This window comes from Pseudarthrobacter defluvii (genome assembly GCF_030816725.1).
GTDB lineage: Bacteria > Actinomycetota > Actinomycetes > Actinomycetales > Micrococcaceae > Arthrobacter > Arthrobacter defluvii_A.
In genome coordinates this window covers 3,540,943-3,770,848 of sequence record NZ_JAUSYG010000001.1, presented here as the reverse complement: position 1 = coordinate 3,770,848, position 229,906 = coordinate 3,540,943, and the positions used below count along the sequence as shown (strand labels likewise).

Annotated in this window: 197 protein-coding genes, 6 tRNA genes, 3 rRNA genes, 1 other RNA gene, 3 pseudogenes and 2 riboswitches (2 of these 212 running past the window's edge); of the genes and pseudogenes, 105 read left to right on the top strand and 105 right to left on the bottom strand. The window is 66.2% G+C overall.

What is annotated here, in order from left to right:
• Both fbaA and QF031_RS17525 read left to right on the top strand, forming a co-directional pair.
• Positions 1-297, top strand: the 3' end of a protein-coding gene (fbaA, locus tag QF031_RS17530; protein WP_175319088.1) for a class II fructose-bisphosphate aldolase. 723 nt of this gene lie to the left of the window's left edge; only the last 297 of its 1,020 coding nucleotides appear in the window; the start codon falls outside the window, past its left edge; its stop codon occupies positions 295-297.
• Positions 298-720 (top strand): DUF3151 domain-containing protein, encoded by a 423-nt coding sequence (locus QF031_RS17525; RefSeq protein ID WP_307431080.1) that lies wholly within the window; start codon positions 298-300, stop codon positions 718-720.
• 125 nt (positions 721-845) lie between these two features.
• Here the strand turns inward: QF031_RS17525 and QF031_RS17520 are convergent, their stop codons facing one another.
• The gene (locus QF031_RS17520; RefSeq protein ID WP_307431077.1) at positions 846-1,475 is read right to left on the bottom strand and encodes a uracil-DNA glycosylase; all 630 of its coding nucleotides are present in this window, start codon (positions 1,473-1,475) and stop codon (positions 846-848) included.
• Between the two features lie 210 nt (positions 1,476-1,685).
• Positions 1,686-2,894, bottom strand: a complete 1,209-nt coding sequence (locus QF031_RS17515; protein ID WP_307431076.1) for a cobalamin-independent methionine synthase II family protein — start codon at positions 2,892-2,894, stop codon at positions 1,686-1,688.
• Between the two features lie 13 nt (positions 2,895-2,907).
• Positions 2,908-3,011: riboswitch (SAM riboswitch) on the bottom strand.
• 219 nt (positions 3,012-3,230) lie between these two features.
• Between QF031_RS17515 and QF031_RS17510 the strand changes: the two genes are divergently transcribed.
• From QF031_RS17510 to QF031_RS17490, 5 genes are all read left to right on the top strand, one after another.
• Positions 3,231-4,310 carry a M14 family zinc carboxypeptidase gene (locus QF031_RS17510; RefSeq protein ID WP_307431073.1) on the top strand — a complete coding sequence of 360 codons (1,080 nt, stop codon included), beginning with the start codon at positions 3,231-3,233 and terminating at the stop codon, positions 4,308-4,310.
• 254 nt (positions 4,311-4,564) lie between these two features.
• Positions 4,565-5,854, top strand: coding sequence for an adenylosuccinate synthase (locus tag QF031_RS17505; protein WP_307431070.1), 1,290 nt, complete (start codon positions 4,565-4,567; stop codon positions 5,852-5,854).
• 229 nt (positions 5,855-6,083) lie between these two features.
• Complete coding sequence (locus tag QF031_RS17500; protein WP_307431067.1) at positions 6,084-6,452, top strand: YegP family protein; 369 nt, start codon at positions 6,084-6,086, stop codon at positions 6,450-6,452.
• A 280-nt stretch (positions 6,453-6,732) separates the two neighbouring features.
• Positions 6,733-7,284 carry an RNA polymerase sigma factor gene (locus tag QF031_RS17495; protein WP_307431064.1) on the top strand — a complete coding sequence of 184 codons (552 nt, stop codon included), beginning with the start codon at positions 6,733-6,735 and terminating at the stop codon, positions 7,282-7,284.
• On the top strand, positions 7,281-8,237 hold the full coding sequence (locus QF031_RS17490) for a hypothetical protein (protein WP_307431060.1): 957 nt from the start codon (positions 7,281-7,283) through the stop codon (positions 8,235-8,237). Before QF031_RS17495 ends, QF031_RS17490 begins: the two co-directional genes overlap by 4 nt.
• Before the next feature lie 61 nt (positions 8,238-8,298).
• On the opposite strand, the gene QF031_RS17485 is transcribed toward QF031_RS17490, so the two are convergent.
• The 7 genes from QF031_RS17485 to QF031_RS17455 all read right to left on the bottom strand — a co-directional run bounded on the left by QF031_RS17485 (position 8,299) and on the right by QF031_RS17455 (position 16,191).
• Positions 8,299-8,793: a CoA-binding protein gene (locus QF031_RS17485; RefSeq protein WP_307431057.1), complete on the bottom strand. Its 495-nt coding sequence runs from the start codon at positions 8,791-8,793 to the stop codon at positions 8,299-8,301.
• A complete protein-coding gene (locus QF031_RS17480; RefSeq protein ID WP_307431055.1) occupies positions 8,790-10,142 on the bottom strand; it encodes an O-acetylhomoserine aminocarboxypropyltransferase/cysteine synthase family protein in 1,353 nt (450 codons plus the stop codon). The genes QF031_RS17485 and QF031_RS17480 overlap by 4 nt, the downstream gene beginning before the upstream one ends.
• Positions 10,142-11,335 (bottom strand): dimethylsulfone monooxygenase SfnG, encoded by a 1,194-nt coding sequence (gene sfnG, locus QF031_RS17475; RefSeq protein ID WP_307431051.1) that lies wholly within the window; start codon positions 11,333-11,335, stop codon positions 10,142-10,144. Before sfnG ends, QF031_RS17480 begins: the two co-directional genes overlap by 1 nt.
• Positions 11,332-13,284, bottom strand: a complete 1,953-nt coding sequence (acs, locus tag QF031_RS17470; RefSeq protein WP_370874528.1) for an acetate--CoA ligase — start codon at positions 13,282-13,284, stop codon at positions 11,332-11,334. Before acs ends, sfnG begins: the two co-directional genes overlap by 4 nt.
• On the bottom strand, positions 13,275-14,177 hold the full coding sequence (locus QF031_RS17465; RefSeq protein WP_307431045.1) for an ABC transporter permease: 903 nt from the start codon (positions 14,175-14,177) through the stop codon (positions 13,275-13,277). Before QF031_RS17465 ends, acs begins: the two co-directional genes overlap by 10 nt.
• The gene (locus QF031_RS17460; protein ID WP_307431041.1) at positions 14,177-15,244 is read right to left on the bottom strand and encodes an aliphatic sulfonate ABC transporter substrate-binding protein; all 1,068 of its coding nucleotides are present in this window, start codon (positions 15,242-15,244) and stop codon (positions 14,177-14,179) included. The genes QF031_RS17465 and QF031_RS17460 overlap by 1 nt, the downstream gene beginning before the upstream one ends.
• Positions 15,245-15,375: 131 nt before the next feature.
• Positions 15,376-16,191 (bottom strand): ABC transporter ATP-binding protein, encoded by an 816-nt coding sequence (locus tag QF031_RS17455; RefSeq protein WP_307431039.1) that lies wholly within the window; start codon positions 16,189-16,191, stop codon positions 15,376-15,378.
• A gap of 319 nt (positions 16,192-16,510) precedes the next feature.
• On the opposite strand from QF031_RS17455, the gene QF031_RS17450 reads away from it, so the two are divergent.
• A complete protein-coding gene (locus QF031_RS17450) occupies positions 16,511-16,936 on the top strand; it encodes a CoA-binding protein (protein WP_307431036.1) in 426 nt (141 codons plus the stop codon).
• Between the two features lie 7 nt (positions 16,937-16,943).
• Here the strand turns inward: QF031_RS17450 and QF031_RS17445 are convergent, their stop codons facing one another.
• Positions 16,944-17,978 (bottom strand): isopenicillin N synthase family dioxygenase, encoded by a 1,035-nt coding sequence (locus tag QF031_RS17445; RefSeq protein ID WP_307431034.1) that lies wholly within the window; start codon positions 17,976-17,978, stop codon positions 16,944-16,946.
• Between the two features lie 45 nt (positions 17,979-18,023).
• Here QF031_RS17445 and QF031_RS17440 point away from each other — a divergent pair, with 45 nt between their 5' ends.
• The 4 genes from QF031_RS17440 to QF031_RS17425 are packed head-to-tail and all read left to right on the top strand — an operon-like array spanning position 18,024 to position 19,609.
• On the top strand, positions 18,024-18,437 hold the full coding sequence (locus QF031_RS17440; RefSeq protein ID WP_307431031.1) for an MmcQ/YjbR family DNA-binding protein: 414 nt from the start codon (positions 18,024-18,026) through the stop codon (positions 18,435-18,437).
• On the top strand, positions 18,430-18,984 hold the full coding sequence (locus QF031_RS17435) for a DUF1990 family protein (RefSeq protein WP_307431027.1): 555 nt from the start codon (positions 18,430-18,432) through the stop codon (positions 18,982-18,984). The genes QF031_RS17440 and QF031_RS17435 overlap by 8 nt, the downstream gene beginning before the upstream one ends.
• Entirely contained in the window at positions 18,981-19,301 is a 321-nt protein-coding gene (locus tag QF031_RS17430; protein WP_307431024.1) for a putative quinol monooxygenase, read from the top strand. Before QF031_RS17435 ends, QF031_RS17430 begins: the two co-directional genes overlap by 4 nt.
• Before the next feature lie 14 nt (positions 19,302-19,315).
• Complete coding sequence (locus QF031_RS17425) at positions 19,316-19,609, top strand: DUF503 domain-containing protein (protein WP_307431019.1); 294 nt, start codon at positions 19,316-19,318, stop codon at positions 19,607-19,609.
• A 62-nt stretch (positions 19,610-19,671) separates the two neighbouring features.
• On the opposite strand, the pseudogene QF031_RS17420 reads toward QF031_RS17425, so the two are convergent.
• Positions 19,672-20,875 (bottom strand): annotated as a pseudogene (locus QF031_RS17420) (IS30 family transposase).
• A gap of 133 nt (positions 20,876-21,008) precedes the next feature.
• On the opposite strand from QF031_RS17420, the gene QF031_RS17415 reads away from it, so the two are divergent.
• Positions 21,009-21,950: a hypothetical protein gene (locus QF031_RS17415; protein WP_307431015.1), complete on the top strand. Its 942-nt coding sequence runs from the start codon at positions 21,009-21,011 to the stop codon at positions 21,948-21,950.
• A gap of 82 nt (positions 21,951-22,032) precedes the next feature.
• Here QF031_RS17415 and purL read toward each other — a convergent pair whose 3' ends face one another.
• The 3 genes from purL to purS are packed head-to-tail and all read right to left on the bottom strand — an operon-like array spanning position 22,033 to position 25,368.
• Positions 22,033-24,345 (bottom strand): phosphoribosylformylglycinamidine synthase subunit PurL, encoded by a 2,313-nt coding sequence (gene purL, locus QF031_RS17410; protein ID WP_307431012.1) that lies wholly within the window; start codon positions 24,343-24,345, stop codon positions 22,033-22,035.
• Positions 24,342-25,115 carry a phosphoribosylformylglycinamidine synthase subunit PurQ gene (gene purQ, locus QF031_RS17405; protein ID WP_307431008.1) on the bottom strand — a complete coding sequence of 258 codons (774 nt, stop codon included), beginning with the start codon at positions 25,113-25,115 and terminating at the stop codon, positions 24,342-24,344. The genes purL and purQ overlap by 4 nt, the downstream gene beginning before the upstream one ends.
• 1 nt (position 25,116) lies before the next feature.
• A complete protein-coding gene (gene purS, locus QF031_RS17400) occupies positions 25,117-25,368 on the bottom strand; it encodes a phosphoribosylformylglycinamidine synthase subunit PurS (RefSeq protein ID WP_015935902.1) in 252 nt (83 codons plus the stop codon).
• A gap of 270 nt (positions 25,369-25,638) precedes the next feature.
• Here purS and QF031_RS17395 point away from each other — a divergent pair, with 270 nt between their 5' ends.
• Positions 25,639-25,824, top strand: coding sequence for a hypothetical protein (locus QF031_RS17395; RefSeq protein WP_307431005.1), 186 nt, complete (start codon positions 25,639-25,641; stop codon positions 25,822-25,824).
• A gap of 273 nt (positions 25,825-26,097) precedes the next feature.
• Positions 26,098-29,205 carry a S8 family serine peptidase gene (locus tag QF031_RS17390; RefSeq protein WP_307433461.1) on the top strand — a complete coding sequence of 1,036 codons (3,108 nt, stop codon included), beginning with the start codon at positions 26,098-26,100 and terminating at the stop codon, positions 29,203-29,205.
• 89 nt (positions 29,206-29,294) lie between these two features.
• Here QF031_RS17390 and QF031_RS17385 read toward each other — a convergent pair whose 3' ends face one another.
• From QF031_RS17385 to QF031_RS17370, 4 genes are all read right to left on the bottom strand, one after another.
• Complete coding sequence (locus tag QF031_RS17385) at positions 29,295-29,627, bottom strand: serine protease inhibitor (protein WP_307431002.1); 333 nt, start codon at positions 29,625-29,627, stop codon at positions 29,295-29,297.
• A complete protein-coding gene (locus QF031_RS17380; RefSeq protein WP_307430998.1) occupies positions 29,624-30,598 on the bottom strand; it encodes a 3-methyladenine DNA glycosylase in 975 nt (324 codons plus the stop codon). Before QF031_RS17380 ends, QF031_RS17385 begins: the two co-directional genes overlap by 4 nt.
• Positions 30,531-31,112: an SSI family serine proteinase inhibitor gene (locus tag QF031_RS17375; RefSeq protein WP_307430996.1), complete on the bottom strand. Its 582-nt coding sequence runs from the start codon at positions 31,110-31,112 to the stop codon at positions 30,531-30,533. Before QF031_RS17375 ends, QF031_RS17380 begins: the two co-directional genes overlap by 68 nt.
• Before the next feature lie 75 nt (positions 31,113-31,187).
• Positions 31,188-31,670: a MarR family winged helix-turn-helix transcriptional regulator gene (locus QF031_RS17370; protein ID WP_307430993.1), complete on the bottom strand. Its 483-nt coding sequence runs from the start codon at positions 31,668-31,670 to the stop codon at positions 31,188-31,190.
• A 76-nt stretch (positions 31,671-31,746) separates the two neighbouring features.
• Between QF031_RS17370 and QF031_RS17365 the strand changes: the two genes are divergently transcribed.
• Together QF031_RS17365 and QF031_RS17360 are read left to right on the top strand one after the other, a co-directional pair.
• Positions 31,747-31,989 carry a hypothetical protein gene (locus QF031_RS17365; protein ID WP_286401559.1) on the top strand — a complete coding sequence of 81 codons (243 nt, stop codon included), beginning with the start codon at positions 31,747-31,749 and terminating at the stop codon, positions 31,987-31,989.
• 117 nt (positions 31,990-32,106) lie between these two features.
• The gene (locus QF031_RS17360) at positions 32,107-32,316 is read left to right on the top strand and encodes a hypothetical protein (protein ID WP_307433458.1); all 210 of its coding nucleotides are present in this window, start codon (positions 32,107-32,109) and stop codon (positions 32,314-32,316) included.
• 109 nt (positions 32,317-32,425) lie between these two features.
• On the opposite strand, the gene QF031_RS17355 is transcribed toward QF031_RS17360, so the two are convergent.
• The 4 genes from QF031_RS17355 to ffs all read right to left on the bottom strand — a co-directional run bounded on the left by QF031_RS17355 (position 32,426) and on the right by ffs (position 38,482).
• Entirely contained in the window at positions 32,426-33,784 is a 1,359-nt protein-coding gene (locus QF031_RS17355; protein WP_307430990.1) for an aspartate kinase, read from the bottom strand.
• A 214-nt stretch (positions 33,785-33,998) separates the two neighbouring features.
• Positions 33,999-34,598, bottom strand: a complete 600-nt coding sequence (recR, locus tag QF031_RS17350) for a recombination mediator RecR (protein ID WP_141158226.1) — start codon at positions 34,596-34,598, stop codon at positions 33,999-34,001.
• Positions 34,599-34,674: 76 nt separating this feature from the next.
• Positions 34,675-38,364, bottom strand: coding sequence for a DNA polymerase III subunit gamma and tau (locus QF031_RS17345; RefSeq protein ID WP_370874527.1), 3,690 nt, complete (start codon positions 38,362-38,364; stop codon positions 34,675-34,677).
• Positions 38,365-38,385: 21 nt separating this feature from the next.
• Positions 38,386-38,482, bottom strand: an RNA gene (gene ffs / locus QF031_RS17340) — signal recognition particle sRNA small type.
• A 372-nt stretch (positions 38,483-38,854) separates the two neighbouring features.
• On the opposite strand from ffs, the gene QF031_RS17335 reads away from it, so the two are divergent.
• Positions 38,855-38,939, top strand: a tRNA-Ser gene (locus QF031_RS17335).
• 82 nt (positions 38,940-39,021) lie between these two features.
• On the opposite strand, the gene QF031_RS17330 is transcribed toward QF031_RS17335, so the two are convergent.
• Positions 39,022-39,957: an oxygenase MpaB family protein gene (locus QF031_RS17330; RefSeq protein WP_307430985.1), complete on the bottom strand. Its 936-nt coding sequence runs from the start codon at positions 39,955-39,957 to the stop codon at positions 39,022-39,024.
• A gap of 132 nt (positions 39,958-40,089) precedes the next feature.
• Here QF031_RS17330 and QF031_RS17325 point away from each other — a divergent pair.
• Positions 40,090-40,866: pseudogene (locus tag QF031_RS17325) on the top strand (M23 family metallopeptidase); the annotation flags it as partial.
• 119 nt (positions 40,867-40,985) lie between these two features.
• Here QF031_RS17325 and QF031_RS17320 read toward each other — a convergent pair.
• Positions 40,986-41,777, bottom strand: a complete 792-nt coding sequence (locus tag QF031_RS17320) for a hypothetical protein (protein ID WP_307433587.1) — start codon at positions 41,775-41,777, stop codon at positions 40,986-40,988.
• A 128-nt stretch (positions 41,778-41,905) separates the two neighbouring features.
• On the opposite strand from QF031_RS17320, the gene QF031_RS17315 reads away from it, so the two are divergent.
• Positions 41,906-42,418, top strand: coding sequence for a glutathione peroxidase (locus QF031_RS17315; protein ID WP_307430983.1), 513 nt, complete (start codon positions 41,906-41,908; stop codon positions 42,416-42,418).
• A 159-nt stretch (positions 42,419-42,577) separates the two neighbouring features.
• Positions 42,578-43,507, top strand: a complete 930-nt coding sequence (locus QF031_RS17310) for a phosphodiesterase (RefSeq protein ID WP_307430980.1) — start codon at positions 42,578-42,580, stop codon at positions 43,505-43,507.
• Between the two features lie 57 nt (positions 43,508-43,564).
• Here QF031_RS17310 and QF031_RS17305 read toward each other — a convergent pair whose 3' ends face one another.
• Entirely contained in the window at positions 43,565-45,202 is a 1,638-nt protein-coding gene (locus QF031_RS17305) for a stealth family protein (protein ID WP_307430979.1), read from the bottom strand.
• A 92-nt stretch (positions 45,203-45,294) separates the two neighbouring features.
• Positions 45,295-46,224, bottom strand: a complete 930-nt coding sequence (locus tag QF031_RS17300; protein ID WP_307430976.1) for a hypothetical protein — start codon at positions 46,222-46,224, stop codon at positions 45,295-45,297.
• Between the two features lie 144 nt (positions 46,225-46,368).
• Between QF031_RS17300 and QF031_RS17295 the strand changes: the two genes are divergently transcribed.
• Together QF031_RS17295 and QF031_RS17290 are read left to right on the top strand one after the other, a co-directional pair.
• Positions 46,369-46,668, top strand: coding sequence for a type II toxin-antitoxin system VapB family antitoxin (locus QF031_RS17295; RefSeq protein ID WP_307430973.1), 300 nt, complete (start codon positions 46,369-46,371; stop codon positions 46,666-46,668).
• Positions 46,661-47,335 (top strand): LytR C-terminal domain-containing protein, encoded by a 675-nt coding sequence (locus QF031_RS17290; protein WP_307430970.1) that lies wholly within the window; start codon positions 46,661-46,663, stop codon positions 47,333-47,335. The genes QF031_RS17295 and QF031_RS17290 overlap by 8 nt, the downstream gene beginning before the upstream one ends.
• A gap of 31 nt (positions 47,336-47,366) precedes the next feature.
• Here QF031_RS17290 and QF031_RS17285 read toward each other — a convergent pair whose 3' ends face one another.
• Positions 47,367-48,017, bottom strand: coding sequence for a TetR/AcrR family transcriptional regulator (locus QF031_RS17285; protein WP_307430967.1), 651 nt, complete (start codon positions 48,015-48,017; stop codon positions 47,367-47,369).
• Positions 48,018-48,052: 35 nt separating this feature from the next.
• On the bottom strand, positions 48,053-48,751 hold the full coding sequence (locus QF031_RS17280; protein WP_307430963.1) for a DsbA family oxidoreductase: 699 nt from the start codon (positions 48,749-48,751) through the stop codon (positions 48,053-48,055).
• A gap of 218 nt (positions 48,752-48,969) precedes the next feature.
• Between QF031_RS17280 and QF031_RS17275 the strand changes: the two genes are divergently transcribed.
• Positions 48,970-50,010: a glycosyltransferase family 4 protein gene (locus QF031_RS17275; protein ID WP_307430960.1), complete on the top strand. Its 1,041-nt coding sequence runs from the start codon at positions 48,970-48,972 to the stop codon at positions 50,008-50,010.
• A gap of 81 nt (positions 50,011-50,091) precedes the next feature.
• The gene (locus QF031_RS17270) at positions 50,092-52,260 is read left to right on the top strand and encodes an amylo-alpha-1,6-glucosidase (RefSeq protein WP_307430957.1); all 2,169 of its coding nucleotides are present in this window, start codon (positions 50,092-50,094) and stop codon (positions 52,258-52,260) included.
• On the opposite strand, the gene QF031_RS17265 is transcribed toward QF031_RS17270, so the two are convergent.
• Positions 52,254-52,817: a GNAT family N-acetyltransferase gene (locus QF031_RS17265; RefSeq protein WP_307430955.1), complete on the bottom strand. Its 564-nt coding sequence runs from the start codon at positions 52,815-52,817 to the stop codon at positions 52,254-52,256. The two genes, QF031_RS17270 and QF031_RS17265, sit on opposite strands and share 7 nt — an antisense overlap.
• A 25-nt stretch (positions 52,818-52,842) precedes the next feature.
• Positions 52,843-53,802 (bottom strand): D-2-hydroxyacid dehydrogenase family protein, encoded by a 960-nt coding sequence (locus tag QF031_RS17260; RefSeq protein ID WP_307430952.1) that lies wholly within the window; start codon positions 53,800-53,802, stop codon positions 52,843-52,845.
• A gap of 143 nt (positions 53,803-53,945) precedes the next feature.
• On the opposite strand from QF031_RS17260, the gene QF031_RS17255 reads away from it, so the two are divergent.
• Entirely contained in the window at positions 53,946-55,139 is a 1,194-nt protein-coding gene (locus QF031_RS17255; protein WP_307430949.1) for an MFS transporter, read from the top strand.
• Between the two features lie 200 nt (positions 55,140-55,339).
• Here QF031_RS17255 and aceB read toward each other — a convergent pair whose 3' ends face one another.
• Both aceB and aceA read right to left on the bottom strand, forming a co-directional pair.
• Positions 55,340-56,992: a malate synthase A gene (gene aceB, locus QF031_RS17250; protein WP_307430946.1), complete on the bottom strand. Its 1,653-nt coding sequence runs from the start codon at positions 56,990-56,992 to the stop codon at positions 55,340-55,342.
• 100 nt (positions 56,993-57,092) lie between these two features.
• On the bottom strand, positions 57,093-58,409 hold the full coding sequence (gene aceA, locus QF031_RS17245) for an isocitrate lyase (protein ID WP_307430943.1): 1,317 nt from the start codon (positions 58,407-58,409) through the stop codon (positions 57,093-57,095).
• Between the two features lie 149 nt (positions 58,410-58,558).
• On the opposite strand from aceA, the gene QF031_RS17240 reads away from it, so the two are divergent.
• The gene (locus QF031_RS17240; protein WP_307430940.1) at positions 58,559-60,073 is read left to right on the top strand and encodes a helix-turn-helix transcriptional regulator; all 1,515 of its coding nucleotides are present in this window, start codon (positions 58,559-58,561) and stop codon (positions 60,071-60,073) included.
• A 1-nt stretch (position 60,074) separates the two neighbouring features.
• Here QF031_RS17240 and QF031_RS17235 read toward each other — a convergent pair whose 3' ends face one another.
• From QF031_RS17235 to QF031_RS17220, 4 genes are all read right to left on the bottom strand, one after another.
• Positions 60,075-60,380 (bottom strand): hypothetical protein, encoded by a 306-nt coding sequence (locus tag QF031_RS17235; protein WP_307430937.1) that lies wholly within the window; start codon positions 60,378-60,380, stop codon positions 60,075-60,077.
• A gap of 450 nt (positions 60,381-60,830) precedes the next feature.
• Complete coding sequence (locus tag QF031_RS17230; protein WP_307430934.1) at positions 60,831-61,802, bottom strand: TAXI family TRAP transporter solute-binding subunit; 972 nt, start codon at positions 61,800-61,802, stop codon at positions 60,831-60,833.
• A gap of 46 nt (positions 61,803-61,848) precedes the next feature.
• A complete protein-coding gene (locus QF031_RS17225; RefSeq protein ID WP_307430931.1) occupies positions 61,849-63,300 on the bottom strand; it encodes a sensor histidine kinase in 1,452 nt (483 codons plus the stop codon).
• Positions 63,297-63,968: a response regulator transcription factor gene (locus tag QF031_RS17220; RefSeq protein WP_307430928.1), complete on the bottom strand. Its 672-nt coding sequence runs from the start codon at positions 63,966-63,968 to the stop codon at positions 63,297-63,299. Before QF031_RS17220 ends, QF031_RS17225 begins: the two co-directional genes overlap by 4 nt.
• Before the next feature lie 228 nt (positions 63,969-64,196).
• Here QF031_RS17220 and QF031_RS17215 point away from each other — a divergent pair, with 228 nt between their 5' ends.
• Both QF031_RS17215 and QF031_RS17210 read left to right on the top strand, forming a co-directional pair.
• Positions 64,197-65,588, top strand: coding sequence for an MFS transporter (locus QF031_RS17215; protein WP_307430925.1), 1,392 nt, complete (start codon positions 64,197-64,199; stop codon positions 65,586-65,588).
• 174 nt (positions 65,589-65,762) lie between these two features.
• Positions 65,763-67,511: a pyruvate dehydrogenase gene (locus QF031_RS17210; protein WP_307430921.1), complete on the top strand. Its 1,749-nt coding sequence runs from the start codon at positions 65,763-65,765 to the stop codon at positions 67,509-67,511.
• A 107-nt stretch (positions 67,512-67,618) separates the two neighbouring features.
• Here QF031_RS17210 and QF031_RS17205 read toward each other — a convergent pair whose 3' ends face one another.
• The 4 genes from QF031_RS17205 to QF031_RS17190 form a co-directional block, all read right to left on the bottom strand.
• Complete coding sequence (locus QF031_RS17205) at positions 67,619-68,476, bottom strand: hydroxymethylpyrimidine/phosphomethylpyrimidine kinase (protein WP_307430918.1); 858 nt, start codon at positions 68,474-68,476, stop codon at positions 67,619-67,621.
• A 73-nt stretch (positions 68,477-68,549) separates the two neighbouring features.
• Positions 68,550-68,957, bottom strand: coding sequence for a hypothetical protein (locus tag QF031_RS17200; RefSeq protein WP_307430916.1), 408 nt, complete (start codon positions 68,955-68,957; stop codon positions 68,550-68,552).
• Positions 68,954-69,865, bottom strand: a complete 912-nt coding sequence (locus QF031_RS17195; RefSeq protein ID WP_307430913.1) for a TIGR01777 family oxidoreductase — start codon at positions 69,863-69,865, stop codon at positions 68,954-68,956. The genes QF031_RS17200 and QF031_RS17195 overlap by 4 nt, the downstream gene beginning before the upstream one ends.
• Positions 69,866-69,888: 23 nt before the next feature.
• Positions 69,889-70,545 carry a TetR/AcrR family transcriptional regulator gene (locus QF031_RS17190; protein WP_307433455.1) on the bottom strand — a complete coding sequence of 219 codons (657 nt, stop codon included), beginning with the start codon at positions 70,543-70,545 and terminating at the stop codon, positions 69,889-69,891.
• Positions 70,546-70,742: 197 nt separating this feature from the next.
• Here QF031_RS17190 and QF031_RS17185 point away from each other — a divergent pair, with 197 nt between their 5' ends.
• The gene (locus QF031_RS17185) at positions 70,743-71,504 is read left to right on the top strand and encodes a queuosine precursor transporter (protein WP_307430909.1); all 762 of its coding nucleotides are present in this window, start codon (positions 70,743-70,745) and stop codon (positions 71,502-71,504) included.
• 118 nt (positions 71,505-71,622) lie between these two features.
• Here the strand turns inward: QF031_RS17185 and QF031_RS17180 are convergent, their stop codons facing one another.
• The 6 genes from QF031_RS17180 to QF031_RS17155 form a co-directional block, all read right to left on the bottom strand.
• Complete coding sequence (locus QF031_RS17180; RefSeq protein WP_307430907.1) at positions 71,623-72,381, bottom strand: dienelactone hydrolase family protein; 759 nt, start codon at positions 72,379-72,381, stop codon at positions 71,623-71,625.
• 35 nt (positions 72,382-72,416) lie between these two features.
• A complete protein-coding gene (tgt, locus tag QF031_RS17175; RefSeq protein WP_307430903.1) occupies positions 72,417-73,703 on the bottom strand; it encodes a tRNA guanosine(34) transglycosylase Tgt in 1,287 nt (428 codons plus the stop codon).
• A gap of 87 nt (positions 73,704-73,790) precedes the next feature.
• Positions 73,791-74,519, bottom strand: a complete 729-nt coding sequence (locus tag QF031_RS17170) for an SRPBCC domain-containing protein (protein ID WP_307430900.1) — start codon at positions 74,517-74,519, stop codon at positions 73,791-73,793.
• Positions 74,520-74,592: 73 nt separating this feature from the next.
• Positions 74,593-75,624 carry a DUF6707 family protein gene (locus tag QF031_RS17165; protein ID WP_307430898.1) on the bottom strand — a complete coding sequence of 344 codons (1,032 nt, stop codon included), beginning with the start codon at positions 75,622-75,624 and terminating at the stop codon, positions 74,593-74,595.
• A gap of 88 nt (positions 75,625-75,712) precedes the next feature.
• On the bottom strand, positions 75,713-76,252 hold the full coding sequence (locus QF031_RS17160) for an NUDIX hydrolase family protein (RefSeq protein WP_286401639.1): 540 nt from the start codon (positions 76,250-76,252) through the stop codon (positions 75,713-75,715).
• 9 nt (positions 76,253-76,261) lie between these two features.
• Positions 76,262-77,017: a VOC family protein gene (locus tag QF031_RS17155; RefSeq protein WP_307430894.1), complete on the bottom strand. Its 756-nt coding sequence runs from the start codon at positions 77,015-77,017 to the stop codon at positions 76,262-76,264.
• Between the two features lie 106 nt (positions 77,018-77,123).
• Between QF031_RS17155 and QF031_RS17150 the strand changes: the two genes are divergently transcribed.
• On the top strand, positions 77,124-77,735 hold the full coding sequence (locus QF031_RS17150; RefSeq protein WP_307430891.1) for a YdeI/OmpD-associated family protein: 612 nt from the start codon (positions 77,124-77,126) through the stop codon (positions 77,733-77,735).
• 19 nt (positions 77,736-77,754) lie between these two features.
• Here QF031_RS17150 and QF031_RS17145 read toward each other — a convergent pair whose 3' ends face one another.
• Positions 77,755-79,044 carry a glycoside hydrolase family 76 protein gene (locus QF031_RS17145; RefSeq protein ID WP_307433452.1) on the bottom strand — a complete coding sequence of 430 codons (1,290 nt, stop codon included), beginning with the start codon at positions 79,042-79,044 and terminating at the stop codon, positions 77,755-77,757.
• A gap of 142 nt (positions 79,045-79,186) precedes the next feature.
• On the opposite strand from QF031_RS17145, the gene QF031_RS17140 reads away from it, so the two are divergent.
• Together QF031_RS17140 and QF031_RS17135 are read left to right on the top strand one after the other, a co-directional pair.
• Positions 79,187-79,981 (top strand): 3-hydroxyacyl-CoA dehydrogenase, encoded by a 795-nt coding sequence (locus QF031_RS17140; RefSeq protein WP_307430889.1) that lies wholly within the window; start codon positions 79,187-79,189, stop codon positions 79,979-79,981.
• Positions 79,978-81,183 (top strand): acyl-CoA dehydrogenase family protein, encoded by a 1,206-nt coding sequence (locus QF031_RS17135; protein WP_307430887.1) that lies wholly within the window; start codon positions 79,978-79,980, stop codon positions 81,181-81,183. The genes QF031_RS17140 and QF031_RS17135 overlap by 4 nt, the downstream gene beginning before the upstream one ends.
• A gap of 10 nt (positions 81,184-81,193) precedes the next feature.
• Here QF031_RS17135 and QF031_RS17130 read toward each other — a convergent pair whose 3' ends face one another.
• Positions 81,194-82,048: a DUF1684 domain-containing protein gene (locus QF031_RS17130; RefSeq protein ID WP_307430885.1), complete on the bottom strand. Its 855-nt coding sequence runs from the start codon at positions 82,046-82,048 to the stop codon at positions 81,194-81,196.
• A gap of 122 nt (positions 82,049-82,170) precedes the next feature.
• Between QF031_RS17130 and QF031_RS17125 the strand changes: the two genes are divergently transcribed.
• From QF031_RS17125 to QF031_RS17105, 5 genes are all read left to right on the top strand, one after another.
• Positions 82,171-82,854: an NADPH-dependent F420 reductase gene (locus QF031_RS17125; protein ID WP_307430883.1), complete on the top strand. Its 684-nt coding sequence runs from the start codon at positions 82,171-82,173 to the stop codon at positions 82,852-82,854.
• Positions 82,855-82,862: 8 nt separating this feature from the next.
• Positions 82,863-83,426 carry a dihydrofolate reductase family protein gene (locus QF031_RS17120; RefSeq protein WP_307433449.1) on the top strand — a complete coding sequence of 188 codons (564 nt, stop codon included), beginning with the start codon at positions 82,863-82,865 and terminating at the stop codon, positions 83,424-83,426.
• A 76-nt stretch (positions 83,427-83,502) separates the two neighbouring features.
• Positions 83,503-84,042 (top strand): hypothetical protein, encoded by a 540-nt coding sequence (locus QF031_RS17115; RefSeq protein ID WP_307430880.1) that lies wholly within the window; start codon positions 83,503-83,505, stop codon positions 84,040-84,042.
• Between the two features lie 113 nt (positions 84,043-84,155).
• Positions 84,156-86,963, top strand: a complete 2,808-nt coding sequence (ppc, locus tag QF031_RS17110) for a phosphoenolpyruvate carboxylase (RefSeq protein ID WP_307430877.1) — start codon at positions 84,156-84,158, stop codon at positions 86,961-86,963.
• 93 nt (positions 86,964-87,056) lie between these two features.
• Positions 87,057-87,362: a hypothetical protein gene (locus QF031_RS17105; RefSeq protein WP_307430874.1), complete on the top strand. Its 306-nt coding sequence runs from the start codon at positions 87,057-87,059 to the stop codon at positions 87,360-87,362.
• Here QF031_RS17105 and QF031_RS17100 read toward each other — a convergent pair.
• The gene (locus tag QF031_RS17100; RefSeq protein ID WP_307430871.1) at positions 87,359-87,982 is read right to left on the bottom strand and encodes a DedA family protein; all 624 of its coding nucleotides are present in this window, start codon (positions 87,980-87,982) and stop codon (positions 87,359-87,361) included. The two genes, QF031_RS17105 and QF031_RS17100, sit on opposite strands and share 4 nt — an antisense overlap.
• Positions 87,983-88,016: 34 nt before the next feature.
• Here QF031_RS17100 and QF031_RS17095 point away from each other — a divergent pair, with 34 nt between their 5' ends.
• Positions 88,017-88,547, top strand: a complete 531-nt coding sequence (locus QF031_RS17095) for an O-acetyl-ADP-ribose deacetylase (RefSeq protein ID WP_307430868.1) — start codon at positions 88,017-88,019, stop codon at positions 88,545-88,547.
• Here the strand turns inward: QF031_RS17095 and QF031_RS17090 are convergent.
• The gene (locus QF031_RS17090; RefSeq protein WP_307433446.1) at positions 88,519-89,481 is read right to left on the bottom strand and encodes an RluA family pseudouridine synthase; all 963 of its coding nucleotides are present in this window, start codon (positions 89,479-89,481) and stop codon (positions 88,519-88,521) included. The genes QF031_RS17095 and QF031_RS17090 overlap by 29 nt on opposite strands.
• Positions 89,482-89,586: 105 nt before the next feature.
• Between QF031_RS17090 and QF031_RS17085 the strand changes: the two genes are divergently transcribed.
• Genes QF031_RS17085 through yczE form a run of 3 tightly spaced genes read left to right on the top strand, consistent with a single transcriptional unit; the run spans position 89,587 to position 91,585 of the window.
• Positions 89,587-90,225, top strand: a complete 639-nt coding sequence (locus QF031_RS17085; protein WP_307430865.1) for a winged helix-turn-helix domain-containing protein — start codon at positions 89,587-89,589, stop codon at positions 90,223-90,225.
• On the top strand, positions 90,222-90,914 hold the full coding sequence (locus QF031_RS17080) for an SRPBCC domain-containing protein (RefSeq protein WP_307430862.1): 693 nt from the start codon (positions 90,222-90,224) through the stop codon (positions 90,912-90,914). The genes QF031_RS17085 and QF031_RS17080 overlap by 4 nt, the downstream gene beginning before the upstream one ends.
• 53 nt (positions 90,915-90,967) lie before the next feature.
• Positions 90,968-91,585 (top strand): membrane protein YczE, encoded by a 618-nt coding sequence (gene yczE, locus QF031_RS17075; protein ID WP_307430859.1) that lies wholly within the window; start codon positions 90,968-90,970, stop codon positions 91,583-91,585.
• 57 nt (positions 91,586-91,642) lie between these two features.
• On the opposite strand, the gene QF031_RS17070 is transcribed toward yczE, so the two are convergent.
• The 3 genes from QF031_RS17070 to QF031_RS17060 form a co-directional block, all read right to left on the bottom strand.
• A complete protein-coding gene (locus QF031_RS17070) occupies positions 91,643-92,473 on the bottom strand; it encodes an Fpg/Nei family DNA glycosylase (protein WP_307430854.1) in 831 nt (276 codons plus the stop codon).
• Positions 92,466-97,646: an Lhr family ATP-dependent helicase gene (locus QF031_RS17065; RefSeq protein WP_307430851.1), complete on the bottom strand. Its 5,181-nt coding sequence runs from the start codon at positions 97,644-97,646 to the stop codon at positions 92,466-92,468. Before QF031_RS17065 ends, QF031_RS17070 begins: the two co-directional genes overlap by 8 nt.
• A gap of 96 nt (positions 97,647-97,742) precedes the next feature.
• The gene (locus tag QF031_RS17060; protein WP_307430848.1) at positions 97,743-99,299 is read right to left on the bottom strand and encodes an FAD-dependent oxidoreductase; all 1,557 of its coding nucleotides are present in this window, start codon (positions 99,297-99,299) and stop codon (positions 97,743-97,745) included.
• 192 nt (positions 99,300-99,491) lie between these two features.
• On the opposite strand from QF031_RS17060, the gene QF031_RS17055 reads away from it, so the two are divergent.
• The gene (locus QF031_RS17055) at positions 99,492-99,965 is read left to right on the top strand and encodes a DUF4383 domain-containing protein (RefSeq protein WP_370874525.1); all 474 of its coding nucleotides are present in this window, start codon (positions 99,492-99,494) and stop codon (positions 99,963-99,965) included.
• A 134-nt stretch (positions 99,966-100,099) separates the two neighbouring features.
• Here the strand turns inward: QF031_RS17055 and QF031_RS17050 are convergent, their stop codons facing one another.
• Positions 100,100-100,513 (bottom strand): DUF4232 domain-containing protein, encoded by a 414-nt coding sequence (locus tag QF031_RS17050; protein ID WP_307433441.1) that lies wholly within the window; start codon positions 100,511-100,513, stop codon positions 100,100-100,102.
• On the opposite strand from QF031_RS17050, the gene QF031_RS17045 reads away from it, so the two are divergent.
• Positions 100,506-100,751, top strand: coding sequence for a hypothetical protein (locus QF031_RS17045; RefSeq protein ID WP_307433438.1), 246 nt, complete (start codon positions 100,506-100,508; stop codon positions 100,749-100,751). The genes QF031_RS17050 and QF031_RS17045 overlap by 8 nt on opposite strands.
• 109 nt (positions 100,752-100,860) lie before the next feature.
• Here the strand turns inward: QF031_RS17045 and QF031_RS17040 are convergent, their stop codons facing one another.
• Positions 100,861-101,649 carry a YcnI family copper-binding membrane protein gene (locus QF031_RS17040; RefSeq protein WP_307430845.1) on the bottom strand — a complete coding sequence of 263 codons (789 nt, stop codon included), beginning with the start codon at positions 101,647-101,649 and terminating at the stop codon, positions 100,861-100,863.
• Between the two features lie 85 nt (positions 101,650-101,734).
• Positions 101,735-102,367: a hypothetical protein gene (locus tag QF031_RS17035; protein ID WP_307430842.1), complete on the bottom strand. Its 633-nt coding sequence runs from the start codon at positions 102,365-102,367 to the stop codon at positions 101,735-101,737.
• Between the two features lie 163 nt (positions 102,368-102,530).
• On the opposite strand from QF031_RS17035, the gene QF031_RS17030 reads away from it, so the two are divergent.
• Both QF031_RS17030 and QF031_RS17025 read left to right on the top strand, forming a co-directional pair.
• Positions 102,531-102,878 (top strand): hypothetical protein, encoded by a 348-nt coding sequence (locus QF031_RS17030; protein ID WP_307430839.1) that lies wholly within the window; start codon positions 102,531-102,533, stop codon positions 102,876-102,878.
• A gap of 98 nt (positions 102,879-102,976) precedes the next feature.
• The gene (locus QF031_RS17025; protein ID WP_307430836.1) at positions 102,977-103,756 is read left to right on the top strand and encodes an SDR family NAD(P)-dependent oxidoreductase; all 780 of its coding nucleotides are present in this window, start codon (positions 102,977-102,979) and stop codon (positions 103,754-103,756) included.
• A gap of 111 nt (positions 103,757-103,867) precedes the next feature.
• On the opposite strand, the gene QF031_RS17020 is transcribed toward QF031_RS17025, so the two are convergent.
• The 4 genes from QF031_RS17020 to QF031_RS17005 form a co-directional block, all read right to left on the bottom strand.
• The gene (locus QF031_RS17020) at positions 103,868-104,626 is read right to left on the bottom strand and encodes a maleylpyruvate isomerase family mycothiol-dependent enzyme (RefSeq protein WP_307430833.1); all 759 of its coding nucleotides are present in this window, start codon (positions 104,624-104,626) and stop codon (positions 103,868-103,870) included.
• Positions 104,626-105,453, bottom strand: coding sequence for a fumarylacetoacetate hydrolase family protein (locus tag QF031_RS17015; protein ID WP_307430830.1), 828 nt, complete (start codon positions 105,451-105,453; stop codon positions 104,626-104,628). Before QF031_RS17015 ends, QF031_RS17020 begins: the two co-directional genes overlap by 1 nt.
• On the bottom strand, positions 105,453-106,595 hold the full coding sequence (locus tag QF031_RS17010) for a cupin domain-containing protein (RefSeq protein ID WP_307430827.1): 1,143 nt from the start codon (positions 106,593-106,595) through the stop codon (positions 105,453-105,455). The genes QF031_RS17015 and QF031_RS17010 overlap by 1 nt, the downstream gene beginning before the upstream one ends.
• 122 nt (positions 106,596-106,717) lie before the next feature.
• Complete coding sequence (locus QF031_RS17005; RefSeq protein WP_307430822.1) at positions 106,718-106,846, bottom strand: hypothetical protein; 129 nt, start codon at positions 106,844-106,846, stop codon at positions 106,718-106,720.
• Between the two features lie 2 nt (positions 106,847-106,848).
• Here QF031_RS17005 and QF031_RS17000 point away from each other — a divergent pair.
• Both QF031_RS17000 and QF031_RS16995 read left to right on the top strand, forming a co-directional pair.
• Positions 106,849-107,223: pseudogene (locus QF031_RS17000) on the top strand (MFS transporter); the annotation flags it as partial.
• Positions 107,216-108,463, top strand: coding sequence for an FAD-dependent oxidoreductase (locus QF031_RS16995; RefSeq protein ID WP_307430819.1), 1,248 nt, complete (start codon positions 107,216-107,218; stop codon positions 108,461-108,463). The pseudogene QF031_RS17000 and the gene QF031_RS16995, both read left to right, overlap by 8 nt.
• Before the next feature lie 91 nt (positions 108,464-108,554).
• On the opposite strand, the gene QF031_RS16990 is transcribed toward QF031_RS16995, so the two are convergent.
• Both QF031_RS16990 and QF031_RS16985 read right to left on the bottom strand, forming a co-directional pair.
• Positions 108,555-109,091 (bottom strand): hypothetical protein, encoded by a 537-nt coding sequence (locus tag QF031_RS16990; protein WP_307430815.1) that lies wholly within the window; start codon positions 109,089-109,091, stop codon positions 108,555-108,557.
• 289 nt (positions 109,092-109,380) lie between these two features.
• Complete coding sequence (locus tag QF031_RS16985) at positions 109,381-110,433, bottom strand: LacI family DNA-binding transcriptional regulator (protein WP_307430812.1); 1,053 nt, start codon at positions 110,431-110,433, stop codon at positions 109,381-109,383.
• 220 nt (positions 110,434-110,653) lie between these two features.
• On the opposite strand from QF031_RS16985, the gene QF031_RS16980 reads away from it, so the two are divergent.
• Genes QF031_RS16980 through QF031_RS16935 form a run of 10 tightly spaced genes read left to right on the top strand, consistent with a single transcriptional unit; the run spans position 110,654 to position 123,259 of the window.
• Positions 110,654-112,012, top strand: coding sequence for an ABC transporter substrate-binding protein (locus QF031_RS16980; protein WP_307430810.1), 1,359 nt, complete (start codon positions 110,654-110,656; stop codon positions 112,010-112,012).
• A 6-nt stretch (positions 112,013-112,018) separates the two neighbouring features.
• Positions 112,019-113,029 (top strand): carbohydrate ABC transporter permease, encoded by a 1,011-nt coding sequence (locus QF031_RS16975; RefSeq protein WP_307430807.1) that lies wholly within the window; start codon positions 112,019-112,021, stop codon positions 113,027-113,029.
• Positions 113,026-113,949 (top strand): carbohydrate ABC transporter permease, encoded by a 924-nt coding sequence (locus QF031_RS16970; protein WP_307430804.1) that lies wholly within the window; start codon positions 113,026-113,028, stop codon positions 113,947-113,949. The genes QF031_RS16975 and QF031_RS16970 overlap by 4 nt, the downstream gene beginning before the upstream one ends.
• A gap of 2 nt (positions 113,950-113,951) precedes the next feature.
• Positions 113,952-114,800: a sugar phosphate isomerase/epimerase family protein gene (locus QF031_RS16965; RefSeq protein ID WP_307430801.1), complete on the top strand. Its 849-nt coding sequence runs from the start codon at positions 113,952-113,954 to the stop codon at positions 114,798-114,800.
• The gene (locus QF031_RS16960) at positions 114,797-115,960 is read left to right on the top strand and encodes a Gfo/Idh/MocA family protein (protein WP_307430798.1); all 1,164 of its coding nucleotides are present in this window, start codon (positions 114,797-114,799) and stop codon (positions 115,958-115,960) included. The genes QF031_RS16965 and QF031_RS16960 overlap by 4 nt, the downstream gene beginning before the upstream one ends.
• A 4-nt stretch (positions 115,961-115,964) precedes the next feature.
• Positions 115,965-116,870 (top strand): sugar phosphate isomerase/epimerase family protein, encoded by a 906-nt coding sequence (locus QF031_RS16955; RefSeq protein WP_307430794.1) that lies wholly within the window; start codon positions 115,965-115,967, stop codon positions 116,868-116,870.
• 3 nt (positions 116,871-116,873) lie between these two features.
• Positions 116,874-118,277 (top strand): glucuronate isomerase, encoded by a 1,404-nt coding sequence (uxaC, locus tag QF031_RS16950; RefSeq protein ID WP_307430790.1) that lies wholly within the window; start codon positions 116,874-116,876, stop codon positions 118,275-118,277.
• Positions 118,274-119,683, top strand: coding sequence for a mannitol dehydrogenase family protein (locus QF031_RS16945; RefSeq protein WP_307430787.1), 1,410 nt, complete (start codon positions 118,274-118,276; stop codon positions 119,681-119,683). The genes uxaC and QF031_RS16945 overlap by 4 nt, the downstream gene beginning before the upstream one ends.
• Positions 119,684-119,720: 37 nt before the next feature.
• On the top strand, positions 119,721-120,950 hold the full coding sequence (gene manD / locus QF031_RS16940; protein WP_307430784.1) for a D-mannonate dehydratase ManD: 1,230 nt from the start codon (positions 119,721-119,723) through the stop codon (positions 120,948-120,950).
• A 29-nt stretch (positions 120,951-120,979) separates the two neighbouring features.
• Positions 120,980-123,259, top strand: coding sequence for a gluconokinase, GntK/IdnK-type (locus tag QF031_RS16935; RefSeq protein ID WP_307430781.1), 2,280 nt, complete (start codon positions 120,980-120,982; stop codon positions 123,257-123,259).
• Positions 123,260-123,347: 88 nt separating this feature from the next.
• Here QF031_RS16935 and QF031_RS16930 read toward each other — a convergent pair whose 3' ends face one another.
• Together QF031_RS16930 and QF031_RS16925 are read right to left on the bottom strand one after the other, a co-directional pair.
• Positions 123,348-123,959 (bottom strand): Rho termination factor N-terminal domain-containing protein, encoded by a 612-nt coding sequence (locus QF031_RS16930; RefSeq protein ID WP_307430778.1) that lies wholly within the window; start codon positions 123,957-123,959, stop codon positions 123,348-123,350.
• A gap of 230 nt (positions 123,960-124,189) precedes the next feature.
• Entirely contained in the window at positions 124,190-124,591 is a 402-nt protein-coding gene (locus tag QF031_RS16925) for a DUF7793 family protein (RefSeq protein WP_307430775.1), read from the bottom strand.
• A gap of 145 nt (positions 124,592-124,736) precedes the next feature.
• Between QF031_RS16925 and QF031_RS16920 the strand changes: the two genes are divergently transcribed.
• Entirely contained in the window at positions 124,737-125,273 is a 537-nt protein-coding gene (locus QF031_RS16920) for a GNAT family N-acetyltransferase (RefSeq protein ID WP_307430772.1), read from the top strand.
• Between the two features lie 228 nt (positions 125,274-125,501).
• Here QF031_RS16920 and QF031_RS16915 read toward each other — a convergent pair whose 3' ends face one another.
• Positions 125,502-125,933 (bottom strand): CPBP family intramembrane glutamic endopeptidase, encoded by a 432-nt coding sequence (locus QF031_RS16915; protein WP_307433432.1) that lies wholly within the window; start codon positions 125,931-125,933, stop codon positions 125,502-125,504.
• A gap of 215 nt (positions 125,934-126,148) precedes the next feature.
• Between QF031_RS16915 and QF031_RS16910 the strand changes: the two genes are divergently transcribed.
• Positions 126,149-126,910 carry a Pr6Pr family membrane protein gene (locus tag QF031_RS16910; protein WP_307430769.1) on the top strand — a complete coding sequence of 254 codons (762 nt, stop codon included), beginning with the start codon at positions 126,149-126,151 and terminating at the stop codon, positions 126,908-126,910.
• Between the two features lie 405 nt (positions 126,911-127,315).
• On the opposite strand, the gene QF031_RS16905 is transcribed toward QF031_RS16910, so the two are convergent.
• Together QF031_RS16905 and QF031_RS16900 are read right to left on the bottom strand one after the other, a co-directional pair.
• Positions 127,316-127,954, bottom strand: a complete 639-nt coding sequence (locus QF031_RS16905) for a DUF998 domain-containing protein (protein WP_307430766.1) — start codon at positions 127,952-127,954, stop codon at positions 127,316-127,318.
• 174 nt (positions 127,955-128,128) lie between these two features.
• Positions 128,129-128,953 (bottom strand): CPBP family intramembrane glutamic endopeptidase, encoded by an 825-nt coding sequence (locus QF031_RS16900; protein ID WP_307430763.1) that lies wholly within the window; start codon positions 128,951-128,953, stop codon positions 128,129-128,131.
• A 661-nt stretch (positions 128,954-129,614) separates the two neighbouring features.
• On the opposite strand from QF031_RS16900, the gene QF031_RS16895 reads away from it, so the two are divergent.
• A complete protein-coding gene (locus tag QF031_RS16895) occupies positions 129,615-130,340 on the top strand; it encodes a hypothetical protein (RefSeq protein ID WP_307430761.1) in 726 nt (241 codons plus the stop codon).
• A gap of 224 nt (positions 130,341-130,564) precedes the next feature.
• Here QF031_RS16895 and QF031_RS16890 read toward each other — a convergent pair whose 3' ends face one another.
• Both QF031_RS16890 and QF031_RS16885 read right to left on the bottom strand, forming a co-directional pair.
• Complete coding sequence (locus tag QF031_RS16890; protein ID WP_307430758.1) at positions 130,565-130,984, bottom strand: ankyrin repeat domain-containing protein; 420 nt, start codon at positions 130,982-130,984, stop codon at positions 130,565-130,567.
• 653 nt (positions 130,985-131,637) lie between these two features.
• Positions 131,638-131,724 (bottom strand) — tRNA-Ser (locus QF031_RS16885).
• A gap of 187 nt (positions 131,725-131,911) precedes the next feature.
• On the opposite strand from QF031_RS16885, the gene QF031_RS16880 reads away from it, so the two are divergent.
• The 4 genes from QF031_RS16880 (at position 131,912) to QF031_RS16865 (ending at position 136,093) form a co-directional block, all read left to right on the top strand.
• A complete protein-coding gene (locus QF031_RS16880) occupies positions 131,912-133,402 on the top strand; it encodes an HNH endonuclease signature motif containing protein (protein ID WP_307430755.1) in 1,491 nt (496 codons plus the stop codon).
• A gap of 178 nt (positions 133,403-133,580) precedes the next feature.
• Positions 133,581-134,609, top strand: a complete 1,029-nt coding sequence (locus tag QF031_RS16875; RefSeq protein ID WP_307430752.1) for a zinc-dependent alcohol dehydrogenase — start codon at positions 133,581-133,583, stop codon at positions 134,607-134,609.
• A gap of 3 nt (positions 134,610-134,612) precedes the next feature.
• Complete coding sequence (locus QF031_RS16870) at positions 134,613-135,008, top strand: 6-pyruvoyl trahydropterin synthase family protein (RefSeq protein ID WP_307430749.1); 396 nt, start codon at positions 134,613-134,615, stop codon at positions 135,006-135,008.
• Positions 135,009-135,010: 2 nt separating this feature from the next.
• Entirely contained in the window at positions 135,011-136,093 is a 1,083-nt protein-coding gene (locus tag QF031_RS16865; RefSeq protein WP_307430746.1) for a glycosyltransferase family 4 protein, read from the top strand.
• Between the two features lie 8 nt (positions 136,094-136,101).
• On the opposite strand, the gene QF031_RS16860 is transcribed toward QF031_RS16865, so the two are convergent.
• Positions 136,102-136,608: a nucleoside deaminase gene (locus QF031_RS16860; protein ID WP_307430743.1), complete on the bottom strand. Its 507-nt coding sequence runs from the start codon at positions 136,606-136,608 to the stop codon at positions 136,102-136,104.
• Positions 136,609-136,664: 56 nt separating this feature from the next.
• On the opposite strand from QF031_RS16860, the gene QF031_RS16855 reads away from it, so the two are divergent.
• The 3 genes from QF031_RS16855 to QF031_RS16845 are packed head-to-tail and all read left to right on the top strand — an operon-like array spanning position 136,665 to position 138,610.
• Positions 136,665-137,489 carry a phosphatase PAP2 family protein gene (locus QF031_RS16855; RefSeq protein ID WP_307430740.1) on the top strand — a complete coding sequence of 275 codons (825 nt, stop codon included), beginning with the start codon at positions 136,665-136,667 and terminating at the stop codon, positions 137,487-137,489.
• 12 nt (positions 137,490-137,501) lie between these two features.
• A complete protein-coding gene (gene upp, locus QF031_RS16850; protein WP_043451999.1) occupies positions 137,502-138,137 on the top strand; it encodes a uracil phosphoribosyltransferase in 636 nt (211 codons plus the stop codon).
• A 44-nt stretch (positions 138,138-138,181) separates the two neighbouring features.
• The gene (locus QF031_RS16845) at positions 138,182-138,610 is read left to right on the top strand and encodes a glyoxalase superfamily protein (protein ID WP_307430737.1); all 429 of its coding nucleotides are present in this window, start codon (positions 138,182-138,184) and stop codon (positions 138,608-138,610) included.
• Between the two features lie 181 nt (positions 138,611-138,791).
• Here QF031_RS16845 and QF031_RS16840 read toward each other — a convergent pair whose 3' ends face one another.
• The 3 genes from QF031_RS16840 to QF031_RS16830 all read right to left on the bottom strand — a co-directional run bounded on the left by QF031_RS16840 (position 138,792) and on the right by QF031_RS16830 (position 142,113).
• The gene (locus QF031_RS16840) at positions 138,792-139,535 is read right to left on the bottom strand and encodes a hypothetical protein (RefSeq protein ID WP_307430735.1); all 744 of its coding nucleotides are present in this window, start codon (positions 139,533-139,535) and stop codon (positions 138,792-138,794) included.
• A gap of 5 nt (positions 139,536-139,540) precedes the next feature.
• A riboswitch (cyclic di-AMP (ydaO/yuaA leader) is annotated at positions 139,541-139,702 on the bottom strand.
• Between the two features lie 179 nt (positions 139,703-139,881).
• The gene (locus tag QF031_RS16835; RefSeq protein ID WP_307430733.1) at positions 139,882-141,360 is read right to left on the bottom strand and encodes a sensor histidine kinase; all 1,479 of its coding nucleotides are present in this window, start codon (positions 141,358-141,360) and stop codon (positions 139,882-139,884) included.
• 12 nt (positions 141,361-141,372) lie between these two features.
• Positions 141,373-142,113: a response regulator transcription factor gene (locus QF031_RS16830; protein WP_307430730.1), complete on the bottom strand. Its 741-nt coding sequence runs from the start codon at positions 142,111-142,113 to the stop codon at positions 141,373-141,375.
• A gap of 1,133 nt (positions 142,114-143,246) precedes the next feature.
• On the opposite strand from QF031_RS16830, the gene QF031_RS16825 reads away from it, so the two are divergent.
• A complete protein-coding gene (locus tag QF031_RS16825) occupies positions 143,247-144,113 on the top strand; it encodes a winged helix-turn-helix domain-containing protein (protein WP_307430727.1) in 867 nt (288 codons plus the stop codon).
• A gap of 431 nt (positions 144,114-144,544) precedes the next feature.
• Positions 144,545-145,072, top strand: a complete 528-nt coding sequence (locus QF031_RS16820; protein ID WP_307430724.1) for a SixA phosphatase family protein — start codon at positions 144,545-144,547, stop codon at positions 145,070-145,072.
• Here the strand turns inward: QF031_RS16820 and QF031_RS16815 are convergent.
• A complete protein-coding gene (locus QF031_RS16815) occupies positions 145,050-145,979 on the bottom strand; it encodes a LysR family transcriptional regulator (RefSeq protein WP_307430722.1) in 930 nt (309 codons plus the stop codon). The two genes, QF031_RS16820 and QF031_RS16815, sit on opposite strands and share 23 nt — an antisense overlap.
• Positions 145,980-146,051: 72 nt before the next feature.
• Between QF031_RS16815 and QF031_RS16810 the strand changes: the two genes are divergently transcribed.
• Positions 146,052-147,056: an EamA family transporter gene (locus QF031_RS16810; protein WP_307430719.1), complete on the top strand. Its 1,005-nt coding sequence runs from the start codon at positions 146,052-146,054 to the stop codon at positions 147,054-147,056.
• Positions 147,057-147,600: 544 nt separating this feature from the next.
• Here QF031_RS16810 and QF031_RS16805 read toward each other — a convergent pair.
• The 5 genes from QF031_RS16805 to QF031_RS16785 all read right to left on the bottom strand — a co-directional run bounded on the left by QF031_RS16805 (position 147,601) and on the right by QF031_RS16785 (position 152,725).
• Positions 147,601-148,248, bottom strand: a complete 648-nt coding sequence (locus QF031_RS16805) for a TetR/AcrR family transcriptional regulator (protein ID WP_307430716.1) — start codon at positions 148,246-148,248, stop codon at positions 147,601-147,603.
• Positions 148,245-150,281: a YhgE/Pip domain-containing protein gene (locus tag QF031_RS16800; protein WP_307430714.1), complete on the bottom strand. Its 2,037-nt coding sequence runs from the start codon at positions 150,279-150,281 to the stop codon at positions 148,245-148,247. The genes QF031_RS16805 and QF031_RS16800 overlap by 4 nt, the downstream gene beginning before the upstream one ends.
• A complete protein-coding gene (locus tag QF031_RS16795) occupies positions 150,278-151,051 on the bottom strand; it encodes an ABC transporter ATP-binding protein (protein WP_307430712.1) in 774 nt (257 codons plus the stop codon). The genes QF031_RS16800 and QF031_RS16795 overlap by 4 nt, the downstream gene beginning before the upstream one ends.
• 67 nt (positions 151,052-151,118) lie before the next feature.
• The gene (locus QF031_RS16790) at positions 151,119-152,573 is read right to left on the bottom strand and encodes a dihydrolipoyl dehydrogenase family protein (protein WP_307430710.1); all 1,455 of its coding nucleotides are present in this window, start codon (positions 152,571-152,573) and stop codon (positions 151,119-151,121) included.
• A 75-nt stretch (positions 152,574-152,648) separates the two neighbouring features.
• Positions 152,649-152,725: transfer RNA gene (locus QF031_RS16785), tRNA-Arg, on the bottom strand.
• Positions 152,726-153,001: 276 nt separating this feature from the next.
• Here QF031_RS16785 and QF031_RS16780 point away from each other — a divergent pair.
• Positions 153,002-154,837: a phosphoenolpyruvate carboxykinase (GTP) gene (locus QF031_RS16780; protein ID WP_307430707.1), complete on the top strand. Its 1,836-nt coding sequence runs from the start codon at positions 153,002-153,004 to the stop codon at positions 154,835-154,837.
• A 105-nt stretch (positions 154,838-154,942) separates the two neighbouring features.
• Here the strand turns inward: QF031_RS16780 and QF031_RS16775 are convergent, their stop codons facing one another.
• The 4 genes from QF031_RS16775 to QF031_RS16760 all read right to left on the bottom strand — a co-directional run bounded on the left by QF031_RS16775 (position 154,943) and on the right by QF031_RS16760 (position 158,629).
• On the bottom strand, positions 154,943-156,103 hold the full coding sequence (locus QF031_RS16775; RefSeq protein WP_307430704.1) for a globin domain-containing protein: 1,161 nt from the start codon (positions 156,101-156,103) through the stop codon (positions 154,943-154,945).
• 138 nt (positions 156,104-156,241) lie between these two features.
• Positions 156,242-156,691: an RrF2 family transcriptional regulator gene (locus QF031_RS16770; protein ID WP_307430701.1), complete on the bottom strand. Its 450-nt coding sequence runs from the start codon at positions 156,689-156,691 to the stop codon at positions 156,242-156,244.
• 15 nt (positions 156,692-156,706) lie between these two features.
• Positions 156,707-157,204 carry a hypothetical protein gene (locus tag QF031_RS16765; RefSeq protein WP_307430698.1) on the bottom strand — a complete coding sequence of 166 codons (498 nt, stop codon included), beginning with the start codon at positions 157,202-157,204 and terminating at the stop codon, positions 156,707-156,709.
• Between the two features lie 6 nt (positions 157,205-157,210).
• Positions 157,211-158,629, bottom strand: a complete 1,419-nt coding sequence (locus QF031_RS16760; RefSeq protein ID WP_307430695.1) for a phosphomannomutase/phosphoglucomutase — start codon at positions 158,627-158,629, stop codon at positions 157,211-157,213.
• Between the two features lie 152 nt (positions 158,630-158,781).
• Between QF031_RS16760 and QF031_RS16755 the strand changes: the two genes are divergently transcribed.
• Complete coding sequence (locus tag QF031_RS16755; RefSeq protein ID WP_307430692.1) at positions 158,782-160,986, top strand: RecQ family ATP-dependent DNA helicase; 2,205 nt, start codon at positions 158,782-158,784, stop codon at positions 160,984-160,986.
• On the opposite strand, the gene QF031_RS16750 is transcribed toward QF031_RS16755, so the two are convergent.
• The 4 genes from QF031_RS16750 to QF031_RS16735 form a co-directional block, all read right to left on the bottom strand.
• Complete coding sequence (locus QF031_RS16750; protein ID WP_307430689.1) at positions 160,910-162,391, bottom strand: MFS transporter; 1,482 nt, start codon at positions 162,389-162,391, stop codon at positions 160,910-160,912. The genes QF031_RS16755 and QF031_RS16750 overlap by 77 nt on opposite strands.
• Positions 162,392-162,638: 247 nt before the next feature.
• A tRNA-Ser gene (locus QF031_RS16745) sits at positions 162,639-162,727 on the bottom strand.
• A gap of 100 nt (positions 162,728-162,827) precedes the next feature.
• Positions 162,828-163,385 (bottom strand): GNAT family N-acetyltransferase, encoded by a 558-nt coding sequence (locus QF031_RS16740; protein WP_307430686.1) that lies wholly within the window; start codon positions 163,383-163,385, stop codon positions 162,828-162,830.
• The gene (locus QF031_RS16735; protein ID WP_307430683.1) at positions 163,364-165,622 is read right to left on the bottom strand and encodes a prolyl oligopeptidase family serine peptidase; all 2,259 of its coding nucleotides are present in this window, start codon (positions 165,620-165,622) and stop codon (positions 163,364-163,366) included. Before QF031_RS16735 ends, QF031_RS16740 begins: the two co-directional genes overlap by 22 nt.
• 84 nt (positions 165,623-165,706) lie before the next feature.
• On the opposite strand from QF031_RS16735, the gene QF031_RS16730 reads away from it, so the two are divergent.
• Complete coding sequence (locus QF031_RS16730) at positions 165,707-167,638, top strand: FAD/NAD(P)-binding protein (RefSeq protein ID WP_307430680.1); 1,932 nt, start codon at positions 165,707-165,709, stop codon at positions 167,636-167,638.
• Positions 167,639-167,711: 73 nt separating this feature from the next.
• Here QF031_RS16730 and QF031_RS16725 read toward each other — a convergent pair whose 3' ends face one another.
• Both QF031_RS16725 and QF031_RS16720 read right to left on the bottom strand, forming a co-directional pair.
• The gene (locus QF031_RS16725; RefSeq protein WP_307430678.1) at positions 167,712-172,253 is read right to left on the bottom strand and encodes an ExeM/NucH family extracellular endonuclease; all 4,542 of its coding nucleotides are present in this window, start codon (positions 172,251-172,253) and stop codon (positions 167,712-167,714) included.
• 438 nt (positions 172,254-172,691) lie between these two features.
• Positions 172,692-172,779: transfer RNA gene (locus QF031_RS16720), tRNA-Ser, on the bottom strand.
• 110 nt (positions 172,780-172,889) lie between these two features.
• On the opposite strand from QF031_RS16720, the gene QF031_RS16715 reads away from it, so the two are divergent.
• From QF031_RS16715 to QF031_RS16675, 9 genes are all read left to right on the top strand, one after another.
• Positions 172,890-173,873: an NAD(P)H-quinone oxidoreductase gene (locus tag QF031_RS16715; RefSeq protein ID WP_307430675.1), complete on the top strand. Its 984-nt coding sequence runs from the start codon at positions 172,890-172,892 to the stop codon at positions 173,871-173,873.
• Between the two features lie 119 nt (positions 173,874-173,992).
• Positions 173,993-174,598 (top strand): PadR family transcriptional regulator, encoded by a 606-nt coding sequence (locus QF031_RS16710; protein WP_307430672.1) that lies wholly within the window; start codon positions 173,993-173,995, stop codon positions 174,596-174,598.
• Complete coding sequence (locus tag QF031_RS16705) at positions 174,595-175,332, top strand: ABC transporter ATP-binding protein (protein ID WP_307430669.1); 738 nt, start codon at positions 174,595-174,597, stop codon at positions 175,330-175,332. Before QF031_RS16710 ends, QF031_RS16705 begins: the two co-directional genes overlap by 4 nt.
• On the top strand, positions 175,332-178,184 hold the full coding sequence (locus QF031_RS16700; protein WP_307430666.1) for an FtsX-like permease family protein: 2,853 nt from the start codon (positions 175,332-175,334) through the stop codon (positions 178,182-178,184). Before QF031_RS16705 ends, QF031_RS16700 begins: the two co-directional genes overlap by 1 nt.
• Positions 178,185-178,331: 147 nt before the next feature.
• Positions 178,332-180,629: a carbon starvation CstA family protein gene (locus QF031_RS16695; RefSeq protein WP_307430663.1), complete on the top strand. Its 2,298-nt coding sequence runs from the start codon at positions 178,332-178,334 to the stop codon at positions 180,627-180,629.
• Positions 180,629-180,832 carry a YbdD/YjiX family protein gene (locus tag QF031_RS16690; protein ID WP_307430658.1) on the top strand — a complete coding sequence of 68 codons (204 nt, stop codon included), beginning with the start codon at positions 180,629-180,631 and terminating at the stop codon, positions 180,830-180,832. Before QF031_RS16695 ends, QF031_RS16690 begins: the two co-directional genes overlap by 1 nt.
• A gap of 77 nt (positions 180,833-180,909) precedes the next feature.
• The gene (locus QF031_RS16685; protein ID WP_307430655.1) at positions 180,910-181,536 is read left to right on the top strand and encodes a bacterial proteasome activator family protein; all 627 of its coding nucleotides are present in this window, start codon (positions 180,910-180,912) and stop codon (positions 181,534-181,536) included.
• Positions 181,537-181,544: 8 nt separating this feature from the next.
• Positions 181,545-181,988 (top strand): hypothetical protein, encoded by a 444-nt coding sequence (locus QF031_RS16680; RefSeq protein ID WP_307430652.1) that lies wholly within the window; start codon positions 181,545-181,547, stop codon positions 181,986-181,988.
• 114 nt (positions 181,989-182,102) lie between these two features.
• A complete protein-coding gene (locus QF031_RS16675) occupies positions 182,103-182,948 on the top strand; it encodes an aldo/keto reductase (protein ID WP_307430649.1) in 846 nt (281 codons plus the stop codon).
• 175 nt (positions 182,949-183,123) lie between these two features.
• Here QF031_RS16675 and QF031_RS16670 read toward each other — a convergent pair whose 3' ends face one another.
• From QF031_RS16670 to QF031_RS16660, 3 genes are all read right to left on the bottom strand, one after another.
• Positions 183,124-183,309 carry a hypothetical protein gene (locus QF031_RS16670; protein ID WP_307430646.1) on the bottom strand — a complete coding sequence of 62 codons (186 nt, stop codon included), beginning with the start codon at positions 183,307-183,309 and terminating at the stop codon, positions 183,124-183,126.
• Positions 183,310-183,407: 98 nt separating this feature from the next.
• Positions 183,408-184,493: a hypothetical protein gene (locus QF031_RS16665; RefSeq protein ID WP_307430644.1), complete on the bottom strand. Its 1,086-nt coding sequence runs from the start codon at positions 184,491-184,493 to the stop codon at positions 183,408-183,410.
• 64 nt (positions 184,494-184,557) lie between these two features.
• Positions 184,558-185,559 carry a hypothetical protein gene (locus QF031_RS16660; RefSeq protein ID WP_307430642.1) on the bottom strand — a complete coding sequence of 334 codons (1,002 nt, stop codon included), beginning with the start codon at positions 185,557-185,559 and terminating at the stop codon, positions 184,558-184,560.
• 126 nt (positions 185,560-185,685) lie between these two features.
• Between QF031_RS16660 and QF031_RS16655 the strand changes: the two genes are divergently transcribed.
• A complete protein-coding gene (locus tag QF031_RS16655; protein WP_307430640.1) occupies positions 185,686-186,927 on the top strand; it encodes an NAD(P)/FAD-dependent oxidoreductase in 1,242 nt (413 codons plus the stop codon).
• A 71-nt stretch (positions 186,928-186,998) separates the two neighbouring features.
• On the opposite strand, the gene QF031_RS16650 is transcribed toward QF031_RS16655, so the two are convergent.
• The 6 genes from QF031_RS16650 to tmk form a co-directional block, all read right to left on the bottom strand.
• Positions 186,999-187,637 (bottom strand): hypothetical protein, encoded by a 639-nt coding sequence (locus QF031_RS16650; RefSeq protein ID WP_307430637.1) that lies wholly within the window; start codon positions 187,635-187,637, stop codon positions 186,999-187,001.
• A 122-nt stretch (positions 187,638-187,759) separates the two neighbouring features.
• Positions 187,760-188,707 carry a polysaccharide deacetylase family protein gene (locus tag QF031_RS16645; protein ID WP_307430634.1) on the bottom strand — a complete coding sequence of 316 codons (948 nt, stop codon included), beginning with the start codon at positions 188,705-188,707 and terminating at the stop codon, positions 187,760-187,762.
• A 637-nt stretch (positions 188,708-189,344) separates the two neighbouring features.
• Positions 189,345-189,417 (bottom strand) — tRNA-Thr (locus QF031_RS16640).
• A 104-nt stretch (positions 189,418-189,521) separates the two neighbouring features.
• A complete protein-coding gene (locus QF031_RS16635) occupies positions 189,522-191,090 on the bottom strand; it encodes an alpha/beta hydrolase (RefSeq protein WP_307430631.1) in 1,569 nt (522 codons plus the stop codon).
• A complete protein-coding gene (locus tag QF031_RS16630; RefSeq protein WP_307430629.1) occupies positions 191,087-192,250 on the bottom strand; it encodes a DNA polymerase III subunit delta' in 1,164 nt (387 codons plus the stop codon). Before QF031_RS16630 ends, QF031_RS16635 begins: the two co-directional genes overlap by 4 nt.
• Positions 192,247-192,954, bottom strand: a complete 708-nt coding sequence (gene tmk, locus QF031_RS16625; protein ID WP_307430627.1) for a dTMP kinase — start codon at positions 192,952-192,954, stop codon at positions 192,247-192,249. The genes QF031_RS16630 and tmk overlap by 4 nt, the downstream gene beginning before the upstream one ends.
• A gap of 133 nt (positions 192,955-193,087) precedes the next feature.
• On the opposite strand from tmk, the gene QF031_RS16620 reads away from it, so the two are divergent.
• Complete coding sequence (locus QF031_RS16620; protein WP_307430624.1) at positions 193,088-194,278, top strand: trans-sulfuration enzyme family protein; 1,191 nt, start codon at positions 193,088-193,090, stop codon at positions 194,276-194,278.
• A 9-nt stretch (positions 194,279-194,287) separates the two neighbouring features.
• The gene (locus QF031_RS16615; RefSeq protein ID WP_307430621.1) at positions 194,288-194,656 is read left to right on the top strand and encodes a DUF2516 family protein; all 369 of its coding nucleotides are present in this window, start codon (positions 194,288-194,290) and stop codon (positions 194,654-194,656) included.
• Here the strand turns inward: QF031_RS16615 and QF031_RS16610 are convergent.
• The gene (locus QF031_RS16610) at positions 194,641-195,495 is read right to left on the bottom strand and encodes a class I SAM-dependent methyltransferase (protein ID WP_307430618.1); all 855 of its coding nucleotides are present in this window, start codon (positions 195,493-195,495) and stop codon (positions 194,641-194,643) included. The two genes, QF031_RS16615 and QF031_RS16610, sit on opposite strands and share 16 nt — an antisense overlap.
• Positions 195,496-195,570: 75 nt before the next feature.
• Between QF031_RS16610 and QF031_RS16605 the strand changes: the two genes are divergently transcribed.
• Complete coding sequence (locus QF031_RS16605; protein WP_307430611.1) at positions 195,571-196,317, top strand: phosphoglyceromutase; 747 nt, start codon at positions 195,571-195,573, stop codon at positions 196,315-196,317.
• Between the two features lie 154 nt (positions 196,318-196,471).
• Here the strand turns inward: QF031_RS16605 and phoU are convergent, their stop codons facing one another.
• Positions 196,472-197,134 (bottom strand): phosphate signaling complex protein PhoU, encoded by a 663-nt coding sequence (gene phoU, locus QF031_RS16600; RefSeq protein ID WP_307430608.1) that lies wholly within the window; start codon positions 197,132-197,134, stop codon positions 196,472-196,474.
• Between the two features lie 205 nt (positions 197,135-197,339).
• On the opposite strand from phoU, the gene QF031_RS16595 reads away from it, so the two are divergent.
• Positions 197,340-198,602 carry a sensor histidine kinase gene (locus QF031_RS16595; RefSeq protein ID WP_307433428.1) on the top strand — a complete coding sequence of 421 codons (1,263 nt, stop codon included), beginning with the start codon at positions 197,340-197,342 and terminating at the stop codon, positions 198,600-198,602.
• A complete protein-coding gene (locus QF031_RS16590; RefSeq protein WP_056330255.1) occupies positions 198,599-199,279 on the top strand; it encodes a response regulator transcription factor in 681 nt (226 codons plus the stop codon). Before QF031_RS16595 ends, QF031_RS16590 begins: the two co-directional genes overlap by 4 nt.
• A gap of 85 nt (positions 199,280-199,364) precedes the next feature.
• Here the strand turns inward: QF031_RS16590 and QF031_RS16585 are convergent, their stop codons facing one another.
• A complete protein-coding gene (locus QF031_RS16585) occupies positions 199,365-199,982 on the bottom strand; it encodes a hypothetical protein (protein ID WP_307433425.1) in 618 nt (205 codons plus the stop codon).
• 271 nt (positions 199,983-200,253) lie between these two features.
• Between QF031_RS16585 and QF031_RS16580 the strand changes: the two genes are divergently transcribed.
• From QF031_RS16580 to QF031_RS16545, 8 genes are all read left to right on the top strand, one after another.
• Entirely contained in the window at positions 200,254-200,736 is a 483-nt protein-coding gene (locus tag QF031_RS16580; RefSeq protein ID WP_011690592.1) for a CarD family transcriptional regulator, read from the top strand.
• Positions 200,737-200,841: 105 nt separating this feature from the next.
• The gene (ispD, locus tag QF031_RS16575) at positions 200,842-201,624 is read left to right on the top strand and encodes a 2-C-methyl-D-erythritol 4-phosphate cytidylyltransferase (protein ID WP_307430604.1); all 783 of its coding nucleotides are present in this window, start codon (positions 200,842-200,844) and stop codon (positions 201,622-201,624) included.
• A gap of 8 nt (positions 201,625-201,632) precedes the next feature.
• Positions 201,633-202,121 (top strand): 2-C-methyl-D-erythritol 2,4-cyclodiphosphate synthase, encoded by a 489-nt coding sequence (gene ispF, locus QF031_RS16570; protein ID WP_307430601.1) that lies wholly within the window; start codon positions 201,633-201,635, stop codon positions 202,119-202,121.
• Positions 202,122-202,142: 21 nt separating this feature from the next.
• Positions 202,143-203,609, top strand: coding sequence for a cysteine--tRNA ligase (gene cysS, locus QF031_RS16565; protein WP_307430598.1), 1,467 nt, complete (start codon positions 202,143-202,145; stop codon positions 203,607-203,609).
• Between the two features lie 108 nt (positions 203,610-203,717).
• The gene (gene rlmB / locus QF031_RS16560; protein WP_307430594.1) at positions 203,718-204,707 is read left to right on the top strand and encodes a 23S rRNA (guanosine(2251)-2'-O)-methyltransferase RlmB; all 990 of its coding nucleotides are present in this window, start codon (positions 203,718-203,720) and stop codon (positions 204,705-204,707) included.
• Between the two features lie 91 nt (positions 204,708-204,798).
• Entirely contained in the window at positions 204,799-206,904 is a 2,106-nt protein-coding gene (gene glgX / locus QF031_RS16555; RefSeq protein ID WP_307430592.1) for a glycogen debranching protein GlgX, read from the top strand.
• Positions 206,905-206,965: 61 nt separating this feature from the next.
• Entirely contained in the window at positions 206,966-207,454 is a 489-nt protein-coding gene (locus QF031_RS16550) for a ribonuclease domain-containing protein (protein ID WP_307430589.1), read from the top strand.
• A 7-nt stretch (positions 207,455-207,461) separates the two neighbouring features.
• Positions 207,462-207,818 carry a barstar family protein gene (locus QF031_RS16545; protein ID WP_307430584.1) on the top strand — a complete coding sequence of 119 codons (357 nt, stop codon included), beginning with the start codon at positions 207,462-207,464 and terminating at the stop codon, positions 207,816-207,818.
• Positions 207,819-207,827: 9 nt separating this feature from the next.
• Here the strand turns inward: QF031_RS16545 and QF031_RS16540 are convergent, their stop codons facing one another.
• Complete coding sequence (locus QF031_RS16540; RefSeq protein ID WP_307430582.1) at positions 207,828-209,615, bottom strand: thiamine pyrophosphate-requiring protein; 1,788 nt, start codon at positions 209,613-209,615, stop codon at positions 207,828-207,830.
• A gap of 78 nt (positions 209,616-209,693) precedes the next feature.
• Positions 209,694-212,312: an alpha-glucan family phosphorylase gene (gene glgP / locus QF031_RS16535; RefSeq protein ID WP_307430578.1), complete on the bottom strand. Its 2,619-nt coding sequence runs from the start codon at positions 212,310-212,312 to the stop codon at positions 209,694-209,696.
• Positions 212,313-212,504: 192 nt separating this feature from the next.
• Between glgP and QF031_RS16530 the strand changes: the two genes are divergently transcribed.
• The 7 genes from QF031_RS16530 to QF031_RS16500 all read left to right on the top strand — a co-directional run bounded on the left by QF031_RS16530 (position 212,505) and on the right by QF031_RS16500 (position 226,517).
• Entirely contained in the window at positions 212,505-214,547 is a 2,043-nt protein-coding gene (locus QF031_RS16530; RefSeq protein ID WP_307433422.1) for an alpha-1,4-glucan--maltose-1-phosphate maltosyltransferase, read from the top strand.
• Positions 214,544-216,337: a maltose alpha-D-glucosyltransferase gene (gene treS, locus QF031_RS16525; protein WP_307430575.1), complete on the top strand. Its 1,794-nt coding sequence runs from the start codon at positions 214,544-214,546 to the stop codon at positions 216,335-216,337. Before QF031_RS16530 ends, treS begins: the two co-directional genes overlap by 4 nt.
• A gap of 1 nt (position 216,338) precedes the next feature.
• The gene (locus QF031_RS16520; RefSeq protein ID WP_307430572.1) at positions 216,339-220,016 is read left to right on the top strand and encodes a 1,4-alpha-glucan branching enzyme; all 3,678 of its coding nucleotides are present in this window, start codon (positions 216,339-216,341) and stop codon (positions 220,014-220,016) included.
• A 459-nt stretch (positions 220,017-220,475) separates the two neighbouring features.
• A 16S ribosomal RNA gene (locus QF031_RS16515) occupies positions 220,476-221,999 on the top strand.
• A 505-nt stretch (positions 222,000-222,504) separates the two neighbouring features.
• Positions 222,505-225,634: ribosomal RNA gene (locus QF031_RS16510) — 23S ribosomal RNA — on the top strand.
• A 167-nt stretch (positions 225,635-225,801) separates the two neighbouring features.
• Positions 225,802-225,918, top strand: a 5S ribosomal RNA gene (rrf, locus tag QF031_RS16505).
• The 16S, 23S and 5S rRNA genes sit together here, the layout of an rRNA operon.
• Positions 225,919-226,022: 104 nt before the next feature.
• Positions 226,023-226,517: a hypothetical protein gene (locus tag QF031_RS16500; protein ID WP_307430569.1), complete on the top strand. Its 495-nt coding sequence runs from the start codon at positions 226,023-226,025 to the stop codon at positions 226,515-226,517.
• 26 nt (positions 226,518-226,543) lie between these two features.
• Here the strand turns inward: QF031_RS16500 and QF031_RS16495 are convergent, their stop codons facing one another.
• Positions 226,544-227,599 (bottom strand): LacI family DNA-binding transcriptional regulator, encoded by a 1,056-nt coding sequence (locus tag QF031_RS16495; protein WP_307430566.1) that lies wholly within the window; start codon positions 227,597-227,599, stop codon positions 226,544-226,546.
• Between the two features lie 2 nt (positions 227,600-227,601).
• Positions 227,602-229,347, bottom strand: coding sequence for a glycoside hydrolase family 13 protein (locus QF031_RS16490; RefSeq protein ID WP_370874523.1), 1,746 nt, complete (start codon positions 229,345-229,347; stop codon positions 227,602-227,604).
• A gap of 179 nt (positions 229,348-229,526) precedes the next feature.
• On the opposite strand from QF031_RS16490, the gene QF031_RS16485 reads away from it, so the two are divergent.
• A protein-coding gene (locus QF031_RS16485; RefSeq protein ID WP_307430560.1) for an FAD-binding oxidoreductase crosses the window boundary here: on the top strand, positions 229,527-229,906 show its beginning. 991 nt of this gene lie beyond the right edge of the window; only the first 380 of its 1,371 coding nucleotides appear in the window; it begins with the start codon at positions 229,527-229,529; its stop codon lies off the right edge, out of view.

The following is a 229,906-nucleotide window of genomic DNA, read 5'->3' as shown; positions in this document are numbered from 1 at the left end:
AACCCGTTCGACCTCGTGTTCCATGGCGGCTCCGGCTCCTCCGACCAGGAAATCGCCGACGCCGTCTCCTACGGCGTGATCAAGATGAACATCGACACCGACACCCAGTACGCCTACACCCGTCCGGTGGCGGACCACATGTTCAAGAACTACGACGGCGTCCTGAAGGTGGACGGCGAAGTGGGCAACAAGAAGACCTACGACCCCCGCGTCTGGGGCGCCTCCGCCGAAGCAGGCCTGGCAGCCCGCGTGGTGGAAGCCACCAAGCAGCTCGGTTCGGCCGGAAAGACCTTCTAAATGTCGGACGAGTTCCGCCGGAACCTGATGGGGCCGGAGCCCACGCTCCTGCCTGCCGAAACCGAGGTCAACGCACAGCTGGAGGCCGGGCACGAAGCCCTGGACCTGGTGGAAAAGCACCCCACCTCATCGCTGCTCTGGGCCATCCTGGCCGAGGAGGCGTGGGCTGAGGGGCGCACCATCGACTCCTACGCCTACTCCCGCGTCGGCTACCACCGCGGCCTGGACTCGCTGCGCCGCAACGGCTGGCGCGGCGTCGGGCCCATCCCTTGGGAGCATGAGCCCAACCGCGGGTTCCTGCGCGCCCTCTATTCCCTGGGCCGGGCGTCCTCGGCCATTGGCGAGGCAGAGGAGCCGGAGCGGATCGAGAAGTTCCTGAACGACTCGGACCCCACAGCCAAGGCAGCCATCGAAGCAAAGTAGCGGTCCCCAACCGCCTCCCTGGCTTCGCTTCGCTCAGCCGGGAACCCTCGGCGGCGGAGGCCCCTACATACGACGACGGCGGGTGGTTACCTTTCCTGGAAAGGTGACCACCCGCCGTCGGTCGTTTAAGGCTTGGCGATGCCGGTGCGGGCCATCGCGTCGGCGTAGGCCGCGCGCATGTCTTCCAGGAATTCCTCCTGGCGCGCCGGGGAACCGGCGAACGCCCGGCCGCTCAGCGAGCGGACCTTATAGGTCTTCAGGCCGCGGCGCCACAGCAGGGGGACCTCGGTCTTCAGCAGCAGGTTGGCAAGGCGGTTGGCTTCGGTGCCGTGCGCCACAATCACCGAGGCGCGGGGCACCAGTGCCAGGAACTTCAGCAGCGGCTTCAGGCCGGCCTGGATCTGGTCAGGGGTGAACTTGCCGTTGGCTTCGCCGGGGACGTGCCAGGGGTGGACGTTCCAAGGCATCACGAACTCGGGGCGCAGGCCCAGCTTCCACTGAAGGCCAAGCATGCGGGTGGCGGCATCCTGGTCCCCGGCGGTGATGAACCCGGACGGGTCCACCTCAGCGATATTGGAGAACAGGCTGATGATGCGGCATTCCTCGACGTCATGCATGGGGTCCACGTAGGGGACCACGGTTCCGGGCTTGGCGTCCTGCAGGGAATCACACAGCTCGTTAACGGCGGCAACGCTGGGTTCGTAGCGGCGGCTCATGAGCTGTTCGTGGAATGTTTCGGGTGCCAGGGCTGTCATGAAGTGCTGGTTCTCCTGCGGGGATTGGCGTTGCTGCCGCCACAGAAATGGGCGCGCGGGGGCGCGACCATCAGCGGCGGTTGATTGGGGTGGACCGATTCCTGGTCGGCCTTACCCAGTTTAGCAAGCCCCGGGAAACGAAACGCCGGTCCCGTGCACCTGATTCAGTCAGGGCACGGAACCGGCGGTTTCCCGCTCCGCCTCCCGCAGCTACCAGAGGCGGCTGGTGGCCCGGCGCGCGCCCTCGCCGAGGGCCTCCAGCTTGGCGAAGGCGATCTGCGGGTGGACCCGGCCGCCCAGGCCGCAGTCGGTGGAGGCGATGACGTTTTCCCGGCCCACGACATCGGCAAAGCGGACAATGCGGTCTGCCACCAGGTCGGGGTGTTCCACCACGTTGGTGGCGTGCGACACGACGCCCGGGATGATGGCCTTGCCTTCCGGCAGCTTGGTGTCTTCCCACACCCGCCATTCGTGTTCGTGGCGCACGTTCGCAGCCTCGAAGGAGTAGGCGCCGGCGTTGACCTGCAGCACGGAGCCGATGATGTCCGCAAACGGGATGTCGGTGGTGTGCGGACCGTGCCAGGAGCCCCAGCAGACGTGCAGCCGGATCTGTTCCTGCGGAAGGTCCCTCAGGGCCCAGTTGGTGGCCTCGACGCGCAGCTGGATGAACTTCAGGTAGTCCTCCAGTGACGGCTCCGGATTGATCTGGTCCCAGCTTTCGGCCAGGGAAGGATCGTCGAGTTGCACGGTGAGGCCGGCGTCGATGATCGCCTTGTATTCCTCCCGCATGGCGTCGGCGCAGGCGTAGACCAGTTCCTCGTCCGAGGTGTAGTACTCGTTGGCCACGCGGGCGCAGGAGCCGGGGGACAGCGACGCGACGAAGCCGTCAGAAAGCCCTGCGGCCGCAAGGCCCTTCTTTAGGTTCCTGATGTCCGAGGCCACCAGGTCCTGGCCCGTGTACGTCAAGGGTCCGGCGATCTTGGGCTGGGTGACGCTCTTGCGGTGGGCCAGGATGCCTGAGGAGGGATCGTTGTAGGCCTCGTTGAACGCCTGCCTGTCCCGCCGGTCGGGGAAGGAGGTCAGGACGATGTTGCCGGGGGACGAGCGGCGTACCTGCGTGTCGGCCCAGCGGTCCACATCGGTGGGCTCCAGCCCGCCCAGCCGCGCGAAGGAGTAGTTCCACCAGGCACCGTAGTCCACGGAGCTGGACATGGTGTGTCCGTATTCGCCGTCGTTGGGGATGTCGATGCCGAGGTCCTTCTGGCGCTGCACGACATCCACCACAGAGGCCTCGAGGAGTTTCAGGAATTCCGGAGTGACGCCGCTGGTTTCCTTGGCGGCGTTGGCCGCGATCAGTTCCGGGGTGCGGGGCAGGGACCCGGCGTGGGTTACGCGGATGTGGTCGGTGTTCACGGACATGCTGGAATCTTCCTTTCCATCGGTCCTGGCAGTAGCACCGTCGGCCAGCAGGAGTCTGCTGAACCGTGGTTGCTGCGGCGTCATCGAGCCAGGTCTCTCGGCCGCTCCGGATGGTTCCCTCTCACTTAAATCCAGATGCCCGCCTTCGGGCAAGTCATGTCCGCTTTGTGTCGCGCCAGGTCCGCCTGCTGTCGCCTCGGGAACCCTTGGTACCCTTACGGAATTTGTCCAGCGTATTGACAGATTGTGTCCAGCTTGGTTGGCTCATGTCACAGCCGAATGAGGGACATGACCGGCTGCCGCACCCACTGCACTCAAAGAAGAGGTCATCGCACCGTGAACAAATCCCCGGCGAACAAACCCCTGCCAACCTTCAGGAACCTTGCCCTTTCCGGCGCCCTGGCGCTCGCCGTCGTGGCCGGACCGGCTCCGCTGGCCCACGCCGTGGGCGAGGGCCCGAACTACGACGGCAACGGCCAGATCACCACTACAAAGCTGGCTACCTATGACCAGATGGTCTCGTTCCTGAAGGACCAGGACGCCCGCCAGCCCGGCATGGAACTGGAGGTCATCGGCCAGACCGTGAAGGGCCGCGACATCCACCTGGCCAAGTACATCTCGGACCCGGCCAAGCCCACCATCCTTTACCTGACCCAGCAGCACGGAAACGAGCAGCTCACCACCGAGGGCGCCATGGAGTTCATCAGGCACCTGGGCACCGGCAAGTCTGCCGACATCCTCAAGGGCGTGAACATCCTGGTGGTGCCCATGCTCAATGCGGACGGTGCCATGGGGGACGTGAACTTCTCCCTGGACAACTACCTCGCCAAGGGGGACCGCCACCTCACCCGCTACAACGCAGAGGGCGTGGACCTCAACCGCGACCACGTGGCCAAGAACCAGCCGGAGACCCAGGCGCTGCACAACAACGTAATGCGCAAGTACCGGATCGACTACATGATCGACCTCCACCACCAAGGCACCCGGGCGGAGCGCGACGGCAAACTGGTGTCCGGGTCCATCCTGTACCCCACCACCCCGAACGCCGACCCCGCCGTCGTCGAGAAGTCCAAGCAGTTGGGCGCCGTGGTCTTCAACAATGTTGACTCCACCGGGTGGGGCCACCTGGGCAAGTACCAGGGCGGCAGCGCCGAGACCATCAGCCGCAACGGCCTCTCCGTGGAGTACGGCATCGCCACCCTGCTCTTCGAGATGCGCGGCATGTCCGACCACTACCTGGACGGCTACGCCCTGGGACAGCGCAGCAACGGCTACCTGATCAAGCAGACGGTCACCACGCTGACGTCCACCGCCGCCGCCATCGCAGACGGTTCAATCGCCGACGCCGACACCTCCTTCTGGGACACGCTCGCCGAGCAGACGTCCCGCCCGGCAGGAGAAGCCGAGGACGAGTAGCAGCCTGCCGCCCGCCCCGGTCCTGCCCGGCGCCGCCGCGGTCCTCCACGGGAAGGGCCGCGGCGGGCCACAACAGTGGCGGAAGTGCCCCATCCGCTAAACTTGGGTGGTAAGAGCCCCGGAACTCTTCCTCCGCCGTGCCGTACTGCGGCCGCGCGGAGGCCGGTATGTTCGGGGCATTCTCATGAACGGCGCTTGACCAGGACCGCCACGCGGCGGCACCCGGGCAGCCCGAACGAATGGGGGAGGATCCCATGCCAGCAATTGTGATCGTAGGAGCCCAGTGGGGCGACGAAGGAAAAGGCAAGGCCACCGACCTTCTGGGCGGCCGTGTTGACTACGTCGTCAAGCCCAACGGCGGCAACAACGCCGGGCACACCGTCGTCGTGGGCGGTGAAAAGTACGAACTCAAGCTGCTGCCGGCAGGCATCCTCAGCCCCAATGCCGTTCCCATCATCGGCAACGGCTGCGTGGTGAACCTGGAGGCGCTCTTCCAGGAGATCGACGGGCTGCAGGCCCGCGGTGCCGACACCTCCAAGCTGCGCGTCTCCGCCAATGCCCATCTGGTGGCACCGTACCACCAGGTCCTGGACAAGGTGACCGAACGATTCCTCGGCAAGCGGGCCATCGGCACCACCGGCCGCGGCATCGGCCCTGCCTACATGGACAAGGTGGCCCGGCTGGGCATCCGCGTCCAGGACGTCTTCGACGAATCCATCCTTCGCCAGAAGGTGGAAGGCTCGCTGCGCCAGAAAAACGAACTCCTGGTCAAGGTCTACAACCGCCGCAGCGTGGTGGTGGACGAGATCGTGGAGTATTTCCTGTCCTTCGCGGAGCGGCTCCGTCCGCTGGTCATCGACAGCACCCTGGTCCTGAACACCGCCCTGGATGAGGGCAAGGTGGTGCTGATGGAGGGCGGCCAGGCCACGTTCCTGGACGTGGACCACGGCACCTACCCGTTCGTGACCTCCTCCAACCCCACCGCAGGCGGCGCGTCGGTCGGCTCGGGCATCGGCCCAACGCGGATCTCGCGCTCCATTGGCATCATCAAGGCCTACACCACCCGCGTTGGTGCCGGCCCGTTCCCCACCGAGCTCTTCGATGAGATGGGCGTGTACCTGCAGAAGACCGGCGGAGAGTTCGGGGTCAACACCGGCCGGCCGCGCCGCTGCGGCTGGTATGACGCCGTCCTCGCCCGCCATGCCTCCCGCGTGAACGGCTTCACGGACTACTTCGTGACCAAGCTGGACGTGCTCACCGGCATCGAACAGATCCCCGTGTGCGTGGCCTACGACGTGGACGGTGTCCGCCACGACGAGATGCCCATGACGCAGACCGAGTTCCACCACGCCAAACCGATCTTCGAATACTTCGATGGCTGGACCGAGGACATCACCGGGGCCCGCACCCTCGCGGACCTGCCGGAAAACGCGCGGAACTACGTGCTGGCGCTGGAAAAGCTCTCCGGAACCCGCTTCTCCGCCATTGGCGTGGGACCGGACCGGGACCAGACCATCGTGGTGAACGACCTCATCAACGACTAACGTGTGGGCCCACGCCCGCAGGGTTCCCTGGCCGAGCTTGCGAGGCTAGGGAGCGGGTGGGGAATACGACGGCGGCAGGCCACCTTTGCAGGTGGCCTGCCGTTTGCTATGCGGCGCGGTGCCTCGCGGTGCCCAGCAATTTACGCAGGCTTAACACGGGCGGTCTTGTGGGGCTGCCGGCGGGACAGCCACACTCGGTAATACCCCTGGTGCCCACGGAAGGATCGTCATGGCCGGCACATTTGAAGCATTCGTCGACGCTGAGTTGTTCTTCCGGTTCCGGCTCCTGGCTCCCGATGGGGGAGCCATCGCGGTTTCCGGGCCCTTTGAGGACAAAGCATCGCTGGTTGCCGGGATCGCTGCCGTGCGGGAATGCGCCGGCACCGGCCTCGTCACCGATCTCTGTCCAGCCGGGGAGGTGGCCCGTCCCGCAACCCTGCCTGCCGCCGCCGCTGCTGTCGCCGCGGAGCCACCCGCCGCCGTCGTGCCCGTATGCAACGAGGAGCGCATGCCCGCCAGGCTGCATGCCGTCGCGTTGGCCAAGGCGCCGCTGCGGCAGGCGGCGGCACCGCGGTGGACCAGGGCAGCACCCGGCTAAAAAACTTTTCAAAAAGATTCTGAGAACGCGTAACCCTGCCGGGGCGCATAGCGATTACCTCTATGAAGCGCCGGTCTGGAACCTGTCCCCCATCACGTTCCAGACCGGCTCTTTTGTGTCTTGCCGCACGGGCAGCTTCCCGGCCCGACCCCGCTGGCCCATGACCGGGCACGCGGCGGTTCCCGCAGGGTGGTTACCGGAGGGTAAAGTGGGGCCAGCGTTCAAGATGTAGTGAACGCTTGCCTTGCCAACACTCTCTTTGACGGAAAGCACTACGTCAGTGACTGATGCACGGACAGACGAGGCCCCGGAGCAGCCGGTTTCCGGTCCCGCTGCCTTCAGCCTCGTCTACAAGACATACGCATCACAGGTACTGGGCTATCTCACAGCCCGGGGAGTCGAGGATCCGGAGGCCGCCATGCAGGAAGTGTTTCTTTCAGTGCTGCCCCGGCTCGGCGCTGTCCATGGAGGAGAAGCCGGGCTGCGGACCTTTATCTTCTCTGTTGCCCACGCCCGGATGGTGGATGACCACCGCCGCCAAAGCCGGACCCCGGTCAAGCTGTCCTTCGAGCCCGAGCTCGACCAGCGCGAAGATACCTCGGCTGAAAAACAGGCGCTGCAGCGTATCTCGCCCGGGGAAGTCCTTGGCCTGCTCGGCGGGCTGCCCCAGGACCAGCGTGAAGTGCTGTCGCTTCGGCTCGTGGCTGGCCTTTCGATAGAACAGACGGCGGAAGCCATGGACAAGAGCGCCGGTGCGGTGAAACAGCTCCAGCGGCGCGCCTTGCTTAAACTCCGGGAACTGCAGGCAGTGAAGGAGTATCTCACGCCATGACATCCGCCTCGGATAACCTCGCCACCCTTGTTGACGACATGCTTCAGGACGCGGGCTGCGGCCAGGACGCGGAGCTTCGTGGCGCCCTGCTTTCGCTGGGCACCATGGCATCGCTGCAAGCTCCCGCGCCCACTGGGGAGCTTGCCGCATTGCTTGCTGCAGGTGCGCCGTCACCGGCCGAGGAGCCTGGCCCCGCTGCTGGGCATCCCGGTGGCCAGGCGAATGGGCAGCCCGACGGCGACGAACTTGCACGCCGTCGCCGTCGCCGCCACCGCCCCACAGCGCTGGGCCTGGTCCTGGTGGCCGGGATGGGACTCGGCGTTGGCGGGGTTGCTGCCAGCACCGCCACTCCCGGAGGCAGCGCCATCGAGCGCCTGATGGAGGAGTGGGTGCCTTGGAGCCGTCCCGCTCCGAACCACTCAGCCGTTGGGGACGGGTCCGTGGCGGCGAACCCGGATTACCGCAGCCCTCAGGCGGCGGCCGACGGGATCACCCTGGAAAACGGGGGATTTGCCCCAACCGCTGCTCCCGGTGAGGCGGGGGATGCCGCAAACCTGGCCTCCCGCCTCCTCCCGAACCGTGCCCGCATGCCCGGCCGCGCCAACCTTCCGCCGTGCGCCGGGCCGGTAAGGCACGGCGCCGATACAGCTTTGGTAAAGTGCGCGGGCTGGACAGGGGCGGGCGGTGCAACCGGGGCAGCTCCGCTGGGCAATGGAGCCGGCAGTGGCAAGGACGCTGCCGGGACGGCCGGGGCTGAGGGAACCCCGGCAACGCCACGCTTGCCTGGGGAGGGGAAGGCCGAACTGCCGGCTTCCAACCCTCCGGCGGAGGACGCAGGTACACCCGGTGCCGGCGCCCAGAAGCCGCCGGGCTCCACGGGTAATGCGGGCCAGATGCCTGCCCAGGGCGGAAGCTCTGGCAACGCCCAGAAGGGCGCCCCTCCGGCGAAATAGCTGCGAATGACAACAGCGGGCCCATGGCAACGGGCCCGCTGTTGTCATTCGAAGGAAGGCGTCAGGCCAGGACCTGGCGCTTTGAGGAAACCACTCCGGTATCGAAACCGGCCAGGTGGAGTCCGCCGTGGAAGCGCGCGTGCTCGATCTTCACGCAGCGGTCCATCACTACGTTGAGCCCTGCGGCTTCTGCATCTGCAGCTACGCCCTCGTGCCAGGACCCGAGCTGCAGCCAGAGCGTCTTGGCGCCCGCGGCCACCGCCTCGTCAAGGACGCCCGGAAGGTCGTCGTGCTTGCGGAACACGTCAACAATGTCCGGGCTCTCCGGCAGGTCCGCCAGCGAGGCGTAGGTGGGCTGGCCCAGGATCTCCTTGACCACAGGGTTCACGAAGTACACCTTGTAGCGGGTGGAGGACAGCAGGTAGGTGGCCACAAAGTAGCTGGCCCGGGACGGCTTGTCTGAGGCGCCGACAATGGCAATGGACGTGGCATTCCGGAGCAGGGAGAGCCGCTCCGGCGCGGACGGGCCGGACAAGGTGCGTTGGGCGGTGCTCATGCGTTTGCTCCGATCGTGCAGGCTTCTGCGGGTTCTTCGGCGACGGCTGGGTCCGCGCCTGCCAGGCTGGATGCTTCAGTGAGTGCCTGGTCCAGGTCCCACAGGATGTCCTCAATGTCCTCGAGGCCCACGGAGATGCGGACCAGGTCCTCCGGCACGCCCGCGGATTCCAGCTGGGCAGGGCTGAGCTGCTGGTGGGTGGTGGAGCCGGGGTGGATCACCAGGGTCCGGGAGTCGCCCACGTTGGCCAGGTGCGAGGCCAGCTGCAGCGACTCGATGAACTTCTGGCCCGCGGCGCGCCCGCCCTTCACCCCGAACGAGAAGACCGATCCGGGGCCTAGCGGCAGGTACTTGCGTGCCCGTTCAAAGTGCGGGTGCGAGGGCAGGCCGGAGTAGTTGACGTAGGCCACCCGGTCGTCGTTTTCCAGCCACTCGGCCACGGCCTGTGCGTTCTTCAGGTGCTCGTCGAGCCGCTGCGGCAGTGTTTCGACGCCCTGGAGCAGCTGGAACGCCGACTGCGGTGAAAGGGCAGGGCCGATGTCGCGCAGCTGCTCCGAGCGGAGCTTGGTGAGGAAGCCGTATTCGCCGAAGTTGCCCCACCAGGAGACGTTTCCGTAGGAAGCCACCGGTTCGGTCATGGTGGGGAACTTTCCGTTGCCCCAGTTGAACCTGCCGCTTTCCACCACCACACCGCCCAGCGTGGTGCCGTGGCCGCCCAGGAACTTCGTGGCCGAGTGGATCACGATGTCGGCGCCGTGCTCGATGGGCCGCACGAGGTACGGTGTGCTCAAGGTGGCGTCCACCACCAAGGGGATACCGGCGTCGTGCGCCACCTTTGCCAGCCCCGCAAGGTCCTGGACCTCCGACGACGGGTTGGCCACCGCCTCCACGAAGATCGCCTTGGTGTTGTCCTGGACAGCCGCGGCATAGTCCGCGGGGTCTGTGCCCGGGACGAAGGTGGTGTCCACGCCGAACCGGCGCAGGGTCACGTCGAGCTGGGTCACGGTGCCGCCGTACAGCTGGGAGGCGGCCACGATGTGGTCGCCCGCCTGGGTCAGCGCGGCGAAGGTGATGAACTCCGCCGCCATGCCGGACGACGTCGCAACCGCTCCAATACCGCCCTCGAGGGACGCGATGCGCTCCTCGAAGGCCGCCACGGTGGGGTTGCCGATGCGGGAGTAGATGTTGCCGTACTTCTGGAGGGCGAACAGGTTGGCGGCATCGTTGGTGTCCTTGAAGACGAACGACGTGGTCTGGTAGATGGGCACGGCGCGGGCGCCGTGTTCGGCGTCAGGGGTGCCGCCGGCGTGCAGGGCGCGGGTGCGGAATCCGAAGGTGCGCTCAGCCATCAGACAGCCACCGCCTCGGCAGCAACGGGCGTGCCTGACAAATCAAGTTCCGTGCCGTTCTTCCTCGCCAGATCTGCCTCCAGCTCGCGGACAATCGGCAGGATGTTCCGGCCGAAAGCCGCCACCTCCTCCTGGAAGTGCAGGTAGCAGGTGAGGAACAGGTTCACGCCGATCTTCTTGTACTCGACGATCCGCTCGGCGATCTGCTCGGGGGTGCCGATCAGCTGGGTCTTGAAGCCGTCGTTGTACTGGATCAGGTCCTCGAACGTGGAGTCGGCCCACATTCCCTTGCCGTCCTTGGTGGACGCGCCAGCTTCCTGGACCGCGTCCCGGAAACCCTGGACTGCCGGCTTGTGTGCTTTCTCCACGATCTCGCGCAGGGTGTCCCGAGCTTCCTTCTCCGAGTCGCGGGCAATGACGAAACCGTTCAGCCCGAAGCGCGGAACGGCCAGCTGGCCCGGGGTGCCGCGGCGGGCCTCGCCGGCCGAAGCGACCACGCCGGAGATGTTCTCCTTGAAACCCTCCAGGTCCTTGCCGTTGGAGAAGTACCAGTCGGCCACGCGGCCCGCAGTGGCCTGGGCCGCCGTCGAGTTTCCCCCGAAGAAGATCTCCGGATGGGCACGTCCCGGCACCGCAACCGGGGCCGGGTTCAGGGTGAAGTCCGTGATGTTGTAGTACTTGCCGGACTGGCTGTACTCCTTTTCGGTCCACAGGCCGCGCAGGACGTTGATGAATTCCTCGGTGCGTACGTAGCGCTCGTCGTGTTCCAGCCACTCCAGCCCGAAGTTGGTGAACTCGCTCTTCAGCCAGCCGGAGACGATGTTGACGGCGGCGCGGCCGTTGGAGATGTGGTCCGCGGTGATGATGTACTTCGCCAATACCCCGGGGTGCCACATGCCGGGGTGGACGGCGGCGATCACCTTGAGCCGCTCGGTGGCGGCCAGCAGGGCCAGGCTGAACGAGGTGGCCTCGTGCTGCTTGTCCGCCCCGTAGGATGCGGCGTAGCGGGTCTGGGTCAGGGCGTACTCGAAGCCGGATCCCTCAGCGATGCGGGCCAGTTTCTTGTTGTAGTCAAAGTCCCAGCCGGTGCGCTGTTCGATGGTGGACACCACCAGGCCGCCGGAGACGTTGGGCACCCAATAGGCGAACTTAAGCGGTTCTGCGAGCCGTGCGACGTTGCTGATCTCGGTCATGGATTTTCCTTCCGTAGGGCCCGCTGGTGCAGGACTTCCTGGATGCCGGCGATGGCCGGTTCGTTCTGGAGTGAGGTGGTGTCGCCCAGGGTTGTTCCTTCGAACAGTTGGGTGAGCAGCCGGCGCATGATCTTGCCGCTGCGGGTCTTGGGGACATCAGGAACCACGACGACGTCGCGCGGCTTGGCGATGGGGCCGATTTCCTTTGCGACGTGGTTGCGGAGAGCCTCGGCACAGTCAGCCGGGGACCCGGCCTTCAGCACCACGAACGCGACGACCGCGTGCCCCGTCTTCGGGTCCGCCACGGGGCAGACGCCTGCTTCCACCACGTCCGGGTGCGAGACCAGGGCGGATTCGATTTCGATGGTGGAGAGCAGGTGGCCGGAGACGTTCAGGGTGTCGTCAACGCGGCCCAGGATCCAGATGTCGCCGTCGGCGTCGTATTTTGCGCCGTCCCCGGCCAGGAACCAGCCCTGGTCCGCGTACTTGCTCCAGTAAGAGTCGAAGTACCGGCGCGGGTTGCCCCAGACGGTGCGCGCGATGGCGGGCCCGGGGGAGTCAACCACGATGTATCCCTGGACGCCGGGCTCAACTGTTGTGCCGGCGTCGTCCACGATCCTGGTGCTGACCCCGGGCAGCGGTCGTGCCGCGCAGCCGGGCTTGAAGCTGGTGTCCGTGGGAGCGGGGGAGAGGATGGTGGCGCCGGTTTCGGACTGCCACCACGTGTCCACCACGGGTGCGGTGCCGGCGCCCACGTTCTCCCGCAGCCAGCGCCAGGCCTCGGGGTTGACGGCCTCTCCCACGGTGCCCAGCAGGCGGATGGAGGAGAGGTGGTACGTGTCCGGGACGCCGTCGGGGAACCAGCCCATGAGGGAGCGGACCAGCGTGGGCGCGGTGTAGTACTGCGTCACGCCGTAGCGTTCGATGATCTCGAAGTGCCGGCCCGGGTGGGGGGTGTTGGGGGTGCCTTCGAAGATCACCTGGGTCACGCCGTTGGAGAGGGGCCCGTAAATCTCGTAGGTGTGCGCGGTGACCCAGGCAAGGTCTGCAGTGCACCAGTGCACGTCCTGGTCACGCAGGGCCGGGTCAGGGTTGCTGAACAGGTGCTCAAAACTCCAGGATGCCTGCGTGAGGTAGCCACCGGAGGTGTGGACCAGGCCCTTGGGCTTGCCGGTGGTGCCGGAGGTGTACATGATGAACAGCGGCGTTTCGGCGTCGAACGATTCAGGCTCGTGGACGTCAGCGGCGTTTCCGACGACGTCGTGCCACCACAGGTCGCGGCCTTCCGTCATGGGGACGGTTGCCAGGTCATTGGCCGGGGTGGTGCGATTGACCACCAGCACGTGCTCGATGGCATTGTCGCCGGATACGGCCGCGTCGGCGTTGTCCTTGACCGGGACGGCCGCGCCGCGCCGGAACTGTCCGTCGGTGGTGACCAGGAGCTTGGCGCCGGTGTCCTCCACCCGGAACTTCAGCGCCTCGGCGGAGAAGCCGCCGAACACCAGGGAGTGGATGGCGCCGATGCGCGCCACGGCGAGCGTGATGATGATCGTCTCGGGGATCACCGGGAGGTAGATGACCACGCGGTCGCCCTTGGTGATGCCCAGCGCCAGGAGCGCGTTGGCCGCCTTGGACACCTCCCGCTGGAGTTCGGCGTAGGTGATGGAGCGGCGGTCGCCCGGCTCGCCCTCGAAGTGGAGGGCCACCTTGTTGCCGAGGCCGGCAGCTACATGGCGGTCCACGCAGTTGGCGGCCACGCTGAGCTTGCCGCCCTCAAACCAGGTGATGTCCGGGCCACGGCCTGCTTCAGGGTCCGCAGGAATCCAGCGGTGCGCGGTGTGCCAGGGGGTGTCCCAGTCCAGGCGCAGCGCCTGCTGCTCCCAGAAGGCCACGTTGTCCGGGTGCACCCCTGCGTCCAGGTCCAGGCTTTCGGTAGTGCTCACGCCCATCGTTTAACCGCCCATTTTTCGGCCAGGCCCAGCAGGGCATCGGTAATCTTTCCAATCACGGCCAGCATCACGATGGCCAGGAGCAGCCGGTCGGTGCGGCCGTTGTTCTGCGAATCGATCAGCAGGAAGCCGAGCCCCATGGAGGAGGCGATCAGCTCGGCCGCTACCAGGAACAGCCACGCCTGGGCGAGGGCCAATCGCAGGCCAGAGAAGACAGCGGGGACGACGGCGGGCAGCTGCACGGTGGTCAGCAGCCGTACCCCCTTCAGTCCGAAGGCGCGCGCGGCTTCCACCAGATTCCGGTCCACATGCCGCAGCGCCAGGGACACGGTGGTGAAGACCGGGAAGAACGCGCCGATGATGATGAGTGTGACCTTGGAGTCCTCGCCGATCTTCATCCACAGGATCAGCAGCGGCACCCAGGCCAGTGACGGGACGGCGCGCAGTGCGCCGATGGTGGGTGCCAGCAGGGCGTCCGCGAGCTTGGACAGCCCCACGGTTGCACCCAGGACCAGGCCCAGGGCAGCGCCCACCAGGAATCCGATCAGGACCCGCTGGGTGGAGATGGCGATGTGCGTGCCCAGCTCGCCGCGCTCCACGAGTTCGTCGGCGGCAGCCAGCACCATGGCGGGCGGAGGCAGCTGGACCACGGTGAACATGCCGTTCGTGGAGGCCACCTGCCACGCCGCGAGCAGGGCGGCGGGAATGATGAGGCCAAGGGGCAGACGCGCCCAGTTCCTGGAGCGGACTCCGGCGGGAGACCATCCCGGTGCCGGAGCGGGTGCCGTGCCGGCCCCCGTCTGGGCGGCGTGTGCCGCGGTTGCGGTGGCGGCTGCAGCACGCCCATCCGCAACATTGGTGCCGGTGATTGTGGGCTCTCCTGATCGGTTCATCAGGAGGCCTTAATGGCTGACGGGTCAGCCTTCTTCACCAGCGAGTCGTCGAGAAGGGAGGCCACGGCGTCGTCAATCTGCTTCTGGGTCTTGACGTCACCGGTTTCCACGAAGGTGGGGCCGATCTTCTCCAGTACCTTGCGCTGCGCCTCGCCGGGGGCCGGGTTAACGTCCAGGTTGCTGCGCTCCAGGACTACGGTCTTGGCCACGGCGAGGTCCAGGCCGGCGACGTCGGCCAGGATCTGGGCGGTCTGGTCCGGGTTCTGTGCTGCCCAGGCCCGGGCCTTCTCGTAGGCGTTCACCACAGCCTGGGCAAGTTCAGGCTTGTTTTTCAGGAAGGATTCGGTGGCATTGAGGAAGCCGTACGTGTTGAAGTCCAGGTTGCGGTAGAAGAGCTTGGCGCCCTTCTGTTCCGCCCCGGCCATGATCGGGTCCAGCCCCGACCAGGCCTGGACCGAGCCGTTTTCCAGGGCGGTGCGGCCGTCGGCGTGCTGCAGGTTCTGGACGGTCACGTCACCGGGCTTCAGTCCCGCCTGCTCCAGGGACTGCAGCAGGAAGAAGTAGGGATCGGTGCCCTTGGTGGCAGCCACGGATTTGCCCTTGAGGTCCGCCACGGAGGTGATGTCCGAGCCCGCGGGTGCCACCAGGGCCGCCCACTCAGGCTGGGAGTAAATGTCGATGGTCTTGATTTCCGAACCGTTGGCACGGGCCAGCAGGGCGGCGGATCCGGCGGTGGAGCCGACGTCGATGGCACCGGAACGCAGCGCTTCGTTGGCTTTGTTGGACCCCGCGGACTGGACCCAGTTCACGGTGACGCCCTGGTCCTTGAGGCTGGCCTCGAGCCAACCCTGCTTCTTGATCACCAGGCTCAGGGGGTTGTAGGTGGCGAAATCGATGTTCAGGGTGCCGCCGCCCTTGCCGCCGCCCTTGCTGCTGCCGGCAGCTGCGGCCGCACCGCCTGAGGAGCCTTCCCCTGCTACACATCCGGTGAGTGCCAGGACCGCGGAAACGGCGAGGGCTGCTGCGCCAAGGACTGAACGGCGGGTGACGGGCGATGCGTGCGGCATTGGTTTCCTTCGAAAACGGGATGGAACGGGGCGGAACAGGGGAGGCCGGGCGGTGCCGGCCAGGAGGTTAGGCCCGACGGCGGCGCACGCCGAGCGGGGCCAGGTGAAGGTTTTGGCGGTGTCAGGGGCGCTTAGTGCCCGGCGACGCCCAGGGTTTCCAGGAGCGAGCTGCGCATGAGGGCGAGTTCGGCAGAGGCGCGTTCGCGCGGCCGGCTGCCCGGCACTTCCACGGTCCTGACGATGGTTGCGCCCTGCCCGGCGGGATCCGGGCCGAGGACGATGATGCGGTCAGCGAGCTGCAGGGCTTCGTCGACATCATGCGTGACCAGCAGGACGGTGGTGGGCTCTGCCCGGTGGATGTCCAGGAGCAGGTCCTGCATCTTGATCCGGGTGAGGGCATCCAAGGCGCCGAAGGGCTCATCGAGCAGCAGGACCCCGGGGTTCCGGGCCAGTGCCCTGGCCAGGGAGGTGCGCTGCGCCATGCCGCCGGAGACCTCGCGCGGGCGGTGCTTGGCGAATTTCTCGAGTCCCACCAGTTCCAGCAGGCGGGCGACCTTTGCCTTGCCCTCCCTGGCGCTGCATCCGGTGGGAAGACCGATGGCCACGTTGGCCTGCAGGGTGTGCCAGGGCAGCAGCCGGGGTTCCTGGAACGCGAAGGCGCAGCGGGGATCGATGCCGTGCACCTGGGTGTCCTCGATGACCACAGAGCCGGCGCTTGGGTAGTCCAGGCCGGCTGCGGCGCGCAGGAGCGTGGACTTTCCACAACCGGAGGGGCCAAGAATGGCCAGCACCTCACCGGCTGCCACCTCAAAGGTCACATCGTGCAGGACGGTATGGGCGGTGGTGCCGGTTCCGAACGTGCGGCGCAGGTTCCTGAAGGATACGGGGAGGGCAGGCGCGTGGGCGGGCTCCACCCCGGCAGGCCTGGGCGACAAAACTGCGGTCATAGGATCACTCCATCGGTCCTGGCAGTAGCACCCTACGGAGGCAGCCTTCGCCGGAATGGTCAGTTCCGGTACCCACGGCTGCAATCCTTGCTATCACCGGGGCCGTTGGGAAGCGCCCGGCGACCAGGGTTGCTGCGGCGTCATCGATCCAGGTCTCTCAGCCGCTCGGGATGGTCAAACACCACTACACAGCAATGAATCCTCGAGAGCAAACTCTCGCGTCAGCCGCGTAATATTCGTTCACAAGATATGGCATGGCCGATGATCGTTCTTTTATTCGAAAACACCAGCCCCTTGCAGCGGAGCGTAGGCTGATCCTATGGCCCACGTGAACGATCCTGCAGTCATCGAACGCCTCATGCGAACCAAGGGACGCTGGGCCATCGTCGGCCTTACCACGAATGAGTGGCGCGCGGCCTACGACGTATCGCTGTTTATCCGCGACCGGCTGGGCATGGAAATCATTCCCGTCAACCTGCCCGGCGACCCGGTCCACGGCGAAACCGGGTACCGCACCCTCGGCGACATTCCTGCCGAAAAGCGCCCCATCGACGTCGTGGACTGCTTTGTGAACTCGCAGAAGGTGGGCAGCGTGGTGGACCAGTCCATAGCCATGGGCGCGAAGGCGGTGTGGTTGCAGCTGGGCGTCATTGATGAGGCGGCGGCTGAACGGGCAAAGGCCGCAGGACTGGACGTGGTGATGAACGCCTGCCCCGCCCAGCTCGCGTGGAAGTACCAGCTTTAGCTCGTCGTCAACTCCGGCGCTTTAGCAGATCCGGATAGTGCTGCTCGGTGACGTCCGGATGAGCGCGCATGCGTCCCTTGAGCATGTTCAGCCCGAACGAGGCAAGGAGCGGATTGGCGGGATCGTCAGTGATGCCCCGGGCAGCGGCCTTCAGGTCAGGAGCCAGAGGGACCGGTTCGATGACTGCGTCCAGCCGAGGTGACCAGAAGAACGGCACGGAATACCGGTCAACGCCGGGCGGCGGCGCCTGCACACGGTGGATGGTTGCCGCAAGGTACCCTTCGGTGGCCACTTCCAGCATTTCGCCAAGGTTTACTACCAGAGCTCCGGGAAGGGGTTCCACGGGCAGCCACTGGCTGGTGCCCGGCGGCAGGACTTCGAGGCCGCCCACCTCATCCTGCAGCAGGAGGGTCACGAAGCCGTAGTCCGCATGCGAGCCCACGCCCTGGTCGCCGGCGGCCTCCACTACGCCGCCCACGTAATGCACCAGCTTGCCCATCCACGCCGGTGAATCGCGGAAGGGATCGTCGAAATAGTCCTCGGGCAGCTGCAGCGAAACCGCAATGGCACGCAGCAACTCCATTCCCACTTCTGACATCAGGTCCGCCCATTCCATGGCGGCAGGCCGAAGTTCCGGAAATGCCCCGTCCGGCCACAGGTTGGGTCCCTGCAGCAGCCAGTAGGGCTGATCATCCGGATAATCCTTGACCGGCTCACGCTCGGGCGAGTAGTCGATCTGTTCACGAGCGTCAGCCCGGCCCTGGGTCACCTCGGTTCCCATGCGCGTGTAGCCGCGGAAATGCGGCGACAGGCGGTTGTCCAGCTTCATCCGCTCCTCCAGCGGCAGGCTGAAGAAGCGCCGGACAAGGTCCAGGAGTTCTTCGGCCTGGCCGGGCCGGCCGCCGTATCCCGTGATCTGGAAGAACCCGACGTCATGGGTGGCGTGCCGCAGCTCCTCGATGAAATCAGGGCGGAAAGACCCGTAAGGCTGCCGGGCGGAACTCAGATCCAGAACAGGTATGGCTCCCCGGTCGAGTGACATCCTCGCAGACTAGCACCGTGCGGGCCGGCTTTATAGGCTTCCGTTATGGACCCAAACGCGCTGCGGACGATCTGCCTTTCGTTTCCGGGAGCCTACGAGGATTTTCCGTTTGGACCGGAAACCTCGGTCTTCAAGGTTCGCGCCGCGGTTGCCGGCGGCACCCGCCATGAGGCAAAGCTGTTTGCCCTGTCATCGATGGACGAGCACGACTTTTACGTGAACCTGAAGTGTGAGCCGGCGCTCGCGGTGCAGTTGCGCGCCGTCCACCCGGCGATCACCGGAGCATGGCACATGAACAAGACCCACTGGAATGGTGTGCGCCTTGACGGCTCGCTGCCGGACGGGATGGTCCGGGACATGGTGGAGGACTCGTACGACCTGGTGGTGGCAGGCTTGAGCCGGAAGCAGCAGGAACAACTGGGGTGGGCACGCCTCGAAAGGGCAGGCGGCAATGACTGACAAGGAACAGGCCCCGGGGAAGTTCGCCTACCCGGGGGTGGGAAGCACGGAGCAAGGCACCGCTCCCGAAGGGTATGGCCACGTCCTCGAGGAAGCCCGCCTGGGTACTGGGCTGGACGTCTACCGGCGGGTGGCGGACGGCATCCTGGGCTGGGAACTGCAGCGGCGGGCAGGGCTTAGCGTGAAGGCTGATTCGCCAAGGGCGGTACCCGGGGCACACGTGGTGAGTGGATTCGGCGTCGGGCCCTTCCGCTTGCCCGCACCCTGCCAGGTGGTGTGGGTTCACGAGCCAGCCGCTGGCGGCGTCCCCCAATCCGCCGGGTTTGGCTACGGGACACTGCCGGGCCACCCTGCCCGCGGGGAGGAATCCTTCGAAGTGGAGATCAACAGCCGGGGGGAGGTGTGGCTGCGGATCCGGGCCTTCAGCAGACCCGCCAACTGGTTCTACGCTGCCGGAGGCCTGGTCACCCGCGCGGCGCAGCGCTACGTTACTTCCCGGTACATTGAAGGGGCACGCAGTCTCGCCGCGGAAGGAAAATCCGAGTGATCTTTATCGTCGTCAAGTTCAAGGTCAAGCCTGAGTGGTCCGAGCGCTGGCCGGACCTCGTGGCAGATTTCACCGAAGCCACCCGGAAGGAACCGGGCAACCTGTGGTTCGACTGGTCCCGCAGCCTGGACGACCCCAGCGAATACGTTCTGGTGGAGGCCTTCAAGGACGACGCCGCCGGCGACCACGTCAACAGCGACCACTTCAAGAAGGCCATGGCGGACATGCCGCAGGCCCTCGCCGAAACGCCAAGGATCGTCAGCCGGCAGCTCGACGGCGACGGCTGGGACCTGATGGGCGAACTTACCATCGAGTAGGAAGGGTCCCCACCATGTGGATCGGCTGGAGCGAGTTCGACATCCTCCTTGGCGACGTGCACAGCCTCAAGGAGAAACGCTCCGTGGTCCGGCCGCTGCTGGCTGAACTCAAACGCCGTTTCGAGATCTCAGTTGCCGAGGTGGGGGATCACAGCCAGTACCGGCGGACGCAGCTTGGCGTTGGCCTGGTGGCAGCCGACCGGTCCCACCTCGTGGAGGTGCTCGCCGCCGTCGAACGCTTCGTTGCGGGCCGCCCGGAGATCGAGCTGCTCAGCGTCCGCCAGCGGGAGCTCCACAGCGAAGATTAAACCCATCGATTGCTGAGTAAACGCCCTTTTGGCGCTGGAAAGTCAAGCGGTCGTTGCAACGGTCAGGCTGCTGCGGCGAGGAGGAGTTCGTTGAATTTCTGCTTGGGTGTTGCGAGACCGAGGGTGGGGCGTGGCCGGTTGTTCAGGCTGTCCTGAACCCTTTTGAGGTCCTTGGCTGTGTGGACGGACAGGTCGGTGCTTTTAGCGAACCAGTGCCGCAGGAGCCGGTTCGTGTTCTCGTTGGGTTCCTCGCTGCCAGGGTGAGTGCGGGTCGCAGAAGTAGATGTCCGTGTCGATCGCAATCTGGATTTGGGCGTAGCGGGCCATCTCGACACCGCGGTCATAGGTAAGGGTTTTGCGCAGGTCCGCAGGCAGTTCGGCGAACGCGGTGATCATGGCCTTCGCGACCTCGTCTGCGCTGTGACCATCGGGCAGGTGAAGCAGCATGGTGTACCGGGTGGAGCGTTCAACGCAGGTCCCGATCGCCGAGTTACTGGCGACCGAACCGAGGATCAAATCGCATTCCCAGTGGCCCGGTACGGCCCGGTCGGCGGCTTCGGCCGGGCGTTCGGAGATCTTCAGCGCGTCCTTGAACGGGCTGTTGCTCCGGCCCCGGCCGCGCCCCTCGGTGACCCGCTTGGCCCGGCCGGTACTCAACTGACGGTAAAGGTCCTGCCGGACATGGCCGCGGCCCTGCACGTAAATGGCCTGATAGATCGTCTCGTGGCTGATCTGCATCCTCTTATCGTCCGGGAAAGCACCGGCCAGGACCAGCGAGCACAACTGCGGGGACCAGCCCTCGTCCATGGCGGACTCCACGAACCGGGCCAGCGGCTTATGGGCGAGTTTGTATTCCCTAGGCCGGCGGGCGTTCTGCCCGGCCTTTAGCTGTGCGACGTCGGATTGGTAGGTACCGTCCTCGCAGCAGTTCCGCTTGGCCTCGCGCCAGATCACCGACCGGTCCCGGCCCAGTTCCCTGCCAATCGCCGCGTAGGACCAGCCATCTCGCAGGCGCACCATGATCACCGCCCGTTCGGACAGACTCAACCTGCCTGAACCAGGAACGCCATCCGGAAACGGCGCCCCTGCCGGCCCTCCACGACTACCTCTGGACATCTCCACAGGGCCCATCTTCCGGACCCAATGCAGCACCGTTGATGACCACAGGCCCGACACGCGGCACGCCTCACTGATCGACATTCCCTGCCGCAGCAAGGCAAAAAACCCGTCCCTAACCTCATCCCCAAACACCTGCCCCGCCGGCATCGCAACACCCCTTCACGGTTTCGTTGCAATGACCATATGAATCTGCCCGCCTCAAAAGGGCGTTTACGGAGCAGTCGATGGAAGGTGTGGAAAACTTCTGCGGACATGCGGCTCCTTCTGCTCTGATGTAGCAATGAAGACTGCACGTCCGCTTCCTGAAGTACTTGAGGGCAGGCCCTTCACTGCGGCTGAGGCGGCAAGGGCGGGGGTCTCAGCCAAGCGCTTGAGGCATCGTTCCCTCAGCAGGCTTGGTAAGGGCATCAGAGCAGACGGCCCGACGGCGGAGGTTCCCTTAGCCGCGCGGGTCCGGCCCTTCATCGAAGTCAACGAGCTTTGTGCTGCTTCGCACGTTACGGCTGCGGAGCTTCATGCACTGCCGCAGCGGCGCCGGGACGACGCCTTCGACGCTTACCACCTCATCCGTCCCGAGGGCGCAGCCCACCTGGACAGGCCCCACGTCATCGTGCACCGCATGAAGCTGTACGAGGACGAAGTCGCAATGATGGGCGGGATTCCGGTGACAACGCCGGAGCGGACGTGGCTCGACATGGCCGAGCTGCTGTCCATCGATGAAATCGTGGCCATGGGGGATGCCTGCGTTCGCGTTCCGCGCCTCGAATTCGAGGGCCGAAGCATGCCGCTGTGCAGCATGTGGGATTTGCAGCGGACGATTGACAGGCACCGGGGAAAGCGGGGACTGCGGAAGGCGAAGGAGGCCCTGGAACTCATCCGCGTCGGATCGGATTCGGCCCAGGAAACCATGCTCCGGCTGGCTATCGTCCGCGCGGGCCTGCCCGAACCCGAGCTGAACGTCCCGATCATCACTGAGGACGGCGTCAGGCATCATGAGCCGGAACTGTCTTACCGCAAATACAAGATCGGAATTGAGTACGAGGGCGAGCACCACGGCGAGGACAGCCAGATCGCCAGGGACATCACACGCTCCGAACGGTACGCCGCCTTAGGGTGGACGGAGGTCAGGATCTCCAAACGCCACATGGTCAACGATGCGAAGCCGGCCGCGGCCAAAGTCCTTGTTGCTTTGGCCCAGGCCGGCTGGCGGAGAGGTTCTTAAAACGATTGCTCCGCAACCGCCGTTTTGAGGGTTCAAAAGGGCAGTTACGGAGCAGTCGATGGGTGGGTCCCGGCGGGGAGGATCAGCCGAAGTACTTCGGCAGGGTCCCTTCGTGGGCTTCGCGGAGGGCGTCCAGGGACAGGGCCTCCACGCCGTTGATTTCCAGTTTGCCGCTGGCTGCATCCACCACGCCGATGCGGGTGTGGGCGAAGCCGCGGGCGGTGCACATGTCAGTGAAGCGGACTTCCTCGGAGCGCGGGACGCCCACGATGGCGCGGCCCTGGGACTCGGAGAAGAGCGCCGTGAACAGGTCCACGCCGTCCCGGTCCATGATGTCCTGCAGCGCGATCCGGGCACCCACGCCGTAGCGCAGCGAGGACTCCACGAGGGCAGCGGCGAGGCCCCCGCCTTCGGAGAGGTCGTGCGCGGCGTCGATCATGCCGTCGCGGGACGCGTTGATCAGGATCTCACCTAGGCCGCGTTCTGCCTCGAGGTCCACCTTGGGCGGCTGCCCGCCCAAGTGGCCGCGCATGTTGGCCCACTCCGAGCCGTCCAGCTCGGCACCCGTGGTGCCCAGCATGTAAATGGCCTGCCCGTCCTCGCGCCAGCCCGACGGCGTGCGGCGGGCGACGTCGTCGAGCTTGCCCAGGACCGCCACCACGGGGGAGGGGTGGATGGGCGTGGTGCCCGTCTGGTTGTACAGCGAGACGTTGCCGCCGGTGACCGGGATGCCCAGCACCATGCACGCGTCGGACAGGCCGCGGATGGCCTCGGCAAGCTGCCACATGACGTCCGGGTCCTCGGGGGAGCCGAAGTTCAGGCAGTCGCTGACGGCCATGGGGATGGCGCCTGCGGTGGCAACGTTGCGGTAGGCCTCGGCCAGCGCCAGCTGCGCGCCGTGGTACGGGTCCAGGTAGGTGTAGCGGCCGTTGGCGTCCGTTGCCAGGGCAACGCCCAGGCCGGATTCCTCGTCGACGCGGACCACGCCGGCGTCGTCGGGGAACGCCATGGAGGTGTTGCCCCCGACGTAGCGGTCGTACTGGTTGGTGATCCAGGCCTTGGAGCACATGTTCGGGGATGCCACCAGTTCGGTGACGGCCGCCGCGAGCTTAGAAGGAGCGGCCGGGCGGCCTGCGTCCTGGACCGAGCCGGTGAAGGTGTCAGCCTGGACGGCGTCCTGCCACTCGGGGCGGGCGTACGGGCGGTCGTAGACCGGACCGTCGTGCGCCACGGTGCGGGGATCGACGTCGACAATCACGTCGCCTTCCCACGTGATGATCAGGCGGCCGGTGTCGGTCACCTCGCCCAGCCAGGAGTACTCCACGGCCCACTTGTCCATGACGGCTTCGAACGCTTCCACGTTCTCCGGCGTGACCACGGCCATCATGCGTTCCTGGGACTCGGACATCAGGATCTCGCCCGGGGTCAGCGTGGGGTCGCGCAGCAGGACGGAGGTCAGCTCAACCTGCATGCCGCCGTCGCCGTTGGAGGCCAGTTCCGAGGTGGCGCAGGAGATGCCTGCAGCGCCGAGGTCCTGGATGCCTTCCACCAGGGAGCCCTTGAACAGCTCCAGGCAGCACTCGATGAGCACTTTTTCGGCGAAGGGGTCGCCCACCTGCACGGCGGGGCGTTTGGACGGTTTGGTGTCGTCAAAGGATTCGGAGGCCAGCACGGAGGCGCCGCCGATGCCGTCGCCGCCGGTGCGCGCACCGAACAGGACCACCTTGTTGCCCTTGCCGGAGGCGTTGGCCAGGCGGATGTCCTCGTGGCGCATGACGCCCACGGCCAGGGCGTTGACCAGCGGGTTGCCCTGGTAGACGGAGTCGAACACCATCTCGCCGCCGATGTTGGGCAGGCCCAGGGAGTTGCCGTAGCCGCCGATGCCCGCCACGGCGCCATGCATGACGCGGGCGGTGTCCGGGTGGTCGATGGCGCCGAAGCGCAGCGGGTCCATGACGGCGACCGGGCGGGCGCCCATGGAGATGATGTCGCGGACAATGCCGCCGATGCCGGTGGCCGCGCCCTGATAGGGCTCAACGAACGACGGCGAATTGTGCGATTCGATCTTGAAGGTCACGGCCCAGCCGTCCCCCAGATTGGTCACACCGGCGTTCTCGCCGATGCCCACCAGCATGTCCTTCTTCATTTCCTCGGTGACCTTCTGGCCGAACTGGCGCAGGTGGTTCTTGGAGGACTTGTAGGAGCAGTGCTCGCTCCACATGACGGAGTACATGGCCAGTTCGGCGCCGGTGGGGCGGCGGCCCAGGACCTTGACGATCTCGTCGAACTCGTTCTGCTTCAGCCCCAGCTCGGCCCAGGGCAGTTCGGTGTCCGGCGTCTTGGCGGCGTTCTCGACGGTGTCGATGTTGAACTTCTTGGTGGTTTCGGTGGTCACTTGTCGCCTCCCACAATCTTGTTCAGTACGGAGGTGAAGAATCCCAGGCCGTCGGTGTCGGAACCGCCGATGCCGTCCAGTGACTCGGGGCCGAAGCCCGGCTCCACGGCGTGCTCCGGGTGCGGCATGAGGCCCACCACGTTGCCGGCAGCGTTGGAGATGCCGGCGATGTCGCGGCGGGAACCGTTCGGGTTGAAGCCCACGTAGCGGAACACCACGCGGCCCTCGGCCTCAAGGGCGTCGAGGGTTTTCTCGTCCGCGATGTACTGGCCGTCCTGGTTCTTCAGCGGGATGGTGATTTCCTGCCCCGCCTGGTAGTCCAGCGTCCACGCGGTGTTGGTGTTCTCAACGCGCAGCACCTGGTCCCGGCAGAGGAATTTCAGGTGGTCGTTCTTGATCATCGAACCGGGCAGCAGGTGCGACTCGGTGAGGATCTGGAAGCCGTTGCAGATGCCGAGCACGGGCAGCTTGGCGTCAGAATTCGCAGCGTCGATGATTTTGGACATCAGCGGTGCGAAGCGGGCGATGGCGCCGGCACGGAGGTAGTCACCATAGGAGAAACCGCCGGGGATGATGACGGCGTCCACGTCACCGAGTTCGTTGTCGCCGTGCCAAAGTTCGACGGCGGTGGCACCGGCCAGGCGCACTGCGCGGGCAGCGTCCCGGTCGTCAAGGGTGCCGGGGAAAGTAACGACGCCGATCCGGGCGCCGGCGAGGCGAGGCTCAGCCGCGACGGCGATGGCCTCGCCGATCAGGGGAAGTTCAGTCATCTCAGGCCTCGACGACCTCGACGTTGACGACGTCCTCAATGACGGGGTTGGACAGGAGGGTTTCGGCCGCGTCACGGGCCTGGGCCAGGATCTCCTCGGTCACCTCGCCGTCGACCGTCAGTTCGAAGCGCTTGCCCTGGCGGACAGAGCTGAAGCTGGTGAAGCCCAGCCGGGGGAGAGCGCCAACGATTGCCTTCCCCTGCGGGTCCAGAATCTCGGGCTTGGGCATGACGTCAACAACGATCCGGGGCATCCGGTAACTCCTGTGCGTGAGCTTGGGTAAGGGCGCAGCGGAGTGGTGCCGTCTCACGCCGTACCGGGATGTTGGGGACAGGTGGTCACCTGCCGATTGGTTCACCATGAGGTCGGGCGCTCCGCGAGCTTGCCCTCCCATTCTACCGGCCCCGGCGCGTCCCCCTGCATTCGGGCCATTGGCGGCAGCGGTGCCTGCGGAAATGTCTGGGGGGCTCCGCTGCCGGGAAGTGGTATGGAGTTGCCGGCAGGCCTTCACTAGGATTGCGGAATGGCTGAGAATTCAAAGTCCGTGCTGTTGCCGATGGTTGCGGCGGCGGTCTTCGCCGGCCTGGGCCGGATGGTGTTCCAAAAGGTGAAGGCAGACCGGCTGGCCCGTGAAACGCGGGTGGCCGGGCCCCTCGATGAAAAAACCCGGCAATGGATCAGTGATGTGGTGCGCACGCCGCGCGGGTAAAGCGGCGCGCCAACCTCCCACTCGTTTGGGCGTCCTTCGGGGCGCCCTTTTTCGTGCCCGCACTGCTTCAGGTGGGGCGGATATGACAAGCGAAAAATTCCCAAATGTGCCCTATGTCATAACGGGCTCTCAGTCTGTACTCTGTGAACAGTCTGGTCTCAGCAAATTACAAAACCTGTAATTTCCTCTGCAGTTCCAGTCGCTCGGGCGCCCACCAAGATTGGGCGGCACATCGTGAAAGGGTTGCACGTGAAATCAACTGGAAAGAGCCCCATGCGGGCTGGGGGACTCCGGAAGGCGGCCGCGCTGGCCGTCGGGTTGCCCCTTATCCTCAGCTCGCTGGCGGCGGGTCCCGCTTTGGCGGCACCTGACGGCCAGGGAGTGGGGAATGCTTCCTCCACCGCAAAGGACAGTCAGTTCAAGGACGGCCGGTACATCGTGGTACTCGCCGGGCCGGCTGCCGCCGCGTACGAAGGGGGCGCTGCCGGGCTGGGCGCAACCAAGCCCCAGCAGGGCAGGAAGCTCGACGCCGGAAGTCCCAACTTCAAGGCCTACGACGCCCACCTGCGCAACCAGCAGCGTGACGTTGCAGCTGCCCAGGGGGTGACGCCCAAAAAGCAGTACACCGCAGCACTTAACGGGTTTACCGCGGAACTGTCAGCGGCACAGGCGGCCGCGTTGTCCAAGGACAGCCGGGTCCTGGCAGTGGCGCCCGACGTCGAAAACAAGCCTGACTACACCACCACCGATTTCCTCAAGCTCACGGGGCCTGAAGGCGCCTGGGCCAAGCAGTTCGGCGGAGAAGCCAACGCCGGGAAGGGTGTGGTGGTGGGCGTCATCGACTCCGGCTACGCACCGGACAATCCTTTCCTCCAGGGTGAACCGCTGAAGCCGCTGCAAGGCAGCCCGCAGGTTGGTGTCCCCTACGGGACCAGTGACGGCAAGATCGCCATGCTGAAAGCTGACGGCACCACGTTCGAGGGTGAATGCCAAAAAGGCGAGGGGACCGGGGCTGCCTTTGACGGCTCCCTCTGTAACTCAAAGGTCATTGGCGCCCGTTACTTCGCCGATGCCTTCCTTCAGTACGTGGCACCGGGAAGCCGGGCACCGGAAGAGCAGATCTCCCCGGTGGACGTCGGCAGCCACGGCACCCACACCGCCACCACCGCGGCGGGCAACGCCAACATTGAGCAGGTGATCGGCGGAGCCAGCTTCGGCAAGAGCTCGGGTGTTGCCCCCGCCGCCAAAGTCTCCGTCTACAAGATCTGCTGGGAGGACACCAACCCGGACACGGGCGGCTGCTACTCGTCAGCTTCCGTGGAGGCCGTTGACGCAGCCATTAAAGACGGCGTAGATGTTTTGAACTACTCCATTTCGGGCAACAACAACAGCACCACGGACCCGGTCGCGCTGGCCTTCCTGAACGCTGCCGCCGCGGGCATCTTTGTGTCGGCCTCTGCCGGAAACTCCGGTCCCACGGCTTCCACCGTGAACCACGCTTCTCCGTGGCTGACCACCGTTGCTGCCTCCACCTTTCCAAGTGACCTGCTGGGAACGGTCAAGGTCTCTGATGGATCGCTGTACCGCGGCGCGTCCATCATGAAGTCCGAAGTGGCAAACAAGCCCGTCATCGTTGCTGCCGCGGCCGCCGCCGCGGGCGCCGTGAACCCCAACCTGTGCGGCCCCGGAACCCTTGATGCCACCAAGGTGGCCGGCAAGGTGGTGCTCTGCGACCGCGGTGTGGTGGACCGGACCGCCAAGAGCCAGGAAGTCCTGGACAAGGGCGGCGTGGGCATGATCCTGGTGAACCTGACCAGCAGCTCCGAGGACGCCGACAACCACGTCATCCCCACTGTCCACGTCAACGCCCCCAAGAGCCTGGAACTGAAGTCCAAGCTGGAAGCCAACCCGGCGCTGACGGTCAGCCTGGTCAAGGGCGACCTGACCGGCCTTCCCCCCGCCCCGGCGCCCCAGATTGCAGGCTTCTCATCCCGAGGACCCACCCTTGCCTCCGGCGGCGACCTGCTGAAGCCGGACATTTCGGCCCCGGGCGTCAACGTCCTGGCCGGCGTTTCCACCATCGGCAACCACGGCGACCAGTTCGGTTTCATGTCCGGTACCTCCATGGCCGCCCCGCATATTGCCGGTTTCGGCGCCCTGGTGCTGGGCAAGCAGCCCAAGTGGACCCCCGCCATGGTGAAATCGGCCATGATGACCACCGCCTACCCGCTGGTCAACGCTGACGGTTCGCCCAACACTGATCCCTTCCAGGGCGGCGCCGGGCACATTGATTCCACCCGTGTCGTCGATCCCGGTCTGGTGTTCGACTCCGGTATGAATGACTGGCTCGGCTTCCTGAACGGCCAGGGCGTGGCCACCGGCGCTCCGCAGGCAGGCAGTATTGCTGCCCGCGACCTGAACGTGCCCTCCATCGCCCTGGGCAGTTTGGTGGGCGAGGTCCAGGTGAAGCGCAAGCTGACCGCACTGGTTCCGGGCTTGTACCGGCCCGAGGTGAACATGCCGGGCTTCAACGTCAATGTTGAACCCAAGGCCCTGAACTTCGCCAAGGCCGGCCAGACCCGCGAAGTGACCGTAACCATTCGGAACGTCAGTGCACCGGTGGGCAAATTCAGCACCGGCAGCCTCACCTGGAAGGGCCCGCGGACGGTGACGTCACCTATCGCAGTCCGCCCGGTGGACGCCCAGATTGCGCCGTCGTTCTCGTTCAGTTCGCCCACCGGCACCGGCAGCGGGACGATGAACCTCGTGTCGGGCTCCGACAGCCCCATCGCCGTCGGTGTGGAGGGCCTGGCGCCGCTGAGCCAGACCGCGATCACCAAAACCCCCGGCGAGTACGCGCCAACGAATGACGCGCACAACGCCCTGCTTCAGGTGAAAGTGCCCGCGGGCGCCGCGTTTGCCCGGATGGGCGTCCAGGCGCAGTCGAACGACGTCGACTGGGACATGGTGGTCTACGCACCCAACGGTTCGGGCGGGCTGACGGCCACGCAGGTGGCCACGGCATCTGCCAGTGAGTTCCTGGACATCGAGTCGCCGCGGGCCGGAACCTACTACGTGGTGGCCAACCTGTACGCCACACCGGACAAGGGAGCGGCCACCGCGTCCGTCCAGGCCGTTACGTTCGCAGGGGACGCGGGCAACCTTACGGTGAACCCGAACCCCATCGTGGCGCCGAATGGAACAGCCACCTCGGCGACGCTGAACTGGACGGGGCTCGCTGAGGGGTCCTACCTCTCGCGGCTGAGCCTTGGCAGCAACGGCATCAAGACCTGGGTGAACGTCCAGGTGGGAGCTGGCTCTGCACCTGCCCCTGCCGGCGCTCCCCAGATTGGCCTGGCTCAGGCGGTGCCCGCCACCTGAGCAGGCAGGAACAAGGAAGGTCCCGGGTGGTCGTCAGGCCGCCCGGGACCTTTTTCGTTCTTCAGCCTTTCCGTCCTGCGCCCCGAAGGCTAGGTGGCCGTGCCGCCCAACAAGGGGGCCATGGCCTTCCAGCGTGCGATTTCGCAGCCGTCGGTGCGGCTGAATGTTGAGTGCACGGTGCGCCCACGGAACGTGCCTGTGACAGTGGCAACCTGCGGGCCGCCATACTGCTGGGTGCACAGCTTGGGCGGTCCCGGCTTGGGGAAGAAGATGTTCTCGCCGTACCGCTCCACGGCAGCCAGGGCTGCCCCGGGATCCGGCAAAGTGGTCCCGTCATCCGGACGGCCCGCCGTGGCGAGCAGGCGGAATACGTGTTCGGGAGCTTCCGGGTCCTCACGGATGCTGATGGTCAGGTCGATCACCGTGATGCGCCTGCCATGGCGCCAAGCTCGGCCGCTAGCCTTTGCCTCAGGATTCCCGCTTCCGCTGCAAAGGCACGCTGGTGCTCAACGTAGGCAGCCTTACCGTGGGGCGTCTCGATGGGAATGGCGGGGTAGCCCCAGTCGGCCAGGTCGTAGGGCGACGCCTGCATGTCCATGGCCCTGATCCGCCACGACAGTTCAAAGCAGTCCATGACCAGTTCGCTGGACAGCGCGGGCAGCAGTTTGTAGGCCCACTTGTAAAGGTCCATGTTGGCGTGCAGGCAGCCGGGCTGTTCCATGTGGCGCTGGGTTTCCCGGCTGGGGGAATGCTCGTTGAGGGGTATGGCGTCCGGGGTGTAGAACCGGAAGGCGTCGAAGTGGGTGCAGCGGATCCTGTTGTCCTCCACCACCTTGTCCGTGCCGGCCGCACCGAGCCGGAGCTGCAGGTACTCATGGCGGAGGTCGAACTTTTCCTGCCGGTAGACCATGGCCCACTCGTGCAGCCCAAAGCAGCCGAACTGCGCGGGCCTGGCGGCGGTGCCGCGAAGGATGATGTCGGCGAAGGTCACTGCTTCCTGGCGGTCTGCCAGGAAGGCGCCCCGATCGAAGGTGACCGCGGTGCTTCCCGCAGCCAATCCCAGGGAGGCAAGTTCGACGTCGTCGAGCGCCCGGTAATGCTTCCACCCCATGCGGGCCGATGCCTGGCCGCCGGTGAGGACTGCGCCGGCACCCGGGTGCCAGCGCTTCAGCTGGCCGGGCTTCTGGGTGTAATAGGTGAAGAGGAAGTCCTCCACGGGGTGTTTCTTCCCGGCTGACCTGCGGGCCAGGTACGGATCGGCATAACGGCTGACGCGCTGCAGGTGGGCTTCCTCCCGGTCCCGCGCAACGTCCGCCGCCAGCAGGTTAAGAGGCTCCACCGGCCGCGCCCAATACGTCCTTCGCGGCGTTCCACGCGCTGATTTCGCATCCATTGGTACGGGCAAAGGATGACTCCACGGCAACACCGTCCACCATTCCCGTGATGGTGGCTTTCTGGGGACCGCCGTACTGCTGCGTGCAGGGCTGCGAGCTTCCCGGTGTCGCCGGAGCCGCTATCCCAGGGTTTGCCTTCAGGGCGGCACAGGCCGCGGCAGCATTGGGATGGCTGCTTTCCGCCGCCGGTGTCCCTGAGGTGCAGACCAGGGTGTAGTCCACTTCCGGTGCGCCCTGGGACGGCACCACCGTGATTGCGAGTTCAGCGTTGCCCTGCCCCGGGCCGGCGCTTGGGCGCGAGGTGGCCGGTGCCGGCGCCGCTGCGGAGGTCTCAGTGTCAGGGGAGGGGGTGGCAGAAGCTGCAGGGGAACCCGCCGATGAGGTGGCGGAGCCGCCCGGGCCGGTGGAGGGCGCTGCGGATCCGGACGTGCCGCCGTTAGGGGTACCACTGCAACCGGAAATCAACCCGGCAGTCACGGCCAGGAAGACTGCGAGTGTCCGAAAATTGCGCATCAGTCCACCTCTCGTTCGTCCAGTAATTCTAGTCGCTTGGCCAAGTCCGGCAGGTTTCTGTTTGGCCGCAATCACTCACTGTGAGGTGGCAGCAATCAGCCCCATCATGGAGGCGTGCAGTTCAGCGACCTGTTCGCGGGTCAGCCCCAGCCGCTCCATCATGGTTCCCGGTACCCGCAGTGCCTGTTGCCGCAGGGCAGCCCCTTTAGGAGTCAGGTCGACGGCGAGGGCGCGTTCATTGCCGTCCGCTCGACGCCGGGTGATCAGTTCCGCAGCCTCCAGCCGGCGCAGGAGTGGGGAAATGGTGGCTGGTTCCTGCGCAAGTGACTCACTAATGTTCCGCACTGTCCGTGGGCTGCTTTCCCACAGGCAGAGCATTACCAGGTACTGCGGATGGGTGAGGTTGAGCTTCTCGAGCACGGGCTTGTAGGCGCCCACCACGCTGCGCGAGGCCACTGTGAGCGCAAAGCAGAGTTGGTGTTCCAGGAGCAGGTCTTCCTCCTGGTTTGCTGGTGCCGCTGCGTCTGTCTTTGCTTCCGTTGCCGCTGTGGCGGTCATGGCTCCTCCAACTGTTAGTGCACTAATCATTAGTGTACATTTAATGGAGGTGAAGGTAAGTGGAAGGATCTTCTTGATGGGCAGGGACAAGTCCGCAGACAAGGGCAACGCCTCCCAGCGCTTCATGCGCGCCACAGGGAAGCTGAGGGCAATCTTTGGGCCCGCCAGCCGTACCGCCCTGGGGCACGACATGACCGAGGAGAACCGCAGGCTGCTTGCCCAGCGCCAGGCGGAGACGCAGCAGTGGGAAACCATCACCAGGCCGGACGGCAGCACCTACGTGGTTCCAAGGAACCCCGAAGACCGTTCACTGCGCTAGCGATTCAACCCTTCGCGCACCAGCGCCTTTTTCGCTGCCCGGGCATAAAATAAGGGCACTGGCTCCTGCCGGAGCCGGCAGCACTTTCGCCCGAGGTTCGGGAAGGGGGTGGAAACAGTGGCACATGTCCTCAACGGTTTCATGAGCCTGACTGAGAGGCTTCGCTTCGTCTTCGGTCCTGCCACCCGGCTGGATGCCGATGCGCCGGTGGTGCACAAACACGATGAATTCGAACAGGCCTCCGAAGAGGAACTCACGCATTTCGTGGTGGAAACCGATTCAACCGGGCACCACTACGCCGTACGCCGCGAAGACCTGGAAGGCTGATCCTTTTCCGGGCGCTCACTTACCAACAGAAGCTTGGCACCAAAAAGCCGGGCTGCCCTTCCCGCTGGAAAATCCAGGGAAAGGCAGCCCGGCTTTTTGCTGATGCCGCTCAGCGGCCGGTGCCGCCGTAAACCTTGGCTTCGCTTTCGGTATCGAGGCCGAACGCATTGTGGATCACGCGCACAGCCTCATCCAGCAGGTCCGCGTGGGTCACCACGGAGATGCGGATTTCGGACGTGGAGATCATGTTGATGTTGATGCCGGCATCGGACAACGCCTTGAAGAACGTGGCGGAGACGCCCGGGTGGGACCGCATGCCTGCACCGATCAGGGACAGCTTGCCGATCTGCTCATTGTATTCAATGGCTTCGAAGCCGATCTGGTCCTGGGCTGCGTGAAGCGCGGCCAGGGCGTCGGCGCCTTCAACGATGGGCAGGGTAAAGGAGATGTCGGTCTTGCCCGTGCCGTGCGTGGACACGTTCTGGACGATCATGTCGATGTTCGAGTGAGCGTCGGCGATGACCTGGAAGATCGCGGCGGCCTTGCCGGGGATGTCGGGGACGCCGACCACGGTGACCTTCGCTTCAGAACGGTCGTGCGCAACGCCGGAGATGATTGGCTGCTCCAAGGCAACTCCCTCTTGAGTGGTGATCTTGTCGTCGGCGCTGGGGATGACCCAGGTGCCTTCATGCTTGCTGAACGAGGAACGGACGTGCAGCGGCACGCCGAACCGGCGGGCGTACTCGACGCAGCGCAGGTGCAGGATCTTTGCACCCGAGGCAGCGAGTTCCAGCATCTCTTCGCTGGAGATGGTGTCGATCTTCTGGGCTGACGGCACAACGCGCGGGTCGGCCGTGTAGATGCCGTCCACGTCGGTGTAGATCTCGCAGACATCAGCCTCAAGGGCGGCCGCCAGCGCCACCGCGGTGGTGTCGGAGCCGCCCCGGCCCAGGGTGGTGATCTCCTGGGTGACACGGCTCATGCCCTGGAAGCCGGCCACAATGGCGATGTTGCCCTTGTCCAGGGCGGTGCGGATGCGGTGCGGGTCGACGTCGATGATCCGGGCCTTGCCGTGGATGCCGTCGGTGATCATGCCCGCCTGCGACCCCGTGAAGGACTGGGCGGAGGCGCCAAGCTTGTTGATGGCCATGGCCAGCAGCGCCATGGAGATGCGCTCGCCGGCCGAAAGGAGCATGTCCATCTCGCGGGCGGGCGCGGAGTCGGTGACCTCCGCGGCGAGGTCGAGGAGTTCGTCCGTCGTGTCGCCCATTGCCGAGACGACCACCACCACTTCGTTGCCCGCCTGCTGGGCAGCCACCACACGCGCGGCCACCCGCTTGATTCCGGCAGCGTCCGCAACTGAGGAACCCCCGAACTTCTGCACGATGAGCTGCTTGGTCACCGCGCCGGCGGCGGGGGCCGCCTGCGGCTGTGTTGCGTTATGCACTTCGGTGGTGGGCGTACTCATGCGCGTACCTTCATTGGGTCAATTGGAGTTCTGGAGGCCAGGCGGCCGGGCACCGTGGACGGCGCGGTTTTCCTCCGACAGTTTATCGCCGTGCCCGGAGGGACGTTTAATTGTGACCACATACCGGCCGCGGCGCATCCCGCTGCATGGCAGGCACGGCACCGGAAGGTCACGTTGCGGATGATGTACGACGGCGGGAGGCCGCCAGGGTGCGTCAGCCCAGGGCGTTGCGGCGGCCCTCGAAGGCCCTGCCCAGAGTGACCTCGTCGGCGTATTCCAGGTCCCCGCCCACGGGAAGGCCGGAGGCAAGGCGGGTGACGGCGATGCCGATCGTCTTCAACATGCGGGCCAGATACGTGGCCGTTGCCTCACCCTCCAGGTTGGGGTCGGTGGCGATAATGACTTCCTGGATCTCGCCGTCGTTCAGGCGGGTGAGCAGCTCCCGGATGCGCAGCTGCTCCGGTCCCACGCCGGCGATGGGATTAATGGCGCCGCCCAGCACGTGGTACCGGCCGCGGAACGACCTGGTGCGCTCCACTGCCAGCACGTCCTTGGACTCCTCCACCACGCAGATGACGGCGGGATCACGGCGCGGGTCGCGGCAGATGTTGCACAGCTCCTGCTCCGTGACGTTGCCGCAGACGGTGCAGAACTTGACCCGTTCCTTAACCGTGGTGATGGCCTCCACCAGCCGCTTCATGTCCTGGGGATCAGCTTCAAGGATGTGGAACGCCAGCCGCTGTGCGGACTTTGGTCCCACCCCCGGAAGGCGTCCGAGCTCGTCAATCAGCTCCTGGACAGCACCTTCGTACACGTTTCCCTCTTCAGCTTGGTTTGGATATCGGGTGGTTCAGTCACGGGTCACGGCCGGGCCGGCGGCATTGACACCGTCAATAGCGCGGCATGACCGGGTTGCCGTCCGGGGACCGCTCCTCGATCAGCTTGCCACCCAGGATGCGCTCCACCGCGGCGCGGCCGAACACGCCCGATTCCTCGATGGTTTCATCATCCGCGCTGGGGATGTCCTGGACGTAGGTGCTGGGAGCAGCGGCGGCCCTGGCTGGTGCCTTGGCGCGGCCGGCCTCAGCTTCGGGGCTGCTTGAAAGCCGCTGGTACAGGCTTTGCCGTGTTTCCGTTTTCCCGGCCGCTGGAGCAGCTGCAACCGGTTGGGCTCGGGCGGGTGCACCTGCAGCAGGTGCTGGGGTAGCCGGTGAAATCGTGGCGGGCGCAGCGGAGGCCATGGCGAACTCAGGGACCGGGGCGGGCTCGGGTTGCGACGCCTGGTAGCTTTCCGCCGCGGACGCCCCCTGGCCGTTGCCGGAACCTGCAGGACCCCAGCCGTTTGCTGCCGCAGCACCGGCTGTGGCCGGCGGGGCCACGGGGATGGAGGGCGGTACCTGGGCTGTTGCCGGAGCATAGTGCGGAACGTTGGCCTGTGATCCGATGTTGTCGTTCCCGGAAGGCGGGACAGGCTTGGCCCCTACGTTGCTCTTGTCTCCCACAACCCAGACACCGGGGGCCTGTTCGACGGCCCGCGTCCATGGGTCATGGGCGCCGCCCAGGGGCTGCGCGGCGGACTGGGCTGCCTCTGGGGCTGCGTTATCCGTGCTCCGAGCAACGGCTGTGCTTCCGTGGGTCTGCCGTGCCGCCTGCCCATTGCCGCCCGCGGGCTGCCGGCCGCCGGATGCAGGGGAGGGCGGGGTGGTGCGGTTACCGGGACGTCCAGAGGGCTCCCAGTCCATGGGAGGCTCCTCATCCAGCGGGGGAGCGTCCTCGTCCCGGGGTGGGCCCCAGTCGTCATCGGAGTAGGAATAGTCGCCGCCCGCTGAATTTGGCGACTGCTGGGAGTCAGGGCCGGAGGGATTGGCGGGCGTACCCGTTCCGCTGGCGGCGACCTGGACTGCTTCCACGCGCTGGTGGCCCTGGTCGTCTACACCGGGCGCCGGGCGCACTTCACTGGACGCGACAGTGGCCGGCGGGGCCGCTGGTGAGGCCATTGCCATGCCTGCGGCAACAGCAGTGCTGCCGGAACCGCTGCCGGTCGCGGAGCTGCCCTCAGCAGTGACGATGTCGTGACTACCACCCAAGGGGGCTGCCGGTGCTGCGGTCCTGGGCGCGGCCCCCGGAGCCTGTGACGGACGGGGTGCGGCCTGTTGCGCGGCCTGCGGTTGGGCAGCCGCGGCGGCTGGAGCCTGTGCCGGTGAGGCCGAAGCTGGTTGGCCAGGTGTTGGCTGGATCGGTGCTGGCTGGGCAGGTGTTGACTGGGTCGGTGCTGATTGGCCAGGTGCTGAATGGGCAGGCGCGGCGGCAGGAGCCAGCCCCCACGCAACGTCAGCTGAAGTGGGCGGAACCACCGGGCTGGCGGGCACTTTTGGGTTTGGCTCAGAGCTCGCTTGGCTGGTCCCGCCGGCAACGGCGTTGATCTGGCAATCTATGCCGACGGTCTTGTGAATGGCTTGGCGCAGGTTGTCCGAGTGGTCCGCCCTGCCGAAGGCGCCCGCAAGTCCCGACGTAGCGAAGGACAGCGTGAGGACCGTGCCATCAAAGGCACTTACCTGCGCATTGGGCTCGACAAGGGCCCACGTGCTGCGCTTGATTTTGGACAGCGCCTGCAGGACATCCGGCCAGGCCCTCCGAAGGACCTCCACGTCACCCATGGCGGGGGGAGCAACAGGTGCTGTCCTGGCCGGTGCACCCTCACCCTGCTGCCGCGCGGGTGCCTGATTGCCGGGCGTCTGGTGGGCGGGCGTCTGGTGGGCGGGCGTCTGGTTGGCCGGCGCCTGGTTGCCGGGCGCTTGCACGCCGGTTGGCGGTTGGGAGGCAGCCGCCTGCGCGCTTGGGACTTGGGTGACTGGGGCGTGCGGCCCTTCCTGGGCTTGGGGCACGGCCGGCTGACCGGCGGCCTGTCCGGGTGCATGCCGGTGTTCCTGCGATTCGGGTGCTGCGCCGGTGTTTGGCGCTGCGCCGGCCGGCGAGGCTGCCCGGTTGGGACCTGATGCTTCGGGGCTCTGCGGTGTACGGATCCGTCCCGGTTCCTCGACAGGCCAATCGCTGGTGCTGACCCTTGGCGGTGTAAGTGGGCTCCGGGCCCCTTCGCCATCGGAAGAGGCTGGGCGCGCCCCAGCGGGCGAGGCAGGGGCAGCGGGTACCGACTGTGCAGCGGCCTCAGTGGCAGGCTCCTGCGCAGGGCGGGACTGCTCCCGCACAGCCCTGGCCTGCTCCTGCGCAGGGCTCGCTTGCTCCTGGGCACGCACTTGCTCCTGGGCGCGGCGGGGTCCAGGTGACGACTCACCAGGAGCGATGCCTGGAACTCCTGCAGGCGCTGCCGCCGGCACTGCCTCGGCTGGCGGCGCTGAGGCGGGGGTCCCGACGTCGTTCCCCGCGTAGTTCAGCCGCCGCTCCACACGCTCGATGCGCGCAGCCATGCCGCGCTCGTTCTGTTCCGAGCTGGGCAACAGGATCCGGGCGCACAGCAGTTCCAGGTGCAGCCGCGGCGACGTGGCACCGGTCATTTCGGTCAGCGCGGTGTTGGTGACATCCGCGGCGCGGGAAAGCTCGGCGGCGCCCAGGTTGTGCGCCTGGTTCTGCAGCCGGGCGATTTGGTCCGCCGGCATCCCGCGGAGGATGGCGTGGGCGCTTTCGGGCATGGCCTGGACAATGATCAGGTCGCGGAAGCGTTCCAGCAGGTCCTCCACGAACCGGCGGGGATCGTGGCCGGTCTGGATGACCCGGTCAACGGCTCGGAAGACTGTGGCGGAGTCGGAAGCGGCGATGGCTTCCACGACGTCGTCCAGCAGTGAGGCGTGGGTGTAGCCCAGCAGCGCGACGGCGAGCTCGTAGTCGAGGCCGTTGGGTCCGGCGCCGGCCATGAGTTGGTCCAGGACGGAGAGCGAGTCACGGACGGAACCACCGCCGGCCCGGATGACCAGGGACAGCACGCCCGGGGCAACGGGAACATTTTCCTGGCGGCACAGCAGCTCGAGGTAGGCCATCAGCGGCTCAGGCGGAACCAGCCGGAACGGGTAGTGGTGGGTCCGGGAGCGGATGGTGCCGATGACCTTGTCCGGCTCCGTGGTGGCGAAGATGAACTTGATGTGTTCCGGTGGCTCTTCCACGATCTTCAGCAGGGCGTTGAATCCTGCTGAGGTGACCATGTGCGCTTCGTCGATGATGAAGATCTTGTAGCGGTCCCGCACGGGGGCGAAGGTTGCCCGCTCGCGGAGATCCCGGGCGTCATCCACACCGCCGTGGCTGGCCGCGTCAATCTCGATGACGTCAAGGGAGCCCGAGCCGCCCCGGGCCAGCTCAACACAGCTGGGGCACACGCCGCAGGGGGTGTCAGTGGGGCCCTCGGCGCAGTTCAGGCAGCGGGCCAGGATGCGGGCGGAGGTGGTCTTTCCGCAGCCCCTGGGGCCGGAAAAAAGATAGGCGTGATTGACGCGGTTCTTCCGCAATGCCGTCATCAGCGGCTCGGTGACGTGCTCCTGCCCGATAACGTCAGCGAACGAGTCGGGACGGTATCTGCGGTACAGGGCGGTAGTAACTGTCACAGAGAAAACCCTACCAATCCGGGCTGACATCATGCCGCCCTGTGGGGGAATAGTAAAGACCCCCCATGCACCCGCCAGAGCCCGTCTACCCTTGCTACCTTCCGGTCCTGGGGGAGTTCAACAGGATGACGCCACATGAGGGGCCGTCAGATACTTTACCCGAAACATGCTGCCCGACTCGAATCGGCCCCCAGGCCCGTGGCGGGCCTACCCGGAAGGCGGGCAAGTACGCCGAAGTCGGAGGCCCCACCGCGGATTCCATTGCTTATCCCCGCCCCAGCCGCGATCATGGGCAATGTACACCGATTGGGGCAATCTCAAGGTTGTGAGCTGCCCGGCCTGGCGGAACAGGGCGGACCCGACAGCTCAACGGCGCACCGGGGAATGGGCGCGTTGGGGGCGTCCATTTCCTGATCAAGGGCACCAGCAGAAGCCGCCCCGAACCTGCTCCGGACGGCCCAATTGGGCGATGCGGAAAAGTTCAGGTAATCTAGTACCTGCTTTTGATTCAGAAGCAGATGGAGAATTCGCCTAGCGGCCTATGGCGCACGCCTGGAACGCGTGTTGGGTTAACGCCCTCGGGGGTTCAAATCCCCCATTCTCCGCCGGTCAAGAACCCGGTCCCGGTAACCCCGGGGCCGGGTTCTTGCTTTTCCGCCGTCGCCGGCACCGTTGGTGCACCGCTGTTCAGGCCAGGTTCGCGGACGGCTCCCCGAGCCGGTTCAGGCGCTGCCTCGCTGCTGTTTCACTCGGGCCCCTGCGCCGCCCAATGCCGCCCAGGGCGAGGTGCACGACGCCGAGCACCGCCTTCGTGGCCAGCCTCACGGGAAGGGGAAACGGGCCCAGCCGTGGTACGGAAAGGCCCAGCATCTCGCGGTACCGGGGCTCGAGGCTGTACACGGCGGCGGCAAACAGGACCCGGTAGCCGGGCTTCAGCAGGGGATGCAGCGGAGCGTTGCGGATGAACTCCACGGTTTCCTTCACCCGGCCGTCTGCCCTCAACTCACCCTGCCCGTACCACCGGTCCAACTGGCTGCGCATCTCCGCCTCCGTCGTCGGCGGATCTTCCACTCCCATCAGCCGACCCGCCTGGGCCCATTCCCGGACGTAGGCGTCCGGACCGCCAGGAACGGGGCCGCCCCAGATCTTGTGGGCTGTGAGGAAGCCGTCCGTGAAAGCAATATGGATCCAGCGAGCGAGTTCCGGATCATTGGCGCTGTAGGCGCGCGTCCCGCCGTCGTTGTCCAGGTAGCTGCCCTGGACGGGGCCATGGAGGTGGCGGACACGCCTTGTTGCCTCTTCCGCCGCGGCCGTGGATCCATACGTCACCGTGAAGATCCAGCGGATGGTGTTGGCCAGCCGGCGCAGGGGGTCCTCGCGGAAGTTGGAGTGGTCATGCACCCCTGCCAGGGCGCCAGGATGGAGCGCCTGCATGAGCAGTGTGCGGATTCCACCGACGATGGGCGTCATGGAGCCGTGCACTGCCCAGACCGCTGAACCGGGCAGATGGTAGCCGGCGTCGTCGCCGTCGGCCAGGCGCAGCGACCACTCCGGCGGAGCGTCAGCCTTGCCGGAAAAGGTCTTCTTGATTTCGTCCTGCCAGGAGCGAAGGACATTGCGCATGAACCATTGTCGCCCATTTCCGCCAGGACAGCAGGGCCACCGGCACGCGCACCGACCCGCACCCCCTAACGCCCGAATAAAAACCCTCATTGCCCGAAGCTGGGGTTTCCACCGGCACGGTCCTGTGGTCCCATGGGACATACCGTCGAGACAACGTGCGGCAGGCCACGTCGTGGAGTCAGTCAATTGGGCAAGAGTTCCGTACCCGGCAGCAGGAAGCCGCACCAGCGTACGTTTCCCCCTGTTGCCCGCGCTGCTGCTGCTGCAGGCGTGTTGGCCGCGTCCGTTTACAGTGTCAATCTTTCCGCCGGTCCGGCAGAACCGGGACAACTGGCGGGATCGGTAGCCCCTGCCGGGAGCGCCCCGGGCGCTGCTGCCTCCACCGGAAGCCTTAGCACCGGCACGGGCAATAGCACGCAAAAACAATTAGCTCCGCCGCCCTCGGACCAGGTTGTGGCCAGCGCCCTCCCGCCCGCCATCCTGTCCAATCCGCAGGTCACACTGGCATTCCCGCATACCTCTATCGGGGGCTTCGCCCAAGAGGTGCCGGGCGCCTTGACCGTGGGACCTGCAGGTGCGGGCAGGCCGCTGGCCGGCTTCCTGATGTCACCGCTCCAGCTCCTTGATCCAAGTTCACCCTTCGGTCTCCGGGTCAGCCCGCTGAGCGGCACAGCGGGGGACTTCCACTTGGGCCAGGATTATGCGGCCGCCTGCGGTACGCCTGTCTATGCAGCCGACTCAGGTGTTGTACGGGCCGCCGGCTGGCATCCCTGGGGCGGCGGCAACCGGATAGAGATTGACCACGGCGACGGCCTTGTCACCACCTATAACCACCTTGAGTCGATTGGCGTGCACACCGGCGACGAAGTGCGGGTGGGCCAGGTCATCGCCCGTGTGGGGACCACCGGATGGTCCACGGGCTGCCACCTGCATTTCGAAGCCATCCTCAACGGCCGTTACACCAACCCGGTGAGGTGGAGCTTCCTCCAGCTCCGCGCGCTGGCCCGGGTTCCGGCCGACATGGTTTCCTATGCCCCGGGGCAGGGCCTGTACGCCGGCAGGATCAGCTGGACCATTCCCCTGCAGGTGGACCCCGCCGATGGGTACCCGGCGGCCGGGCTGCTGCCGTCGCCCTTCCCGCCGCTGCTGCCACGTGTGCCGGCAGCGGTGCCGTCTGAGGCGACGGGCATTGTGCTTCCGCCGCCCAGAACGCAACCCACGACGACGGCTGCCCCACCTCCTGAAGCCCCCGGCAGCGCTTCGCCGACTCCGTCCGGCCCGGCACCCAGCGATCCTTCGGCTGCCCAGCCAAGCCCGACGCCGTCGCCCGGTTCACCGGGCCCGTCGCCTTCTCCGACGGAGCCTGTCAGCCCGACTCCCACGCCCACTGACCCGGTGCCGTCGCCCGCACCGACCGAGCCAGCGCCGTCGCCCGTTTCGCCGAGCCCGACGCCTTCTCCGACGGAGCCTGTCAGCCCGACTCCCACGCCCACTGACCCGGTGCCGTCGCCCGCACCGACCGAGCCAGCGCCGTCGCCCGTTTCGCCAGCGCCGCCGCCTTCGCCTACACCTGTCGAGCCGATTCCTGCGCCGCCTGCACCGACACAGCCTGCACCCACGGAGCCAGCACCGACGCAGCCCGCACCAGTGCCCAGCGAACCGGCACCCCTGCCGACATCACCCGCACCAGCGCCGGTTGAACCTGCTCCGGCCCCTTCACCGGCCCCTTCACCGGCACCGACCACTGTGGCACCTGCGCCTGCTCCGGCCCCTTCACCGGCACCGACGACCGTGGCGCCTGCGCCTGCTCCCGTCCCCACGACTGTTGCGCCGCCGCCCGCACCCTCGCCTGCGCCGTCGTTGACCGAACCTGCGCCAACAACACCGCCGGCCTAGGAAATTTCCTGTCCAGACCCGTACCTGAGAGCAGCGGCAGCGAACTCCCTATATGAACAACCTTCAGCTGATGCGCAGCCCGCGGCCCCTGTATCCGATTCCGCTGATCCTCAATGACGGAACCAGGACGAACTTCGGACAGTTCGAGGGCAAAGTGGTGCTGGTGGTCAACGTCGCCTCCAACTGTGGCTTCACCCGCCAGTATGCTGGCCTGGAAGCCCTCTACGGCCAGTTCCGGGACCGGGGCTTCGAGGTCCTGGGCGTCCCGTGCAACCAGTTCGCGGGGCAGGAGCCCGGTACTGACGACGAAATTGCAGACTTCTGCGAACGGAATTTTGGTGTCACGTTCACACTGGCGGCCAAGGCGGATGTCCGTGGCAGGAACCAGCACCTTCTTTATGGTGAGCTGACCAAGTTCCGGACCGGCCTGCTGCCGGGGCTGGTGAAGTGGAATTTCGAGAAGTTCCTGGTCAGCCGGGAGGGGAACGTGGTGGCCCGTTTCGCCCCCACGGTGGAGCCGGATTCACCGGCGGTCATCGATGCGGTCGAGCAGGCGCTCGGATAAAAATGCACTGACCGAATTTGCTGTGCCTAAGCGCAGTTCTTTTATCTTTTTCCACATCAGCAACGGCAATTTACCCCATGTTTGCCAAATGTCTGATTGGATAAATATTACTGAAGGGTACAAGGGAAGAACGGCTTCCCACCGACCATAGAGGTAACAATGGAGCTCATCGAGGCCGAACATCCCCGGCCACGCCACTTCCTACTCCACCTGAGCGATCCCCACCTGTTGGGAGGTTCAGAACCCCTCTACGGAACCGTCGACAGCGAAGCCAGGCTCATCCAGCTCTTCGACGAAGTCAAAGCGTCCGGCGCGCGGCCGGAAGCCGTGATTTTTACCGGCGACCTCGCGGACAAAGGCGATCCGCAGGCCTACGTGAAGCTTCGCGCCATCGTCGATCCCGCCTGCAAGGAGCTCGGTGCCCAGGTCATCTGGGCCATGGGCAACCACGATGACAGGGCAAACTTCCGCAAAGGCCTGCTCGACCAGCCGGGCAGCGATGAGCCGGTGGACCAGAGCTACTTCATCAACGGCCTGCGGGTCATCACGCTGGACACCAGCGTCCCGGGTTTCCATCACGGCGAATTGAGCTCCGCACAGCTGGACTGGCTGTCGCGGCAGCTGGAAACCCCTGCCCCGGACGGCACCATCCTGGCCCTCCACCACCCGCCGGTCCCGTCCGTCCTGGATCTTTCCGTGCTGGTGGAACTGCGGGACCAGGCGTCGCTGGCGGCAGTGGTGCGAAACTCGGATGTCCGCACCATCCTGGCCGGCCACCTTCACTACTCCACCACGGCCAGCTTCGCCGGTGTCCCCGTCTCGGTTGCCTCCGCCTCCTGCTACACGCAGGACCTCAACGTTCCGGTGGGAGGCACCCGCGGGCAGGACGGCGGCCAGGCCTTCAACCTGGTGCACGTCTACGAGCACACCATCGTGCACTCAGTGGTTCCGCTCGGCAGTTCGCCCACGGTGGGCGAGTATGTGTCCCCGGCCGAGACGGCCCGGCGGCTGGAAGCGGCCGGAATCCGGATCCCGGAGAGCACCAAGCAGCGCGCCAGCGCCAGGCTCGGCATTTCCGGCGGGCGCTAGGACTGGCCTGCACGCCTTACGGTCCCTCCCTGGGGCCGGCAGCGAGGGCCTGCCGGGCTACTTTTCCCAGGGCGCTTTGATGGGGAAGTAGCGCTCAAGGAAGTTCGTCACCACTTCGGCCCGTTCGTCCGCGCTGATCTCCGGGAAGCTGCCGTCATTCAGGCAGAAGAAGTCCTGGTTCCGCTTGCCCAGGAGCTTGGGCAGGTACTTCAGCCCGGACCGCATGGTGGTGTCCACATAGCGCACCTTGGCGGCTGTCTGGGTGACGGCCCGGCCGGTGAGCAGCGCGTAGTAGTGGTAAAACGAGTTGGTGACGGAGATGTTGTCCGCCGCACGGAAGCGGCTGGCCGCCGTCTTGCGGAACTCCTCAGGAAACTCTTCCTCCATCTGGCCCACCACACTGCGCCGCAGGGGCGCGGCCGTGTGTTCAAGGTGACGCGTGGTGATCCGGCCGAACCGGTTCCACAGCAGCTTGCGGTTTACGCGTGCGGCGTTTTCGAACCCGCTGCGCTCGGCATCGTTTTCCCCGAGGCCGATCCTGGTTTCCGCTTCGATGAATTTGGTGATGCCGCCCGGGGTGAAAAACATGTCCGGACCCACGGGACGGCCAAAGAACATGTCGTCATTGGAGTAGAGGAAGTGCTCGGACAATCCCTCGATGTGGTGCAACTGGCACTCCACGGCCTGTGAGTTGTGGGTGGGCAGCACGGCGGGGTCGGAGAAGAACTCCTCGCTGCGGACGATGGTGACGGACGGGTGGTCTGCCAGCCATGCAGGCGCGGGGGAATCCGTGGCGATGAAGATGCGGCGGATCCACGGCGCAAACATGTACACGGACCGGAGCGCATATTTCAGCTCGTTGATCTGGCGGAAACGGGCCTCATGGTCGTCGCCTTCACCCAGGACGTGTCCCTTTTGCTGCGCGCGCCGGGCGGCGATGTATTCGGGGGAGCTGCCGTCCACCCAGGAGAACACAATGTCGACATCGAAGCTGATGTCGCTGGCGTGGTCGGCAAACATGTTCTCGATGGTGGGCCAGGTATGGCCGTAGCGCTCCACCGTGCCGCGGACGGCGTCCTGGCGCAGCAGGGTCCTGCGGGTCAGGGAGTTTTCGATGGGCAGGATGAGCTCCTCGCCCTCGAAGGCCCACAGTTCGATCTGGACGCCGGCGGAGGCACCAAACTCGAACCCGCCCACCGGCTCCACCCGCGGACGGTAGAGGCGGAAGATGCGGCCCTGCCGGTTGGGGGAGAGTTCGCCGTCGGCGACAAGGACCGACGTCTTCTTCTTCGCGTCCACCGTCATGGAGTAAAAGGGCTCCTCCCGGCAGGCCTCCACCAGGGCAGCGCGAAGCTTCTTCCGGTCCTTCCAGTCCAGCGCCAGCACGGGACGGTCGTTGTTGCCGCGGACCAGCAGGTACTCAAGGCCGGCGTTCGCCAGGACGTTGCGCATGAACAGCAGGTCCTCCACCATCGCCTGGTAAGGCGTCCTGGTGTCATTGATCAGGGCATAGCGGCCCTTGTGCCGGGTGACGTCAGGCCGGTGGCTGAGCCGCTGCTCCGCCGCCGGTGACGTGATTTCGGCGTGAAATTCTTCCTCCACGGACGCTTGTCCACCGTAGTAGACCTCGTCCTGGACCGGTGCTTCTGTAATGGCTGTCTCCGCGCTGCTGGAAGTGTGCGTTCTTACCTGCATGATAGTCCCGCGAAGGTAACGGCAGGTTTCCGGGCGGGGTTGGCGCGGTTACGGCCCCTGCGGTGAACGTCCGACGCCGGCCCGGCAGGGGCTCAGGCGTCCAGCGCCTCACGCCACGCGCGCAGGAAGGCGCCGCCGGCGTCGTCGTGGATCACTGCGGCTTCCAGCCCCAGGTCAGCCGCCGTCAGGACCGGGTACGGCTTGTTGGGCACACCGTCCGCAGGACGCACGTCCACGTGCTTCACGGGATGGTCGTTGTGGTGCAGCCAGTCGGCCATGGCGTAGTCCGTGCGCGAATCGCCCACAGTCCGCCACGCCTGCGGCGTGATGCCTTGGGCCGCCAGGAGTTCCACCGCGCGGCTGGCGCCCAGGTCCTTCCCCAACCGGACGGACTCGATGTCCGTGGAGATGATGGTGGGGTCCACGCGGTAGTCCACCTCGTCGTCGGAATTCGGGACGTGGTGGTCCAGCCGGACAACGCCCAGGCCGTGCCGCGCCATGAGCTCCATGGCCTCGCCGTCGAACAGCTTTTGCTCCGCGAGGTAATCCATGCTGGGCACGTCGATGTGCTGCTCCACGGACACCATGGCCCGCTTGGTCTCATCGAAGAACATGTGGGCCGCGTAGTCCTCTGCCACCAGCCGGCGGATGTCGTCACCGTAGGCTGCCGGCACCGCAAGCTCATGGTCCACGTGGACGGGGCCGGGCCCGGCCGAGGTGTAGCTGAACCAGACTGCCCCCTTTTCACAGACGGCGTGGATGATGGTGCCTCCCGGGATGCCGGCAGCGATCATCGGCTCCATGACCTGCTCCCGGATGAAGGCGTCGGAGCGGCCGGTGTTGAAGATGACGGGTATCCCTGCGGCGGCGAGGGCCACCAGGTCCAGGATGATCCCGGGTTTGACGTCGCGGGTCACGGGGCTGGCCACCGGCCCGTCCACGTCAAGCAGGAGCGCCAGCGGCGGTGCGGACGGCAGGCGGATTCCGGGCGCGGGCACGGCGGGGGACTCGGTTGCTGTCATGGCTCCATTGTCTCAGCACGGACGGCGGTGTCCTGTGCGACCGTCCGGGCAGGGGCGGCTGCAGATGGTCACTGTTTGGCTACAACCTGGCACCCGCCAGCCCTGCCACTTTCGCTGGCGCATCGCCGTGCCTACTGTTGCATGGTGATATTCAAAGCTGTGGGCGAGGGCCGCCCTTACCCCGACCATGGTTACAACACCCCCAAACAGTGGGCGTCGCTGCCGCCCAGACCGGTCCGGCTGGACGAGCTGGTCACCACCAAACGCACGCTGGACCTGGAAGCGCTGCTGGCCGAGGATTCCACATTTTTCGGCGACCTGTTCCCGCACGTGGTGGAGTACCAGGGGACCCTCTACCTGGAGGACGGGCTGCACCGCGCGGTCCGGACAGCGCTGCACCAGCGCACCGCGATCCATGCCCGGGTCCTGGTGCTCGATGGCTAGGAAGCGGCCGACGGACCCCAGCGTCCTTCATGGCCACCACGTTGTTTCCGGCCCCGAACTGCGCGCTGCCATGGAGGCGGCAAGGGACGCCGATGAAACGGCGCAGGTCCGCCGCCGCGTACTGCACGGAGTGGTGCTGGTGCTGCTGATCGGCCTGATCGCCGCCGGCATCATCGTTGCCATGGCCATCATCAACGGCCGGCTGAGGATCCCTGCCGCCGAGCCGGCCCCGACGCCGGTGTCATCCTGCCCGGCCTCGACCTTCGACTACACGCCCAGCGACAAGATCAACCTCAACGTCTTCAACTCCACCAGCCGTCCCGGACTGGCCCGCTCCGTCGCGGACGAGTTCCTGGCCCGGAAGTTCGTGGTGGGGAACGTATCGAACATCAACGCAGGCTTCCGGGGAGTGGCGGCCGTGGTGTCCGGTCCGGCCGGGCAGCCGGCGGCCTTCACGGTGCAGCGGAATCTGCAGGGGTCTGATTACTTCCAGGACGGCAGGACCGACGCCAGCGTTGACGTGATCCTGGCGCAGGACTACAAGGCGCTCGTCCCGCCGGAGCTGGTGGACCAGACGCCCGGGCCGCTCAGCTGCCCCCGGGAAAGCAGGCGCATAGCGGACCCTGACAAACTGCCTGTTACCCCCGCCCCTGCCCCGACGCCGTGACCGCTCAGTCCCGGCACCCGGTGGCCAGCCGTCAGCTGGCCGCTGCCGGAAGCTGGGCCACGCGGATGGGCTGCCCCTCGTCGTCGAACCTGGCACCCGCGCCCAACTGGATGAAGCGCACGGTCCGGGCCACCCGGGCCTCCAGTTCGGCAGGTTCGTCGCTGCCCCTCGCGGCGCTGGAGGACAAGGTGCCCAAAATCAGCTGCGACTGCTGGCCCACGTCGGCCACCGGCAGGTAGCCCTGTGCCATGCCGTCCCGCAGGATGCCTTGGAGCAGGACGCTGAGCTCACCCACGTGGTCCGAGAGCTTGGCAAAGGACGACGGCGACAGCACCGCCCCCATGGCAGGGCCCGGCGGGAGGTGGCGGCGGCTGAGGTCAACCACCTGGGCGCGCACGTACAGGGCGAGCCGTTCCACCGGGTTCTCCAGGCGGTCCAGCGATTCGCGCAGGTCGGAGAGGAACTTTTCGGTCTCATCCAGGGCGTAGGAGATCAGGAGCTCTTCGATGTCCGCGTAATAGTTGTAGACGGCGGTCCTGCCAATACCTGCGTGCCGGGCCACGTCCGTCATGGTCAGCCCTGGAAGGCCGTGGGTGAACAGGAGCTCGCCAAAAGCGGTGAGGATGCGGCGCTGGGTCTCCGCGCGTTGTTCGGCATTGCTGGCCGCTGAAATCCTGGGCATGCAGACACTTTACCGCGATGTGTCAGTAAAATGCGCTAGACGGCGCAGCCGTCCGGCCCGCAGGCTTCGGCTTCGGCCGAATTGACCAGGACCAGCGGGTCGGCATCCTGCCAGGCCTGGTTCAGGGCAGCGGTGAACGTCTCCGTGGGCTGGGCGCCGGAGAGCCCGAACTTGCGGTCGATCACGAAGAACGGGACCCCGCTGATGCCCAGGCCTTGGGCCTCCTGGAAGTCGAACCGGACGTCGTCGGCGTACTTGTCGGTGGTGAACAGTTCATCCACCTCACCGGCCGGCAGGCCCAGGTCATTGCCGAGCGAGGACAGATACCCACGGCTGCCGATGTCCTTGCCGTGCTCGAAGTGGTCACTGAGCAGGCGTTCCTTGGCCGCATCCTGCCTGCCGTGCACCGCCGCCAGGTGGATCAGCCGGTGCGCGGTGAAGCTGTTGGCCACCACCACTTTGTCGAACCGGTAGTCCAGGCCTTCGCCCTTTGCCTGCTGGGCCACGTGCTCGAACATCTGCGACACCTGCTGTGCGGGCATTCCCTTGCGGCTGCTGAGATACTCCAGTTCGGTGCCGTCGTAGTGTTCCGGCAGCGTGGGGTCCAGTTGGTAGCTGCGCCACACCACGTCAACGGCGTCGCGGTGGGGAAATACGGCCAAGGCGGCCTCGAACCGGCGTTTGCCAATGAAACACCAGGGGCACGCGACGTCGGACCAGATCTCAATTTTCATGTCCTGCACAACCTGCAGGCTGGGGCCGCCATTCCGGGCCCAAGTATGAGATGCCCCACAAGCGGGTCTTGTGGCGGGGGCAATCCTGGGGAATAGTCGGAGCAGAGGTCAAGCAGCGGGCCCCTTGAAGTGGAAGCACCGCGGCGGACAATGAGTGCCCGGTGAGGTATTGCCCGGCCAGCTGGGGAGCCCGGCCTGTCAAACCTGGGAGGCCAGGAATGCGGATTGGACTTGTCACAGGTCCGTGGATTCCGGTCCCACCGGCAACGTACGGCGGAACGGAACGAGTAGTGGACACGCTGGCCAGGGGCTTCGCCGATGCCGGCCATGAAGTGCTGCTGGCTGCACCGGCGGACAGCACGTGTCCGGTGCAGCTCGTCGCGGGGATGCGGCCCACCGACTACGGGGGACTGGGTACCACCCTGTCCGAGCTCAGCCATGTGGTCAGGGCCTATGAAGAGCTCCAGGAAGTGGACATCATCCACGACCACACCCTGGCGGGGCCCCTCTACCTGCACCGGCCGGGAGGGGTGCCGGTGGCCACCACCATCCACGGCCCAATCCACGCCCAGGCGGTGGACATTTACCGTGCCGCTGCCAGGAAGGGCGCCGTGATTGCCATTTCGCGGGACCAGGCGTTGAGCGCTCCGGAGGTTCCCGTCACCCGGGTGATCCACCATGGCATGGACCTTTCAGCCGTGCCGGTAGGGACCGGGAGCGGCGGCTACCTTTGTTTCGTCGGCCGGTCGTGCCCGGACAAGGGACTGCTTGAAGCCATCACCATCGCCCGGCAGGCCGGCCTTCACCTCAAGATTGCGGTCAAGATGCGCGAGCCGGAAGAGGTCCGCTACTTCCGGGAAGTCATTGAACCAATGCTCGGCCCGAACGAGGACTTTGTGGGCGAGGTGGATGACGCGAAGAAGTACCGGCTGATGGGGGAGGCCATCGCCTTCCTGAATCCCATCCAATGGGCAGAACCATTCGGGCTGGTCATGATCGAGGCGTTGGCGACAGGGACACCGGTGATAGGCACAGCCATTGGTTCCGCCCCCGAAATCGTCGATCATGGACGCACGGGCTTCCTGGCCACGACTGCTGAACTGGCAGCCCTGGTGCCGGCAGTTGCGGCGCTGGACAGGGCCGCTTGCCGCAAGGATGTGGAGGACAGGTTCAGTGCGCAGCGGATGGTCGCAAAGCACCTTGAACTCTATGGCCAGCTCATTGAAGGGAGGTTGGCTCCAGGGGTTCCGCATCATTGACGGGTGCACCAGAATCGATAGGGACACCGCTGCTTTCCCCGGCCCGCCGGGGCAGCTTTCCCATCAGGATGGAGTCCTCCCATGACCGCCTGGAATGAAGATAACGAAGCCTCCGGATCGGACGTCGGCGCCATCACCGTCCTGGAGGGTTCTTCCTTTTGTATCTCCGCCGGAACCGGTGACATCAGTCACGACGGCGGCACGAACGGCGCGTTCTTCCAGGACACCCGGATCATTTCGCGTTGGGTGCTGCGCATCAACGGATCACTGCGCGAACCGCTGTCGGCGCAGCGGCCGCAGCCCTTTGAAGCAACATTTGTTGGCCGTGCCACCTGGCCGGGCGGCCGGTTCGACAGTCCGCTGGTGGTCCGCCAGACCCGGCACATCGGACCAGGCCTGCAGGATGACATCACCCTGCAGAACTATGCAGCGGAACCCGTTGATTGCGCCATCGAACTCCTCCTGGATGCGGACCAGGCCGACCTCTTCGAAGTGAAGGGCGGCCGGACCACAGGCGCGGACGACACAATCCGCACGGTGGTGGATGGAAGGCTCATCATTGAAGCATCACGCCATGGCCAGCAACGGGGTTCCGCCATCGGCGCCCGGGGTGCAGAGGTGGGCATGGACGGCCTCCGTTTCCGGGTCACCATTCCTCCGAGGGGCAAATGGGCCACCAGCGTGATCGTGGTGCCGCTGGTGAATGGGGAAGCACCGGAAAAGCCGTTCATGGAAGGCCAACTGCCGCATCACCGCGAGGGCGTTCGCCGGCACCTGGCCTGGGAAGAGAACGTTCCGCGGATCAGCATCGAGGATGCCAGCTTCCAGAACGTGCTCAACAGGAGCCAGAGTGATCTTGGTGCCCTGCGGATCTTCGACGTCCATCATCCCGACCGCGCTGCCGTTGCGGCAGGAGCCCCCTGGTTCATGGCGTTGTTCGGGCGGGACTCGCTGCTGACGTCCTACATGAGCCTGATGGTCAACCCCAACCTCGCCCTGGGCACGCTGCAGACGCTGGCCGGTATCCAGGGAAAAAAGGTGGACCTGGATTCGGAGGAGGAACCCGGCCGTATTCCGCATGAGGTCAGGCTTGGTGTCACCGCGGGTCTGTCGCTGGGCGGCACGGCATACTATGGCACGGCAGACGCAACCCCCCTTTTCGTGTCCACCTTGGGCGAGCTGAGCCGGTGGGGGCTGTCCCGGGATGCGATCCAGCCACTGCTGGCACACGCGGACCGGGCGCTGGAGTGGATCGAGAAGTACGGCGACCGCGACGGCGACGGCTTTGTGGAATACCTCCGGCCCAACGACCATGGCCTGGTGAACCAGGGCTGGAAGGACTCCTGGGACGGGATCAACTTCGCGGATGGAACAATCGCGGAAGCCCCGATTGCCCTCTGCGAGGTCCAGGCGTATGTCTACGCCGCCTACCTGGGCAGGTCGTTGCTGGCCCACTGGAGCGGCGATTCAGGCCTGGAACAACACTGGGCCGGAAAGGCGGCAGCCTTCAAAGAAGAGTTCAACAGGAAATTCTGGCTGCCGGACAAAGGCTATTTTGCGGTGGCGCTGGACAAGGACAAGCGGCACGTTGATGCATTGACCTCCAACATCGGCCACTGCTTGTGGACGGGCGTCGTGGACGAAGACAAAGCCGGGTCCGTCATGGAGAACCTGATGTCCCCGCAGATGTTCACGGGCTGGGGCATCCGCACCCTGGCTTCCGACATGGGCGCCTACAACCCCGTCAGCTACCACAACGGCTCGGTGTGGCCGCACGACACTGCACTCGTGGCCACCGGGCTGATGCGGTACGGGTTCGTGGATGAGGCAAAGCGGGTGGCCTCGGGCATCCTCGATGCCGCCCGGCATTTTGACGGCCGGCTGCCGGAGCTGTTCTGCGGGTTTGACCGCGGCGAGTTTCCCGGCCCTGTTCCGTATCCCACCGCATGCTCGCCGCAGGCCTGGGCAGCGGCAGCGCCGGTGCAGCTTGCGCGGATCCTGCTGCGGTTCGATCCCGTCTTTACCCGCGGGGTGGTGCACCTGGCGCCGATCCTGCCGGAGACCGTGGGGAGGTTCCGGGCGGAAAACGTCCTGCTGAATACCAGCAGAGTGACCATCAGCGCCGCCGGATCGACCGGCACCATCGAGGGACTCCCGCCGGGGCTGAAGCTCCTGGCCGAACCGCGGCCGCCACTGGCCTACCCGGTGGAAGGGATGGCGGCCGGCGTGGAGGCGCGCAGGCTTCACTGACGGCGCCGGTGTCCGAAGGAGCTGCACGGCAGGGGGCGCTCCAGAACGAAGTCGTGCTCTACCGTGCTGCCCAGCCGGAAGGACTTGGTGCCCACCTTGTGGAAACCGGACTTTTCGTAGAAACGGATGGCCCGGGCGTTCTGGCTGTTCACACCCAGCCAGGCCCCGGCGCTGCCGGATGCTGCCGCTGCCTGGAGGCTCGAGTGCATGAGTTCTGCGGCCGCGCCCAGCCCGTGGTAGTCCGGGTGGACATAGCATTTGCTGATCTCCACGGACGGCAGCAGCGTCAGGACGGAGGCCACGTCCGGGTCCGTTGCAGGCCGGTCCACCAGGAGGCTGTAACCGTTAAGCTGCCCGTCGGTGTCAATGACCAGGATGGTGGTGTCAGGGTCCGCCAGGTACCCCTTGAAGTGTTCCTCACTCAGCGTGTTGGCCAGGTGGGCGGCAATGTCGGCAGGTGACGACGACGGCGGGCAGGCCAGCGGAAAGGTGACGGCTGCCAGCGCGGCCAGCGCGCCGGCGTCGTCCGCTGTTGCCGTGCGGATGGTGTGGGTCATTCGGTTGCTCCGGTAGTAAAAACGGTCAGGCCGTGAGGGTTCGGATGGGGGAACCGGCAAGCCAGGCGGTGACGTCCTCCAGGGCGCCGCCGTAGAACTGCCGGTAGCTTTCCTGCGTGACATAGCCCAGATGCGGGGAGAGCACGGTGTTCGGCGCGGCCAGGAGCGGATGGCCGGCCTGCAGCGGTTCCTGGTCGAAGACGTCCAGGGCGGCGCCGCGGATCCATCCTTCGTTCAGCGCTTTGATCAACGCTTCCTGGTCCACCAGTGGCCCGCGGGCGGTGTTCACCAGGATGCCTTCCGGGCCCAGCAGCCGCAGTTCTGCCTCGCCCACGGTGTTCTCCGACCTCGGGGAGAGCCGCAGATGGAGGGTGGCGACGTCGGCCACCGCAAAGAGCTCGTCCTTGGACACGAGCCGGGCGCCGGCCTCCTTGGCTGCCTCCGCCGTGAGGTTCTGGCTCCACGCCACCACCTCCATGCCGAACACCTGCCCGTACGCGGCCACCCGCCGCCCGATCTTGCCCAGCCCCACGATGCCCAGCGTCTTCCCGGCCAGTTCCACACCCACGGTGGACTGCCACGTCCCTGCCCGGACGGAGTTCTCCTCTGCGGGAAGGTGCCGGGCGATGGCCAGCAGCAGGGCCCAGGTCAGTTCGGGCGCTGCCGTGGCTGAACCGGGCGTGCCGCACACCGTCACCCCGTGGTCGGCCGCGGCCGCCAGGTCGATGGCGGCATTCGCCATTCCGGTGGTGACCAGCAGCTCAAGCGCCGGCAATTTCTCGAACACCTCACGGGGAAATGCCGTCCTCTCGCGCATGGCGATCACCATGGTGGTGTCTGCCAGCGCCGAAACCATGGCGTCCTGCGAGGCAAAAGGTTCACGGTAGGACGTCACGGTGACCCCCTCCGCCTCCAATGCTGTGAAGTCCGCGAAGCCGTGGGCCACGTCCTGGTAGTCGTCGAGGATGGCCAGGCGGTGCGTCATGGGTGTCCTTCCCAGCGTCCTGCGTCATTGGGTCACGTTCATCGTATGGCAGCGCCGGCCGGACGGGTGCCTGAAACTCCAGCAACGCCGGGCGTGATAGCAATGGGAGTGATGAATCCACGCCCATTCCCGATTTTGACCCTGTGAGCGGCCGCGTCCTGTCCCGCATCCCGAAAAGCTGGGTCCTGCTGGCCTGCATCGGCCTGCTGGCGCTGAACCTCCGGGGCCCGTTCGTTGCCGTCGCACCCCTGGTGGACCTCATGCAGGCGGAACTGCACTTTTCGCCCGTCATGCTGGGGCTGCTGACCAGCATCCCCGTACTCTGCTTCTCGCTCGCAGCCCCGTTGGCTTCCCTGGCGGCGCGGAAGTTCGGGGCCGAGTTCGCCGTGACCCTGACCATCCTGGGCGTTCTGGCCGGTGTGCTGCTCCGCTCCGCCGGAGGACCCGCGCTGGTGGTGGCCGGCACTGTGGTTATTGGCCTGGCCATCACCGTGGGCAACATCGCCGTGCCGCTGATCATCCGCCGCGACTTTGCTCCCCGTAGGCAGGGGACTGCGATGGGGATCTACACCGCCGCCCTGAACATCGGGTCCTTCCTGACCTCGGTGGCCATGGCCCCGTTGGCGGCAGTGACGGGGTGGCGGCTGGCCTTGGCCGCTGTCGCCGTCCTGGCTGTGGCTGCGGTGGTGGTGTGGGTGCTTGCAGTAGGGCCGCGGACTGCTTTCGTGGCCGAGGCTGAGGACGGCGGGGATACTCCCCGGGCTGCCGCGAGCCGCTCCGGCTGGATTACGTTCGGGCTCACGGCGGGCTTCGGCGGGCAGGCTTTTTCCTACTACGGCGTCACGGCGTGGCTGCCCAGCTACCTGCACGACGAGCTGGGGATGAATGCCGCGCAGGCCGGCGCCGCGTCCTCGATCTTCCAGATCCTTGCCATCGTGGGCGGGCTCGGCGTGCCCTTTGCGGCCAAGTACATGAGTACGACGGCGGTGGCGGTCACCCTGGGTGCCCTGTGGCTTCCCGTTCCCGTGGGGCTGCTTCTCGCGCCGCAGCTGTGGTGGCTGTGGTCCACCTCCGGCGGCATTGCCCAGGGCGGCGGCATCACCCTGATCTTCATTGCCATCATCAAGCTGGCCCGCGACCAGGCCTCCGCCGGGCGGATGTCCGCCACTGTCCAAGGCCTGGGCTACTGCCTCGGAGCGGTGGCCCCGCCGCTGGTGGGCTTCGTCCACGACAGTTCGGCATCGTGGACGCCCGCACTGCTTGTCATCCTCGTGTCGGTGCTGACCTTTTTCCTCAGCACCACCCTGTCCGTGAGGCAGGTGCCGAAGGGGCGCTGAGGCGACGCCCCGCCGTCGTCCTTTCCTCTTAAACCCCTCCGCGAGATGGCATTTGAGCGCAATCATTCCTGGGAATATTGCCCTTAAATGCCATCTCGCGGGGTGATTCAAATGCTCCGTCGCCGGGCCGGCACCCCCGGATTTCGGGGGGCCTGTTGCGAAGGGCGTGCCGGCCCGGCGGACGGAAGTTCTGTGCTGCCTTAAGCCGCGGCCAGCTCCTCAACGGTTGCCTTTTCGCGGGCTTCGGTCAGGTAGCGGGCGTAGGCGGGGAGGGTGAGGAAGGACGGGAAGTCGCTGGCCAGGGTGACTTCCTCGAAGATGTCGCGGGCGTCCTCGAACCGGTCGCCGTCGAAGCGTTCCAGTCGGGCGAACTCTTCGTCCAGGAGTTCCTCCACCCAGTCGTGGCTGATGATCTCGCCGTGGTCCGTGATGGCCCGGGCGTAGATCCACTGCCACAGCTGGGAACGGGAGATTTCCGCGGTGGCGGCGTCCTCCATGAGGTTGTGGATGGCCACCGCACCGTTGCCGCGCAGCCAGGACTCGATGTAGCGGATGCCCACCTCGATGTTGTTCCGGATGCCCTGTTCGGTGATGGTGCCGTGCAGGGAAGCGATGTCGATGAGGGCGCGGTCGTCCGGAGTGACGTCCTCGCGCAGCTTTCCGAGCTGGTTGGGGCGCTCGCCGAGTACGCCGTCGAATACCTCGCGGCAGATGGGCACCAGGTCAGGGTGGGCCACCCAGGAACCGTCGAAGCCGTCGTTGGCCTCGCGGGTCTTGTCCGCGCGGACCTTCTCGAGGGCGTTTGCGTTGGCCTCCGGGTCCTTGCGGTTGGGGACGGCTGCAGCCATGCCGCCAATGGCCATGGCGCCGCGCTTGTGGCAGGCACGGACCAGTTGCTCCGTGTAGGAGCGCATGAAGGGCGCCGTCATGGTTACCTGGCCGCGGTCCGGCATCACGAAGCGGGGGCCGCGGGTGCGGAAGTTCTTGATGATGGAGAAGATGTAGTCCCAGCGGCCGGCGTTCAGGCCGGCGGCGTGGTCGCGCAGTTCGTAGAGGATCTCCTCCATTTCGAAGGCCGCTGTAATGGTTTCGATCAGCACCGTGGCGCGGATGGTGCCCTGCGGGATGCCGAGCAGGTCCTGGGCCAGGATGAAGATGTCGTTCCACAGCCGGGCTTCCAGGTGGTTCTCGATCTTGGGCAGATAGAAGTAGGGGCCTTTGCCCTGGGCGAGCAGGCGGCGGGCGTTGTGGAAGAAGAACAGGCCGAAGTCCACGATGCCGCCGGCGATCGGCTGGCCGTCGATGAGCATGTGCTTCTCCGGCAGGTGCCAGCCGCGGGGGCGGACCACAATGGTGGGCAGGTCGCCGGCAGGCTTCAACTTGTATTCCTTGCCCTCTTCGCTGGTGAAGTCGATCCGGCGCTCCAAAGCGTCGGTGAGGTTCAGCTGGCCCTTGATGACGTTCCGCCACGTGGGGGTGGAGGAGTCCTCCATGTCCGCGAGCCACACTTTGGCGCCGGAGTTCAGGGCGTTGATGGTCATCTTCTTGTCCACGGGGCCGGTGATTTCGACGCGGCGGTCCTCCAGGCCTGGTGCCGGGGGAGCGACCCGCCAGGACGGATCGTTGCGAATGTGCTCGGTCTCCCGGAGGAAGCGCGGATCCTGCCCGGCCGCAATGTCAGCCCGCCGCGTGCGCCGTGCCTGCAGCAGCTCCTGCCGCCGCTCGGCCGTGGCCCGGTGCAGCTTCGCAATGAAGGAGAGGGCATCCGGCGTCAGCACCTCGTCCTGCCGGCACATGGGCTGCGCGGTCAGGGTTATGCCGTTGATCGTGAAGGTATCGGTGAAGCTGTTCATCTGAAGTCTCCTGGTAACCCCGGTTGCTCTATCACTTTTGGTTGCCAAGGCGGCCTGTTAGGGGCCAAAAGTGATAGAGCAACGAGCGGGAAGGCTGGTTTTAGTGGAACTGGCCCTCTTCGGTGGATCCCACCAGGGCCAGGGTGGACGCGTTCGGGTTGAGCGCCGTGGAGATGGTGTCGAAGTAGCCGGTGCCGACTTCGCGCTGGTGCTTGGTTGCGGTGTAGCCGCGGGACTCGGAGGCGAATTCCTTTTCCTGGAGTTCGACGTATGCGCTCATGCCTTCACGGGCGTAGCCGTGGGCGAGGTCGAACATCGAGTAGTTCAGGGCGTGGAAGCCGGCCAGGGTGATGAACTGGAAGGTGAAGCCCATGGCGCCGAGTTCACGCTGGAACTTGGCGATGGTGGCGTCGTCCAGGTGCTTGCGCCAGTTGAACGACGGCGAGCAGTTGTAGGAGAGCATCTGGTCCGGGAACTCGGCCTTGACGGACTCGGCGAACTTGCGGGCCAGTTCCAGGTCCGGGGTGCCGGTTTCCATCCAGATGAGGTCCGAGTACGGGGCGTAGGCCTTGGCACGGGCGATGCAGGGTTCGATGCCGTTGCGGACCTTGTAGAAGCCCTCGGCGGTGCGCTCGCCGGTGATGAACTCCTGGTCGCGCTCGTCGACGTCGGAGGTGATCAGGGTGGCTGCCTCGGCGTCGGTGCGGGCGATGACGACGGTGGGGGTGCCGGCGACGTCGGCTGCCAGGCGGGCGGCGTTCAGCGTGCGGACGTGCTGCTGAGTGGGGATCAGCACCTTGCCGCCGAGGTGGCCGCACTTCTTCTCCGAGGCGAGCTGGTCCTCCCAGTGAACACCGGACGCGCCGGCCTGGATCATGGATTTCATGAGTTCGTAGGCGTTCAGCGGGCCGCCGAAACCGGCTTCGGCGTCGGCAACGATCGGGACCAGCCAGTCCTCAACGGTCTGGATGCCTTCGGAAAATTCGATCTGGTCCGCCCGGAGCAGGGCGTTGTTGATGCGGCGGACCACGGTGGGGACCGAGTTGGCCGGGTAGAGGGACTGGTCCGGGTAGGTGTGGCCGGAGTTGTTTGCGTCCGCGGCAACCTGCCAGCCGGAGAGGTAGATGGCGCGCAGCCCGGCCTTGACCTGCTGCACGGCTTGGTTGCCGGTGAGGGCGCCAAGGGCGTTGGTGTAGCCGCCGGTCTTGTGCTCTTCGGTGAGCTGCTTCCACAGCTTTTCCGAGCCGCGGCGGGCCAGCGTCTGCTCTTCGGAGACGCGGCCGCGGAGGCGGACGACGTCGGCGGCTGAGTAGTCCCGAGTCACACCTTCCCAGCGGGGGTTGGCGGCCCACTCGAGCTCCAGGGCGGCGGCCTGCTCTTCGGGCGTCTGCTGGGTGGGCTCAAATGCTGCAGTCATCGTTGATCTCCTTGATTGAGCTCCGGAGGGAGTAGGTGGGAACCGCGTCGTTGAGGTTCCCACCGGCTTTTCCGGTGCGGTGTTTCTTTCCGTGACACCTACTTTTCAGCACTTTCAACCCCCTTTCTAGATGAAAAGTATGGAAAGAAATGCACTTCTTCACGTATCCTTCAGAAATGTCGCCTTCAAGCTGGAACAGGGACGTTTCCCAGCCCTCGTCCACCGCTGCTGCCCCCGAACTCGACGTCTATGCGCTGGGCCGCCGGGTCCGCCATCTGCGCAAACAAGCCGGGCTCACGCTCGATGACCTGAGCGCCGCCGTCGGTACCGCTCCCAGCCAGCTCAGCCTGATCGAGAACGGCAAGAGGGAGCCCAAGCTGACGCTGCTCCAGCACCTTGCCGTGGCGTTGAATGTCACCATCGATCAGCTGCTTGGGGCCGAGCCGCCCAGCCGCCGCGCCGCCCTCGAAATCGAGCTGGAGCGCTACCAGCGCGGTCCGTTGTACGAATCGCTGAATCTACCCAAAATCCGCATCAGCTCGCGGCTTCCGTTGGATGTGCTGGAGGCGCAGGTGGGTCTGCTGCATGAGCTTGAGAAGAAGATGAACGAGCAGGTGGCCACCCCTGAGGAAGCCCGCCGCGCCAACGGTGAGCTGCGGGCCATGATGCGCGAACGCGGCAACTACTTTCCGGAGTACGAGGCCGAGGCGCAGAAGGTCCTCAAGGAGGTGGGTTACACCACCGGTCCGCTGAGCCAGCACGTCATCGCGGACATCGCCGAGCACCTCGGTTTCACCCTGCACCACGTGGGGGATTTGCCGCATTCAACCCGCTCGGTGACGGATTTGAAGAACCGCAAAATTTACCTCACGCAAAGCCAGCGGCAGGACCACGACCCCCGCTCGGTGCTGCTGCAGGCACTGGGCCACTACGTCCTGGGCCATGAGACGCCCAAGAACTACGGCGATTTCCTTGCGCAGCGGGTGGCAACGAACTATTTCGCCGCCGCCCTGCTCCTGCCCGAGCAGGCCACCGTGGAATTTCTGCAAAAGGCCAAAACGGCCAAGGAAATTGCGGTGGAGGACATGCGGGACGCTTTCGCCGTTTCGTATGAGACCGCCGCGCACCGCTTCACCAACCTGGCCACCAAGCACCTGGGCATCACGACGCATTTCCAGAAGACGCACCAGAGCGGCATCATCTACAAGGCGTACGAGAACGACGGCGTCAACTTCCCCCAGGACCACACCGGCGCCATCGAGGGGCAGCCGTCCTGCAAGGCCTGGACGTCACGGGCAGTGTTCGATGTCCCGGACAAGTTCAGCGCCTACAGCCAGTACACGGATACACCCTCGGGCACCTACTGGTGCACCGCCCGGACCGAGCGGTCCGCGAGCGGCGAGTTTTCCCTCAGTATCGGGGTGCCGTACCAGCATGTGAAGTGGTTCCGCGGGCGGGAAACCACCGCCCGCGCCAGGTCCAACTGCCCGGACCCCAACTGCTGCAAGCGGCCGCCCGCCGAACTGACCAACGAGTGGGCCGGCAACGCCTGGCCGTCCGCCCGGGCCCACTCGCACCTGCTTGCCGCCATGCCGCCGGGAGCCTTTCCCGGCGTCGATGAGACCGAGGTGTACAGCTTCCTCCAAGCACACTCGGGCAGCTGAGTTATTCAACGGTTCCGGTGGTGGCATGGTCTGGAAGTGGCCGGTGGCGAATTATCACTTGCACCTCGGAGTGCACGATGTCCTCCAGGATGCCGTGCAACGTTTGGAATGATTCCTGGCTGCCGGACCAACGGCCGGAATCATGGAGGAAGTCCAGGAACCGCATGAGGGAATAGGTGGCCATGACGCCTTCGAGGAGGGCATGCGTTATGAGCGACATCAGCTTTGCGGTCGCCTCCGCTGGTTCGAGGGCAGTGATGGCACGAGCTCCTTCGAGCTCGGGGTAGAAGCGGAAAAAGCGTGTCAAGCTCTCCAGCACCTCCTCGATGTCTGCACTGAATGAGTGCTTGCCGTACCACCGGATGAAGGCCGGGGCTAGGGCTTCCAACTCACGGACGTTGCTGGATGAGGGGCGCACCGCGTCTGTGGTGGTGGCTTTGCATAGGTCTCCGGGTGGAATACAAACATGGTTCCTTCGTGCCGCCCGTCGACGCTGGTTCCTGCCCACACTATTCCTCCGCTTCATACTGTTCCGGATGTCCAAACAGTAGGGACGAAATTGCCGGCCCTGCTACGCCGGAAGCGCGTATGTGGAAAGTCGGCGTGCAAGCTGATTCAACGTTGGCTCAGATCGTGGCGGTTATTCGTGACACGCCCGCTCACTTTCTTGCGAATAGTGAGCGGGCGTTGGTGGATTTCCTGCGAGAGGTGAGCGGGCGTTGGTGGATTTGCTGCAGGAGGTGAGCGGGCGTTTGGGTCAGCCGTGCAGGGCCCGGTAGGCGTCCGCGGCCGCGGGGTGCAGGGGGACGCCAGCGGTGTTGATGAGGCTTTCCGCGCTGAGGAACTGCACTCCCAGGGTGGACTGGGGGATGAGTTCGGCGGCCGAATGCACCAGCAGCTGCACCGTCCGCTCGACAGTGCCGTTGTCCAGGTCCCGGCGGCACAGGAGCAGGTTGGGGGCGCCCACAGTCCACACCGCCGGAATTCCGGGGTAGCTGCCTTCCGGAATGAGGACGCGGTCGTATATGCCGCCAAACCGCCGCCGCAGTTCCGGCAGCAGGCCCGACAGGTCCAGGAGTCCCAGCGCCACTTCCTGCTGGGCCGCGGCGATGGCAGCCGTCGGCACCCCGCCGGACCAGAACAGGGCATCCACGGTCCCCGCCTTCAGCGCGGCGATGCCGTCATTCAGGCCAAGGTTCTCGACGGCGGCAGTTCCGGCGGAGGGCGCAGCGGCATCCGCTGAGGTGCCCAGCCCCGCAGCTTCGAGCAGCCGGGGAGTGGTGAGCGACGTCCCGGATCCGGGCTGCCCTACAGCAACCCGGCGCCCCGTCAGCCCTGAAATATCCCGGATGCCGCTGTCCTTCCGCACCACGCAGTGGACGTAGTTCTCGTACACCTTCCCGATGGCGGAAATTTCAGCGTTGTCCCCGCCGGCACCGTCCCCGCCCGCCTGGCCGGCAGCATCAGCCAGGGCCACGGCAAAGGCAGCCCGCCCGGCGCGCAGTTCAGCGATGTTGTCCAGACTTCCGCCCGTGGCCACCGCCCGGGCATGGGCTGCAACGCCATGGCGTTCCAGCGCGGCGGCCAGCAGCGTTGAGAACTCCAGGTAGAACCCGCCCGGTTCACCGCCGGCCACAACCAGGTTCTCCGGGCGGTCACTCCCGGTACAGGAACTGAGGGAAGGCGGCAGCAACGCTGCGAGTCCGACGGCGAAGGCTGACTTCAGCACGGACCGTCGCGGCGGTAGCGACAAAGGGCTGCAAGGGGCACCGGTTTCAGGCACGAGCACCGCCCCCGCTGGATTCGGACGCCATCTGGCCTGCTGGTGGAACAGGAAACTCGATCCTTGCTGACAGCCCGTGCGGGGCCGTTTCGGCCAGCACCAGCCGTCCGCCGTTGGCGGCGGCAAGCTCACCGACGATGGTCATGCCGAGCCCGGTCCCCGGCACGGCGGCATGCCGGGGGGACCGCCAGAACCTGGTGGCAGCCGAGGTGCGCTCTGCGGCGGAAAGCCCGGGGCCGTCGTCGTAAATTTCCACCACCACAACGTCCTGCTCCAGCCGGACTGCCGCCGTCACCGTGGCACCTGGCGCATATTTAATGGCGTTGTTGAGGAGTTCACCGGCCATCTGGGCCAGTTCTGCCGGGTGGCAGGCAACCAGCACCGGCGGCTGCGGCGGGCCGGAAAGGACCAGTTTGCAGCCGGCCTGTTCGGCCAGCGGCGCCGCCCGTTCAATTTCGCCCTGGAGGATGGGGAAAGGGTCCACCGGTTCCGCGGGCGAAGCCTCGCCCGGGCTGCCGGCCGCCCGCAGGTACCCTTCGGACGCGCGGTGCTCCGCGGCCGCAAGCTTCAGCACCCCGTCCAGGATCTCCTCCACGCGGTCCAGCTCCGCCATGGCCCGTTCAGCGGCATCGTGTTCGCGGGCCGTCTTCAGTTCGAGCTGCAGCAGGTCCAGCCGCAGACGGAGCGCCCCCACCGGGTTCCTCAGCTGGTGCGACGTGTCCGCGATCAGCTGGCGCTGCGCCGCCATGCTGGCGCTCACGGTCCGGGCCATGGCCGTGAAGGACCGGCCCAGTTCCCGCAGCTCCGGCGGCCCGTCCTCCGGGAGGCGTTCCATGCGCCCGGTCCGCTCCAGCTCACGCACCGCAGAATCCAGCCGCAGAACGGGCCGCAGGACCCAGCCGGTCACCCGGGCCGCCCCCACCAGGAGTACGGCGGCCAGCGCCAGCGCGGCGAGGCCCACTCCAAGCCAGCGTTCGCGCAGCTTCTGCTGCGCCGTGTCCGCATGGACATCCAGGACCACCGCGCCCAGGACCTGGCTTGCACTGCCGAAGGGGCGGAAGATGACGCGGGGACCGGAGCCAAAAAATTCCAGCGGTTCCAGCGACGTGCCGCTCACGTTGAGCCTGGCCAGGGACAAGGCATTCTGCACGTCTGCGCGGCTGGCGGACAGGCCTCCGGACTCCAAGGTGTCCTCCTGCACGCGGACCACGATGCCCTCGCCGTAAAGCCCGGAGTACGTGTCCATTTCCCGCTGCAGGCGCACGGTGTCGCCGTCGCCCGCTGCGTCAAACGCCACCTGGGCCAGTCGGTTCAGGGACGCTGCCCGGTTGATCTGCAGTTCCTGGGTCAGCTCGCGGGACGCGGAGGTGAGGATGGTGCCCGAAATCAGGAAGACCACCACCAGGCAGAGCACGCTGAGGACGCCCAGCACCCGCAGCCTCATGCGCCGGCCGCCTCCACCCGGTAGCCCACCCCGCGGACGTTGATGATGAACCCGGGCTTCTGCAGCTTCGCCCGCAGCCCGGTGAGGTGGACGTCCAGCGACCGGGAGGACGCCAGGAAGGCGTCACCCCACAGGGCGTCCAGGATCTGTTCCCGGGTGACCACCGAGCCGGCATGGCGTGCCAGCAGCGCGAGGAGTTCGAATTCCGTGGCGGTCAGGGGGAGCGGAAGGCCTGCTTTGGCGGCCGTCCGCCGGTTCAGGTCGATGGCCAGGTCGTCCAGCACGATGACGTCCTCCTGCGGGATGCCGCTCACGCGCCCCGTGCGCCGGGTCACGGCTTCGATCCGTGCCAGCAGTTCCACCAGCTTGACCGGCTTGACCAGGTAGTCGTCGGCGCCGGACCGGAGCCCGAGGACCACGCTGCGTTCGTCGTCGCGGGCGGTCAGGATGAGGATGGGAATGTCGGTCACCTGCCGGAGCTTGCGCAGCACCTCCAGCCCGTCCATGTCCGGCAGCCCCAGGTCCAGGAGGATCACCTGGAAGTTCCGGTGGGAGAGCAGCGCGTCGGCGCCGCGGGCAAGCCGCTGCGCGTGGTGCCCCGCGCTTTCGACGGCGGCGGTGAGGGCACCGGCCATGGCGTCGTCGTCCTCGACGATCAGCACGTCCATTGCCATCTTCCTTGCTGTTTTTGCGGTGTCCGGATCATCCCCCGCCTTTGGAGACTACCGCCTGCAGGAAGGTTTCACTCCACAGCGGGCGGTACAGGAATGGCAGCACAAAACCTAAGGAAGTGTTAGGAAATGCCCCGCCACGTTGGTTGTGCGGTGGATCACCCATACCTTGGATGAGGCCCTCCGGCGTTGGAGGCCGAAGTCACCACAAGGAGAAACTCACCGATGAGCACCCAACATACCGCGCCCCGCACGGAGGCAGCCCAGACCCGTCGGGCGGTGGGCAACATCCTCAAAGGCTCGGCCGGCAACCTCGTGGAGTGGTACGACCTCTACGTCTACACGGTCTTTGCCGCTTATTTCCAGTCGCACTTCTTCAATTCCAAGGACGACCTGCAAGCCGGCCTCGAGGCGATGGCGGTCTTCTCGACGTCGTTCCTGATGCGCCCCATCGGTGCCTGGTTCTTCGGCCGGTACGCGGACCGCAAGGGACGCAAGGCCGCCCTGACCCTCAGCGTGACCTTGATGTCCGCCGGCTCCTTCGCCATCGCCATCCTGCCCACGCAGCAGCAAATCGGCCTGTGGGCCATGATCCTGCTGGTCATCGTCCGCGTGATCCAGGGCTTCTCCGTCGGCGGCGAGTACGGCACCAGTGCCACCTACATGTCCGAGGCAGCAACCAGCAAGCGCCGCGGCTTCTTCTCCAGCTTCCAGTACGTCACCCTGATCGGCGGCCAGATGCTGGCCCTGCTGGTCCTGGTGATCCTGCAGAACGTCATGCCCAAGGGCGACCTGGGCGAGTGGGGCTGGCGGATCCCGTTTGCCATTGGCGGCGTGGCTGCCCTGGTGGTGCTGTGGCTGCGGCGCTCCATGGAGGAGACCGTTTCCGCAGAGCAGATCGAAGCCGCCAAGACTCCCGCGGTTGCCGGACAGGCCCAGCCGGGCACCATGAAACTGCTGTTCACGAGCTACTGGAAGCCGCTGCTGGTCTGCATCGGCATCACCCTGGGCGGCACCGTGGCCTTCTACACCTACACCAACTTCATCCTGAAGTTCATGAACGATACCTCCGGCATCGCCAAGACTGACACCTCCGTGATCAACTTCTGGGCGCTGTTCATCTTCATGCTGCTGCAGCCCGTCTACGGCATCATCTCGGACAAGGTGGGCCGCAAGCCCCTGCTGCTCTGGTTCGGCGTCACCGGCGTGCTGTTCACCTGGCCGCTGCTGTCCACCCTGGCCGGCACCAAGAACCCGTTCACCGCGTTCCTGCTGATGATGGGCGGCCTGCTGATCGTTGGTGGCTACACCTCCATCAACGCCCTGGTGAAGGCAGAACTCTTCCCGGCCTCCATCCGTGCGCTGGGCGTGGGCCTGGGCTACGCCATCGCCAACTCGCTCTTTGGTGGCACCGTGCCGCTGATCGGCGCCGCGTTCCAGAAGGCGGAGCGGGAGGACCTGTTCTTCACCTACGTCACTGTCGCGATCGCCATTTCGCTGGTGGTCTACATCTTCGCGCTGAAGAACAAGAAGACCACGCACCTGGACGACGAACAGGGCCACGCCTGGGAGCAGGCGCCCAAGGGCGACAAGGACAAGGATTCCCTCGGCGTTTAGTCCCCAGGGCACCTAGGCGCTTGTTTACCAAGGAGGCGTACGACGGCGGCTGCCAGGCCGCCGTCGTACGCCTCCTTTTGTCCGGGGTGCTGATTGCGCGCCCAAGTGCCGCCAAGGCGGGCGGACTATATTGGCCATGTCAGAACACCACAACAAACGCGGGAGTCTGCACCCATGGCCAAGGAACTTGCCACCCAGCTCATCGAACAACTCCAGGCTGCCGGCGTGCAGCGGATTTACGGAATCGTGGGCGACAGCCTCAACCCGATTGTGGACGCCGTCCGCCAGACGGGAGGCTCCGCGAAGGGCGGCATCGACTGGATCCATGTCCGGCACGAGGAGGCGGCAGCCCTGGCCGCGGCCGCCGAAGCGCAGCTCACCGGCAGGCTGGCTGTATGCGCGGGCTCCTGCGGCCCCGGCAACCTGCACCTGATCAACGGCCTTTACGACGCCAACCGCTCCGGGGCGCCCGTGCTGGCCATCGCCTCGCACATCCCCAGCAAGCAGATCGGCACCACCTTTTTCCAGGAGACCCACCCGGACCGGCTCTTCAACGAGTGCTCTGTGTACTCCGAATTGGTCAGCACCGCCGAGCAGGCGCCGCGGGTGATGCACAGCGCCATCCAGCATGCGCTGGGACTTGGGGGAGTCGCCGTCGTGACCCTGCCCGGTGACGTCGCCGGGCTGGAGGCCGTTGTCCCCACACCTGCGCCGGCCACTTTCCGTCCGGCATCCCTGGTCCCGGACCCTGCAAGCGTCCAGGCGCTTGCCGACGCGATCAACGACGCCGGCAAGGTGGCCATCTTCGCCGGTGCCGGCGTTGAGGGCGCGCACAGTGAGCTGATGGCGCTCGCGGAACTGGCCAAGGCGCCGGTGGGGCACTCGCTGCGCGGCAAGGACTTTGTCCAGTACGACAATCCGTTCGATATCGGCATGACGGGCCTGCTGGGATACGGGGCCGCGGCGGAGGGGATTGAGGACGCAGACCTGCTGATTCTCCTGGGCACCGACTTCCCGTACGACCAGTTCCTCCCGGACACCCGCACCGCCCAGGTGGACCGTGCGCCGGAGCGCCTGGGCCGCCGGACCGACGTCGACATTGCCGTCCACGGGGACGTGCTGCCCACCCTGCGTGCGCTGATCCCGCTGGTGAAGGCCAAGAAGAGCCGCCGGTTCCTGGACCAGATGCTCAAGAAGCACGACCGGCTCATGAACAAGGCCGTGGGCGCCTACACGCGCAAGGTGGAGAAGAAGCAGCCCATCCACCCGGAGTATGCGGCGTCACTGCTGGACCAGGTGGCCGCGGAGGATGCCATCTTTACCGCGGACACCGGCATGTGCAACGTCTGGACCGCGCGCTACATCAACCCGCTGGGCACCCGCCGGCTGATCGGGTCCTTCCTGCACGGCTCGATGGCGAACGCGCTCCCGCACGCCATCGGGGCGCAGTTGGCTTATCCGGGGCGCCAGGTCATCTCCGTCTCCGGCGACGGCGGGCTGTCCATGCTGCTCGGCGAGCTCATCACCGCCACCGCGTACAAGCTGCCGGTGAACGTGGTGGTGTTCAACAACTCCACCCTTGGCATGGTGAAGCTCGAGATGCTGGTGGACGGACTGCCCGACTTCGGCGTGGACGTGCCGGACGCCAACTACGCGGCCGTGGCCAAGGCTCTCGGCTTCCACGCCGTACGGGTCACGGACCCCACCCAGATCGAGGCGGCGTACCGGGAAGCATTTGCGCACCCCGGCCCGTCACTGGTGGAGCTCATCACCGACCCCAACGCGCTGTCCATCCCGCCCAAGATTTCCGGTTCGCAGGTGATTGGATTCGCCACCGCGATGTCCAAGGTGGTCCTGAACCGCGGGGCGGGGGAGGCCGTGAGCATGGCCCGCAGCAACCTGCGCAACATCCCCCGGCGCTAGTCTCCTTCCCACACGCGCCATCAGCTAACGCCCTTAAACCAGGAACGCGTCCGCAGTAACTGCAGACGCGTTCCGGGTTTTCGTGCGAAAAGTGATGGCGTGTGAGGTTAGCGGGCGCCGCCCTGCCACAGGGCATCGAAGGGGGCGCCGGAGGCAACGCGGTTGCGGATGCCGGCGGTGACGAACTCCTTGGCGGTCCGGGCTGCGTCCAGCGGCGTGGCCCCCTTGGCGAGTTCCGCCGTCACGGCGGCGGCGAGTGAGCAGCCGGCGCCGGAAACTGCCACCTCGCCCACCTTCGGGGCACTCAGGACTTCGAGTGTCTCGCCGTCATAGAAAACGTCGACGGCGTCCGGGCCTTCCAGCCGCACCCCGCCCTTGGCGAGCACAGCTGCGCCGCTGAGCTCGTGGATGCGGACGGCAGCGGCCTTCAGCGACTCGACATCCGTGATCTCCAGGCCGGACAACGACTCCGCCTCAAAGTGGTTTGGTGTGACGAACGTGGCCAGCGGCAGGATCTGGGCTTTCAGGGCCTGGTCCGTGTCCAGCGCGTGGCCGGGCTCCTGGCCCTTGCAGATCAGCACCGGGTCGAGGACAACGTTGGCGAAGCTGTTCTCCTGCAGGGCGCCGGCCACGGTATTGATGGTGGCCGGGCTGCCCAGCATGCCGATCTTCACCGTGTCGAGGGCGGAAGGGGCGCCGGACGCCGGGCCGTACGCCGCCGTCGTCGCCTCCAACTGGTCCGCGATCACCTGCTGGTCCACCGGCACGAAACGGTGGTTCCAGCTGTCCTTGGGGTCGAAGGACACGATGCAGGTGAGGTTGGCGATGCCGAAGACGCCCAGTTCCTGGAAGGTCTTCAGGTCGGCCTGCGCGCCGGCGCCACCAGTCGCTTCGGAGCCGGCGATGGTGAGGACGACGGCGGGACTTGCGGCGGGCAGCGTTGCTTCAGGGGAAACGGAAGTCATGCACCCCATCCTGCCACCCGCCGTCGTGCGCTTTCCATGTGGTGACGTACAGCGGCTGCGGGACGCCGTATGGTCAGGGTTCCAGCGGAGCAGGTTCGGGCACCCCTTTGCACTGGGCCCCGCCAGCATCGTGAGTGCAGACTAGACCGACCACGGCTGCACGCCCCAGGGCTGCGCAGAATCCTGTCCACAGGACCGTGCCCCACATCGAGGCCCAGTGGCTGCCCGTGATGAACATGAGAGTGATGACTCCGGTTACCAGCCCGGCACAGCCGATGGCGAGGATATGAAGGGCCTGGTTCCGCACCGGACGCATGCAGACTCCGGTGGCCAGCGCCAGGGGCATGCCCAGAAACAGTGCGGAGAGCGTTCCGTAGATATAGCCGGGGAAGCCCAGGGGAAACCCGAAGACCAGGACCGTGAGGAACGCGCCCGGAAGGAAAGCGCCGGGACCGAAGGTAACGCGGAGCGCGCGGCTCATTCCCGGCCCTTGGCGATCTGCAGCAGGGCCCGCCCAAGCTCCGGTTGGCTGTAGACAAAGCCCGCGTCCAGGAGTTTCTGCGGCTGGACCCACCGGCTCTTCAAGACGAGCTCGACCTCGGTGCGGATCAGGACGGCCCCGGCACGCAGGAGCCACGCAGGGGTGGGGAGTCCGAAGCGGGCGCCGTAGGCCCGCCGCACCAGGCGCATCATCTCCTGGTTGCTGACCACATCGGGCGAGGCCACATTAACGGGTCCGGTGATATCGGTCCGCGCATGCAGGAAGCGGATGCTGCGGTACAGGTCCTCCACGTGGATCCAGCTGAACTTCTGCCTGCCGTCGCCCATGTGGCCGCCCAGGCCCAGCCGCGCGAGGTTGGCGAACGGCGCCAGCGCGCCGCCGCCGCGGCCCAACACGATGGCTATCCGCAGCGGGATCTTCCGGGTGGCCGGCGTGGTGGCCGCTGCGAGGGCGGCCTCCCACGCTTTGGCCACGTCCACGGAGAACCCGGTGCCGAGATCGCCGTCGGCTTCGGACTGGGGGCGGTCGCGTGCGTCCCGGTAGATGGTGCCGGTGCTGGCATTCAGCCAGGTCGACGGCGGCACCTGGCACTGCGCGATGGCCCGCCCGAGTACCTGGGTAGTGGCCGCCCGCGAGTCCATGATCAGCGCCTTGTTCCGCTGGTTGTACCGGCACGAGACGGAGCGTCCGGCGAGGTTCACCACCAGGTCCGCGCCGTTGAGCACCCGGACCATTCCGTCGTCGTCATCCCATGCGGCCGCGGAACCGCCCGTTCCCTTGCGTCCTATGGTGCGCACTGTCCAGCCGTCCTCCAGGAAACGGCGGCGAAGGTAGGTTCCGATGAAGCCGGAAGCCCCTGCCACTACAACAGTCTTTGTGCTGCCCATCTTTTCCCCCAATGTTTCTTCCCCTAATCGCGGATGCTGCGGCTGAGGTCCAGGACGTCGTCCAGAACCTTGTTGACGCCCGGGATGCGGGCCAGTGCGAGACCGCGGGCGATGAGTGGGGCCGCGCCGTCCACCAGCTTCCTGGTCCGCCGCTGGCCCTCCGAGGTGTCATAGACCCAGAAGAGGGTGACCCCCATGTAGCAAAGCCACAGCAGCTCCGGCAGGTCGGCCCGCAGCTTCTTGGCTACGGCAGGTTTGGCCCCCTCTACCGTGTGCCTGAAGATGTCGAGGGATGCCTCCCGCGCAGGCGTGGACCCTGCTGAAAAGGGGTTCACCGGTGATGTGGGCCGGATGGCGGTAGCCACGAAGTCCGCGCCGAACCGGTGGTAGGGGGCCATGACGTCAAGGCCGGCATGCAGCGTGGCCTTCAGCCGGTCAGCCAGGGGGGCAGTCCCGTCCAGCGCTTCCGAGGCCCGCGCCGCGTGCTCCGCCTGCACCTGGATGTACAGCTCATGGACCAGGTCATCCTTGGATGCGAAGTAGTAATAGGCGTTGCCCACGGAAACGCCTGCCTCCGCGGCGATGGCGCGCATGGTGGTCTTCTCGAACCCGATCTCACGGAACATGCGCAGCGCGGTGTCCGCCACCAGTTGCCTGGTCTGTTCGCTCTTCGCCGCCACGGCATCCCCCATTCTTTGAACATGTTCAAAACTGGTGTGCCACAGCAGTTGAACATGTTCAAAAAATGCTTTGTGCGGGCCTGCCCTGCTCCTCGAGGAGCTTTGTTGCGCAGCGCGGTGCGAGAATGGCACGAGTGCTAATACAACCGGTGGCCTCATGCGGCAGGCCGGCCAACCACTCCTGAACGGATCCCTTGATGACCCCTGCCCCCGGCCACAGCGCCGTGCCCCAAACCGCCCGCCCAACTGCCGCAGGTCGCGCCGCCCGGTTCGCGGACATCGGTTCGCCCTACTTCGGGATCATGCTGGCGGCCATGTCAGTGGTGCTGATCCTGTCCAACATCGGAGCGTCCAAGGGGGTGGCGTTCGGCCCCATCGTCACCGACGGCGGCTTCTTCCTCTTTCCGCTCGCGTACATCCTGGGCGACGTGATCAGTGAGGTCTACGGCTTCAAGGTGGCCCGCAAGGCCATTTTCACCACTTTCGCGCTGTCCGTCTTCGCTTCCCTCTGCTACTGGGTGGTCATTGCGCTGCCAGGGTTCGACGACGAGTACGGTACCGCCAAGCAGTCAGCCCTGGAAGGGGCACTTGGCCCCGTGCCGCAGATCGTCCTGGCCTCGCTCCTGGCGTTCCTGGCCGGCCAGACCATCAACTCCTGGATCCTGGTCCGGATGAAGGCCCGCACCGGCGAGAAATCGCTGTGGGCGCGGCTCATGGGGTCCTCGGGAGCCGGGGAGTTCGTGGACACGCTGATTTTCTGCAGCATCGCCGCACCCGTCATCGGCATCGTCGACTTTGGCAGCTTCGTGAACTACGTGCTGGTGGGCTTCGTCTACAAGACCCTGGTGGAGTTCCTCTTCGTCCCCGTGACCTCGCTGGCCATCAACTGGGTCAAGCGGCGCGAGCCCAGTTACGGCGCCGCTAACCCTGCCGCGGCAGCGGTGACCAACCCCGCATAGCTGCCACCCGGCGTCGTACGTTCCAACTGCCTGGCGCCGCACGCCGGAAAGGGTGCTGACACGCAGGGACGTTCCGGCGATCGGCAGTTTTCCGGCGAGTTCGACGGCGGGCCCCCAGTTAGCCCTTCAGCGCGCCGTCCAGCAGTGCCCGCAGCTCCTGGAAGTGCCGCTCCGTGGCTTCCGGGTGGAACGCCGAGGTGTCCGCCATGGTGTAGCCGTGCGGCGCCCCTTCGAAAATCTCGTTGGATGCCTCAAGCCCGGCGTCCTTGAGAGCTTCGCCCAGTCGGGCGACGGCGTCGGGGGCCATGCTCCGGTCGTGGTCGGCATGGCCGAAGACGAACCGCGCCCGCGCGTTGCCAAGCCCCAGGTGCGGGCTGTCCGGATCCTCCGTGACAAGACCGCCGGCGTGGAAGCCGCCACAGGCTGCCACGTCGTCAGGGTGGGACGTGGCGGTGCGGACGGCGAGCCGGGCACCCATGCAATAGCCGGTGGTGCCGATCGGACCGGGTGCAACGCCGTCGAGCGCCCTCAGCGCGGACACCCAGGCATCAATGTCAGGCAGCACCTTGTCGGAAGTCAGCCGGCCAACCCGTGGAAAGGCAGCCTTTCCGGCCGCTTCCCGACCCTCCTGCGTGGTCATGTCTCCCGACGGAGCCAGGTCCGCTGCTGTTCCTTCGCGGTAGAAAACGTTGGGTGCCAGCACCACGTAACCCCAGTCGGCGATGCGCTGGGCCATGTCCTGGATGCGGGCGCGCAGGCCGAAGGCGTCCATATAGAAAATAACGCCGGGGAACGGGCCGGTTCCGGCGGACGGGCGGACTACAAAGGCCTCGGCGGTGCCTTCTGCGGCAGGGATTTCGATGGATTCGATAGGCATGGCGCCCACCCTACCGGAGCCGGCTGGGCGTCAGCTCAGGAGTAGTACCGGCCCAGCGTCTCCGCCTTGAAGTCGAAGAACGTTCCCGACTCGATGGCCAGCCGGGCGTCGTCCACCATCTTCACCACGAACCGCTCGTTGTGGATGGAGATCAGGGTGGCGGACACCATTTCCTTGGCCTTGAACAGGTGGTGGATGTACGCCCGCGAGTAGTTGGTGCAGGCGTAGCAGTCACAGCCTTCCTGCAGCGGCCCGAAGTCCCGTTTGTACTTGGCGCCGGAGAGGTTGAACCGGCCCTCCGGGGTGTAGAAGGCCGAGTTGCGGGCCACGCGCGTGGGGGAGACGCAGTCGAAGGTGTCGGCGCCGTTCTCGATGGCGGTGAAGATGTCATCCGGCTCGGAAATGCCCAGCAGGTGCCGCGGCTTGTCCTCCGGCAGTTCCTCGTTGCACCAGCGCACAATGGTGCCCAGGTTCTCCTTCTCCAGCGCGCCGCCGATGCCGTAGCCGTCGAACGGCATGGCACCGAGGTCGCGGCAGGCCTTTCGGCGGAGGTCCTCGTACTGGGCGCCCTGGATCACGCCGAACAGCGCCTGGTACGGCTTTCCGGCCCGTTCCTCCGTGAGGCGGAAGTGCTCCTCGAGGCACCGCTCGGCCCACAACCGGGTGCGTTCCAGCGACTCCTCCTGGTACCGCCGCGAATTCTGCAGGGTTGTCAGCTCGTCGAAGGCGAACATGATGTCCGCGCCGATCCGGTGCTGGACCTGCATGGAAATCTCGGGGGAGAAGCGGTGCCGGTCCCCGTTCAGGTGGGACTTGAACCAGACACCGTCGTCGTCGATGTGTGCCAGGCGCTCCTTGCCGGGGGCCACGGCGTCGTCGGGCCCGGAAGTATCCACGGACTTCATGTCGATGACCTTCTTGAACCCCGAGCCCAGGCTCATCACCTGGAATCCGCCAGAGTCCGTGAAGGTGGGGCCGGGCCAGTTCATGAAGGCCCCCAGGCCGCCGGCTTCGTCCAGGATGTCCGGCCCCGGCTGCAGGTACAGGTGGTACGCGTTGGCCAGCAGCGCCTGCGCGCCCAGGTCCGCCATCGACTCCGGAAGAACGGCTTTCACCGTTGCCTTGGTTCCCACGGCGATGAACGCCGGCGTCTGGATGTCGCCGTGCGGGGTGGTGATGGTGCCGGTCCGGCCCAGGAACTTTCCGCCGTTCTCGGCTACCTGCGCGTCCGACGGCGGGCAGGACTCCGCGAGGCGCGTACCCACCGTGAACGAAAACTGTGAACGGGTGTCAGGCAGGGCGGAGGCGGGGGTGGCAGGCACCGTACCAGTCTGCCAGCAAACCGCCCGGCGCCCGTAAACTCAGGCGAACGGCAAACCCCGGGCCTGTAAGCCCGGCCGCCGGCAACCTCAGCTGGCCGGCTCCGAGGACGGGTAGTTCGATGCCCGCCAGGAATCCCAGGACTGCCGGATGGCGTCGAAGGCCCCGGCGCCGAGGTCGTACGTGGAAGCGACAACCAGTGAGCCGTCGCCCTCCGCACGGACGTCCTTGATGGCGGGGTGGTCGGCCACCACCAGCAGCCCCTCGCCGTGCTCCGCGTAGCTGTGGACCGTGAGCCCCACCTGATGGCTGGTCCGGTACCAGACCTTGCCGCTGATTTCCTCGCCGGTGCCCAGCGTCACCTGGTATGGCTCGCCCGGCGCCGGGAGGTCGGAGAGCCCCAGCTTCTCGATGGCGGACCCGTTGCCCTCGGTCAGGTGCAGGAACAGGGTGTGCCGCTTGCCGTGCGGATGGCGTTCCAGGGCGAAGCGGAGCTGCTCCAGGAACGTCAACCACCCCTGGGTAATGTCTTCGTCCCAGGCAGCCCACTCGGAATCGTGGTCCACCGCCCCGCGGGTGACGCTGACCCGGATTCCGCCGGGTACCGGGTGCAGCTCGAACGTGTCCCCGCCGTGGACTCTCAGGCTCGTGTGGTCCGCGGACTCCTCCACATCGCTGGAGAAGTAGATTTCCTTGATCTCCGATTCCAGGTCCTCGGCCTGCCAGCCGTGCCATTGGGCCACTTTGGCCGGTTCACGCAGCATGGTCCAGACCTGGGGCGCGTCGGCGTTGATCACTACGCTGAGATTGTTCGTCATAGCCCCGAATGTACGCCGGGGAAACGGCCCCGGGTAGGGGGTGATTTCCCCCGCCCGGAGTTGTGGCAAACCGTCAGGGGCGGACGGCCTCCAGCTCGTTGCTGATGCGCCGCTCCAGCTCGGACATCCCGATGGTCTCCGAGCCGCCGTGGGCCCGCAGGAACAGCAGGGACTCCAGCCGCAGCAGCCGCCATTCGCGCTCTGCGTCGTGGTTGGAGTTGTCGATGGAGCGGAAGATTTCCTTGTCGTACAGGTTGGGCTCGTTGAGCGAGCGCTGCCGCACCTTGGCGGCCATGCGCGCCTTGAACGGGTCCGTCTCCTGGTTCTCCGGCGTGCGGATGAGCTTCTCGTAGACCTCGGCCCGTTTGTCCTGGCCGTCCTGCCGGCAGATGTAGCTCGCCAGCGCCAGGGACGCTTCCACGGATGTCCAGCGGCCAGGGTTGCCGTCGTAGGGCAGCACGGTCAGGAGGTCCGCCACCGACAGTGCACCGTCAGCGTCCTTGAGGGTGATGAACAGTTCATGCGCCAGGTCGCTGAGGTCCTTCAGGCAGCTTCCGGACTTGAAATTGACGCCCTTGGAAAGCCGGTCGGTCAGGAGCAGGACGCCCTCCGCGTCCGGGTGCGCCTCAGCGGCGGCTTCCACCACCGATTCGGGGGTGCCGTCCGGAGCGGGGATGAGGGCCAGTTCCTCCTCGCCGGGCCCCGTCACCGCGGGTGGCACCGGCGGAAGGGGAGGTACGACGACGGCGGGGGCCACGTTGATGGGACCGGTCCCGGCGCCGGGCTGCTCCTGCCGTCTGTCGTTAGGTGCGGCGGTTTCCGCCGGCGGTGTGGGCTCCGGAAGGTTTGCCGGCAGCGGAAGCTGCGTGACGTCGTCGTGCGCTCCGTCCACGACGGTGACCCTGGTGCCGATGGCCACCCGCAGGGTGCCGCCGCCGGAGAGGCTGGCCAGGACCAGTGCGGGGGAGCCGAAGTCGTCGTGCTCAAGCTCCACCTGGTCGATTTCGGCGGTGCGCCGGCCGTCGGGGAGGAGGATGTGGCTGCCGGTGGTCAGAGATCCAGCCTGCTGCTCACGGTGGTGCCTGGCGGCTGGTGATTCGGTCATTGGAGTCCTTAAGTTCTCTTGCGGTCCGCCCTACAGTCTACAAAGGCGGGTGCCTAAAACCGGGGACCCCCACGTCCCGGCGGGGTGGTCAGAAGCCCACGCCTGCGAACGCCAGTGCCTGCCGGATGAGGCCGCCGCGGCCGCCGGAAAACTCCAGCTGGACACCCGGGCTGAGGACTTCCTCCGGGGTCATCCAGGTCAGTTCCAGGGCGTCCTGGCGCGGCTCGCACTCGCCCGTGACCGGGATGACGTAGGCCAGGGATACGGCGTGTTGCCGCTCGTCGGTGAACCCGGTCTGGGACGGGGCTGGGAAGTACTCGGCAACCGTGAACGGGACCGGGCTCAGCGGCAGCTGCGGGAACGCCAGCGGGCCCAGGTCCTTTTCCATGTGCCGCAGCAGGGCAGCGCGGATGGTTTCGCGGTAGATGACGCGGCCGGACACCAGGGAGCGCACCATGGTCCCGTCTGAGTCGGCCTGCAGCAGGGTGCCCACCTCGTTGACGTAGCCCAGCGGATCCAGCCGGACCGGTACGGCCTCGACGTACACCATGGGCAGCCGCCCGCGCGCCTCAAAGAGGTCTTCTTCGGAGAGCCAGCCGGGATTCGGGTCAGGTGTGCGCACGTTCATGCTTAAGTTCTACCCCATGGGGCGGTGCTGGGAGACCCACACCGTGGCGGGCGCGTTGGGGCTGCCGGCGTCCGGATTTGCCACATGGAGGGTGCTGCCAAATGCCTCCTCGGTGACGCTGACGCCGAAACCGGCCGTGGTGAGCCGCTCCCGCAACGGTTCCAGCCCGCCGTCGTACTCAAAGCCCAAGCCTGACCGGGACGCCCCGGCTGCCGGCCGCACCAGGAGGACGCCACCGTTCTTGGCCGTGAAATCCGCGGTTTCGTCATTGTCCGGCACGGGCCGGGGGCGGGCACCGATGTGCAGCAGCGTTCGGACGGCACCCTCCGGATCCGCGGTGTACCAGACCGCTACGACGGCCAGCGCGGCATCGGCGTCGGCGCACTGGGCGGTGTGGGACGCCTTGTCCGCCAGGAAAGTGAAGCCGTCCGGGGCACTGATACGGCAGGCTTCGCCGTGGTCTGCGGTGACGAGCTCCGCGGGCTGTGAGGTTGCCCCGCCGGTTCCCTCCTGCGCCCCGTTTTCCTGCGCGGACAGGTTGGTGCGCCGCGCGAATTCGGCAACGTCGCCCACCTCCACCGCCAGCACGGTGCGGCCGTCCTGCTCTGACCCGGCCTCTGCCGGGTGCAGCGCCAGGCGGCCCGCCCCGGAATCGAAGACCTGCCACCCGCCGTCGTCCTCCGTCTGGACCATGCCAAGCGCCGTGAGGAGCTGCTTCCAGGACTCGGTGCGCGAGGTGAAGTGGACGGGACGGACTCGAAGCATGGCGTTGTCCTAGAGGTGAGGGACGGTTCTCTAGGGCCATGATGCCACTTGAAGTCCCGGTGCACATGGGGCTTGTGGCCTGCCGTCTTCCGGGCAGAATTGGGCCATGGCCGATGACCTCGAAGAACTCCTGGTGCCCGATGCCGCCGCCTGGCGTGCCTGGCTGGAAGAAAACCACAAAACCAGCCCGGGCGTATGGCTGGTCCTGCACAAGAAGGGCGGTACGGTGACCGGGCTCGATTACCCGGCGGCGCTGGATGAGGCCTTGTGCTTTGGCTGGATCGATGGGCAGTTGCGGCGCCGGGACGGGGAAAGCTCCTTCCAGCGGATGACACCCCGGCGTCCGCGCAGCGTCTGGTCCGCACGGAACGTGGGGCATATTGCCCGGTTGGAAGAGGCGGGCAAAATGACCGAGGCCGGCAGGGCAGCGGTGGAGGCCGCCAAGGCTGACGGCCGCTGGGACGCTGCCTACGGCGGGCAGGCCGATCTTGAGGTTCCGGCGGACCTGGCGGCAGCCGTCGCAGCCAACCCGGCGGCGCAGGAGATGTTCGACGTCCTCACCAAAACGAACCTGTTCGCCCTGGTATACCGCACCAATTCCGCGAAGCAGGCGGCCACCAGGGAGCGCCGGATCACCGGCTTCGTTGACATGCTGGCCCGGGGGGAAACGCTGTATCCGCAGAAGAAGCGGCCTGCCGGGCTGGACCAGCTGCCGTGAGTCAACGGGCCCTGCTGGACTAGTGAGGCGTCGCGGCGGTCACGGCCGCGGCAGCCTCCAGCGTCATCCACGCCTGCAGCTGGGTGGCGAGCTCGACGGCGGCGCCCGGCGGATACGCCGCGGCGGCCGGTTCCGCCGCGTGCATGGAGAAGATGCTCTTCCCCTCGAGCCTGCCCCGGCCCTCGCCGGCCCCGACCTGGCGCCGGCCGGACCAGAACGCCCCGGCCGTATCCGTGACCAGCCGGGATGCCATGGAGCGGGTGGCCTCGGGCAGTCTGCTGTCCGCCCCGGCGAGCGCCAGGTAACGGCACAGGATTCCGGTGAAGAGGCCGCCGTCACCCGTTCCTTCGCAGCGGAGCACCGATCCGGTGGTGCTGCCGTCCGTACCCCTCACCGGAACCGTCAGGAGCCGCTGCACGGAGTCAACCAGCGCGGCCGCACGGGCCAGGTTCGCTTCGCCGCCCACCTCCAGGAGCGCGCCCAGCACCGGGCCCTGGTTGTACGTGTACACGGCGCGTTCCAGCACCACTTCGCCGGCCGGGTTCAGCCGTGCACCATCGAGGTACAGGCCCTGGCCGGGGTCGAACAGGGTGGCATCCAGCCAGTCCAGTAGTGCCTGGGCCTTGTCGTGGCCGCCGGTGCGGGCATAGAACAATGCCACCGGAGCCGTCGCAGGGGTGTTCTTGAAGTCCCGCTTCTTGCTCCAGAAGGTTCCGCCGCCCAGGTCATCGGTGCACGCGGCGTCGAACTGCAGGGTCAACGATGCGCGGACAGCGGCGTTGCGGCGCCGGCCCGGGCGGCGGGTTTCCTCGGCCAGCCGGTCCAACCGGAGGGCCGCCAAAGCGAGCCAGGCCATGTCGTCGTAGTAGTTGTTGACGAAGGTCAGGGCGTTGCGGATCCTGATGCCGGTGACCAGGCGTGAGGCCAGGTGGCCGGCGCTGGGCCGGTCCGGGCCGTCAAACCGGGCCGCGGGGGTGGCGCCGCCGCCAAGCTCCCGCCGGCCGGTGTCCACCAGGCAGTCCACGTAATGCGCCTGCCACCAGTAGTGCCACGGGAGGGCCAGGGAGGCTGCGGGCCTGGCCCGGCGAAGCGCGGCGAGCAGCCGGCTCAGCGGCGGCCTGGCTTGGTCCTGCCCGGACGTTGGATCCTGCTGCGCCGGCCGGCCAGGGTGCCTGCCCTGCCACACCACCGCGCCCAGGTGGGTGCCGGGGAGGAACAGCAGTTTGCGGCCGAACAGTGTGGTCACCGACCGGGCCGCGTGGTCCGCCCTGTCCTGCCAGGTGCTCAAGGGTGTGCTGGTGGACGTCATGCCGTCCACCCTAACCGCGCCCGCAGGGCCGGCAGCGCCGCCGGGTGCGGTGGGAGTGCGGGCCCGCCCGATTTCAGTTAACATTCATTAACTGTTGCTCGAGGCCGCGCCGCGGCATGGGGACACGCATCAAGGAGGATGTATGGACATCAAAGGCAGCGTCGCACTGGTGACAGGCGGTGCCTCCGGGCTGGGAGCGGCCACCGCGCGCAGATTGTTCGACGGCGGCGCTTCAGTTGTGCTCGTCGACCTGCCGTCCTCAGGCGGCCAGGCCGTGGCGGACGAATTCAACGGCCGCGCCGCAGCCGGCCAGTCAGCCGTCTTCGCCCCCGCCGACGTGACCAGCGAGACTGAGGTGAGGGCCGCCGTCGGGACCGCCGCGGGGCTGGGACCGCTGCGCATCGTGGTGAACTGCGCCGGGATCGCCACCCCGGGCAAGGTGCTGGGACGCGACGGCGTGCTACCGCTGGAAACCTTCAGCCGCGTCATCCAGGTGAACCTGGTGGGAACCTTCAACGTCCTGCGGCTGGCGGCCGAAGCCATGGTGGCCACCGAGCCCGCCGTGACTCCGCTGGGCGGCCCGGAACGCGGGGTCATCATCAACACAGCCTCCGTGGCGGCCTTCGACGGACAGATCGGCCAGCCCGCCTACTCCGCGTCCAAGGGGGCGGTGGCCGCCATGACGCTGCCGATCGCCAGGGAACTGGCGCGCTCGCTGGTCCGCGTGGTCACCATCGCCCCGGGCATCTTCGAGACCCCCATGATGGCGGGCCTCCCGCAGGAGGCACAGGACTCCCTGGGCGCGCAGGTGCCGCATCCCTCCCGGCTGGGCAAGCCCGCGGAATACGCCAACCTGGTGGCGCACATCGTGGACAACGCCATGCTGAACGGCGAGACCATCCGCCTGGACGGTGCCATCCGGATGGGACCGAAATGAGTGCGCCGGACCTTTCGCAGCTGCCCGCGGCGGACTTCTTCGCCGTCGAATCAATGCTGGGCCAGGCCGAACGGAACAAGCTGGCCGAGCTGCGGGACTTCCTGGCCGCCGAGGTGGCACCCTACGCCGGGGACTGGTGGAACAAGGCCGAGTTTCCCGCCCACATCCTGCCCAAGCTGGCCGCCCTTGAGCTCAGCACGCCCGTCCACCGCGGTTACAGCCACCTGTTCGCCGGGCTGGTCATCGCCGAGATCACCCGGGTGGACACATCCCTCGCCACCTTCTTCCTGGTCCATCATGATCTCTTCGTTGAGTCCCTGCACACTTTCGGCACGGACGACCAGAAGCAGCGGCTGCTGGCCGACGCCTCGGAACTGCGCACCACCGGTGCCTTCGCGCTCACCGAACCCCTGCACGGGTCCGACGTGGCGGGCGGCCTGGAGACGCGGGCCCGGCGGATTTCCTCCACAACGGGAGAAGCGGACGGTGACGGCGACGCGTGGGTGCTCAACGGCGCAAAGCGGTGGATCGGCAACGGGACGTTCTGCGACTACATGCTGGTGTGGGCACGGGACGAGGCAGACGGCTCGGTCCGGGGCTTCATTGTCGATGCGACCCTGCCCGGAGTCAGCCGGAGCAGGATCGAGAACAAGATCGCCCTGCGCACGGTCCAGAATGCGAACATCGAATTCAAGGACGTCCGGGTGGCCGAAGCGGACCGTTTTGCCGGGATCAGCAGCTTTGAGGACACCAAGGAACTGCTGCGCAGCTCACGCATCATGGTGGCCTGGCAGGCGGTGGGCCAGCAGCTGGCGGCCTTTGACGTTGCCCGGCAGTATGCCGTGGAACGCCACCAGTTCGGCCGGCCGCTGGCCCACTTCCAGCTGATCCAGCAGCAGCTGGTGACCATGCTGGGCAACGCTGTAGCCAGCATGTCCATGATGGCCGGGATCGCCAGGCTGCAGGACCAGGGCGCTGCCGGGATGCCGCAGGTGGCGCTGGCCAAGTCCTACCTCAGCGCGCGGATGCGGGAAACCGTGGCGCTGGGCCGGTCCATTTTGGGCGGAAACGGCATCGTCACCGACTACCGGATGGCCAAGATCTTCGCCGACGCCGAGGCCATCTTCACCTACGAGGGCTCGTTCGAGATCAACACCCTGATCGTGGGCCGGGCCATCACCGGGATTTCGGCCATTTCCTAAGGGGGAGGGGCTATGCGGGATACGGCTGCTTCTCGCCTGCCTCCACCCGCACATCCAGGCTGTTATTCTTCACCGGCATGGGGCAGGTGCCGTAAGGGGTGAAGGCGCTGGGGTAGTTGATGGCCCGGTTGAAGTCCAGCACCACGGAGCCGTCCGGCCGGGGCCGTGGCACCGAAAGTTTCCGCCAGTCAGCTGTTTGTCCCGGCGGGGCAGCGCCGTTGGTTTCGTCATGGAAGGTGACGGTCAGGGCGCCGAGCTTCTCTTCCTCGGCCTGGAGGTGGAACTCGTGGCTGCTGCCGGGGAGGCGGAAGACCACCTCGCCCACGCTCCGGTGCACGCCGTCCACCAACGGGTTCGCGGTGCCGATCGGCACATCCACCGGTCCCGGGTACGGTTCAAACCGGCCCGTCACTTCCCAGGCCGGGTTGTAGGGGTAGGTGGGAACGCCGTCGAATCCAGTGAAGGCCGGCGACTCCGCGTCCCGGGTGCGGATGGCGTACTTCCCGCCGCGCATGGCCAGTTCCACCACTACCTGATCCCCGTCCGGGCCGCCGTACTGCACCCACATCAGGGACTCCTCGTCCGCAAGGACGGCGGACACGGTGCCATCCACCTTTTCGCCCGTCTCCACCAGCCTGAGCCCGTCCGACGGGACTGCGGTGAGGAACGCCGTCGTGCCTTCGCTGTCCGTGGACCACAGGCCCGGGACGAGGTCGACGGCGGCGGGGGAGTTCGCGAGCCACTGGAAGGAGGTGAGGGTGAGCCAGCCGTGGGGCGAGGCCAGGGCCTTGTCCCGGTTGGTGCGGAAGCGCTGCCAGCGCTCTACCCGGGCGGTTGAGGGTGTGGCGGCTGGGGTGGTGGTCATGGTTCCTTCCGTTGTGCGTGCCCCCGCTTCAACCGCCGTCGGGGCATGTTCATTCCGATCCGTCTTCCCTTTGTCCCGGCCTTTCCCCTTGTCCTGGCCCGTCCGGAGAGTAGCGTTCTGCCATGAGGATTGCAGTTCTTGGCACGGGCACTGTAGGGCGCACACTGGCAGCAGCTCTCGGCGCATTGGGCCACCAGGTGGTCCTGGGCACCCGGGACCCCGGCGCAACCGCCGGCCGGACCAGCCCGGATCCCATGGGCGGGCCGCCGTTCAAGGAATGGCTGGCGGCCCACGGCGGCATCGGGCTGGGGACATTCGCGGAGGCAGCCGGCGACAGTGAGCTGGTGGTCAATGCCACGAACGGTGCGGCTTCCCTTGCAGCCTTGGGGGCGGCGGGCGCGGCACGGCTGGCCGGGAAAGTCCTGGTGGACGTCTCCAACCCACTCGACTTCTCGCAAGGGATGCCGCCCGTTCTGAATCCAGTCAACACTGAAAGCCTGGGTGAGCGGATCCAGCGCTCGTTTCCGGAGACGCGGGTGGTGAAGTCCCTCAACACCATGAACGCCGGACTGATGGTGGACCCGCGCAGGGTTGCCGGCGGCGACCATTCGGTATTCATTTCCGGCGATGACGCCGGCGCCAAGACCGTTGTCAGGGAGTTGCTTGAATCGTTGGGCCACAAGGACATCATCGACCTCGGTGACATCACCACCGCCCGCGGCGCAGAGATGGTGCTGCCGCTCTGGCTGCGGCTGTTCGGCGTGCTGGGCACCCCGGACTTCAACTTCAAGATCGTCCGTGGGTGAGTGACGCCATGCGCAAACTGACCTTCGGCATGAACGTGAGCGTGGACGGCTACATCGCAGCACCCGCAGACGACCTGGGCTGGAGTGCACCGGATGACGAGCTGTTCCAATGGTGGTCCGACCGGGTGGGGGCAACGGACCTGGCCCTGTATGGGCGCAAATTGTGGGAGACCATGAGCTCCCACTGGCCCACCGCCGACCAGCAGCCCGGCGCCACGCCGGCGCAGATCGAGTTCGCCGGCCGCTGGCGGCAGATGCCAAAGGTGGTGTTCTCCTCGAAAACCCGCGAAGTGGACTGGAACACGCGCCTGGTTACCGGCGACGCAGTCCCCGAGATCACCCGACTCAGGGCCGAGGGCAGCGGCTCCATGGACATCAGCGGTGCTACCCTCGCCGCCGCGGCCATGCGGGCCGGACTGATCGACGGGTACCTGATCGTCACCCATCCGGTCCTGGTGGGCGGCGGCACGCCGTTCTTCACAGCCCTGGACAACTGGGTGAACCTGAACCTGGTGGAGACCCGGGTGTTTCCCAACGGTGCCGTGCTTACCAGCTACGAGACCAGGCGCTGAGTGCCCGGCAGCGAAGAAGCACCGGGAGCAGCGCCCGCTTTTTCGAGGCCGCTTCCCGCCGGTGTTGAATGGGAGGGTGGACATCCTTGCGGGAGTTAATCGGGAGTGGCTGGCGGCGCTCACCTGGATAGCGGCCGCGGCTGCCTTCGCGGGCCTGCTGGTGTGGCGCCGACGGCGGGCGGACCTCGCCGCGCTCGCCGCCGTCGTCGTCTTCATGGCAGCAAACGCCGGCGCGGGCATCTATGTCCTGAACCACCTGGCGGACGGGCGCTGGGGCGGGGACGCCCAGGCCAAGCTCTCCCCGCCGCCGCTTACCGGGACCCCGGTGGTGGGCCAGTTCCTGGAACCCCTCGACGGGGCCATGGCCGGAATGGCCGGCGGCGTCAACGACTTCATCGACTTCCAGGCCGCCCTCCCTGTTGCCCTGGGCTTCTTCGCGGCCGCAGGCTGGGCCCTTGCCGTTTCCGTGCCGGTCGCGCTGGTGGTGGCAGCAGTGCAGGCCAGGCAGGCCCGCCGCCGCGGGGCCGAGTCTGCTGCCTTGCAGGGCGAGGTGGAGAACCTACGGGCTGAGCTCGACGCCGTCAAGCGGCACGTGGGGTACCGCGACATTTTTTGAGACGGATTCCACTGCTGTGCAGGAGCGGGGGTAGCATCTTTAGCTAGTAACGTGGCTCACAGTATCCAGCGCAGTGTACGAGCCAAGTCCGAACCCCTCGAAAGATTGTTTCAATGGCTCACACTGCAACTCCTCCCGAAACCGATCTTGCCTCCGAACTCCGCGCGGACGTCCGGCGTGTTTCCACCCTGCTGGGCGAGTCGCTGGTCCGCCAGCACGGACCGGAACTGCTGGACCTCGTGGAGCAGGTCCGGCTCCTGACCAAGGAGTCCAAGGAGGCGGCGCGCGGCGGTGCGCACGCCACGGGGCCCTGGAGCGCGCACGACGTCGTTGCGCAGGTCCGCGAGCTCCTCGGCTCCCTGCCCATCGAGCAGGCAACCGACCTGGTGCGCGCCTTTGCGTTCTACTTCCACCTGGCCAACGCCGCCGAGCAGGTCCACCGGGTCCGCGGACTGCGGACCAGGGCCGAAAAGGACGGCTGGCTGGCCAAAACCGTGGCCGACATTGCCGCGCAGGCAGGGCCGGACGTGCTGCAGGAAGTGGTCAACGGGCTGGATGTGCGCCCCATTTTCACGGCACACCCCACCGAGGCCTCCCGACGTTCGGTCCTGGACAAGATCCGCAAGCTCTCCGACGTCCTGTCCCAGCCGTCGGCCGAAGGGTCCACGGCCCGGCGCCGGCAGGACCGGCAGCTGGCCGAAATCATCGACCAGATGTGGCAGACCGATGAGCTGCGCCAGGTCCGGCCCACCCCGGTGGACGAGGCCCGTAACGCCATCTACTACCTCGGCGGCATCCTCACCGACGCCATGCCCGAAATGCTGACCGAACTCTCCGAGCTGCTGGGCGAGCACGGCGTCACCCTCGCCTCCAAGGACGCTCCCATCCGATTCGGCTCCTGGATCGGCGGTGACCGAGACGGCAACCCGAACGTCACCGCCGCCGTAACCCGGGAAATCCTGCAGATCCAGAACCAAAGCGCCATCCGGATCAGCATCGGGATGATCGACGAGCTGATCTCCATCCTCTCCAACTCCACCGCGCTTGCCGGCGCGGACGAGTCGCTGCTGGCGTCCATTGATGAGGACCTCAAGAAGCTGCCCGGCCTGGACAAGCGCGTCCTGGAACTGAACGCCCAGGAGCCCTACCGGCTGAAGCTGACCTGCATCAAGGCCAAGCTCATCAATACCGGCAAGCGGGTTGCCGTGAACTCCAACCATGAGCACGGCCGCGACTACAGCGGCACCGAAGAACTCCTGGCGGACCTGCACCTGCTGGAACTGTCGCTCCGGAACCACTCCGCAGCCCTGGCCGCGGACGGCTCCCTGGCCCGGGTCCGCCGTGCCATCGCCTCCTTCGGGCTGCACCTGGCCACGCTGGACATCCGCGAACACGCCGACCACCACCATGACGCCGTGGGCCAGCTGATGGACCGGATCGGCGGGCCGGGGCTGCGCTACGCCGAACTGAGCCGCAAGGAACGGTTCGAGGTGCTCGGTTCCGAGCTGGCCTCGCGCCGGCCGCTGTCCGGGCACCCGATCAAGCTCGACGGCGCCGCCGACGGCACGTACGACGTCTTCCGCGAGATCCGGCGCGCCCTGCGCATGTACGGCCCAGACGTCATCGAGACCTACATCATCTCCATGAGCCGCGGCGCCGACGACGTCCTGGCCGCGGCAGTGCTGGCCCGCGAGGCCGGACTGATCAACCTCTTCGGTGACAAGCCCTACGCCAAGCTCGGCTTCGCACCGCTGCTGGAAACCGTGGAGGAACTCCGGGCGTCCGCGGAGATCATCGACCAGCTCCTGTCCGACCCCTCCTACCGCGAACTGGTGCGGCTGCGCGGGGACATCCAGGAAGTGATGCTGGGCTACTCGGACTCCAACAAGGAATCCGGCGTGATGACCAGCCAGTGGGAAATCCACAAAACCCAGCGCAAGCTGCGTGATGTCGCCGCCAAGCACGGCGTCCGCGTCCGCCTCTTCCACGGCCGGGGCGGTTCCGTGGGCCGCGGCGGCGGGCCCACCTACGACGCCATCCTGGCCCAGCCCAACGGCGTCCTGGAAGGCGAGATCAAGTTCACCGAGCAGGGCGAAGTCATTTCCGACAAGTACTCCCTGCCGGAGCTGGCCCGCGAAAACCTGGAGCTCTCCCTGGCCGCCGTACTCCAGGGCTCGGCCCTGCACCGCGATCCGCGCACCTCGGAGGACCAGCGGGAGCGCTACGGACACGTCATGGAGACCATCTCGGACGCCGCCTTTGACCGGTACCGGAAGCTGATCGACCACCCGGACCTGCCTGCGTACTTCATGGCCTCGACGCCCGTGGAGCAGCTGGGTTCCCTCAACATCGGCTCCCGCCCGTCCAAGCGCCCGGACTCCGGTGCCGGCCTGGGCGGCCTGCGCGCCATCCCGTGGGTGTTCGGCTGGACCCAGTCCCGGCAGATCGTGCCCGGCTGGTTCGGCGTGGGCTCGGGACTCAAAGCGGCGCGCGAGGCAGGACATGCCGCCCAGCTGGTGGAGATGAAGGACCACTGGAACTTCTTCCGCTCCGTGCTGTCCAACGTGGAAATGACGCTGGCCAAGACGGACATGGACATTGCCGGCTACTACGTGTCCACCCTGGTCCCGGAGGAACTCCACCACCTCTTCCGGACCATCCGCGAAGAGTACGAGCTCACCGTGGCCGAGATCCAGAAGCTCACCGGCGAGAACGTTCTTCTGGACGCCCAGCCCACGCTGAAGCGTTCACTGGAGATCCGCGACCAGTACCTGGATCCCATCAGCTACCTCCAGGTGGAACTCCTGCGCCGCATCCGCACCGAGGGCGAAATCAGCGGGGCAGAGCTCGACGAGCGCCTCCAGCGGGCCATGCTCATCACGGTCAACGGCGTGGCCGCCGGCCTCCGCAACACCGGTTAATTCTCCAGTTGCTCCATCACTTGTGGTCCCTAACGGGAGCTGTTAGGGACCACAAGTGATGGAGCATCCGGGGGTTTGGATAGGGTGGAGGGCATGCCTTCCTTCCAGACCCGCCTCAAGATCACCGGGCTTCGGCCGGGCAATCCGCCGGAATCCGTCATGGACGCGGCGGTGGAGGCGCTGGGGACCCGGCACCACGTGGAGGCGCACCAGCTCCAGCTTGCCGGGGGCGTGCCGCAGCTGAACCTGCGCTTCCTCGTGGAGGCAACTGAATACAGCGGCGAGAACCGCCAGGCGGTGGAGTCGGCAGCCATGATGCGCGACGCCGTCGAACGCGTTGCGCTGACGGGCTCGCTCAGCGTGCTGCGGCGCAGCCGGGGCAAGTGGCTGCCCGTCTAGCCTGCGTCCGGGATAGGGTCGTCTTCGACCGGCGAGCGGTCACCGCGCCGGCGCGTAACGATGATTCCCACAACGGCGCCGATCACCAGGCCCACGGCCACGCCGATGAGGGAGCTGGCCCAGAACGGCAGCTTGGTGGTGGATCCGGTGAAGTAGCCCAGGCCCACCAGCCAGCATGCCCACAGCACGGCGCCCAGGCCCGCGCACAGGCTGAAGCCGCGGACGGAAACGTTGGCCACGCCGGATGCCGCCGAGGTGGCAAGCCGTCCGCCGGGAATGAACCTGGCGCCGATGATGGTGCCGTACGTTGAGGAACGGCCGGCCTTGGCCAGCGCCGCATGGATGCCGCTGTGGACCCGCCGGCCCCACTTCCACCGGTCCAGCACGTGGCTGAGGCGGCGCCGGAAGAGGTGGAACACCACCATGTCGCCCAGCCAGGACGCCACGGCCGCGAGTACCAGCACCAGGAACACGTTGGCCCGGCCGTCCGCGGACAGTGCGCCGCCGGTGATCACCAGCATCTCGGAGGGGATCGGCGGAAAAATGGCATCGCCAATCACTACGGGGATGACCCAGAAATAGAGGGCCGTCCCCCAGCTGTCAACGCTGCCGAAGTCCATTGCCACAAGGTACCGCACTTGCGAAACTGGCGGCATGCGGATCTCGGTTCTGCAGGGTGACATTACGCAGCGGCGGGTGGATGTGCTGGTGAACGCCGCCAATGCGTCGCTGCTTGGCGGCGGGGGAGTGGACGGTGCGTTGCACCGCGCTGCCGGGCCGGAGCTGCTGGCTGCCTGCCGGGAGCTGCGGGCAACCGGTCTGCCGCACGGCCTCCAGACCGGAGCCGCAGTGGCGACACCTGCTTTCCGGCTGCCGGCCCGCTGGGTGATCCACACTGTGGGGCCGAACCGACACGCGGGACAAACCAACCGGGCGCTCCTGGTGTCCTGTTTCAGCGAGAGCCTGCGGCTGGCCGACACGTTGGGCGCCCGGGAGCTGGCCTTTCCCGCCGTGGGTGCCGGAGCCTACGGCTGGAGCGCAGCTGCCGTGGCGCAGGCGGCGCTCGATGCGGTGGCCGGATTCCGGGCTGCACACTCGGACAGCGGGCTGGAGCTGGTGGAGTTCGTGCTGCGCACCGCCGAGGTTGAGGCCGTGTTCAGGGACGTGCTCGCACCACTTCGCTGAGCTCCAGGCTGCTGCGGTACTCCACGGGCTTTCCCGAGATCGGGTCCGTGAACTTGATGCCGCGGGCCAGGAGCTGGAGGGTCTTGGTGTAGTCGTCCGGGGCCTTGTCCAGCAGGTCGGGGTAGAAGGCGTCGTTCACGATGCCCAGCCCCAGTGAGGCCATATGAACGCGCAGCTGGTGCGTCTTGCCGGTGTGCGGCTCCAGGCGATACCTGGCCAGGCGCTCCGTGCCGCCGTCGGCACCGTGTGGCGTGCCGCCGTCGAACGTTTCCAGCCGTTCAATCCTGGTTTCAGCATTCGGCTCGCCGTCAACGACTTCCGCCAGCAGGTAGCTGCGCGACTTGGTCATCCGGTTGCGGACCACCACGGGAAATTCGACGGCGGGGTGCCCCGGCGCCGGCTCGGCGGCGGAGACACACTCATACTCCTTCTGCACCTGCCGCTTCTCGAACAGTACCTGGTACCTGCCCCGTGTTTCCGGGTTGGTGGAGAAGAGAAGGACCCCGGCGGTCATGCGGTCCAACCGGTGCATGGGGATCAGGTCCGGCAGGTCCAGCTGGTTCCGCAGGCGCACCAGGGCCGATTCCTGGATGTAGGTACCGCCCGGCGTGGTGGGCAGGAAGTGCGGCTTGTCCACCACCAGCAGGTGCTCGTCCTGATGCAGGATGCTGATCTCCACCGGCAGCCGCGTCTCCGGGGGCAGCGTGCGGTAGTACCAGATGAAGGTGTGGTCCTCGAGCCTGGTGTCCCGGCTCAGGGGTACGCCGCCCTCGCCAACGATCTCGCCGGCGTCGAACCGGTCCTCGATGCCCTGCGGATCGATGTGGCCCCAGCGGTGCATCATGTAGTCCATGGCAGTGTCCCAGGGCCCTTCCTCCGGCAGGCGGAGGCGGGTGGCGTTGACGCCGTCGCGCACGGGAAGGGGGGATTGCATCACCGGTCCATTCTACCGGCGCCGGATCGGCCGCCCTTCGCCTCCGTTCTTCCGATCATAAAAAAGTTCTTGACAAGAAAAGTTGTCGGTCAGCAGAATGGAGGCATGCAGGACATCGCAGTCATCGAGGACCCGGCCGCGGCCGAGGCGTCACTGGACCCCATCCGCACCCGGATCCTGCAGGAGCTGGTGCAGCCGGGCTCAGCCACCCAGCTGGCGGTCCGCGTGGGCCTGCCTCGGCAGAAAGTGAACTACCACCTCAAGGCGCTTGAGCGGCACGGCCTGGTGGAACTGGTCGAGGAGCGGCGCAAGGGTAACGTCACTGAGCGGGTGGTGCAGGCCACGGCGGCCTCGTACCTCATCTCACCCTCGGCACTGGCGGCGGTCTCCCCGGACCCGCGCCGGTTCGCGGACCGCTTCTCCGCCTTTTGGCTGCTGGCTCTGGCGGGCCGGATGGTCCAGGAGATGGGCAAGCTCATTGCGGGGGCTGCTGCTGCCCGGCAGAAGCTGGCAACGTTCGCGCTCGACGGCGACATCACCTTCCGTACCGCCGCGGACCGTGCCGCTTTCGCCGAGGAGCTCGGCGTGGAGGTCACACGGCTGGTGGACAAGTACCACGACGGCGGGGAGTCACCACAGGGGCGCCGGCACCGGCTCATCGTGGCGCTGCACCCCGCGCTTAAAGAGACCAGTGCGGTCAAGGCAAGCAAGGAATCCGATTCAGGCAAGGAGCAGGACAAATGAACCGCAAGCGGGACTTCGAGATCGTTCACGACACTGAACTTCCCGGCACTCCCGAGCGGGTGTGGGAAGCCGTCACCAACGGGACCCCGGCGTGGATGTTCCCCACGGACCAGTGGCCGGACGTCAAGACCGTGGAGGAATACCCCCGGCACCTGGTATCGCGGATGGACGGCCCGGACGGCTGGTTCAACCAGCTGGAGCACGTGCTGGAACCGGTCGACGGCGGCCGCGCCCGGCTCCACTACGTCCACAGCGGCATCTTCGCCGACAACTGGGACCAGCAGTACGACGGCGCCCGCCGCCACACCGAGTTCTACCTCCACACCCTTGGCCAGTATCTGCAGCACTTCGATGGCCGGCCCGTGGTGTTCACCGACATCCAGGGCCCCGCCGGATCCCAGGCGCCGGACGGCTTCACCCGGCTGCGGGAGGCCCTGGGTGTTGGCGCTGCCGGCCAGGGATCACGGGTTGATGTGGAGCTCGACGGCGTGGGGCGGCTCGCGGGCGAGGTGGACTTCTCGAATGAGCACTTCCTGGGCGTGCGCACTCCTGACGCCCTGTACCGGTTCTTCGGCCGGAACGCGTGGGGTGCCCCCGTGGGCATGACGGTGCACGACTTCAGCGGCGCCGGCGATTCCGACACCACGGCCAAGGCGTGGAGCGGATTCCTGGAGCGCGCCAACGCCTGATCTCCACGTGGTCCGGGCAATGGCAAACGGCGGTTTGGTGGGAAAGTGGAGTCATGACCCGCAGACTGATCCAGCTTTTCACCGGCCTCGCCCTGTACGGCATCTCCCTGGCCATGTTCATCCGTGCCGGCCTGGGCCTGGATCCCTGGGACGTCTTTCACCAGGGATTGGCCAACCGAACCGGGCTCAGCATCGGCGTTGTGGTCATCATTGTGAGTTTCCTGGTGCTGCTGCTCTGGATCCCGCTCCGGCAGATGCCTGGTTTCGGGACCCTGTGCAACGCCATCCTGGTGGGGGTGTTCGCGGACATCGGGCTGGCCCTGCTCCCACCGGTGTCCCACCTGGCAGTCCAGATAGTGCTCCTCGCGGGGGCAGTGCTGGTGAATGCCGTTGCCTCTGCCTGCTACATCGGAGCCGGCTTCGGACCGGGCGCCCGCGACGGGCTCATGACGGGTTTGGCCCGGCGGACCGGATGGACCGTCAGAGTGTCACGCACGCTCATCGAGGTCACGGTCCTGGCGGCCGGCTGGCTGCTCGGTGGTTCGGTGGGCGTGGGGACGGTGGTCTACGCACTGGCCATCGGCCCCCTGGTGCACCTGCTGCTGCCTCGTTTCACGGTGCCTGCAGCGCCGCGGAAAACCAGCAAGGAAAGCAGCGCCGCGAACTGTTGACGGCGGCGTGCGGCACTGAGCAGCACTGAACGGCGGGGACACATCCGGTGGGCCGCGTCAGGTGGGCGCGGGCTGGCATTTCGGGCAGAAGTAGATGTCGCGTTCCTCCTCGCCGTTGGGCTTGCCCAGGAGTCCGCGCCGGATGGGTGTGCCACATTTCAGGCACGGCCGGTGTTCCCTGCCGTACACCCAGTAGCCGGGCCGGCCGGCCATCCTGCCCACCGGCATGCCCCGGGCGTTGAGGATGGTGACGCGGCGGCCGGGCCCTAGATTTACTTCCAGGAGCTGCTTGGCGTCGGTCATCATGGTCCGCAGGTCGGCCACCCCGGAGACAGGGGTGGCGGGATGCACCCCTGACAGGAAGCACGCCTCGCACCGGTAGATGTTGCCGATGCCCGCCAAGTTTCGTTGGTCGAGCAGTGCGACGCCCACGGGGACCTCTGGCCGGGAGCGGATGCGGCGTTCGGCCTCGTCCAGGTCCCAGTCCGGGCCCAGGAGGTCCGGGCCGAGGAATCCAACAATGGAGTCCTCGTCGGCTGTTGCCACTACTTCCACAATGCCAAGGGAAAAGCCGACGGCGTCTGCCGCAGCTGTGCGCAGCACGCACCGGGCGGTGAACCCTGGCTTCCGCCACCTGCCGCCGGGCGGGTAGACCTGCCAGGCGCCTTCCATCTTCAGGTGTGAGTGGATGGTCAGCCTCCTGTCCTCCGGGCTGACCACCCGCATCAGCAGGTGCTTGCCACGGGGGACTACCTCGTCCACGGTCCAGCCCGCCAGGTTCAGGGTGGCGAACCTGGGCACCCGGAAGTCCGACGCAGTCAGGGTCTGTCCCGCCAGGGCCTGGTGCAGTTGGTGGGCGGCCCGCCAGACGGAGTCACCTTCAGGCACGGATCCTCAGTCCCTTCGGGGTGGAGTAGGCGCCGGCGGAGCTGAGCGCAGCTGCCACCGGCGTGTCCAGGAGGTCGTGCCCGTTCACCTTCTCCATGATCAGCTTGTCCACCGCCCCGCGCGTGACGACTCCCACCAGCGCGGCACCCGCCGCCGCCAGGACGGAATCATCATCGCTGAAGGCCAGCAGCGTCTTTCCGCCGCGCTCCACATAGAGCACCAGCGCACCGTCCACCAGCACCACCAGCGCCCCCGCTTTCCGGCCCGGCCGGTGCCCGGTGCCGGCGTCCTCCTTGAGCGCCGGCCAGGGCAGGGCGGCACCGTAGGGGTTGGCGGGATCAGTGGCGGCGAGGGCCAGGGCCACGGGTTCGGGCTTGGCCAGCTGGGTGTCCTCCGAGTAGGAGCGGAGCCGGTCAACGGTGGCGGGAACCGCGAACTGGGCGGCGCCCAGGTGCTCGATGAAGTAGCCGCGGCGGCAGCGGCCGGCTTCCTCCAACCGCGCCAGCACCTTGTACATGAGCCCGAAGCCGCCAAGGATCTGTTCCGCCATAACCGAACCCCGGGTGACTACGCCGTAGCGGTCCAGCAGGAGTTCGGCGGTGGCGCGGGCGTGGATGGTGGGATCGAGCTCGGGTTCGGGAAGGGCGGACCAGCGCCCTGCGGCGGTGGGCGGAGTGGCGGCACCTTGCGTCCCGTACCGGCCCCCGGCCAGCCCGGGGGACCCCATCAGGCCGGTGCCGTGGGAACGGCCCAGCCGGCTCAACCGGGGTGCCCTGGCGCGCGGCGCCCGGGCCACCTGCCGGTGTGCGGTGTGGCCGCCGGCAATCAGGGCCCGGACGGGGGCGAAGGTGTCGCCGGTGATCCTTCCGGCCCACGCAAGATCCCAGAGCGCGGCCACTACTTCCTGGTCGCTCAGGACGGCGTCCATGCCGCCGGCGATCTCGGTCAGTTGCCGGTAGAAATACCCCCCGCCGTTGTTGCGCAGATGGTCCAGGAGCCGCTGGGCCGCGTCCCCGGGCTCGAACTCCGGCGCGGGGTTGAGGGTGAGTTCCGCCGAATCGGCCAGGTGCAGGCTGATCCAGCCGTCGTTGCCGGGCAGGGCGCCTGCGCCGGACCAGAGCACCTCACCTGCGGCCATGAGTTCGTCCAGCATGGCGGGCTGGTAGTCGGACACGCGCGTGGCCAGCACCAGGGGCTCCCATGCCGAGGCGGGAACCGGTACCCCCGACAGCTGGTCAACGGCGGTGATGATGCCGTCCAGTCCGCGCAGCGAGGGCTGGCCGCGGCCGCCGCCCGGGGTTCTGACGTGCTGCCACGCGGGCAGGAACCGTCCGTAGGCGGCCGCATCCACGGGCTCCACTTCGGCGCGCAGGGCGGCCAGGGAACGACGGCGGAGCCTGCGGAGCACCTCGGCGTCGCACCATTCGCTGGCGATGGCGTGCGGGACATCCGGTGCCGGGGCCTCGCCCGGGGGCGGCACCACTTCATCGGTTGGCTGTGCTGGTTTTTCGGTTGCTTGTGCTGCTTCACCGTCAGCCGGCGCAACGGCGGCACGGTGGCCGGCTTCCAGCAGGCCGCTGACCTGCAGTGCGGCGTCCGCCTGCACGTTTCCAGCCAGCCCTGGTGCACCAGCCAGCCTTGATGCAGGGGGTGCAGCTGACGGCGGGGTGACGTGGGGCCGGAATTCGCCCTCCACCACGCGGCCGTCCGCTGCCAGCCGTTTCAGCGCAGTACCCACTACGGCGACGCCCAGGCCGAGCCGGGCGGCTGCCTCGGCCGCGGTGAAGGGGCCATGCGTCCGTGCATACCGGGAGACAAGGTCGCCCAGGGGGTCGGCGACCGGTTCAATGAAGGCCAGCGGAACACCCATGGGCAGCGGCACACCGATGGCGTCACGCAGGCGGGCTGCATCCTCCACGGCTGCGAAACGTTCAACCCCGCCGATGTTGACCTTGATGGCGCGGTTGGCACGCTGCAGGGCGGCAAGGTGGGCTGCCGCTTCCGCCACGGTAGCGGCGCTCTCGGCAGGTGTGGCCTCCACGTCCGCCTCGGTTTCAACCACGCCCTGTTCCACCGCCGCGCCCTGCGAAACCGCCGCCTCCTGCGACACCGCCGCGCCCTGCAACCGCGCCGCCGTTTCCTCAGGCGCCAGCGGACCCAGCAGCCGCAGCAGGTCCGCGACGCCCTCCATGCCGCGTGCCCGGCGGTCCGGGGCCAAGCGCTGCAGTTCGCGCTCGGTGGCCTCGATGACCTTGGCATCCAGGAGCTCGCGCAGTTCCACCCTGCCCAGCAGTTCGTTGAGGAGGGTGGAGTCGAGGGCAAGGGCGGCGGCGCGGCGCTCCGCGAGCGGGGAATCGCCCTCGTAGAGGAACTGGGCAACGTAGCCGAATAGCAGGGACTTGGCGAACGGTGAGGGCTGCTGGGTGGTGGTCTGCAGGATCCGCAGCTCCCGCCGTTCCACGGACGCGGCGATGTCCTTCAGAGCCGGCAGATCGTAGACGTCCTGCAGGCATTCGCGGACCGTTTCCAGCACGATGGGGAACGTGGGATATTTCCGGGCCACATCCAGCAGCTGCGCGGACCGCTGGCGCTGCTGCCACAGGGGCTGGCGCTTTCCGGGGGTCTGGCGGGGCAGCAGGAGCGCGCGGGCAGCGCATTCCCGGAACCGCGACGCGAACAGGGCGCTGCCGCCCACCTCGGCGGTGACGATCTGCTCCAGTTCCTCCGGATCGAAGAGGAACAGTTCGGCGCCCGGTGGTTCGTCCTCCATCATGGGCACCCGCAGCACGATGCCGTCGTCTGCCGCCATGGCCGAGCCGTCAAGCCCGTAGCGCTGGTGGAGCCGCTGGCCAACGGCGAGTGCCCACGGTGCGTGCACCGGCATGCCGAAGGGGCTGTGCAGGATCACGCGCCAGTCGCCGAGTTCGTCGTGGAACCGCTCCACCACCAGGGTGGTGTCGCTGGGGACTACTTCCGTGGCCTGTTTCTGCTCAGTCAGGTATTGGATGAGGTTGTTCGCCGCGAAGTCGTCCAGCCCGCTGGCCTTGCAGCGCTCGGTGGCAGGGCCGGCGTCGGACGCGGAGAGCTCGCGGACGAACGCACCCAGGGCGCGGCCAAGATCCACGGGCCGCCCGAGGGAGTCACCTTTCCAGAACGGAAGTTTGCCAGGTTGCCCGAAAGCGGGGGAGACCAAGACACGGTCGTGCGTGATGTCCTCGATCTTCCAGCTGGTGGCGCCCAAGGCAAAGATGTCGCCCACCCGTGACTCGTAGACCATCTCTTCGTCCAGCTCGCCCACGCGCCGGCCACCCTTGGGCGCGCGGGACGGCTTCCCGTCCTCGGCCGGGGAGGCGGCCCCCTCCTGCTCGGTGCCGATGATGTAGACACCGAACAGGCCACGGTCGGGAATGGTGCCGCCGGACGTGACGGCCAGCCGCTGGGCGCCGGGCCGCCCCTCGATGGTGCCGGCGTTGCGGTCCCAGATGATGCGTGGCCGGAGCTCGGCGAACTCGTCGGACGGGTAGCGGCCCGCCAGCAGGTCCAGTGTGGCTTCGAAGGCTGAGCGTGGAAGGGAGGCAAATGGTGCCGATCGCCGGACCGTGCTGAACCATTCCTCCACGTCGATGCTGCCCAAGGCCGTGGCGGCCACGGTCTGCTGGGCAAGGATGTCCAGCGGGTTGGCCGGGATGCTGAGCCGCTCGATCTTGCCGTCCAGCATCCGTTCAACGGTGATGGCCGTATGGACCAGGTCTGCCCGGTGCTTGGGGAAAAGGACGCCTTGGGAGATCTCGCCCACCTGGTGCCCGGCGCGGCCCACCCGCTGGAGGCCGCTGGCCACGGACGGCGGTGACTCCACTTGGACCACCAGGTCCACGGCACCCATGTCGATGCCCAGTTCCAGGGAGGATGTTGCCACCACGCACCGCAGCCGCCCCGACTTGAGGTCGTCCTCGATGAGTGCCCGCTGGTCCTTGGAAACGGAACCGTGGTGGGCACGGGCAAGCACCGGGTCAGCCCCCGCTGAGCTGCCGGCCTGGGCCATCATGTGCGCCGGCGTGGCCGTTGACGCGGGAACGCGCGCCGCCTCCAAAGTGCCGGGCCCGTCCCCTCCCGGAGGGGGGTCGTCCCAGCCGCCGCCCACCGCGATGAGCTGGCGCTCGGCGTAGATCTCATTGAGCCTGGCGGTCAGGCGTTCGGCCAGGCGCCGGGAGTTGGCGAAGACGATGGTGGACTGGTTGGCCAGGACCAGGTCCACGATTTTTTCCTCCACGTGCGGCCAGATGGAGGCCTGCGGCTGGAGCCCGGACGCGGGACCGGAATCGAATGCTCCCGCGGCGCCCTGCAGGTCCGACATGTCCTCCACGGGCACGGAGACGGTGAGGTCCCAGTTCTTCCTGGCCGGCGGCGCCACGATTTCCACGGGAGCCGAACCGGCAAGAAACTGGGCCACGAGCTCCTTGGGCTCCACCGTGGCGGAAAGCCCGATGCGCTGTGCGGCTTTGGGCAGCAGCGCGTCCAACCGCTCCAGGGAGACAGCGAGGTGTGCACCGCGTTTGGTGCCGGCCACGGCGTGGACCTCATCGATGATGATGGTGTCCACCTCGGTGAGCGTCTCCCGGGCCTTGGAGGTGAGCATGAGGAACAGGGACTCGGGGGTGGTGATGAGGATGTCCGGCGGGTTGCTCAAAAGGGTGCGGCGGTCCGCGGCGGGAGTGTCCCCGGACCGGACCCCCACCGTGATCAGCGGTGCGGGCAGTCCCAGCCGCTTGGCCGTTTGGGTGATGCCGATCAAGGGGGACCGGAGGTTGCGTTCCACGTCCACGCCCAACGCCTTGAGGGGTGAAATGTAGAGGACGCGGGTCTTGCGCTTGGGTGCCCGGGTCCGCTTGCCCTTCGCGGGCGCCTCGGCAGCAACAGGCTCGGGTGCGTGGGACTCCGACGCCAGGAGCCGGTCCAGCGCCCAGAGGAACGCCGCCAGGGTTTTTCCGGAACCGGTTGGAGCCACCACCAGCGCGTGCGAACCGGAGGAGATGGCGTTCCATGCCCCGGCCTGCGCAGGCGTTGGCTCGGAAAACGCGCCGAGGAACCAGTCCCGGGTGGGCCGGCTGAACTGGCCCATGGGTGCGGCCGCGCCGGAACCACCGCTGCCGGCAGGACGCTGTTCCTGGTTCATGCCTCCATCATGCCCCAAGGCACCGACAGCCAACTCCGGGGCGGCGCAGTGTTCCGCCCCGAGCCGAATTCCCAGGGCTCCAGCCGAATTCCTCGCTCAGGCAGGTCCGGCCTCCGGCAGGTCCTTGGTGGCCGGCCCCTCCAGGAGCTTGCCCTCGTTGGTGAAGCGTGAACCGTGCAGCGGGCAGTCCCATGTCCCTTCGTTGTCGTTCCAGTGCAGGATGCCGCCCAGGTGGGTGCATACTGCCGACAGCCGGCAGGTGGTTCCTTCCACCGTGGACACCGCCACCGGCCGGTTGCCGTCACGGTACACCTTGCCCTGCCCCTCAGGCGGGGTGGCTGCCGCAGAAGGACCGGTGGCCACGGGAACAGGGGGCTGTTCCGTGCCCCGTTTCGGGCCGTCGAGCTTCCGGCCCTCGGCGGTCACCTTTCCCCAGTCCGAAGCCATCCGCGCAGCCACGCCGGCATTGAGCGCGACGGCAGAGAAAGCACCGGCCGGCGAGGTGATGCGGTGGTGGATGGTGTCTGCCCAGGGAACCTGCCCGCCGAGGATATCTGCTGAAATGCCCAGCGCGGCGGCCACGGCATTGGTCATTCCCCATTTGTTGTAGCCGGTGCCGAAGTAGATCTGCCCCTTGCCGCGGGGGAGTTTCCCAAAGAACGGCATGAGGTTGGTGGGCATGTAGTCCTGTGCGGACCATGTATGGGTGGCGACGGCGCCTGGGTAGTGTTGCCCGGCCCAGTCGAGCAGGCCGCTGAGGTGTGCCTTTTCGGACTCGGTGCGGCCCACTTGGTGGCCGTGGCCACCGACCAGCAGCAGGTTCCTGCCGTCAACCTCGTAGTCGCGGAGGGAGTGGGTGGGCTGCTCAACGGAGATGTACATCCCGGGCGGAGGTGCCTGGTCCTCCTGAAGCTGGAGCGCTGCGGCGTAGGAGCGGCTCGGCTTCAGCTTGGCGAAATAGAGGCCGCGGTCCAGGACGGGGATGCCGGTGGCCAGGACCACCTTGTCAGCCCTGACGCTGCCCCGGTCGGTGCGGACGGCAGAGGGGGAATCCCCGGTCACGTCGCGGAGGCGTACGCCGCTGACGATCCGGCCGCCCCGGCTGCGGATATCCGCCACCAGCGCGTCGAGGACGTCCATGGGGTTGATCTGGGCCTGGTTCGGCATGCGCACGGCGCCGTGGACCGGAAACGGCAGGCCGGCGTCACGCACATAGTCCATGTCCAGCCCGGCGGTGGTGGCGGCGCTGATCTCCTCCCGCAACTTCTCAGTGCCCTGCGCGGAGGCGGCGTAGGTGTAGGCGTCGCGGCGCTGGAAGGGGACCTTCTGTTCCTCGAGGTACCGCAGCAGCCATGCCTGTCCTTCCCGGTTTCCGTCAACGTAGGCCTGCACCTGTTTCTGTGAGTACTGGCGGGCGAGCTGGGACAGGAACGTTCCCTGCAAAAGGGTTACTTTGGCCGTGGTGTTGCCGGTGGTCACGGCGCCGGGATGGCGGGCCTCCAGCACCAGCACGCTCTGCCCGGACCTCGCCAGCAGCAGGGCCGTGACCAGGCCGGTGAGGCCCGCGCCGGCCACCACCGTGTCGTATCTGGTGTCCGGTTCGAATGGATCAGATGTAAAGGGGTCCCTGCGGTCCAGCCAAATCGACGTCATGCCAGTTCAAACCTGCCTCCGGTTCAGGGCCTTCACAGGCCACTTTGTGATGGGTCTGTTATGGACCCTTACTATCCGCGGCGGATTTGCTAAGTATACTTACGATGTCGGGGTTTAAGTCTACGGTCGAGAATTACTGGTCACGCATCACCCGGCAGCCAGAATGCATCAACGACACAAGCAGGAGAAATCATGACAACCATGAATTCCGGCGGTCGCACCGTAGGCCGGACCAATATCCAAAAAGCCACCCTTGCCGTAGGCGTGGTCTTCCTCCTGGTAGGGATCCTGGGGTTCATCCCCGGCATCACTTCCAACTACGAATCCCTTGGCTTCGCTGGACACGGATCCGGCGCTATGCTGCTGGGCATTTTCCAGGTTTCGATCCTGCACAATATCGTCCACCTGTTGTTCGGCGTCGCCGGTATCGCCATGGCGCGCAGCGTCCCGGGCTCCAAGAACTACCTGGTGGTCGGCGGCGCCATCTACCTTGTGCTGTGGCTCTACGGGCTGCTCATCGGCCAGGACAGCGGGGCCAACTTCGTCCCGGTGAACACGGCGGACAACTGGCTGCACTTCGTCCTCGGAGTCGCCATGATCGGTCTGGGCGTGGCCTTGTCCCGCGGCCGGGCGGGCGCAGGCCGGACCACCACGGCAACCCGGTAACAACCACCCAGCGCTAAAATCAAGGTTGCACCGCCGCCGGGACGGAAAACGTCCGACGGCGGCGCAACAGTACTGAAGGCGGCCCGGCATGATTGCCGGGCCGCCTTCAGTCATTTCCTGGAGTGGTTGCCGCGTCAGGCGGCCTGGAATGCTCCGATGGAGAGCAGGGCGATCTCCGCATTGCTGCAGGCCGTGGTGGGCTGCGGGATGAACAGTGAGTCGGTGTCCTCCGGCGGGTAGACCCGGTATCCGGCGGCATCCACCGGTGAGCAGCCCTGGTAGTTGCGGGCCTGCGTGTAGCGCAGTACCGCGGTGCCGGTCTGGCCCGGGGCCAGCAGGACGTCCACGACGCCGGCGGAATCATCGCGGGTTGCCGGTGCGCCGATGGGTTCGCCGGCGGCTTCCGCCACCAGGGAGACGCCGGGAAAGCCCCTGAGGATGCAGGGCTCGGAGCCCTTGTTGGTCAGGTTCAGCTTCATGTAGACGCTGCCCGCCGCGCCCCCGCCCGATGCATCGGTGGCAGCGGTAAGGCCGGCTGCCTTGCACAGGCCCGGTGCGCCTGCCGAAGTGGTGCTGGGAGCCGGGGATGACGGCGTGGACGTGGCCGGTGCCGAAGACGCCGGAGCCGGCGTGGTGGCCGACGGGCTGGCGGACGCGCTGGCCTGCCCGCTGCCGGAGGGAGACGCCGTTGTTTGGGACTGCGGCTGGCTTGCACCGCACGCGGTGAGCAACAGCGCTGCCGCTGCGGCCGCCGTCGTCATAACCAGCCCTTGGGGAATTTTCTGAGACCTCATGGCACCACCTTCGCGGTAGCCGTTGCCCGCGTCAACGATGCCGCATGCATGAGGGCAATTTGATGCCCGGATCGTGATGATCCGGGCATCAAACAGGTCCCCTACTTGGTGTCGGGAGCCTGCCGGCGGACCGGGTCCCCGGCCGGCGCAGGACGGGCGGTCCTGCTCCGGACCAGGGCCGCCCCGCCAAGGACCAACCCGCCCAGTCCGGCGGCGAGGCCTGCCCAGCTACGGGCGTCCGCGCCGCTGTCCGTCACGGCCGCTGCCTGTTCCGTTGCCGCGACGGCGTGCGCGTCCGGGCCTGCGGAGCTGAGGCTGTCCGAGCCGGTTGCGCCGTCGCCGGCGGCCGCCGTGATGGTGATCGAGGGAGCGGGGGCCTTCAGATCGTGCGGGTCCTGGCCGTCGGCTGCGACCTGGGACCAGTCTGTCTGGCCGCTCTCGCACGTCTGCAGCGTGGGGAAGTGCAGGGTGGTGCCGGCAGTGTCCGGCAGGTGCACGGAAAGGACCAGGGCGTCGCGGAGTTCGGGGCTCAGCGGTGTCTTGGCCGTGTAGACAATCCGGCTGGTCCGCTTGGTGATGCTGGAACCATCAGGCAGTTTCCGGGGTTCGGTGAACTGCTCGGTCACCTTCTCCGCGGTCCAGTTCGGGTTGACGGTGGGTTGGGCATCATTCAGTTCCTGCGGCAGCGTGATGGCCACTTTCGTGGTGGGGGACGTGTCGCAGCCGTGGGGGATCCCGAACGTCAGCAGCGCGTAGGAGCCGGCGTCAGTCTTGTCCGGTGTCACGCCGACGTGGGCTGAGGCGCCGCCTGCCAGGGCGAGCAGGAGTGTGGCTGTGCCGGCGGCGGCTGCTGAGGTTCTCAGGGTACGGCGAAGGAAGGGGGTGGTCATGGGTTGCCTTTCTGGCGCACGCCTCCAGCGGAGGGTGCAGGGTTCTGTGGTCCCGGAAGCCGGGCGGAGGGCCGGCGCGGGGGTGTTAGAGGGAATGCACGACGACGGAAGGCGGGCCGCGTCTGCTGTCCTGCCGCAGGTTGCGCCAGGGGGAGCGGCGCAAGGGAGAGTGCGTGAACTGGCCGTCCAGGCGTACGGCGGGGATGGGGGCCAACGGGCGGGGAAGCCCGGCGAAAGGCCTGAGCCAGCCGGCCAGTGTCCACAGGGCTGTTTCGCCTTTGGCGAGCAAGAGCGCGCAGCCCAGGGTCGCCGCCGCGTGGGAGGCCAGCATCAGCGGCGCCAGTCCTGGATCCGCGGGGCTCAGGTGTTCGGCAAGGGGAGCGAACCCATGGAACGCAGCCAGGTTGTCGCCGTGCACGTGGCCAGAGTCCGTCCCGGCCGCCGTGGCGGGAAGGGGAGCGGAGAAAGCGGTGAGGAGTTCGTGCAGGGCCAGTTGGCCGCCGCCAAGGAGTGCGGCAAGGGCCGGGAAGGAGAGCCGAAGCCGGGTGGCAACAGTGCTGGCCAGTGCTGTCAGCACCAGCACGGCCAGGAGGATTCCGGGAGCGGGCAGCCGGCCGCCGGCGGCCACGTGGGCACCGGCGGCCAGGGCCAGGGTGCCGGTGGCCAGGGCCGAGGCGCGCAGGAGGTGGAAGGGTGCCCGCCGGAGGGGACCATGCATGGCTGCACCTCCTGCTGTCAGCGGCACTGCGGATCGCACGGCCGGTTCTGCTTACTGGCCCGGAGCCGTGGCTCCGGCCCTCCAAATTCTACCGGTGCTTCAGCCGGTCTCCGGGCCGGCGTTAGACTGCGTGCGTACGTGTTGGCGATCGAAGGAGAAGTTTATGGACTACACCGGAAGCCAGTCGGAGAAGGCCGTTCCCGCCGGGGAACTGGGCCGCAGCCATATTGGGCAGACAATCACTTTCCAGCCGAACGAGTTCACGGTGGTGTTCGGCAAGCTCGCCGGAATCGCACGGACGGAGGCCATGGTCTACCTGTCCCTGACAGGGGTGGGAAGCGGCACGCACCTGAAGGATGAATACGACCTGCCGGCGACCCACGAGGTCTTCGTGCCCGTGGACGTCATTTCCAACGCGGAGTCCACCATCAAGGACCTGTTCGGCAAGGTCCAGGAGAACCTGCGCGGCGCCGGCCACAAGGGTGGCGAGGACCGCACAGACCGGCTCTAGCCTGGTTTCGAGCGTAAAAGGGAAGGGCGGCATCCCCAGGGTGCCGCCCTTTTACACCCATAGTCGTGGGCATTTCGCTTTTCTTTGAAGGGGTATTCATGGGCAATGAAGCTACATGGCAAGAAGTGGTCACGCAGGGCCGTTTCGCGGGCAAGACCGTCATCGTCACCGGTGCAGGTTCAGGCATCGGGAAGGCAACGGCACTGCGGGTCGCCAAGGAAGGCGGCCGGGTGGTTGCCGCCGACATCAGCAAGGAACGGTTGAACGAGCTGGTGGAGCAAAACACGGGACTGGACCTGGTTCCGGTGGCAGGTGACATCTCCACGGAGGAAACGGTGGCAGCGGTGGTTTCGGCCGCCGGCGGCAGGGTTGATGCTCTGGCGAATGTTGCCGGCATCATGGACAACTTCGCGCCGATCCACGAAGTGGACGACGATACCTGGGAGCGCGTCTTCCGCATCAACGTCACCGCCCTGATGCGGCTGACCCGCGCGGTCCTGCCGCTGATGCTTGAGGCCGGAACCGGTTCGGTGGTCAACGTCTCCTCGGAGGCCGGCCTGCGGGGTTCCGCCGCCGGCGCGGCCTACACTGCGTCGAAGCACGCCGTGGTGGGGCTGACCAAGAATTCAGCGGTGATGTACGGGCCCAAGGGCCTGCGGTTCAATGCCGTTGCCCCGGGTGCCACCATCACAAACATCGTGGCCAACTGGGGATCGCAGCTGGCGGCCGAGCGGCTGGGCCCGCTGATGCAGGCCAACATTCCCGCGCCCGCCACGGCCGCCCAGCTCGCCGCGTCGATCACATTCCTGCTGAGCGATGACGGCACCAACCTCAACGGCGCCATCCTTGCGTCCGACGGCGGGTGGTCGGCACTGTAGCCGTTGCCGGCTAAGCTGCCTGGCGGCTTTAGGCAGGCGGACGACGGCGGGACTCCCGCCGTCGTCCGTTTGTCTTAACGCCGGCCCGCTCAGGCCGCTCGGGCTGGGTGCCTAGATCCAGGCCGGTGCCGGGGGCGCGGGGGTAACCGATCCGCCGTCGCGCTGTGCCGTGGTGCCATCCGTGCCGCGGCCGGTGGCCCACTGCGCAATGGCGGCCAGGGAGCCGGACACCACGGTGGGGGAGGAGGCTGCCCTGTCACCGAAGACCAGCGCAGTGGGCTGCCCGGTGACTTCGACCACCAGGTCCTTGTCCGTGCCGCGGGCGTGCCAGGCGCCGGTGATGTCCGTCAGCAGCCGGGCCAGCACAGCCTCCGGGATGTCCTTGAACGTGGCCCCGTTGTCCAGGTCCACGGCGTGCACCCACACCTCCCGGGTCCGCATCCACACGGTTTCCTCGGCAGGAACCACGCGGCCCTGGACGGTCTTGACCTTGTGGTGCCAGGAATCCGCGGGCAGGTCGCGCCATTCCACGTTGAGGTGCACGGCGGAGTGGTCGAAGAGGTTCCGCAGAGCGATGGGACTGAGCGTGGCGCCGAAGTCGATTTCGTGGTTGCGGACCTCCACCGAGGGGTACATGGGGGTTTCCACGCCGGTGGCTGCCCATTCGACCAGCCGTGCGACGGCCCGCGCGTTGTAGCCCACGTGGGCTACAACATGGCGGCGGGTCCAGCCCGGCAGCAGCGAGTCCCCGTCCAGTTCCGCGTCCGTGAGTTCGTTGAGCTTGCGGGCGAAGAACGCGGTGCCGCGCCGGGCCTGCAGGAGCCCGTCGAGCAGGACTGGATCGGTGGTCTGGTCGTGCCGGGCAACCATCAGGCTTCCTTGACCACGCGGTTGGTTAGCTGGCCCAGGCCCTCGATGGTGGTCACCAGGACCTGGCTTTCCTGCAGGTAGCGCTTGGGGTCCTGGGCGTGGCCCACGCCGCCGGGGGTGCCGGTGGCGATCACGTCGCCCGGGTTGAGGGTGATGATGGTGGAGATGTAGGAGACCAGGAACTCCGGGGTGAACACCAGGTCCGAGGTGGGCGTGGACTGCTGGACTTCGCCGTCCACGGCGGAGGTCATCAGCGGGCCGGCGGTGAACTCGTCCTTGGTGACCAGGGCCGGCCCGAACGGGGTGGACTTCTCCCAGGTCTTGCCCTGCAGCCACTGGATGGTGCGGAACTGGTAGTCGCGCATGGAGACGTCGTTCAGCACGGAGTACCCGGCGATGTGCTCAGCGGCTTCGGCTTCGGGGATGCGGCGGCCGGTCTTGCCGATGACGACAGCGAGTTCGGCTTCCCAGTCCACGGTGTCCGATTCCTGCGGCAGGGCCAGGTCGTCGTTGGGACCGATCAGGGATTCGGCGTACTTGGCGAACAGGGTGGGGTGCTCGGGAACTTCCCGGCCCATTTCCTTGATGTGGTTGCGGTAGTTGTGGCCCACGCAGATGATCTTGCCGGGGGAAGGCACGACGGCGGCGAGGTCGGCGCCGTCCAGGGCGTGCGTTGCGCCGTTGGCCCCCTTTGCCGTGGCTTCCCAGTTGGGGTCCTTCAGCAGGGCCCCGACGTCGGAGAAGCCCGGGATCTCGGTGAGGGTGTCGCCGTCCTGGCGGACCGCTGCGGTGCCGCCGTTGTCGAGGCGGAGGGTGAGGAGTTTCATTACTTGGTGCGTCCTTCGATGTAGGTGCGGTTGAAGTTCAGGCGCTCAAAGATGGGGGCGTCGCTGAACCGGAACAAATCAAACTCCGTTTGTGAACCAGCTTCTGCCTGCAGGGACCAGGCTGCCCAGGACGGGACCACGAACAGGTCGCCCTTGGCCAGGACCCTTGTTTCGCCGTTGAGGGTCACGGTGCCGGTGCCTTCGAAGACCTGCCAGACGCTGGAGCCCACCTCGCGGACGGTCTCGGTCCAGGCGCCGGCCCGCAGGCGGTGGAACTCCGCGCGGATGGTGGGCATGACATCCCCGCCGGTGGTGGGGTTGGTGTACCGGATGGCGGCGTGGCCCTGGGAAACGGTGGCGGGGTGGCCCTCGTCCTCCAGGAGCAGTTGCTCGCGCAGGGCGGCGTCGGTGTACTTCCACCGGTACGCGGCGATGGGGGAGTTGGTGGTGTTCTCCAGTCCGGAGAGCGGGCGCAGGCCGGGGTGGGCCCAGAGCCGCTCGGACCGGGAGATGTCGGGGGTGGCCTCGTCGGTGACGCGCTCGGTGCCGAACTCGAAGAACCCGGCGTCGGCGTAGTGGACGAACGGGATGTCCAGGCCGTCGATCCAGGCCATGGGCTCATCGGTGTCGTTGTGGTGGCCGTGGAAGTTCCAGCCCGGGGTGAGCAGGAAGTCGCCGCGGGACATGCGTACGGGATCACCGTTCACCACGGTCCACACGCCCTCACCCTCGACGACGAAGCGGAAGGCGTTCTGGGAGTGGCGGTGCTCGGGGGCGGTTTCGCGGCCGCCCAGGTACTGGATGGCAGCCCAGAGGGTGGGGGTGGCGTACGGGGTGCCGGCCAGGCCGGGGTTGGCCAGCGCGATGGCCCGGCGCTCCCCGCCGCGGCCCACGGGCACCAGGTCCCCGGCACGGGCAGCCAGCGGGTACAGGTCATCCCACCGCCATACGTGCGGTACGGCCTTGGGGGACGGGACCATCGGCATCAGGTCCGCGATCTCGGTCCACAGCGGGATCAGGTTTTCCTTGTTGAAGTCCTTGTACAGCTGCTCAAGCTGGGCAGCCTCCTCGGGGGTGGGCTCGGGAACGTGGTGTTCCTGCGCCACGGATTCGTGCGTTTGGTTTTCAGCGCTGATGGACACTGGCCTTCTCCTTGCGTGCGGACTGACTGCGACGTGGATTCGACCTTAAGGAGCGCGGGCCTGTGATCTCCAACATATTCTGTCTGACAGAATTTGCAGCCTGCGTGTCCTGCACAAGACCCTCAGTTTCCTGCCGAGCCGTCCACCGGATTGGCTGCGATGTCCAGCTCCAGCTGGCGCCGGGTTTCCATCATCACGCCCACCAGCCCTGCGTCGAACAGCGGCCGGAACCTGGCTACCGGGGTGGCCACGCACCGCAATCGCGGCAGCGGCCGTGGCCGCCATCGGATTGCTGGTCCTGGTGACCGGGCCGCCCGTCGCCGTCGTCTATTTCATGCTGGTGCTTGCCGGCGTGGGAACCCATGGCACCCAGTGCCTGATCATCGCCGCCGTGGCCAGCCACTACCCGGCGCACCTGCGCGGCACCGCCCTGGGCTGGGCGCTCGGCGTGGGCCGGATCGGGGCCGTGGCCGCACCGCAGGCCGGCGGGCTCCTGCTCGCAGCGGGCCTGGGCGTCAACTCGAACTTCCTGGCATTTGCCGGAGCAGCCGCAGCGGCAGCAGTCCTGATCGCAGCAGTCGGCATCAAAATCAAGAAATCAACAGCAGTAGGAGTTTCCAATGTCTAACGTCAAAGCGTCCACCGACGTCCTCGTGGTGGGCGGCGGCATGGCCGGGCTCGCCGGTGCGCTGGCGCTGCGCGAGAACGGCGCCGACGTCACCCTGGTTGAAGTGGCCCCCGCCTTCGGTGAAGTGGGCGCAGGCCTGCAGATGGCCCCGAACGCCTCCCGTGTCCTCAAACGCTGGGGCCTGCTGGAGAAGGCGCTGGAAATCGGCGTCCAGCCCAAGCACCTGGTGTTCCGCGACGCGATCACCGGCGAGGAACTCACCCGGCAGACCCTGGGCGGCGAGTTCGAGGAGCGCTACGGCGCCCCCTACGTGGTGATCCACCGCAGCGACCTGCACCGGATCCTGCTCGAAGCCTGCCAGGAAGCCGGCGTCACCCTGGTGAACGACGTCCTGGTGCAGAAAGTGGAAACGGACGGCGACCGGGCCCGCGCGTACAGCGCCAAGGGTGAAGTCTTCGAAGCCGACGCCATCCTGGCTGCCGACGGACTGAAGTCCACCCTCCGCGGCACCGTTGCCAATGACGGCCCCGTCAACTCCGCCTACGTGGCGTACCGCGGCACCGTGCCCATCACGGAGGAGACCCCTGCGGCCGACCTGGAAGACGTGATCGTCTACCTCGGCCCGAACTGCCACCTGGTCCAGTACCCGCTCCGGAAGGGCCAGCTGCTCAACACCGTGGCAGTGTTCAAATCCCCGTCGTTCGAACGCGGTGAAGAGCAGTACGGCGGCGTGGACGAACTCCAGGCGGCCTACAAGGACTGCGTCCCCGCCGTGCAGGAAGCCCTGAAGAACCTGGCCACGGGCATCCGCTGGCCCATGTACGACCGCAACCCCATCGAGAACTGGGTTTCCGGCCGGATGGCTCTCATTGGCGACGCCGCGCACCCCATGCTGCAGTACCTGGCCCAGGGCGCCTGCCAGGCGCTGGAGGACGCGGCAGTGCTGCAGGATGTGGCCAGCAACCGCGTGTTCACGCCCGAAGGGATGGACGCCGGTGCCTGGGAAGCTGCCTTCCGCGACTTCAACGATGCCCGCGCAGCCCGCACCGCCCGCGTCCAGCGCACCGCCCGCATCTGGGGTGAATCCTGGCACGTGGACGGCGTGGCCCGCGTTTTGCGGAACATGCTGTTCAAGAGCCGCGGTGACAACAACTTCCAGTACAACGACTGGCTGTACGGCCGCGATGAGCCCGGCGTTCCCGCCGAGGTGCCGGCCGGCGCCAAGCTCGTGGGGGCCTAAGCACTCCATTGAAGGGCGGGCGGACGACGGCGGGTGGCTCCCGCCGTCGTCCGCCCGCCTTTTGCGTGGGCCGGCCGCGTCCTTTGCGGAGTTACTTCGGGCAGCTGAGGTCCGGGTTGTAGGAAGCGAACATACCGTCCGGGTTGTCCCGCCAGATCCACGCGTGAAGCGCGAATGAGCCGGGGAACGGCCCGTCCTCGAAATCGAGGCCGGCGAGCTCAGGACGGTCGGCCGCTGTGGAGATGAATTCGGCCGCCACCAGCTCGTACTCCCCGTCCTCGTCGGGCATGTACACCAGGACCTCGGGCTTGCGGGCCTGGGTCTTGTCATCGATCCGTTCCGGCTTGGCGTAGTGGAAGCCCATGGCCCCCACTCCGGGCTTGTCGATGCATTCGGTGATCTTTTGGTAGCCGTCCGCCTCCGCGTTCTCCAGCCAGCGGTAGTCGTCGGTTACGTCGCGCAGGACCCTGACCAGCCGGCGCTGGTCGTCATTGTGCCGCCAGTCGTCGCTGTTGTCGGAGCCCCCGTGCCCGGATCCTCCGTGGGCCAGGGCGGTTCCGGGAGCAACTCCCAGGGCAAGCACGGCAGCGGAGGCTACGGACAGCATCCCCGTCTTGGTGCGGTTCATCGTTGATCTTTACCCCTTTTCGAGACCGGTGTCTTCTGTCCAAGGGCTGCGAGCGGTGGGGATGTTCCCCGTCCTGCAGCGGGATGCCGGCAGAACCCCCGGGAACTGCCGGTGAGGGTGCGGTGGGACGTCTCTTTCGTCCATCAATTCGAGTGGCGGGTCAAGTATGCTCCGACGCCGTAAGCAGCCGGTAGGCTACGGGCCGGTAATGGGTGTCCCCTCAGCCTTGGGTGTCCCGCAGGTTGCTCCGATGGGTGCCACCCGTACCCACCGCGGACCGTGGTGGCGGTTAGGTCGGGGCAGGCCCCGTTGATTCCCGGATGGTCAGGTGGGTGGGCATGACGGCCAGCTGGCGGGAGGCGCTTCCCGACAGCGGGTTGAGCTGGGCCAACAGCATGGACACTGCCACCCTGCCTGCCTGCTCAATGGGGCTGGAGATGGTGGTCAGCGGCGGGTTGCAGAAGTCCGCGCCGAAAATATCGTCCGAGCCGATGATGCTCATGTCAGCCGGGACCCGGATGCCCCGGGCCTGCAGGCGCTGCAGCATGCCGATGGCCAGCAGGTCATTGAAGACGATGCAGGCCGTTGCCCCGGTCCTGACCGCTGCGTCGGCGGCGGCAGCGCCCGACGTGGTCTTGGGGGTGTAGGGGCCAATCCGGTGCACTTCCATGCCACGCTTGGTTGCGTCCTCCTCGAAGACCTTCCACCGCATCTGGTTGGACCAAGAAGTTGGCGGGCCGGCGACGTAACAGACTTTGTGATGCCCCAGCGAGGCCAGGTGTTCCAGGGCCTGGATAATGGCGGACGGGGTATCGATCATGACCGTTGGGGCGCTGGTGGATGCCCGGTTGAACGTCACCAGGGGCTGCGACTGCGACACTTCTGCCAGCTGGGCGTCCGACAGGCGCGAGGCGGCAAGGATGAACCCGTCGGCGGACTTGCGCATCTTGTGCAGTGCGTCCAGTTCCATCTCGCTGGACTCCTCGGTGTCCACCAGGAGTTGGGTGACGCCAGCAGCCTTGAGCTGGTGCTGGGTGCCCCGGATGATGTCGAAGTAGAACGGATTGGTGATGTCCGGCACCAGCACCGCCACCGCATTCGTCCGTCCCGAACTGAGCCCGCGTGCCTGCGAGCTGGGTACGTAGTTGAGCTGCGCAGCGGCCTCTTCGATCCGGACCCTGGTGCGCGGGTTTACCCGTTCCGGCCGGGCAAGGGCCCGTGACACGGTGGAGGTAGCGACGCCTGCAAGTTCAGCGACGTCGCGGATGGTGGGTGGCCGGTCCCGCTGCCCGGCGAGGTCCAGGCCGGGCTGGCGTGACGCATTTGATTTGGGTGCTGCCATCGCTGCGGCCTTTCCTTGCGGACCGGAGTCGCCGGCCGTGCGGGGCGTCCAAGGCTGCGCGCCACTGGATACCTGTTGCCTCTATCTGAGCATTTATGGCAACTTTTGGCAACCGCTTGCCACCGGCTTGCCACCTTCCTAGACTGAATTTCGAGTCGCCTGCAGTGATCTCCGCCACAGGACGGATGTGGCCATGCGGGTGTCCAAGAGGAGAAAAACAATGAGGTTTAAATCGACTACTGGGCTCGCGGCAATTGTCACGGCTGCAGCACTCGCCCTGACCGGTTGTGGGTCCGGAGGCTCCGGAAGCGGCGGAGGTTCCAATGCAGGTGGAAAGGTGGACGGAACGGGCAAGACCCTGAATGTCCTGACCGGCGTCCTGGCCCAGTACCCCGAACAGCAGAAACAGTGGCAGAGCGACATCGCCGCCAAGTTCAAGGCTGAAACCGGCGCCGACGTGAAATTTGAGACCTTCGCCTCGGCCAATGACGAGCTCACCCGGATCCAGACCTCGGTCGTGTCGGGCCAGGGCCCTGACATTTATGGACTCGGCACAACGTTCACGCCTACGGCCTACGCCACCAAAGCATTCGTCACCCTCTCGGATGATGACTGGAAGGCAGTGGGCGGCAAGGACCGCTTCAACCCCGCCGCACTCGGCATTTCCGGTCCGGACAAGGACCACCAGGCGGGCATCCCCTTCGTGAGCCGTCCGTTCGTGATGGCCTACAACAAGGACCTGCTGGCAGCGGCCGGCATCGACAAGCCCGCCACCAGTTGGGACGAACTGGCAGCCCAGGCAAAGAAGATGACCAAGGGTGATACCTACGGCATCGCCACCGGCTACAAGGACAACTACGATCCCTGGAAGTTCATCTGGGCCATGTCCGTGCAGGCCGGTAATCCCCTGGTTGATGGCAACAAGCTGAAGTTGGACGATCCCGCCGTCAAGAAGGCCTACGAAACCTACTTCGGCTGGCTGACCGACGACAAGGTTGTTGACCCTGCTTCCGTCGGTTGGAGCAACAGCAACGCCGTGGCGGCCTTTGCCAGCGGCAAGGCCGGCTACCTGATGATGACCACTGGCACCTCTATCCCGACGCTCGATAAGTCGGCCATAGCCGGCAAATACGAGTACACACTGATGCCCACCATCCCCCCGGGTGAGACGCAGTCCAAGTCCGACGGCGACGCCGCCAGCATCCTCTCCGGTGACAACCTGGTGGTGGCCGACTACTCCAAGCAGAAGGACCTCGCGTTCGCCTACATCAAGCTGATCACGTCCAAGGATGAGCAGTTGAACTACCAAAAGATCTTCGGTGATTTGCCGGCGAACGCCGAGGCCCTCGCCAGCCTGACCGATCCGAAGCTCAAGCCGATGGCTGACGCCGCTGCCAAGTCCAAGGCGACCCCCTTTACCGGTGCCTGGGGCGATATCCAGCTCGCACTCCTGAATGTCACCGTCCAGTCCATTCCGGACCTGGCCGCGGGCAAGGTGGACGACTCCGCCCTGGACCAAAGGATCAAGGACGCCCAGAACAAGGGCCAGGCTTCCCTGGACCGGGCCTCCAAAGGATAAGTCCTGATGTCAACCGACGCCTCACATGAAGTCCGGCTTGCGGCGGATACCGCCGCAAGCCGGGCGCCCCGGAACGCGGACGACGCCGGGCAGCAGCCCGGCCACAAGGGCGGAAAGCGCCGCAAGGGACTGAGCGAACGTAACCGGCCGCTCTGGATGTTGATCCCCGGCGGGGCCCTGATGATCATCATCATCGTGCTCCCGCTCCTGCTGGGCATCTACATGTCGGTCCTCAACCTGGACCAATACACCCTGCGGAAGTGGATCAGTGCACCGCTCATCGGAGCCGAAAACTTCGTTGAAGCTGTGACTGCTTCGCCGCTGCTGCACGCCGTCTGGCTCAGCGTCAGCTACTCACTCCTGGCCATGGTGGTCACGCTGCCGCTGGGCATCGCCGCCGCAGTGGCCACCCAGAACGCCTTCAAGGGGCGGGCAGTGATCCGCTCGATCTTCCTGATCCCGTACGTCCTCCCATCCTTCGTGGTGGCCACCGTCTGGCGGACCATGCTCCAGCCCGGCGGCATCGTGGACGAAGCGTTGGGAACAGTGGGGATCCATGTTGGGCTGTGGCTCAACGGCCCCCAAACCTTCTGGACGCTGGTCCTGGTGCAGATCTGGGCCTCCTGGCCGTTCATCTATCTTCTGGCCCTGTCCGGCCTGCAGTCCGTGGACCACGAAGTGCATGAAGCTTCGGCCCTGGACGGGGCATTGTGGTGGAACAAGCTGCGGTACGTGGTCTTCCCATACCTGAAGGGTCCGCTGGCGCTGGCGTTCCTGATCGGGATGCTGCACCACATCAACAACTTCACCCTTCCGTTCGTGCTGTTCGGCGTCCCGGCCCCGGCCGACGTCGAGGTCCTGCCCATCCTGACGTACGTCACCAGCTTCCAGAGCTTCCGATTCGGCCTGAGCGCCGCCATGGCCTTCATTTCCCTGGTGCTCATCGCCATCCCGCTGTTCGTCTACCTCCGCGCCGTCAAGCTTGACGACGCCGAAACACCAGGAGCCAAGAAATGAGCGCCACGACAGCCACACGGCGGAGTGCGCCAACCTTTGAAGTTGACCGTCCGGGTTCGCACCGGCAGCACGAGGTGCTGCGGCTTCTTCCCACGCCGTTGCTGATCTTCGTCCTCGTCTTCCTGGGCGCCCTGGTCCTGGTCCCCGTGCTGTACATCTTCCTGGCCTCGGTGAACTCGGACATCGGTGTGGCCAACGGCGAGTTCTGGCCCTCGACGGTCACGTTCGAGAACTACTCGAAGATCTGGACCACCGTGGGCCTTGCCACCGGCCTGACCAACAGCGTCCTGGTGGCCGGGGCCACCGCAGTGGTTTCGGCCGCACTGTCCGTATCCACCGCCTTCGTGCTGGTCCGCTACACCTTCCGCGGACGGCTGACCATCCTCCGCGGCCTGCTGGCACTGCAGTCCGTGCCCGGAACCCTGATGGTGCTGCCGGTCTTCGTCCTGTTTTCCTCGGCCGCGACCTACCTGGGGATCCAGGTCATCGGAACCCAGTGGGGCCTGTTCGTCACCTACCTGACGTTCGCCATGCCGTTCTCCACGTGGGTGATGGTCACCTACCTTCGTGGGCTTCCCAAGGAGCTGGAAGAGGCCGCAAGGATCGACGGCGCGTCCAACGTTGGGGTCCTCTTCCGGATCATCCTGCCGCTGAGCTGGCCCGGCATTGTTGTCTCCGGCATCTTCGCGTTCCTGCTCGGCTGGAACGACGTGCTGTTCGCCTCGGTGATGACGCGCCCCGAAAGCCAGACGGCCGCCGTCGCACTTCAAATCTTTGGTGCCTCCCAGGAAGGCGGCGCCATTCCCTACTACGGCCAGATGATGGCGGCGGCGCTGGTGTGTGCCGCTCCTGTGGTCATTCTCTACCTGATTTTCCAGCGTTACCTAGTAGGCGGGCTCACCGCCGGAGGAGTTAAATAACCATGGTTTCGACCATCCAGGTCACGTGGCAGCTGTCGGGCTTCGGCGACGAGATCGACGACGACCCAGCGGTCCAGATCGCCGTGCTGCAGGCCCTCGGCGCCAACCACATCGAGGTCCGCAGCGCGTGGGGCACCAACATCGTGGACCTCAGCGACGAACAGCTCCAGGCCCTCGCGGCCCTGCTGTCGGAGAAAGGCATGAAGGTTTCGGCCATCGCTTCGCCCATCGGGAAGGTGGATGTCAGCCTGCCCGTGGAGCACGAGGTGGAGCGGCTGCGCCGCGCAGTGAACGCCGCTCAGGTGCTGGATGCCAAGTACATCCGCATCTTCTCCTTCTATTACGGGGAGTCGGTGCAGGTGGACAGCATCCGCGACGCCGTCATGGAGCGAATGCTGTCCCTTGCCGCTGTCGCGGAAGAAGCGGGTGTGATCCTCCTGCACGAGAACGAGAAGGACATTTTCGGGGATGTTCCTGACCGCGTCCTGGACATCATCGAAACCGTCAATTCGCCCGCCCTGAAGGTGGCCTGGGACGCGGCCAACTTCGTCCAGGTAGGGGTCAAACCCTTTGACGAGGGCTACGCCAAGCTGCGCCCGCACCTCGAGTACCTGCAGGTCAAGGATGCCCTCTTCGCCAACGGCCACGTAACGCCCGCCGGCGAAGGTGACGGGGACCTGCTGAAAACAGTGGAAGCCCTCAAATCAGACGGCTACCAGGGCTTCGCCTCCCTGGAGCCGCACCTGGCCGGCGCCCACGGGCTGGGCGGTTTCTCCGGCCCCACCGCCTTCGGCATCGCAGCACGCGCCTTCGCAAAAGTCACCGCAGAAGCAGGAGTCCAGACCGCATGAGCACCTTGAACGTAGCCATCACCGGATGCGGCGTTATCGGCCGCACCCACGCCGTAGCCCTGCGGTCATTCCCCGAGGTGCGGATCGTCGCGCTCGTGGATGCCATCCCGGCGGCGGCAGAAGCGCTGGCCGACTTCATCGAAAAGCAGGGCGGGCAGCGGCCGGCCCTCTACACCACGCAGGCGGAGGCCTTCGCGGCTGAGGACATCGACCTCGTGGCACTGGCAACCCCCAGCGGCCTGCACATCCAGCAGAGCCTGGAAGTCCTGGCGGCAGGCAAGCACGTGGTGATCGAAAAGCCCCTTGACGTTGACCTCACCAAGGCCCAGGAAATTGAGGCCGCCGCCAAGGAAGCCGCGGAAAAGGGAATCGTGGCGTCGGTCATCAGCCAGCACCGGTTCGACCAGTCAAGCGTGGCTGTCGCCGACGCCATCGCCAAGGGCCGCTTCGGCCGGCTGACCTCCGCCATCGCATCCGTTGCCTGGTGGCGCAGCCAGGGCTACTACGACTCCGGCGACTGGCGCGGCACCTGGACCATGGACGGCGGCGGCGCACTGATGAACCAGGGCGTCCACACCGTTGACCTGCTGCTGTGGTTCATGGGACGCCCGGTGGAGATCCACGCCCACACGGCCCGGCTGGCCCACGAACGCATCGAGGTGGAGGACACCGCCGTTGCCACCGTCACCTTTGAAAACGGCGGCCTGGCAGTCCTGCACGCCACCACCGCCGCCTACCCCGGGCTGACCGTCCGCGTCCAGCTCATGGGATCTGAAGGATCGGCCGTGGTGGACAACGACCGGCTGCAGTACTTCCACAGCAGGGACGCAGGCGGCGAGTCCGCGGACATGGGGCTGCAGGGCGGGGGCAACCAGTCGGAAGAGGAACTGGCCAAGTACCCGGAGGAGGACTACAAGGCCGCGGACCCCACCACGTACCCGGCAGGCCACGTCCGGCAGTACCGCGACATCCTGGCCGCCATCGCCGGCGGACGGCAGCCCGGCGTTACGGTCAGCGACGCCGTCAACGCGCTCGCGGCGGTCCGCTCCGTCTACGTTTCGGCCACCCTCGGCCAGCCCGTCCTTTTCGACGACGTCCTGGCGGGCAAGTACAACGACCTCGAAGTCCGCACCGGCAACACTGCGGCAGAAAGCGCCTGAAGCCATGAAGTTCTCAGTATTTACGGCCTCCACCCCCGAATGGACTCCGGAAGAGGCAGTTGAGCAGCTCGCGGCCCAGGGCTGGGACGGCGTCGAATGGCGCATCACCGACCAGGCCGACGCCGCCGCACCCGGCTTCTGGGCCGGGAACAAGGCCACGATCCCGCTCACTGGAATGGAAGACCACCTGGACCGGGTTGCGGCCATCACCTCCGGTGCTGGTTTGGAGTTTTCCGGCATCGGTGGCTACGCGCGGTGCGACAACCACGCGGACGTGGACCGGATGCTCGCAGCCACCGCCAGGCTGGGGGCTGGCCAGGTGCGCGTGACAACCCTTCCGCTGGGTACCGCGGCGTGGGGCAACGAACCGGCCAGCGGCACGCCCTACCCCAAGCTCTTCGAGGGAGCGCGCCGCGATTTCGAATGGATCGCCGAGCGGGCAGCCCACCACGGAGTGAAGGCGCTGGTGGAACTGCACCACAGGACCATCACCGCTTCGGCGTCGTCCGCGCTGCGCCTGCTGGACGGGCTGGACCCCCGGCACGTGGGCGTCATCCACGACCTGGGAAACCTGCTGATCGAAGGCCAGGAGGATTACCTGCCCGCGTTCGAGCTCCTGGGCGACTACCTGGCACACGTGCACGTGAAGAATGCCGTCTGGGTCAACAGCGGTGAAGCCGACGAGTCCGGCGCAGCTGTCTACCGCAATGAGTGGGCTCCGCTCCGTTCCGGCCAGGGCAGCGTCCTCGAGTACTTCAAGGCGCTCGCCGCGGTCGGCTATGACGGCTGGGTGACCGTTGAGGACTTCTCCACCGAGCTCCCGCTGGCCGAACGGACAGTGGATAACCTCGACTACCTCCGCTCCACCGCCGCGTTGGCAGGGCTCTCCGTCGCGGCAGGGAGGCGTTGACCCATGGGACAGCCTATAGCTGACCACCCGGACCGGCTGCTGCCAGCCGATCCAGGGGTCCGGGACATCGCACGGTCGCTCTACAAAAAGGTGGAGGGGCTGCCGATCATCTCCCCCCACGGACACGTTGACGCGGCAGTCATCGAACAAAACACTCCCTTCCCTGATCCTGCCGCGCTCCTGGTCACTCCGGACCATTACGTCACCCGGTTGATCCACGCCGGCGGGGTGCCCCTGGACCAGCTGGGTTTGGGTAGCGGGCCGGCCGATTCACGGCAGGTATGGCGCCACTTCTGCGAAGCATGGCCCAACTTCGAGGGAACAGCGTCCGGCTACTGGATTCGGCAGGAGTTCGCCCACGTCTTTGCCATCGATGAGGAACCGTCTGCGGACAACGCCGACCGGCTCTACGACGCCCTGCAGGCCAAACTCTCGGAGCCCGGGTTCCGGCCGCGGGAGCTGTTCAAGGAATTCAACATCGAGGTGCTCGCCACCACCGATGACCCCCTGGACTCACTGGACAGCCACGCCGCCTTGGGCGCGGACCCCTCCTTTGCAGCCCGCGTGCTGCCCACCTTCCGGCCCGACCAGTACCTGAACATGGCGCACCCGTCCTGGCAGGACAACGTGGAGCGCCTCATTGGGGCTGCGGGGGACGGCGCCTCCGGTTACGCGGGATACATCCGGGCGCTCGAGGCACGCCGGCGCCACTTCGTGGAACGCGGCGCTGTGTCCGCGGACCACGGCGTCTTTACGCCCACCACACTGAAACTGGACGACGCCGAGGCGGAGCGGCTTTTCGAGCGCGGCCGGTCCGGTCAGGCGAGCGGTGCGGACAGGGACGCCTTTGAGGCGCACATGATCTACCAGATGGCGCGGATGTCGGTAGAGGACGGGCTGGTCATGACCATCCACCCGGGTTCGTTCCGCAACCACCACACGCCGACGTTTGAGGCCTACGGCGCCGACACCGGGCACGATATCCCCGTGGCGGTCAACTACACGGAAGCCGTGCGACCGCTGCTGCAGGACTTCGGGACGGCCAAGGACTTCCACCTGGTCCTGTTCACCCTGGATGAGACCGTGTTTTCCCGCGAACTGGCACCATTGGCCGGGTTCTACCCCTCGGTCTACCTGGGCGCGCCGTGGTGGTTCCTGGATGCGCCGGACGCCATGCTCCGCTTCCGCTCGGCGGTCACGGAGACGGCAGGATTCTCCAGGTCCTCGGGCTTCATCGACGACACCCGGGCGTTCTGCTCCATTCCCGCCCGGCATGACACCGCACGGCGGATCGAGGCATCCTTCCTGGCACGCCTGGTCGCGGAACACCGGGTCACGGAAGAACGGGCGCACGAACTGATCGTGGACATCATCGACGCATCGCCACGGCGGGTGTTCAAGCTGTGAATGCCGCGCCGCCTGCACTCGACCGCAGCCTGAAGCCGCTGCCCAAGGCCCCGGTGCGCATCGTGCACCTGGGCCTGGGGGCGTTCCACCGATCCCACCAGGCCTGGTACACGCAGCATGCCCCGGACACGGCGGAGTGGGGGATCGCGGCGTTTACCGGCCGCCGTCCGGACGCCGCGGAGGCCCTGTCCGCGCAGGATTGCCTCTATACCCTGGTGGAACGGTCGGGCCGCGGTGACAGCTTCGAAGTCATCGGGAGCATAGTCGAGGCGGTGGACGGGGCCAACATCGCCCGGCTTTGCGAGCTTGTCGCGGCGAAGGAGACGGCGGTGGTCACGCTGACCATCACCGAGGCTGCCTACGGGCTGGCGGCGGACGGAACGTTCGACGCCGGCGCTCCGGCTGTTGCGGATGACCTCCGCGCGCTGTCGGCAGCGGCAGCCGGGGAGGCAGGAGTGCCCGGCTCCCCGTTGGGGCGCTTGGTGCTGGCCCTCGCACGCCGGATGAACAGCGGCGCTGGTCCGGTCGCCGTCGTCAGCTGTGACAATCTTTCCGCCAACGGTGAGGTGGCCCGGCGCGCCGTCGTGGGCCTGGCGTCCGGCTGGGGTTCCGGGCTGGCTGAGTGGATCGAGATGAACGTCAGCTTCGTCAGCACCTCGGTGGACCGCATCACGCCACGGACAACAGAAGAGGACATCGCGGAAGTGGCGGAGCAGTGCGGCTACCGGGACAGCTCGCCGGTGGTGGCCGAACCCTTCCGCAACTGGGTGCTCAGCGGGGACTTCCCCGCGGGCCGGCCGCGCTGGGAGGAGGCCGGCGCCGTCGTGGTTGACGACATCGAGCCCTACGAGAACCGCAAGCTATGGCTCCTCAACGGTTCGCACTCCATCCTGGCGTACGCCGGGCAACTCCGCGGGCACAGCACCGTGGCCGAGGCTTTGGCCGACTCCGCCTGCAGAAAAGCCGTGGAGGACTTCTGGGACGAGGCCGCGCACCATCTGCAGGCTGCCGGCCTGGACATCCCCGCGTACCGCCAGGCGCTGCTGGAGCGATTCGGCAATGCGCGGATCGCCCACCGCCTTGCCCAAATTGCAGCCGATGCCACCACCAAGCTGAGGATGCGCGCCGTGCCGGTCCTGGCGGCGGAACGGGCAAGCGGCCGCGCCGGCAGCGGGGCCGCGCTGATGCTTGCCGCCTGGATCGACTACGTGGCTGTAACTGATGACTTCCAGGATCCGCTGGCCGCGGACATCCGCAAGGCCAATGCGCTGGAGGGCGGGCAAAGAGTCCAGGCCCTGCTCCGCCTCGTCAGCGCGGACGTCGCGGACGACCCCCACATCGTTTCCCTGGTGTCCGGGCTGTGCGGCACCTTCACCCCCCAAGCCGCCGCTCCCACACCCCTTTAGACCCTGCTTTTACCTCCGGAAGGAACAGCTGAATTCCATGAAAATCGTTGCCGCTGACGTCTTTGTCACTAGTCCGTCCCGGAACTTTGTGACGCTCCGGATTACTACGGAGGATGGTGTGACGGGGATTGGTGATGCGACGTTGAACGGTCGTGAGTTGGCGGTTGCCGCGTATCTGAAGGAGCACGTGGCGCAGCTGCTGATCGGCAAGGATCCGCACCGGATTGAGGATACGTGGCAGTTCCTGTACCGGTCCTCGTATTGGCGGCGCGGCCCGGTGACCATGGCGGCGATCGCTGCGGTGGATATGGCCCTGTGGGATATCAAGGGCAAGCTGGCGGGGATGCCGGTGTACCAGTTGCTGGGGGGTGCGTCGCGGAGCGGGTTGCGCGCGTACGGGCACGCCTCCGGTGCGGACATTCCCTCGCTGTTCGATTCCGTGCGGGAGCACCTGGAACTTGGGTACAAGTCCATCCGCATCCAGACCGCCGTCCCCGGCATCAAGGCCGTCTATGGTGTTGCCGCGCAGGCGCAGGCGTCGGGGGAGCGGTATGACTATGAGCCGGCCGGCCGCGGTGCGTTCCCGGTGGAGGAGGACTGGGATACCCGGGCGTATCTGCGGCACTTGCCGGGGGTGTTTGAGGCGGTGCGGAATGAGTTCGGGCCGGAGATCCCGTTGCTGCATGACGGGCATCACCGGATGACGCCGATCCAGGCCGCGAAGCTGGGGAAGGCGTTGGAGCCGTATGACCTGTTTTGGTTGGAGGACTGCACGCCGGCGGAGAACCAGGAGGGGTTGCGGCTGGTGCGGCAGCACACCACGACGCCGCTGGCGATCGGTGAGGTGTTCAATACGGTGTGGGATTACCAGACGCTGATTAAGGAACAGCTGATCGATTACGTGCGGGCCGCGTCCACCCACTTTGGCGGGATTTCCCCGTTGAAGAAGGTGATGGATTTCGCCGCGCAGTACCAGATCAAGTCCGGTTTCCACGGTCCGACGGATATTTCCCCGGTGGGGTTCGCGGCGCAGCTGCACGTGGGCCTGGCGATCCACAACTACGGGATCCAGGAGTACATGCAGCACTCGGACAAGACCAACGAGGTCTTCGAGCAGTCCATGACCTTCGTGGACGGGTACCTGCACCCGGGCGACAAGCCCGGCATCGGCGTCGAATTCAACGAAGAAGCCGCAGCAGCCTACCCGTACCAGCAGGCCTACCTGCCCTACAACCGCCTCGTCGACGGCACGGTGCACGACTGGTGAGCACGGCCAAGACTGGTGAGGCACCAACAATGACAAAGCACCGCATCATCGTCATGGGTGTTTCCGGCTGCGGCAAGACGACAGTGGGAGGCCTCGTGGCCCGCGAACTGGGCGTGCCCTTCCTGGACGGCGACTCGCTCCACCCGGTGGAGAACGTGGCCAAGATGGCGGCCGGCACACCCCTGACAGACGAGGACCGCTGGCCCTGGCTGGCGATCGTAGGCCGGGAGCTGGCTGCCGCCGGGGACGGTGGGCTGGTCCTGGCGTGTTCGGCGCTTCGCCGCAGCTACCGCGACGCCATCCGGGAACAGGCACCGGACACCATCTTCCTGCACCTCAACGGCAGCAAGGAGGTGCTGGCGCAGCGGGTGGGCGGCAGGGCGGGGCACTTCATGCCGCCAGCGCTGCTGGATTCCCAACTCGCCACCCTCGAACCGCTGCAGTCGGACGAACGCGGTGTGGTGGTGGACATCGCCGCGCCCGTCCCGGAAGTGGTGGCCGGGGCACTCAAGGGGATTGCCGCCGTCGTACTTCCCGCCAAGCGGACGCAGGGCACCGGGCCCCGCCAGTTCGACGTCGACCTTTCCGCAGCGCCGTTCAACCTCGACGGCGAGGCGGCCGCGTGGGTGGAGGGCACACTCGCTGCCATGACACTCGAGGAGAAGATCGGGCAGCTTTTCATCAACCACAACAACGACTACTCGCCCGGGTGCCTCGACGAAGTGCTGGAGAACTACCACGTGGGCGGCATGCGGTACCGTCCGGGGCCGTCCGCCGCGGTACAGGAGCACATCCGGTACGCGCAGTCCAAGTCCCGGATCCCCTTGCTGGTTGCGTCCAACCCGGAGATGGGCGGGGCCGGCAGTTGCGACGACGGGACGTTCGTCTGCACACACCTGCAGGCCGGCTCGCACCCGGACAAGACCATTGCCCGGCAGATGGGGCAGGTGGCCGGGGTGGAGACGGCGGCGCTGGGCTGCAACTGGGCCTTCGCTCCGATCGTGGACATCCACTACAACTGGCGGAACACGGTCATTTCCACGCGCTCCTTTGGCAACACCCCTGAAATCGTGGTGGAACGCGCCAAGGAATACTTTGACGGGATCAGCGAATCACCCACCGCTTGCGCGATGAAGCACTTCCCGGGCGACGGGGTGGACGAGCGGGACCAGCACGTGGTCACCTCCTACAACACCTTCAGCTATGAGCAGTGGGACCGGACGTACGGGCACGTGTACCGGGAAATGATCGCGCACGGCGTGCAGTCCATTATGGTGGGGCACATCGGGGCGCCGGAAGTTTCCCGGCATTTCCGCCCCGGCTTGTCCGACGCTGAAATCCTGCCCGCCACTTTGTCCCCCGAGCTGCTGCAGGACCTTTTGCGGGGTGAGCTGGGATTCAACGGCCTGGTGCTCACGGACGCCTCGCAGATGATCGGCCTGACCCAGGCGATGAAGCGCAAGGAACTGGTGCCTGCAACGATTGCTGCCGGCTGCGACATGTTCCTGTTCTTCCGCAACCCGGCCGAAGACTTCCAATACATGCTGGACGGCTACAAGTCCGGCGTCATCACCGATCAGCGGCTGCATGATGCACTGCGGCGGATCCTTGGACTGAAGGCGTCGCTCGGGCTGCACCGGAAGTCCCTGGACGAGCTGGTTCCGCCGGCCGAAGCGCTTGCCGTCATTGGATCTGCTGCGCACCGTTCGGTGGCTGCGGAGATCGCGGAAAAGACCGTGACGCTGGTCAAGGACACGGCTGGAAACCTGCCCATCACTCCAGCGACGCATCCCCGGATCCGCTTGTACGGCATTTCCGGCGGGGCAGACTTCACCCGCGCCGACCCGCTGGCCTACCTGGAAGTGGTGAAGGAGGAACTCGAGGAAGCCGGTTTCGAAGTGCACCTCTTCCGCACCGCTGAGCAGCGCGAGGCGGCAGGGGAGGCCGGGATGAACTTCATGCGCGTGTTGTCGGAGGAAGCCACGGGGGACTACGCGGACAAGTATGATGCTGCGTTTGTCTTCGCCAACGTGAAAGGCTTCGCGCAGGAAGCGGCCATCCGGATCAAGTGGTCCTCCCCGATGGCCGCGGAGATTCCCTGGTATGCCACGGAAGTGCCCACGGTGTTCGTATCCCTGAACCAGCCAAACCACCTGATCGACGTGCCCATGGTCAGGACCGCCATCCACGCGCATGCGGGGACGCGGGAGGCTATCCGGGCTGCGGTGGAAAAGATCCAAGGGAAATCAGAGTTCCAGGGCACGTTCAACGAGAACGTATTTTGCGGGTCATTCGACACGCGGCTGTAGAACCAGTGCCTAAGCAAGGAGGCGCCACCGCTGCTGCGGTGGCGCCTCCTTCGTTTTATGACATCAGGACGTCAGGTTCCTGGGAATCCTAGGCGTCTTCACGATCCGGGTTCTCCAACCGGAAGAAGTTGGACTGGTTGCCGTCCGTCCGCTCTTCCTGGTAGATGAAGTTCAGCCGCCGGTCGTCAAACGTCTTGAACCATTCCTCCCAACTGACTTCGCGAAGGTTGGCGTCACGGTCGCGGAAATCGATGCGCAGGACACCAAGGTGGTCCCCGTGTTCAGTGCCCTCGACCGTGGCAGGGATGCCGCCGCGTTCTTCGGCCCACTGCCTGATGACTTCATGGTGCGTGGTTGCCAGGCTGCGGCCCTCGCGTTCGGGCTCCTCCTCGGGGGAAGTGATTTCCTGCGAATACTTCAGGGACTTGGACGAGTCATCGCCGTAGCGGATCTTGCCGCCGTCGGGGCCGGCACCGAGATCTTCCGCATCTCCTCCGGCAGCCTTATCCCCGTTGCCTCCGCCGCCTTCCTGCCGGGCCTTGGCTACCTCCGTCACCAGCTCTTCCTTACGCATGCCCGAAGCGCCGGCGATATGTTCTTCCCGCGCTTCCTTGCGGAGTTCATCCACCTTCATCTTGCGCAGTTCCGTCTCGCTCACATCAGGGGTGTTGGGGGTCTGGTTGCCGGGCTTTTCACTCACGTCAGGTCCTCCTTTTGCAGAACGCTTTGCAGAATCGACAAATAAATAATAAGGCTGCTTACTTTCTAACCCGTGCCGGATGTCGCGTCAAGCACCGGAGCCGGGCTTCCCCATCCGCCCCGGTTACCTCGTCATGGACCGTGCCCTGCTGCTGGGCATTGAGAAGCGCGCTGAGCGGGACGCACCCGGCCAGGTGCCGGCGTCGGAAGTCGCAGCGACCGGGGTGGAGCTCACCGCTCCGTGTGCTGTGCCTCCGTCTGCTGTGCTTCACTCGGGACGCCGGGTCGGCTGCCCTGTTCCGACAACCATTTGATGGCTTCGGACTCGTTGGTGAAATATGCGGTGGGGGTCAGGGACCGCTGGGAGAACGCAGCCACGACCTTGCCCATTGCCCCGTCCCCGATCAGGGCCACGGCGGAGAACCCGCGGTACGCGTTCATTCCGGCCCTGGCTTCCGGGGTCAACCCGGCAACTCCGGCGAAATTAACGAGGAGGGGCAGACTGCGACCGCCGCTCAAACCCTCCAGGACACGGGCAGCACGCACGGCGAGCTGGTACGTGATGTGCACTTCCGGTAGCCACTGCAACCGGAGCATCCCCCTGTCGGAAGAGGCAGTAAAGAATTCGTTCATTGCTGTCCTGGTTTTCGTCAGAGGGCTCATATTCCAGACACTTGACTAATTGAAACCCCATTCTGCCGGATGGGTACGACACAAAGTCCAGTGGATGGGTCTTTGGTTTGTACGCGCGGCTGATTCTCCTCTGTAGGGTGGGTCAGTGGACTTCGCTCGTGAACTTGCTGGGGGCATTGTGCTGCGTCCCGTCCTCCGGTCGGACGCAGGCCCATTGGCCAGGGCGTTTCAGGCGAACCGGTCCCACCTTGCCCCTTGGGAGCCGGTCAGGAACGAGGAGTTCTATACCGTCGAGGGACAGCGCCAGGTAATTGAAAGACGGCGGGCCGAACTTGAAGCAGGGACCTCGCTTCCGTTGGTGCTGGCAGGACGGGAAGATATCGTCGGCCTGCTCACCCTCAATTCGATCGTTCGCGGCGCCTTCCAAAACGCCCACGTCCGCTACTGGATCTCCCGCGAGGTCCAGGGAGCAGGAGTGATGACGGCAGCGGTGGCTGCCGCGGTCGATCTGGCGGGGAACGGACTCTGCCTCCACCGACTTGAAGCGGCCACCCTGCTGCACAATAAGGCGTCCCAAAGAGTCCTGGAAAAGAACGGTTTCGAAGCGTACGGTACGGCCGCGGCGTACCTTCGCATTGCCGGTCGGTGGCAGGACCACCGCATGCACCAACGGATCCTTTAGCCGGTTGTTTCGGTCATGTCTTTTCCCCTGAGTGGCGGCCTTTGCCGAGAAGGACGACGGCGGCAATCACCCAAAATGCCGCCGCCCCAGCTGAGGGACGGCACGAAGACGATTCATGAGGCGTTCCCGGAGGCCGCCATAAAGGAGTTGATGGACGCGTCCGCAGCGGGGGTGCGTGCATCAGCATCGCCAGGGGCAGGCTCCCGGTCCGGTCGTAAACCCAAACCATCAGCACCGGTAAGCGGGCAGCCACGCAAACAGGAATACGGCCACAATGAGCGCGGCGGGCATGGCTCCTGAAGGATCAGTGCTGTCGGCGAACATGGGGTAGTGCCAGGCACCCCAGAGCAAGGCCATGGTCGATCCAGTGGAAACAACGCCGTGCCGTCGGCGCAGGCGAGGCAGTGCGAAGCCGGTCCAGCCCAGCTCTTCCAGCATTCCGACCATGAGACCCACGGCTATCCCGGCTAAAAGAAGGATCAGCACCTCGTCCGCTGTCGGCACGCCACCGGAGTATGGCGGGAAGATGGCGGCGACTGCCGCGGCTGTCGCGGCCATGACAGGTGGAACCACCCGCCATCGGCAGAGGCTGGCTCCCAGCCCGCGAAGTCCCGCCTTCCCATCGGGAAAGCGGGTGAGGACGAGCCAGAACCTGGCCATCTTCACCGCACAGATCCTGATTTTACCGGAGGGCCTACCGAAGAGCAGGTCAAGGAACAGTTCGTCACCTTGGTCAAAGGCATCGATTTCTGAGCCAGCCCGTGGGAGTTGGGGAGGGTGTCACGGCACCAGCTGAAGCCTGGTGTTTCCTGACACGACTCGTGGGTGACGCGGCGGTCGCTGGCAACCCGGTCCTTTTGACCCTGGGGCCCGGCTTGGCGCAACACTACGCTGATGCCATGAGCGACGTACTGACGCTGAGTCCTCCGGTTCAACGCAACGTGGGCGCCAACCGGGCGCTGCACCCAGACCGTCTCTGGATCCGTCTAGTACGCGGCGGCGCCGGACTTGCCATGCTCGCGGCCCTCGGCCAGGAGCTATACGACGCGACCCAGCCCGGCAACTCCGTCGACATCCCCCAGCTCATCTCCCAGTTCACGTTCCAGTCAAACCTCGTCCTCGGGCTCGTGTTCCTTGTGTCCGCCGCGCGGCCACGCGCGCGGCTACCACACTGGTGGGATCACCTCTTCGGCGCCCTCGCGTTCTACCTGGCGATGACGGGCATCATCTATGTGGTGCTCGTGGCCCCGCCTGACGAACCGTGGTGGACGCTGGACATGTACTGGCCCTGGATGGTCACCCACCGCATCGCACCGCTGGTCGCGGGGCTCGACTGGCTCCTCGTCACGCGCACCGTCCGAGGCCCGTGGCGGCGGCCCCTCGTCTGGCTTTGTTACCCGGCGGTGTTCCTGATCTTCTCCTGGGTGCGCGGTGCCCTCGACGGCTGGTACCCCTACGACTTCCTCAACCCGGGGCTCGACGGCGGCTGGCCGGCAGTCATCGCCACCAGCGCCCTGGTACTCGCCGCGTTTCTCGTGGTCGGCATACTCGTGCACCTCGCCGGCAATACCCGGGTGCGTCTCGCCCGCGGCCCCGGAAAGGAAACCGCTGCCCAGCCGGCAGTCACAGCCGGCTAGAGGCGGAACCGGGCGGACCGATGCCCCTTAGGCCCGGGAGCGATGCGCCGGTCACGGCCGTGTCCCCCATGGTCGCGCGCGGTCAGAACAGGGCCATCTCCACACCAACACACCCCAGAGAGATACAAGCAGGAGGGGAAGCCTCCGACCTGGCCTGGTTCCCCCCGGATGACCTTCCGTCGCCGATCGTGCCCCACGAACACCAGGTGCTTTCATCGCTGCGTTCGGGCTTACCCGCGATCGTTTCTTTCGGGTTCTGCTGACCTGACCGTGGCTGCGTCATCGTCGACTACACCAGTTCGGCGATCACTGACGATTATTGATCCATGGGATCCCTTTAGGATCATGAGTCCTCCGCTGTCCATCGCCCGCGAACTCGGGCGTTTGGCAGAGCCCTGGTCCTCTTCACCGTGCCTTGTTGCGTTGGTCCGCCACGCTCAGGTCACTCTGCATCAACCGATGGATCAGCAGCAGCGCGAGCACAGCGACCCATGCAAGGGTCACCAGGATGTTGACGCGTTCACAGAGCCCCGTCCAGGGCGTGGGCAGGTTCGTCTGCACAGCCGAGGCGTCCCCGGCGGTGAGCAGGCCGAAACCGATGAGCAGCAGGATGGTGGCGGCGGTGTACAGGCGGAACCAGAGACCGAACGCAACTGCCGACGAAACCATCGCCGCCAGCATCAGCGCACTGGTCACCGACACAATGATCAAATGCGCTGTGTCGGCTGCTGTGGCGCCGCCGGCGGCCAGTACTTCGCGGGTGTGCATCGAGGCGAACGGGTAGGCCAGTCCGGCCAGCACGTAGGCGCCGAGGAGGATACCGGTTACGCGAAGCGACCGCCGTCGGCTCCCGGACCGCCAGACGCCGGCCGCGAATGCCGCCAGCAGGGCACTCCACAGCAAGCCCAGCCATACCCAGACGGTCCTGGTGGAGACATCCCATGCCGAGAGTTCACTGACCGTCTGTGACATCGGGTCGTACCCGGGGTATCGGATCAGCCAGATCATGGTTGCGTAGAGCAATGAGGCTGCAATGCCGCTCAACGGCAGCAGCGCGGGTCGGAGACTGGTCGCCCGCAGCGGGTAATGAATTGAGCTGGACCTGTTTTACCTTCCATCTTTTCCTCGGGATGACCGGCTATCTGTCTTCTCCCGTGCACTTGGCACAACGTGAAGCACTACGGCTTCCTGCTGTACCTCGCTGCTGTTCCGAGGCCTTCAGGTTTGGATCGCAAGCGTCTTCTGCGGTCGGTCGGCCGCCAGAGTCGCGGCCACGAGGACCCACAGGGTGGCACCGAAGACGAGGTTGAAGATCAGGTCCGGTAGTCCTACCATCGCCGCAGAGCCGAGGAGAAACGCACTGGCGCTGATCGGCAGGTGCATGAGCATCGCCATGAGCACGCTCTGGGTATGGTCGTAGACCCACACCATGAGTACCCGGTAGGGCAACAGCACGGAGAAGGCCATTACGGGCACGTAGAGCGCCATCGGGATAGCGCCACTGTCGGTTGCCAGGTAGATCGGTGAGTGCAGCAGGCACCATGGCAGGCCCACAAGGAGCCCGGTGGCCAACAAACTGTGCCGCTTGCGGTGTTCGGGAGTAGCGAACCCTGTCCAGCCGAGCTCTTCGAAGAAGCCGGCGACCAGCCCAGCCACGAGAGCGGCGATCAGCAAGCTCGCCCTGTCCTCCGCGGTGGCGATGTCGGGGAGGAAGGCCTTTGAGGTAAGCAAAAACGCAAAGAGGATCGCCGCCTGCAAGAGCGGGGCGGTTAGCAGTGCGACCGCGTACCAGCGAATGCCCACCCGCCACCGCATCGACCGCGCTCGTAGGTCGCTCAGGCCCGCCCGGCCAGAGGCGAGGGCGATCACCACGACGGCGGCCAAGGCGTAGCATAAGGGACCAGCCAGGACGGCGGTCACGTACATGACCGGCCCCATCTCCGCAGCAGAGGCCGCCTCACCGCCGGCCCCGCTGCCCAGCAAGGCAACGGGACCGGCGGTGAAGATGAGAAAAACCAACACCAGAACATAGAAGGTGATCACCGTATGCCTCTGGATGAAAGCACGAACAGACCGATGTTCCCTTGCCTCCATGGCTGTTGCCCTTCTTTGTAGTCACTAACAGACTCACGGGCAGGGCAGCTGCCCGCCAGAGCCCAAGGGCCCCAACACCACCATCCGAGGACGGGGCGCGGCCGGGCCTTGATCCCGACCTCCACTTCCTCGCCGTGAATCCGCATCATCTGCATGACGCAACGGCGGCAGGACCAGACACTGGACCGAACCCGGGCAACAGCCAGGACATTAGCGTCCATCTATCGGCAAGCCCCCCAGTGGCTGGTGCAGCGGGGAAGCGAAACCATCCCACACCGTTCGCCGGTGGCCCGCACCCGGGCGGAAGTTCCTTCCCACAGTCGCTAACAAGACCTGCCGCCTGAACAAATTCGTGGTAAACAAAGTCAAAGTACAAACGCTGAGGGGCTTTTCTGATGGAGACAGTTACATTTAGTCATCCGTTTGGAACCAAAGAGCCGGGTTCGGTGCTGCCTGCCCCAAAACCAAGGCCTACCGCTGATCCTTCTGCCAGCCCCGCGACCGTCCTTCTCTTTTCTTCCCAAGGCCGTGAACGCGAGGTGCAGGGACTCATCCACGACCTCGCCGTCCTGGCAGCGAAACAACATCCCATCGCATAAAGACGGCTACAGTGAAGCCGGAACAACCGGGTTATGCGGTTCTGCCCGACATGGACGACACAAAGCTGCTGGTGGACCTCACCAGTTATGCCAGCGACCTTTCCGAGGCTTCCCACACCCTGGCGCAGGCCTTGGAGGCTGGTGAAGAGTCTCCACTCCGGGGGCCGCTGACGTCACATGCCGTCACGGCCTACATCCGCCCGTTCATCCTCTCCAAGGTCCGTGAGCGTCTGGATGAAATGCCGGGAATTCCAGCTGTGCCCGTCGCGCTGGTGCCGGTCCACAATCTGGTCAGGAAGTATCGCAACACCACAGTTGCGCATTCACAGTCTGATTTGACTATGCCGGTGCCGGTTGCTGTTTTGGATACAGAAGGACAGGTCGTGAACGTTATCGGAGTATCCCTTGTTCAGCCGATGCCCCGCGTCATTGCCGAGCAATTACACAGCCTGATCTCGGTCATGGAAGACATCGTGGAAAAGGCAACAGAACCGGTCAGGGAGCGGCTACGGGCCTGGTCGAAGCAGCAGAGCCCGGAAGACGTCAGCAGATGGCAACTCCCGGAACTGGTCCACGCTGTAGACACTGATTTCACTGCCGGCCGGAAGAGAAGCCGGTCGCCGCGTTATACAAGCTACTGGCACACAGAGGACCCGCCAGCGCCTGATCCAATGGCCAGAGGCGGTGCGAGTTCCATTCCCCAGCGCCCCCTTCCGGTGAAACCTGGCAGTGATTGAGCTTGCAGAAAAGACCCGAGACCGGGAAATGGCGGTAGAGGCTGCACGCCGGGCGCTCGGTCTCGCTGATCGAGGGCCTGTGTTCCCCCGGCACAAGACAGTTCGCGTCGTTCACGCGGAACACCAGACCCTTGCACGACTGAAGCGTCTCGCGCCGTAGAGATGGTGTCCACTGGACCCGCGTAGGCGAGCTGACCCTTCACGGTGTTGCCAGCTCCGGCGGATCAGGGGACATCGTCGAAGTACTGCGCCACGTCATAGTTGCCGATCAGCCTGGCCAGTCCCGCAGGGGTCTGCCCTGACTGGTTTGAATGCAGCGGATCTGCACCGCGGGAAGGCAGCAGATCGATCATCCAGGGCCGGCCGCTTGAGTTGAAGACAGCAACAAACAACGGTGTATTGCCGAAGGAGTTGACCTGGTCGACCGTCGCGCCAAGGTCATGCATTGCCGCAGCAGCTCCCAGGGCGTGTTCCTGGGACGTGAGATGCAGCGGAGTGAATCCCTGCCTGTCGGCTGAGTCTACGGACTCACCCTCGGCTGTCAGCCGCCTCACCTCATCCGCGTCATTTGTGAGTGCTGAGCAGTGGAGCGGGGACCGGCCGGCGGGATCCACGGGTACCTCAATTCCTGGTGCTAGGGACACCGCACCATAACCGATTCTTTAGCTGGTCCATTCGGTCAAATGGCGGCAGTTGCCGCCGCCGTGGCCCGGCGAATTGACGTCTTCCATCCCCACACAAAGTGCTTAGCGCCCACCGCAAAGTCCCGGTAGTTCGATGCGAAGGTCGCCGACTCCTTGGCTTTTGAGGTCAACCACTTGAAGACAGGCCCAGCGGACTTCCCCGGTGGGAACAGCAATAATGTCGCCCTGCTCCAACTGGCTACTGGTCCTTGGGCTGAAGGGGAATATACGACGGCGGGGAACGAGAAGGCCAAGGACGCGCCCATGATGGTGCTTTAGTCGATGATTCGGCTGGCAGCGGAAGTAACGTCCTACGGTCTCTGGCCGCTGCATGCGGAAAGGTCAATAGTCCGCAACGCGTTCGCCGGAACTCCACACTTCAACCCGTCGACAACTTCTTCCGGTCCACGTGCCTGGTGTCGATGCCCACGTTTGATCCGGTGGATACGGAAGAAATGAAGGGGAGCGGAGGGACGAGAGGAGCTTCCGTGTTGTGTTTCCAAAAGGAGCACTTAAGAAATTCTGTTACTGCTGGGTTACCGCCAGGCCGATTCAGGGAAAGAAAAAGGCTCTGATTCCCTTAGTTCTAGGGGAATCAGAGCCTTCCTCATCAGCGGTGACGGTGGGATTTGAACCCACGTTGGCTTTTACACCAAACAACATTTCGAGTGTTGCACCTTCGGCCGCTCGGACACGTCACCAACCTCAATAGGGTACCGGAGCAAGGCCTGCATCCCCAAAACGTGTGGGCACCGCTCGCAGCAGGTGGCCCGAGTATGGCGATGAGTCCGCAAGCGCAAGGGAAAGGTGACGGCAGCGCGGGAGACCTTTGGTGACCGTCGACTGCCGTCTGGCGTGAATGTCAGACCCTCCCCTGATGATTAGTACATGGGAACACAGGCGGTGGTGAGGGCCTTTGAGGACATCAAGGCTGCCCTTGCTGTGCTTAATGCGGAGGTGGACGGGGCCGGTTCGGAGCCGTTCTCTCAGGCTGATCCATTGGCTGGCCTGGCGGATGGCTGCCTGGACATTCTTGCCGGTTCCCGGGAGGTGGAGGCTGGGGTTGCTGCGGTGAAGGCCAAAGCCGCGGTGAAGTTCGCGGACAGTGCCTGGGCAGTTGCGGGGCCTGATGTTCCTGTGCGGGCGCAGGAGATGGCGGTAGCGGCGGAGATTGGGTGCGTTTTGGCGCTTGGGCCGCGGGCCGCTTCCTCGTTCCTGTCGACCTCCTATGCTCTGAGGTCGACGTTGCCTCGGACGCTTGAATCTTTGCAGGCAGGTGTCCTGTCGTGGCAGCACGCGGTGGCGATGGTGGATGAGGCCGCCAGCCTCGATGCTGTGGGGGCGTCGGCGTTGGAGGGGCATTTCCTGGATCCTGATGCATCTGACCCGGCGCGGGGGTGCCCTGCCGGTGAGATGCCTGCGCATCGGTTTCGGGCCAAGGCCAGGACGTGGCGGGAACGCCACCATGCGGAGAGCATTGAGAAGCGGCATGCGAAGGGGGTGGCGGACCGGCGGGTGGAGTTCCGGGCGGACCAGGACGGGATGGCCTGGCTGTCAGCGTGCCTGCCCGCTGCTCAGGCCCTGGCCGGGTGGAACCGGCTTACGGCTATCTCGCGTGCCATGCAGGGACCGGAGGAGCGCCGCGGCATGCCGCAGTTGCGGGCCGACAACTTCGCCGACGCGATTCTTGGCAGCGGTGCCACGGACGACAGACATACCGCAGCGGGGGTCGTGGAAGGAGCGGGTTTACCGTCGTCGCCGATCCGGGCGCAGGTGTTGGTCACGGTCCCGGTGTTCTCCCTGATGGGTATGACCGATGAGCCGGCGATGCTGGACGGGTACGGCCCCATCCCGCCGTCGATGGCCAGGGACCTGGTCGCGAACGGTGCCGACTCGTTTTACCGGGTCTTGGTGGATCCGCGGGACGGGGCGCCGCTGGAAATCGGCCGGACGGGCTACCGGGTGACCGGCGCGATGCGGGCCTGGCTTCGGATGCGGGACGGCAAGTGCCCGTTCCCGGGCTGCAGCAACAACTCGCTGGACAACGACGCCGACCACATCCTCGCCTGGGCCAAGGGCGGCACCACCGGGATCGCCAACCTGGGTCAGCCCTGCCCGAAACACCACAAACTCCGGCACAGCACCGGCTGGCAACCCACCCCGGCCACCAAAAACGAACCACCCGGCTGGACCTCACCCACCGGCCGGCACTACCAAAGCGAACACCAGGACTGGGAACCACCACGCTGGCCCGAGCACTTGGTGCCGCAACTGAAGCCGATGGAAAGGGCAACCTTCGGTTTCCCGGATTTGGTCAGTGTTGGCCTCTCGCCCGGAGAAGCTTGCCTTGACCGCATTCTCCACCCGCCCTCGGCCTGAGCTGTATGGGGGAATTCACCGCCGGCTGCATCGCACTTCATCCCACGTGCGTATCCTTTACGTGCTCACCCCATGCGCGTTCATCCCGCACGTGCCCAAGGGCAAGCGCCCCAGAAAACCCGACACCCGCCGTCGGACTTTCCCCGTTCATGCGCGTCCGGCTAGATTCATCAGCAAGATGACAAACTCAGAAACTCCCATCCACGCAACCGCATACTGGACCACTGCCAAGGAGCACGGCGAGCTGAGGGCCGAAGAAGTGCCCGCTCCCGGACCGGGTGAGGCGCTAGTCCGTGCCCTGTATTCGGGCATCAGCAAAGGCACCGAAATGGTGGTCCACGCAGGGGCCGTTCCGCCGCGGGTTGCAGAAGAAATGCGCGCCCCGCGCCAGGAGGGGGAATTTCCGGGACCGGTGAAGTTCGGTTACCTCTCTGTCGGTGTCGTGGAGGAAGGGCCCGAAGGGTGGAAAGGCCAACGCGTCTTCTGCCTGAACCCGCATCAGGACCGCTACGTAGTTCCCGTCGAATCCTTGACCAGGATCCCCGACGAGGTCCCTTCTCGGCGCGCGGTCCTCACGGGCACGGTCGAAACGGCAGTCAACGCCCTGTGGGAGGCCGGGCCGCGGCTGGGGGACCGGGTGGCGGTCGTCGGTGCGGGGCTGGTGGGCGGCATGGTGGCCACCTTGCTCCGTACCTTTCCGCTCCAGCGCCTGCAACTGGTGGACCTTGACCCCGGAAGGAAGCAGCTCGCGGACACGCTTGGCGTGGACTTCGCGCAACCGGATGACGCCCTGGCGGACTGCGACATCGTTTTCCACTGCTCGGCCTCCCAGGAGGGCCTGGAACGCAGCCTGCAGCTCCTCGGCGATGAAGGGGACGTCATCGAGATGTCCTGGTATGCCAACCGGGAGGTCACCGTGCCGCTGGGGGAGGACTTCCACGCGAGGCGGCTGTCCATCAGGGCCAGCCAGGTCGGCATGGTGGCTCGTTCCCGGCGCCACCGCCGTACCAACGCCGACCGCCTGGACCTTGCCGTATCGCTGCTCAAGGACCCGGTTTTCGATGCGTTCCTGACCGGGTCGTCACGCTTCGAGGACCTGCCGGATGTGGTGCAAAGCCTGGCCGACGGCACTCTCGAAGCCCTGTGCCACGTCGTTGAGTACCCTGCATCCACCCCAGCCACCGACAACTACCAGAACTTGAGGTAACCCATGTTCAGCCTGACCGTCCGCCGCCACTTCATGATCGCCCACAGCCTTCCGCGTGAGGCGTTCGGGCCCGCCCAGGGCCTGCACGGCGCAACCTTTGTCGCCGAGGTGACCTTCCGCCGTCGTGCGCTCAACGCCGACGCGATCGTCCTGGACATCGGCGCCGCCGGGACCATCATCGAGGACGTGCTGGGCGGCCTGAACTACCAAAACCTGGACGAGCACCCGGACTTCGAAGGCCAGTTGACCACCACGGAGGCACTCGCCGAATACGTCGCCCAGAAAGTTGCTGCCAAGATCAGGGACAGCGACGACGGCCGTGAGCTGGCAGGAATTGACGTCACCCTGCGCGAAAATCCGGACGCGTGGGCCACCTACTCCCTGGATCTCGCAGCCTAACCGTGCGCCCTGTGCGGCTGCTCGTTCCCGGCAATATCCGCCACAGCTCAGGCGGCAACGTTTACAACGCGCGCCTGGTAGCCGGCCTGCAGGCCCTCGGTACACGGGTAGACGTCATCAGCGTCGAGGGAAGCTGGCCGGAGGCCAGCGCCAAGGAACGACGCCGGCTGGGCACCCTGCTGGGAGCATGGGAACCTGAAGCGGATCCCGGGCGGGCAGTGGCCATCGTGGACGGGCTGGTAGCGGTTGGCGCCCCGGATGAGCTCGAGTTTGCGGCAAAGGCGGGGCGGAAAGTATGGGTCCTGGTGCATATGCCCGTGCCGGAAAGTTTCGGGACGGCTGCCCTGAAAAAGGAGGCCAGGGCCCTTCGCGCAGCGACCGGGGTGATCTGTACCAGTTCCTCTGCGGCGTCCGTGCTGGCGAAGCGGGGACTTCCGCAGGCCGAGGTTGTTCTTCCTGGAGTTGATCCTGCTCCCCGGGCCTCCGGCTCCACGCCTCCCCACCTGGCCGTCGTCGCCGCCCTGCTGCCCAACAAGGACCAGGTGCTGACCGTCGAGGCGCTGGCCCGGATCCAGGACCTTGAGTGGACTGCGTCGTTCGTGGGGTCTGACCAGGCGGACCTGGACTACGCGCAGGAGGTCGGGGCTGCCATCGCGGCCAAGGGACTGCAGAACCGGGTGCGGATTCTGGGTGAGCTCACGGGAGCGGCTCTCGAAGCAGAATGGGCGCGCACTGACCTGACGTTGCTGGTATCCCGAATCGAGGCTTTCGGAATGGCCGTCACCGAGTCGCTGGCCCATGGAATCCCAGTGGTGGTCCGCGAGGGCACGGGGGCAGTGGAAGCGCTTGGGATGGCCGGGGTGGCAGCGAACGACGGCGGGCCGCGCCTCCCGGGGGCAGCGCTGCCACTACCCGCCGGCGCAAGTGAGAGTCCGGACCGGCTGGCCGCCACCCTGCGCCACTGGCTGACGGACCAACAACTCCGGCACGCCTGGCAGGCAGCGGCGATGGAAGCGCGGACCAGGTTGCCGGGCTGGGACAGCACCGCCGGGCGGATGCTGGCCCTGATAGCGGGGCAAGACTGAACGAACGGCTAGAGAGCGCTCCGGTGCCAAGCAAAAAACTCCCGCAGCAGCAGTGCGCACTCTTCCTCGCGGACCCCGGGGTACACCTCAACCCAGTGGTTTAGCCGGCGTTCGCGAAGGATGTCGAACACTGACCCCGCAGCACCCGCCTTCTCATCCCAAGCTCCGAACACCACCCGGGGGATCCGCGCCAGGACAATCGCGCCCGCGCACATGGCGCACGGTTCCAAGGTGACCACCAAAGTACAGTCGGACAACCGCCAGCCGTCGTCCCGGCCGCCGCCCAGCCGCGCCCTTTCCTGCAGCCGTCCGGCCGCTTCCCTGATGGCCACCACCTCGGCGTGGGCCGTGGGGTCACCCAGCTCTTCCCGTTGGTTCCGTCCGTAACCCAGCACATCGCCGTCGGGCCCTATCACCACGGCGCCAATCGGCACGTCCTCCGTGGCGAGGGCCCGCCGTGCCTCAGCCAGGGCAAGGCCCATCCAGGCATTGTGATTCTTCTCCGGCAAGGGCATGGCTCAATGATAGTTTCGAGGGATACTAAGCTTGCGTTCTTTTCCCGGGAGGCATGATGAGCAGGCTCCACGACCGCCTGGACAGATGGTTCAAACCCTATGCAGCCCTCTGGCTGACCTTGATTATCGGCGGAACCGTGGTGGTCATGATGGCGCTGGCCGGCGCCGAGGTTTATGACGATGTGGTGGGCAAGGACGGGCTGGCGAACCTCGATGTTCCTGCCCTCAACTACGCGGAGTCGCTGCGAAACCCCGGCCTCGATGCCTTTGCCACAGGGTTCACCAACATCGGTGGCGGCATCGGGATGCCCATCCTCGCCAGCATCCTCACCGCCTGGCTGACGTTCCTGAGCCGGACGTGGCGGCCCATCATCCTGGTGGGCGGCGCGGCCACGGTCTCCATCCTGGCCACCACCTTTGGCAAGAAACTGGTGGGCAGGACCCGGCCTGATCACGCAGACGCGGTGCCGCCTTACGAGGATTCGCCGTCATTCCCCAGTGGTCATACGCTCAATACCACCGTGGTGATCAGCGTCCTCCTGTACGTCCTTTGCCTCCAGTTCCACATGCTCTGGGTAAGGGTCACGGCAATCACGGCCGGGGTGATCTTCATCATCGCCATGGGGCTGAGCAGGGTCTTCTTGGGCCACCACTGGCTGACCGATGTCATGGCGGGGTGGACTCTTGGTCTGGCCTGGGTGGCGATCGTCATTTTGGCGCACCGCTTATTCCACCTGAGCAGGCGCAGGCAGCATGCGGGCCCGGCCCCCACGTTCGACCGTCCCGTTGTGCGGGACGTCGTCCTCGAATCCGTGCACGACGGCGGCGACGCCGGCAAAGAGGGCGCCCACGGCAGCCGGGGCAAGGACACCGCCGGGTGATAGTTTTGGGGGATGCGCACTCTCGTTGTTGACCACCCCTTGGTCGCCCACAAGCTCACTGTCCTCCGGGACAAGAACACGCCGTCGCCGGTTTTCCGCCAGCTGACGGAAGAGCTGGTGACCCTGCTGGCCTACGAAGCCACCCGGGAAGTCCGAACCGAGCCTGTCACCATCGAGACGCCCGTCAGCACCACCATTGGCACCGCATTCACCAAGCCCACGCCGCTGGTGGTTCCCATCCTGCGTGCCGGCCTGGGGATGCTGGAGGGCATGACCAAACTGGTCCCCACGGCCGAGGTTGGCTTCCTGGGCATGGCGCGTGATGAGGAAACGCTGGACATCATCACTTACGCCGAGCGCCTGCCGGAGGACCTGACCGGGCGCCAGGTCTTCGTGCTGGATCCCATGCTGGCCACCGGTGGCACCCTGCGTGAGGCCATCAAGTTCCTGTTCAAGCGCGGCGCCTCCGACGTCACCTGCATCTGCCTGCTGGCCGCCCCCGAGGGCCTGGCCAGGCTTGAAGAGGAGCTGTCCGGCGCGAACGTGCACATCGTCCTGGCTTCGATCGACGAGAAGCTCAACGAGAAGTCCTACATTGTGCCTGGCCTGGGCGACGCTGGCGACCGGCTTTACGGGATCGCAGGGTAGTTTTCACCCTTTTTCAATCGGCGTCCCGCCGCTAGCCTGTCCGGATGGACTGGAAGCTGGAACTTGTTTTTGTCCCCGTGTCCGACGTTGACCGTGCCAAGGACTTTTATGTCAACAAGGTGGGCTTCAATGCGGATTACGACGAGCGGCCTTCGGACGATGTCCGCTTTGTGCAGCTGACCCCGCCGGGCTCGGCCTGCTCCATCTGTATGGGCGAGGGGCTTTTGGACGCCCCTCCCGGCACGGGGACCACTCTTCAGATGGTGGTCGACGATATCCAAAAAGCGCACGACCACCTCAAGAACAACGGTGTGGACGTCAGTGATATCGAAGTGCTGCCTTGGGGCCATTTTGTGTACTTCGCGGATCCGGACGGGAACAAGTGGGCCGTGCAGTACATCCCGTGGCGGAACACGGGGCAGGGCGCCGGGCAGGGCGCCGGGCAGGACGCCACAGGGCAGGGCAACGGTTAAAAACAAACCGCGGGCCGCATCGTGGTGATGCGGCCCGCGTTTGTCGCTGGAATTCCCGTTTGCCCCCTGGCCAAAGCGTACGACGGCGGGTGGCCGGGAATACGCCGCCAGCCGCCCTCAAAGCCGGGGAGGCTCAGCAGGAGGTTCCCGTTTAGGGGTTCGGCCGGCGGGGGAGAGGTGTTTAGTACCAGTTGTGCGCCAGGTGGAAGTTCAGGGCACCGCACGGCGACTGGTAGCTCTTCTGGATGTAGTCCAGGCCCCAGTTGATCTGCGTGCGGTAGTTGGTCAGGTAGTCCGCGCCGGCACTTGCCATCTTCTCGGCGGGCAGGGACTGGACGATGCCGTACGCCCCGCTGCTGGCATTGGTGGCCGTCGTGGTCCAGTCGGATTCCTTGGTCCACAGGGTTTGCAGGCACTGCATCTGGTCGGGTCCCCATCCGAACGTGGCCAGCTGGCCGGCGGCGTAGGCCTGGGCGCCGGCGGGATCGTTGACTGCGACGGCGGGGGCCGGCTCAGGTGCGGGAGCGGGAGCGGGCTCAGGGGCCGGTGCGGGTGCCGGGGCCGGTGCTTCTGCCGCGGGGGCTGCCGGTGCCGGTGCGGGAGCCGGTTCCGCGGCCTGCGGCTCTATGCTGATCGCGGCAGGAGCGGGGCTCGCTGCCGGGTTGGAGCGGACTTCGCTTTTCTCGATGCTCATTTGGGCGTCGGCCGCTGCCGTGGAAGAGTTTGACTCGGTGGATGACACCGGGGTCATGCTGCTGGTGGCCTGGCCCGCCGCGCCTACCCCTACCAGCACCGCGCAGGACGCTGCAAGGATGCCGGCACGCTGGCCAAGAGTGGTCTTCTTTGCCGGCTTTTTGGCCGGTTGCTGCTTCGCCCGATGTTTAGCGTTGGCCTGCGGGCATGCTTCTGCAGTGTTTTTAGACATGATGGATCGCCTCTCACACCTGCGGAGTTAGCTGTCGGGTTCGGATGAGGGCATCCGGCCGCACGGAAAGATCACGTACTGGCTTAACCCCAAGGGCGTTCATTCGCCCGGGACGATGGGTCCCCCGCCTCTGCCGTTGCTCAATCGGAATCCGGGGAAGCGGCAGAGCTTGGCGTCAACCCGGGATATGCGGCCCGAACGGGAGCCGCACCCAATCGACGGTACAGGAAGAGCGCGCCAAAGTCACATTTAGGTAACGGAAGTCACGATATTCAGCGCGTCGATTTGCGGTGCTCCGCGGGTTCTCCGTTACCGAGTGGCGCCGCCGGATTGTTGCTGCCAGGTACTAGGCCCTGGCCGGCCCGGCCGCGGGCAGGCGCACGGCGAACTCGGTCCTGCCGGGCCGGGAGACCAGTTCCACGGTGCCGCCATGGGCCGCCACGATGGATTCCACGATGGACAGGCCCAGCCCTGATGATCCTTCCCAGCCGGAGCGGGCGGTATCTGCCCGGGTGAAGCGGGAAAAAATGCTGCCTTGGAATTCGGCGGGAATACCCGGGCCATCGTCGGTGACCGTGACCACCACGCTCCCGTCGGCGGAACGCATCACGCCTGTGGTTACGGTGGTGCCTGCCGGTGTGTGTTTCCGGGCGTTGGAGAGCAGGTTGGCCAGCACCTGGTGCAGCTGGGTGGTGTCCCCACGCACAATGACGGGTTCGTCGGGCAACGTCAACTGCCAGGTGTGGCCCGGTGCCATGACCTTTTCGTCGCTGACCGTTTCGATGACCAGCTGGGTCAGGTCCACATCGGTGGTTTCAGTTGCCTTGCCCTCGTCCAGCCGGGCCAGCAGCAGGAGGTCCTCCACCAGGGCTGTCATCCGTTCCGACTGGCTCTGGACGCGGCCCAGCGACTTTTGCCCGTCCTCGGTGAGGTGTTCGGTCATGCGCATCAGCTCGGTGTAGCCGCGGATAGCGGTCAGCGGCGTTCGAAGTTCGTGGGAGGCGTCAGCAACAAACTGGCGCACCTTCATCTCACTGCGTTGCCGGGCCTCAAGCGCGCTGGAGACGTTGTCCAGCATCAGGTTCAGGGCGTGGCCTACACTGCCCACCTCAGTGGTCGGGTGCGCCGCAGATGGTGGCACGCGCACTGCGAGCGCCACCTCGCCGGCATCCAGGGGCAGCTTGGAAACCTTGGTGGCGACGTCGGACAGCTGCTCGAGCGGCCGCATGGTCCTGCGGATGAGGGCAGTGCCGGCGAGCCCGATCAGGACAAGGCCGCCCAGCGAGACCAGCACCATGGTCAGCACCAGGGAGGCCTCGGTGCTTTGTTTTGTGGCCAGCGGCAGGCCGGTAATGACCACATCGCCGTAGGGGGTAGCAGTAGCCATCAGACGGTAGTCGCCGTTGGACAGTTCGCGGTCCACCGGCACGCCGTCATGGGGGAGGGCCAGCAGGGTGGCAACGTCCCGGGATGTCAGGGAGATGCGGGTGGCATCAGAGGAAAGGAAACCTGCCTCCCTGCTGATCTGTTCGTTCACCACCCGGGCATTCAGTGTTCCCACGCTTTGCCCGCGTGCGTCCAGGGGATCTGGGCGGCCGGACGGGTTGCCTTCCGGCGGCCGGCCGCGGGAGGCCAGCTTCAACTGCGCATCCAGTTGGTTGGTGAGAACCACGTCCATGGAGGCATAGCTGACCACGCCGATCGCCCCGGAGATCGCCACCAGGAGCGCCATGGAGAGCAGGATCAGGCGGGTGCGGAGGTGCCAGGTTGAGGGGTTGAGCCAGGACCGGCCTGCGGGCCGGGGGACACCGGAAAGCGATGACATGCTTTTCGCTGGCTAGTCTGCGGGCTTGATGACGTAACCCGCCCCGCGCACGGTGTGGATCATCGGCGGGTGGTTGGCTTCGATTTTCTTGCGGAGGTAGGAAATGTACAGTTCCACGATGTTCGCCTGGCCGCCGAAGTCATAGTCCCAGACGTGATCGAGGATCTGTGCCTTGCTGACCACGCGCTTGGGGTTTTCCATCAGGTAGCGGAGCAGCTCGAACTGGGTGGCCGTGAGCTGGATCTGCTCCCCGGCGCGGGTGACTTCCCGCGTGTCCACGTTGAGCACCAGGTCGCCCACCACCAGTTCGGCGGTGTCCATGGCGGCCACCCCGGAGCGCTGGACCAGGCGGTGGAGGCGCAGCAGGACTTCCTCCATGCTGAAGGGCTTGGTGACGTAGTCGTCCCCGCCGGCAGCCAGCCCCACGATGCGGTCCTGTACGGCGTCCTTTGCCGTCAGGAAGAGCGCAGGTACCTCCGGCGCAAAGGCGCGGATCCTGCCCAGCAGCTCCACGCCGTCGAACCCGGGGAGCATGACATCCAGCACCAGGACGTCCGGGTGGAAGTCCTTCGCCAGCTTCACGGCCGTGGGCCCGTCCCCGGCCACCGCCACGGACCAGCCGGCCATGCGCAGACCCATGCTCATCAGTTCGGACAGGCTGGGTTCATCGTCCACCACCAGCGCGCGGATGGGAGAACCGTCCGGGTGGGTGAGCTGCGGAAGGTTGTTGGTCATGGGGTGGGGGGATGCCATGGGACAACTCTCCGATCCGTCGGTTTGCCGATGCTTTGCCGTTGCTGTGTTCCAGCTGTGAACTCCAGCCTAGCCAGCTGAGGCCTCCGGCAGCTGCCCGCGGGCGCCGCCACCGGCACCACAGGTCACAGGCGGGCATGGCCTGCTCCACAGCCACCGCACAGTAAAGCGGCAGAGCCTGTTGGGACAACAGCATCAGCAGTTCTATCTCCAGGAGAAAAGCATGAGCCTGCATCCAGCCGGGACGCTTCCGTTGCCGTCCCGCCCTCCGGAGGATGGGGTACGACGCCGGCACAACGCCAGGTGCCCGCCGGCACGGGGTGGGGCCTGCCGCAGCAGTACGCACCAAACGCTTCACAACGGCCCGGGAAAGGAACCTGGACGGCGAAGAAGGGCCTCCTGGTAGGGGGAGTGGCGGCGGTCGTTGCCGCGGCTGACGGTGCGGGCGCCTATGCCGCCGGAAACGGGGCTGCCGCTGCTTCAGCCAGCAACGGCCTGGGCGCAGGTGCCAACGGCCAGTTCGGTTCCGAAGGGCAAACCGGTATGACAGGCCCTGACGGTTTGGCGGCGGGTCCTGGTGGCCAGACCGGGATCCTTCCTCCGGGGAGGAGGAACTACGCCGGAAAATCCGTCGGAGGCAGGAAGTCCGCTGGACACGCCCCACCTGGGTCCCCGCAATTCCACGTCAAACGGTTGAATTTCGCCCCGGTTCGAAAATAAGGCTCTTGGCCGAACATTATTTCTCTTGGGCCACAAAAAGGGCACTTCCGCCGGATGGGAATCGGAAAAGTATCCTGCTGCCGAAATAGTGACATGCGGCACAATTCGCGGTTTCGTCTCACCATGTGGACGATTCCGTTCATTGTTACTTGCGAGTTGGCATTGTTACGCTGCACACTTCCAATGTGAACAAGAACTCAACAGCACCTGCAGCCGCAGAATATTGGCCCAGCACATCCGCTGCTGCCGACATGCGCTGTTGTCGAATGCACGCCTGACCTTCCCACCCACCGAAGTTCTTTAGGCATTCGCCCCTTAGCCCAGCGTCGGGCGCCCTCCCCGCTCTGTGCAAAACGGGGAAGTCAGCATTCGAGCCGCCGAGACGGCCATTTCACATTGAGGTAAAGCATTCCATGTCAGTTGCATCCGGATACGTCCACATCTCTGTCCGTAACGCCGCCAAGGCAGGCCAGCCCTCCGGCCTCCGTCCCGGCTTCGGACCCCGCCCGGCGCTCGCTCCCTCCGCATCCGGAAGCAGCTTCCCCGGTCAGGGTTTCGCCCCGCAGGGATACAACCCGAACTCCTACGGCCAGCTGCGTGCAGTGCATCCCGCTGAGCCCGCCCCCGTCACTGCCCCTACCCCTGTTCTGGCAGGGCCAAACGCCGTCCGGCCGGTAGCCAACGAAAACGTTGCCCGCGGGTTTGTCCTTTACATGGGCATCGATGAGGAAACCGCGGCCGCCGCCGGCACCTCCATCGCCAAGCTCGCGCAGGACATCCGTGCCTACGCCCAGTCCCTGGTGTCGGGGGCCGAGAGCTACGCAGCCGTGGCAGTAGCCCCAGCCGGCACCCCCGGTTCCGCGCTCGACGTCGTCCGCTCCACTTTCGGCGACCCCACCGTCAATTCCCGCCAGCGCACCGAGGCACCCCGCCCCGCCCAGCAGCAGGAACCGCGCCCTTCCGGGGTCCTCATCGACCTTGCCCGCCGCGAAGTCCACCTCGACGGTGAGTCACTCAACCTCACCTTCAAGGAATTCGAGCTCCTCAACTACCTCGTCGAGAACGGCACCCGCACCGTGGGCCGCGACGAACTGCTCGAAGGACTGTGGCGCAACGCCGAAGAAGTGCCCAACGAGCGCACCATCGACGTCCACATCCGCCGCCTCCGCTCCAAGCTGGGCCGCCTGGCCAACACCGTCCGCACCGTCCGCGGCCAGGGCTACCGGTTCTACGAGCACCCGGAGGTTGTTGTCTGGGCCGCTCCGGAGTACTCGATCTAAGTCTCTGGCGCACGAAGGCGACCTGTTCCCGTGGAGCTGGCCGCCTTCGCTTTCGCGAGGCATCCTTCGGCGCCTGCGCTCGTGCCGCCCCACCGCCTCCCTCGCCTCGCAAGCTCGGCCAGGGAACCCGGGCGGCGTGGGCCCAGCAACAACGGCGCTCTCAGGATGCCTCGCTGCGCTACGGCGACCTCCTCGCCTAAATGCCCCTTTGGCATCCCCAGCCCTCTCCAAGCACTGTGCCTCCGCGGCTGCTTGGTCCTTGCGTCACTGTGGGCTTGCTTTGGGAGCCTTGTCCATAGCTGCCCCCTGATTTCTCGGGTCTTGTGTCGTTGGCTGGTCATGAAAACGTGCTCCGCGTGACGTCGTCTCTGCCCGCTCGGCGGTGTCTCGCGCTGCTCCGTGGGCGCACTCGCTGGCGCTAGGCTTGGGCCATGAGTTCGCACCATGTTCGACGCCTTGTGATCATGCGCCACGCCAAGGCCGATTGGCCGGGTGGGGTGGCCGACCACGAGCGGCCCCTCGAGGAGCGCGGACATCGGGAAGCTCCGCTGGCCGGCCGGTGGCTGCTCAAGCACAACATCGTCCCGGACTTCATCCTGTGCTCCAGTGCCCTGCGGACCCGGCAAACCTGCACTTGGGTCTGCTCCGAACTCGGCGACAAGGCCCCCACCCCGAAGCTCGAGGACGGTCTGTATGCGGCGTCGGCCCTCCGGATGCTCACCGTGGTCAATCATGTTCCGGATACCGTAACCACGCTGATGCTGATCGCGCACCTTCCGGGCGTACAGGACCTGGCGATGCACCTTGCCTCACGCGATTCCGACCACGACGCCTACATGGACGCCGCCACCCGCTATCCCACCAACGCGTTGACGGTCCTGGAAACTGAAAAGCCGTGGGCGGAGCTCGACGGGCAGGACGCCCGGATTACCAGGTTCACGGTTCCCCGGGCGCATTAGCGGCAACCCCGCTGCCAGCGATCTCGCGCAGGAGTCCGGCCACATGCCTGATCCCCGGGCTGGCCGTCATGGTCCTGCGGTGGACCAGTCCCACCTGGCGGGCCTGGACCGGGTTTGCCACGGGAACAGCTGCAACCCCTGCCGGCAGCGCGGGCCGGCCCAGCCGCGGGACGAGTGCAACCACCACGCCCTGTTCCACCAAGGCGACGTGCGTCGCGAAATCGGGATCGTAGATCCGGATGTCCGGCACGCGTCCCAGGTCGGCGAAAATCCGGAGCAGGGCTTCGTTGCAGATCGCTCCGCCCGGGGTGCTGATCCACCGCTCGTCCACCAGTTCGGCCGGCTCAACCTCCGGCCGCTGTGCCAATGGGTGGCTGCGGTGAACCAGGAGATCGGCGACATCCTCACACAGCCATTCCAGCGTCAGGTGTTCAGGTATTACCAGCGGCACGGAGTTCCAGTTGTGCACCAGGCCCAGGTCCGCTTCCCCGTTCGCTACGCGCGCCACGGCCTCGCGCGGATCCTCCGCCAGGACAGCAACGCTCAGCGCCGTGCCGGACTGCTGCAGTCGCGCCAGCAAGGGGCCCACCAGCCCGCGACAGGCGGTGGAAAACGACACAATCTTCAGGCTGCCGCTGGGCTTTGCCGGGTCCGCCAGCAGGGTGGACTGCAGCTCCTCAAATTCGGCCAGGATACGCCGTCCGTACGACGCCAATGCGAGTCCCCGCTCCGTGAGCAGCACACCGCGGCCGCGGCGCTCCAGGACAGCGAAGCCCGCTTCCTTCTCCAGCTTTTTCACCTGCTGGGACACGGCGGAGGGACTGAACCCCATGGCTTCGGCTGCGGCGATGACGGATCCATGCTGCTCAATGCCTGCCAGGGCCCGCAGCGAGGCGATGTCGATCATGAAGCAAAGTTACATGGTCAGACGCACAAATCGGCGCTGGTGCTTCATCCGATGCTCTGCGACAGTGGAAGCGTGAATCTGCGCGACTCGCTCCTTGCCCTCCTTGTCGCCGTGCTGTGGGGCCTGAATTTCGTTGCCATCGACATCGGGCTGCACGCGGGCGGACAGAACTTCCCGCCGTTGCTGTTCGTTGCCATGCGCTTCGTCCTGGTGGTTGTCCCGTGGATCTTCTTCGTCAGGAAGCCGGACGTGAGCTGGAAGGCCATCATCGGCGTCGGACTCTTCATGAGCGCCGGCCAGTTTGGCCTCCTCTATCTGGCCATGGCCCTGGGGATGCCCGCCGGACTCGCGTCCCTTGTCCTGCAGGCGCAGGTGCTGCTGACCGTTCTCCTCGCTGCTGCCTTCCTGGGCGAGCGGCCCAATAAGCGGCAGCTGGCGGGTGTGGCAATGGGCGTCGCCGGACTCGCGCTCGTGGCGGTGGGCCGCAGTGCCGTGGCTCCGCTGCTGCCGCTGGTCATCGTCCTGGCGGCAGCCTTGTCTTGGGCGGCAGGGAATGTCATCGCCCGGAGGGCCAAAGCAGCCTCGGGGCTGGGGCTGGTGGTCTGGTCCGGCGCCGTGGTTCCACTGCCGCTGGGAGCGCTGTCCGTGCTGGTGGACGGGCCGGACACTGTGTGGCAGTCACTGTCCAACCTCCAGGCGCCGACCATGATCAGCGCGCTTTACACTGCGGTTTTCGCATCACTGGTGGGCTACGGAATCTGGAACCGGCTCCTTGCCAGCCACCCGTCGTCGGCCGTTGTTCCGTTCACCCTGCTGGTCCCGGTGGTGGGCATGAGCGCAGCTTGGCTGGTCCTTGCCGAGGTACCGTCACCAACGGAAGTGGCAGGCGGCCTGCTCCTGCTCGGTGGCGTGGCGACGGCGGTACTGACCAGTCAAGGCCGTCGGCGTCAGCGGCGGGACGCGGAGCCGCTGCCGGACCTGGGTGCCGGCTTGGCGGCAGGAGAAGCGGACGACGGCGGGCGCTTGGCTGCCGCAGCCGGGCCACCGGCCGGGGCGCGGGAGCCAGACATCCGCTGAACGGGGGACGTCTGGCCACCGGGTGTCCGGCCACCACCCCGTGATGGGGATGCCTGCGGGCTATGCGTCGCAGCCGGGACAGTCCGCTGTGATGTGGCGCGCTGTGCCGCCGGCCGTGGTGCTGGCCTGCGGGCCGCCGTCGCCCGCTTCTTCCCCGGCCACAACGCACCCAGGAAGAGGATTCCGAAGGTGGCCACGAAGGCACCTGCGGCGCCCAGGAAGTAGTTATCGGGGTCGCGGGTGGGGAGCGGGGTGCCAAGGAAGGAGCGCTGGCCGTCGAACGCCAGCTCCCAGGTGCTCAGGAACGCGAGGGAAAAGCCGAGGGCGAGGGCCGTCCCGGCGCCGGCGGCCAGCAGGGCAAAGCGGCGCCGCCGGACCAGGATTTCGGCAAGAGCGGCAAGGTAGGCCAGCGCCAGGACGCCCAGGAACGCGACGAACACCGGCTCGGCGAGGGTCATCGCAGTGAGCACCAGCAGCCCCGCAGCGACGACGCCGCAGATCACCGCAAATTTCCCGCTCTTCCCCGTATGGCGCATGTGCTCCATCATCCCCGAGGAGCAGCGCCGCTCAGGACGTAGCCGCGCATGATGGCCATGATTGCTGCAACACTTTGGTCACGGGTGCGCTCGGGGTTGTAGGTCTGCCGGTCCAGGCCCACCACAAAGCAGGCACCGAAGATGGCGGTTTCCAGGCTGCCCCGGGGCACCGATTCGTCCACCTGGTAAGTCCTCGCCACCTTTTCCACGGCCTGCCCGATGACTTCCAGGAGCTCCGCGCGCAGGACGGAAAACGTGCCCTGCCACTCGCTGGGTATCCGCCAGTTTTCACTCACCCAGAGACGGGCGAAGGAAGGGTATTCCGCCATGAAATCCATGGCCTGCCCGATCATCGCCTCCATGGCCAGCAGCGGGTCGCGGCCGGTTCCCCCGCCGTCGGCCGCGTCAAGCAGCCGGGCCTTCAGGATGTCCACACCGTACCGCAGCAGCTGCGCGATCAACTCCGACTTGCTGCCGAAGTTGTAGTAGACGGTGCCCTTGGAGACTCCGGCAGCCGCGGCGATCTCATCGACCGTGACGTTGGCCGCCCCGCGCTCGCCGATCAGCTCCATGGAAGCGTCAAAGAGTTTCTGGCGGGTGGCGTTGGTCCGTGCCGGCCGGAGGCCTTTGGCAGCGTCGGCGGGTTCGGTGGTCATACGGCGATCTCCGGTTTCAGCGTCTTGAGCGTCCAGTACTTGTTCTTGCGCACCGCGAGCGTGGACAGGGCCGCCCCCAGCAGGGTGTAGCCCAACAGGCCCGCCAGGGTGGGAAGGATCATGGACAGGTCTCCACCGTAGATCAGGTGGCGCATTCCGGTCACCACGTACCCCATGGGCAGGACCTGGTGCACCACATGCAGCGGCTGCGGCGTTGTCTGCCAGGGGAACGTGCCGCCGGATGACACGAGCTGCAAAACCAGCAGGATCAGGACCACCAGTTTGCCCGGCGAGCCCAGCAGGGCCACGACGCCCTGGATGAGCGCACTGAACGCCATGGCTGCGGCCAGCATGAACAGCCACATCAACACCGGGTGGGCGGGGTTCAGGCCCAGCGCCACATCCACCACCAAGGTCAGCAGGGAGGCCTGCACCACCGAGACCAGGAGGAAGGGCAGCCAGCCACCCAGGGCGATCTTCCACGACGGTGCGTTGGAGGCCAATGCCCGCTGCGTGACGGGGCGCATGGCCTGGACCAGCATGAAGATTCCAATCCACATGGCCAGCGTGAGGAAGAACGGTGCCAATCCGGCGCCATAGGACCCGGCCTTGGCCTGCGAGACGTTGCTGACGGCCACAGGATCGGCCATCACCTGGGACAGGTTGTTCTTCTGGGCATCGTCAGGATTCGGGACCTGCCCGGCGCCCTTCCCGATCTCGTCTGCCAGGGTCCTTGAGCCGGTGGCTGCCTGGGTGGCGCCGTCGGAAACCTGGGCGGCTCCGCCGTCGACCTTCCGGGCCCCGTCAGCCAGCTGGGCTGAACCGTCGACGGCGGTTTGCTCACCTGCCGCCAACGCGCCGGCACCGGCGTGCAGCTGGTCAGCCCCTGCCGAGGCCTGGGCAATAGCGTCCTTCAGCGCCGGCATCCCGGCCGCCAGCCGCGCTGCGCCCACACTGACCGCTTCGGAGCCGTCGGCCAGCTGCTGGACCTGGGCGGCATCCGTCTGGATCTTGCTCTTGGCCGTTGCCACGGGGCTGGACGCTGCCGCGGCGTCGAAGTCGGCCAGGACCTTATCCGCCTGGTCCTGGGTGAGGACGCCCGAGGCGACCAGCCTGCTGTTGGAGTCCATCACCCGCGAGCGCAGGCCCTGGTCCGCCGCGTCCAGCTGGGCGGCCACGTCCTGGACCTTGGCGTTCAGTTGTGCGTTTCCGGCGGCGATCTGGGCTGCGCCCGAAGCGAGCGCCTGGGTGTCCCTGGGCAGGGTGGCTGTCTTGTCCTTGAGGACTGCCAGGCCGCTGCTGAGCTGCCCTGCGCCGTCGGCCAGCTGGTTGGCGCCGTCCCGCAGCTTCAGCTGGCCGGCGTACAGCTGGTCGGCACCGCTGCTCAGGGCCGAGGTCCCTTCGTGGAGGGTGACGGTTCCGTCCCTGAGGGTGGCGACGCCGTCGGCAAGTTGGGAGGCGCCGTCGGCGGCCTGGAGCATCTTGGAGTGGATGGTGCCGAGACCGGTGAGCAATTGGTTGGCGGTTTCCTCACCCACTTCCTTGGCCACCGTGGAGTGCACGGCGGTGGTGAGCTTGTCCACGATAGTGCTCAGGAGGTAGTTGTTCGCATCGTTGGTGGTGACGTTCAACATCGCCTGGCTGGCGGAGTCGAAGCTGCCCGGGGAAACCAGGTTGGCCGAAAAGTCCTTGGGGATTCGAAGCGCAAAGGCGTACTGGCCGCTCCTGACGCCTGCATCGGCCTCTGCCGGGCTGTCCACCGGAATCCAGTGGAACACGTTGCCTTCCACCAGGCTGTCCGCCACTTTAGTCCCGGCCTCCAGCCGGGTTCCATCCGCCGCGGTTGCCCCGGAGTCCTCCACCACCAGGGCAGCATCCAGGTTGTTGAGGTGCCCGTAGGGATCCCAGTTCGCGTAGAGGTAGACCGCGCCGTAGAGCAGCGGGACCATGGTCAACGCCAGGATGGTCAGCTTGGGCAGCAGCCCGCCGGTCATGCGCTTGAGTTCGGAGCGGGCCAGCCGCAGGACAGTCACTTGGCAACCTCGGTTTCGAGTGTGGTTTCTGAATTCTCCGGGTCCTGCCCGGCGCTGGCCGCGTGCTTGCCGGCGGGGACAGTGGCATCGACCGCGTGGTCATCCTCGGCAGGGCCCGTCCCGCCGGGAGCGGGACGAGTTGGCTGAAGCTCGTCATTGCCCACCGCGGCAACCGGTCCGTCCCACGACGCCGGGACGGCACTGACTGCCGCCACGACGGCGAGCGGCCGCCCGGCGTCGTACGCCAACTCCTGGAGGCGCGGCAGCCAGGTGAGCCCGTCTGCGCTGTGCCGGTCCGGCGAGTCAACCACCAGCAGGTCTGTGCGGGGGTTGGCCAGGGCAAGCGCGGTCAACAGCTCCAGCCGCCGCCTGGGTTCCAACTGCTCCGTCCAGAGGTCCGCGATGTCCTCGAAGCGGTTGACCTTCAGCCACGGGCCGCTGAGCAGCGCCCCCCGGTAGCGGCGCGGGATCAGGGCAAGGTCCTCGGTCACCAGGTCGCGGACGCTGAGGTGCTCTTCGGGCTCGTTCACGCCGGGGGAGTCCACCAGGGCGGAGACCAGCCGCAGCTGCTTGCTCCGCGGACTGCTGTCCCAGCTGATGTCTCCACCCGTGGCCTTCATCCGGCCGCTGAGCAGCAGGGACAGTGCGGTCCGCTGGTCCTGGCGCTCGCCGGTGACCAGCAGGAGCTCGCCCCGGCGGAGGGTCAGCGAGGTGGGTGGAAGCAGCGGGTCCCGGCGTCCTTTGGCGTGGAGCTGGCGTGCTGAGAGCAAGGATTGCCTTTCGCAGAAGAAGTCTGCATTAAGGCTAACCGAACTGACTGGTCAGTTCAAATAGGGATCAGAGCCCATACTTCTCCAGCAGGCGGAGCCATACCTCGCTGATGGTGGGGTAGGAGGGGACGGCATGCCACAGCCGGTCCAGGGGAACCTCACCCACCACGGCGATGGTGGCTGCATGCAGCAGTTCGGCCACGTCCGGGCCTGCGAAGGTGGCGCCCAGCAGGACCTTGCGGTCTTCATCAACCACAAGCTGCGCCCACCCTTCGTAGTTCTCCGAGTGGAGCGAGGATCCGGCCACCTGGATGGGCAGTTCCACGGAGGATGCGTTGTAGCCGTCCTTCCGGGCGGCCTGCAGCGTGCGTCCAACGCCGGCCAGCTCCGGGTCGGTGAAGACCACGCCGGGCACGGCATGCTGGTTGGCCGTCTGGGCGTAACGCGTCCAGTTGCCGGGGGCGCCCTTGAGGTCCCCTTTGGCACGGGCAACGATGGCGTCGCCGGTGGCGCGTGCCTCGTACTTGCCCTGGTGCGTGAAGAAGTTCTTGCCTGCCGCGTCTCCCACGGCGTAGAGCCAGGGCTCGTCCCCGGGCGTCCCCTGTACCAGGCCTGAAGTGTCCGCCGACAGGGACAGGTGCCCGGATTCATCCGGCTCAAAGCCAAGGCTTTCCAGGCCAAGCCCCTCCAGTGCCGGGTGCCTGCCCGTGGAGACCAGCACCTTCTCGGACGTGACCGTGGATCCGTCGCCCAGGCTCACGGTGATGGTGCCGTCGTCGTTCCCGCTGATCCGCTCCGTGGCCGTGTGAAGGCGCAGTTCGACGCCGTCTGCCCGCAGTCCCGCCGCAACCAGTTTCGACGCCTCCTCCGGGAAACTGCCCAGCAGTCCGCTGCGCGCCACCAGGGTAACGCTTGAGCCCAGCCGGGCGAAGGCCTGGGCCAGTTCGGTCCCGGCCACGCCGCCGCCCAGAACTGTCAGCCGCTCCGGGACCTCACCGGCGGACGTCGCTTCACGGGTGCCCCATACCTGTACATCCTGCAGCCCCTCGATGGGCGGGGTGTTGGGGGTTGAGCCGGTGGCCAGCACCACGGCATGCCGCGCCCGCAGCAGGTGCTGTGTCCCGTCCAGGCCGGCAACCTCCACGGACCTCGGCCCGGTGAGCCACCCGTGGCCACGCACCAGTTCGATGCCGGTGTCCTTGACCCACGAGACCTGGCCGTCATCCTGCCAGTTGGAGGTGAAGTAGTTCCTGCGTTCCAGGACGGCGGCGGTGTCCAGGGTCCGGGTCACCGCTTCCTTGGCGCCGGGGGTAGTCTGCGCGCCGTGCAGTGCGGTCCCGGGGCGAAGCAGTGCCTTCGAAGGCATGCAGGCCCAATAGGAGCATTCACCGCCCACGAGTTCGGCCTCCACGAGCACGGCTGTCAGACCGCCCTGCACCACGCGGTCCGCCACGTTTTCCCCCACGGCGCCTGCGCCGATAACAACAACATCAAATTCGCGCTCAGCGGCCTCGGGCATCATGTGCAAAGCCTAGCGGGGACGATGGCTCCAACGGCACAAAAAAGGTCCACACCGGCGAACCGGTGCGGACCTTGTTGGTGCGCCCAAAGGGATTCGAACCCCTGACCTTCTGTTCCGTAGACAGACGCTCTATCCAGCTGAGCTATGGGCGCATTCCGTGTTCCGGGAGAAGAACCGCTCTCCCTGAACCTCGAATTACTTTACGCGAGCCGTGGCCTGATGCCAAATCAAAGCGGCTGTAATCTCCACAACTAGACCGGTATAGGTGACCTTTCTCACTTAATTCCCGTTTTCGCCGCAACAATTCCTTGATTTTCCGCGGAATCCGCGGTTCGTGACTGGAGATGTCAGTCAAGCTCCCCGAAAACTCCACTGGTCCGGACCATAGCATTTAGCTCACACCGATGAACCCGAGGAAGGGAACTGCAATGGGCGATCTGGCGCAGAAGCCGCTGCTTGAGAAAGCACCCACCACACATGCCGGCCTGCTGGCATGGGTCGAAGAGGTTGCTGAGCTTACGCAGCCGGACCGCATCTACTGGGTTGACGGGTCCGAAGAGGAAAACACCCGTCTCACCGACGAGCTCGTTGCTGCCGGAACGCTGACCCGGCTCAACCAGGATCTGTTCCCGAACTCCTTCGCCGCGTTCTCGGATCCCGCTGACGTTGCCCGCGTCGAGGAACAGACCTTCATCTGCTCGGAAAACAAGCGCGATGCCGGCTTCACCAATAACTGGATGGACCCCCGCGAGATGAAGGACAAGCTGCGCGGGCTCTTCGCCGGCTCCATGCGCGGCCGCACCATGTACGTCATCCCGTTCGTCATGGGCCACCTCGACGCCGAGGACCCCAAGTTCGGTGTGGAAATCACGGACAGCGCCTACGTTGTTGCCTCCATGCGCATCATGGCCAATATCGGTACCGCCGTTCTGGACAAGATCACCGAGACCAACGCGTCCTTCGTTCCGGCCCTGCACTCCCTGGGCGCACCCCTCGAGCGCGGCCAGGACGATGTGGCATGGCCGTGCAACCCGGACAAGTGGATCGTCCACTTCCCCGAAGAGCGCTCCATCTGGTCCTTTGGCTCCGGCTACGGCGGCAACGCGCTGCTCGGCAAGAAGTGCTACGCCCTGCGCATCGCCTCGGTCATGGCCCGCGACGAAGGCTGGCTGGCCGAGCACATGCTCATCCTCAAGCTGACCTCGCCGGAAAAGAAGAACTACTACGTTTCCGCCGCCTTCCCCTCCGCCTGCGGCAAGACCAACCTCGCGCTGCTCGATCCCGCCATCGAAGGATGGGAAGTGGAGACGCTCGGCGACGACATCACCTGGATGCGGATCGGCAAGGAAGGCGAACTCCGCGCCACAAACCCTGAGGCCGGCCTCTTCGGCGTCGCGCCAGGCACCGGCTGGGGCACCAACCCCAACGCCATGCGCGCCATCGCCAAGGGCCACAGCATCTTCACCAACGTTGCCCTCACCGACGACGGCGGCGTCTGGTGGGAGGGAATGACGGACGAGGTTCCGGCCCACCTGACCGACTGGCAGGGCAACTCCTGGACTCCGGACTCGGACAAGCCCGCGGCGCACCCGAACTCCCGTTTCTGCACACCGATCGCACAGATCGACATGCTGGCCGAGGAATACTACAGCCCGGAGGGTGTGGAACTTTCGGCCATCCTCTTCGGCGGCCGTCGCAAGACCACCGTTCCCCTGGTGACCCAGGCACGCAGCTGGACCAACGGCATCTTCATGGGTTCGACCCTGTCCTCCGAGACCACTGCCGCGGCCGCCGGACAGGTTGGCGTGCTCCGCCGCGATCCCATGGCCATGCTGCCGTTCATCGGTTACGACGCCGGCGACTACCTGAAGCACTGGATCAGCGTTTCCGGCAAGGCCAACCCGGAGCGGCTGCCGCACATCTTCCTGGTGAACTGGTTCCGCCGCACGGCTGACGGCGGCTTCGCCTGGCCCGGCTTCGGCGACAACGCCCGCGTCCTCAAATGGGCCATCGAGCGGATCGAGGGCAAGGCGGACGCCGTCGAGACCCCCATCGGATACGTCCCCGCCGGGCACGCGCTGGACGTCACCGGCCTGGACCTGACCCACGCCCACGTTGAAGACGCCGTCCGCGTCGACCGCGAAGAGTGGGACGCGGAACTCGCCTCCATCGAGGAGTGGTACGCCAAGTTCGGCGACTCGCTGCCGGATGCCCTGCGCTCCGAGCTCGATTCCCTGAAGGACCGGATGGCGGACCACAGCTAGCCAGCTGGGTTCAACCAGACGTAACGACGGCGGCCCCGCACCTTTTCGGAAAAGGTGCGGGGCCGCCGTCGTAATAACAAGGCTCGGCGTCGGCCACTCAGCGCGTCAGCTGGCGAGCCAGATGTCCGGGCCGAAGACCTCGTAGTGGATTTGGGTGGCCGGGATGCCGGCGTTGATGGCTTCGTTGCGGATGTTCTTCATGAACGGCAGCGGGCCGCACAGGTACAGGGAAGCGTTGGCGGGAAGGTCCACTTCGCGGAGGGACATGAATCCTTCCTTGGCACCGTCAACAGGCTTCTCCAGCCAGAGCTGCAGTTCGGCACCGTCCAGGCGATCGACGTCGTCCGTCATCTGGCTGCGCAGGGCCCAGCTGTCCGGGGTGCTCTCGGCGTGGAGTACCAGGACCTGGCGGTCGGAGCCGGACTCGGCGAGGGAGCGGAGGATGGAGGCGGTGGGGGTGCAGCCGATGCCGGCGGAGGCCAGGACCACGGGGCCGTCGCCCTCCTTGAGCGTGATCTCGCCGTAGGGGTTGGAGATCTCGACGACGTCGCCCACCTGGACGCTGTTGTGCAGCACGGGGGAAACCTCGCCGCCGTCGTCCAGCTTGGTGGTGAAAGTGCGGCTGGTGCCGGCGTCGCCGGAAAGGGAGTACTGGCGGACCTGGCGCAGGCCGTCCGCAACGGCCACCTTGACGCTGATGTACTGGCCGGGAAGGGCCGGGGTGACGGGGGTGTCATCCGCGGGCTCCAGGGTGAAGGTCATGGACCCGGTTCCCGCCGGGGTCTTGGCCGCCACGCGCCACGGCATCCACATCCTGTCATTGGCCTGGGCGGCGTAAAGGCCTTTCTCGAGCTTGATCAGTGCATCCGCCATCAGCCAGTACACCTCGGTCCAGGCTTCGGCGATCTCGGGTGTGATGACCTCGGCCAGGTCCTCGGCGATGGCGCCGAACAGGTGCTCGTAGACCACCTGGTACTGCGGCTCGGTGATGCCCAGGGAGGCGTGGCGGTGGGCGATGCGGGAAAGGACCGTCTCCGGCAGGGTGCCCGGGTTGTTGACCAAGTGGGTGGCGAAGGCGGCAATGCTCCCGGCCAGGGCCTGCTGCTGGTTGCCGGAGCGCTGGTTGGAGCGGCTGAACAAGCCATCCATCAGTTCGGGGTGCGCCGCGAAAAGGCGGGCGTAGAAGTTGGGGGTGATGGATCCGATCCGGGAACCGACAAGCGGCAGGGTGGCCTCAATAACGGGGCGGGACTTGTCCGACAGCATCTGAACTCCTGAGGTTATGGCCGGGGCCTTCGTCCGGCCGGAGGAAAACTCATATTTGAAATACGAGTATTTCTGCCTCAGTTCTACACCTTGTAGAAGTTTGAAATCAAACCGGGAGCGGGCACCCGGATAAGGCAGCTAAAGCCCGGGCCGGAGGCCGATCATCTGGAACACCGGCGCCATCTGCCGGGCCTGGGGGAGTTCCCCGATCACCACGGAATCGAGCTCGGCATAGAAGGCCTCGCGGGCGCGGGCCAGGGCGCCCCTGAGTCTGCACTCGTTGATCAGGGGGCAGTTGCCGCCGGGTGCCACGCAGTCGGCGGGATCGGTGCGGGTGTCGAGTTGCCGCAGGATCTGGCCCACCGTGGCCACCCGGCCTGCATGGCTGAGCCGTGAACCCCCGGAGCGGCCGCGGACAACCTCTATGAGGCCCATGCTTCGCAGCTTGGCCATGGCCTTGCTCACGTGGTTGTAGGGCGTGCCCACCGAATCCGCGATGCTTTGGGTGGTCAGCAGCGTGCCGTCCGGAACGGCTGCGAGCACCATGAGTGCGCGCAGGCTGACGTCAGCGAAGGCATTGATTTTCATGGCTGCAGATCCGGTCTAGTCCACCCAGATAGTGGGTTCGCTGGCATCCGCGCCCAGCTCGCCGAATTGCCAGGTCTGGGTGGTTGCATTGGGAGAGTACGGCAGCACGGCTGCGAACAGGGAACCGTCCCTGTGTTCAGCGGCGACGTGGATGGCGTCCGAATCCTCCTCCATCAGGAGAATGTCGCAGACCACGGCGGCGGCGCGGAAGTCGTCGCGGTTCTGCCGCAGGAGTGCCTGCAGGTCCGCGATCATGGCGTCGGCGTCAAAGTCCCCGTCGCTGCCTTCCGTGGCATCCGCGGGGGAGACGGCAACCAGCCGCACCTCGCCGTCGTTCTGGACTGTCAACGCGAAAGGCAGGAAGCCGCCATTGCGCTGGAGCTGCTCCTGGGCCGCGCTGACGCCCGTGCCCAGGAGGTTTTCCAAGTCAGTTGCCGTGGCCTCGGAGACGGAATCGCGCCAGCTTTCCTGGCCGCTGGTTCCGTCCGCTGCCTGCCCGGTCTGTTCAGTCATCCGGTCCTAGGCCCGCACCAGGGACAGGACGCGGTCGCGGACGCGTTCCATGGTGGCCCGGTCCGTGGCCTCGGCGTTGAGCCGCAGGAAAGGCTCCGTGTTGGACGGGCGGAGGTTGAACCAGTAGCTGCCGTCGTTGGCCGTGAAGGTGCTGCCGTCCAGGCTGTCGATGGTGAGGTCCTCGTCCGCGAAGGCCTGCCGGACCCGCTCCACTGCTGCGGGCTTGTCCTCGACCTCGGAATTGATCTCGCCGGAACTGACGTAGGGCTCATATTCGCGCGCCAGCTCGGAGAGCGGGCCGTCCTGCTCGCCGAGGGCGGCCAGGACATGCATGGCGGCCAGCATGCCGGTGTCCGCGTTCCAGAAGTCGCGGAAGTAGAAGTGCGCGGAGTGCTCGCCGCCAAATACGGCGCCTTCCTTGGCCATGACTGCCTTGATGAAGGAGTGGCCAACGCGCGTGCGGACGGCGCGTCCGCCGTCGTGCTCCACCAGTTCGGCGACGGCGCGCGAGGTGAGCAGGTTGTGGATGATGGTGGGGCTATCCTCACCCTGGGCCCTGGCCCGGGCAATTTCGCGGCGGGCCACCATGCCGGTAATGGCCGACGGCGACACGGCCTCGCCCTTTTCGTCGATGACGAAGCAGCGGTCGGCGTCGCCGTCGAACGCCAGGCCGATGTCCGCACCATGTTCGATGACAGCAGCCTGCAGGTCGCGAAGGTTTTCCGGCTCCAGCGGGTTGGCCGGGTGGTTGGGGAATGAGCCGTCCAGTTCGAAGTAGAGCGGAACGATGTCGAAGGGCAGCTTGGGGAGCAGTGCGTCTCCCAGGACGGCGGGAGTGGTCAGCCCGGCCATGCCGTTGCCGGCGTCCACCACCACCTTCAGCGGGCGGGATGCGGAAAGGTCAACGAGCTTGCGGAGGTACTCGGAGTAGTCCTTGAGTACGTCGCGGACGCTGATGAGGCCCTTGGTCCCGGAAGCGGGAATGGAGCCGGCGTTCAGGTACTGCTCGGCGAGGGCCTGGATGTCCTTGAGGCCGGTTTCCGAGGAGATGGGCACGGCGCCTGCCTTGGCCATCTTGATCCCGTTGTACTCGGCGGGGTTGTGGCTGGCGGTGAAGGTGGCACCGGCACGGTTGAGGAAACCGCAGGCGAAATACAGCTCATCCGTGGAGATCAGGTCCAGCAGCTCGACGTTGGCGCCGCGCGCTGCCGCTCCATTGGCGAAGGCCTTGGTGAACTCGGGGGATGAGGGGCGCATGTCCCCGCCCACCACGATGGTCTGGCCCTCAAGCTGCAGGACGTCCACGAACGCTGCCCCCACGGCTTCGACGATTTCGGCGGTGATCGACTCGCCGACAATCCCGCGGACGTCGTAGGCCTTGAAGGATGCCGAGAGATCAAATGTCGTTGTCTGTTCGCTAGTCACGGGCTTTATCTTACGTGTGCGGCGCAGGTGGCCAAGGGGCTTTGGGAGAACTTGAGTAACAGCCGCTGCTTTGGAGCAGGGATTCGGCCTGGTTTCCACATACCGGCCCTGGTGCGGCGCGGGGTGTCGGAGGGTGCTGGGATACTGAATCAATGGCCGATAACCAGTACGCTTCCACAGTTTCCGTTACCGCAGTTGCAGATACATCAGGTCCGGACGCGCCGGGAACCTCCACCCACCACGAGGCGCTTGAGGTTCTCCGCGGGCTGGTGGGCAACCAGGGCGCCGTCTTCCACGACGGCCAGTTTGAAGCCATTGACGCATTGGTCGACGGCGGGCGGCGGGCCCTGGTGGTCCAGCGCACCGGCTGGGGCAAGTCCGCCGTGTACTTCGTCGCATCCCTGCTGCTGCGGCGCCGCGGAGCCGGACCCACCCTGATCGTCTCGCCGCTGCTCGCCCTGATGCGTGACCAGGTGGCTGCCGCCGCCCGGGCCGGGGTACGTGCCGTGGCCATCAACTCTGCCAACCAGCTGGAGTGGGACACCGTCCGTGAGCAATTGGCCGCCGATGAGGTGGATGTCCTCCTGGTCTCCCCGGAACGGCTGACCAATCCTGCCTTCCGGGAGACCCAGCTGCCCGAACTCCTCCGCCGGACCGGGCTGCTGGTCATCGACGAAGCACACTGCATTTCAGACTGGGGCCACGACTTCCGCCCCGACTACCGCCGCATCGCCGACCTCATCACCCGGCTCCCGGACTCCGTTCCGGTCCTGGCCACCACCGCCACGGCCAACTCGCGGGTGGTGCACGATATCGAAGAACAGCTCGGCGCGGGGGTCCTGACCATCCGCGGTTCCCTGGGCCGTGACTCGCTGCGCCTGGGAGTCCTGGCGCTGCCGGATTCCAAAGCGCGCCTGGGATGGTTGCTGACCCACCTGGCAGACCTCCCCGGCAGCGGCATCATCTACACGCTGACCGTTTCCGCGGCGGAGGATACCGCCCGGCTGCTGTCCGAAGCAGGACACAATGTGCTCGCCTACACGGGGCGCACCGATCCGGCGGACCGGGAGCGGGCAGAGCAGCTGCTGAAGGACAACCAGGTCAAGGCGCTGGTGGCCACGTCCGCCCTGGGGATGGGCTTCGACAAGCCCGATCTAGGTTTCGTGGTGCACCTGGGTGCGCCGTCATCGCCAGTGGCGTACTACCAGCAGGTGGGCCGTGCAGGCCGTGGTGCCGCCAACGCCGACGTCCTGCTGCTGCCCGGGGCCGAGGACCGGGAAATCTGGCAGTACTTCGCCACCGCGTCCATGCCCTCCGAGGAAAAGGCGGCCGCCGTGCTGACGGCGCTGGCCGAAGCCGGTTCAGCCCTGTCAACGGTGGCGCTGGAAGCCCGGGTGGACCTTCGCCGCACGCCGCTGGAGCTGCTGCTCAAGGTCCTGTCAGTGGACGGCGCCGTGGAGCGGGTCGGCGGGGGCTGGCGCTCCACCGGCCAGCCGTGGGTTTACGACGCGGAACGCTACCGCCGCATTGCCGAAGCACGCGTGGACGAGCAGGACTCCATGGTGATCTACCAGGACACCGCGGGCTGCCGGATGGAATACATCACCTCGGTCCTGGACGACGAAACAGCCCGTCCCTGCGGCCGGTGCGACAACTGTGCCGGCCGGTGGTTCCCCGCGGATGTGGCGGCGGATGCCACGGCAGCGGCCGGCCAGACGCTGAGCCGGGCAGGAGGCGTCCTGGAACCGCGGCTTCAGTGGCCCAGCGGCATGGACCGGTTGGGGGTGCCGGTGAAAGGCAAACTCAAGCCGGGCGAAGGACTCTCGGAGGGGCGCGTCCTGGCCCGGTTGACCGATCTGGGGTGGGGCGGTGCGCTGCGGGAGCTGTTTGCTGCCGGCGCCGGGGACCGGCCGGTGGACCCGGCGATGCTGCAGGCATGTGTGCAGGTCCTGCGCGAATGGGGAACCGGCGATGGCCGGAACCCGGGATGGAGCGGTGCGGGCAGGCCGGCCGCCATCGTTGGTGTTCCGTCCCGCAGCAAGCCGCAGTTGGTGGGGTCACTGGCCCGGGGCATCTCCGAGATCGGGCGCATCCCCTACCTCGGCGAGCTGCAGCTGGCGCACGGCGGCCCTACCGGCGGCCGCGGAGGCAACAGCGCCTACCGGCTGGCGGGGGTATGGGACCGGCTGGTGGTGGGGCCGGAGCTCCAGGCTGCCCTGCAGCCGGTCCAAGGCCAGAGCGTGATGCTGATCGATGACCTTGCGGACAGCCGGTGGACCGTCACCGTTGCGGGGCGTGCCCTTCGGCAGGCCGGGGCGGGAGCGGTGCTGCCCCTGGTTCTGGCTCAGGCCGGCTGACTGCTGCCCCGGCATGCCGGGACAGCAGCAGGCTGTCTGCGGTGCTGGCGAGCATCAGGACGGCCATGGCCAGGAACGCGCCACGGAAGGGCGCGGCGGGATCCTGGGGGACCAGGGCCGGCCCGTGGAAAGTCCTGATCAGCAGGGCCGCAATCGCGATGCCGGAACCCGTGCCAAGCTGTACCAGCGTGGCGGAAACCGTGTTGGCGGAGGTCAGTTGCGCCGCCGGGATGTCCGCGTACTGCACCGAGGCGTAGGCGGAGAAGCCGATGGAGCGGAAGGCGCCGCTGCACACCAGCAGCACGACGATCAACGCTTCAGGGGTCGCGGGCGTCAGGAAGGCACAGAGGGCGAAGGTGACGGCTGATGCCAGGGAGGCGAACACCAGCATTGCCTTGAAGCCGAACTTCCGGATGAGCGGCGTGGTGGCCGGTTTGATTCCGATGTTGCCGACGAACACCGCCGCCACCATGGCCCCGGCCTGCAGCGGCGACCAGCCGAACCCGGTCTGGAACATCAGTGGCAGCAGGAACGGGACGGAACTGATGGTGACCCGGTAGACGAATCCGCCGGTGGCCATGGCGCGGAATGTCCGGGTGCGGAAGACTTGCAGGTTGAACAGCGGATGGGCGGCGCGGCGCATCCAGAGTACTGCGCCAGCAAGTGCTGCGGCACCAGCCGCGGCGCTGATTCCGGCCCAGGGCAGCTCGGGGTGGCTGCTGGCGAGCTCCAGGCCGGCCACCAGCGCCCCCACTCCGACCGTGGTAAGCACCATCCCGGGCCAGTCCAGCCGCCGTCCGGGATCGCCCGGCGCCACCGGAACCAGCCGCAGGGCGGCGAGGAAGGCGGCAACGCCCAGCGGAAGGTTGACCAGGAAGATCCAGTGCCACGACAAGTAGGTGGTGAGTGCCCCGCCCACCAGCGGCGCAAGGACCGGCGCCAGGAGCCCGGGCCACACCAGGAATGCGGTGGCCCGCAGCAGTTCCGACTTCGGTGTGCCGCGCAGGACCACCAAGGTTCCCACCGGAACCATCATGGCCCCGCCGGCGCCCTGGGCAACCCGGCTCAGGGTCAGCGTGGCAAGGTCCTGGCTGAGCGCGCAGGCCAGCGAAGCAAGGGTGAACACGGCGATGGCAGAACAGAAGATCCGCCTGGCGCCGAACCGTTCAGCCAGCCAGCCGCTGATGGGGATGCCGACGGCCACCGTCAGCAGGTAGGCAGTCATGGTGATGTTGATGTCGGCGGCGGGAATGGCGAAGTCCGCCGCGATGCTGGGGATCGCGGTGGTGAGGACTGTCCCGTCAAGGAATTCCATAAAGAAGGTCGCCGCCACCAGGAGCGCCAGGCGAGGATTCCATCCTGAACGGGTTCCGTCCGGCTGGTGTGGGTTGCTGCGTGCCGCCATGGGCTAATCCTGCCACCGCCGCCACCGCTTTCGCCCTTCACGTCCGTGTATTGGACAGCGTTTTCCGATGTTGATTGCCCAGCCACGCGCATGCCCCGGAGCGTCCTAAGGTTGTTCGCGTTTTCGAAGCTTGAACGCCCGGATCTGCGAAGCAGCCCATGACTGACGGGAGCCCAGGCTGCAGGGGCCGTAGTGCAGGTACTCCCGGAAACGCAAAAGGCCCCGGTCCTGGGACCGGGGCCAAACGCGGAGACGGGGGGATTTGAACCCCCGGTCGAGTTTAACCCCGACCCTTCATTAGCAGTGAAGTCCATTCGGCCGCTCTGGCACGTCTCCAATTGCTATTCCTAGCCCACCAAGGATACGCAGATCCGGGCATGCAGTGCAAAACGGTTCCCGCCCGTGCCCCGGGCCCGGCGCTGCAGCCACGCCCGCCCTATGGAAAACGCTGCTCCTGGCGGACCATGCGGATCTCGGGCAGATCCTCCCAGCCGGCCAGGACGTCCTCGGCCCCGTCGGGTTCAAAGCCGAAACGCCGGTAGAAGCCGATGGCCCGGCTGTTGCCGGCGGCCACCCACAGGCTCGCCGCGCTGGTACCGATGGCCGCTTCCACCAGGCGGCCGCTCAGGCCGAGGCCCTGGTGCGACGCGAGCAGGTACAGCCCCCACAGTTCCAGGTCTCCGGACGACGGCGGCGGGTGCCCTTCCGGGGAACCGGGCGCGGGCAGGCGGCGCGCGCCGGCGAACCCGACCACCGTCCCGCCGTCGCACGCCACCCACGCCTCCGCGGGCTCCGGGCGGTCCAGCAGGTGACGCCACAACCGCAGCCGGTCCGCCGGATCCACGGCAGCCAGGAAGGCATCGGACAGCATGCCCCGGTAGGTCTCCTGCCAGCAGCGGACGTGGACCAGGGCCAGCTGCTCGATGTCCCCGGGGCCGGCTCTCCGGACCGTCAGACCAGAATCCAGGGCGTTCAGCCTGCCAGCGCCTTCCACAGGAAGTGCTGGCTGCGGGCCTGCAGGGCGGCGGCCTGCCGGTTGTCGGATGCGCCGGCGTGCCCGCCTTCCAGTGCCTCGTGGAACCAGACGTTGGGGATGCCCATGGCCAGCATCCGGGCCGCCATCTTGCGTGCCTGGACCGGGCCCACGCGGTCGTCCGAGGTTGCCGTCCAGATGAACGTCTCCGGGTACTCCACGGCATCCTTGAGCAGGTGGTAGGGCGAGAACGTCCTGATGTACTCCCACTGTTCGGGAACGTCCGGGTCCCCGTACTCGGCAATCCACGAATGCCCGGCGGAGAGCCTGGTGTAGCGGCGCATGTCCAGCAGGGGTACCCCGCAGGAGACAGCCCGGAACAGCTCCGGGTAGCGGGTGAGCATGTTCCCCACCAGCAGGCCGCCGTTGGAGCCGCCCACGCAGCCCAGCCGCCGGGGTGAGGTGACGCCGCGCGAGATGAGGTCGCGTGCCACCGCTGCGAAGTCCTCATAGGCGCGGTGCCGGTTTTCCTTCAGCGCGGCGCGGTGCCAGCCCGGACCGTATTCGCCCCCGCCTCGGATGTTCGCCACCACATACACGCCTCCGCGCGTGTGCGGAGCCTTGCCGTCACTGCCATCCGACAAAGTAGTCCGCCGCTCCAGCCACGCCCGGCCCACGGTGCCGCTGTACGCCGGCGTCCGGGAAACCTCAAACCCGCCGTAGCCGGACAACTGGGTGGGGTTCTCCCCGTCCAAAGCCAGACCCCGCGGAGCCACCTGGAAATACGGGACCCGGGTGCCGTCGTCGGACACGGCGAAGTGCTGCTCCACCTCATAGTCCCCGTCCGCAAAGAACGACGGCGAGGTCTTGACCGTTGCGTGCCGGCTCACCACGCCGGACGTCCCGGCGTCGCCGTCCTCCGTCACGCCCCGCTCCAGCGTGCCCCGCATCAGCGTGGTGGGGGTGGTGAAGCCGGTGGCGACGAGCCAGAAGTCGTCCCCTGCCCCGCCGTCGGCCGGCGCCTCGTCCTCGTCGTCCACCGCGTACGCGTTGACGTCGTGCAGCGGCGGGCAGGCATCCAGGGGAGTGGCCGCCCAGCCACCGTCCGCGCTGCCGCTGCCCCGGGAGGGGTCCAGCACCCGGATCTCGGAGGAAACGTCCTTGAGCAGGTTGAGCAGCAGGAAGTTGCGGGTCCAGCTCCAGGACTGCAGCGAGGTATGGCCATCCGGCGTGAACAGGATGATGGGCTGCCGGGTGCCGGCGAGGTAGTCCTCGAAATTGGCCGCGAGCAGCGATCCGGCCCGATAGGTGACCCCATCCAGCACCCAATCCTGCTGCGGGCGGAAGAGCAGCCATTCCCGGTGTGCACTGACGTTGACGTCGGTGGGGACGTCAATCTGCACCCAGGCTTCGTCCCGCAGCACAAAGTTGGCGCGGTTGAAGAAATCGATGTAGTCGACGGCGAAAGTCCGCTCAAAGCCGGGCGTGGAGTCGTGCGCCGCCACGGCCATCATGTGGTCTTCCGGCACCTCGAAAAGGCGCGGAGCTGTTGCCAGCGGTTCCCCGCGCTTGAGGGTCACCGCCGTGCGGGCGTACGAGGACGCCGTCTTGGGCAGCCCCTCCGCGGTGGAGGCCACCAGCAGCGTGCCGGCATCCAGCCAGAAGACGTTGCCCTTCGCCGTCGGCAAATCAAAGCCGCCGGCGGCCGGATCAACAAAGCCGCGTGCCTCGACGTCGTACTCCCGGTAGCGGTTTGCGTCGCCGCCGTCGGGGGAGAGGGCCAGCAGCGCCAGCCGGTAGGGCTCCCCGGCAGCGGGGCGCAGGAACGCCGCGCCGTGGAAGACCCATTCCACTCCTTCGGCGCGGGACAGCTCATCAACATCCAGCAGGACGTCCCATTCCGGGGAATCGGTGCAGTAGCTTTCCCAGGTGGTGCGCCGCCAGAGGCCCCTGGGGTTTTGGCTGTCCTTCCAGAAGTTGTAGTACCAGTCGCCGCGCTTGCTCACCATGGCGATCCTGTCGTTGGAGTCCAGGACCTCCAGGATGCCCGCTTCCAGTTCGGCGTAGCCGTCGTCCTCCAGCAGGTCCTCGGTGCGGGAGTTCTGCTCCTTGACCCAGGCCAGCTGCTCCTCGCCGTAGATGTCCTCCAGCCACACGTTCTCGTCGACGGGTTCCGGTGCAGTTTCCCGCGGGTTGTTGCCGGAAGTGTCCCGGCCGGGACCGGGAACGGACACTTGATCAGCTGCTGTGGTGGTCATGCGCCCCATCCAAACAACATCGCCCAAGGCTGGCAAGTCACACGGCGGACGCGGGCCCCGCGTTCAGCCCGTACGCTGGATTGCGTGGAATTATCGCAGAGCAACCGGGCCGTCATCATCGGCGGCGGCCCCCGCGGCACCAGCGTGCTGGAGCGGATGCTCGCCCACGCAGCGGCCGCCGTCGGGCCAGTGCGGCTGCACATCGACGTGGTGGACCCCTACCCCGCAGGCCCCGGCCGTGTCTGGCAGCCAGGCCAGTCCCGGTTGTTCCTCATGAACACCCAGTCCTTCTATCCCACCCTGATTCCCCAGGATCCGTCGCTGCCCGCACCGGTTGCCGGCACCACGTTCGACCAGTGGCGGGTGAACCAGCGCCGGGACCCGTTGCCGGAGCTCACCGCGGAGGAAACGGCGGAGCTGGCGGTGCTCGAGTCCACTGACTTCCCCAGCCGTGCCCTCTACGGACGGTACCTGCGCAGCACCCTCGAGGAGCTGCTGGGTAAAGCGCCCGACGGCGTTACGGTCCAATTCCACGAAACGTCCGCCCTGTCGGTACGCCCCGTGGGGGACGGAAGGTACGACGTCGGCCTGGCCAGCGGAGTGGACATCCGCGCCAATTCCGTGGTGCTGGCGCTGGGGCACATTCCGTCGCGACTCAACCCGGAACAGCGTGAGCTGCAGGTTTCAGCCACGCAGTTGGGGTTGCAGTACTTCCCTCCTGCCGTGCCCGCTGATGTTGAATGGTCCCGGGTTCCTGCGGGGGAGCCTGTCCTGGTGCGCGGGATGGGCCTGAACTTTTTCGACACCATGGGCCAGCTCACCGAGGGCCGCGGCGGGAAGTTCGTGTCCACGGGCAGCGGGCTCGAGTACGAACCGTCCGGCCAGGAACCCCTGATCATCGCAGCGTCCCGGCGCGGGACGCCTTACCGGGCAAAGGCCGCCCTCACCGGCTATTACGCCTCGTCCGTCACGCTGCGCTACCTCACGGAGGCCGCCCTCGAGCGGCTGGCGAAGGCCGGAATCCGCCCGTCGTTCGACCACGACCTCTGGCCGTTGCTGCACCGCGACGCCCTCTGGGCCTACTACTCAACCCTGGTGCGCTCGCAGCCAGGGGCGGTGCCCGACGCACCGGCGTTCCTGGCAGCGCTGGAGGAAGCCCTGCAGCCGCACGCGCACAGCGCCGTCAAATGGGAAGACAACGTGGAGAGTGTCCTGGCCATCCACGTTGGTCCCCGGCACCGCCTGGACCTGCCCGGACTTGCGGCTCCCCTGGCCGGCCGCTCATTCGCCTCCCGCGCCGAGCACGACGCTGCAGTGGTGGAGTTCCTGCTCGACGACGCACGCCGCTCCGCTTTGGGTGAGGACGATCCGGTGAAGATGGCCATCGCAGCGCTGCACCACGGACGTGCAGTGCTCAAGACGGCAGTGGCCGACGGCGGCATCACCGATGAGTCATGGGTCGCCGGACTGCGTGGCTGGTTCGAATCCTTTGTGGAGGGCTTGGCCAGCGGGCCGCCCGCACTGCGGGCCGAACAGCTCGCCGCACTGGCACGGGCCGGGGTGGTCAGCTTTGTCGGGCCGGACCCCAAGTTCCGGGTGGACCGGAAAGCAGCGGCATTCACCGCGGCTTCGCCCTGGGTTGTGGGGCCGCCGGTGACCGCCCGGACCATGGTGGAGGCACTGGCCCCCGGCAACCGGGTCTCAGCCAATGACTCACCCGTGCTGGCGCAGCTGCTGTCCGACGGGCTGGTGCGCCCCAAACTCATGATGACCCCCGAGGGTGCTCCCGTCGAGTCCACCGGCCTGGATGTAGAGCCCCACCCATACCGCCCGGTTGCCGCGAACGGATCCGTGACGGAAAACCTGTATGTGCTGGGGCTGCAGCTGTCCTCCGCCCAGTGGGGCACCGCCATCGCCGCCGAGGCAGTCCAGGCTGACACCCCCGCGTACCGCAGCGGCCAGCGCACGCTCCGCGACGCCAACGAGATCGCAGCCGCCATCCTCAACCAGGCTTAAATGGCGATGCGCCATCACTTTTGGTCGCTAAACCGGCGGAATAGGAACCAAAAGTGATGGCGCATCGGGGGTTTTAGCCCCGCAGGCAGGCCCGGTAGGCGGCCATGGCCTGGCCGTAGTTCGCCTGGCCCTTAACGTCGGCGGGCCGGGTTGGCTTGACCGGCGGGACACAGACGGGCTGCGCCGGGGTGTCCGCGCCCACCAGTACGGCAACCCGCACCACCGTGCCGGATTCGACGGCGGTGAGCACCAGCGTGCCCGTGCCCTCGGAAGCGCCGGCAGGGACCGCCAGGTCCACCGAAGCCGCGCCCGAGGCTACGGGGACAGTTCCCAGTGGCGTCACTGTTCCGGCCGCATCGGTGAACGAGGCCAGCAGGGCCGTGTTCACCGGGCTGCCCAGCGACGTCAGGTCCAGCTTGGACACCGTCAGGGTGACGGGCTCGCCCGGCTTGACCTCAGCGGCGGTGGTGTTGGTGACAGCCACCGAACGCCGCGCGAAGTCAGGGGACACCGGGCTGCTCTTCTGGAGGAAACCGATCCAGGCATCCCGGTCCACCAGCCCGGAATCCCGGGTATTGGTGCCTTCGGTGAAGACCCGGAAGTTGTCGCCGCCGGTTGCCAGGAAGCTGAACGTGCCCACCCGGTAGGTCTTGGCCGGGTCCAGCAGTTCACCATTGACCCGCACCGAGGTGATGCGGTCACCTGCAGCGCGGGCGGCGTCATAGGTGTAGTTGACGTTCTTTGACAGGCCCAGCTGCAGGTAGGCGCGGCTGGGGACCGTGCCGTCCGGGTTGGTCTGCCACTGCTGCTCCAGCAGCATCTTGAACTGCGCACCCGTCAGGGACGTGGTCCACAGGTTGTTCACGAACGGCAGCACCGCATTCGCCTCGGCGTAGGTAATGGTGCCGTCCGGCGCGTAGTACAGCTCGTTGCGCAGGCCCCCGGCGTTGACGACGCCGATCTCCGCACCGCCGAGCTCGGCTGACTTCAGCGAATCAAGCAGGGAGTCCGCCACCAGGTTGCCCAGGGTGGATTCGCTGCCGCGGTCATCGCGCTTGGCGGTTCCGGTTGCGTCGGTGGTGAATGCCGTGGTGATGTCCTTGGTGACCGAGCCGATGGGCTGGTTGCCAACCACGGCGGCGTCCGCCATGGCTTTTTTGACGATGGCGTCGACGGCGGCAACGCGCGGGTAGGCGGCAACCAGGTCAGCGGCCGGATCCGTGCTGCGCTTGACGTTCCCCGCCTTGTACGCGGTCACCTGCTTGCTGGCGGTATCAACGGTCAGCTGGATCTGGCCCACGTTCTCGCCGTAGTTGCCGGTCTGCACGATGGGCCGGGTCTTGCCCACCATGCCGGGAACGGGTGCGTCCCAGGCGTATTCCTTATGGGTGTGGCCGGTGAAGATGGCATCCACCTCAGGGGACGTTTCGGTGACCAGCTTTGCAAAAGGCCCGCCGGCTGCCACTTCCTGCTCCAAAGTGGCGCCTTCCACCACACCGGAGCCGGCGCCGTCGTGATCCTCGACAATGATCACGTCGGCAAGCTTGTCCGCTGTGATCATGGCGGCCACCCGGTTGATGGCCTCCACGGGGTCGCCGAAGTCGAGATCGGCAATGCCTGCCGGCGTCACCAGGGACGGGACCTCCTGGGTGACGGTGCCGATCACGGCAACCTTGATCCCGTTCAGGTCCAGCACGGTGTACTCCGGAAGTGCCGGCTCGGTGGTGCCCTTCTTGTAGACGTTGGCGCCCAGGTAGGGGAACTTCGCATTCGTGCCGCCGGCGATGACGCGGTCGCGCAGGTCCGCCCAGCCGCCGTCGAACTCGTGGTTGCCCACGGCGGATGCCCTCAGTTCCAAAGCGTTCAGCACATCGATGGTGGGCTGGTCCCTGGCAACCGCCGAGGCGAACAGGGAGGCGCCGATGTTGTCGCCCGCGGACAGGAACGCCGTGGCCCCCGGAGCGGCTGCGGCGCGCAACTTCTCGATGGTGCCCGCGACCTGGACTGTATTGGTGTCGATCCTGCCGTGGAAATCGTTGATGTTCAGGAGGTTCAGGTCAACAGTGGCAGGTGTGGGCGCCAGGTCCAGGCCCACCACCACAGGATCATGGTCGCTGGCGCGGAACTGGTCCGGTGCGTAGTAGTTGGTGACGTTGCTGTTGTAGCGGCTGTACTCCAGCGCCACGGATTCCACCGAGTTGATGTTCCAGATGTCCGCACCCGTGACCACACCGTTGGCGGCCGGGGAAGCGAGGATGTGGTCCAGCGACCCCACCAGGCCGCCGAAAAGGTAGGAGTGCTTGGCTGAGCCGTCGGGGTTGCGCGCCTTGTCGTCCTGGTTGACATACCCCGCGCCTGTGAGGACGTTGATGGGGTCTTCCTTGCCATAGGAGTTGAAGTCACCGATCAGGAACACCTTGTCGGTGCCCTTGGACGCCTGCAGGGAGTTGGCGAAGTCCAGCAGGGACTTTGCCTGGGCCGTGCGGGCGAGGTTTGAGGCGCCCTGGCCCTTGTCCGTATCGTCCGGGGTTGCTGCCGAGCCCTTGGACTTGAAGTGGTTGGCGATGGCAATGAATTCCGTGCCGGCGCCGCCGCCCACCGGCTTGAACACCTGGGCCAGCGGTTTGCGGGCGCTGGCGAAGGCAACGGTGTCGTTATGGATGATGGACTCACCTACGGGTTCGGCAACGGCTTTTTGGTAGATGAACGCGGTGCGGATCATGTCCTCGTCGGCCAGCGGGGGAGCGTTGGCGGGTGTCCGCACGTAGTCCCAGATGCCGGGGGTGGGGACATTGAGTGCCTCCACGAGCTTGGCCAGGGCGTCGTCCCGGTCCTTGCCGAACTGCGCGGAGTTTTCAACCTCCATCAGGGTCACCACGTCGGCGCCGGACTTGGCGATGGCAGAGACGATCTTGTCCTGCTGGCGTTTGAAGTTCTCCGCGTTGGCGGCACCGCGGGCGTCACAGCCGCCACGGACGGTGATCGGGTTGCCGGCGCGGTCCTCGTAGAACGTGCAGCCGGAGAGCATGTCACCGGTGGTGGGGAAGTAGTTCAGGACGTTGAACGAGGCGATCTTGACGTTGCCGCCAACGGCGGCCGGGGCATCCGTCCGGGTGGCCCCGAAGGCGGCCGGCTGGACCGTTGCCTTGTTGGCCTCGGTCAGGTGGGTCAGCGGCTGGAGCTTCCAGGAGTTGTTGGCGTAACCCAGCACCACGTTGGTGGTGAAGTCCACCGGCGAACCCACGCGGACGGGGTCCGTGGTGGTCAGGTACGGCAGGACCTCGGCCTTGGTGGCGGCGTCCTTCAGGAAGTTGGTGCTGGACCCGTCGTCGAGCTTAATGCCGCGGGCAGCGTTGTCCGCAACCACGGCGGTGTACTCGGCGGAGCCGAAAGGTGCCACAGCTGTGGGCTGGACCAGCGGGGTGGTTCCGCCCGCCAGGCCAATCTCGCCGTACTGGTTCAGGCTGTAGTTGTCGCTCACCGTCATGGGGCCCTGGGGTGCCAGCAGCATGCCTTCCAGCGACTCGCGGAAGGTTTCCGTGGCGGGAAGGGTGAAGATGGTGGGCTTGACCTCGGGTGCGGCGTCGTTGAGCTTTGTAAGGCCCGATGCCGCCGCCACGTTGAGCTGGGTCATTCCGTAGTACTCGGCCACGCTGCCGGTCACCTGGACGTAATCGCCTGCCTGCACCGAACCCACCGTGGCGGCGGAGTAGACAAAGATGCCGTCGGATGCTGCATGGTTGGTGGCCGTCAGGTCACCGCCCGTGCCGGGGGTCTGGAGGTAGTAGCCGTTGAGGCCGCCCGTGGGAAAGGCTGCCGTGACTTTGCCCTTGGTGGTGACGGTGGCTCCGGCCAGCGGGCTTTCCGTCCCGGTGCCCTGGATCTCCGCGATGGTCCTGGACACGGGATCCGGCGAGGGCGAGGGGGTGGGGTCGGGAGCCGGAGCTGTGCCGCCCGCAGGTGTTGGCGTGATGGCGCCAAGGAGCGTGAAATCAGCGGCGTTGCTGTTGCTGTCCGCCCCGGCGGCCCTGTTGAGGCTCTTCACATCGGTGTTTCCGGCAGGTGCCGCAGCTGCCTGGGTCTCAAAGGTGTTCGAGGCGCCGTAGCCCAGGAGGTCGGCCACGCCCGCCGTTTCCACCACGGAGCCGGTGGGGAGCCCGACGGCGGTGGGTTGCTTGGCGAGCACGATGGTGCCGGAGGTGCCGCTCGGGTTCAGGGTGGTGACAAGGTCAGGCCTGGGGAGATCGGCGCCGTTGGTTCCGTTGCTGCTGCCCTGCACCAGGTAGTAGCCCTTGGCCGGGATGGTACCGGACAGCGGCGCAACGCCGGAGGGCGCACTCGTGCCGGTGGCTGAACGGTACTGGACGGACCAACCCTCAAGGGAGACCGGCGCGTCCGAGCTGTTGTAGAGCTCCACGAATTTGTTCTTGAAGGCGGCGCCGCTGCTGCCGCCACTCAGGTAGGCCTCGTTGATTACAACGGGGGAGGTGCCGGCCGCGGCTGAGACCTCCGCGGCGGTGTTGTCCGCAATCGCGGGGACAGCTGCCAGCGGGGCGGCGATGAGCCCCACGGACAGCGCTGTGCCCAGCGTCAACTTCCATGTTTTTTGATGCATCCGCTCCTACTTTCATTGAGGTGTCCCGGGTGGGTGGCCCGGGAGAGTGCGTCCGGGGTTGTGCCGGTCGGACGTGGGGTTCGGATCCTGCTCCTGGTCAAGTGGGTGTCCGGCTCATGACAACAGCAGTGAATGAACGCAAGGTGGCTGGAGCATGCATTCGGCGGGACGTTCCCCAGCGGAGCGGCCCACCCTGCGGCCCGGAGCTTCCCTAGCGCCGGACCGGAGGTGCTGTTGGCGGGAGTGATGATGCCGGCAAACACGCAGGTGTGCCGGCAATCACAAACGATACCCGCGGGTAGCTTCGCGGAGGGGTTCCGGCGGCGGGTTAATCCAAAGAATTTACGTGGCGGCAAAACGCGGACGTCGCCACCCAGGCCACGGTGTTAAAGCAAAGAACCCCTGGCGGCCGTTGCCGGCTGCCAGGGGTTTCCACTGCGGAAGGTAAGAGATTCGAACTCTTGGTACGGGGTTACCGCACACTGGTTTTCAAGACCAGCTCCTTCGGCCGCTCGGACAACCTTCCTCAGCTAGTAGTGTTTCATAGGCACTTGCCTGCAACAAAACAGGCTCGGGGAAGGTGCCCGGTGCACACTGGTTGCAGCCAGGAATTTGAGTCAGGAACGGGAGAGGTCCATGAAAGCCGTCTACATTTTGGAGCCGGGCGGCCCGGAGGTGCTGGAAGTCCGGGACGTGGATGCCCCGGTCCCCGGCCAGGGTGAAGTCCTGATTGATGTGGTGGCGGCCGGACTCAACCGGGCCGACGTGCAGCAGCGCCGGGGGTTCTACCCGCCGCCGCCCGGCGCTTCCGAGGTTCCCGGCCTGGAGGTTTCCGGCAGGATCGCCGGTTTCGGCCCCGGCGTCAGCAAGCCCTTCTCGCTGGGGGACAAAGTGGTGGCTCTGCTGGCCGGCGGCGGCTACGCGCAGCAGGTGGCCGTCCCGGCCGAGCAGGTGCTGCGGGTGCCTGAGGGAGTGGATCTGGTCACCGCGGCAGCCCTCCCCGAGGTGGCCGCCACCGTCTACTCCAACCTGATCATGACGGCGCAGCTGCAGCCGGGCGAAACCGTCCTCATCCATGGCGCCACCGGCGGGATCGGCACCATGGCCATCCAGTTGGCCAAGGCATTTGGCGCCCGGGTGGCCACGACGGCCGGCACCGACGAAAAGGTCAGCACTGCCAAGGCGTTCCTCGGCGCGGACATCGCCATCAACTACAAAGAGGAAGACTTCCCGGAGAGCCTTCGGCGCCAAAACGAGGGCAAGGGCGCGGATGTCATTCTGGATGTGGTGGGGGCCAAATACCTCCAGCAGAATGTTGATGCCCTGGCTGATTACGGCCGCCTGGTGGTGATCGGCCTTCAGGGCGGGGCCAAGGGCGAGTTGGACCTGGGGCTGCTGCTGAAGAAGCGGGCTGCCGTGGTGGCCACCGCCCTGCGGCCAAGGCCGGTAGCGGAAAAAGGCGCCATCATGACCGCCGTGCGCGACGCTGTGTGGCCGCTGGTGGCCGACGGCAGGATCCGCCCGCTCGTCGCCAAAACCTTCCCCATGGACCAAGCAGGTGCGGCCCACCGCTACTTCGACAGCGGCGACCACGTCGGCAAGGTCCTCCTGGTCATGTAGCAGCTCATTGCATACCCGGTATTGCATCCGGACTATCCAGGCGTTAGGCTGACCATACGCGGTATGCACAGGTCTTGGGGGCCTGTGCATACCGACAGTGACTAGCCCGGGGGAGCAAAATGTCCATTCGCCACAGCCTCCTCGCCCTGCTGCAGGACCAGCCGCGTTACGGCTACCAGCTGCGGGTCGAGTTCGAGAACCGTACCGGAGCCACGTGGCCCCTGAATATCGGCCAGGTGTACACAACCCTGGACCGGCTGGAACGCGACTCCCTGGTGGCCAAGGAAGGCGACGACGGCGAGGGCCATGTGGTGTACAGCATCACCCCTGCCGGCAAAGCGGAGGTGCGGAGCTGGTTCGCTGCCCCCGTGGAGCGGAACAACCCGCCCCGCAATGAGCTCGCCATTAAGCTCGCGCTCGCCGTCACCCTGCCCGGGGTCGACGTGCAGGCCATCATCCAGGCCCAGCGGGTGGCGTCTATCAGGGCCCTGCAGGACTACACCAAGGCTCGGCGCGACACGGCAGCGAACCAGCGGGCCACGGATACCGCCTGGCTCCTGGTGCTGGACTCCCTGATCTTCCAGACCGAAGCGGAAGTCCGCTGGCTTGACCTCTGTGAAGCCAGGATGGTCCAGCAGGCGCAAGCCGCCGCGACGGGGCCGGCCCGGAAGACGTCCAACGGGGCCACGGAAGACGCCCCGCTCAGCGCGGACAGCCGCCGGTGAGCGTGCAGGGGCCGCAGCAGGTCCTTGAACTCGCCAAGGTTGGCAGGACCTTCGGGGAAGGCGCGACGGCGGTCGCAGCCCTCCGCGGCGTCGACCTCACCATCTGCGCGGGGGAGTTCGTCGCAGTGATGGGGCCGTCGGGCTCCGGCAAGTCCTCGCTCCTGGCCCTTGCCGGCGGACTGGACCGGCCGACGTCGGGGGCGGTCTTCGTCGAGTCCACGCCCCTGGCGGGGCTGGGCTTGAACGAACTGGCCCGCCTGCGCCGCCGCGCAGTCGGCTACGTTTTCCAGGACTTCAACCTGGTCCCCACGTTGACTGCCGGCGAAAACGTGGCGCTGCCGCTGGAGCTGGACGGAACATCCGCGAGGAAGGCGCACCGGCAAGCCGCCGATGCGCTCCGGCAGGTGGGCATCCCGGAACTCACGCACCGTTTCATGGACCAGATGTCCGGCGGCCAGCAGCAGCGCGTGGCCATCGCCCGGGCCATCGTGGGCAAACGGCGGCTGATCCTGGCGGACGAGCCCACCGGTGCGCTGGATTCGACAACGGGACAGGGGGTCATGGAGGTGCTGCGCGCCAGGGCCGACGCCGGGGCCGCCGTCATGCTCGTCACCCACGAGGCCCGGCACGCCGCCTGGGCAGACCGGGTGGTCTTCCTGCGCGACGGACGCATCATCGACCAGGCGGCAGCCATGCACGACCCCACGATGCTGCTGACGCAGGCCGGACTCTAATGCAGCTTGACCTCGCTCCCGCCCCGCAGGGCCGCCGGAGCGGCCGCCGGGTTGCCTTGCGGCTGGCCCGCCGCGACATCGCCCGCCACAAGGGGCGCTCGCTCCTGATCGTCCTGCTGATCATGCTGCCCGTGGCCGGCATGACCGGCGCCGCCACCCTCTACCAGAGCTCCCAGCGCACGCCCGGCGAAATTGTCCGGTACGAACTGGGCAACACCCAAGCAAGGTTCAGTGTCCTGCCGGTTCCCAGCGCGGACTCCCTGCAGGACCCACTCAATGACGGCGTCATCGCTTCCAGCTCCGGCCGATTCGACCCGGATTTCCAGCGGACCGACCCCCGGGAGGTGATCCCGGCAGGCTACGACGTCCTGCCGCAGCGCCAGCTGCAGCTGACCACGGGTGTGGGCGAGGCCCTCGTTTCATTGCAGGGCCGCGAGGTGGACGCCCTCAACCCGGCCTTCGCCGGCAAATTCACGCTTCTCGACGGGCGGGCGCCGCGCGACGGGACAGAGGTGCTGGTGTCGCCCGGGCTGATGAAGCGGTTCCACCTGGCGTTCGGCGACCCACTGGCGACGTCGGCAGGAACTTTCGTGCCCGTCGGCACCATTCGCGATGCCGCGGCCTCGGACGGCAACAGCTTCCTCTACCTGCGGGCAGGCCAGGTCCCCGCCGACTTTGCCCGGGGACCGCTGAGCCGCCAGTCCGTAACTTACTACCTGGTGGGCCCCGGACCGGTCACCTGGCAGCAGGTCAAAGAGGCCAACAGCAAAGGCGTTGGCGTGCTCTCCCGCAGTGTGGTGCTGGACCCGCCGTCCGTCGACCAGCGCACAGTTCCAGGTGCGCAGCTGCACGACAACACCCCTTTGCTGGTGACCGTCTATGCCACTTTCGGCCTGGTCGGTGCGCTCGCACTGATGGAGGTGGGTCTGCTTGCCGGTGCCGCCTTCGCCGTCGGCGCCAAGCGCCAGGTACGTGAGCTGGCACTGCTGGCATCCTCGGGAGCGGATACTTCCACCATCGGAGCCGTCGTCACTGCCGGTGGACTGTGGCTTGGCAGCCTGGCCGTGGCCCTGGGAGCCGCGGCGGGGCTGGGGGCCGCCGCCGTCGTCCACGTGGTCCGTTCCACCGGTTCCGCCCGGCTCGCCGGCCTGCACCCGGACCTCCTCCTGACCGCCATGGCCATGGCCATGGGCTTGGGCGCCTGCGTGCTGGCAGCATTGGTCCCGGCGCGCCAGGTGTCGCGGCAGGCCGTGCTGGGTGCGCTCAAATCCGGGCGGGCGCCAGCGCCCACGGGGCGCCGCACCACCGTGGCCGGCGTCGTCGCACTGGCACTTGCCGCAGGGCTGTTGGCGGCAGGCTGGCTTCTCAGCGGTTCCACGAACGATCCCGACCAGCGGGCGGAGCAACTGCCGGTGGTGGTCACCCTGCTGATCGCGGGGGCGGTGACCGCAGTGGCGGGCCTGGTCATGCTGACCGGATGGCTGATCGTCCGGCTGACGTCCCGGACGCACTGGCTGTCCCTCTCCCTCCGGATGGCGGCACGGGACTCTGCGCGGAACCGCGGCCGCAGTGTGCCGGCGGTAGCGGCAGTGCTGGCGGCAGCCACCCTGGCAAGCGCCGCCCTGGTGCTGTCAGCCAGCCAGCAGGCGGGACTGCGGGACTCGCATTACTGGGGCGCGTTGGAAAACCAGGCGTACCTGCCGCTCACGGGGGATCAGCCCCTCGCTGCTGATGGCAGCATGCGGCCCCCGGTCGACATCGACGCCGGGGTGCTCTCGGCAGCGGTGGCTGATGCCCTGGGCACGGTGGAGTGGACCCACCCCTTGACCGCTCCGGCAGGCCTGCGGAACTGCCCCGAGGGTCCCGCCGATCCAGGCCTGCCGGCACTGACGGATACCTCTAACTGCCTCGTGTTTTCGCTTGCCCGGCCACAGGCCAACGAGTGCCCTACGACGCCCAAGGGACGGGTGGTGGATCCGGCCGACTGGCGGTGCCGCGGTTCCATGGTCAATGAACAGCCCTCCGGGCGCGCAATCCTGGTGGGCGGCGCGGACGACATCCTGGCAGCACTGGGCCGCGACCCCTCTGCGGAGTCCTTGGCGGTGCTGGACGCCGGTGGGATGGTGGTGACCAACCCCGTCTTCGTCGATGATGGAACGGTCCTGCTGGAGGGGAAAGATGTGAGGAGGCAGGGTGCCGGACCCGCAGGGCCGGGGACGATGCCCTCGACGGTGAGGAGCGCCTCCCTGGCCGCAGCGGTGCTCGAGCCGGTGGTCCCGGTCCCTTACTTCGGCGTTGTCTCGCCGGCGACCGCCGCACGCCTGGAGCTCCACGCAGAACCCGCCGGACTGCTGGTTCAACTGGCGAAGTATCCGTCGGAGGCTGAGGCGGATGCAGCCTCCGCTGCCATCGCGGCCGTCTACCGGCAACCCGGCATGGACTTCCGGGCCGAGCAAGGCATTTCGCAGGGCAGCCAGTGGATGACCTGGTCCATTGTGGCCGCGGCGGCCCTCATCACGTTCAGCGCAGCGGGCATCACCACCGGCCTCTCCCTGGCCGATGCCCGTACGGACCATGCCACCCTTGCCGGGGTGGGCGCATCACCTCGGCTGCGCAGGGCACTGGCAGGTTCCCAGGCGCTGTTCACCAGCGGCGTCGGCGCTGTGCTGGGAGCGCTGGCCGGGATGGTGCCCGCGCTCCTGCTGGTCCTGTCCACGGACATGCGGACGGCGGTGGAGATTCCGTGGCTGCACCTCCTGGCCCTCGTGATGGCCGTACCGGTAACGGGCGCGGTACTTGCCTGGACCTTTACCCCTTCCGGCCTGCCCTTGTCCCGGCGCAGCCTGGCCTAGCCGGAAGAGTTTTCGCCCCTCGTTCGTCGCCGCGTCGCTGCCGTTCACCGCATGGGCCGGCGCCGCGCCGCCGTCGGCCCCTGGTGCGGGGATCTGCGTTGGTAGGGTGCCCAGTAGGAAAAGTGTGAAAACTCTCAAGGAGGAGACATGGCCGGAGTGCCTGACCAGCGGAAGAACGGATCCCGGGCGGTGGGCGGACTGGCCACAGACCCGGATCTTCCCCCGCCCGCCGTCGATGAGGCACGGCTCGAGGCCGAGGACCGGAAATGGACTCCGGCGAAGATCGCGCTCTGGGCCACGATAGCTTTGCTGGGCGGCGTGGCCTGGTTCATGTTGGCGATCGTGCGCGGTGAGACCGTCAACGCCATCTGGTTCGTCTTCGCTTCTGTGTGCACCTACCTGATCGGGTACCGCTTCTACTCCAAGGTGATCGAACGCTACATCACCAAGCCTGATGACCGCCGTGCCACCCCTGCCGAGTACAAGGCTGACGGCAAGGACTACGTCCGTACTGACCGGAACGTGCTGTTCGGCCACCACTTCGCCGCCATCGCCGGCGCCGGCCCACTGGTGGGACCGGTCATCGCGGCCCAGATGGGCTACCTTCCCGGCACCATCTGGATCATCATCGGGGTGGTCCTCGCGGGAGCCGTGCAGGACTACCTGGTGCTCTTCTTCTCGATGCGCCGCGGCGGCCGTTCCCTCGGCCAGATGGCGCGCGAGGAACTCGGCATCATCGGCGGCACGGCCGCCCTCATCGCCACCCTGCTCATCATGGTGATCATCGTGGCCATCCTGGCGCTCGTCGTCGTCAACGCTTTGGGCGAAAGCCCGTGGGGCGTGTTCTCCGTGGGCATGACCATCCCCATCGCCCTCTTCATGGGCGTCTACCTCCGCTACCTGCGCCCGGGCAAGGTCATGGAAGTCTCCATCATTGGCTTCGTCCTGCTGATGGCTGCCATCATCGGCGGCGGTGCCGTGGCCGGCACCGAATGGGGCGCGGCGTTCTTCCACCTGGACAAGGTGACCATCGCCTGGGGCCTGATCATCTACGGCTTCATCGCCGCGATCCTGCCGGTGTGGCTGCTCCTGGCCCCCCGCGACTACCTCTCCACCTTCATGAAGATCGGCGTAATCGTCATGCTGGCGCTGGCCATCATCGTGGTCCGCCCCGAAATCACCGTCCCGGCCTTCAGCGAGTTCGCCTCCCGCGAGAACGGACCTGTGTTCTCCGGTGCCCTGTTCCCCTTCCTGTTCGTCACCATCGCCTGCGGTGCGCTCTCGGGCTTCCACGCGCTGATCTCCTCGGGCACCACACCCAAGTTGATCGAGAAGGAACGCCAGACCCGCTTCATCGGCTACGGCGGAATGCTGATGGAATCCTTCGTCGCCATCATGGCCCTGGTGGCGGCCATTTCGATTGACCGCGGCATCTACTTTGCGATGAATGCCCCCACCGCCCTGACAGGCGGCACGGTGGAGACAGCCGCGCAGTGGGTCAACAGCCTCGGCCTGGCCGGAGTCAACATCACGCCGGACCTCCTGGCGCAGACCGCCCAAGACGTCGGGGAGCAGAGCATTGTGTCCCGCTCCGGTGGTGCTCCGACCCTGGCGGTCGGCCTGGCGCACATCATGCAGCAGTTCATCGGCGGGACAGCCATGATGGCGTTTTGGTACCACTTCGCAATTATGTTCGAGGCCCTTTTCATCCTCACCGCGGTGGACGCCGGCACCCGCGTTGCCCGCTTCATGCTGCAGGACTCCATTGGCAACTTCGTCCCCAAGTTCAAGGAAGCCTCCTGGCGGCCGGGCGCCTGGCTCTGCACTGCCGTCATGGTGCTTGCCTGGGGTGCGGTGCTGCTGATGGGCGTCACCGATCCGCTGGGCGGCATCAACACCCTGTTCCCGCTGTTCGGCATCGCCAACCAGCTGCTGGCCGCCATTGCGCTGGCCGTGTGCCTGGCCATCGTCGCCAAGCGCGGAACCTTCAAGTACCTCTGGATCGTGGCCCTGCCGCTGGCCTTCGCCGCGGTGGTCACCATTACGGCGAGCTACCAGAAGATATTCTCCTCCACTCCTGCCGTGGGGTACTTCGCCAACAACGCTGCCTTCAGCAAGGCCCTGGCCGACGGCAAGAAGGAGTTTGGCACAGCGAAATCAGTCGCTGCCATGGAAGCCGTGGTCCGAAACACCGCCATCCAGGGTTGGCTGTCCGTGATCTTCGTGGTGCTCAGCATCATCGTAATTGTGACGGCGGTGCTCGCCACGGTCAAGGCGTTCCGTGACCGGTCGGCTGGGGTGGCCACCGCCGACAACGAGGACCCGGCTGTTCCGTCGCGCGTCTTCGCGCCGGCCGGGCTGGTCCCGACAACCGCCGAACGTGAGCTGGCCGCCGAGTGGCAGAAAGTGCCCGCCGAGGCCCGCCTTGAACGGGCAGGGCACTGATGAGCACCGGCATCACCCTGGTTGCCAGCGGGTTCCGCGGCTTCGCCCGCTACCTGGGCGGCGTCATGGGCGCCGATGCCTACGCCAAGTACCTGGAACACCACCGGGCGGCCGGGCACCAGGAAGCACCCCTGACCGAACGCGAATTCTGGCGGGACCGGACGGACCGCCAGGACAGCAATCCGCAGGGCAGGTGCTGCTGATTGAGCCCGCAGCGGACAAGGCCCCCGGAGCGCCTCCCGGGGGCCTGGGGGCCGATGGGCCGTGAGAGTATGAACGCATGAGCGATCCCAATGACACTCAGGCACCTGAGGACCTCCCGGTAGAAGGCACTCCCGTTGACGACACCCAGGACCCGGTACAGGTTCCGTCCGCCGTGGACGGCAAGCCCCGGGGCAGCAGCCTGCAGGACCTCGTGGACGAGCCGGCCAAGGTGATGCGGATCGGCACCATGATCCGGCAACTGCTTGAAGAGGTGAAGTCCGCGCCGCTGGACGACGCTGCGAGGGGCAGGCTGGCGGCCATCCATGCGCGCTCCATCAAGGAGCTGGAGGACGGGCTTGCGCCCGAGCTCGTGGCGGAACTGGACAGGATCAACCTGCCGTTCTCCAATGAGGCCACCCCTTCCGATGCCGAGCTCCGGATCGCCCAGGCCCAGCTGGTGGGCTGGCTGGAGGGCCTGTTCCACGGGATCCAGACCGCCATCGCAGCCCAGAACGCAGCCCGGGAACACGCCGCCGCGCAGATGCAGCTGCGCCAGCTGCCGCCCGGCACCATGATCGCGCCCGGCGTCGTGATTGGTGAGAACGGTGAGCCGCAAAGGGCTCCGGCCGGGGCCCACCCCGGTGCGCCGTCGCGGCCCGGCCCGCGTGAAGATCCGGACCACGGTCCGGGTCAGTACCTCTAAGGTTCCGCTTGGGTTTCTTCACTGCCGCCCGTCAGGGGCGCAAGGACGACGCGGAACTGGGCAAGGGGTTGTGGCGCCGTGCCCACGACCGCTTCCACCGGGGACTGGACCGCTTCCACCAGGTGCTTGAGGGCGTGGAGGACGACCAGCTGTACGCCGAGCTCGTGGAGATCGCCAACGAACTCGCTGCCCTCCTGCAGCGTGTCCGGGAAGTGTGCATGGAGGCGCAGCGGCGTGCACCCAGTGAGGGTCTGGACATACCCGCGGGCCTCTCGGATGTGCACCGTTCCCTGTCCAAGGCCGGAAACTCGTTGGCAACCACGGCGGAGGCTGCCGCCATGCTTCGGCTCGCCGTCGGCCCGGTCCCGGTAGGGGCGGCGTCCGTCCGGCGCCGTGCCGAGGCTGTTTTCCAGCAGGTAAACGACGCCGAGAGGCAGCTTCGCGGGTTGTAGCTGGGCAGGTGCCGCAAAATATTCCCGATTCGGAAGCATACTTTGCAGTTAAGCGGGTGGCTGACAGAGCCGGATTCTGCAGCGTCGGCTCCCACGTTTTGGCAGGATGAAAACATGACTCTTTCACCTACCTTGACTTTCAACGACGGAAACACGATTCCCCAGCTTGGCTACGGCGTATGGCAGGTTGAGGACGACGTGGCCGAAAAGGTTGTCCGCCAGGCGTTCGAAGCCGGCTTCCGCCACATCGACACGGCAAAGATCTATGGCAACGAGGCCGGCGTGGGCCGCGCCATCGCCAGCTCCGGCCTGTCGCCGGAGCAGATCTTCATCACCACCAAGCTGTGGAACGCGGACCAGGGGTACGAGTCCACCCTCGTCGCCTTCGAGGAATCCATGGACCGGCTCGGCCTCGAAACGCTGGACCTCTACCTCATCCACTGGATGCAGCCCAAGCAGGACAAGTACGTTGACACCTGGAAGGCCCTGATCGAACTCCAGAAGCGCGGCCGGGTCAAGTCCATCGGCGTCTCCAACTTCACCGTTGAAGGCCTTCAGCGGATCATCGACGAAACGGGCGTCGTTCCGGCCATCCACCAGATCGAACTGCACCCGTACTTCAACCAGCGTGAACTGCGTGAGTTCGGAGCCTCCAAGGGCATCCTGACCCAGGCATGGTCGCCGCTGGGCCAGGGTGGCGAGCTGCTGAACGACCCCGCCATCGCGTCCATCGCTGCCAAGCACCAGGCCACCCCCGCCCAGGTGGTCATCGCCTGGCACCTTGCCATTGGCAACGTGGTCATCCCCAAGTCCGTGACCGAGTCGCGCATCAAGGAGAACTTCGCAGCACTGGAGGTCTCACTGGACGCCGAGGATGTTGAAGCCATCAACAACCTGGACCGCACCGCCAGCGGCGAAGGCCGCATCGGCGCCGATCCCGCGGTCTCCGACTTCGCCTAACCCGCCGCGGCGGCGCCTGTCATTTTGACGGCCACCGTCGAAGCAACGTCAGCCCGTGCTGCCGGCAATCGCCAGACAGCACGGGCTGATGCTTTTAATGCCACCGGTGCTTGCAGGCTGGGTCTGCGCAGCCGGCCGGGCGCCGGGCGCCGAAGCGGGCGGCACGGCCTACGGCCTAGGCAGCGACCTGGACGTGCTCCACAACGACGGCGTCCACCACGGCCCAGTTGTCCTCGCCGTGGCAGTACCTGCAGGCGAAGCGCTCAGCCTCTTCGAGCGTCTCGAAGACCTCCGACCGGGCCCGGCCGCAGTCAGCGTCGAAGTACGTTACGTGAAATTCCTGGACAGCTTGGTTTTCCATAAATCCAGTGTGCAACCGGGGTCTGACATTCTTAGGAACCAAGCCCGCGTGTTGTGGATAGGCGCCGGTTTGTCACGCGACCTACCCTGCCGGCGCCGTTAGTTGGCGGCTGGATCCGGGACCCCGGCTGCCCGGACCTTCAAGACCAGCGCGGCCAGTGCAAGCATTCCCAACCCGGCCCAGACGAGCGTTCCGGCCCAGATCTCCGGGGCAAAGCTGAGCGACCCGTCGTGCAGCGCCACACCGGCGAAATAGGGGGCCCAAAACATAACAGGTGCCAGTCCCATGGCCGCCATAAGCCGTGCCGGCCTGTCCGGGGCCGGCCGGAGCACCACCCACACCACTCCGACAAGGACCGCGCCGGCGAGGGCCAACGGCACCAGCCAGGCGTCCCGCAGTGCCACCATGAGCTGCAGGGCCGCAGAGGGAACCAGAACCATGGCCGCAGGAACCACGGGGTGAAGGCGCCACCGCAGTGAGAGCAGCAGGACGGGAACGAAGAGCACTACCGTGGAGACCAAGAAGGATGCCAGCGAGATCATGATGCTCGCCGACGTCGGACCGGTCACAGCTGCCTGCGACCCCGCAGCGCTTGTGTATGTCTGAACGAGCCCGTGGCGGGCGAAGACCGCGAATTCCTGGAGGATGAACGCCGCAATCATCCCGGCGAGCATGGCGCTGACCACTGCAGGCACCAAATCCTGCCACGCCCGCCTGGGCGACTGCCAGGCGGCCGAGAACGGGGCGCCGAGGATAAGGAACCCGCCGGTTGCCAGTCCAAGATGGGACGGGCTGAACAGCGCACTGATGTTCTGCTCGATGCCAAGCACCGAATGCCACGCGAAGTCTCCCACTCCGGAGGCCAGGAAGAGGGCGACACCGGCCGCCGCAGCACCGTAACCCGCGGGGACTGCTTCCGCCCAGCGCATCCCCGGCGCGTGCCGGCGCCAGGTCAAGGCTGCGATCCACACGGCGCAGGCAGCAAAACCTGAGTAGAGGAGGGCGTGCCACGGCGTGAAGAAGGTCTCGAGGTTGCGCAGGTTGTTATGGGCCCAGCCATCCACATAGGTCCCGATGAGGAGCCAGACACCGGCGGCGAGGGTGATGGAATCTTCGAGGGCCGTGGTGGGGCGCTGAGTTGCTGCGGGCGGAACCGCAAAGGCATGGGCTGCTGCGGCATCCATAGCTCCACAGTAGGTCCCGCGAACGGCTTGCGGGAGAGGAGCGCCCGGGTAATTTCTGCGCCCCTCAGTCAGCATCCAGTCGGAGCACGCGTTCCTGTGCCAGCACAGCGGTCCGGCTGGCTTTGTCTGCCGCCCGAGCCGCCTGCTTTGCTTCTGCGGAGGTGGCGGTAAGCCGCTTGCGCGATCGCTCCAGGTTTTCTTCAGCGGCCCTAAGCCGGGTCCGCAGCTCAGCCGTCTGCTGCTGCAGTTCCGCGATTTCCGCCCGCGTCTTCTCCTCCTGGTCCTGCAGGTCTCCGGCGAGTCGTGTTGCCTCCTCTTCCGCCGCCCGGGCTTCGGCCAGGGCGGCCTTCGCCCTTTCCAGCGCGGGCGGTGAGGCCGGCCGGGGGGTCTGCCGCACTGCTTCAAGACGGGGTCTGGTGGGCTTTGGCTCGGTGGCGCGCTCCGCCGTCGTCCGCTTTTCCCCTGCTGGCGCCTTGGGTGCTGCTGCCTTTGGTGCTGTTCTCGTCGCTGCCGGACGGGGAGCGCCGACATGCGGGGTGGATGGAGCCGGAAGCAGCCCGGGGAGGGCAACCGCCCCCTCCAGGTCGACGTCATTGACGCCGTCGGCGGACAGGACTTTCAGCAGCCGTCCACTGCCAACGGCATTGGCCGCACCCTCATCTGCGGTCAGGGCCCGGAGAGTCTCCTCGACGTCGGAGGCCATTGCGTCGCTGATCGAGCGGCCCTGCTCCCCGGCAACGGACCGGGCGATGTCGACGGCGTCAGCCAGCATGGTGCGTCGCTCACGGCCCAGCTCCCGGAGGGCGGGGGCATCCAGCGATTCCTGCGCTGCCCGCATGCGCGCCCCAAGTTCGCCCAGCCCGTCCAGCACGTCCGGCCGGTGCCGCGCGAGCATGTTCAGGGCCCAGGCGGCCACGGACGGTTTGGGCAGGCCGCGGACCGCCGCCGCCAGGCCCTTGTCCTGGCCCGCAACCTCCTTGGCGGCTGCGGCCCGGACCGCGACAAAGTCGTCCAGGGCCCCGGCATACAGCTTGTCTGCAATGTCTGCCAGGGCTTCGTCTTCCATGCCGCCATCTTAGGTGGCTGGAGGGCACGTCCCGAGGTTCCCCACCTTGGCGGAACAAGACGTCCGCCGCAACGCTATGGCGGGCGCACCCTGTTGCTCGTCCGCCGGGAGGGGTATGTTGCACGAATGGACGATTCATACCAGGTCATCGTTGTTGGCGGCGGTTTTGCCGGAAAGACGGCGGCGGAGGAGTTAGGCCGCAAGGGCGTCCGGGTGTTGCTGCTCGATGCCAACAATTACCAGCAGTTCCAGCCGCTCCTCTACCAAGTCGCAGCATCCCAGATAGGCGTCTCGGCGGTCACCCGGCCGCTCCGGTCAGAGTTCCGCAGGATCAACAATGTCCGCGTTCTGACGGCGGAGGTGACCGCTATCGACGCGGCCAACCGCTCCGTCACTACCGCAGACGGCTCCAGTTTCCGTGCCCAGGCGCTGGTCATTGCCACTGGGGCCGTGCCGAATTTCTTCAACACCCCCGGCGCTGATGAGCACGCCTACCCGCTGTACTCGGTGGCAGATGCAACAAGGCTCAGCGCTGCCATAACAGCCGTGATGGACGAGGCTGACCGCGACCCCTCGGCCGGCGCGGATGTGATTGTGGTGGGCGGTGGCCCCACAGGGGTGGAAACCGCCGGCGCGCTTGCAGAGAACGTGAAGTACCTTGTGCCGAAGTATTTTTCGCCGGGGCTGGCCGCCCGCTGCCACGTTCACCTGGTGGACATGGTCCCCAACGTGCTTGCAGCTTTTTCGGAGAAATCGCAGGCATACGCACGGGACCGCCTGACGAAATTGGGCGTGCAGCTCCACATGGGTACTGCCGTGGGTGAAGTCCGCCCTGACGGCGTGACCCTCAAAGACGGGACCGTCATCCCCGCGCGGATCGTCGTGTGGGCCGGTGGCCTGCAGGCGGGACGCATAATCACTGAGGCCGGCCTGAAGCAGGGCAAGGGTGGCCGCGTGGACGTACAGCCGGACCTGACAGCCCCGGACCTCGAAGGTGTCTACGTCCTGGGCGACTCCGCCAACATCACCGACGCTGACGGGAACAAGCTGCCCCAGCTTGGGTCCGTGGCGCAACAGTCCGGCAAATGGGCGGCCCGCAACATCTACGCGGACCTTACCGGCGGTGTCCGCGAGCCCTTCCACTACTGGGACAAGGGCTACATGGCCATGGTGGGACGCGGCGCAGCAGTGGCGGAACTGGGCCGCCGCCGGCTGCAGCTTCAGGGTCCGCTGGCGTTCGTTTCGTGGCTGGCGGTGCACCTTGCCCTGCTGCCCGGATTCCAGCAGAAAGTCCGTGCCCTGTTCTCCTGGGCCAATGGCTATGTGACGCACAGTCCGGCGCAGGTGGTGGTGGGCAGGCCGGACTAGGCTGCTGCACGGTTGCTAACACCGCGACCGCCTGGCTACGCCCGCGCGTCCAACCCGGCCTGCCGTCGTCGTTAGTTCTTTTCGAAACTCACCAGGCGGCCGGCCACGGTCCACCCCGACGACTCGTAGGGGCCGGCGGCATCCGGCTCAACTACCATGTGCAGGTACTCGGCGCCGTGAAGGAAGGCCTCCTCTGCCATGGCGGCGAACAGGGCCCGCTCGAACGTCTCCTTTTCCGGGCCTTCGGGGACTTCGGTGATGGCCACCGCGGCGAAATCATCCCGCACCTGGACACGGCCCCGCGCCACCGGGTGGTCAAAGACGGTGATTTCGACGGCGTCGTACGTCTCCATGGGTGCCAGGGCCACTTGGGAGTTCTCAGGCAGTTCCACTCCAGTATTCAACTCGGCAGTGGGGGCCATGAGCAGAACCTTCTCGGACGCCTGGGTGAGGCCGTTGGGGGCCAGCCCCGCAGTGCTGCCGGCATCACTGCAAACCAGGGTGAGGCGCGCCCCTTCACCAGCTGCCTTGGCGGCAAACTCCTCCGCATCAGGGCCTGGCCAGCCCCCGACATACTCGTGTCCTTCGGACGCCTGTCCCGTACCGCCTTCGACAACGAATCCGGCCTCCACGGCGTTGGCGGAGCGCCCCTGCAGGTCCGCCCAGGCAGGGACCCATCCGATGGCGGGAGGGTTGTGCTGTTCCGGCATGAGGGACTCCTATCGTTTGGCTGCGGCGGGACCGCGGTCCCGCCGCACGCTGCTGGGCAGGGCTTTCCTTGTCAACGTATCGGATCAGCACGCGGCCTGCCACCGGCACTGGTGGTGCGCGCTCAGGGCAGGTGGATGAAGGACATTCCGGCTGTCAGCAGTTTGTCCAACGCCTGCATCACGCCTTCGGCCGTCCCGCCATGTGGGTGGTTGCCGTGGCAGATGACCACGTCGCCTGCCCGGGCCCTTCCCACTTCTTTGGCTACGACGGCGGCTGGAAACGTTGCGCCGCCGTCGCCATTGATGCTGAAGCCGGCCGCTTTCACGCCCACCGCTCCGAGGATGTCCACGGCAACGTCGTCCATATACGCGGTACCGGGGCGGAAATACCTGGGACGCTTGCCTGTGATGTTGGCCAGGATGCCGTCATTCGGCATGATCTCGTCGTAGACCTCCCCGGCGTTCCTCGTGCCCGGGATTCCATAGGCCGTGTTCCCGGTGGTGGACAGCGGTTTGTGGGAGGTTCCGTGGTTGGCAACTTCGAAAAGCGGGTCCGCCGCCAGCTGCCGGGCAGTGGCGGCGTTGGCTGTGATCCACCGCGAGTTCAGGAAGAGCGTGGCCGGGACGCGGCGCTGGCGGAGGGTGTCGAGGAGCGCCTGGTCGTAGCCGTTGCCGCCGGAGCCGCCGCAAAAGTCGAAGGTGAGGGCGATGCCCTGTGCGCCGGGCGGCAGCCGTGTCAGGACGCCGGGAGCCTCCAGGCCCCAGTAGCGGGCCTGGCGCTTGCCGAAGGTGTCCAGGATCTGCGCGCGCGACGGCACTGACGCTGCCGACGGGGACGCCGGTGCAGGCGCAGTCTCGTCACCGTCGGGGCCTGTGTGCATGATCGTCGAGGAGACACCGGCCGCGCCGGCGTCTTCCTGGGCCGTGCCTTGTGTATCAGGTGGCTGCTTCGAATGCGGCGGCAGCTCGGGGACGGCGGCCGACAGCGTCAGCACGGCTGCCACTAGGACGGCCCTCCGGCCCGGTCCCTTGCCGTCCTGGCCAAGATGCGGGGGCGAGTTGGGTTCCACCGCTAGGCCCCCTGCAGGGACGGGGCTTCAGCACGATGCCTGCCAGCTCCCGGGAAGCAGCCGGGGGTGGCCCAAGCCGCGCGGCTGCGGCCTTCCGGCCAGGCAGAGGTGGAGACCGCGACGCGCAGAACGGCGGCTTGAAAACAGGGGGTCATGTCGGGAGGATACTGTGGGCGCCTTACCGTTTCCTGAACCTTTCCCGGTACCGCGGCGGCGGCGTAACAAAGGGCTCCGCCAAGGGACTTTTGCCCCTAATCACTTCGGCAAAGGCGGTGTTTACTTGTGGGCTGGGGTGACGTCACGCTCCTACGGAGCCAATGCTCCGCCGCTCAAGCACGGAGGTACAGCCAGCAATGAACCTCAAAGACCGTTGGGACCGCCTTGATCCGTCTGTCCAGAAGTGGTTTTTGGACAACCCCGGATGCCAGATGGTTCCAAGGACAATCACAACGGTGATCTCCAACGAAACCGGAGAAAAGCTTCCTACCGGACAGCACGGCGAGGTTGCCATATCCCGCGAGGACCAGGAGTTCATTCGCTCCAAAGTCACATGAGGCGGTGCTGCCTGGTCAAACCCATGTCACAGCTTAACCAGCGAAAAACCCCTAGAACCCTTGGGTTCTAGGGGTTTATCCCGAGCTTCCTATCAGAATCGAACTGATGACCTTTTCATTACGAGTGAAACGCTCTACCGACTGAGCTAAGGAAGCACCGCACGAAATCCCCGGCGGAACCGGGCGCTTCATGCAAGAGTCAACTGTAATAGAGTCTCCTCGTCCCGGTCAAAATGGGGCCGGGGAAGCTGGTGGGGTCGTCAGCAGACGGTGTTGTCGGCCGGAAGCTTGCCGCCCACCAGGTAGTTGTCCACCGAATCCTCGAGGCAGCTGTTGGCCCGCCCGTACGCGGTGTGCCCTTCACCCTTCCAAGTCAGCAGTGAAGCGTTCCCCAGTTGCTTGCGCAGGGATGCTGCCCAGTCCACGGGGGTGGCGGGGTCACCGGTGGTGCCGATGACAACAATGGGGGAGTCCCCGCTGTATTCCACGGGCGCCGGGGTGCGCACATTCTTGTAGGGCCAGTCCGCGCAGGTGGTGCCGCCGTAGGCAAAGAAGTAGCCCAGGGTGGGGGAGTCCTGTTCGAGCCGTTTCTCCTCGGCCCGCATTGCGGCCGGGTCCGAAACCATCGGGTAGTCCAGGCAGTTGATCGCGTTGAAGGCGAACGTTGAATTCGAGGTGTATTTTCCGTCGGAGGCGCGGTCGGCGCCCAGATCGGCAAGGCGGAGCATGAGGCTGACGTCTCCGGACATCGCGGCCTCCAGCGCCTGGGTGAGCGCGGGCCAGCTTTGGTCGTTGTAGAGCGGGGTGATCAGGCCGCTGACGAACATGTTGGCATTCACCAGCCGGCCGTCCTTAGCTGTTCGGGGGGTCTGCTGCACGGCGTCGATGAGGTCGCGGATCTGCTGCACGCCGGAGTCCACGTCACCGCTGAGGGGGCACTTGCCCGTCTTTTGGCAGCTTGCCACGTAGCTGTGGAGTGCTTTTTCGAAGGCGCGGGCCTGGCCGCTGGTCAGCTCTTCGTTGCTGATCGACGGATCCAAAGCGCCATCCAGCACCATCCGCCCCACGTTGTCCGGGAAGAGCGAGGCGTAGGTGGAGCCCAGGAACGTGCCGTAGGAGTAGCCCAGGTAGTTGAGCTTGGTGTCGTTCACCACCGCGCGGAGCACGTCCAGGTCCTTCGCGGCGCTGACGGTGTCAATGTGCCCCAGGACCGGGCCGGTTTGTGTGGCGCACTGGTTGGCGATCGCTTTGTTGTCGGCCAGGGCCGCCGCCAGACCGGCGTCGGTTTCAAGGGCGTAGATTTTGGCCCGGGCGGCGTCGCGTTCCGCATCGGTCATGCAGGTCACGGGAGCGGAGCGCTTGACGCCGCGCGGATCAAAGCCCACCAGGTCGTAGGCGTTGCGTACGGCAGCTGAAAAGTGGGTTCCGGCAGCGTCCTTCACGAAGTCGTAGCCGGAGGCGCCCGGGCCGCCGGGATTGACCAGGAGACTGCCGGTTTTCTTGCCCGTGCTGGAGGCCCGGAGGGCGGCAAGCTGGATGGTGTCGCCGCCGGGATTGGCGTAGTCCATGGGGACGGTCACCTTGGCGCACTGGAATTCCCCTTCGCAGGGCTGCCACACAACTTCCTGCGAGTAGTACTTTTCCAGTCCCGCGGGAGCGGACGCCACGATCGAGGGGTCGGCCTTTGCTGTCGCCGCCTCCGGAGGGTTCTTGTCGCCGCCATTGAGGAGACTGCACGAGGCCAGCACCATGGCCAGCGCCATTGCGCCCGCGGCGCGGACGGCGACCGCCAGGGACCTGTGGCGTGCGGGCAGGGGGCGGGCGGTCATCGGGTCTCCTTGGAGGGCTGGATCAGGCTGGCTGCCATGGACTCGATGGCGAGCAGCGGGGCAACGTTGGTGGTGGTGATGCGTTCGCGGGCTTTGTTGATGGCGTCCATGCGGGCCAGGGTGGCTTCCGGAGTGCTGCGGGCTGCGAACTCCTCCAGCTCACTCCTCAACTCAACGTTAACCAGTTCCACGGCGTTCCCAAGCTGGATGATCAGGACATCACGGTAGAAGGACAGCAGGTCGGTGAGCGTCCGGTCCAGCGAATCCGTAATGGACCTCTTGGCTCGCCGTTTTTGGTCGTCTTCAAGTTGTTTGAGCTGGCTGCGCATGGCTGGCGGGAGGGTTCCCGATTCCGGCGCCCCCAGAGTGGCCAGGAGCGCCGTCTTTTCCGCCGCGTCCCGTTCCTCGTTGGAGCTGTTGGCCTCGGCGGTGGCGATCTTCACCAGCTTGTCCGCCATCATGACCGCAGCTGTTACGCCCCGGAGGCCAAGCGGAAAGCGGACGGTTTCCAGCCGCCGTTCCCTTGCGGCCGGGTCCCTGGCCAGCCGGCGGGCAATGCCCACGTGGCTCTGGGCGGCCCGGGCTGCCTGCTCAGCAAGGGCGGGGTCCACGCCGTCACGCCGAACCAGCAGTGCTGCAACGTCCGAGGCGGGCGGCAGGCGCAAAGCGACACTCCGGCAGCGGGACCGGATGGTGACCAGGACGTCGGCGGGGGACGGCGCGCAGAGCATCCACACAGTCCGCGGCGTGGGTTCCTCAATGGCTTTGAGCAGCACGTTGGTGGTCCGCTCGGCCATCCGGTCGGCGTCCTCCACCACAATGATCCGCCAGCGCCCCGACGATGGCCGGTTTCCCGCCGTCGCGACCAGTTCCCGGGCCTCGTCGATGGTGATGGTGACTTTTTCGGTGCGCACGAACGTCACGTCTGAATGGGTTTCGCCCAGGATGGTGTGGCACGCCTGGCACCGTCCGCAGCCACGGAGGCTGACGTCCTCCTGGTCGCAGTTCAGCGCGGCGGCGAAGGCCTTGGCGGCGTTGGAGCGCCCGGAGCCCGGCGGTCCCGTGAAAAGCCAGGCGTGCGTCAGGCTTTCGCCGGTCGCTGCCTGGCGCAGTTGCTCGACGACGGCGGGCTGGCCTTGGAGGTCATCCCAGACGGTCATGAGCTGCTGCCCTTTGCAGCGGCTGCCGGTACTGCCGGTGCAGCTTCCTTCCCCTCTGTTGGGGCAGGGTCGCGGAGCAGGTTCTCCACCCGTGCGAGGATCTGCGCCGCCAGTTCATCAACCGGCAAATGGGCGGGGAGGACCAGGTACGACGCGGGGCGGCGCGCGGCGAGGTCCAGGAAGGCGCTCCGGATCCGGGTGTGGAACTCGTCCGCTTCCGATTCAAGGCGGTCCTCTGCAGCCTGGCCGGCAGTGCGGCGCCGCCGGCCCAGCTGCGGATCCACGTCCAGGAGGACAGTAAGGTGCGGCTGGAGGCCCGAGGTGGCCCACCCATTAAGGGACTGCACGGCATCCTGGCCGAGGTGGCGGCCCGCCCCCTGGTAGGCGACGGAAGAGTCGATGTAACGGTCAGTGAGCACGATCTCCCCCCGGGCAAGTGCCGGGCGGATGACCTGGGCAGCGTGGGCGGCGCGGGAAGCCGCAAAAATGAGGGCCTCGGTGTGGGCATCGATCTCCCCGTTGCCGTGGTCCAGCACCAGCGACCGCAGTTTCTCCCCAATTGCGGTGCCGCCTGGTTCACGTGTACGCAGCACAGTGTGGCCCCGGGACTCCAGCGTGACCGCAAGCCGTGCCGCCTGGGTGGACTTGCCGGCGCCGTCGCCACCTTCGAATGCGATGAATACGCCGGCCCTCTGTTTGTTCACTTCTCAAGCCTACCGAGGCATGGCGACATTCTTGGATTTGGGATACACCCTGTGCAGGACGGGTGGAGGTTCCGTCGTCCACAAAACGACACCACTTTCCGGCGCGGTTGGCAGGAACAGTACGCTTTTGACCATGAGTCTTTCCGAGCATCAGACCGCGTCCCTGTCACCCGAGACCGTGGTGGTGGCGGCGGGGCGGCCGCCGCGGGAAAGGGACCAGCCGGTCAACCCTCCCATCACCCTTTCCTCAACCTATTTCGGCACCGGCCCCCTCGGCGACGGCGACCGGGGGTATGGACGCTACTCGAACCCCACGTGGGACCCCTTCGAGGAGGCGCTCGGCCAGCTTGAAGGATCTGCCTTGCCCGGCCTGCTGTACGCCTCGGGGCTCGCGGCGGTCAGTTCTGCGCTGTCGCTGATCCCCGCAGGCGGGGTGCTGGTCATGCCGAACCACAGCTACTCCGGCTCCCTGGTGATGGCCTCGGAACTCGCGCAGAAGGGTTTCATCGAGCTCCGGACCGTGGACATCGCCGATACCGACGCCGTCAAGGACGCGCTCGCCCCAAAGGAACCGTCGGGGAAGGCCGCGGCCATGCTGTGGCTGGAAAGTCCCACCAACCCCATGCTCGGAATTGCAGACATGTCCGCCGTTGCCGAGGCCGCCCATGCCGCCGGAGCGATCGTCGTCACGGACAACACCTTCTCCACACCCCTGGTGCAGCAGCCCCTTTTGCTCGGATCCGACGTCGTCCTCCACTCGGTGACCAAGTACCTGGCCGGGCACTCCGACGTCGTCCTCGGCGCGCTGGTCACCGCCAACCCGGACCTCCGCGCCACGCTCCTCCACCACCGCATCATCCATGGCGCAATTGCCGGCCCTTTCGAAGCCTGGCTGGCGCTGCGGGGCCTGCGGACCCTCGCGCTGCGCGTGGAGCGGTCGCAGGAGTCCTCAATGGTCCTGGCGGAACGCCTTGCCCTGCACCCCGCCATCGAATCCATCCGGTTCCCGGGCCTCAGCACCGACCCCGGGCACGCACGCGCCAAGGAACAAATGAAGGGGTTCGGCTCCATCATCTGCATCCAGGTGGCGCCTTCCGCAGGCCTCACCGGCGCTGACGCCGCGGACCAACTGGTGCAGGCCCTGGAACTCTGGCTGCCCGCCACGTCTTTGGGAGGCGTCGAGTCACTCATCGAACGCCGACGCCGGCACTCGGCCGAACCCACCAGCGTCCCCGAGAACCTGGTGCGCCTCAGCGTTGGGGTGGAAAACGTTGAGGACCTCTGGGCCGACCTGAAGCAGGCGCTGGACGCGCTGGGCGGCTAGGCTGGGCTTGTGGACGGTGAACTACTTATCCAGCCTGTAGAGCGGGCCGTGTTTTTGATCCTTGCCTTTGCAGCATTTGGCCTTGAGCTGTGGGCGGTTGTTGATTGCGTCAGGCACCGGGCCAACGCCTTCGAGGCCACCGGCAAACGCACCAAGACGTTCTGGCTTGCCTTGACCGGAGGCGCTGCCTTAATCGGCGGCATCTCGCTCTACTCGACGCTGAGCGCCGGTGGCAGCGGCGGCTTCTTCAGCACCCTTGGGCTGTTCGGACTTGCCGCGGTGGTGGCCGCTTCCGTCTACCTGGCCGATGTCCGTCCTGCGGTGAAAGACGCAGGCCGGGGCGGCAGCCGCAACATGGGCCCCTACGGCCCCTGGTAGCGAGGGGCAACTGCCTCCCAGTCCACCGTCAGCTCACCCAGCCGCCACCTGCCCGGCCCGTCCTGGACCGGCCACCCGGTGTCGCGGAGGCTGCGGCACATACCCACCCAGCGCTGCCTGTTGCCAAACGAGGCAAGCGGCGCGCTCGCAAGCCACGCCCGGTCCATCGCCTGCAGAAAGTCGTGCACGGGTTCACCGGGGACATTGTGGTGGATCAGGACCTTGGGAAGCCGTTCGGCTACTTCCGATGGCAGGTCGAAGCTGCCGAAACGGAGCGAGATACTCAGGGACAGGGGGCCGTTGCGGTCCAGTGCCACCCAGGTCACGCGCCGCCCGATTTCGTCACATGTGCCGTCGACGAACAGGCCCTCGGGGGCCAGCCGGTCCTGGACGAGCCGCCATATGCCGGGCACGTCAGCCTCCTCGTACTGCCGGAGGACGTTGAAGGCCCGGACCAGGACAGGGCGCCCGGGAACAGGCAGTTCAAAGCCCCCAACCTGGAACGTCAGTCCGGGCCGCTGCAGCGGAAGCGCCGCCCGGACCCGTTCCGGCTCAATTTCGATCCCGCAGACGCGCACGTCGGGCCGGATCGCGGCGAGCCTTTCGTAGAGTTCGACGGCAGTGGCCGGCGTTGCGCCGTAGCCCAGGTCCACGACGAGCGGTTCGGGTGCCCTGCGCAACCGCCAGGCCTGCGGGCCCGTCAGCCAGCGGTCCACCCGGCGCATCCGGTTGGGGTTGGTGGTTCCGCGGGTCACGTTGCCCACCGGCCGCCCCTGCCTGGCGGCCGATGACCTGCCGGAAAGTTGCGGGGCGTTGACCCGTTCAGCCTTTTGAACCACCGCCCAACCCTATCTTCGCGGGGCAGCCTTGTAACGCTGGGCGGGCGGCAACACTGCTCGGCTAGGATGAAAATCATGACTTACAAGCTGATTCTGCTGCGCCACGGCCACAGCGAATGGAACGCCAAGAACCTGTTCACCGGATGGGTGGACGTCGACCTGAACGACCAGGGCCGCGCGGAAGCAGCACGCGGCGGCGAGCTGCTGGTGGAGAACAACATCCTCCCCGACGTTCTGTACACGTCCCTGCTGAAGCGGGCCATCAACACCGCCAACATCGCCCTGGATAAGGCCGACCGCGGCTGGATCCCGGTCAAGCGGGACTGGCGCCTGAACGAACGCCACTACGGCGCGCTGCAGGGCAAGGACAAGGCCCAGACCTTGGCCGAGTACGGTGAAGAGCAGTTCATGGAATGGCGCCGCTCCTACGACACCCCGCCGCCGCCCCTGTCCGATGACTCCGAGTTCTCACAGGCCCATGATCCCCGCTACGCGGACCTGGGCGAGGCCCTTCCGCGCACCGAGTGCCTGAAGGACGTCCTGGTTCGGCTCCTGCCCTACTGGGAATCGGACATCAAGGAAGACCTCAAGGCCGGCAAGACCGTCCTGGTCACCGCGCACGGCAACTCGCTCCGCGCGCTGGTCAAGCACCTGGACGGCATCAGCGACGAAGCCATCGCCGGCCTGAACATCCCCACCGGCATCCCGCTGGTGTACGACCTCGACGAGGACTTCCAGCCGATCAAGCCGGGCGGCACCTACCTCGATCCGGAGGCCGCCGAGCAGGCCATTCTGGCCGTTGCCAACCAGGGCAAGAAATAGAACTTCGCGTTCTTCGCCGCGTGCTCGGTCGTTCCTCCCTTAGACGCACTCCGGCCGAAGAACGCGCTGCGTCAAAGGTGAAATGACGACGGCGGGCTGGTCACCTCAGGTGACCAGCCCGCCGTCGTTGTTGTGCCCGGAAACTCGAGCCGGGTCAGCTGTGCTCGGTGGCGTTCGGCTGCCAGGCGCCCGTGACCAGGTAGGTCACCTTCTGGGCGACGGAAACGCCGTGGTCCGCGAACCGCTCGAAGTAGCGGCTGGCGAGTGCCACGTCCACGGTGGTGGCAGGCGACTCCGACCATTCGGGAGCCGCGATGGCCTTGAACACGCTCAGGTGCAGGTCGTTGATGGCAGTGTTGGCCTTGAGGATATCCCGGGCCACCTCAAGGTCACGGCTCTCCAGCAGGACCGTGAGCTTGTCGGCGATTTCCTGGTCCAGCTCGGCCATCCGGTTGAAGGTGTCCGTCATGGACTCGGGAATCACGGTGGAGGGGTACCGGAGCCGGGCCAGCTGGGCGATATGCCGGGCCAGGTCACCCATCCGTTCCAGGGAGGCGCTCATCCGGAGGGAACCCACGATCATGCGCAGGTCGCTGGCGACCGGACCCTGCAGCGCCAGAATGTCGATTGCCCGCTCATCCAGGCTGTTCTGCAGGAAGTCGATGCGCGCATCCGCTGCGATGACGTCCTGGGCGAGGTCCACGTCCGCTACCTGGAACGAGGTAGTGGCCTTGGCCATCGCTTCGCTGACCAGCCGGGAAATCTCCACCAGCTGGTCACCGACCTGGGTGAGCTCTTCCTGAAAAACCTTACGCACGTCGGCGTCCTTTCCTTGGAACTCCCGCCGGCCGCTCCAGGGCAGCAGGAATCGTGTCGCCATGGGGCGCTCTAACCATCAACTCTGGCATTGCCGGGTAAACGATTATGCCCCCACAGATGAACGTTAGTTGAACCGTTCCCGGAACGGGTCTGAAGGCGGCCGGGGGCTCCAGGCAAGAGCATAAAGTGGAGCTGTGGATCCTATGCTCATTGGTCTGGTTGCCGGCCTCATCGGCCTGGCGCTTGGCACGTTTGGCGTGCTTGCCTACCGGGTCAGCGAGAAGCAGCGCGAACTGTTGGACGTCGATGCCGGGGAGCTTGCGCTTCCGGCCGGCGCCGCGGAGGTCCTCGCGGTCGTCGGACGTGCCTTTGTGGTGCTGGACGACGTGGACGGCGTGGTCCGCGCCAGCCCCGCAGCCTACGCCTACGGCCTGGTCCGCGGGCACACCGTGGTCCACAAGGAACTCCTGGATATGACGGCCGGGGTCCGGCGCGACGGCGTCATCCTGGAAAAGCAGCTCGAGCTTCCGCGGGGGCCGCTGGGACAGGGGACCATCATTGTCCAGGTCCGGGCAGCCATGCTGGGGGAGGAATACATCCTTCTCCTCGCCGATGACCGCACCGAGATCACCCGGACCGAAGAGATCCGCAACGACTTCGTTGCGAACGTATCGCACGAGCTGAAGACCCCGGTGGGCGCCATCTCCCTGCTGGCCGAGGCACTCGAATCGTCCGCCGACGACGAGGAAGCCGTCCGCCGTTTCGCCAAGCGCATGCACAAGGAATCGGCCAGGCTCGCCGCCCTTGTCCAGGACATCATCGAGCTCTCCCGCCTCCAGGGCGCCAGCGTGACCCAGCAGGGCGGACCCGTGGACATCAACGCCGTGATCACAGAGGCCGTGGACCGGTCGCAGCTGCCGGCGGAAAGCAAGAACATCAGCATCGTGGTGGGCGGCCGCACCGAAGGCAGGGTGTTCGGCGACCAGGACCTCCTGGTGACGGCCCTGCGGAACCTCATCGACAACGCCATCCGTTATTCACCTCCCAACACCCGCGTGGGAATCGGCGTGCGTTCCCGGGAAGGCCTGGTCTCGATTTCCGTGACCGACCAGGGGGAGGGGCTCACCCGCGAGGAACAGGAGCGCGTCTTCGAGCGCTTCTACCGTGTGGATGCGGCACGCTCCCGCCATACGGGCGGCACTGGCCTGGGCTTGAGTATCGTCAAGCACGTCGCTTCCAACCATGGCGGTGAAGTGACGCTGTGGTCCCAGCCCGGGCAGGGATCGACTTTCACCCTCCGGCTGCCCGAGATGGAAGAGCAGGACGGCGACGCCGAACCTTCCGTTTCCGAGGCACTGGCACCAGGCCGGGCCCGCGAGGCGTCCGGTCAACCAACCCTTACCCAGGTACAACGCGCCGCCGGTGCAACAGAACCGGGCGCCACAGAACAAGGAGCTAACGCTTGAGCAGGATTTTGATTGTGGAGGATGAGGAGTCGTTCAGCGATCCTTTGTCCTACTTGCTGGGCAAGGAAGGGTTCGAAGTTGAGGTGGTGGACAACGGCCTGGACGCCATCACCGAATTCGACCGCAACGGGGCCGACCTGGTGTTGCTTGACCTGCAACTCCCGGGGCTCTCCGGCACTGAGGTCTGCCGCCAGCTCCGCCAACGCTCCAGCGTCCCCGTCATCATGCTGACCGCCAAGGACTCGGAGATCGATAAAGTCGTGGGCCTGGAGCTTGGCGCTGACGACTACGTGACCAAGCCCTACTCTTCGCGGGAACTGGTGGCGCGGGTCAGGGCCGTGCTCCGGCGGCAGGGCGAACCGGAAGAACTGATCTCTTCCACCGTCCAGGCCGGCCCGGTCCGCATGGACATCGAGCGGCACGTAGTGAGCGTGGGCGGCGAACAGGTCCTGCTTCCGCTGAAGGAATTCGAGCTCCTGGAGATGCTCCTGCGCAATTCGGGCAGGGTGCTGACACGGGGCCAGCTGATTGACCGTGTCTGGGGCTCCGATTACGTGGGTGACACGAAGACCCTGGATGTCCACGTAAAGCGCCTCCGCGGCAAGATCGAGCCCGATCCCTCCGCTCCGCGCTACCTGGTGACCGTACGCGGCCTCGGTTACAAGTTCGAGCCGTAACCGCAACAGAAGCCGGCACAGCAAAAGGGAGGAGCCGTGGGCTCCTCCCTTTTGCTGTATTAGCCGGCTGCGGCCAGCGGACGTTCTACCGGCTGGTGGCAGTGGCCGTAGCGCTCGGTGTCGCGCTGGCGGAGGAGGTTGCCCCTGCCGAGGTGCCGGCGCTCTCGGACGTGCTGGCGCTGGCAGATGAGCTGGGGCTTGCCGAGGAGGAGGACGTCTCCGAGGGGCTCGGGGTGGGGACGTAGTCCTTGTACTCCGGCAAAGTGGCGTCCAGGACGGGGACCTTGACAGTGTTGCTGACGTTGGTGCCGTTCTCGCTGATCTTGACGTCCACCAGGGAGCCGGGCTTGCCGCCGGTGGTGCTAAGGATGGCCGCGTCCGACTTGTCGTTGAGCAGGGTGTAGGAGTTGGCCTTCACCGGAACCTCGGTCTGCGAGCCCTTGGCACCGTTGACGGTGAGCTTCACGTCCTTCGAGGAGGAGTTGTAGACAGCGCCGATCAGGCGGCCGGGCTTGTCTTCGCCAGTGGAGACAATGAGTATGTTCCGCAGCTGCAGGGGACCGAGGTCTGCGCGGATGCCGTCGGAAGCGGAGTACTGATGGCTGGTCTGCTGGGGCGTGATGTAACCGCAGCCCGCCGTCAGCAGGCTGGCGCCAAGGGCAGCAGCCGTCAGTGCCAGTTTGCCGCGCTGGGCCCGGTTCATCGCAGTGGAACGCACGTCACGTACTCCTCAAGAAATTTGAAGTCTTTTTCAGCCATAGCCTATCCGCAAAGGGACGCAAACGAGGATTCGGCGGTGTCACATCTCCCATGGGAGCGCTCACCCGATGCACTAATCCGGCCATCCGTCAAGAGGGTGGAAGGGGTCGATTGGGCCGTTTTTCCGCGTATTTTCGCGGTTGGGGGCCCTTTCTCCGGCCGGTCATATGCCTGAATCGTGATAAACTAGTCTGCGGGAAAGGGGAAATGTCCACATGGTATTTGAGGTCGGCGAGACAGTAGTTTACCCTCACCACGGTGCTGCGAAGATTGAAGAAATCAAGATGCGCACCATCAAGGGCGAAGAGAAGATGTATCTCAAGCTCAAGGTGGCTCAGGGTGATCTGACCATTGAAGTTCCAGCAGAGAACGTTGACCTTGTTGGGGTCCGGGACGTAGTGGGCAAGGAAGGCCTGGAGCACGTGTTTGATGTGCTCCGCGCCGAGTTCACCGAGGAGCCCACCAACTGGTCACGCAGGTACAAGGCAAACCTGGAGAAGCTTGCTTCCGGTGACGTCATCAAGGTGGCAGAGGTTGTTCGCGACCTGTGGCGCCGGGATCACGACCGGGGCCTTTCCGCAGGCGAGAAGCGAATGCTGGCCAAGGCCCGGCAGATTCTGATTTCAGAACTGGCGCTGGCTGAAAAGACCGACGAGGAGAAGGCTGCAAGCGTTCTCGACGAGGTCCTGGCTTCCTAAGAACTTAGCCCCGGCTGCACGCAAGTGCCGCCGGGGCTTCTTTTTTGCCCACTCCGGCAATGCCTAAGCACCTGACGGATGTTCCGGCGTCGTAGGCTGGTCCGCATGAGTGCTTCTTCTCCGCGACTGGTCACAGCAGTCATCGTGGTGGCCGCAGGTTCAGGGCAGCGCCTTGGCTACGGCATACCCAAGGCAGCCGTGCCGCTGGGCGGTGAGCCGATCCTGATGCATGCCCTGCGCGGCATTGTCGCGTCCGGGGTCGCCACCCAGGTCTGCGTCGCATTGCCCGCCGGGGACCAGGGCCTGCGCCAGCTGTGCGCTGGCTTCCAGGAGGAACTTGCCGATGGCGGCCCCCTCCTGACCCTGGTCGACGGCGGATCCACCAGGGCCGATTCCGTTCGCTCCGGCATCGCTGCCCTCATGGAGGGCATTGAGGCCGTACTGGTCCATGATGCTGCGCGTGCCCTGACCCCGGAGTCCGTCTTCCACCGCGTGTCCGATGCCCTTGCTGCCGGTGCTGACGCTGTCATACCCGCGCTCCCGGTGGTGGATACAGTCAAAACCGTCGCGGCCACCACGGGGGAGGCCGCCGTGTATGCGCCGGAGGTTGTTACCGGGACCGCCCGCCGCGAGGAACTGCGCGCGGTACAGACGCCGCAGGGTTTCAGGATCGGCACGCTGGTGCAGGCTCACCAGGCAGCCCAGACCATGGATGAGCAGCAGTCTGCAGCTGTCACGGACGATGCCATGCTGGTGGAAATGCTCGGCACTCCGGTCCACGTTGTGCGCGGATCAACGCAGTCCCTCAAAATCACCACCCCCCTGGACCTGATCTTCGCCGAAGGGCTCCTGGAGGGTCCGCTCGGAGCCCGGTGGGTGGAAGGATGAGCCAGGACATGGTCCTCCCACGGACCGGTGTGGGAATCGACGTCCATGCCTTCGCCCCGGAAGACGCCCCCCGGCCGCTCTGGCTCGGCGGGCTCCTCTGGCCCGGCGAACGCGGACTCGCCGGGCACTCGGACGGGGACGCCGTGGCACATGCTGCCGCCGACGCGCTGTTCTCCGCGGCTGGCATCGGCGATCTTGGCACGCACTTCGGTACCGACCGGCCCGAGTTCGCCGGCGCGTCAGGCGCCGCCCTCCTCGCCGAGGCGGCCCGGATCGTCCGGGCCGCGGGCTTCGAGATCGGCAACGTTGCCGTGCAGTTCGTGGCCAACCGGCCCAAGTTCGGGCCCAGGCGGGAAGAAGCCCAGAGGGTCCTGAGTGAGGCGGCAGGCGCCCACGTGGGCGTCACGGCCACCACCAGCGACGGCCTGGGCTTTACCGGGCGAGGCGAGGGTATCTCCGCGGTGGCCACCGCCCTGGTGTACCCGCGGCAGCCCTAAGCCATCGGCTAGTCTGGAGCGGTGACCCTGCGCTTCTATGACACCGCTTCCGCCGAAGTCCGGAACTTCGTCCCCCTCGTCGAGGGCAAGGTCAGCCTCTATTACTGCGGAGCCACAGTCCAGGGCATGCCGCATGTGGGCCACATCCGTTCCGCCATCGCCTTTGACCAGCTCACGCGCTGGCTGCAGTATCGGGGCCTGCGCGTCACCGTCGTCCGCAATGTGACGGACATCGACGACAAGATCCTGGCCAAGTCAGAGGCTTCCTTCGCGCCGGACTTCAGCCCGGAGGCTGGCGAGGTGGCCGGCGAAGAATGGTGGGCGCTGGCATACCGCTACGAGCGCGAGTTCCTGAAGGCCTATGACACGCTGGGCGTTTCCCGTCCCACCTACGAACCCAGGGCCACCGGGCATATTCCCGAGATGCATGCCCTGATCCAGCAGCTGATCGACCGCGGCCACGCGTACCCCGCCCTGGACGATTCCGGTGACGTCTACTTCGACGTCCGCTCCTGGGACCAGTACGGCGCGCTGACCCGGCAGAACATCGACGACATGCAGGCAGCGCCCGACGCCGATCCCCGCGGCAAGAAGGACCCCCGCGACTTTGCGCTGTGGAAGGGTTCCAAGGAAGGAGAGCCGGCCACTGCCAGCTGGGCCTCGCCCTGGGGCGCCGGCCGGCCCGGCTGGCACCTTGAGTGCTCCGCCATGGTCACCAAGTACCTCGGGACCGCCTTCGACATCCACGGCGGCGGCCTGGACCTGCGTTTCCCGCATCACGAAAACGAAATGGCGCAGTCGCAGGCTGCCGGCCACCCCTTCGCCAATTTCTGGATGCACAACGGCATGGTGACCTACCAGGGCGAAAAGATGTCGAAGTCCATCGGCAACACCATCAGCCCCGCGGAAATGCTGGAGCTCGCCTCTCCCCGGGTGGTGCGCTACTACCTGGGCCAGGCGCACTACCGGTCGGTGCTGGACTACCGGCCAACGTCGCTGCAGGAGGCCGCGGCCGCCGTCGAACGCATTGACGGATTCCTGGCCAAGGCGGCGGCACGCTTCGGCGGCGACGCCGGCACCGCGGACGGAAACCACGGCACCCGGTTGGACGGCATGGACGCATTCTGCGAAGCCATGGATGATGACCTTAACGTCCCGCGCGCCCTGGCCGCCCTGCACGACACTGTCAGGGCCGGCAACACGGCCCTCGCCGAGGGCGACGATGCCGCCGCACGGAACGCCCTGCACGCCGTCGTCCTCATGACCGATGTCCTGGGCCTGAACGCCGTCGCAGGCTCCGAAGCCGTCAGCACCCGGGAGGCTGAAGCGCTGGCCGTACTCGTGGAAGCCCAGCTGTCGGCCCGTGACGCTGCCCGCGCCGAAAAGGACTGGACCGCTTCGGACGCCATCCGCGACACACTGAACCAGGCCGGCGTCGTGGTGGAGGACGGCCCGGACGGGGCCACCTGGAGCCTGAAGCGCGACTGAGCCCCGCTGAGGCCGCTGAACACTGCCGAACAAGCGGCTGGCCCCGATTTTTTTCGGGTCAGTAGACTGGTATGCAGATTCAGTCAGCACAATCAAGGGTGGAACAACATGGCCAACAATGGTCGCCGATCGGTTAAAGCGAAGAAGGGCCCAACCGTCGGAACCGGTGGCCATGGCCGCAAGGCCCTCGAAGGCAAGGGCCCCACGCCCAAGGCCGAGGACCGCGTGTACCACAAGGCACACAAGTCCAAGCAGCTCGCCGAGCGGTCCGCTGCCAAGCGGGGGACCGGCGCCCGCAGTGCCGGCGCCGCCAAGTCCGGCCCCAAGGGGCGCGCCACCGAAGAAGTGGTCACAGGCCGCAACTCGGTGGTTGAAGCGCTCCGCGCCGGCATCCCGGCCAAGGCCCTGCACGTGGCCATCCGGATCGAGATGGACGACCGGGTCAAGGAATCCCTGAAGCTCGCCGCCGAACGCGGCATCCCGCTGATGGAGACCGGCAAGCCCGAACTCGACCGGATGACGGATGACGCCGTCCACCAGGGCCTGGTGCTGCAGATCCCGCCCTACGAGTACCCGGACGCCTACGAACTGGCCGAGGAAACGGTGGAGAAGTGGAAGAAGGGGCACATCGCCAACGCCCCGCTCTTCGTCGCCCTGGACGGCATTACCGACCCCCGGAACCTGGGTGCCATCATCCGCTCCGTCTCCGCCTTCAGCGGCCACGGCGTCATCGTGCCCGAGCGCCGCTCCGTCGGCGTCACCGCATCAGCCTGGAAGACCAGCGCCGGAGCAGCAGTCCGCGTGCCCGTGGCCCGCGCCTCCAACCTGAACAACGCCCTGAAGCAGTTCAAGAACATGGGCATCTTCGTGCTGGGGCTCGACGGCGACGGCGACGTTTCGCTGCCTGACCTCACCCTGGCCACCGAGCCGGTGTGCATCGTGGTGGGCTCTGAAGGAAAAGGCCTGAGCCGCCTGGTCCGGGAAAACTGCGACCAGATCGTGTCCATCCCGATCGATTCCGCCATGGAGTCACTGAACGCCTCAATGGCCGTGGGTATCTCGCTGTACGAGGTTTCACGCCAGCGCGCGGCGGGATAACCAACCCGGGGACCAGCGCCCCTGACAGTTTCCCCGGCGCCGCGGAGTCGAACGGGCAGGTCAAGCGCCACTGACCGCTACTATTTAGGTGATGGTCATGCCGCTCTTCGACACCGCCTCCACCATGGACGCCTCCTCGGCCGTTCCCCTCGGTGTCAGCGCCCCGCGCGCTGATTCGGGCGGCACCCGCCACCATGCGGGCGGGCGGGCCAACGTTGCCTGCTTCGCACCTGCCGTCTCCAGCCTGGATATCGTCTTCTGCCCTCCGGGCGGGGAATGGCGGGTCCAGACCCTGCCCAACATCACCAAGGGCGTTCACCACGGCATCGTGGAGGCGCTGCCCTACGGGTCGCGCTACGGCTTCCGTCCGTCGTCGGACAACCAGCCGTTGCCGCCGGCCCTTCCCACGGCCAACGGCAACGGTGCGGCCCGGCAGCCCCTGCTGCTGGACCCGTACGGCAGGGGAGTTGACCAGCGCGATGGTGTGCTTACCAGCGTCCGGACGGCCACCGACTTCGACTGGGAAACGGACGAACTTCTCCATCTTCCCTGGCGCAACACCATCGTCTATGAAGCCCACGTCCGCGGCCAGAGCATGCTCCACCCGGATGTGCCGGAAGAGCTGAGGGGCACCTACGCCGGCCTGGCGCACCCTGCCGTCGTCGAGCATCTCACCAGCCTGGGCATCACATCCGTCCAGCTGCTGCCCGTTCACTTCCACGTCGATGAGCCGCACCTGCAGGACCTGGGGCTCAGCAATTATTGGGGGTACAACACCGCTGCCTTCTTTGCCCCGCACCCCGGGTACGCCACCCGGGCTTCCCAGGAAGCCGGCGCACAGGCTGTCCAGGACGAGTTCAAAGCCATGGTCAAAGCCCTGCACGCCGCCGGGCTGGAGGTCATCCTCGACGTCGTCTACAACCACACTGCGGAAGGCCGGGCGGACGGGCCGGTCCTGAGCTTCAAGGGCCTTGGGGAGGACACGTACTACCGGGTGGATGGCCACGGCAAGTACATCGACACCACCGGCTGCGGCAACTCGCTTAACTTCGCGGATCCCCGCGTTGTCGAGCTGGCGACCGACTCACTGCGGTACTGGGTGGATGAGTTCCACATCGACGGCTTCCGCTTCGACCTGGCCGTCACACTGTGCCGGAACGACGCAAATGAATTCGACCCCAGGCACCCCTTCCTCACCGCCGTCGCCGCCGATCCCGTCCTGTCCGAGGTCAAGCTGATCGCCGAGCCCTGGGACATTGGCTACGGCGGCTGGCAGACCGGGCAGTTCCCGCCCGGCTGGGTGGACTGGAATGATCACTTCCGGGACGCCGTGCGGACTTTCTGGCTGGCGGACCGGGCCGCCATTGATGCCGGTGGGCAGGGCGGGACCATGGCCAGGTTCGCTGACGCCCTGTCCGGTTCCGCCGGGCTCTTCCAGGCCTCCGGCCGCTCGCGCCTTGCGTCAGTCAACTTCGTCACGGCCCATGACGGCTTCACCATGAACGACCTCGTGTCCTACGACCGGAAGCACAATGAGGACAACGGCGAGGAGAACAGGGACGGGCACGGCGACAACCGCAGCTACAACCACGGCGTGGAGGGTCCCACCGAGAGCGGGGCGATCCTTGCAGGGCGTGCGCAATCGCGGCGAAACCTGATGGCATCGCTGATGGTGTCGCTGGGAGTCCCCATGATCACCGCCGGAGACGAGCTGGCGCGGACCCAGCAGGGAAACAACAACGCCTACTGCCAGGACAACCACATCACCTGGCTGGACTGGACGCTGACGGCAGAGGCGCACGAAATGCTGCGCAGCACCAAACGGTACATCCGGCTGCGCAAGGAGTTCCTGGCCGCCCAGCCCCACGACTTCCCGGTCCGGGACGAACAGTCCTACCTCTACTGGTTCGACCAGGACGGGCAGCCCATGTCCGCCGACCGCTGGAACGATCCGCAGCACCGGGTCATGCAGCTCCTGCTCGGCGACGACGGCGGCGACCTGGCCGGCCTGGTGGTGGTGAACGGCAGCGCCCGGGACGTGCAGGTCACCCTTCCGGACGCCGGGAGGCCGGCGCCGAGCCTGTTCGAGCTTCGGCTGACCACCTCACCGCGGCACAAGGAGCGGCAGGGCATCCAGGTGGCCTCTGGTGAAACCGACACCGCGGAGGCCAACTCCATCAGCATTTACCGCACGTAAGTCCCGCACCACCAGGACAGCAGACAATAGATCAGCACAACCAGCCGGCAGGTACCCCCGAATGCGTAACCGCTCCATCATTCCCCTGCTCATCACCACCCTCGTGGTGCTGGCCATGGTGGCGTTCGGCGGCGCGGCCATGCTGGGCCAGCAGACGGAAGGTACGACGCCGGGAACCGCTTCCAGCCCCACGTCCACTCCGGGCGGCGCGGCTGCGTCCGCGGGAGCGAAGCAGTCTGCACCGCGCCGGGCAGCCAACCCGTCCACCCTGCCGGAGATCCGTGAATCGGCGCTCCCGGTGGAGGGCCGCAGGGTGCTGGCACTGATCCGGGCGGGCGGCCCGTACCGGTACAGCCAGGATGACCAGGTGTTCGGCAACTTCGAGCGGGTCCTGCCGGTCCGGGACCGGGGCTACTACCGCGAATACACCGTCCCCACCCCCGGCGAACCGGACCGGGGCGCACGGCGCATTGTGGCCGGAAACGGCGGCGAGAAGTACTACACCGGGGACCACTACGCAACGTTCAAGTACATAGCGGAAGGCAGCTAGCACAACCATGAGAATCTTCTCCGGCGACACCTGGACCCTGGAAGAACTGCAAGAACAGGTGGCCGACGCCGGGCGCCGCAGCGTGGTGGTCCCACCCGCGGACAGCAAACGCGCCGTCCTGGAAACCTTCGGGGAAGTGCTGGGCTTTCCCGAACATTACGGCGTGAACCTTGATGCCCTGAACGACTCGCTCCACGACTTCGCGGACAGTATCACCGAGAACGGAAACCCGCCCGTCACAGTCCTGTGGCAGGTGGCCGCCCCATTCCGCAGCGACCGGTCATTTGGCATTATCTGCGAAATCCTGCAGGACGCCGAACGGTACGCGGGCAAGGACCTTGCCGTCACCGCCGTGCTTCTTTAGGCGGAACTGCTAGCTTCCCGGGCGCTCCTCGTGCGAAACGTAGGTGTCCAGCAGCGCCGAGGCCCTGCCGCCGTCGTCCTCGGCTGCCAGGCCCTTGCGCATGCTTTCGGCCTTCTGCCGCCCGGCGGGGAAGGGCGGCAGCAACGGGATCTCGGGGTCTGTCAGCACTTCGATCACCACGGGGCAGTCTGCCGCGAAGGCCTGGTCCCAGGCATCTGCGATCAGCTCCGGGTCCTCCACCCGGATGCCCCTGAGCCCCAGCAGGTCGGCATAGCCGGCAAAAGGAAAATCGGGCAGTTCCTGGCTCGCGGCAAACCGCGGTTCGGCCTCCGACTCGCGCTGCTCCCATGTGACTTCGGTCAGCTCCCGGTTGTTGAAGACGCACACCACGAACCGCGGGTCCTGCCACTGGCGCCAGCGGTGCGCCACCGTCACCAGCTCGGCCACGCCCAGCATCTGCATGGCGCCGTCCCCGGCCAGGGCCAGCACCGGGCGGTCAGGGTGCTCGAGCTTGGCCGCGATCCCGTAGGGGATTGAGCAGCCCATGCTCGCCAGCGTCCCGGACAGGTGGGCAGGGACACCCTGGGGCAGCACCAGTTGGCGGGCGTACCAGTAAACACAGCTTCCGACGTCGACGCTCACCTGGGCGTCAGCGGGCAGCCTGCCGTTGAGCTCGCGCACCACACGTTCCGGATTGACGGGGCTGGCGGGGACGGCGGCCCGGTCTGCCGCGAGGATGCGCCAGCGGCTGACTTCCTCCTCCACCTCTGAGCGCCATTGGCTCCGGGGACGGTGCTCCAGCCTTTGGTTGAGGGCCTCAAGCGCGGACGCGGCGTCCCCTGCCAGGCCCACCTCCACGGGGTAGCGGTTGCCGATCTTCTTCTCATCGATGTCGATCTGGACCGTGCGGGCTGCGCCGGGCGGCGGATAGAACTCGGTCCAGGGATCATTTGAACCCACGATGAGGAGGGCATCGCAGGACCCCAGCAAGTGCGCACTGGCCGTGGTGCCCAGGTGTCCCATGGTTCCAACTGCAAGGGGCAGGTTCTCATCCACGTAGGGTTTACCCAGGAGGCTGGTGGCGATTCCCGCGCCAAGCTTCTCGGCGATTGCCGCTACTTCCTGGCCGGCGTGCCTGGCTCCCTGGCCCACCAGGAGCGCCACCCGTTCCGCGGAGTTGAGGAGGGCAGCCGCCGCGGCCAGGTCCTCTTCGCGGGGGGTCTTGGCCGCTGCACTCCAGGACGGGGCAGTTACCACGATGCCGTGCTGTTGCTCCAGTTCGGGCGCCGGCGCGGACTGGACGTCGTGCGGGATGATCACGACGCACGGGGACGCGGTGGCCTTGGCCGTGCGGAAGGCCCGGTCCAGCACCATGGGCACTTGCTCTTCCGCGCTGACCAGCTGCACGAACTGCGATGCGACGTCCTTGAACAGTGTCGTGAGGTCGATTTCCTGCATGTAGCCGGAACCCAGCACGGTGCGGCTTTGCTGCCCCACGATGGCCACCACCGGCACGCCGTCCAGCTTGGCGTCATACAGCCCGTTGAGCAGGTGCACCGCGCCGGGGCCCTGGGTGGAGGTGACCACCCCTACGCCGCCGGTGTATTTCGCGTGGCCCACCGCCATGAACGCGGCCGCTTCCTCATGCCGGGCCTGGACGAACTCCACCCGGCCCTCTGTCCGGCGAAGGGCGCCCATGAACCCGTTGATGCCGTCCCCGCTGTAGCCGAAGACCCTCTCCACACCCCACGTGGTGAGGCGCTCCACGATTACATCGGCCACCGTGCGTTCGGTCATTGCGTCCTCCTGGGTCGGGTTCCTGGCCTGCCTGCCAGGAACCGTACCCATCAGACGCCGTTCCTGTCAGGACAGGGGCTAGGCGTTGACGATCAGTCCGAGCTCCGCCTTCGATGCGAGGGCCTCATGCCGCGGCAGGACCCGGACGGTGTAGCCGAACGGACCCGAGCGGTCGATCACCAGGGAACCGCTGAACAGGTGCCGCCCGTTTCCGAGGTCTTCCTTTACCTGCAGCTCCATCATGGTGATGTCCGCCAGGGCGTCGTTCTCTTCAGCCCGCCCATAGGCCACTTCCACGCACACATCCTCGGGCGTGAGGGCGTTCAGGGCCACGTAGGCGTTGACCTGCAGGGTGTCCCCGATCTGCGGGTCCTCGGACACGCCCACCGAATCGACGTGCTCCACGTGCACCTGCGGCCAGGCGGCGCGCACCTTGGCCGACCAGGAGGCCAGCCCCCGGGCCTGGGCGTACGAGCTGGCGGTGGCGCTGCGGCCGGCTTCCGCTGCGGGGCGGTACAGGATGTTCACGTAGTCGCGGAGCATGCGCTCGGCGGAGACTGCCGGACCCAGGTGTGAGAGGGTGTGCTTGATCATGGACACCCAGTGCGTCGGAACCGTTTCGCTTCCGGTGGTTGACGGCCCGGCGGCGCCGGCGCCCTCGGACACTGTGCCGCCGTAGAAGCGGGGGGCCACCTGCGTTTCCAGCAGCTCGTACAGCGCCGCAGCCTCGATGTCGTCGCGTTCCTCCGGCGAGGCGTCGTTGTTGGCGGTGGGGATTGCCCAGCCGTTCTCGCCGTCGTACATCTCATCCCACCAGCCGTCCAGGACGGACAGGTTCAGGGACCCGTTCAGCGCCGCCTTCATGCCGGACGTGCCGCAGGCTTCCAGGGGCCGCAGCGGGTTGTTCAGCCAGACATCGCAGCCGGGGAACAGCGTCCTGGCCATGGCGATGTCGTAGTTGGGCAGGAATGCGATGCGGTGCCGGACCTCCGGGTCATCGGTGAAGCGCACCAGGTCCTGGATCATCTTCTTGCCAGCGTCGTCGGCAGGGTGGGACTTGCCGGCGATGACCAACTGGATGGGGTGTTCCTTGTGCAGGAGCAGTGCCTTCAGCCTCGCAGGCTCACGCAGCATCAGGGTCAGCCGCTTGTAGGTGGGCACGCGGCGGGCAAACCCAATGGTCAGTACGTCCGGGTCCAGGACATTGTCGGTCCAGCCCAGCTCGGCGTCCGCGGCACCGCGTTTCTTCCACGCGGCACGCAGCCTGCGGCGCACGTCCTCTACCAGGGCGGCGCGCATTTCACGCCGGAGCGCCCAGACGTCGGCGTCGCTGACGTTGTAGGCGAGGTCCCATTTGCCCAGTGCTTCCGCCTCGCTGCCGAACTGGTCGCGGGCCAGCTTGGAGATGCGGCTGTCCACCCACGTGGGCACGTGGACGCCGTTGGTTACGGAGGTGATGGGCACCTCCGAATGGTCGAACCCCGGCCACAGCGCCGAGAACATGCCGCGGGACACTTCACCGTGCAGCTTGGCCACGCCGTTGGCACGCTGGGCCAGGCGCAGGCCCATGACTGCCATGTTGAAGACGGCCGGGTTTCCGTCCGCGTAGTTTTCCCGGCCCAGTTCCAGGATCCTGTCCACCGGCACCGCGGGGGCCAGCCCGGCCTGGAAGAAGTGGCTGATCTGGTTGATTTCGAACCTGTCGATGCCCGCCGGGACCGGCGTGTGGGTGGTGAACACGGTCGACGCGCGCCCGGCGGCCAGTGCTTCGTCGAACGTCAGCGCCTGCTCGCCGGACATCAGTTCCTGGATGCGTTCAATTCCCAGGAAGCCTGCGTGGCCCTCGTTGGTGTGGAAGACCTCCGGCGCCGCGGTGCCGGTCAGTTTCTGGAAGGCACGCAGGGCCTTGACGCCGCCCATGCCGAGCAGCAGTTCCTGCTGCAGCCGGTGGTCGCCGCCGCCGCCGTACAGCCGGTCAGTGATGCTGCGGGCCGCGTCGTCGTTGCCGGGGACATTGGAGTCCAGGAGGAGCAGGGGAACGCGTCCGACGTCGGCCCGCCAGATGTGTGCCAGCAGGCGCCGGCCGTTGGGCAGGGGGAGCGAGATCTGCAGGGCCTTGCCGTTGCCGTCCGGAGACGGCTCGCGCAGCAAGGTGAGCGGCAGCCCGTCCGGGTCCAGGACGGGGTAGGTCTCCTGCTGCCAGGCGTCGCGGGAGAGGGACTGCTTGAAGTAGCCGGCCTGGTACAGCAGGCCCACACCAATGAGGGGGACGCCCAGGTCCGAGGCTGCCTTGAGATGGTCTCCGGCCAAAATGCCCAGGCCGCCCGAATACTGGGGGAGGACCTCGGTAATGCCGAACTCGGGGGAGAAGTAGGCAATGGAGGCGGGAGCATCTGGGCCCAGGCCCTGGTACCAGCGCGGTTCCTCAAGGTACCGGTCAAGGTCCGCTTCGGCGGCGCGGACCCGTTCCACCACGGACTGGTTCGCAGCGAGTTGTTGGAACTCCTCACGGCTGACCATCCCCAGGAAACCTATGGGGTCCTGCCCGCTTTCCTCCCACAGGCGCGGGTTCAGCCCGGCGAAGAGATCCCGGGTGGGGCGGTGCCAGGACCACCGCAAATTGCTGGCCAGCCTGGCCAGTGGCCGAATGGGCTCGGGGAGGACTGTACGGACCGTAAACCTGCGGATTGCCTTCACCTGCGTCACACTAACCGACAACATGCGCAGCCGGAACCAGCTTTCGGTTTCTTTTGGGTAAATGACAGACGCATGAAGAAATTGGGCCGCGGCGCGGGCGAATTTAGTGAGCAGGCTTAGCAATCCGGGTCATTTCTCGCTAACGTCGAGCCTGTGACGACTAACTCAGGAACCAGTGCCGCATCCACCAAAATGCCCCAGCGCCGAATCACGGAGGGCCTTCGGTTCGGGCGTTTTCCCATCACCGCCGTGCAGCCCGTTGTCGAGGGCGGCAAGTTTCCGGCCAAGGCCCTGCCCGGCGAAGCGATCGTGGTGGGCGCCACCGCCTTCCGCGAAGGGCACGACATGCTCGGCGTCAGCGCCGTGCTCCTTGACCCTTCCGGCGCGGAGCGCCAGCGCGTGCGCCTTGCACCGCCGCGCGGGGAACGCGGCATGGGGACGGACCGCTGGGAAGGCGTGCTCACACCGTCGGAAACCGGCAACTGGTCCTTTGTCATCGAAGCCTGGCATGACCGCTACGGCACTTGGCACCACAACGCAGAGGTGAAGATCGACGCCGGCATCGACGTCGAGCTCATGCTCGCCGAGGGCGCCAAGCTGCTTGGCGAAGCGTCCGGCGAGGACTTCCGGGACGAGGTGGACCGGGCCGCCCTGCGGCACGCCGCGGACGTCCTCGGGGACCAGTCCCGCAGCACGGAGGAACGCCTCGGGGCGGGCTTCGGCGCGGAGATCGCGGACATCGTTGCCCGCCAGCCCATCCGCGAGCTGGTGACCGTGTCCCAGAAGTTCCCCCTGCTGGTGGAGCGGGACCGGGCAGGCCGCGGCGCGTGGTACGAGTTCTTCCCCCGGTCCGAAGGCGCCGTCAAGGACCACAACACCGGCGCCTGGACGTCCGGAAACTTCCGGACCGCTGCCAAGCGGCTCGACGCCGTGGCCGCGATGGGGTTCGACGTGCTCTACATGCCGCCCATCCACCCCATCGGCGTGCAGTTCCGCAAAGGACCCAACAACACCCTCGTTGCCGGCCCGAATGATCCGGGCTCACCCTGGGCCATCGGAGCCAAGGAGGGTGGCCACGATGCCATCCACCCCGACCTCGGGTCCTTCGAAGACTTCGACGCCTTCGTGGCGCGGGCCAACGAACTGGGCCTGGAGGTAGCCCTGGACCTCGCACTGCAGGCAGCCCCGGACCACCCCTGGGTCCAGTCGCACCCGGAATGGTTCACCACCCGGGTGGACGGCAGCATTGCCTACGCGGAGAACCCGCCCAAGAAGTACCAGGACATATATCCGCTCAATTTCGATAATGACCCGGAAGGCCTTTCCCAGGAAATTCTGCGGATTGTGCTGCTGTGGGTCAGCCACGGGGTAAAGATTTTCCGGGTGGATAACCCGCACACCAAACCCGTGTGGTTCTGGGAATGGCTTACTGCGGAAGTAAACAAAGCGGCGCCCGGCGTGGTGTTCCTGGCGGAAGCCTTCACCAGGCCCGCCATGATGCACGCCCTGGGCCGGGCAGGCTTCCAGCAGTCCTACACCTACTTCACGTGGCGCAACACCAAGAAGGAAATCGAGACGTACTTCGAGGAAGTCAGCCACGAATCCCCGGCGTTCTTCCGCCCCAACTTCTTCGTCAACACCCCGGACATCCTCACTGAATACCTGCAGTACGGGGGACCGGCTGCGTTCCGGATCCGGGCCGTCCTCGCCTCCACCGGAAGCCCCCTCTGGGGCGTCTATGCCGGTTACGAGCTGTTCGAGCACGTGGCCCGGCCCGGCGCCGAGGAGTACATCGACAACGAGAAGTTCGAATACAAGGCCCGCGACTGGGACGCCGCCGCGGAGTCGGGGCGCACCCTGGCTCCATACATCACGCGGCTGAACCACATCAGGCGGGACCACCCTGCACTGCTGGACCTCCAGAACCTCACGGTCCACCAGAGTACGGATGACTCCACCGTGGTCTACTCCAAGCACAAGACGCTTCCCGACGGATCCAAGGACACCATCATCGTGGTGGTCAACGTGGATCCGCACGTCACCAAGGAATGCAGCGTGGCTCTGGACCTGGCAGCCCTTGAACTGGACCCGCAGGACCTCACGCCAAGCGGCGGTTTCCACGTGGATGACCTGATCTCCGGCCAAAGCTGGGAGTGGGGCGAGTACAACTACGTGCGCCTGGATCCGCACGTGGAGCCCGCCCACATCCTGAGCGTGAGGAGAACGCATCAGTGAGCTTCAACCCGCAAAGTTCCGGCCACTTCACCCCAAAGAGCACGTTCGAGCTAAATGCACCTGGCCTCCAGCATGACCCGCTGTGGTACCGCAAGGCAGTGTTCTACGAAGTACTTGTGAGGGCCTTTGCGGATGCCAACGGTGATGGGTCCGGCGATTTCTCCGGACTCATCGACCGGCTGGACTACCTGCAGTGGCTGGGCGTCGATTGCCTCTGGCTGCCCCCGTTCTTCCAGTCACCGCTGCGGGACGGCGGCTACGACATTTCCGACTACAACTCGGTCCTGGACGAGTTCGGCACCATCAGCGATTTCAAGCGCCTGGTGGCTGAGGCCCACGCCCGCGGCGTCCGGGTGATCATTGACCTCCCGCTGAACCACACCTCCGACCAGCATCCCTGGTTCCAGGAATCCCGCAAGGACCCGGACGGCCCATTCGGCGACTTCTACGTCTGGAGCGACACCGACGAGAAGTACCAGGACGCCCGCATCATCTTCGTTGACACGGAGGAATCGAACTGGACGTTCGACCCCATCCGCCGGCAGTTCTTCTGGCACCGGTTCTTCAGCCACCAGCCGGACCTGAACTTCGAGAACCCTGCAGTGATTGAAGCCCTCTTCGACGTGGTCCGGTTTTGGCTGGACCAGGGGATCGACGGTTTCCGGGCGGACGCCATCCCCTACCTCTATGAGGAAGAGGGCACCAACTGCGAGAACCTTCCGGCAACCCACGAGTTCCTCCGCCAGCTGCGCACCATGGTGGACGAAAACTATCCCGGCCGCGTCATCATCGCCGAGGCGAACCAGCCGCCCAACGAGGTGGTGGAGTATTTCGGCACCGTGGAGGAGCCCGAATGCCACATGGCGTTCCACTTCCCCATCATGCCCCGCCTGTACTACGCGCTGCGCGACCAGAAGGCCGCGCCCGTCATCGAAACAATGCGCGAAACCCCGGACATCCCCGAGGGCGCACAGTGGGGCACCTTCCTTCGCAACCACGATGAGCTGACCCTGGAAATGGTCACCGCTGACGAGCGGGCGGCCATGCTCGGCTGGTACGCACCGGACCCGCGCATGCGTGCCAACATCGGCATCCGGCGTCGGCTCGCGCCGCTGCTGGACAACTCGCGGGCCGAGATCGAGCTGATCAACGCGCTCCTGCTCTCACTTCCGGGCAGCCCGTTCCTGTACTACGGGGACGAGATCGGCATGGGGGACAACATCTGGCTCGAGGACCGTGATGCGGTCCGCACCCCCATGCAGTGGAACCCGGACCGGAACGCCGGCTTCTCCCACGCAGACCCGGGCAAGCTGTACCTGCCGCCCATCCAGTCTCTGGTCTACAACTACGCCATGGCCAACGTGGAAGCGGAGGCCGCGCACTCCGGGTCCCTGCTGCGCTGGACCCGGCAGATCCTCAGCGTCCGCAAGAACCACCCGGCGTTCGGGCTGGGCGGATTCAAACACGTGGAAGCAGACCACGACGCCGTCCTGGCGTACCTGCGGGAACTGCCGGCCAGCAATTCTGCCGGTGCGAACGCAGAAACCATTCTGTGCGCCTTCAACCTTTCCCAGCACCCGGTGGCGGCCACCCTCCGCATCCCCGAGTACGCCGGGCGGGGGCTCCGCGACGTCTTCGGCGGCCAGATCTTCCCCGGCATCGGCGACGACGGCACCCTCACCCTTACCATCGGAAGCCACGATTTCTTCTGGCTCCGGTTGCGCTCGGCGGGGTCCAACCCGTCGTCGCCCTACACCCAGGCCATGCCCATCCTGTCGATAGAGAACTGAGATGAACCAGCCAATCCTCACTCCCGCCCTCACCGCCCTGCTCAAGGAATGGCTGCCGCAGCAGCGGTGGTTTCCGGTCAAGACGCCTGACTTCGACATTTCCCAGGCGGGCAGCCTGGGGCTGACGGACCCCACGGGCCACGCGGCGCTGGCCGTGTTCCTCCTGAACGTCACCACCGACGGGCCCGACGGCGGCCGGCGCACCGCGGTGGTCCAGGTTCCCCTGAGCTTCCGGCCGGCACCGGCGGGCGGCATGGAGCGGGCACTGGTGGGCGAAGCGGCGGGCATGGATCCCACCCGCCCGTGGGTCTATGACGCCGTGCACGATCCCGACTTCGTGGGCGCGTGGCTGGAGCTCATCAGGCAGCAGGAGAAGGCGGCGAGCGGCACCGCCACCGGATTCCGGGTTGAAGGACCCCACCGGCTTCCTACGGCCAAGGGCGTCGTGAAGGTACTCTCCGGCGAACAGTCCAACAGTTCTGTCCTGGTGGACGACGGCGAATCGGCGGCCATGGTGAAATTCTTCCGGGTGCTGTCGGACGGCACCAACCCCGAGATCGAAGTGGGTGCCGCCCTCACCAAGGCCGGCACCTCCGAAGTTCCTGCCACCCTCGGCTGGGTCCGGGGGGAGTGGCTCGGGCAAGGCGCCCAGGGCAGCCGGTACGTCCAGGGTGAGCTTGCCGTGGCCCACGAGTTCCTGGCCGGCGGCCGGGACGCGTGGCGGCTGGCGGTGGACGCCGCGCGCTCAGGCAAGGACTTCACCTCGGAAGCCCGGGCCCTTGGCGCGGCCACGGCTACGGTGCACAGGCGGCTGGCGGAGGCCCTGGGGCAATCAGCCAAACCTGAACCAGGCAAGGGGGCAGGGCCTGCTGTTGCCCACCGCGTCCGCACCGCGTGGGCTGAAGCGCGTGCCGCCGTCGGGCCTTACGACGAAGCCCTGGACGCCCTGCTGGCCGACCTGGACAAAACCCCAGCCGGGCCGCTGCAGCGCATCCACGGGGACCTCCACTTGGGCCAGATCCTCCTGGTGACAGGCCAATCCGGTGACGAGTCACGCTGGGCCATCCTCGACTTTGAGGGCGAGCCCCTGCGGCCCATCGCCGAACGGAACGTCCCGGACGTACCCTTGCGCGACGTCGTGGGCATGCTCCGGTCCTTCGACTATGCAGCCGGCGCAGCCCAGCGTGAGCAGGAAGGCGCCCAGGTCCCCGACAACTGGGTCGACGATTGCGCCGACGCCTTCCTGGCGGGGTATGCCGGGGTCATTCCCGGCACGGTGGATCGGACCTCACCGCTGTTTGTGGCATTGTGGCTGGACAAGGCGCTGTACGAAGTTGTTTATGAAATGCGGAACAGGCCCGACTGGGTGGCGATTCCAGTAAACGCCTCCAGGCGGCTCCTGAGCAGTAACGGTGCCGGCGACTCTGCCGGTGCAGCATCGGAAGGTAACGAAATGACAGGCTCAGCACGAACTGACCGCCCGGGGGTGCCCCTGCACGTGGATGAAGGCACCCTGGGCAGGATCGCGAACGGTGAACACCACGCCCCCCACTCCGTCCTGGGCGCGCACCTGGACGACTACGGGCATGTCACTATCCGGACCGTGAAGCATCTCGCCGAAGCAATCACCGTGGTCACCCCGGCCGGCGAATTCCCCATGGAACACGAGGCACACGGTGTGTGGGTCGCCGTCCTGGAGCCGCTGGAGGAGGGACACGTTCCCGACTACCGGCTCTCGGTAACCTACCCGGGCAAGGAGCCGGTAACGGTCGACGAGCCCTACCGGTACCTGCCGACCGTGGGCGAGGTGGACCTGCACCTCATCGGTGAAGGCCGGCACGAAAAGCTGTGGAAAGTGCTTGGCGCCCACGTCCAGCACTACAAGTCATCGCTGGGGGACGTCAACGGTGTTTCCTTCGCCGTGTGGGCTCCCAACGCCCAGGCAGTCCGCATCAAGGGCGACTTCAACGCCTGGGACGGCCGTGAAAACTCCATGCGCTCGCTGGGGTCCTCGGGTGTCTGGGAAGTCTTCATTCCCGGCGTTACCGCCGGGGCCTGCTACAAGTACGAGATCCTTACCCGGGGCGGCTACTGGGTTGAAAAAGCCGACCCGATGGCGTACGGCACCGAGGTGCCCCCGTTGACTGCATCCAGGGTGGTGGAACCTTCCTACGCCTTCAAGGACAGCGAATGGATGGAAGCCCGGAGCCAGCGCGACCCGCACAACTCAGCCATGAGTGTCTACGAGGTGCACCTCGGGTCCTGGCGCCTGGGGCTGGGCTACCGTGAACTTGCCAAGGAACTGGTGGATTACGTCAAGTGGCTCGGGTTCACGCACGTGGAATTCATGCCAGTGGCCGAGCACCCGTTCGGCGGCTCCTGGGGTTACCAGGTCACGTCCTACTACGCGCCCACATCCAGGTTTGGCCACCCGGACGAGTTCCGCTACCTGGTGGACGCCCTGCACCAGGCCGGGATCGGCGTGCTGCTGGACTGGGTACCCGCGCACTTCCCCAAGGATTCCTGGGCCCTTGCCCAGTTTGACGGGGAACCGCTGTATGAACACTCCGATCCTGCCTTGGGTGAACACCCCGACTGGGGAACCCTGATCTTCGACTTCGGCCGCTCCGAGGTCCGGAACTTCCTGGTGGCGAACGCCCTCTACTGGCTGGAGGAGTTCCACATCGACGGCCTTCGCGTGGACGCGGTAGCCTCCATGCTCTACCTGGACTACTCACGCCAGGAAGGCCAGTGGCGGCCCAACCGGTTCGGCGGCAGGGAGAACCTGGAAGCCATCTCCTTCCTGCAGGAGGTCAACGCCACCGTCTACAAGACCCACCCGGGCGCCGTCATGATCGCGGAAGAATCCACTGCCTTCCCCGGCGTCACCGCACCCACCAGCCACGGCGGCCTGGGCTTCGGCCTGAAGTGGAACATGGGCTGGATGCACGATTCGCTCAAGTACATTTCCGAGGACCCCTACAACCGCAGGTGGCACCACGGCACCGTCACGTTCTCCCTGGTCTACGCCTTCACCGAGAACTTCCTGCTACCGATCAGCCACGACGAGGTTGTCCACGGCAAGGGCTCCATGCTCCGTAAGATGCCGGGCGACCGCTGGCAGCAGCTTGCCAACCTCCGCGCCTTCTTCGCCTACCAGTGGGCGCACCCGGGCAAGCAGCTCATCTTCATGGGTACCGAGTTCGGCCAGGAAGCCGAATGGTCGGAACAGCACGGCCTGGACTGGTGGCTCGCGGAGATCCCCGCACACAGGGGACTGCAGCTGCTGACCAAGGACCTGAACGAGCTGTACGCATCCACGCCCGCCCTGTACACGCAGGACAATGTTCCCGCCGGATTCCAGTGGATCAATGGGGGAGACGCGGACCGCAACGTCCTGTCCTTCATCAGGTGGGATGCCGACGGCAACCCGATCGTCTGTGCCATCAACTTCTCCGGCGCCCCGCACGTTGGCTACACCCTGGGCGTCCCGTCGGCCGGTGCCTGGACCGAGGTCCTCAACACGGACCACACCACGTACGGCGGATCCGGCGTGCTGAATGACGGTGAGCTGAAGGCCACGGACCAGGGACAGGACGGCCAGCCGGCCACCTTGACCGTCACGCTGCCACCGCTTGGAGCGTCCTACTTCAAGCCGGGAGCGTCATCCGCTAAGTGACCCCTGCCGAGCTGTGAACGTGAGGCCCGGAATCCCCGTGATTCCGGGCCTCACGGCTGTCGGGACGGACGGTGCCGGCAGTGGAGTGGCGATCCCGACTGAGTGGTGGTACAGTTTATTTCCGCGCTGCTCCACGGAGTCAGACGGAAAATCGATCCCCCCAGCTTATGCTGAGGATGGTCGCGGACGCCGGTTTGACACGCAGGAAGTCAGCGGGTAAGTTTGAAAAGTTGCTCCGGAGCGATCCTGAACCAAGGGTTTGGGTGGTGCCGGGTGTGTCTGTTGTTTGAGAACTCAATAGTGTGCCAAGTTTGTTGATACCGATTATGTATGTAATTGGTTGAATTTGCCGAATCGTGCCGCCCCTGTGGTATTGGTTTGGTGTTTTTGGCTGGTTTCAAATTTTGTGCAGCCTGGTTCCGCGTTATTTCCGTGGTGCTTGGTTGTGTCTGTTTTTCTTCAACGGAGAGTTTGATCCTGGCTCAGGATGAACGCTGGCGGCGTGCTTAACACATGCAAGTCGAACGATGAAACCAGCTTGCTGGTGGATTAGTGGCGAACGGGTGAGTAACACGTGAGTAACCTGCCCTTGACTCTGGGATAAGCCTGGGAAACTGGGTCTAATACCGGATATGACCGACTATCGCATGGTGGTTGGTGGAAAGCTTTTGTGGTTTTGGATGGACTCGCGGCCTATCAGCTTGTTGGTGGGGTAATGGCCTACCAAGGCGACGACGGGTAGCCGGCCTGAGAGGGTGACCGGCCACACTGGGACTGAGACACGGCCCAGACTCCTACGGGAGGCAGCAGTGGGGAATATTGCACAATGGGCGCAAGCCTGATGCAGCGACGCCGCGTGAGGGATGACGGCCTTCGGGTTGTAAACCTCTTTCAGTAGGGAAGAAGCCGCAAGGTGACGGTACCTGCAGAAGAAGCGCCGGCTAACTACGTGCCAGCAGCCGCGGTAATACGTAGGGCGCAAGCGTTATCCGGAATTATTGGGCGTAAAGAGCTCGTAGGCGGTTTGTCGCGTCTGCCGTGAAAGTCCGGGGCTCAACTCCGGATCTGCGGTGGGTACGGGCAGACTAGAGTGATGTAGGGGAGACTGGAATTCCTGGTGTAGCGGTGAAATGCGCAGATATCAGGAGGAACACCGATGGCGAAGGCAGGTCTCTGGGCATTAACTGACGCTGAGGAGCGAAAGCATGGGGAGCGAACAGGATTAGATACCCTGGTAGTCCATGCCGTAAACGTTGGGCACTAGGTGTGGGGGACATTCCACGTTTTCCGCGCCGTAGCTAACGCATTAAGTGCCCCGCCTGGGGAGTACGGCCGCAAGGCTAAAACTCAAAGGAATTGACGGGGGCCCGCACAAGCGGCGGAGCATGCGGATTAATTCGATGCAACGCGAAGAACCTTACCAAGGCTTGACATGAACCGGTAATACCTGGAAACAGGTGCCCCGCTTGCGGTCGGTTTACAGGTGGTGCATGGTTGTCGTCAGCTCGTGTCGTGAGATGTTGGGTTAAGTCCCGCAACGAGCGCAACCCTCGTTCTATGTTGCCAGCACGTGATGGTGGGGACTCATAGGAGACTGCCGGGGTCAACTCGGAGGAAGGTGGGGACGACGTCAAATCATCATGCCCCTTATGTCTTGGGCTTCACGCATGCTACAATGGCCGGTACAAAGGGTTGCGATACTGTGAGGTGGAGCTAATCCCAAAAAGCCGGTCTCAGTTCGGATTGGGGTCTGCAACTCGACCCCATGAAGTCGGAGTCGCTAGTAATCGCAGATCAGCAACGCTGCGGTGAATACGTTCCCGGGCCTTGTACACACCGCCCGTCAAGTCACGAAAGTTGGTAACACCCGAAGCCGGTGGCCTAACCCCTTGTGGGAGGGAGCTGTCGAAGGTGGGACTGGCGATTGGGACTAAGTCGTAACAAGGTAGCCGTACCGGAAGGTGCGGCTGGATCACCTCCTTTCTAAGGAGCACCTACAACAACCGGCCTGGATGTATGTCCGGGTGTGGGGGTTGTCAGGAAGCAAGCCCGTTGCGCAGGCGATTGTCCTGCGGCGGGTGCTCATGGGTGGAATATCAACGAATAGGTGCCTGGTGGCACGGACCATTTGCTAGTACGGACGCTTTCCTTTGTGGGGGTTGTTCAGGAACGTTGTGTGGTTTGTTGTCCTGGGTAGTGTTTGGCACACTGTTGGGTCCTGAGACAACAGGACCGGGGGTTTCCCCGGGTTTGTTTGTTTCTGGTTTCCCTGCCATGACGGTCCACGCGCTTGTTTGTGTGTGGGTGTGTGGTGTGGGGTTGTTGTTTGAGAACTACATAGTGGACGCGAGCATCTTGTATAAGAAGCAATTTCCAAGATATATGAACCTGGATCTGGCTGCGCGTGGTGGTGCTGCTCCTTTGTGGGTGGTGTTGATTGTGCGTGGTTGGTTTCTGTGGTTCTCTCGAAAATGTTTTTGATCTTTGTGGTCAAGTTTTTAAGAGCACACGGTGGATGCCTTGGCATTAGGAGCCGAAGAAGGACGTAGGAATCTGCGATAAGCCTGGGGGAGTCGATAACCGGACTGTGATCCCAGGGTGTCCGAATGGGGAAACCCCGCCAAGCGCGCGAGTGACTTGGTGACCCGTACCTGAACACATAGGGTGCGTGGGGGGAACGCGGGGAAGTGAAACATCTCAGTACCCGCAGGAAGAGAAAACAATAGTGATTCCGTTAGTAGTGGCGAGCGAACGCGGATCAGGCTAAACCGTTCCATGTGTGATAGCCGGCGGGCGTTGCATGGTCGGGGTTGTGGGACTTTCCATACCAGTTCTGCCGGGCTGGTGGGGTGTGATGTGCGCGCATAGGTGAACGGTTTTGAAAGGCCGGCCAGAGAGGGTGTTAGTCCCGTAATCGTAATGTGTTTGTACCGCCTGTGAGAGTATCCCAAGTAGTACGGGGCCCGAGAAATCCCGTGCGAATCTGTCAGGACCACCTGATAAGCCTAAATACTCCCTAATGACCGATAGCGGACCAGTACCGTGAGGGAAAGGTGAAAAGTACCCCGGGAGGGGAGTGAAACAGTACCTGAAACCGTGTGCTTACAATCCGTCGGAGCCAGTCTGATTCTGGTGACGGCGTGCCTTTTGAAGAATGAGCCTGCGAGTTAGTGTTACGTCGCGAGGTTAACCCGTGTGGGGCAGCCGTAGCGAAAGCGAGTCTGAATAGGGCGTGTGAGTGGCGTGATCTAGACCCGAAGCGAAGTGATCTACCCATGGCCAGGTTGAAGCGACGGTAAGACGTCGTGGAGGACCGAACCCACTTCAGTTGAAAATGGAGGGGATGAGCTGTGGGTAGGGGTGAAAGGCCAATCAAACTTCGTGATAGCTGGTTCTCCCCGAAATGCATTTAGGTGCAGCGTTGCGTGTTTCTTGCTGGAGGTAGAGCTACTGGATGGCTAATGGGCCCTACAAGGTTACTGACGTCAGCCAAACTCCGAATGCCGGTAAGTGAGAGCGCAGCAGTGAGACTGTGGGGGATAAGCTTCATAGTCGAGAGGGAAACAGCCCAGACCACCAACTAAGGCCCCTAAGCGTGTGCTAAGTGGGAAAGGATGTGGAGTTGCGAAGACAACCAGGAGGTTGGCTTAGAAGCAGCCACCCTTAAAAGAGTGCGTAATAGCTCACTGGTCAAGTGATTCCGCGCCGACAATGTAGCGGGGCTCAAGTACACCGCCGAAGTTGTGGCATTCACATATTCTCCAAGCCTTCGTGGTTCAGGAGTGTGGATGGGTAGGGGAGCGTCGTGTGGGCGGTGAAGTCGCGGTGTAAACCAGCGGTGGAGCCTACACGAGTGAGAATGCAGGCATGAGTAGCGAAAGACGGGTGAGAAACCCGTCCGCCGAATGATCAAGGGTTCCAGGGTCAAGCTAATCTGCCCTGGGTAAGTCGGGACCTAAGGCGAGGCCGACAGGCGTAGTCGATGGACAACGGGTTGATATTCCCGTACCGGCGAAAAACCGCCCATGCTGAGCGGGGGATACTAACTGCCCGAAACCTGCCCGACACCCCTTGTGGGTGAAGGGTTTTGGTGGAGCGCAGGACCTGATCCCGGGAGGCAAGCGTATTAACAGGTGTGACGCAGGAAGGTAGCCGAGCCGGGCGATGGTTGTCCCGGTCTAAGGATGTAGGGCGAGTGGTAGGCAAATCCGCCACTCACATAGCCTGAGATCTGATGGGACCCCCGTTTGGGGGGATTTGGTGATCCTATGCTGCCGAGAAAAGCATCGACGCGAGGTTTTAGCCGCCCGTACCCCAAACCGACACAGGTGATCAGGTAGAGAATACCAAGGCGATCGAGAGAATTATGGTTAAGGAACTCGGCAAAATGCCCCCGTAACTTCGGGAGAAGGGGGGCCCCAACCTTGAACACCACATCGCTGGTGGGAGGGGATCGGGGCCGCAGAGACCAGGGGGAAGCGACTGTTTACTAAAAACACAGGTCCGTGCGAAGTCGCAAGACGATGTATACGGACTGACTCCTGCCCGGTGCTGGAAGGTTAAGAGGACCGGTTAGCCGCAAGGCGAAGCTGAGAATTTAAGCCCCAGTAAACGGCGGTGGTAACTATAACCATCCTAAGGTAGCGAAATTCCTTGTCGGGTAAGTTCCGACCTGCACGAATGGAGTAACGACTTCCCCGCTGTCTCAACCATAAACTCGGCGAAATTGCAGTACGAGTAAAGATGCTCGTTACGCGCAGCAGGACGGAAAGACCCCGAGACCTTTACTATAGTTTGGTATTGGTGTTCGGAGTGGCTTGTGTAGGATAGGTGGGAGACGTTGAAGCCCGGACGCCAGTTCGGGTGGAGTCATCGTTGAAATACCACTCTGGTCACTTTGGACATCTAACTTCGGCCCGTAATCCGGGTCAGGGACAGTGCCTGATGGGTAGTTTAACTGGGGCGGTTGCCTCCTAAAAAGTAACGGAGGCGCCCAAAGGTTCCCTCAGCCTGGTTGGCAATCAGGTGTCGAGTGTAAGTGCACAAGGGAGCTTGACTGTGAGAGAGACATCTCGAGCAGGGACGAAAGTCGGGACTAGTGATCCGGCGGTACATTGTGGAATGGCCGTCGCTCAACGGATAAAAGGTACCTCGGGGATAACAGGCTGATCTTGCCCAAGAGTCCATATCGACGGCATGGTTTGGCACCTCGATGTCGGCTCGTCGCATCCTGGGGCTGGAGTAGGTCCCAAGGGTTGGGCTGTTCGCCCATTAAAGCGGTACGCGAGCTGGGTTTAGAACGTCGTGAGACAGTTCGGTCCCTATCCGCTGCGCGCGCAGGAAATTTGAGAAGGGCTGTCCTTAGTACGAGAGGACCGGGACGGACGAACCTCTGGTGTGTCAGTTGTACTGCCAAGTGCACCGCTGATTAGCTACGTTCGGATGGGATAACCGCTGAAAGCATCTAAGCGGGAAGCTCGCTTCAAGATGAGATTTCCATACACCATTGCGTGTGAGAGGCCCCCAGCCAGACCACTGGGTTGATAGGCCGGATGTGGAAGCGAGGACTAACGACTCGTGAAGCTGACCGGTACTAATAGGCCAACAACTTACACCACACAGAAAAACATCCTGCTTGCGTCCACTATGTGGTTCCCAACCAACAACCCCTCCAACACGCGGGTTGTCCCGGTACGGAACCAAACAACTGAATAACAACACCACATGTTGTAACCACAGTCTTCCCACCCCCACAGCAACACCAAGGGGGTTCGGGTGAAAGGGTTACGGCGGTCATAGCGTGGGGGAAACGCCCGGTCCCATTCCGAACCCGGAAGCTAAGACCCACAGCGCCGATGGTACTGCACCCGGGAGGGTGTGGGAGAGTAGGTCACCGCCGGAACATACATTACGAAGGGCCCTGACAAGGAATGTCAGGGCCCTTCGACTTTAACCTCAAACCGATGCCGCGGGTCGGCCAAACGTCCGCGGGTAGGATTGACCCTCATGAGCAGCATCTTCAGCCACGCCCAGGACCCTTTCGGAGAAGCCGGACGGCCGGCGGGCGATCTGCTGCAACCAGTGGTGAACACAGTGGTGGTACCCGGCCCTGTAGCCCGCGCATTTGCCGGCTTCACCGACCACACCCACCTGTGGTGGCCCCTGGAGCAGCACGGCGAGTACGGCGGTGGATCGTACGTGGAGTTTGAAGAGAACCTGATTCTCGAAACGGCGGATGACGGCCGGACCAGCATTTGGGGAACCATCGATGACTGGCAGCCGCCACTGTCCTTTCACGCCACCTGGCACCCCGGCACCACCGCGCTCTGGTCCACCGAACTCCTGGTCGTGTTCCGTTCCGTTGAAACAGGCACCGAGGTGCGGGTCTTCCACGAGGGGTGGGAGGGCGCCGAGGATCCTGCCGGCGCACGGCAAGAGTATGCAGAGGCGTGGCCGCTCATCCTCGAAAAGTTTGCGCGGTTCATGGGCGCTGAACTCTGACCCTGGCAGGCGCCTCAAAGTCCGTCCTAAATCCGTAGCCCTGCCACACCCGGTGGAACAGCCGTACTGCTCCGGATCACAAACTCCGTGGGAAACTCCTGGTCCTGTGCTGCAGCCGCGGCCGGGCCGCCGTCGGAATCATCGCCTGGCCTGTCCAGCAAAGCCAAGGCAGTGGCCGCGGCCAGCCTTCCCTGTCCCCTTGGATCCTGGCTGATGGTTGTAAGGCCGAAAGTCTCGGCGAGTTCGTGCCCGTCGATCCCCACAACGGAGAGATCCTGCGGGACCTGCAGCCCAAAATCCCGCGCCGCAAGCATGATGCCCACGGCCATCTCATCCGATGCTGCAAAGACCGCGGTAGGGCGCCCAGCGCTTGTGCCCAGCAGCCGGCGGCCCGCCGCGTACGCGCCCTGGATGGTGAAGTCGGCGGTGGTGTTCCACTCCTGCCGCACCGTCAGGCCCGCTGCGGCCATGGCGGCGGCGAACCCCTTCTGCCGGAGCTGGGGGAGCTTGAAGTCCCGGTTCAGCTCTCCGTGTCCGGTGACGTGCGCGATCCTGGTGTGCCCCAGTCCAATAAGGTGGCGGGTAGCCAGTGCCGCCAGCCCCTCGTCGTCGATCCTGATGGTCGAGGCTCCCCGCAAGGCGCCTCCGATGCCGACGATGGGACGGTGCACCGCCAGCAGCTGGCCGATCTCGTCCTCGCTGAGCACCAGCGCCACAGCAATGACGACATCGAGGCGCTTCCGCAGCAGGAAGTCGTTCAGGATGCTGCTGCGCCGCTCCGGCTGCTCGCCCACGTTATACAGCGTCAGGTCGTAACCTGCATCCAGCAAGGCCTCCGAAACCCCCTCCAGGACTGAGGAGAAGTACCAGCGCTGGACGTTGGGCACCACCAGCCCAATATTGTGGTTCCGTCCCGACGCCAGGCTCGAGGCGTGGTAGGAAGGGACGAACCCCAGTTCCTTGGCCGCTTCCTGGGCAAGGCGGCGGCTCTTGGCCGAGACATTCGACTTGCCGCTCAGAGCCCTGGAAACGGTGGCCACTGACAGGCCCGCGTGGCTGGCAACTTCCTTGATACCTGCCATGGTCAGTCTGCTGTAATGAGGTCCGGTCCAAGCTGGATCCATGCAGTCTCACCGGAGGCAAGGGCATGGGCGGTCTCTGATGGGAGGCTGCGGAGCAGCACGTCCCCTGCCGGCAACTCCAGCGGCTCATGGTTCAGGTTCATGAGGACCAGCGTAGTGCCGTTCAGGTAGCCCAAGGAGGAACCTGTGCACCAGGCTTCGGCCCAGGACAATGATCCCCTGCCCAGGTCCAGTTGCCGGCGGCGTGCCAGGGCGTCGCGGTAAAGGGAGAGATGCGACGACGGTGATTCAGCCTGCAGATCCCGCGCCAGTTCCCCGAACGATCCGGGAATGGGCAGCCACGGGTCCACTCCCGACCCAAAGCCGAGGTGCGGATCCGCGGCCCGCCACGGCAGCGGCACCCGGCAGCCGTCACGGCCAAGCCGCTGGCCGCCGGTCCTGGCAAACGTCGGATCCTGGCGCCGGTGCCCGGGGATGTCGACGCCGTCCGGCAGCCCCAGTTCTTCTCCCTGATAGAGGTAAGCGGCCCCGGGCAGCCCCAGCATGAACAGTGAGGCGGCGGCCGCACGGCGCCGGCCCAGGTCTTCGTCCGGCTGGGGATCCGCTGCACCAATGCCGTCCCCGTCCCGTGGACCCAGCCCGTTGTAGCCAAACCGGGTGGCATGGCGGACCACGTCATGGTTGGAGAGCACCCACGTGCTCGGGGCCCCGACGCCGTCAAGGACCGTCAGCGAGTCCGTGATGACAGAACGCAGCCGGTAAACTTCCAGCCCCGCGTGAAGGTAAGGGAAGTTGAACGCCTGATGCATTTCGTCAGGCCGCACCCAGTGTGCCAGCCGGTGCAGGTCCACGCTTGCCTCGGCACAAAGGATCCGGTCCGGGCCGTATTCGTCCAGGAGCAGCCGCCACTTCCGGAAGATGTCGTGGACGCCGGGCTGACCGAACATGGGCGCCTCGTGGCCCGGGTACCCCTCGCTGCTGCCGCCATCGGGGCGGCCTCCCCATTCTGGCAGACCGGGCGCCTTCACCAGGGCATGGGCTACATCAACCCGGAAACCGGAGACGCCTCGGTCCAGCCAGAAGCGGAGCACCCGCTCGAACTCAGCATGGACGGCGGGGTTGTCCCAGTTGAAGTCGGGCTGGGACGAATCAAAGAGATGCAGGTACCACTGCCCGGGTTGGCCGTCCGGCCCCGGCACGCGGGTCCAGGCAGGCCCGCCAAAGTGGGACTGCCAGTTGTTTGGCGGTTCCTGTCCCTCGGGGCCGGAGCCGTCCCGGAAGATGAACATGTCCCGCTCCGGGCTTCCGGCCGGCGCTGCAAGGGCAGCCTGAAAGGCAGGATGCTGGTCGGAGCAGTGGTTCGGCACGAGGTCCACGATCACCCGCAGGCCCAGCCTGTGCGATTCAGCCATCATGACGTCGAAGTCCCCGAGGGTGCCGAAGATGGGGTCAACGTCGCAGTAGTCGCTGACGTCGTAGCCCCCATCGCGTTGCGGGGAACGGAAGAAGGGCGACAGCCACATCGCGTCAACGCCCAAGTCCGCAAGATGCTGCAGCTCTTCAGTGATGCCTGCCAGGTCGCCGACACCGTCGCCGTTCAAGTCACGGAAGGACCGCGGGTACACCTGGTAGATCACGGCGGACCGCCACCACCCCGGGGCCGAGTCGGCAGTGTGGATGAGCGTCAGGGGACCAGCGGCAGCCGTAGTGTCCTGGGTCACAGTTTCGACAGACATGGAAGTCAGCATAACCGCGCGCGGCAACATAAATGAAAACGCTTCCATTAACGTTTCGTCAGGCGATCTGCGCTGCCGGTGCAATCTGTGGGGAATAGGACTGGAAACGGTTGCAGGAGGTGGTGCACCACGATGCGGCAGCGGCCACGTCATAGACTGGAACGATATGTCCGACGACGGGTGGAGGCTCTGTGGGAAGCATCGTTGACGAGCTGGAAGCCATCCTGGCGCCGGGGCAGGTAGAGGCAGGCGAGGTGTCGCTCCGCAGGTACGCCATCGACCAGGCGCCCGTCATCGACTTCCAGCTTCCCTTGTCAGTGGTGTTCCCGGAATCGGTGGCCGATGTGCAGGCAGTGGTGAAAGCCTGTGCGGGCAGCGGAGTGGCCATCGTTCCCCGCGGTGCGGGTACGGGGGTCTCAGGCGGCGCCCACGCCACGAATAACTGCATCATCCTGTCGCTCGAGCGGATGGACCGGATCCTTGCGCTGAACCCCGATGACGAAACAGCGGTTGTGGAGCCCGGCGTCGTCAACGCGGTCCTCAATGAAGCAGCCGCAGAGCACGGCCTCAT

Coding starts and splice junctions, on each gene's coding strand:
- QF031_RS17155 (WP_307430894.1), bottom strand. CDS start 77,017: ATGCTTCGAGTCCGTCCCGTCCACTTCACCTCGCGCACCGAGTCCTGG.
- QF031_RS16975 (WP_307430807.1), top strand. CDS start 112,019: ATGTCAACCGACGCCTCACATGAAGTCCGGCTTGCGGCGGATACCGCC.
- QF031_RS17165 (WP_307430898.1), bottom strand. CDS start 75,624: ATGACCGAATCACCAGCCGCCAGGCACCACCGTGAGCAGCAGGCTGGA.
- QF031_RS16980 (WP_307430810.1), top strand. CDS start 110,654: ATGAGGTTTAAATCGACTACTGGGCTCGCGGCAATTGTCACGGCTGCA.
- QF031_RS17355 (WP_307430990.1), bottom strand. CDS start 33,784: ATGAGTACGCCCACCACCGAAGTGCATAACGCAACACAGCCGCAGGCG.
- QF031_RS16715 (WP_307430675.1), top strand. CDS start 172,890: ATGAAAGCCGTCTACATTTTGGAGCCGGGCGGCCCGGAGGTGCTGGAA.
- QF031_RS17020 (WP_307430833.1), bottom strand. CDS start 104,626: ATGGTTGCCCGGCACGACCAGACCACCGATCCAGTCCTGCTCGACGGG.
- QF031_RS17505 (WP_307431070.1), top strand. CDS start 4,565: ATGCCAGCAATTGTGATCGTAGGAGCCCAGTGGGGCGACGAAGGAAAA.
- QF031_RS17285 (WP_307430967.1), bottom strand. CDS start 48,017: ATGCCCAGGATTTCAGCGGCCAGCAATGCCGAACAACGCGCGGAGACC.
- QF031_RS16695 (WP_307430663.1), top strand. CDS start 178,332: ATGGCCGGAGTGCCTGACCAGCGGAAGAACGGATCCCGGGCGGTGGGC.
- QF031_RS16580 (WP_011690592.1), top strand. CDS start 200,254: ATGGTATTTGAGGTCGGCGAGACAGTAGTTTACCCTCACCACGGTGCT.
- QF031_RS16790 (WP_307430710.1), bottom strand. CDS start 152,573: ATGATGCCCGAGGCCGCTGAGCGCGAATTTGATGTTGTTGTTATCGGC.
- QF031_RS16780 (WP_307430707.1), top strand. CDS start 153,002: ATGGGCGATCTGGCGCAGAAGCCGCTGCTTGAGAAAGCACCCACCACA.
- QF031_RS17435 (WP_307431027.1), top strand. CDS start 18,430: ATGACTGACAAGGAACAGGCCCCGGGGAAGTTCGCCTACCCGGGGGTG.
- QF031_RS17260 (WP_307430952.1), bottom strand. CDS start 53,802: ATGACGCACCGCCTGGCCATCCTCGACGACTACCAGGACGTGGCCCAC.
- QF031_RS16845 (WP_307430737.1), top strand. CDS start 138,182: ATGGACTGGAAGCTGGAACTTGTTTTTGTCCCCGTGTCCGACGTTGAC.
- QF031_RS16755 (WP_307430692.1), top strand. CDS start 158,782: ATGGCCGATAACCAGTACGCTTCCACAGTTTCCGTTACCGCAGTTGCA.
- QF031_RS17380 (WP_307430998.1), bottom strand. CDS start 30,598: ATGGATGCGAAATCAGCGCGTGGAACGCCGCGAAGGACGTATTGGGCG.
- QF031_RS16630 (WP_307430629.1), bottom strand. CDS start 192,250: ATGACCGTCTGGGATGACCTCCAAGGCCAGCCCGCCGTCGTCGAGCAA.
- QF031_RS16620 (WP_307430624.1), top strand. CDS start 193,088: ATGAGTCTTTCCGAGCATCAGACCGCGTCCCTGTCACCCGAGACCGTG.
- upp (WP_043451999.1), top strand. CDS start 137,502: ATGCGCACTCTCGTTGTTGACCACCCCTTGGTCGCCCACAAGCTCACT.
- QF031_RS16965 (WP_307430801.1), top strand. CDS start 113,952: ATGGTTTCGACCATCCAGGTCACGTGGCAGCTGTCGGGCTTCGGCGAC.
- acs (WP_370874528.1), bottom strand. CDS start 13,284: ATGGGCGTGAGCACTACCGAAAGCCTGGACCTGGACGCAGGGGTGCAC.
- QF031_RS16860 (WP_307430743.1), bottom strand. CDS start 136,608: ATGCCCTTGCCGGAGAAGAATCACAATGCCTGGATGGGCCTTGCCCTG.
- QF031_RS17180 (WP_307430907.1), bottom strand. CDS start 72,381: ATGCCTATCGAATCCATCGAAATCCCTGCCGCAGAAGGCACCGCCGAG.
- QF031_RS17205 (WP_307430918.1), bottom strand. CDS start 68,476: ATGACTTCCGTTTCCCCTGAAGCAACGCTGCCCGCCGCAAGTCCCGCC.
- QF031_RS17220 (WP_307430928.1), bottom strand. CDS start 63,968: ATGGACGTGCTGATCGTCGAGGACGACGACGCCATGGCCGGTGCCCTC.
- QF031_RS17300 (WP_307430976.1), bottom strand. CDS start 46,224: ATGACAGCAACCGAGTCCCCCGCCGTGCCCGCGCCCGGAATCCGCCTG.
- QF031_RS16835 (WP_307430733.1), bottom strand. CDS start 141,360: ATGTCATCGCTTTCCGGTGTCCCCCGGCCCGCAGGCCGGTCCTGGCTC.
- QF031_RS16655 (WP_307430640.1), top strand. CDS start 185,686: ATGGACGATTCATACCAGGTCATCGTTGTTGGCGGCGGTTTTGCCGGA.
- QF031_RS17390 (WP_307433461.1), top strand. CDS start 26,098: ATGCGGGCTGGGGGACTCCGGAAGGCGGCCGCGCTGGCCGTCGGGTTG.
- QF031_RS17265 (WP_307430955.1), bottom strand. CDS start 52,817: ATGACCCACACCATCCGCACGGCAACAGCGGACGACGCCGGCGCGCTG.
- ispD (WP_307430604.1), top strand. CDS start 200,842: ATGAGTGCTTCTTCTCCGCGACTGGTCACAGCAGTCATCGTGGTGGCC.
- purQ (WP_307431008.1), bottom strand. CDS start 25,115: ATGACTGAACTTCCCCTGATCGGCGAGGCCATCGCCGTCGCGGCTGAG.
- QF031_RS17500 (WP_307431067.1), top strand. CDS start 6,084: ATGGCCGGCACATTTGAAGCATTCGTCGACGCTGAGTTGTTCTTCCGG.
- QF031_RS17365 (WP_286401559.1), top strand. CDS start 31,747: ATGGGCAGGGACAAGTCCGCAGACAAGGGCAACGCCTCCCAGCGCTTC.
- aceA (WP_307430943.1), bottom strand. CDS start 58,409: ATGACTGCAGCATTTGAGCCCACCCAGCAGACGCCCGAAGAGCAGGCC.
- QF031_RS17170 (WP_307430900.1), bottom strand. CDS start 74,519: ATGACGAACAATCTCAGCGTAGTGATCAACGCCGACGCGCCCCAGGTC.
- QF031_RS16970 (WP_307430804.1), top strand. CDS start 113,026: ATGAGCGCCACGACAGCCACACGGCGGAGTGCGCCAACCTTTGAAGTT.
- QF031_RS16985 (WP_307430812.1), bottom strand. CDS start 110,433: ATGGCAGCACCCAAATCAAATGCGTCACGCCAGCCCGGCCTGGACCTC.
- QF031_RS16665 (WP_307430644.1), bottom strand. CDS start 184,493: ATGGATGCCGCAGCAGCCCATGCCTTTGCGGTTCCGCCCGCAGCAACT.
- QF031_RS17310 (WP_307430980.1), top strand. CDS start 42,578: ATGGAGCTCATCGAGGCCGAACATCCCCGGCCACGCCACTTCCTACTC.
- QF031_RS16685 (WP_307430655.1), top strand. CDS start 180,910: ATGAGCGATCCCAATGACACTCAGGCACCTGAGGACCTCCCGGTAGAA.
- QF031_RS16500 (WP_307430569.1), top strand. CDS start 226,023: ATGAGCAGCATCTTCAGCCACGCCCAGGACCCTTTCGGAGAAGCCGGA.
- QF031_RS17370 (WP_307430993.1), bottom strand. CDS start 31,670: ATGACCGCCACAGCGGCAACGGAAGCAAAGACAGACGCAGCGGCACCA.
- QF031_RS16550 (WP_307430589.1), top strand. CDS start 206,966: ATGCGTAACCGCTCCATCATTCCCCTGCTCATCACCACCCTCGTGGTG.
- QF031_RS17055 (WP_370874525.1), top strand. CDS start 99,492: ATGACAACCATGAATTCCGGCGGTCGCACCGTAGGCCGGACCAATATC.
- QF031_RS17185 (WP_307430909.1), top strand. CDS start 70,743: ATGACCCCTGCCCCCGGCCACAGCGCCGTGCCCCAAACCGCCCGCCCA.
- QF031_RS16675 (WP_307430649.1), top strand. CDS start 182,103: ATGACTCTTTCACCTACCTTGACTTTCAACGACGGAAACACGATTCCC.
- QF031_RS16750 (WP_307430689.1), bottom strand. CDS start 162,391: ATGGCGGCACGCAGCAACCCACACCAGCCGGACGGAACCCGTTCAGGA.
- QF031_RS16770 (WP_307430701.1), bottom strand. CDS start 156,691: ATGAAAATCAATGCCTTCGCTGACGTCAGCCTGCGCGCACTCATGGTG.
- QF031_RS17135 (WP_307430887.1), top strand. CDS start 79,978: ATGAGTGCGCCGGACCTTTCGCAGCTGCCCGCGGCGGACTTCTTCGCC.
- manD (WP_307430784.1), top strand. CDS start 119,721: ATGAAAATCGTTGCCGCTGACGTCTTTGTCACTAGTCCGTCCCGGAAC.
- QF031_RS16820 (WP_307430724.1), top strand. CDS start 144,545: ATGAGTTCGCACCATGTTCGACGCCTTGTGATCATGCGCCACGCCAAG.
- QF031_RS16825 (WP_307430727.1), top strand. CDS start 143,247: ATGTCAGTTGCATCCGGATACGTCCACATCTCTGTCCGTAACGCCGCC.
- QF031_RS16840 (WP_307430735.1), bottom strand. CDS start 139,535: ATGTCTAAAAACACTGCAGAAGCATGCCCGCAGGCCAACGCTAAACAT.
- QF031_RS17145 (WP_307433452.1), bottom strand. CDS start 79,044: ATGACGTCCACCAGCACACCCTTGAGCACCTGGCAGGACAGGGCGGAC.
- QF031_RS16990 (WP_307430815.1), bottom strand. CDS start 109,091: ATGAACCGCACCAAGACGGGGATGCTGTCCGTAGCCTCCGCTGCCGTG.
- QF031_RS16725 (WP_307430678.1), bottom strand. CDS start 172,253: ATGCATCAAAAAACATGGAAGTTGACGCTGGGCACAGCGCTGTCCGTG.
- QF031_RS16595 (WP_307433428.1), top strand. CDS start 197,340: ATGCTCATTGGTCTGGTTGCCGGCCTCATCGGCCTGGCGCTTGGCACG.
- QF031_RS17200 (WP_307430916.1), bottom strand. CDS start 68,957: ATGAGCCGCGCGCTCCGCGTTACCTTCGGTCCCGGCGCTTTCCTTCCG.
- QF031_RS17345 (WP_370874527.1), bottom strand. CDS start 38,364: ATGTCAGCCCGGATTGGTAGGGTTTTCTCTGTGACAGTTACTACCGCC.
- QF031_RS16540 (WP_307430582.1), bottom strand. CDS start 209,615: ATGACCGAACGCACGGTGGCCGATGTAATCGTGGAGCGCCTCACCACG.
- QF031_RS17120 (WP_307433449.1), top strand. CDS start 82,863: ATGCGCAAACTGACCTTCGGCATGAACGTGAGCGTGGACGGCTACATC.
- QF031_RS16830 (WP_307430730.1), bottom strand. CDS start 142,113: ATGGCATCCCCCCACCCCATGACCAACAACCTTCCGCAGCTCACCCAC.
- QF031_RS17445 (WP_307431034.1), bottom strand. CDS start 17,978: ATGTCACTCGACCGGGGAGCCATACCTGTTCTGGATCTGAGTTCCGCC.
- QF031_RS16700 (WP_307430666.1), top strand. CDS start 175,332: ATGCAGCTTGACCTCGCTCCCGCCCCGCAGGGCCGCCGGAGCGGCCGC.
- QF031_RS16520 (WP_307430572.1), top strand. CDS start 216,339: ATGAACCAGCCAATCCTCACTCCCGCCCTCACCGCCCTGCTCAAGGAA.
- QF031_RS17465 (WP_307431045.1), bottom strand. CDS start 14,177: ATGAACCGATCAGGAGAGCCCACAATCACCGGCACCAATGTTGCGGAT.
- QF031_RS16545 (WP_307430584.1), top strand. CDS start 207,462: ATGAGAATCTTCTCCGGCGACACCTGGACCCTGGAAGAACTGCAAGAA.
- QF031_RS17015 (WP_307430830.1), bottom strand. CDS start 105,453: ATGAAACTCCTCACCCTCCGCCTCGACAACGGCGGCACCGCAGCGGTC.
- QF031_RS17270 (WP_307430957.1), top strand. CDS start 50,092: ATGACCGCCTGGAATGAAGATAACGAAGCCTCCGGATCGGACGTCGGC.
- QF031_RS17150 (WP_307430891.1), top strand. CDS start 77,124: ATGGCCGATGACCTCGAAGAACTCCTGGTGCCCGATGCCGCCGCCTGG.
- aceB (WP_307430946.1), bottom strand. CDS start 56,992: ATGAACAGCTTCACCGATACCTTCACGATCAACGGCATAACCCTGACC.
- QF031_RS17090 (WP_307433446.1), bottom strand. CDS start 89,481: ATGCAATCCCCCCTTCCCGTGCGCGACGGCGTCAACGCCACCCGCCTC.
- QF031_RS17395 (WP_307431005.1), top strand. CDS start 25,639: ATGGCTGAGAATTCAAAGTCCGTGCTGTTGCCGATGGTTGCGGCGGCG.
- QF031_RS16870 (WP_307430749.1), top strand. CDS start 134,613: ATGTTCAGCCTGACCGTCCGCCGCCACTTCATGATCGCCCACAGCCTT.
- uxaC (WP_307430790.1), top strand. CDS start 116,874: ATGGGACAGCCTATAGCTGACCACCCGGACCGGCTGCTGCCAGCCGAT.
- QF031_RS17290 (WP_307430970.1), top strand. CDS start 46,661: ATGGCTAGGAAGCGGCCGACGGACCCCAGCGTCCTTCATGGCCACCAC.
- QF031_RS17480 (WP_307431055.1), bottom strand. CDS start 10,142: ATGGCTGAGCGCACCTTCGGATTCCGCACCCGCGCCCTGCACGCCGGC.
- QF031_RS17025 (WP_307430836.1), top strand. CDS start 102,977: ATGGGCAATGAAGCTACATGGCAAGAAGTGGTCACGCAGGGCCGTTTC.
- QF031_RS17455 (WP_307431039.1), bottom strand. CDS start 16,191: ATGACCGCAGTTTTGTCGCCCAGGCCTGCCGGGGTGGAGCCCGCCCAC.
- QF031_RS16805 (WP_307430716.1), bottom strand. CDS start 148,248: ATGACCACCGAACCCGCCGACGCTGCCAAAGGCCTCCGGCCGGCACGG.
- QF031_RS16915 (WP_307433432.1), bottom strand. CDS start 125,933: ATGGCCAGGTTCTGGCTCGTCCTCACCCGCTTTCCCGATGGGAAGGCG.
- QF031_RS17415 (WP_307431015.1), top strand. CDS start 21,009: ATGAAGACTGCACGTCCGCTTCCTGAAGTACTTGAGGGCAGGCCCTTC.
- QF031_RS17520 (WP_307431077.1), bottom strand. CDS start 1,475: ATGACAGCCCTGGCACCCGAAACATTCCACGAACAGCTCATGAGCCGC.
- QF031_RS16690 (WP_307430658.1), top strand. CDS start 180,629: ATGAGCACCGGCATCACCCTGGTTGCCAGCGGGTTCCGCGGCTTCGCC.
- QF031_RS17305 (WP_307430979.1), bottom strand. CDS start 45,202: ATGCAGGTAAGAACGCACACTTCCAGCAGCGCGGAGACAGCCATTACA.
- QF031_RS17030 (WP_307430839.1), top strand. CDS start 102,531: ATGGACTACACCGGAAGCCAGTCGGAGAAGGCCGTTCCCGCCGGGGAA.
- QF031_RS17375 (WP_307430996.1), bottom strand. CDS start 31,112: ATGCGCAATTTTCGGACACTCGCAGTCTTCCTGGCCGTGACTGCCGGG.
- QF031_RS16935 (WP_307430781.1), top strand. CDS start 120,980: ATGACAAAGCACCGCATCATCGTCATGGGTGTTTCCGGCTGCGGCAAG.
- QF031_RS16735 (WP_307430683.1), bottom strand. CDS start 165,622: ATGACCACCACAGCAGCTGATCAAGTGTCCGTTCCCGGTCCCGGCCGG.
- QF031_RS17125 (WP_307430883.1), top strand. CDS start 82,171: ATGAGGATTGCAGTTCTTGGCACGGGCACTGTAGGGCGCACACTGGCA.
- QF031_RS17425 (WP_307431019.1), top strand. CDS start 19,316: ATGTGGATCGGCTGGAGCGAGTTCGACATCCTCCTTGGCGACGTGCAC.
- QF031_RS16995 (WP_307430819.1), top strand. CDS start 107,216: ATGTCTAACGTCAAAGCGTCCACCGACGTCCTCGTGGTGGGCGGCGGC.
- QF031_RS16660 (WP_307430642.1), bottom strand. CDS start 185,559: ATGGAAGACGAAGCCCTGGCAGACATTGCAGACAAGCTGTATGCCGGG.
- QF031_RS16775 (WP_307430704.1), bottom strand. CDS start 156,103: ATGCTGTCGGACAAGTCCCGCCCCGTTATTGAGGCCACCCTGCCGCTT.
- purS (WP_015935902.1), bottom strand. CDS start 25,368: ATGCCCCGGATCGTTGTTGACGTCATGCCCAAGCCCGAGATTCTGGAC.
- QF031_RS17490 (WP_307431060.1), top strand. CDS start 7,281: ATGACATCCGCCTCGGATAACCTCGCCACCCTTGTTGACGACATGCTT.
- QF031_RS17035 (WP_307430842.1), bottom strand. CDS start 102,367: ATGCATGGTCCCCTCCGGCGGGCACCCTTCCACCTCCTGCGCGCCTCG.
- glgX (WP_307430592.1), top strand. CDS start 204,799: ATGGTCATGCCGCTCTTCGACACCGCCTCCACCATGGACGCCTCCTCG.
- QF031_RS17275 (WP_307430960.1), top strand. CDS start 48,970: ATGCGGATTGGACTTGTCACAGGTCCGTGGATTCCGGTCCCACCGGCA.
- QF031_RS17515 (WP_307431076.1), bottom strand. CDS start 2,894: ATGTCCGTGAACACCGACCACATCCGCGTAACCCACGCCGGGTCCCTG.
- QF031_RS17525 (WP_307431080.1), top strand. CDS start 298: ATGTCGGACGAGTTCCGCCGGAACCTGATGGGGCCGGAGCCCACGCTC.
- QF031_RS16670 (WP_307430646.1), bottom strand. CDS start 183,309: ATGGAAAACCAAGCTGTCCAGGAATTTCACGTAACGTACTTCGACGCT.
- QF031_RS17100 (WP_307430871.1), bottom strand. CDS start 87,982: ATGGACTTCGGCAGCGTTGACAGCTGGGGGACGGCCCTCTATTTCTGG.
- QF031_RS17485 (WP_307431057.1), bottom strand. CDS start 8,793: ATGAGCACCGCCCAACGCACCTTGTCCGGCCCGTCCGCGCCGGAGCGG.
- yczE (WP_307430859.1), top strand. CDS start 90,968: ATGACCCGCAGACTGATCCAGCTTTTCACCGGCCTCGCCCTGTACGGC.
- QF031_RS17095 (WP_307430868.1), top strand. CDS start 88,017: ATGCGGATCTCGGTTCTGCAGGGTGACATTACGCAGCGGCGGGTGGAT.
- QF031_RS17280 (WP_307430963.1), bottom strand. CDS start 48,751: ATGAAAATTGAGATCTGGTCCGACGTCGCGTGCCCCTGGTGTTTCATT.
- QF031_RS16490 (WP_370874523.1), bottom strand. CDS start 229,347: ATGCTGACTTCCATGTCTGTCGAAACTGTGACCCAGGACACTACGGCT.
- QF031_RS16880 (WP_307430755.1), top strand. CDS start 131,912: ATGGGAACACAGGCGGTGGTGAGGGCCTTTGAGGACATCAAGGCTGCC.
- QF031_RS16925 (WP_307430775.1), bottom strand. CDS start 124,591: ATGAACGAATTCTTTACTGCCTCTTCCGACAGGGGGATGCTCCGGTTG.
- QF031_RS17060 (WP_307430848.1), bottom strand. CDS start 99,299: ATGACGTCGATTTGGCTGGACCGCAGGGACCCCTTTACATCTGATCCA.
- sfnG (WP_307431051.1), bottom strand. CDS start 11,335: ATGACCGAGATCAGCAACGTCGCACGGCTCGCAGAACCGCTTAAGTTC.
- QF031_RS17215 (WP_307430925.1), top strand. CDS start 64,197: ATGAGCACCCAACATACCGCGCCCCGCACGGAGGCAGCCCAGACCCGT.
- QF031_RS16765 (WP_307430698.1), bottom strand. CDS start 157,204: ATGACTGAACAGACCGGGCAGGCAGCGGACGGAACCAGCGGCCAGGAA.
- QF031_RS16650 (WP_307430637.1), bottom strand. CDS start 187,637: ATGCCGGAACAGCACAACCCTCCCGCCATCGGATGGGTCCCTGCCTGG.
- QF031_RS17080 (WP_307430862.1), top strand. CDS start 90,222: ATGAACCGCAAGCGGGACTTCGAGATCGTTCACGACACTGAACTTCCC.
- QF031_RS17065 (WP_307430851.1), bottom strand. CDS start 97,646: ATGAACCAGGAACAGCGTCCTGCCGGCAGCGGTGGTTCCGGCGCGGCC.
- QF031_RS16710 (WP_307430672.1), top strand. CDS start 173,993: ATGTCCATTCGCCACAGCCTCCTCGCCCTGCTGCAGGACCAGCCGCGT.
- QF031_RS16875 (WP_307430752.1), top strand. CDS start 133,581: ATGACAAACTCAGAAACTCCCATCCACGCAACCGCATACTGGACCACT.
- QF031_RS16635 (WP_307430631.1), bottom strand. CDS start 191,090: ATGACCGCCCGCCCCCTGCCCGCACGCCACAGGTCCCTGGCGGTCGCC.
- QF031_RS17240 (WP_307430940.1), top strand. CDS start 58,559: ATGCACTTCTTCACGTATCCTTCAGAAATGTCGCCTTCAAGCTGGAAC.
- QF031_RS17160 (WP_286401639.1), bottom strand. CDS start 76,252: ATGAACGTGCGCACACCTGACCCGAATCCCGGCTGGCTCTCCGAAGAA.
- QF031_RS17440 (WP_307431031.1), top strand. CDS start 18,024: ATGGACCCAAACGCGCTGCGGACGATCTGCCTTTCGTTTCCGGGAGCC.
- ppc (WP_307430877.1), top strand. CDS start 84,156: ATGGCTCACACTGCAACTCCTCCCGAAACCGATCTTGCCTCCGAACTC.
- QF031_RS16585 (WP_307433425.1), bottom strand. CDS start 199,982: ATGAACCGGGCCCAGCGCGGCAAACTGGCACTGACGGCTGCTGCCCTT.
- rlmB (WP_307430594.1), top strand. CDS start 203,718: ATGGCCAACAATGGTCGCCGATCGGTTAAAGCGAAGAAGGGCCCAACC.
- QF031_RS17225 (WP_307430931.1), bottom strand. CDS start 63,300: ATGAGGCTGCGGGTGCTGGGCGTCCTCAGCGTGCTCTGCCTGGTGGTG.
- QF031_RS17330 (WP_307430985.1), bottom strand. CDS start 39,957: ATGCGCAATGTCCTTCGCTCCTGGCAGGACGAAATCAAGAAGACCTTT.
- QF031_RS17460 (WP_307431041.1), bottom strand. CDS start 15,244: ATGCCGCACGCATCGCCCGTCACCCGCCGTTCAGTCCTTGGCGCAGCA.
- QF031_RS17450 (WP_307431036.1), top strand. CDS start 16,511: ATGGCCCACGTGAACGATCCTGCAGTCATCGAACGCCTCATGCGAACC.
- QF031_RS16855 (WP_307430740.1), top strand. CDS start 136,665: ATGAGCAGGCTCCACGACCGCCTGGACAGATGGTTCAAACCCTATGCA.
- QF031_RS17210 (WP_307430921.1), top strand. CDS start 65,763: ATGGCCAAGGAACTTGCCACCCAGCTCATCGAACAACTCCAGGCTGCC.
- QF031_RS16960 (WP_307430798.1), top strand. CDS start 114,797: ATGAGCACCTTGAACGTAGCCATCACCGGATGCGGCGTTATCGGCCGC.
- QF031_RS17040 (WP_307430845.1), bottom strand. CDS start 101,649: ATGACCACCCCCTTCCTTCGCCGTACCCTGAGAACCTCAGCAGCCGCC.
- ispF (WP_307430601.1), top strand. CDS start 201,633: ATGGTCCTCCCACGGACCGGTGTGGGAATCGACGTCCATGCCTTCGCC.
- QF031_RS17140 (WP_307430889.1), top strand. CDS start 79,187: ATGGACATCAAAGGCAGCGTCGCACTGGTGACAGGCGGTGCCTCCGGG.
- QF031_RS17130 (WP_307430885.1), bottom strand. CDS start 82,048: ATGACCACCACCCCAGCCGCCACACCCTCAACCGCCCGGGTAGAGCGC.
- QF031_RS16530 (WP_307433422.1), top strand. CDS start 212,505: ATGCCCCAGCGCCGAATCACGGAGGGCCTTCGGTTCGGGCGTTTTCCC.
- QF031_RS17195 (WP_307430913.1), bottom strand. CDS start 69,865: ATGGGCAGCACAAAGACTGTTGTAGTGGCAGGGGCTTCCGGCTTCATC.
- QF031_RS16815 (WP_307430722.1), bottom strand. CDS start 145,979: ATGATCGACATCGCCTCGCTGCGGGCCCTGGCAGGCATTGAGCAGCAT.
- QF031_RS16495 (WP_307430566.1), bottom strand. CDS start 227,599: ATGGCAGGTATCAAGGAAGTTGCCAGCCACGCGGGCCTGTCAGTGGCC.
- QF031_RS17085 (WP_307430865.1), top strand. CDS start 89,587: ATGCAGGACATCGCAGTCATCGAGGACCCGGCCGCGGCCGAGGCGTCA.
- QF031_RS17315 (WP_307430983.1), top strand. CDS start 41,906: ATGAACAACCTTCAGCTGATGCGCAGCCCGCGGCCCCTGTATCCGATT.
- QF031_RS17105 (WP_307430874.1), top strand. CDS start 87,057: ATGCCTTCCTTCCAGACCCGCCTCAAGATCACCGGGCTTCGGCCGGGC.
- QF031_RS16955 (WP_307430794.1), top strand. CDS start 115,965: ATGAAGTTCTCAGTATTTACGGCCTCCACCCCCGAATGGACTCCGGAA.
- QF031_RS16605 (WP_307430611.1), top strand. CDS start 195,571: ATGACTTACAAGCTGATTCTGCTGCGCCACGGCCACAGCGAATGGAAC.